This window comes from Actinomadura sp. K4S16, from assembly GCF_008327685.1.
Taxonomy (GTDB): domain Bacteria; phylum Actinomycetota; class Actinomycetes; order Streptosporangiales; family Streptosporangiaceae; genus Spirillospora.
Genome location: NZ_BDDE01000028.1, coordinates 1 through 172105, shown reverse-complemented (window position 1 = coordinate 172105; position 172105 = coordinate 1). Strand labels below are relative to the sequence as shown.

The following is a 172105-nucleotide window of genomic DNA, read 5'->3' as shown; positions in this document are numbered from 1 at the left end:
GCCGCCGCGGTTGAGGCGGTGCCGGGTGGTCTTACCGGAGGAGGCCGGGATCGGGGCGGCGCCGCAGAGCATGGCGAACGCCGCCTCGCAGGTGAGCCGCTCGTGGTTGTGGCCGGCGGTGACCAGGAGCTGGCCGGCGACGTCGGTGCCGACCCCGTTGGCGGCGACCAGGCGGGGGTTGATCGCGGCCACCAGCGGGGCCAGGAGCTCGTCCAGATCGATGATCTCGGCCGACAGCTGCTGGTGGCGGCGGGCCAGGGAGCGCAGGGCGATCTTGGCGGCGGTGGCCGGCGACGCGGCGTCGGCCCGGTCGGGCCGCAGGCCCGCGCAGACGCCGATCAGCTCTTTGACCGGCAGGCCGCGCAGGCGTTCACGCAGTTCGTCGGGGGCCGTGACGATCAAGGACTTGATCTGGCGCTGGGCGTCGGCCCGCTGGTCGACCGCCGAACGGCGGGCCACCCGCAGATTGCGCAGCGCCTCGACGCGGCCGTCACGCCGCTTGGGGACGCCGGTCCGCTCGCCTGCCAGGGCGGTCTTGGCCGCCTGGACGGCATCGATCGGGTCGGACTTGCCCTGGAACCGGCGGGTCTTGCGGTCGGGGCGGTCGACCTCGACGACATCGACGCCCTGGTCACGCAGCAGGCGAGCCAGCCCCGCCCCGTAGGCGCCGGTGCCCTCGACCCCGACCGGCCCCACCTGCCCGAACCGGCGCATCCAGTCCAGCAGCGCGGCATACCCGGCCGCATCGGCGGGGAACTGCCCGGTGCCCAGCACCCGCCCGACCTGGTCGATCACGGCGGCGGTGTGGGTGTCTTGGTGGGTGTCGACCCCACCGGCGACCTCGAAGGTCACCGCGTCCTGTGTAATGGAGGGCATCGTCGTCCTGTCGTCTTGACCTGGGGGCAGGGCGGCACGCACCAGCCGGGCAACGCGGACAAGACAGAGATGGGGCCTCTAGCCAGGCTCCTATGAAGTCACAACGCCACGTCCAGTGAGTGCACATGACCGCCTCCCGGCCAGGGCCGACAGATCCCGTTCAGGACCCAAGGTCAGTCAGTTGCTGGGTCAGACCCCCGCCGGGAGGCGCTCACCTACATCCTCTCTGTCAGTTGGGCTCGGCTGGTTCCGCGCGCACAGCGCCAGGCGGCCGCGGTCAGCGAGCGGGGCCAGCTCCGCCAGGCGTTCCCGGGCGGCGTCCTGATCGGCCAGGGCGGCGGCGAGGCGTTCCCGGGCGGCAGGCAGCTCGGTCTCGGCGGCGGCCGCGGCGGCGCGGGCGCGCAACTGGCGGACGGCGGGGCCGTCGCCGGCGTGGGCTTCCTGCAGCAGGGCGGCGGTGCGTTCCTCGAGCGCGGTGAACCGCGCGTACTCGGCGGCGGCGTGGTCGGCCTGGCGGCGCAGGGCGGCGTCGCCGACGTCGCCGTAGGGGCGGCGGTGCCAGGGCGGCGAGACGTTGCCAGCGTGGGCGCGGGCGGCGATCTGGCAGCGCCGGGATCCGGTGTGCAGGGCTGCGGCCTGGCGGCGGTGCTGCTGGTGGTCGTGCCAGGCCCGGATCAGGGCGACAGCGGCGAGCACGGCCAGGACCAGCGCGGCGATCGCCACCACGACCGCGGCGTCCTCGGCCGTGCCGCCGCCGCGGGTGGCGGCGCGGCCGAACCGGGCGACCTCGGCCCAGGTCTGATCGCGCGGGGACGCTGTGGCCGATGCGATGGCCGACGCCGTGGCGGTGGTCACGGGTGTACGGGTTGCGGGGTGTCTGGGCTGACCAGGCCAGGCAGTACGCGGCGGACGCCAGTTCGTCGGCCAGGTCGCCGTCGACGCGGTCGGCGGCCTGCCGCCACCGCTCGGCGTCCCGCCCGGCGGTTTCGCCCTCGCCGGAACGGAGCAACCGGATCACCCACCGTCCGGGTATTCGGTGGAGCTGGCCGGTGACGGCAACCTGGCAGCGGATCAGCCATGGACGCGCTACGGACCACGCAACGGGGCGTCCCGGTCTCGGGGCTGCGGTGTTCGATCAGCGTCCGCTCCGCCACCGCCGCTGTTCTCGGAGGGACCGGGCTACCATCACCCGGTGCCATGGACGGACCCCACCACCTGGTTCGAGCAACTGCCCGCCTGCTACCTGACGACGGACATGCTGTTCAGCGATCCGCAGGGACACGTGCTGCTGGTGAAGACCCACTACCGGCCCGACTGGCGGGGTCGGCGAACTCGTTCAGCAGCACCTACCGAGCGCGTATGACGCGAAGCGAGGGCTTCTAGATCTTCTCGGCGCGGCGATCCGCAGCCAGGCGGTGGACCTTGCCTGCGACGTCACCGAGTAGGTCAACGGCCATCGCGCGGTCCAGGCTCGCCCCCGCGATGGCCTCTTCGTCGTCATGGATAAATGCGCTGAGCAGGGCGTAGGTGTCCTCCACCATCAGCGCCCAGCGTTCCAGCGTGCTGCGCTCCCGGGGCTTCTTCGTTCTGGCCGTGGCCGCAGCGGTCTGGGTCTCGTAGGCCTCACGCACCGGGTCCAGGGCCTGCCGCAGTTCGGGAGCGACGGCGCTACAAACGCCATCGCGGATGTAACTGCGGGCGGTGCGTAGTCTGCCAGCCGCGGTCGCCAGCGTGGCGTCCTCGGTCACCGGGACGAGGATCTCAACGTATGCGGACGCGGTGACCCTCTCCAACTGCGAGGCCCACTCCTCCGCCAGCACCTCGATCGGGAGGTTTGAGCCTGAGAACTCCAGCAGCGCGACCCGTCCGCCGGTCATTCCGTCGGCGCGCATGTCGTTCAGTTCCAGCCAGAGCGGGCCACCTTGGCGCATCTCCTCCACCTCACGGAGCGCCTGGCCGCTGACGTAGCCGGTGAACACCAATGCGGTCGGGCTGGAGGACACGGTGATCCGGTTGGTGGCGAGCACCCGCCCCAGCGGTTGCTGGCCCTGATGCGGCCGCGGCCCGGCCGTCAGTGTGGCTGCCAACCGCACGCTGTCCGAAGAGTTTGTCTGGCTCGCCCACGCCCTTACGGTGAGCTCTACCTTCGCTCCGTCGTACGCCGGATACAGGCGCAGCCCGCGAGGTGCTTCGTCAAGCCAGAGGATGGCGCCGGGCAGGTCGAAGGAGCTGGTGGTCATCGGCATGCCTTTCATAGGCGGGGGCGTGGCTGATCACCCATCCTCCTCCGGCTTCGGCCGGGCCTCAGCTGGTTTTCGCGTCTGTACGTGTTGTCGCCCAGCGGTCGGGCACCGTTGGGCAGGTAGCCGGACCCTTCAGGGTTGCCGGAGGCCTTAACTCCGTGGGCCGTGTCCGTTAGGGGAACGCTCACCGGACAACCTCGACCGGCCAGTCGACGAAATCGCGACCTGCGGCGATGCCGTCTCAGATAGGTGGTCCGCGAAAGTGTCCGGTGACCGGGGGGTAAACGGTACGATCAGCGGGTGGGAGAACTGATCGGCTACGCCCGATGCTCGACCGTCCTGCAAGACCTCACCGCCCAGACCGAGATCCTCCTCAGTCTCGGTGTGCCCGAGGACCGGATCTACCTCGACAAGGGACTCACCGGCACCAACCGGGAACGGCCCGGCCTCGACCAGGCCCTCGCAGCCGTCCGCGCCGGCGACACCCTGGTCGTCCCGAAACTCGATCGGCTCGCCCGCTCGGTCCCCGACGCCCACGACATCGGCGACACCCTCGTCGACCGAGGCGTCCGGCTGTCGCTCGGCGGCAGCATCTACGACCCGGCCGACCCTATGTCCAAGATGTTCTTCAACATGCTGGCGGTGTTCGCCGAGTTCGAAGCCGACCTGCTGAAGATGCGCACCCGCGAGGGCATGGCCATCGCCCGCTCCCGCGGCAAGCTGAAGGGCCGCGCACCGAAGCTGACTAGCCGGCAGCAGGCCGAGCTTGTGCGCATGCACGGCACTGGGGAGTACACCATCGCCGAGCTGACGGAGGTGTTCTCCGTCGGGAGGGCGACGGTGTACCGGGTCCTCGACCGCGCCACCCCCGCGACCACCCGATGACCACCGCCCCGAAACCCGACCCGGCTGCGTCGGGTCGCATCACCGACGTCACTCGCGGTCGCCTCCTTGAAGGCCTGAGCCGGGTGTGCGGTCCCGTGCCGGACGGCCGGCGAGAGTTCCTGGAACCACAACGCACCTTCTGGAGTGGCGCCTTACCCGAACCCGATTTCCTGGCCCGGCTCTATCCCCTGGAGGAGCTGCCCAGCACCGACTCCCGGTTCACCACGGCCCTCCAGGACATCTTCCAGCACCGCGTGATGAACGACGACTGGGACGAGGACTGGATCTTCCACGACTCACGGTTCAGCCTGGCCGACGACGATAGGGCGCTGCTGGCTTTTCTCGCCGAGATGCTGCATCCGGCGGTACGGACCGACCCCGCCGAGGTCGAGCAACTCCGGAGCTTCCTCAACTCCGTGCTGACCCACGACGGCTACGAACTCGTCCAGGTCGACGCCATCAGCGGCGCGCCGGTCTTCGACCACCGCCTCATCGGATCAGGGGTGCCCGGGGCGCTGAAGAACCTCATCTTCGCCGCCATCGGCCCCAAGCCTGAGATCGTCATCGACGACGCTGTCAACAACGATCTGCGCATTGTCCGCAACGAGCACAACTGCCTGGTCTACGACCGGGCGCTGGCCGCGCACGGGTTGACCTGGGCCGAGCTGAGCGACTGGTGGGCCGACCGGCAGGGCATGACCGGCGAGCCCGACGCCGACATCTCCCGCAGCCTGTACCGCAGGCTGGACCGCTCGCTCGGCGACAACAACGCCGAACGCCGGATCCTTCGGACCTACGCCGACTGCTATGTCCGGCTCGGCCCCGACATTCCCGCGCTGATCCCGCAGGTCTACCTGCACTACGACCCCTACACCGCGGCCGAGCGGCGCGCGCCCGGCCCGCTGGCGCGCCAGCGCATGGACTTCCTGCTCCTCCTGCCGCACCGCGCCCGCGTCGTCATCGAGTGCGACGGCAAGCAGCACTATGCCGGCGACGACGGCCGCGCCGACCCCCGCCGATACGCCACGATGATGGCCGGAGACCGCGACCTGCGCCTGAAGGGGTATGAGGTGTACCGGTTCGGCGGCGCCGAACTCACCGACCCTCAGGCCGCGCACCGCATGCTCAGCGCGTTCTTCGACCGCCTGCACCAGCGCTACCTCACATGAACCACGAGCCTGCGAGCCCGCGTCATGGTCCGGTCCGCACGGTCGCGGCGTCGAGGCGGCGGTGCACCAGCGACAGCATCGAGAACAGGTCGAGCGCGTCCGGTTCGGTCAGCGCCCAGCCCGCCGTCGCGCGCGGCGTGTGCGCCGGCGGGTTCCGGAACGTCCCGAAGATGCCCCTGAGCAGGTTGGCGAACCCGCGATGCTCGCTGATCTGCGATTCGGTGCCGTAGCCGTTGATCCGCACGACCGGCACGCCGGCACCGGCGCCGAAGCACTGGTCGACCAGCCCGGCACCGTCGCCGGACAAGCCGCTCATCTGCCGCAGCCGTTCGCTGACGCCCTTGGTCGCCTCGAACACCGCGTGGAACAGCGACTTGCGCAGCAGCTCCTCCTCGCAGTAGCGCAGGACCTCAGGATGGACACCGCGGCGCGCCAATTCGGTCCGCAGCCGGCCGGCCAGCCGGGCCACCTCGTCCAGCGTGGTCGCCGTCGCCGCCGCCCTGGCGACCTTGCCCTGTTCGTTGACCCGAAGGCCGACCAGCGACAACGCCTCGGACAGGCCATCGCGAAGCGCGTCGAACCGACGCTGGTCCTGAAGGAACCGGCCCGGGGCCATCGCCTCGGTGATGAACCGGATGATGCAGTTGCTCGCCTGGTCGCGGTGCTGCTGGTTGAGCAATGCAGCCCACAAGCGGGTGCGCTTATTGGGCGCCTCCACGTCGGCGACCCCGACCATCCCCAGCAATCGGGTGATCTCCGTGTTACTCAGCCCTGGCCAGCCGGTGCTGGCCAGTACGTCGGAGATCGCCTGGACAACGTCCGACGACCACGGCGGATGCAGGTTCGTCGAGGGCACCGCTACATGATGGCGGTCACATACCGTGCCACCGCACCCGGTTTTCCTATTCCACGCACAGCAGACCAACCCGACCGCCTGTGCGCGCCTCCTCCGCCGACCCGCCCTGCCGCCCGGCGCGCCGCGGCGGCCTTAGGACCCGCCGCGCCTTGCACGCGGGCTGGCCCGGCGGCCGAAGCCTCCTCAGCCGCGGTTGCGCCGCGCCCGGGTCGGCGCGGCCCGGCGACTCGCCAAGCCTCGATGCCCGGCCCTCGGCAAATTCGTAGCTGTCGATCACGTTCTTTCGCCACAGTGGCAGCATGACCTCGAAGGACGAACCGCTCCTGCGACCGGTCGCCGAAGACGGCGACTGGCGGAACACCGCGATCATTGGATACCTCGAAGACGATGGGGCACTGGCTGCCGGCTACCTGGATGCCGCGCAGGTTCTGATCGATCACTGGAATGCACACCGTCCCGCCGACCACCTGGTCCTCCCGGCCCTCAACTTGCTGCGCCACGGCATCGAACTGGCGCTCAAGCACCAGATCCGCGAGGCCGCCGACCGCGTCCGCAGCGACGGCATCACCGAACCGGACCTGACGCCCGAGGCCGTGGAGGGCCGCCTATCGATCACCCACTCGATCAGCAGCCTGGTGACCGAACTGAACACCTACCTCGCCCGACTACATCTCGGCACCAACGACAAACTCCCCGATGACACGATGGAGGTCCTGGAGAGCCTGCACTTGCTGGACGAGAAGGGCCAGGCCCTGCGATACAGCACCGTCAAGACCGGCAGGGGCAAGAACAGCAAGCTCGTGCCCGCCCGCCCCGAGCAGCAGGCATTCGACTTCCCCGCGGTAGCCGCCACGCTGCACAACGCCGGCACGCTCGTCCTGTATGGGGTGTCCGGCGTCTTGGACGAGTACGAGGAGTACCAGAGGGACATGCGGCGAATGTACGGCGAAGCCTACTAAGGAGCCTATGGTGACCGACAACCCTCAGGATGCGGCCCGCACCGAGGACGAGGTCACGGTCGCGACCTACGCTTCGAACTACCTGCAGGTCTACACCGAGACGATCGACCGGTACTACGCGACTGTTCTGCAGGAACTGAACAACCTGGACGCCGCCGCAAAGAGCCTGCCGCTGTATGGGCGACGGCTCGGTGTGGACACCGGCGTCGTGGTCGTGGGCGCCGCACACGACTTCTATCTGTTCTTCGTCGAGGCCGCGCAGTTGTCCGTGGTCCACCTGGAGCGGCTCCCCGGACACCTCGACGCTGAGTGGACTCGCGCGGCCGCGTACGAGCGGCGGCTGGCCGACGTGCGGGAGTGGCTCGATCTGCGCCTGCCCGAGTTCGCCGAGCCGGTCAACATGGCAAGCACCGACTTCTTCTCCTTCAACAGGGATTACTGGAGTACTCAAGCCCGCGAGCACGGAGCCGGAGCCGGACGGCGCGACGGTAACCGAGCCGCGGCGATTCTGCCCCGCCTGCGTGAGACAGCCCAGCGCTTCCAGGAGTGGGATCAGCTCACCCAGCGCTACCGGGACCTGAGCACCTCGGGACTGAGGTCTCAGGACCGCGGCATACAGTTCGAGCGGCTCTGGCGGGACCTGCTGTCCTTCCACGGGTGGCATCCGAAGAAGGTGCGAATCAGCGGCGAGGACAACGACTTCACTGCGTTGTACAACGGCCTCCACATCCTCGGCGAGACTCGCTGGTTCGCCACACCGATGACCGGCGGCAAGATGCGCGAGTTCCTCGCCAAACTCGATACTCGCCCTCAGACCATCGGACTGTTCGTATCCCACTCCGGCTACGACGACGGCGCGCTGAGCGTGCTCCGGCGCTCAATCGCGACCAAGACCGTCGTCCGGTTCGGCCGAGCCGACATCGACAACCTGTTCCTGCACCGCACCGACCTGGGCGACCTGTTCAGCGAGAAGCTCCGCGATGCTTACGACTATCTCTTCGAACGCGACGACTCGGAGTAGCGAGTTGGGTCCCATCACCCTGGCAGCTCAGCAGGACCAAGGCGTCATGCTCGTCCAGTGCCTTCCGGCTGCGTTGTGTGATGTGACATGGTCCTGATCGTTTGGCCGGTTATACCGGTTGGTCACATCTTGCGTCCATCTGTCCGCCCTCGTCTCCGCCGCCCACGTCTCCCTCGATGGCCCCGTTCGCCCGCCGCCGACTCATGACCGCCCGCACCCCCGACGAACGCGAACACATCCTCGCGGAGGCCCGCGAGGAGTGACGCGGACTCGGTAGACACCGCACCCTAGGTGGCGATCGCGACCTGCGCGGAGACGGCCTGCGCGGTGGTCGGAGCGACGGGCACGGGCATCCACCCCGAACTCATCTGAGGCAACTTCAGTAGTCACTCATTTACACCATGTAGGGTCTGCTGGTCCTTGCCTTCCATGTCTCCGGGGGCTGTTCAGGCATGTCATCCATGTCAGCCGCGTTGCCTGCGGTGCCGCACTGTTACCGGCCCGAGCGTGCGGTGGCCGCTGACGGGTCGGTGCTTTGGGTGGTGGTGGATGAGGACTTCGGCCTGCACCTCGAGGCGTGCGCGTATCTGGCGGGGCTGCGGGGCGCGGGTAAGGCGTTCAACACCGAGAAGACGTACGCGGGCCGGATCGCGTTGTACTTGTCGTACTGCGTGGGTCATGGGGTGGATTGGTCGAGGCCGTCGCTGGCGCAGTTGACGGCGATGATGCGGTGGCTTGTGGACGAGCCGGCGCCGCCCCGGTCGCGCAGGCCGGGGGCTGTGGTGCGGTTCCGCGACAGGGGGACCGCGAACGCGATCATGGGGACGGCGGGTGGGTTCCTGTCGTGGTGCGGTTCGCAGGGGTGGGTACCGCCGGCGGTGGTGACGATGTTGAGGGAGCCGAAGTTCCTGCGGTTCGTGCCTCCGGGGTTCGACGTGGGTGAGGACGGTCAGAACCGGACGGTGATGGCCCGCACGATCAAGTTCCGGGTCGCGGTGCCGGGCTATGAGTGGTTGTCGGATGAGGAGATCGGCGTTTTGCTGGGTCTGGCCCGGCACGCCCGTGATGCCTTCCTGATCGAGGTCCTGGCCGCCACGGCGATGAGGATCGGTGAGGCGCTGGGGCTGCGGCGCGCGGACATGCATCTGCTGCCGGACTCTCGGCTGCTGGGGTGCCGGCACGAGGGGCCGCACGTGCACGTCGTGCGGCGGTTGAACGCCAACGGGGCGTTCTCCAAGGCGCGCAGCCCGCGGGTGATTCCGGTGGAGGCCGACACGATCGATGCGTATGTGCGCTACCAGCACGAGCGGGACGAGGTCGCCGAGGCGGCGGACTGCGACATGGTGTTTGTGAATCTGTTCCGTGCTCCGCTGGGCGAGCCGATGAAGTACGACAACGCCCACGAGTTGTTCTGCCGGCTGGCCGCCCGGGCCGGGTTCCGGGCTCGTCCGCACATGCTGCGGCACAGCGCGATCACGGAGATGCGGCGGGCTGGGGTGGACCGGGGGGTGGTTCAGGAGATCGCTGGCCACGTGTCGGCGTCGTCGCAGGATGTGTATTCCCACGTCACCGACACCGACAAGCGGGAGGCGGTCGAGAGGGTGGCGGCCAAGCGCAGGGCGGCGCGGTCGTGACCGGCACGGGCACCGGCGGTGAGTTGACCGTCCTTGGGGAGCGGGCGGAGGACGGGGCGGGGCCGGAATCGGCGCCTGGCCTGTCGCCGGGCCTGCCGCCCGAGCAGGCGGCATCCTGGTTGGAGTGGTTGGCGGCGAACACACCGCCGCAGTGGCGGCCCGGGGAGTGGGACCGTTCGACGCGGTTGTTCACCGGGGATGTGAACAACCGGTCCACGGTGGCCTACCGGTGCACGGTGGCGGCCTGCGACCGGGTCTCGCGCACCCAGGCGCTGTGTGACCAGTGCGAGAAGGCGTTGCCTGGTTCGGGGTTGGCGCTGGAGGAGTTCCGGGCGGTGTTCGTCCCGGACCGCGACCGGGTGGTCGACGGCCGACCGGAGCGGTGCGCGGTGGCGGGCTGCCCGCGGGACGCGGTGTTGTGGGGGTTGTGCTCCGCGCACGGGTCGCTGCGCTACAAGGACATGATGCGGGGGCGCGGCGGGGCTGATGACCTGCAGGAGTGGGTCGCGTCCGCAGTCGCCTACGAGGCGGTCCCGGGCTGCCTGGTGGGCGGGTGTGAGCGGGACGGGCGGCAGGGCTGGGGGCTTTGCGACATCCACACCCGGCGGTTGAAGGCCGAGGGGATGCAGGTGGTGGAGGAGGGCTGGCTGGACCGTCAGTCCCCGCACCTGATGGTCCACCAGTTTTCGCTGGCACCTCTGGAGCCGCTGGTTCGGGCGGAGGTGCTGTTCGCGCTGGCCGCCCGCGATGAGCGGGGGCAGCGTCTGGACCCGACCGCGGTCCGCCAGTCGGTGCGGGTCCTGGCCCGCCACCAGGTCCCCTCGATCGCGGTGTTCGCCCTCGGGGGGCTGCCGCGGCGGGCGGCGGCGAATGTGGAAGCGCTGCTGCGCGAGACGTTCCGGGTGGTGGCGGCGGCGTTCGACCGGTTCCGCGGGGTGGACCCCGCGAGCCAGCCGATGCTGGATCTGGCCGAGTTGGGTGCGCGCGGCAAGCGCGGCAAGCCCACCGCCAGGTCCGGTGATCTGGACATCTCGATGATCCGCCAGGTTTGGCTGCGGGAGATTCTGGTCGCCTGGATCAGTGAGGCCAAGCCGACGACCGCCGAGGTCCGCCGGGCGCATCGGGCGGTACAGACCGCGGCCAGGGCTTTGGACACCCGCCCCGGCGGCGGCCTGCAGGTCGCGTCTTTGGCATTCGCCGACATGAACGCGGTCGTCGCGGGGTTCGAGCACCTGGTCAAGACCGACGGGCAGCCGATGGGCGCCAAGCACAAGTCCAATCTGCTTTCGATGTGGTTCAAGGTGCTGGACTGGGGCCGGCTCACCGAGCGGCTGACCGGGATGGGCGGAGGGTTCGCCCGGCACCCCTCGCACGTGATCCGCCGACCCGACCCGAACGAGGACGAGATCGGCAAGGCCATCCCGGAGTCGGTGATCGCTCAGCTGGACGACCACACCGGCCTTCTGGGGGCGGGGATCCGGCACGGGCGGATGACCGACGAGCAGGTGGCCGCGATGGCGGTGGCGGTCTATGAGCTGCTGCGCGACACCGGCCGGCGCCCCTATGAGATCGCCCAGCTGGACCTGGATTGCCTGGAGAGGGACGGGGAGGACTGGCAGCTGCGCTGGGACAACGGCAAGGGCCTGCGCAACGGTCGGCGGTTGCCGATCTTGGCCGAGACGGTGGCCACGATCCACACCTGGCAGGAGGTGCGCGCCACGGTCGAGTTGCCGAGCGGGTCGCAGGGGTTCCTGTTCCCGCCCGCAGGTGAGTTCGGGCAGGTTCGGCACCTGGAATCGGATCAGATCTCGCCGATCATCCGGGCGTTCGCCGACGCCGTTCCCGTCCTGCTGGCCGAGGAGTTCGGGCCGGACGGGCAGCGGTTGCCGTTCGACCGGTCCTTGATCTTCCCCTATGCGTTCCGTCATTCGTACTGCCAGCGGCACGCGGACGAGGGAGTGCCGATCGACGTGCTGCGCGAGTTGATGGACCACCGCTCGACGGACACGACCGCCGGCTACTACAAGGTTTCCTTGAAGCGCAAGCGGGAGGCGGTGAAAGTGGCCGCACGGCACGCCTTCGACCGGGCGGGCCGGGACCAGAAGGCGTGTTCGGGGGCCACCTACCAGGCCCAATCGGTGGCGGTGCCGTTCGGCCGCTGCAGGGAACCGTCCAACGTCAAGGCCGGCGGGAGGGCCTGCGTCATCCGTTTCCAGTGCGCGGGGTGCAAGTTCTTTGCGCCCGACCCCACGCATTTGCCCGCGATGGAGGAGCAGATTGCGATGATGCGCATCGACCGGGAGACCGCGTTGGCGATGGAGGTCGATGAGTTCGTCCTGCGCAACTTCGACGACAACATCGAGGCGATGGAGAAGGTAGCCACCACCGCGCGGGACAAACTGGCCGCGCTGCCCGAGGAGGAGCGGGCGGAGCTGCTGGAGGCCACCGAGGTACTGCGGATTGTCCGCGCCCAGCAGGCGGGCACCGCCGTCGATCTGGGGATGCCTCGCCTGCCCGGGCGTGGGCAGGCGACCGCATGAGCAGCGGGACGGGTGACGCACCGGCGGCTGGACAGGGGCGGCGCAGCGCAGGACGCGGTGCAGGGCGGCGCATCGGAGGGGACTACGGTGGAGGGCGGCGAAGTCCCGGCGAGGTGCTGGCCGCCGCGCGCGCCGACGACAGCCGCCGCAAACGGGCCAGGGTGCTGGCCGCGTTGGAGGAGTTGAAGGCCGGCGGGGAGAAGATCTCGGCGCAGGCGGTCGCCCGCCGCGCCGGGGTGTCCCGCGCGCTGGTCTACTCGGGCGGCGTGCGTGAGCACGTCCAGGCCGCTATCGCCGGGCAGGCCCGCGCGGCGGACAGGGCCCGACGGCGCGCCGAGACGTCCGGGGCTAGAGCCGCCGGGGCCTCGGCCGCGTCGCTGGCCTGCGACTTGCAGCTGGCCCGCGAGGAGATCAAGCAGCTGCGCGCCGAGCGCGACAAGCTGAAGGCCGCCGTTCAGCGCGGGCTCGGGGCGGCGCTGGAGCACGCAGGCGCCGCCGAGCTCACGGCGCGGATCAACGAGCTACTGGCACAGGTCGAACGACTGGCCGTCGAACGCGACGCCGCAGCCGCACACAACGCACAACTGCAGGCCAGGCTGACCGAAGCCGAGAACAGTCTGACCGCCAACCGCCAAGCCCTCAAGAAGATGATCAAATCGGCCAACGTCGAGGGGTGACAGCCGCGGGCGCCTGTCAAGCGACCCGCGTCTGCCAGACCAGACTAGACAATCACCCGACAGACCCGTATCCATGCGCTTACACTGCGTGCTCGTCATTGGTCAGGCTCCGGTCGGGGGTTGGGTTGAGGTTCACTGAGCACGACGTGCGCGAATGCCGCCGTCTGATGATCGCGCGCCGCGCCGGGCAGTTGGCCATCGGCGACATCCTTGCGGCCGAGTGGGCCGACAACGCCACTGCGCTCGGAGCGTTCTGCGAGCGGACCGGCCTGTCGGTGAGCACAGCCAAGCAGTGGCGGGCGACCGCGGCGGCGGTCACCCCCGACCTGCGCAAGCACCTGGAAGAGTCCGGTGTCTTCGTCTCCTACAGCGTGCTGCGGGAGGGCGCCCGCCCGCGAGGCGGCCTTGTTCCCGATCCCGGCTACGCCAAGCTGCATCATCTGATCGCCGACGCCCGCAACGCCGGGGTCGACCGGGTCAACCTGGCCACCTACCAGACCGTGCTGGGCACGGCGCCGCCGCTGGCCGCGGTCATGGACCCAGCAGCCCGCGACGCCGACAACGAGGTCGCCGACTACGTCACCGAGGTCCAGCACAGCCCCAACCGGGACGACCTGGTCAACTACCTGGCCATCCAGGAGAAGGTGACCCGCGCCGAGGTGACCGCCGCGCTCGAGGCCCGCAGGACCGAGAAGGCCGAGCAGCAGTCCCAGATTCCGTCCGCCCAGCCCCAGGCGGGAAGTGGCGCCGCGCTGGTCGCGGCCCTGACCGCGCTGGCCGGACAAGCCGGACGGCTGGCCAAGCGCTTTCCTGCGAGCATCGTCAAGCTCGACCCCGCAGAGCAGGTCGACGTCTCGGTCGCGCTCGGCGACCTGGACGTGTTCATGGCCTGGGCCCGCCAGGTCAGCGCGATCCCGGCTGCCGCCGCGCGCACCAGCCGCCGCAGCCCGGCCGCAGCCCGACAGGCTATGGCGCACCAGGCCACCTGATGAACACCGAGGAGGGCTACTGGACGCCCGAGCCGGACCCGCCCAAGCAGGCCCAGCTTGAGCAGGGGACCGCGCCGACCGGCGATGACGGCGAGGAGGCCCTGGCCGACGACATCGCCCAGTTCACCAGCATCGAGCAGTCGGGCCCATGGATGCTGGCCTACCTGGTCGCCAGACGTGTCCTGCCCGGGGAAGGTGACGGGGTCGGGTTCGAACAGGAGTCCACAAAGTGTTTCGGCCGAAACACTTTCCTGCGGATCAGCGCGCGGGAGTTCGCTAAGCGGGCCGACACCAGCGCCAAGCGGGTCATGGCCCTCTGGCGGGCATGGAACCGGCTGGCCGAGGCCACCGATGGCCTATTTCCACACGCCCTGGACCTGCAGCCCGGTGAACAGACCGAGCTTCCCGACCTCAAGAAGTATCCGTTCTACGGCAAGGACGGCTACTACCGCGGCTGGGAGACCAGGAACATGTCGGCCGAGCGGCGCGAGAACATCGAGCGGGAGGCTGAGGCGTCCGGGATCCGGCCTTCAGCCATCACCTACGTCATCACCCACCCGAGCGCGGTCAAGAACGCGCTGCTGGCCGACGAGACGACCCGGGCGGCGGCCCGGGATGCCTTGGCGGAGTTCGACGCCCGTCAGGCCAGCGCAGACGCGGCCGACCGCGAGGCCGCCGACGCGGTCGCCGCGCAGCGGACCGGCGAGTTCGACGCCCACCGCAGCGAGCGGGAATCCATCGCCGCGGCGGCCCGGGCCGCCCGGAACGGGAACCAGGCCGATGCGTCGATGGAGGTGTTCAACGCCATCGGCGAGATCAAGATGGCCGCCGCCCGGGCGCTGGCCCGGTTGAGCAAGCAGCACATCAACTTCACCCCGGAGCGGGCCGAGGCCATTGCCGAGCTCTGCGACGGCGTCGAGACCGCCATCGCGGCCGTCCGGGACCTGGCCACCGGGGCGGCCCTGGACGACGCCGCCCTGGCGGCGTTCCTGGACGACAGCGGCGGACTGCGGTGAGCCCGCGACGGAACGCCGCCGGCTGGACGCAGGCCGAGACCGACGTCGCGGACGTGATGATGTGGCTGCTCAGCAACCACGGCCAGGAACTGTCCTACGACGACATCGGCAAAGGGGTCGGGATCAAGAGCAAGCCCCGGCTGCAGCGGGCGGTCCGGCTGGTTCGGGTGATCGCCGCCGACCGGGGCGACCGGCTGGAGCGGTTCATGCCGTCGGCTGACCCCAAGCGCCGCCGGGTCTTCACCACCCGCTACATGCGCCAAGGCAACGGCGACCAGTTCAGCGCCCGCGACGCGATGGCGGCCGCACGAGCGGCGATGACGTCGGTGAAGGATATGCACCGCGCGACCACCTTCGAAGCCGCCAACACCCACTCGATCGCCCGTGACGAGTTCCAGACGATGGCCCAGGCCGCCGACGAGTGCATCACCAAAGTCACCGGCATCGACGAACTCGGACCCCAGGCGGTCCGGCGCGAGAACACCAGCCTGCTCACCCAGATGATCGCCGACCTGGAAGCCAGGCTTACCGAGCCGACAACGAAGTGATCAGCGGTACCCGTGGCACACCGTTCTGCAGGCAACCGTTCGCATGCCGCAGCGGGCTCTTTCGTTCGGTCTTGGCCCCGGTGATCGGTCAACGCCCTCTGACGGGTCGGCGACGGTTCGGCCAGTAGATGAAGTCCCTGCGTGTCGTGCCGCTCCCTGCCCGCGCTCGCCATCAAGGTGATCAAATGCTCGACCCCTGCACGACCCTGTCACCGTCTGGCGTCAAGAAGGGAGCGTCGGCGTTGTACCTGTTGCGTGCCGAACGACAAGATCCCGAATACCCCACCTGGCATCTGATGTGCCCGGTCTGCGGTGCCTTGCCGGGGACCAGCTGCGTGCAGGACGGCCAAGAGCAGCGCGCACTGCACCCATCACGCCGCCTGTCGATCCAGGAACGCAACCGCCGAGCGGCGGCCGGATGGGTCCCTCCAGAACTGGCCGTCCGACGAGCACAACGCCCGCAACCGCCCGCGCTCCCCCAGGCCCCGGCTCCGGCCCGAGTGCCGGCCGCTCGAAGGACGCCGCGACGCTCCTCACTGGCCGAGGCGGTGATGCGGTTCCTGGCCTCGGTCGCCGACCAAGACGGCGTCGTCCGGCTGCCACGCCGGCAGGTCGCCGTGGGGTGCGGCTACGTGACCGCGACCAGGCCATGGGACAAGAACCGCAAGGCCAGGATGGCGGAAGTCATGCGCACGCTGCGTCTGAGCGGCCAGCTACAAGTACTGGCCACGCCAACCGAGCCCGGCGGACCCGAGACCCTGCAGATCAAAGGCAAGCGGAACCGACGCAAACCAGCCAATGACCTCACCGAGGCACCCCTGCCGGAGCCCCTGCCAGCACCGTGCCCGGCCGCCAGAGCACGGATCGAACTGACCTATGACCCACGCATGCGCGCATTCGACGAATGCGCGGCCCGCTGGCCCGAGGACCGCCGCAAAACCTGGCGAAGCATCTGGATGGCGGTGCTCACCCAGACCACCGACGGATACTTCGACGGCGACCCCGGCACGCTGGCCGACTTGGCCAGTGACCATCTCGACAGACAAGTGACGCCGCAAACCGTCACCCAACTCCTGCGATGGAGCGTCGCAACCCGCCTCACCGACCAAATCAGACCCGGCGACCCAAGCCGGTTCCAGATCCGGGCCGTCGCCGACGACCAGCGGCGGTGACGTTGGGATCACCCCTCAGGGTCAAACCGAACAACCCGCGCTAGCCGCACGACGCCATCCGCCCGCCCCATCCGGGATCGGGAGTTGTTCTACTTGCTCAACGCGACTCTCAGCCGGCTCCTTGGCAACAGGCTCGGCTGGGCGTGCCACATCGAGGGATCTGCGCGATCGAACATCGCGACGGTCATGTGGCTGCACTCATCCAGCACCACTCGGTGGGAGGTTGCCGTCACGACGGAACTCCAGAGCCTCGTCGCGCAGGCCCTTGATGACCTCGAAGTTGCGCAGCATCACGTCGGGGTCATGGACGGTCGCCTTCAGCCGCGCCACCTGATCGAGCACCTCCTCGTCGGTCAGCTGAACCAGCCAGGCCGTGATCTGACCGACGCTCGGAGAGCCGTTCATTCGACTGATCATGTCAGCAAGGTCAGCGCGGACCGACGCCGCCTCCAAGCGCTGCTTGTGACGCTCTGCGGCCGAAGTCGTCGACCCCGCCGCAATCGCCCGACGCTCGTTCTCGTGCCCGACGGCGATCTCGTAGTGCGTCGGGAGCGCGGGCTCGGGCGGCTCCATGCCCGTCACCAGGCGCGGCACCGCCTGGGTGCGGACCCAGTGGGAAATCTCGTCGAGTTCCTGCATAAGCACCGGCCACCGGTCCGTGCCCGGCCGGTTGATCCCGACCGTCGGGAACAAGGTCATGGGGACCTGGGTGCCTATCGGAATCTGGGCGATGACGTCGCCGACACGCAGCGGCTCCTCCGAGCGCGGCGCAAGGTCACGGATCGACTGAGGCCGCTGGTCGTCCCGGTACATGGCGGCTATACGGACGGCCGTGAGCGCCGGCGTCCTGTGCTTCGCATGGTTGGTGTGGAGGACCAGCCGGGCCAGAGGGTGCATATGAGGGTCGCTCCGACGGTGGAAGGGCTGCAGACCGTCGATCCGCCGCATGAGCTCGCTGCCAACCCGCAATGACGGCGGGCCCTTCTTCGCACGCTTGTTCTTCCACTCCTGGAACTTCTCGTAGGTGTCCGAGGCGGGCATGTCGACGAGCCTGGCCGCCGTCTCGTCCAGCGATGAGCCGTCCAGGAACTCGACCTCGGCAAACAGAGTGTGCTCGAGGGCGGCGCGTAGTGCCACCAGCGCGTCGGCCACCAGTAACGGGACCTTGCGGGAAATCGGAGCCACTCGTTCGACGACGGACCGGCTGAACGGACCCGCTGGCACCTCCATCAGGCCCACGACACCGCCGGGCTGGGTCTGATAGTCGAAAAGCAAGTCGGCGACCTGCCCGATCAGCTCGTCCGCGTGCGACAGCGTGGCCGCGACGCCGAGGTGGCGATCAGGAAGCCAGTGGTGCATCACGTCCTTCACGACGGGATTCAAGCACCCTTCCCGGACATTAAGGAAACGGTCGTCCGACGGACACGCGAGGGGCCGGCGCCGGTGATGCTGCCTCATCGGAGAGCGTCAACCGCAGTGCCTGCGAACGCACGGAATCTAGAACCGAGCGGGAGGGCAGGGCGGATCAGGCGGGCGTCCTGGCGGTCTCGCGGGGCGGTCACGTCCACTGGAGTGGTGTAAGAGTTGATCTTCGCGTGATCCTGTTTCTGCAGGTTAAGCGGTGAGTTCTCGCTGGTCGACCTCGGGGTCGGGTGTGTTGCCGTCGATTACTCGAAGGCGGGCTTTGGCCAGGAAGTCCAGGCCCATGTAGCGGCGGGCCTCGGTCCATTCGTCGGTCTGTTCCATCAGGACGGCGCCGACGAGGCGGACGATCGCGGCCCGGTCGGGGAAGATCCCGACCACATCGGTGCGCCGGCGGATCTCCTTGTTCAGCCGCTCCTGGGGATTATTCGACCAGATCTGCCGCCAGAGCTGGCGCGGGAAGCCGGTGAAGGCGAGCAGGTCGCCGCGGGCGGCGTCCAGGTGCTCGGCCGCGTCGGGGGGCTTGGCCTCCAGTGAAGCGACGACGCGGGCGTGCTGGGCGTGGACTTCTTCGGCGGCGGGCTGGTCGAAGATGGTGCGCACCAGCGTGGCCACCCACGGCTGCGCCGACTTGGGCACCCTGGTCAGCAGGTTGCGCAGGTAGTGGGTGCGGCACCGCTGCCAGCCCGCGCCGAGCAGCGTTGATCCGATCGCTTCGACCAGGCCGGCGTGGGCGTCGGAGATGACCAGTTGGACACCGGTCAGGCCGCGGGCCACCAGGCCGCGCAGGAACGCCAGCCACCCGGCGCCGTCCTCGGCCGAGCTCACCTCGACCCCGAGGATCTCGCGGCGCCCGTCGGCGTTGACACCGGTGGCCACCAGCACGTGCACGTTCACGATCCGGCCGCCCTCACGGACCTTCTGCGTCAGGGCATCGACCCACACGAACGCATACGGGCCGCCCTCCAACGGCCGGTTGCGGAACGCGGCGACCTGTGTCGGCGTCCAGCACCTTGGACATCTCGCTGACCTGGCTTTTGGAGATGCCCTTGATGCCCATCTGCTCGACCAGCTTGTCCACCCGCCGCGTCGAGACGCCCAGCAGATAGGAGGTGGCCACCACCGAAACAAGGGCCTGCTCGGCGCGGCGACGCCGCTCCAGCAGCCACTCGGGGAAGTAGGATCCCGACCGCAGCTTGGGGATCGCCAGCTCGACGGTGCCTGCGCGGGTGTCCCAGTCCCGGACCCGGTAGCCGTTGCGTCGGTTGACCCGCTCGTCCGAGCGCTGCCCGTAGTCGGCGCCGCACACCGCATCGGCCTCCGCGCTCATGAGCGCCTCGGCCATCGTCTTGACCATCGACCGCAACACATCGGGCTCACACGCCCCGATCTGCTCGGCCAGCCAGCCCGCAGGGTCCACACTGTTGTCCACGGCCATCGCGTTCCTCTCCTTCTGATCTTGGTCGATTCGAAGGATCACGCGATGGCCGTCTCACGTCACGACGCCACGCCCTCTGACCAGGTCGAACTCATACACCACCTCCGTGGACGCAACCCGCGGGGCCTGGCCTGGTTCAGATGCGCTACCGGCCGCCGGGCAGCGGGCCACGCCACCAGCTGCGATGCCATCGGGCGTCCGGCACTGCTGTGGCGGCCCATCGTCGGTAATCAGGGTGATCTCGACCGATGGTGAACAGCAGATGCGGTTCCCACCAGTACTGCTCGGGGAGCAGCAGGCGACCATCGTCGAGCCGGACTGCGAAATCCCGCACGGCCTCGGCCTGATGCCGAGCCCGCAGATACGCGCTGGCTCGGACGTTGTCGGGATGATCGGGGTCAGCGGCCGCCGCCCATTCGATCTCGCTGATCGCGACGACGGACAGCTCCTCGTAGTCGGGGTCGGTAGATGTCACAACGCGGGCACCGCAACCGATCACACCATCCTGATGCACGCTAAAGCCGGCCAGTAGCGTCCCATCCGCCCTGCGCACCACCGTCATCTGACCACCGCCTGCCTCACCCCTGCATCACAAACCGACTTGGCGGCTGGCCGGTTCACCGGAAGCGACATGCCAACCAGCCGAGAGAGGCTCAGCCGCCGATCGCCTCGCGAGCCGTCACCAAGCCCCAGCATTGACTCAGCCCGCGTCGAATGCGGGGAGCGGCGGGCTGCCGACCGAACGACACGATCACCCCCACGTCGACCCAGCGGCCGCCGGGGATCGACGGTCTTCGATCCAAGATAGCCAGGCCGAACCGAAAGCGAGTTCACATCGCTTGGTTGCGCTCGTTGGCGTCGCGCAGGTAGTCGTGCACCGCTTGCTCGGGGATTCGGAAGGAGCGGCCGACGCGGATGGCGGGCAGTTCGCCCGCGTGCGTCAGTCGGTAGACGGTCATCTTCGATACCCGCATGATCGCGGCAACCTCGGCCACGGTGAGGAATCGGACGTCCGACAGGGGCCGCTCACCGGTGCGCCTGGCTAGGGGTGTCGGCTGGGGTTCAGCCGGCGGCGCAGGGATCGGCGGGCGCTGCCGCATGGCCGCATACAGCCGGGCCTTCACTCGGTCCATGTCCGTGTTGGCGCGGATGTCGTCGGCCAGCTGGTCGAAGTCGGCGCGCAGCGCCTCCTTGGCGGTCTGATCGCTGGTGATCATCGCGGTTCCTCTCCGTGCTCGGCCCACCATTTGCGCAGCCTTACCTTGGCGAACCGGAGGGTGGATCGTACGGTCGCGGGTTCCATGCCCAGCATTTCAGCAATCTCTGCGGTGACGAATCCGACGAGGTCGAGGGTGAACACCTTGCGCTGTCGTGGGGGGAGCTGCTCCAGCGCCGTGCCAATGAGGTGATGCCCGAGGAAGTCATCGATGCCGCACTGATCGGAGGCGGTCGCAACGCCGATCTCGGCACCGGGGCGCTCACGCACGCGGGGAACCAGCAGCCGCACGACGGTCACCCGCAGGTAGGGGGCCGGGCGCTCGATGCTGGCGCGTCGTTCGTGGAAGCGTAAGAACGCCTCCTGCACGATGTCCTCGGCCTCGGGCCGAGACCGGCCGTAGGCCAGGCACAGGGCGAGCAGCTTCGGCCATTGCGCCTCGATCAGCTTGCCGTACCGGGCGTCGAGGTCCTCATGTGGCGGTGGTTCGGCATGCGCCTCGGCGCTCATCGCCTCGCCTCCGTGGCCGGTGCCGACACGGTGGCCGCACCGGTCCGGAGGGTGAGCTTGCTGCCATCAGGTCGTTTGTCCACAAGCACGCTTCCTTCCGGGACGGCCTGGGAGACCGCCAGCAGAGTCCGCCGCCGCGCTTGTTCCACCAGCAGTTGGCGCGCAGTTCCCACCAGCATGGCCGCGGCCCCCAGCAGCACTCGTATCCCGACAGCGAGCGCCACCATCCCAAGCCCTGTTCCTAGTGCCGTCCCCATCCCCGAATCCCTTCATAGGCCCGCGGCCGACATCGGCCGCGGCACGCATCACCTACAAAGAGCGCGGAACCGGCCCGATCGTGCAATTCAGCGCTCATCGGATTCTCTGGTTCGAGGTACCCGCCAGATGGACGACGGCCCGCGACGCTCGATCAGGTGTCGAGGAACGATCACTAGCTGAAACATTTGCTGCCCGAAGGCGCTGCAGCGGGTTCCTCAGGAGCCGCTCGCCGGAGCGGAGGCGCGCACGAAACGGCCCGCGCCTCCCTCAGAGGGCTCGATCCGCCAATCCGGCGGCGGCACATGCCCCTCAGCAGGGTCCGGCACAGTGGCCGACTCCAGCCCCATGCGGGCCACAACCGGCCATCATCCCTGCAAGCACATGATCCGTGATGCCGCGCTGGCGGCCGGGTTCATTGCCGGGAGGGTCGGCGACCATCCTGGTCGCGGCAGGATGCGCCGCCACATCGATGCTGGTGCGCCGTGGCACGCTGGCCGCAGCCCCTTCACCTCAAAGGCCGCCGCCGTCCGATGACGAGCGGCTCCGCTACTCAAAGGCCGAACCTGCACTCGACCGACGAACGCCAGCACGCGCCGTCGCTACGCGAGAAACAGGGCGATCCGGTCCCGCATCTGCTGCTCAGCACGGCTATCGCGCTCCAACGGCACGTCATCAGGCTCGAAGTCACGCTCGGCCAACTCTTCGTTGACCTGAAATGGCTCCACCTGGGCGAGAGGCGCATACGAGGTGTGGTGGGCGCTCCCGTACTTCCCGACCGCCAGCAGGATCACCTGTTCGACCCCGGCCATGTCCAGCAAGGTCTGCGCCCAACTCAAGGACATGCCATGAGTGGTGAAGTCGTCGGCGACGATGACTGTCTTGCCTCTCAGCCGCCTGCCTCTGTAGTTGGTTCCGACGTGCACCGTGGTCGCCTGCGTCGCGATCGACACCTGAGCCCGACGCCCTTCCCTGCGCGCCGCGGCACGCTCCCGACTCGTATCAGGGGCCCGAACCGCGCGAACGAGAAGATCCTCACGGTAGTAGTTGTGGAACAGGTGCGAGGCAGGCTCCAGGAACGCCTGCAACTGCTCACTGACCCGGCCAGGGCTGCTACTGGGATAGACGCAGATCCATGCCCCGCCGGTCATCAACCCCTCGAGATAGACGTTCACCAGGGCCGACAGCATCAGCACGCTGCGAGCGTCCTGATCACCGATTTCCACCGGACGCTCGTAAGTGAAGACGTCCTGCAGCCGGAACATCTGACCAGACGCGCTGCAGGGCAGCACGACAGACGCAGGCAGCAGGCAGCGCAACTCCCACCCGTCGCCGCTGCCCTGAAACGCCCATCGGGGCTCGTCCAGCAAGAACGCCTCCGCGAACTCGGAGACCTCGCCGGGGGCCGAAACACTGATCGCGTTGTGCCTGGCGGACAGCCGGCCGGCCCAGAGCGCGTGGACGTACAGGACACCGGCGTTGCCTGCGGTGCGCCAGTCCAGGACGGTGCTGCCGACATACAGCAGTTCGTGCCACTGCACTCGCAGTTGCCCGGCAGCCTCATCCACCCAGGCCGTCGAGCCCCGGTTTCGGCCGCCGGGGACGATGCCTCGGTGAACATACGCCGACGGCTCCGGATACCTGTGGGCAGCGCACCACGCGGCGACGTCCAATGGATCGGTAGTGAACAGGCACCAGTCCAGGCCCTGCCCGGTGATCCAGCCGAGCAACGCGCGGTTCGCCGCAGCATCACCCCGCTCAAGGACCTTGTAGTCGATGATGAGAGCGCGAACGGGCATCAGGGTCAGCGCCTTTCGTTCAACAGCTGTTGGATCTTCTCCTGCAGTTGCAGCAGGTCGTCCTGGCGGAGATCGCGGCAGGCCGCTTCGCGGGTGAGCTGCCGCTCCACCAGCGTCAGCGCATCGGTGGCGTGCCCGTGCCGCTCGGCGAGCGACCGGACCATGGTGTCCAGCTCGCGGCGCGCGGCCGGGGTGAAAATCTCCAGGACCCGCCCGCCGGAGGTATCTGCGACCAGCCGAGTCAGGTCCCCGGCGCCCGGCCAGGACAGGCCGACCACCGGAGTGCCGTACTGAGCGGCGAACCGGACGGTGTGCGCAGTCCCGGACGACGCCTGTCCCTCGACGGCGATGACCAGCTCACCCAGCCCGGCCTGCAGCCGGTTGCGTTGAACGAACTGCTGCCGGCGGTACCGCTCGTCCGGCAGATACTCGGTCGCGACCGCACCTCCGTGTTCGAGGATGCGTTCGCGCAGCTGCGCCGTCTCGGCGGGGAACACGATGTTGATGCCGTGCCCGAGGAACGCCACGTTGCGGAGCCCAAACTCCACAGCGCGGGCGTGCGCGGCCGCGTCGATCCCGTTCGCCAGCCCGGACACGACCGTGACCGGGTAGGCCGCCATCGTCCGCACCACTGCGTTCGCCGCGTCGATCCCCGCCGGAGACGCGTTCCGCGTCCCCACGACCGCGACATGCGGCCCCTGCACCAATGCAGCCGGGTCGCCCTGGACGAACAGCCAGCGCGGCCCGCCGGGTAGCCGCAGCAGCCGGGCAGGCAACTCGCCGGGGCCCAGCACGTGCACGTTCTTGCGCGCGAGCTGATCGAGGTGCTCGTGGGCACGTTCGACCAAGCCCGGCGGAAGGCCACTGACTGCCTCGACCAGCGCCTTGGGGGCCTTGCGAGCCCGCAGGTGCTCAACCGCCACCTCGGGCGCGACGCCGAGCAGCCGCCCCAGGTCGTTGCCGTAGGCGCCGATGAGTGAGTGCAGCGCGCGATACCCTACGCCGGAAACAGAGGAGAAGGCCAGCAACGCGACGGGAAACGGGACCTCACGGCCCCCGCCCAACTCGGACGCCCCCGCCAGCGGCAGCGCGCCCTGCACAGGGTCGTTCTCACCGCCGCTTGAGGGATCGTGCTCCGCCATGCGCTGCACACTATCGGGCAATCCCCCTCGCTTAGAGACGCGCCAGAGACCAGGACTGGCCTGCACGGATGCCTGCTGCTTGGCCGACCGAACTTGCGCTGGGCTAGTTATTGAGGGACGACCTTGAACTCCCGGAAGAGAGCTGCGAAGAAGCCTTGGAGCAGTTCCCGTGCGGCATCGCGATGGTCCAGCTCCACGGTGCCGAAGCGGAAGACCTCATAACCGGAGAGCTTGAGGTCGCGGTCACCGCGCACCGTCCGCGCATACTCCTGCCGGTCCGCTTTGGCGTCTCTCCAGCCGTTGGCGGCATCGGCGGAGCTGTAGTGCTGGACCCCGTCGACCTCCAGGACCACGCGGTGCCCGCCTGGCAGCAGGAGCAGGAAGTCCATGCGGTGGTGCGTCATCGCCGCGTCGCCGCGAGCGCCGATCGATTTGGGATCCCAGTGCACCCAGGCTTCGGGCAGAAGGGCTGGCAGGCCGGGCATGTCCTGGGCGTGTAGGTCGTAGTAGAGATCGAACAGGTTCTCCTGCGCGGGGTACCGCTCCTTCTTCCCCTCGACCAGACGGGCCGGCAAGCATGCCTTGAGCCGACGGTACAGCGACTTCTTCGCCTGGGCGTCGTCGGTGATTCGACGGGTGTCTTTCCACCAGCAGTGCAGGTCGCGCCAGAGTAGCCCGTCGCCGTCGATGGGACGGTCGTAGAACAGCACATCGTTGCGAGAACCGAGGATCTCGATGTCCAGGTCAAGTACGTCTCCGATGCGAATGTCGGGCTTGGATAGCGTGGCGAAGATCAGAGCCCGTGGCGGCCGGCTGCGCCTCGCACGCGTCGACACCATGGTGAACACCGGATAGCCCTCAGCGACCCCGGTTTCACGCAGCTCCGCACCTGCGTCTTGCAGAGGGGGATTGAGGATCTCGATCAGGCGCCATTGCAAGCGCACATCGGGAACGACGTCTGCGGAGACCAGGGTGCTCAGGAACCGCGCGAACCTCGGATGATCAGCTTTCAGTGCCCCCAGCCGCTCGAACAGCTCCACGACGGTCCAGTCGCCGGGGTTGCGGAACACGTGCTGGTCGATCTGTGCCCGTAGGCCCCTGCCGTCATTGAGCAGGAAGCTCAAGTCGGTGTCGAGGACCCAGAAGCGGTCCAGCAGCATCCAGAACCGGTCGCCTTGCTCGATGAGGTCCTGCAGCCGCGGCTCCAGGGCACTGGCGATCTCCCGCCGGATGCGCACAGAAATCTCTGGAACCTGCTGCCCCGCCCACAGCCCATCCTGGATGACGTTGCGGGTCTTCGCATCCAGCGGGCGGTCTTCCAAACCGAGGATCCGTTCAGCGACGGCCGGCAGGCCGTCGTCCGGCAGAGCCGCGAAGCACCGCTCGAACCGCTTGCGTTTCGTAGCGCCTTCTTCACGCGCCAGCACCGGCAACCCAAGGCGCTCGCACGCCGCATCAAGCTCCCCGTGGGTATGGCCCGCCACGTACGCCTCCGCGGGCCCTTGGAGATCCCGCCGCAGCCTCACCAGGTCCGTTACACCCGCCATCCGACGAGTCTGGCGCAGACATCCCCGAACTGGCGTAGAGATCGGCACACCTGCCTTGCTTACGGCCGTCGGCGCCGACGCCCTTGCAGGTACCGACTCCCCGCCACGTCCGTAGCTCGGCGCGGCCGAGAAGCCTGCGGGCCCCGCCACATCCCCGAACGCGAATCATCTACTTGCCTTACATGGCGGACCAGCCTCCAGACCACTGACCTATTAGTTCAATCAACTACCCCAGACAACGATGGCACCTCCAGGGGATGAGGCGCGGGGCGATCTGCTGGGACGGCTAGCACGGTCGACACCGAGGAGATCCTCCGCTTCCGGGATTTGGCCGGATGCGGCCGGTTCCCCCACTGCGGAACGCCCGGATTCAGCCCGTGACTGGAGCCGCTCGGAGACCTCCTGAATGTACCCCTACTAAGTACCTGACCAGGAGATACGAGCGGGCGAGGCCGTGCCCGGTATGCAGGGACTACGGGGCCCGCCCGGTTAAATGATCTTGCAGGTTGGGAGTCTCCGAAACGGGCGCTCGCCGTTCAAAGAGGAGCGTTTCCCGGCGACCGCAGCGCGGTTCGCGGCGCGTTCGCACCGCCGTTTACACGTGTGGAAGCGCCGCGGGACCGTGCAGACTAGGTCGTGGCTCCGGGCCGCGAGACATGAGCGCGGCCCTCCCGATGATCTTTTGGCAGAGGCACGGGAGAGCCGCGGTACCCGAACCATGGAGGTCGAGTGTCTAGAAGCTTACGTCGAGTCCCCGAGGACGCGCAGCCGCCCGAGCCCCCCGCGATCAGCCCGACGATGCTGCTCATCCTGCTCATCCTGCTCATCCTGATCCTGGTGGGGTACGCCGCCTACCGGGATCCGCAGCTAGCGGCCGCGCTCGGCGCGGTGGGTGTGATCGGCGCCCTCCTGTTCGTCATCGTCCGCGAGCCTTGACCTGTCGGCCCAGCAGGACATGCGTGGTGTGCGCCCGCCGCGCCTGTGCGGCGGGCCGCACACCACGGCCTGGCCGCCGGAGATCGCGTCCGCAAACCTCCGGCGGCGTCGGCTTCGGCGCGATGCGCCCCGCGGCCGCGAGTAGCCCGCGCCGGAACGACGCCCGCGGCCCCGGTCAGCGTGTCGGCGCACGTCACCGCGAATGCCCGGATCTCTTCGGCGGCGCGCTCGCGAGCTCCCGCTCGTACTTCTGCTCGTGCTGTGCCCGGGAACTCCCACAAGACGGCGTACACCGCGTCATAGCCCGCGCGCTGGTGCGGCCATCGTGCACCTGGCTTCGCGGCCACAGCGGGGGACGAGCCCGCACCTTTACGCTTCCGGCATGGTCACCAAACGGCCCAATCCCAAGAAGAACAAGGCTGCTCGCCGACGTCGCTCGGCGCCTCCGCCGGCCACCTGGAGGGCGGGAAGCGGCGCCGCTGCGCTGACCTCCGCCGGTCTGGCGGAGGGGCTGGTGCTGGCGAGCGGGGTCCGGATCCGGATGGCGCGGGTCGAGGACGTCGAGACGGCTCGGCGCCTGGTCGCGTTGACCGGGAGCGGGGTCAACCTGGAGAGCAGGCTCGCCGACGCGATACCAGACGGGCGGCTTGGGGCGGCGGTGCTGAAAGGACTCGCAGAGGGCCCGGAGGCGCTGACGTATGAGATGGCGGTGGCGGCCTCAGCGGAGGGTGAAGGGTCGGTGGAAGACCTGGTCATCGGGCTGTCCTGTGTCCTGGTCGCTGAGCACCCGGAACACGGCGTGGTAGGGGCGCTGGTGGCGCTGCCGCCGGCGCGAGTGCTGTCCAACATCGGCATCCCGGACATGGAGGCACTGGTGGGCCTGCTGAAGGTCATCAAGCTCAAGGCCGTGGCCGTCGATCCCGCCCACCGTTCGGGCGGGATCGCCGCGGCGCTCATCGCGACCTGCCGCCAGATCTACACCCAACTGCGCTACCTGCTGCTGTACGGGCAGTTTCGGGCCGGGAGCGGCCTGGAAACCTACTACCAGCGGCAGGGCCTCACGGTGCTGCGGGAGGGGCAGGGCGTCAGTTTGACGATGTTCAGCGTCCCGGCCGGGATCTACACCGAGCAAACCGAACGCTTCTTCGCCTGCGACCTGGCCTGATCGCACTGTTACCGCTGGTCGGGGAGGTGTTCGAGGTCGCCGAGTGCTTCGCTGAGCGGTGGCAGGTCGTGGGCGGCGCGGGCCTCGGCCTGCTGCTCGGCTGAGCCGTTGCCATTCACCATGGCCTGGAAGAGCGGCGCCATGCTGCGGGGGTCCACGGGGTGACGGGTGCGGCGGCGAGGTCGCTCTCCGGCTCGATGCCGTGGGCGGCGAACGCGTCGGGCGACTCGACCGCGGCGGCGGGACGGGGCGTGGGGGAACTGGACGCGCTCGACCTGTTCTCGATGCTGTCGCTGGTGCACCGCCGTCTGGACGCCGCGACGACCTGGACCGGCTCCTGGCCTGCCTGGCACCCGCAGCCCCCGGCGGGGCGGCGGTCGGTGAAGGTGCGGGGTCACTGAGGGCGGTGGTGGTGACCGGGGTCGGCGGGCTGGCCGGGGTGGGCAAGACCGAACTGGCGGTCCAAGCAGCGCGGGCGGCTGCTGCGGCGCGGCTGGTCTCCCTGCGAGGTGTTGTTCGCCGACTTGTTCGGCTACGACGACGACCGCCGCCGCGACCCCAGCCAGGTCCTGGAAGGCATGCTCGGTGCGCTCGGTGTCTCAGGCGAGCACATCCCCCCGATGCCCAGGACCGCTCGCGTGTCTTCTTGTCGCTCCTGGCCGAGTTCGCCGCCCGCGGCCGGCGGATCCTGGTGGTCGCCGACAACGTCAACACCGCCCATCAGGCCGAGCTGCTGCTGCCCACCGACGGACGGAACGCGGCGATCGTCACCTCCCGCCACACCCTGGCCATGCTCAACGCCCGCCTGCTCGACTTGAACGTCCTGGACATCGACGGTGCGGTGGCGATGCTGGACGAGACACTGCGCATCGCCTCCCCCGACCACACCACCGCCGCCCTCACCCGCGAACTCCACCAGATGCGGCCCATCGAGGGGCTGGCCTACGGACGCGACGGCGTGCGGCGCGCGTTCGAACTGTCCTACCGCGCCCTCACCCCCGACAGCAGCACCTGGTCTCCGGCCCGGCCTCCACGGGGCGCCCATGCCGACACCGGCCGGGCTGTCCCGACGGCGACATCCTCGTTACCTGATCGCCCACGGCCGTAGACCCTCGGCGGAGGTCCGACGGTGGCGCTGTCCCCTCCACGGAGGAACAGGCCGACGCGACATGTAGCCCGAAACGGCCGCACGACAATATCTCGGGACCATAGATAAAGGTCATTCACCTTTCCGTAAATGCCCAACGCGATGCCCTGCTTCTGCTTGCCATTCACCCTAAAGGCAACCCGCAGACTGACGCCAAAGACCAATCGATGCTAGTTACCTCCAAGGAGGTTGGAAGTGGATATCAAGGCGCCGATCAAGGTGCGCCGAGAGGGCATGTCGCCCGAAAGTTAGCTTCTTCTAGATTTCCCTAGGAGGTCCTTGTAGGGCCAGATCCTCTCTGGGCGTCTCCAGCTGTCTCTCGACGTTTCCGGATGTCCTACTTCGTTGTCGCGGCGTCCCGAGTCGTGTCCCGGCCTTTTAGTCCGCCCCTCTTCGGCCAACACTCGGGTTACGACCAGCGCCCATGAGGGCGGATGGTCCAACGATTCACCAATTCACGAGCGGAGGTGGCCATGAGCCCGATCGGTTCGGTGGCCGGGCCCGCCGCGGTGGCGGCTCGATCGGCGCCGGCGACACGGAGCTGACCTGCCGCCCTTCTGGCCCACCCGTCCCCGATACGAGCCCGCGGTACATGCATCGGAAGGAGTGACACCATGGTTCGAGCGTCCCGGGCGTCGAAGCCCCCCTTCCGCCGCACTGTTGTGATTGCGCTGGACATTGCTGCGTACAGCAAGAACGACGCCAGCCATGACGCCGGCCATGATGCGGTGCACCGCACTGTGCTGCGTGCGATGAGCGCGGGCCTGTTCGACGCCGTGTCCGACAAGGCTGGGCACAGCGAGGCCGGGGAGAGCGAGCGCGACGCCAGCCTGACGCGTTGGCTGACCCAGGTGCGCGCGCTCTACGCTGAGCCAGCGGTTCCGGCCCGGGAGAATATGTGTGGGCTGCTCCGATGGGTGGAGGAGTTGAGGCAGGTGCTCGCCGAGTACCGCGTAAGGGGCGCGGCTGACGGGCCTCGTACGGCGGGCACCTCAACTGCGCTGGCCTCCGCAGCCACGGCGTTCCTGACTCCCCCCTTGCCGGCGCGGGGACTCCGCTCCGCTGGCCTTCGTATCTGCGCCGGGCCCACATTGCGCCCGCATAATCCCGCGCCAGGTCTGTCAGGAGGTCCCCCGGGCACCAGCAGTGATCTCGCGGCGACCAGCGCAGACATGTGTGCAGCCGACGGCCAGGGCCCCGGACGGGCGAGTTCGCTCGATGCGACGCCGCCTCGGACGAGGGCACTGGTGTCGGCAGCGCGGGCCAGGCCAGCCGCTTGGGGCACTCGGGACGCGCGCCGGCGCAGAAGGCGGGCGCTGCGTCACTCCGGCCGATGCGGGAGGAGTTCCCGGTGCCATGGCGCCTCCCCGGCGAAAGGCGGGGCCTTCTGCCCCCTCACCACAGACCAGCGTGGGCCGAAGCGCCGTCGGGACGGGTCCCAGCCACCGCCTGACGGGCCGCGCCAGAGCTCGTCCCCTCCAGCAGGCGGCTGCGGCGTTGACGACATCCCTGGCGGGCACAAGTGCCATCCGCCAACGGGCGTCGCCCCCGTGCCCTCCACGGCCGACGACGGCGCAGGGACCGGCTCCACCACGGCTAGCCGACCGGCCACGAAGACGCCAGCGGTCCTCTGCGGCCTGAACACGCCACGCATGTTCACACAAATTCCGGAGACGATGTAAGCTCAAGCATAATCTTCCCGAGGCTCAGTTCTATAGGGAGTGAGCGGGCGTCGGGTTAAATGGTGGCCTTCCGTTGGGAGCGGAGGGCCACCACTTTTTATGTGATCAAACAGGTTCGCGCATCGCTGCATTTGCAGAGTGGGTGCCGATATAAGTTGGCTATAAATGGGCGTCCGCCGACCGTCTCTCCTTGTCTCTGACCGTCTCATGCTCAGGGAATTACAGTGACAGGAGTAACTGCCCTGTCGCCGGGTACTTGGCATTCGCGTGATGTGTACGGCACTATGCAAATACCTGGATCGCGAGGGCCCGAGAGGCTCCCAACCTCGACGGGCTCCCACCCTCGCCCTCCAGGCCTGCGGAACGGCGTTCGGTTTACCGCACCCCGGCCCGCCCGTCCATGTCCCTACTACTAAGCCCGCTCACTCCCTGAGCCTTAGGAGAAACAGCAGAAGTGATCACTTCGCCCCCGGCGCCGCGCGAATCCGCGGCGGCCCTGGCCCGCCGCGTGACGGCGACCATCGTGTTCGTGAGCATCCTGGCGTTCGCCGGGCTGCTCCTGGCCCTCGGATACGACCTGATCGAGGCGGTCACCGCGACGATCATCGTCTCCGACCTCGCCCTGCAAATCGCCGGCAGGATGCTCCCGCAGGTCGAGCCCCCGGACCAGGGCCAAGAGCGTCCGCTCGCCGGTCCGCAGGCCCCGCAGCCGCCGGGGATCCTCGGACCGTCCGAGACGGCCGCCGAGCCGATCGACGCCCCTCCGGCAGAGGCCCAGGGGTCCTAACGGGACTGCGTTGGCGGACGCGGCCAGACCGCGTCCGCCAACGCATCACCCGTAAGGGATCGTGATGAGGAGGAGCTCGATGAACACGAAGACGATCAACCTGGGCCCCGCTCACGACGAGTTCGTCCGTGAGCTGCGCGATCAGCGTCTGCGCGGCGGGCAGTTGCCCCTGCGCGACCTGGAGCGCAGCAGCGCCGTCTCCAAGTCGACCATCTCCCGGCTGCTGGCGGGCACGACACTGCCGCGATGGAGGTTCGTCCGGCCGGTCCTGCGGGCGATGGACGTCGCCGAGCCCGAACTCGACACCCTCTGGAAGCAGCGGTGGATGGCGGCCTTCGCCGAGCACGAGGACCTGCCGCCGACCACGCTATCGACCACCACGCCGCTGCGCGTGGTCGACGGCGAACAGTCCGCGACCCCGCGCGTGGACCCGCAACGCCACCAAGCGTGATCACCACTGCCTCGGGGCCCCTCGCCATCCAGACGAGGGCCCCGAGCTTGCCGGGCGCTGTCCTCCCGGCTCAGGGACCTTCGAGCATGAACGCGCCACCGGGAACGTAGTCACCCTGCCGTAGATGCGCGGCGATCTCCCTGACGCCCTTCTCGAAACCCGCACTGTAGGAATCGGGGTCCTCGTCGTTGTCCTTGCCGAGGGTCTCAGCCCACCCATCGATCCATTTTGCGATCGCGAGATGGTTGCGGTACAACACGGCGTCGTCACCTGCGAGAAGCCGCCGGGCGTGCTGCTCGTCCCAGTTCGCGAGACGGTTGGTGTCGAAGTCGAGCAGGTTCTCATCGCTCGGTGCTGGCATACATCCCCCCATCGATCGGCCCAGGCCCAGCGGGGACGCTCCCCCTGAGCCTGACATGATCTTTCCACCAGGGCGATTCGTCCCACAATGCGGCGCGCGGGCGGCCCATGGACTTGTCTGGCGGTGGAAAGGGCCGCGGCCTGCATCGCCTGGTCGGGCTATCTGAGCGGGGCGCGTACTTGGGGGTGGCCGGAATACTGGCCATTCGGCCGAGCCGCGCCACCCGTACGCCACCATGCACAGCCGGCGCATCGGCACTGGACGGTCGGTCACCGAACTGATCACCTGACGGCGGCCCGCACCTGGCGTAACGCCCGGCCTCATCCGGCGCAACATCGTGTTCGTTCCCCGCGCCTAGGGCAACGGCGGGGCGGGTGGTGGCGTCTGATCCATGTGAGCGAACCTCCCGAACCTCCCGAACCTGTCGATCCCCCGGACCCCGACAGCGGGGACGATGACAGCACAGAGTCGGCGCGGGTGCAGTACCCCTCCCAGGCCGAACTGGACGCACTGCCTGCGGACCGGCGCCTGGAGCTACTTGAGTTGGAACGCCAGCGCCAGGAGTCCGCACGCGACCGCCGGCGGCAGAGCATCCACCAGTGGATCAACAGCGGTGTCTTGCTCATCGGTGTCTTGCTGGCCGGCGGCAGTCTGATCGTCACCGCCTTCACCTTCCGCATCGGACAGCAAGAGCAGCGCACCGCCCGCGAAGGGCAGATCACCGACCGGTACACCAGGGCAGTCGAACAGCTCGGCTCAGCAAAACGGGACGTGCGGACCGCCGCCGTCTACGCCTTGGAGCGCATCGCCGCCGACTCCCCACGAGACCGCACCACCGTCCGCGATGTGCTGGCCGCGTTCGTCCGCGAGCACGATCCCTCCCCCGCCGTCGAAGACAACAAGCTCCCCACAGAACCAGACACCGACGTGCACGCCGCCCTTGCCGTCCTGGCCCGCAGAGCCGCCGACTCACAAACGGCGGGTGCGCTGGACCTGCACGCCATCCGCACTCCCGGCGCCGGGCTCTCCGCGGCGACTCTGACCAACGCGAACCTGACCAGCGCGGACCTGGCCAAAGCGCACATGTACCACGCGGACCCGACCAGCGCGAACCTGATCTACGCGGACCCGACCAGCGCGAACCTGATCTACGCGGACCCGACCAGCGCGAACCTGATCTACGCGGACCTGACCAGCGCGGACCTGACCGACGCGAATCTGACCAGCGCGAACCTGCCCCACGCGAATCTGACCAGGGCGACCCTGTACCAGGCGAACCTGGCGGACGCCAACCTGACCGGCGCGGACCTGAGCCTCTCGGGTCTGAGTAAGGCCTACCTGAGAGAGGCGGACCTCACCGGGGCGGACCTCCGCTACGCAAACCTAGTTGGCGCGGATCTGGAGGACGCCAACCTGTCCGGCGCGCGGCTAGCCGATGCACTGTGGACGCGGGATACGGAATGGCCAGACAGCGTGGGAGGTGTGGCTGGGATGCAGGACCGGTCAGATCCGGCCGGGCCGTCGATGGGAGAGGGGTACTTCCGGGTCCGCGCGTAGGGGGCGGTACCTCCGAGCAGGAGCGGCGGCCCCCGGCGACCTTGAACGTGAGGAGTCGGGGTACAGGAAATCCGGTGATCCGGTGATATTGACCTTGCTGGGGTTCGCCTACTTCGCAGGCGCTTCAAGCTGGCGGAGTACGGCGCCCATGCATAGTTCGTTCAGTTTCGTGATGCACGGTCGGTGGGCTCGGCGACGTAGTGCGAGCCGTACCCAGCGACCCGCACCGAGGTGACCCGCCCGGCGTCGTCGGGCGCGTCCTCGGACCAGACGTAGGCCGCCGCGAGGCTGCACCGCATCCGGTAGTCCGGTCCCCTCCAGTCCGGCCCGGAGAAGGTCTGGTTGGCGGCGTCGACGGCGTCGGCCAGGCGCTCGAAGGAGATGTCGAGGTCGAGCATGTGCGACCGGGGCCTGCCGTTCGGTCAGGTCGCGGAAGGCCAGCACCAGCCGCGACAGGTCATAACACCTCACCCGGACGGTATCAGTCCTAGGGTCGTATCCGTGCGGGTGGCCACCGGTCGTGTTCGGCACGCGTCGTTCCCCCTTCGAGCGCAGGTGACGCGCCTCATCGTCGGGCCCGGCCACCGCCCGCGCGCAGGTGACGCGCCGGGCCGGACGGCATCACGTCACGGCGCGACCGTGCAGGGCGGCTGCATACAAGAGAACTGGCGGCCGCCGCGGCGGGCAGGGTCAGCCGGTCCAGGCGCGAAGGTCTCGTTGCATCTGCTCGCGCCAGTGCTGCTGCCGCTGGATGACGGCGGCCATGCGGCGCTGCAGGGTGGCGACCGCTTTGCTCGGATCGTGGCCGTGGTAGGTGCCCAGCGTTTCGGTGAGCGCTTCGAAACTGCCGAGCACGATCAGCGTCGACGCGCTGATCGCTTCCGGGTCGGCGAGGATGGCGGGCTGGCCGTCGGCGTTCAGGGCCGCGCCCTGCTGGAGCAGCCACATGGTGCTGTGCGTCGCGGCCGAGGAGATCCGGTACCACGCCGGCGGGCAGCCGGGGGTGAGGCGGCTGGCGTCGGTGACGTTCACCGCGAAGGGCACCGACACCTCGCCCAGGACGACCGCGACCGGGCGCCGACGGTCGTTGTAGCGGATGCTCAGCCCGGCGTCCCGGGCAGCGCGCTGCGCGCGTTCCCATTCCTGTTCGGACTCCGGTACGACACGGGGGTCGAGATCGTGGGCGGCGGTCAACTGCTGGCGTGCGGCGTCCAGCCACGCCGCCGCGATGCGGGCGATGCGCTCCTCGCTGCTGGCCGCCGGGTCGAACAGTCGGCAGGTGCGCACGGCGCCCTCGTGGACGATGCGTGACAGCGACACGCTCGGCCAGGTCAACACCGGTTCCCCTGCCAGTGTCCGTTCGATCGCGATGACGTGGTTGAGGATGTTGCTCAACGCGAGTTGGGCATTGACCTGCGCCCGCCGCAGCAGCCGCCGGCGCGCCGATCGGAACTGCCGGTCGGAGAGGACGACCCACGTGGCGTCGGCCGCGGCGAACGACCCCTGCTGGGCCGTCGTCGGCAGAGCGCCCAGGAACTCCTGCAGGGAGCCGCGAGCGTGACCTAGTGTTCGAGCCGCCTCGTCGACGACTTCCTTGGGGACGCCCAGAACCCTGGGATCCGACTCCGGCGAAAAACCCACCCCACGACAATACGGTGAAAGGGGACTCGCGCCGAAGCCGCCCGTATCCTCGACCAGGTTGCCGAGCTGGCCGGGCTGAAGATCCATCCGCACAAGCCGCGCCCCACCTTCGTCACTCTCAGCCTCGCCGAAGAAAGAGATCGAGACCGTCCGCGCGGTCGCTCACGCTACCCGCGCGCAGACCGAGGCTCTTGCGGTACATCACCAACGTTCGCCCGTATCTGGGCCCTACCCACTCCCGGCCCGGAAACGGTGGGCAGCAATCTGCGTAGGCCTCGCACTCGCCCCACTGAGCTGGGACAGGTATCCGCCACCTCACCCACGTGAACTACATGGCGGACAGCACTCCAAGTCATTGACCTGCAGTTTCGCTCAACTACCCCAGATAACTCTCGTGCCGACCGCGTACTCGGCGGTGGACATCCCGCGGTCCCTGCATGCTCCGGACCATCGCCGCACCACCGTTTTCCACGCCCTCATCGGGGCTCCTTTCGCTCGTTGTCGGTTCAAGGCTGCCGAGGCGGGACGCAGAGTGACGAGCGAACCGCATTCTGTGGATAACCCGCTCACCAGGGCAGGAGGAGCGTCGAGGCGATCCCGGCGATGGCCGGGACGACGCCGAGCAGGACGAAGGCGGGCAGGAAGCACAGGCCGAGCGGGGCGAGCGCCCGGATGCCCGCCGCCCGAGCCCTGGCGGCGGCGGCCGAACGGGCCACCCTGCGCTGGTCGCGAGCGAGACGGCTCAGGGAGGGGGCAAGCGCCGCTCCTGTGGACGCCGCCCGGACGGCCGCCCGCGCCAAAGGCGCGAGCATCGGCTCCTCCGCCAGTGCCAGCCAGGCCTCTGCCGGGTCCGCCCCGAGCCGGATCTGGACGGACACGGCGCGCAACTCGTCGCCGAGCGGACCTCCCACCGCGTCCGCGACCGCCTCGACCGCCTCGTGCCAGGGCGCGCCGCCGCGCAGGCAGGCGGCGAGGAGATCGACCGCGACGGGGAGGTCCGCGACGAGCCGTGCCCGTCTGCGGCGGCGTTCCCCACTGCCGAGACGGCTGAAGGACAGCCAGACGGCCAAGGCGACGAGGACACCGAGCACACACCCGGCCAGGCCGCCCAACGTCAGCGCGCACAGCACCCCCGCCACGCCCGCAGCCACCCGCCGAAGGATCACGTCACGGCGCCCGGTCTCCTCTGCGGGCCCGTCCCGCTCCTTCAACTCCGCGGCTGGGGCGGCCGTCTCTGCGGGGCCCACACGTGGCACCGGAACCAACCGCCGTTTGGGAGCCGCGTGCCTCGGCGAAGGCCCTCCAAACTGACCGGCCAACCTCCGCGTGGCGACGCTTGTCCCCCGGGGCACAAGAAAACCCGATGCCGCCGCACACAGCACGACCATCAGCGCCGTCATCACTTCACCTACTCCCTGCTCGTCTCGACCGCGCAAACCACCCGCCGGCAAGGCCCCCTTCATTCACGACGGGCGCTCCTGCGACGCGTGGACGACCGGCTCTCCGGGCCACCAGCCGACTGGCTCTTCCGGCTACCCACCGACTGGCTTCCCGGGCCAGCCAGCGACTGGCTCCCCGGGCTACCCGCCGACTAGCTCCCCGGGGGGCGCCGAGTGGATCTCCGGGCTGCCGCCGACTGGGTCTCCCGGCTGCCCGCCGGCTCGTTCACCGATCGCCCGCAATTCCCACGGCCCGCCGCGCACGTCCTTGCAGTGACGCCTCTGCCGTGGCCCGGGCCCTCCCCCCCCGATCGCCCGGGTCAACGCCCCCACCAGCACCCCCGCCGGGATGCGGAACCCTCCTCCGCCCCGATCACGTGGATCAACACCCCACCCAGCGCCTCCGCCGCGGCCCGCGCCCCCCCGCCCCGATCACCGGATCAACGCCTCGACCAGCGCCTCTGCCGGGACTCGGGGTCGTCCGCCAACCGGTGGCCGGGCACTCGCGTCTGCTGGACTGCGCGAGCGCTTCGGTTGGCGGGGCAGGTTCGATCCCTGCTTGGGAGACGCGCGGCACCGCCGCGAGCGGCGGCACCTTCAGGCCCGGGGCCGCGGGTCAGCGGGGGGCTTCGGCGGACTTGGCGAGGTGGCGGGTCCAGTAGAGGCCGGTGGCGTTGAGGGCGGTGCCCGTGATCAGGCAGGCGAGGCCGGGGAGGGTGGTGCAGAGGAACGGGATGGGGTGCGCACCCAGCGCGGCGGCCATGGCCAGGCCCAAGAGGGGCAGCGCGGCCAGGAGGCGCGCCGTCGCTCGGGGGCCGGCGAGTTGGACGGATACGTCCTGGCGTTGGGCCTCTTCGTCACGGAGGGCGCTTGCCAGGCCGTCCAGGACGGTGGCCAGTGTGCCGCCGCGTTCGGAGCCGACCCGCCAGCAGGCCGCCAGGAGCCGCAGGCCCTCGGCGCCCGGCAGCGTGGCCCGTTCGTCCAGGTGGTCAGGGGGTGGACGAGGCAGGCTGAGCAGTTCCCTGGACACGTGGGGGTCGAGGACGGCGGCGGCCGCAGTGAACGCCTCGTCGGGGGTCCGGCCCGCGGACAGCTCGGCCGCCATGGCATCGCAGAGTTCGATGATCGAGGTTCGGCGGCGTTGCGGAAGCGTCCGGCGCTCCTTCAGGGTCTCCAATCTGGTGCGTAGTGGGCGTATCGGGTCGGAGGGCGGAGGGGCGAGCAGGCGGTCTAGACGGTGGGTCGCCGGGGCGGGCAGCAGGTAGGTCCACACGGCGGCAGCTGCACAGAGGACCGCCAAGGCAATCAACACAAGGCGCCTCCCAAGCGGTCTGGACGGTGGCTCGCTGACGCGAATGCCGGGCAGGTCCACGTAGCCGCGGCTGGGCAGTGGACAGCTACAGACGTCACGAGGCAGCTCGCAGATGGCCTAGATGGTGGATCGCTGAGGCCGGGGCCAGGCAAGCCCACAGGGCAGCGGCTGCGCAGAGGAGGGCGCCAGCCGTCACGAGACGCCTCACAGAGACCCAGGCAGTGGAGCGTTGACGTGAAGGTCCGGCAGTTCCGCCGGGCGGGGGCTGGGCGGAGGCGGTTGCGATCGTCATGGGGTGCCTCGTAGGCGGGTTTTGAGTGCGTCTGTGCCTGCGGCGGGGATTACTTCGCCGGAGGCGGTGAACGAGACCGCGGGGACGACGCCGACCAGGCCGTCCGGGCCTCGCTGCAGGAGGCAGATCTCGGCTACCCGGCGGCGTCCTCCGCCTGGGTCGCGGACCAGGTGGACCACCACGTCCAGGGCGGCGGCCAGTTGGCTGTGGACGGCTTCCCGGGTGAGGCCCGCCGCGCAGGCGAGGGCTTCGAGCCGCGCGGGGACGTCTGCTGCCGTGTTCGCATGGAGGGTGCCGCAGCCCCCTTCGTGGCCGGTGTTCAGCGCTTGCAGCAAGACCACGACCTCGCGGCCCCTTACCTCGCCCACTACCAAGCGGTCGGGGCGCATGCGGAGGGCTTGGCGGACCAGGTCGTTCAGGGTCACGCCTCCGGCGCCTTCGGTGTTGGGGGGACGCGCCTCCAGCCGGACGACGTGGGGGTGGTCGGGCTTGAGCTCGGCCGAGTCCTCGACCAGGAGGAGTCGCTCCAGAGGGTTGACCTGTGAAAGCAGGCTGCTCAGAAGCGTGGTCTTGCCAGTCCCGGTTCCGCCGCTGATCAGGAAGGCCGCTCGGGACTCGATCAGGGCGGCCAGCAGGTCGGCACCCTCGGGTGGGACGGTGCGGGCCGCGACCAGCTCGTCCAACGTGAAGGCGCGACGGCGCGGGAGGCGCAGGGACAGGCAGGTTCCGGTCGCGGCGACCGGTGGAAGGACGGCGTGCAGGCGCACGCCGCCCGGCAGGCGGGCGTCGGCGTAGGGGGAGGCGTCGTCGAGGCGGCGGCCCGCGGCGGCGGTGAGGCGCTGGGCGAGGCGGCGGAGGGTCGCCTCGTCGGGGAAGCGCACCGCGGTCCGGACGAGGCCGGAGCCGGTGTCGATCCAGACCTCGTCGGGGCCGTTCACCAGGACGTCGGTGACGTCTGGCGAGCGCAGTAGCGGTTCGAGGGGGCCCGCGCCGACGAACTCGGCGCGTAACTCGTCGGCCATGGCCAGTACCTCGCGGTCGCCGAGCAGCCGCTCCTCCGCGCGCAGCGCCGCGGCGACGCGGCCGGTCGTGGCTTCGCCGCCGGTGTGGGCGAGACGGTCGCGGACGGCGCTGGAGAGCCCGGTCATGCGGCCTCCCTGTAGGCGTAGGGCTGGAGGGCGAGGTCGGCCAGGACGGTGGCGCAGAAGTCGGCCAGAGGCCCGCGGCGGCAGGCGCGTTCGAGGTCGCCGCCGTCGACGGCGGCGGGGAGGCGGCGGTCGCGGTCGAAGGAGCCGGCGGACGGGATGCCGAGGACGCTCGCGATCGCGTCGGGGGTGAGGCCGCCCGGAGCCGGGCCCTGGATGACGAGGCGCAGGTCGGGGGTGTCGCGGCGGAGGGCGGCGGCGAGGCCGTCGGCTGCCACGGTGGCGCGGACCTCTGCCGGGACGAGCAGGAGCGTGACGGCGGCGGCGCGCAGGGCCGCGCGGCCGATGTCGCCCGGATGGCGGGGAACGTCCACGACGACCAGGTCGAACCCGCGGGCCGCGGCGTCGAACAGGGAGCGGACCGCCTCCTCGGAGACCGGGACGGGCTCGCCGCGCCGCCAGGACAGCACGGACAGGTCACCCGAACTGGGCAGGGTCTCGCGGAGTGTCGCGGCGCTCAGGCGGCCGCGGCGTTCGGCGAGGTCGTGCCAGCGGACGCCCTCATGCGACTCCAGCCCGAGGACGAGGTCGATGCCGCCGCCGAACGGGTCGGCGTCGACGAGGAGGGTGCGGAGGCCCTGGGCCGCCGAGGAGAGGCCGAGCGCGGTCGCGAGGACGCTGGCCCCCGCTCCGCCTCGGGCGCCGACGACGCAGAGCGTGGTGGCCCAGCCGCCCTCGGGTTCGCAGGCGGCGGCGAAGGCGTCGATCAGCCAGTTCTCATGCTCGGGGAGGGCGACGACGTCCTGCGCCCCTGCCTCCACGGCCATGCGGTACGCGTCGGGGGCGGCGCCGCCGGTGACGAGGACGACGCCCGGACGGCGTTGGAGGCCGGCGGAGGCGAGGTCCTCGGCGAGGTCGGCGCCCACGAGGATGAGGGCGGGCCAAGTCCAGGCGGGTCTCGCCTCATCGGTGCTGTAGGCGACCTCGGCGTGGGCGTCCGCGGCTGCGGCGAGGCGGAGGAGGTCGTCGGCGAGCGCGGGGTCGCCGGTGACGATCAATGCCGCAAGGTTCATCGGATGCTCCTTCGACGTTCGGAGACATCCACCTTGCGGGCCACGTCGAAGACGGCGAGCAGGATCCACCAACTGTGGATAACTTCGCCCCGCGCGACACTCGAACGATGCCGCCCGGGGAGGGGGTGTGAGGGGCGGGCGGGCGGTGGCGTGGGGATGGTGCCTGTGGCCACCGCCCGGCCGCCTCACGACAAGGCGACCCCCGCCGGGGGGGAGAGCGGGGGTCGCCGGCGGTCCGGCTCCGGGGGGGTAGAGCCGGCCCGCTTTCCCAGAAAAGTCTCAGGGAGTTCGGGCTAAGCCGCGGGTAAGTCCGCCCTATGGAAGAGGCAAACTCACCGACTCCAGTCTAGGCGGATACAACATATGCTGCCCGATCGTCGAGAGTTCCGTCGAGCGGCAAACTCGCCCGGCACATGGCGATTTTTCGCACCTGACGACGACGATCCGCCGGAGCGGTCGGCGCAGGGCGCCGCCCGGGCCCGGCAAGGGCCCCGTTCCGGCGCACACGAAGTGCATCGGGACGGGAGTGGGAGCGTACAGGAGAACTAAAGATCTTTCCTGCGCCCCGCACGATCGGCGGTCAAATGGCGACGATTACCCTGAGTGATCAATTTCGCGATCCGAACGACGATTACGGAAGTCCGGAATATCCCTTCTTGCCCGCAGCGGGCGCGGGAGTCCCGCCCGGCGCCGCCCCGCCCGCCCTGGCGGACATTCCGAAAGGGGGGTTGTCATCTGGGCAAATAAGGCGTAGACAGGTCATACGGACCCAGTGTCCGGGCACGGCAGCCGGGTACCCACGCGCGACCAGCCGCGGGAGGCGCGTCGAGACGGGCTTGACCCGATCCGACGGATATGAGGTGCACGCTTGGTAACCCGGTGTGACGTGCTTTTTGCGGCGGCGTCCCGGCGCGGGGCGCCGTTCGCTTTGCGCCGCCCCCGCCCGCCCTACTCGCGGACGTCCAGCCCCAGCGCCGTCGCGAGGACGATCGCCTGGTAGGGATCGATCACCGCGCGCCTCAGCTCGACGGTGAACGGGTCCAGCGACGACAGATCGCTGCCGCGCAGGTCGCAGCGGGAGAAGTCGGCCTTGTGCAGCGCCGCCCCCGACAAATCGACCCCGCGCAGTTCGGCTCCGGCGCACTGGGCGCCCGTGAGATCGGCCTCGCGCATGCGCACGTCCGTGAACGACGCCCGCCGCAGGTCGGCCCCGGGCAGGCCGGTGAACGACCAGTCGCCGCCCTTGACCTTCATCAGGTCGTAGGTGCAGCCGTCGAACATGCTCCCGACGAACTTGCACCCCGTGAAGGCCGCGTCGAAGAAGCCGCACCGGACGAACGTGCAGTTGAGGAACGCCCCGTCCTTGTGGCTGGACGCGTTGAAGCGCACGCCCCGGAACGTGCAGTCGGTGAAGACGGCTCCGGTGCCCTCGGCTTCGGTCATGTCCACGTCCACGAACAGGACGCTGTCGTGCCGTTCACCGGTCAGGTCACGCGAATCCCAGTTCGCCGACGAGATCGTGGTGTCCGTCGGCGCCGCGGGGCGCCCGTACATGCGATCGGCCATGTGACCAGCATGGACCCACCGGGTGACAGTCTCAGCCGCGCATGAACGCTTCGCAGATGGCCTGCGAGTCGCGCGCGGCGGCGGCGATGGCCGAGGCGCAGTGGGCGATCCACCGCGCGACGCCCTCCGACGTACCGGACGTGTAGGCGCGAAGGGCCTCGGCGTACTCGTCGGAGAGTTCGAGGTGCCCGACCTCGGGCGCGACCAGGGACTTGGGGTCGAGCCCACGGGCGACGAGGGTGATCCGCTGAGCGGCGCGGGCGACGATGCCGTCCCCCCAGCCGAACGGGCGCAGCGCCAGGAGTTCGCCGTGCACGATCGATGAGACCACCAGTGCCGGCGCCTTGGTGGGTTCGGTCAGCAGCCCGCTGAGCGCGTCCAGGCGCGCCGCCACCTCGGACGGCGACGGCGGTTCTCCGAGCCCGAGTACGTCCTTCACGACGCCGTCGTCGGAGCGGGGACGTCCGAGATCGGCGTTGTCGACCGCGTCCGCCGCAGCGAGGACGTGCAGGCGCGCCAATGCCTGCCGCGGCGCCTTGCGCCAGACCTCGGTCAGCGTCCCGAGCTCGGCCGACACGCGCAGCGCCCCTTGCACGACGGGGTCGGACGGGGTGTCCGTGGTACGCAGCTCGTCCAGGGTGACCGAGGCGCCGTCGAGGACGGCGGAGGCCCGGGCGCCGCGCAGCGCCGACTCCGTGGACACCTCGGCGCTGCGCCGCCGCAGGATGCGGTGGCCGAGCAGCCGGTCCACGGCCCTGCGCGCCTCGTCGACGGCGTCGGCGACGCCGGGAAGGTTCGCAACATCAGCTAGAGCATCGGTCACGGCCCGACCCTATGCCGTCGTCCGGAGCGCTCGCGCAACGGCCCGCCAGGGCGTGGAACGGAAACGATTTCCTCCCCCCGGACGTGGGAAGGCCCGTTGTGTCGGGTATCACACAGCAGGATCCGGAGCCGTGAGCGCCGGTCGCGCTCGTCCTCGACACCCGGGATCGCGGCCTTGTGGGGACCGGGACCTACCTGGTGGAGTGGGGATACCGGGCGACCCCCGCTTCAGCTAGCAAGGAGTTCGCGTTGAGCCAGAGCCAAGAAACACTGTCGAACCTTCTGCAGGAGACGCGCCGCTTCCCCCCGCCCGCGGAGCTCGCCGCCTCTGCGAACGTCAAGGCCGACGCCTACGAGCGGGCCGCCGAGGACCGCCTCGGCTACTGGGCGGAGCAGGCGGACCGGCTCACCTGGTCGAAGCGCTGGGACGACGTCCTGGACTGGAGCAACCCGCCGTTCGCGAAGTGGTTCGTGGGCGGGGAGCTGAACGTCGCCTACAACTGCGTCGACCGGCATGTGGAGGCCGGACGCGGCGACAAGGTCGCCTACCACTGGGAGGGGGAACCGGGCGACTCCCGCACCCTCACCTACGCCGACCTCCAGCGCGAGGTGAACAGGGCCGCGAACGCCCTCCTCGAGCTGGGCGTCCGCAAGGGCGACCGGGTCGCGATCTACCTCCCGATGATCCCCGAGCTGCCGATCTCGATGCTGGCGTGCGCCCGCATCGGCGCGACCCACTCGGTGGTGTTCGGCGGCTTCTCCGCGGAGGCGCTCCGGACGCGCATCGACGACGCGCAGGCCAAGCTCGTCATCACCGCGGACGGAGGCTTCCGGCGCGGCAAGCCGTCCGACCTCAAGGGGATCGTGGACGAGGCCGTCGCGCAGACGCCGTCGATCGAGCACGTCCTCGTGGTGCGCCGCACCGGCGAGGAGGTGGCCGAGCACGACCGCGACGTGTGGTGGCACGACGTCGTGGAGCGGCAAAGCGACCAGCACACCGCCGAACCCATGGACTCGGAGCACCCGCTGTACATCCTGTACACGTCCGGGACGACGGGTAAGCCGAAGGGCATCCTGCACACCAGCGGCGGCTACCTGACCCAGTGCGCGTACACGCACTGGGCGGTGTTCGACCTGAAGCCGGAGACGGACGTCTACTGGTGCTCGGCCGACATCGGCTGGGTGACGGGCCACTCCTACATCGTGTACGGGCCGCTCGCCAACGGCTCGACCAGCGTCATCTACGAGGGGACGCCCGACACCCCCAACAAGGGCCGCTGGTGGGACATTATCCAGAAGTACAAGGTGTCCATCTTCTACACGGCGCCCACGGCGATCCGCACGTTCATGAAGTGGGGCGACGACATCCCGGCCCAGTACGACCTGTCGTCCCTGCGCGTGCTGGGGTCGGTCGGCGAGCCGATCAACCCCGAGGCCTACGTCTGGTACCGCAAGAACATCGGCGCCGACCGGACCCCGGTGGTCGACACGTGGTGGCAGACCGAGACCGGCGCCATCATGATCAGCCCGCTGCCCGGGGTCACGGAGGGCAAGCCCGGCGCGGCGATGCGCCCGCTGCCCGGTATCGCCGCGGACGTCGTGGACGACCAGGGACAGTCGGTCCCGGACGGCGGCGGCGGGTTCATGGTGATCCGGGAGCCTTGGCCCGGCATGCTCCGCACGATCTGGGGCGACGACGAGCGGTACGTCAAGACGTACTGGTCGCGTTTCGAGGGCCTCTACTTCGCCGGTGACGGCGCCAAGAAGGACGCGGACGGCGACATGTGGCTGCTCGGCCGCGTGGACGACGTCATGCTCGTGTCCGGCCACAACATCTCCACGACGGAGGTGGAGTCGGCGCTGGTCTCGCACCCGAAGGTCGCCGAGTCGGCGGTGGTCGGCGCGACGGACCCGGTCACCGGGCAGGCCATCGTGGCGTTCGTGATCCCGCGCGGCGACGCCGGCGGCGACGTCGAGGGCGAGGACTTCCTGCGGGAGCTTCGCGACCACGTCGCCAAGACCCTCGGCCCGATCGCCAAGCCCCGGCAGATCATGATCGTTCCGGAGCTGCCGAAGACCCGCTCCGGCAAGATCATGCGGCGGCTGCTGCGGGACGTCGCCGAGAACCGCAGCATCGGCGACGTCACGACCCTCGCGGACAGCACGGTGATGGACCTCATCTCCGAGAAGCTGCCCAGCACCAAGTCGGACGAGTGACCCCGCGGCACCTCTAGGGACCGCTACGGCCCGCGCCTGGCACACCGCCGGGCGCGGGCCGCATCCGTGCCCGAGGCGGGGCCGCATCCGTGCCCGAGGCGGGGCCGCATCCGTGCCCGAGGCGGGGCCGCTTCGTGCCCGAGACAGCGCCGCTCTGTGCCCGAGGCAGGGGCCGCTTTCGTGCCCCAGGCAGGGCCGCTCTCGTGGCCGACGCAGGGGCCGCCAGGCCGCCTCACCAAGCGGACCAGGTAAAATATCCCCAGGTGCGCCGGGAAGTCTGGTCGGCAGGGGACGTCCCGTGATGACGCGGGCCGTGGCCTTGTCCAGACCGCCCGCAACATCCCCAGGGGTTTCTTTATGGCGCGCCCGCCCGTGAAGCGCCGCGTTGCAGCAACGTGGCCGTTCCGTCCGACCGTCTACTACGGCACCCAGGTCGCCAGTGCGCTCCGCACCGAGACGATCGGCGGCGTGGTGATGCTGCTCGCGGCGGTCGCCGCGCTGGTGTGGGCCAACACTCCCTGGGCCGACGCCTACAAGAGCCTCCAGACGTTCGAGATCAGTCCGCACTGGCTGCACATCGGCCACATGGACGTGCAGCACTGGGCGTCCAGCGGGCTGCTGGCGGTCTTCTTCTTCATCGCCGGGCTGGAGCTGCGCGAGGAGCTGACCCACGGCGAGCTGCGCAATCCGCGGGACGCGGCGCTGCCGATGATCGCCGCGGCGGCCGGGGTCGCGGTACCGGCGCTGATCTTCCTCGCGGTGAGCGCGGGCGAGCCGGGCGCGTTCGACGGATGGGCCGTGCCGACGGCGACGGACATCGCGTTCGCCCTCGCCGTGCTCGCCGTGACGTTCACCTCGTGTCCGGCGCCGCTGCGCGCGTTCCTGCTCACGCTGGCGGTGGTGGACGACCTGATCGCCATCACCATCATCGCGCTCTTCTACACCCATGCCCTGCACTGGGTGCCGCTGCTTCTCGCCGTGGCGCTGATCGCCGGGTACGGCCTGCTCCAGTTCCGGGGCGTCCGTTCGCCCTGGGTGTACGTGCCTCTCGCCGTGCTGGCCTGGTACTGCCTCCAGCGGAGCGGGATCCACGCGACCGTCGCCGGCGTCGCGCTGGGAATGCTCACCAGCTCGAAGCGGTCGGCGGACGGACGGCCGACGAACGCCGAGCGCGCCGACCACGCCCTGCGCCCCTTCTCGGCGGGCGTGGCGGTGCCGGTGTTCGCCTTCGTGTCGGCCGGCGTCGGGCTCGGCGCGGCGCAACTGGGCGCGGTGTTCACCGACCGGGTGGCCCTCGGCGTGATCGCCGGGCTCGTGGTCGGTAAGTTCGTGGGCGTCTTCGGCGGGGCGTGGGCGGCGGTGCGGCTCGGCCTGGCGACGCTGGGGGAGGATCTGCACTGGAATGAGATCGCGGGTGTCGCGCTCCTGGCCGGGGTGGGTTTCACCGTTTCGCTGCTGATCGGCGGTTTGGCCTATACCGACCCGTCACAATTCGAGAGAGTGACGACTGCGGTCCTGATCGCGAGCGTTCTCGCCTCGGCGGCCGCGGCCGTCGTCTTCCGCAGAAGGGTGCGCGTGCGCGCGCGCCCGGACTAAGGAGAAAAATGTCCGAGGCAGTACCGGGCGAGCGCGTCGAGGACAAGTCCCTCGGCGAGCTGGTCGCGCTGGCGTCGAGCAGCGTCTCCGACCTGATCAGGGCCGAGATGGACCTGGCCAAGCTGGAGCTGAAGGCCGACGCCAAGAAGGCCGCGGTGAGCAGCGTGATGTTCACCGTCGCCGCGGTGATGATCGGGTTGATCGTCCTGCAGTTGTCGTTCGCCTTCGCCTACGGTCTGATCGCCATGGGCATCTGGCGCTGGGCAGCGTTCGGCATCGTGGCCGCCGCGTGCTTCGTCCTCGCCGTGATCCTGATCTTGATCGGAGTCCTCCGCATCCGCAAGATCGAGAAGGCGCAGCGGACCCGCAAGACGCTGAAGGACGACTTCAACGCGCTGCGCCGCCGCGGCGGCTCCGATGATCCCGAGCTGACGGCCTGACCGGCGCCGTGTCCGGGCACGAGTCGTCCCTGATCGAGGTCGAGGGGCCGTGGACGCACCGGCAGGTCAGCGCCGGCGGGACGCGCTTCCACGTCGCCGAGGCCGGCGAGGGGCCGCTCGTCCTGCTGCTGCACGGGTTCCCCGAGTTCTGGTGGTCGTGGCACCACCAGCTGGTCTCGCTTCCCGCCGCGGGCTACCGGGCCGCGGCCGTCGACCTGCGCGGCTACGGCGGCAGCGACAAGCCGCCGCGCGGGTACGACCTGGTCACGCTGGCCGGTGACGCCGCCGGGCTCGTCCGCGCGCTGGGCGAGGCGAACGCGACCGTCGTCGGGCACGACTGGGGCGGGCTGCTCGCCTGGACGATGGCCGTCTACCACCCGAAGATCGTCCAGCGGCTGGCGGTGGTGAGCGCCCCGCATCCGCTGCGGCTGCGGCAGGCCGTCGCCGGCGACCCGCGCGGGCAGGGCTGGGCGGCGCGCCACACGTTCGGCTTCCAGGTGCCGCTGTGGCCCGAACGGCGCCTGGTCCGCGACGACGCGGCGCTGGTCGGGAAGCTCCTGCACGACTGGTCAGGGCCGGGCTGGCCGGACGAGCGCACTGAGCGGCTAGTACGGAAGGCCGTGCAGATCCCTGGGGTCGCCCACAGCGCGCTGGAGTACTACCGCTGGCTCATCCGCTCCCAGGCCCGCCCGGATGGGATCCGCTACGCGCACCGTATGCGCACCTCCATCCACGCCCCCACGCTCCAGCTGCACGGCGCGCTCGACACCTGCACCCTCCCGGCCAGCGCGCAGGGCTCCGGACGCTACGTGCAGGGCCCCTACCGTTGGTCGCTCCTAGAGGACGCGGGGCACTTCCCTCACCAGGAACGTCCGCAGGCGTTCGACGCGCAACTCCTCGACTGGCTGGCCGACCCGGGGGCCGATCGCTGACCCCGCGTACCGTAGAGGGATGCGGGATCGGGACGAGTCGGGACGCCCACGCAACGCACGCCCACGCGACGCCTACGGCCGTCCACTGCCACACGGCGCCACCGGCATACCCACGATGCCGGACGACATCGACATGCCCCCGCAGGAGGCCCTGGCGGAGGCCCAGCGCCTCCTGGACGCCGATCGCCCCTTCCACGCCCACGAAGTACTGGAAGCGGTCTGGAAGGCCGCCTCAGAGCCCGAACGGGAGCTGTGGCGGGGCCTCGCCCAGGTCGCCGTGGGGATAACCCATCTCCGCCGCGGCAACGCACGCGGCGCCGAAGCCCTCCTGAGCCGCGCCGCCGACCGGATCGTCCCGTACCAGGACGCCCCTCCGTACGGCATCGACGTCCGGGGGATCGTCCAGCGGGCACGGGGTCTGGCCAAGGAGCCCCAAGACGGCCCCATCGCCCTACGCCTCACGAGCCCCGATACAGAGCAGCGCGGCTAGTCAGAGCAGCTCTGCGTGGACACCGGCGTCGTGGCGGTGGCGCCCGCGCGGGCGTCGGGCGCGACCTCCGCCGCGGTGAGCGCGTAGCCGGTGGACGGCGTGTCCAGCGCCGCGGCGAAGATGACGCCGTAGACGCGGCCGTCGGTGGACAGCAGCGGCCCGCCCGAGTTGCCCGGCTCGACCTTGCCGCGGATGGCGTAGATCTCGCGGCTGACCTGGCCGGAGTGGTAGATGTCGGGCCCGCGCGCCGTCTGCCGGGCGCGGATCCGCGCCGCCTCGGGCCGGAACGGCTGGTTCTTCGGGAACCCGGCGATGATCGCGCTGTCCCGGACGCGTGCCTCCTTGGCGAACTCCAGCACCGGCGCCCGCAGCCCCGGCACGTACAGGACGGCGATGTCGCGCTTCGGGTCGTACAGCACGACCCGCCCGCGGCTGGTGTCGCCGTCCTTCGTCGCGACCACCGAGGAGCCGCGCGCGCCCGCGACGACGTGCGCGTTGGTCATGATGTGCTGGGGCGCGAACACGAACCCGGTGCCCTCGATGCGGCGCTGGCACTGCGGCGCCGTGCTGACCACCTTCACGATGCTCTTCTTCGCGGCCTGGAGGCCCCGCGTGTTGAGGACGGACTCGTCCGGCGGCGGCACCTGCACCACCGACTCGCCGCCGAGTCCGTTGAAGACCTGCGGGAACTCGCTGCTCTTCACGAACCCCTGGAACGAGGTGAACCACGTCTGCGCCTGCGAGGGCATCACGTCGTTGATGCCCTTGATGATCGAGGAGCCCTTGACCTGCGTCCGGACGGGCTGGAACTCGGAGTTGGCGACCAGGCTGCCGAAGAACCAGGCGACGATCAGCAGCGACAGCGCGCTCACGAACGTGCCGCCGACGGCGTCGGCGGTGCGGGCGTTCATCCCGGTCACCCGGTTGCGCAGCACGGCGCCGAGGGACGAGGCGACGAGCTGCCCGAGCGTGGCGGCCAGGAACGCGACCACGATGGCGAGCAGCGCCTGCTGCGCGGCGCCGTCCACGGCGGCCTCGGCGATCGGCGGCGCGATCAGGACCCCGATGACCCCGCCGCCGACGAAGCCGACGAAGCTCAGCAGGCTCACGATGAAGCCCTGCCGGTAGCCCGAGACTCCGAACAGCACGACGAGCACGAGCAGGATCAGATCGAGAACGTGGTCGTCCAGCACCGCTTCACCGTATAGGGCCGCGCCGCCGGTTCACGTCCCCTCGATGGACCAGTTTGGAGCGCGCCGGATAGCCGCGGGGGGTGACACGCGGCCGTCACCGTGCCCCTGCGCACCGCGAACGGGCATCTGACCTGCGGCCGAACCGGCGCCGGGCGGGCGGGGCGATTTCGTGGGAAACGACGAGGCGCTCACTCGCGCGCGGCGAGGTCCAGAACCTCCCGCGGAAGATCTTCGACTCTGGAGGTGTCCCAGGGCCTGTTCCAGCCGCCCGCGTCCAGCACCCGGGTCAGCAGCGCGGCCGTGAAGCCCCAGACGAGCATGTCGCGGACGTGGAACGCCGGGCCGTCCGTGAGCCCGGACGGGTGCCGGACCATCACCCGGTTCCCGGGGTCGACCAGCTCGCTGATCGGGACCCGCGCGACCATCGCGACCTCCCCGGGATGGCCGGGCGCGACCTCCGACGGCTCGCGCCACCAGCCGGCGACGGGCGTGACCCGGTGCCGGCTGTGCGACAGGTAGAGCTCGGGCAGCGTGCACAGCACGTCCACGCCGGACGGTTCGACGCCGGTCTCCTCCCACGCCTCCCGCAGCGCCGCGGCGACCGGGCCGTCGTCCTCGGGGTCGATGCGGCCGCCGGGGAAGGCGGGCTGCCCCGCGTGCTTGTTGAGGGTGGCGGCGCGCTCGGTGAGCAGGACGTCCGGGCCGCTCGGCCCTTCGCCGAACAGGATGAGGACGGCGGCGGCGCGGGCGGTGGGGACGGGCCGGAACACGGGCGGCACCGGAAGCCTCGGCGCCTCGGCGCAGAAGCGGTCGAGCCAGGCGGGCCGGCCGGGGGCGGTGTCGGTCACGATCGTCCCAACCCCGCGGCGGCCGCGTTCCTTCCCGGCGCGGGCGGCGGAACGGGCTCGGTCACGAGAACGGTCCGGGCTTGACGAGCTTGCGCGCCGTCTCCTCGTCCGTCGGCCCCTCGCCGAAGGAGGGGCACAGCCGCGCCAGCGGGCACGCTCCGCAGGCGGGGCGGCGCGCGTGGCAGATCCGGCGGCCGTGCCAGATCAGCCGGTGGGACAGCATGGTCCAGTCCTTGCGCGGGATCAGGGTGCCGATCTCCTCTTCGACCTTCACGGGGTCGTCCTCGGTCGTCCAGCCGAAGCGCCGGGCCAGCCGGCCGAAGTGGGTGTCGACGGTGATGCCGGGGACGTCGAACGCGTTCCCCAGGACGACGTTGGCCGTCTTGCGCCCGACGCCGGGCAGCTTGACGAGGTCTTCGAGGCGCCCGGGGACCTCGCCGCCGAACTGGTCGCGCAGCGCGGCCGACAGCCCCATGACCGACTTGGTCTTGGCGCGGAAGAAGCCGGTGGGCTTCAGGATCGCCTCGACGTCCTCGGGGTCGGCGGCGGCCAGGTCCTCCGGGGTGGGGTACTTGGCGAACAGCGCCGGGGTGGTCAGGTTCACCCGCATGTCGGTGGTCTGCGCCGACAGCACGGTGGCGACCAGGAGCTGGAAGGGGGTGCCGAAGTTCAGCTCGCAGTGCGCGTCCGGATAGGTCTCGGCCAGGATCCGGTTCATCCGGCGCGCCCGGCGCACCAGCCCCAGCCGCGTCTCGTCCTTCCATTTACGGGCCCGCGCCTTCGGGGTCGCCTCCGTCGCCATACCGGCCAGCCTAGAGCCTCGCGCCCCGGTTCCGGCCGAGGGAAAGTCGCGCCGAACCCCGTAATGGGCAAGGGGGCGCGCCGTCTCCAACGGGCACGACGTCCCCCGAAGGAGATCTCATGTCCGACCTCAGCCAGGTGGTCCGCCTTCCGGTGCGCCGGATCGAGCTCGACCTGTCGTTCGAGGGCGCCGCCCGGATCGCGGGTGATCTTCGCGAGCACGTTCCGGACATCGCCGCGGAGGCGGTGTGCCGGATCGAGCGGCGGCTGCCGGAATTCTTCCGGCCGCACGATCCCCGCTACTCCAAGGCGACGCAGCGGTGCGTGGAGCGCGCCGTCGACCACTTCCTGGAGCTGATGGCCGACCCCGCCGCCCCGTCGGCGGAGGTGGCGGAGTTCTGGCGGCAGGTCGGGGTCGGCGAGGCCAGCGAGGGGCGGACGCTGGACTCCTGGCAGGCGGCGACGCGGATCGGGACGGGCCTGGCCGTCGAGCGGCTCGCCGATCGCGCGGAGCGGGTCGGCCACCGGATGAGCCCGGCGACCGTCGCGGCCATCGCCAACGCGGCGCTCGACTACGTGAACCAGGTGGCGGCGATCGTCGCGGAGGGCCACGCGGACGCCGCCGCGCGGGCCGCGGGCGCCCGCCAGGAGCACCGCCGGCACCTGCTCGACCTGCTGCTGAACGGGGCCTCCTCCGCGGAGCTGAAGGAGGCCGCGCGCGAGGCGGACTGGGCGCCGCCGCGCACGCTGGCGGTCGTCGCCCTCCGCGAGAACGGCCCGGACGCGCGGCATCCGGCGCTGCCCCCGGACGTCCTGCCTGGCCTGCACCTGGGGGAGCCGTGCCTGGTCGTCCCCGACCCGGAGGGCCCCGGCCGCACCCGGATGCTGGAGCGGCAGCTGCACGGCTGGACGGCCGCGATCGGCCCGGCGGTCGGGGTCGACGAGGTCGGCACGTCCCTGCGGCTGGCGCGCGAGACCCTGGAGCTGGCCTGCCAGGGCCTGATCAGCGGTTCCTCGCCCATCCCGGCCGAGCGGCACATGCCGATCCTGGTGATGATGCGGGAGCGGGCGCTCGTGGAGAAGGTGATCGCCCGGCGGCTGGCGCCGCTGCTGCGCGCCCGCCCTGCGCAGCGCTACCGGCTGGCCGAGACGCTGCTGGCCTGCCTGGAGCACGGGTTCAACGCCACGGAGGTGGCAGGCCACCTGCACCTGCATCCGCAGACCGTCCGGTACCGGCTACGGCAGCTCGACGACCTGTTCGGGGACGCCGTGGAGGCGGCGTCGGACCGGCTGGAGCTCCACATGGCCCTGCGCGCTTGGCTGGCCCTCGACCCCGAGCCGGCCGCAGCGCGCGACGACCTGGGCTACGGGTGACCCGGATGCGGTCAGCCGGCGGTCTCGACGGCCCAGCCCTGGGCCGCCATGCCCGCGTAGGAGGACGGTTTCAGCGTCACCGGTTTCAGGCCCGACCAGCTCGCCTGGAGGTAGTAGCCGTCGCCGTTGGCGAGGCGATAGACCGCGGGTGCGAACCGCACGAGCTTCCAGACCTGGTGCGCGCCCCCGCAGGGGGCCATGACCACCGAGTATTCGCTGCCGCCCTCCCAGGGCACGCCCGGGGCGGGCGCGCCGCGGGCCATGCATCCGCGGGTGGAGTTGCTCACCAGGGTGAAGCCGCCGGAGGTGTTCCTGCGCTTCCACCCGGTCGCAGGGTCGGAGCAGGGGCGCTGCACGACCGACGTGCCGCTGGGCGCCAGGCACGATTGCAGGGCCGTGTTCCGCACGTGGAAGGGTCCTGCGCCGGCCCCAGCACCGGCGCCGCCCGAGCCCCGGCCGCCGTCGGTGGACCGCTTGCCGACGGTGTAGTCGGGCCGGGGGACGCGATCCGGGGCCGAGCTCGACGGGACGGCCGTCGCGGGAGGCGGCGCGGCGTGCGGGCTCTCCCCCGGACCTCCGCCGACCACGGTGAACAGGATGATCGCGCTGCCCGTGGCGACGCCCCCGGCCACCGCGGCCGGAAGGGCCCAGCCGGGCAGGGACGCCGCCGGGGCCAGGGAACCGAGCGGGCCGAGCGACGCCGACGGAGCCCCCAGCAGGACGGCGCCGATCGGCAGGGCGCGCCGCAGCCGCCCGTTGAGGTCGGCCATCTCCCGGGACGCCCGCCTGCACTCCTCGCAGGACTCCAGGTGCTGCCGCAGGGCCCGGCTGCGGCGGCGGCCGGGACGGCGGACGCTCGCGGCGAGCTGGGCGGTGAACTCGGCGCATTCGGGACGCCCTCCGGAGCCGGCCGCGAGGAACGCCTGCCGGAGCCCCTCACGCGCGCGGAACGCGAGCTGGGAGACGGCGCCCTTCTCCATGCCGAGCAGCTCCGCGACCTGCCCGACGGGCTCGTCCTCGATGACCGTGTACCAGAGGACGGTCTGCCATCGTTCGGGCAGCGACCGGAAGGCGCGGACGAGCGCGTCCAGCTCGTCGAGGTCCGGCGGCTCGTCCTCGGGGGCCGACGCCCATTCGGCGACCTCGTCGGTCACGACGGTGCGGCGGGCGCCGCGGGCCCAGTCGACGGCCGTGTTCCGCACGACCGTGTAGAGGTAGGGACGGCAGGCCTCCCGGGGACCGCCGCCCTGGCGCATCGCCGCGAACGTGCGGGTGAACGCCTCACTCGTCAGGTCCTCCGCGAGGTGCTGGTCGCGGACCAGCCCGCGCGCGTACCGCAGGACCGCCGTGTGGTGCCGCCGGAAAAGCTCGTCCGACGCCGCCTCGTCACCCTCTCCGGCGGCCGCCAGGAGATCGGCGTCCGGCCGCGTTCCCACGCCCGCTACCACCGCGCCATCCAACCTAAGGCTCGCATCTCACCACAACCTTCAGAGGTCACTTGCTCACCACACGTGGAGACATTTACCTTTCGCGTGCATTACGGCATTGTGTAGGCAATCTTAAAAAGACATGACTGTTCCTCAGTGTTAGGGTCACCGCATGATGCTCGACTCCTCGCGCTGGACGGCGACCCTCGCCGGACGGCGCGTGCTGATCACCGGCGCCGCGCGGGGCATCGGCGCCGCGCTCGCCGCCCGCCTGCACGAACGCGGCGCGCGCGTGGCGCTCGCCGGCCTGGAGCCCGAGCTCCTCTCCGCCGTCGCCGCCGAGTGCGGGGAGGCCCCCTGGTGGACGTGCGACGTGACCGACCGCGGCACGGTCGAGGACGTCGTGAACAGCGCCGTCCAAGAACTGGGCGGCCTTGACGTGGTCGTCGCCAACGCGGGCGTGGCCGCGCAGATGCCGGTCATAGGCGGCGACCCGTCCGTCATGGAGCAGAGCCTGCGGGTGAACGTGCTGGGCGTCTACAACACGGTCCGCGCGGCCGGGCCTCACGTCAGCCACGAGCGCGGCTACGCCCTGGTCGTGTCGTCCCTGGCCGCGGCCGTCAACGCGCCTCTCCTCGGCGCCTACAGCGCGTCCAAGGCCGCCGTGGAGGCGCTGGGCAACACGCTGCGGGCCGAACTGCGTCCGTGGGGCGGGAAGGCCGGCGTGGCGTACTTCGCCGAACTGGACACCGACATGACGCGCCGGGGGTTCGGGACCGAGGCCGCGTCCGCCCTCATGGAGGCGACGCCGAAGAGCAGCATGGTCTTCGGCGTCGCGCCGCTGAAGGTCGGGATCGACGCGCTGGAACGCGGGATCGCCCGCCGGTCCAGGCGGATCGTCGCCCCCTGGTGGGTGGGCGGCGTCCTGCCGGTCCGGATGGCCGTGCAGCCGGTCGCCGACCGCGTCGTGCAGCGCGGGCTCCGCGACATCCTGGAGGTCGCGAGGCGCGAGCGGGTCGAGTTGACCACGCCGCAGCCGGAGCCCGAGCGGTGACGGCGCCCCGCGCCACTCCCGGCGGCCTCCGCGAGGTGGGAGTGGTCAACTGGCTCGCCTGCCGCGTCGCGGGCAGGGCCGCCGGGACCGGGCCGCCGAACCTGTTCCTGACCCTTGCGCGCCGCCGCGGGCTGTTCCGCGGCTGGCTGTGGTTCGCCGGACGGCTCATGCCCGGCGGCACCCTGCCGCGCCGGGACACCGAACTCGTGATCCTCCGCGTCGCCCACCTGCGCGACTGCCGCTACGAGTTCGACCACCACGTCCGGCTCGCGCGCCGCGCGGGCGTGCGCGAGCCGGACGTGGAACGCGTCCGGTCCGGCCCGGACGCCGACGGCTGGACGCCCCGCGAGCGGGCGGTCCTCGCCGCCGCCGACCGCCTCCACACCGAGCAGGACCTCGACGACGAGACCTGGACGCGGCTCCGCGCCCACCTCACCGAGGGCGAGTGCGTGGAGCTGACCATGCTGGCCGCCCACTACGAGATGCTCGCGACCGTGATCACCGCGCTGCGCGTCCAGCCCGACCGGCCCCGCCGCCCCGCCGGAGGCCGCTGACCGGAACGTCCGACCGGCACGTCCAGGAGGTCCCCCCATGCGCACCCGAGCCCTCGTGATCACACTGACCCTGGCGGCGACCTCCACCGGACTCGCCGTGCCCGCCCGCGCGGCCGGGCCGGCGGTCCGCTTCAGCGACTCCGGCGGCATCCACGTCGTGAGCGTGCGACGCATGGACGACCGCCAGTACGCGCTGCGCGTCAGCACGGCCGCGCTGGGCCGGGCCGTGGACGTCCGCGTCCTGCTGCCGACCGGCTACGACCGGCGACCCGACGCGCGCTTCCCCGTCCTCTACCTGTTCCACGGGACGGGCGGACGCGCCTCCGACTGGGTCGACCGCGGCGACGCCGAGAAGACGACCGCCGGACGGCCGCTGATCACCGTGATGCCGGACGCGGGCTTCGACGGCGACGGCGGCGGCTGGTTCACCGACTGGGCCGACCCGCGCACCGCACTCGGACCGTCAAAGTGGGAGACCTTCCACGTCGACCAGCTCATCCCCTGGATCGACCGCAACCTGCGCACCGTGCCCCGGCGAGAGGGCAGGGCCGTCGCGGGGCTGTCGCAGGGCGGGTTCGGCGCGATGAGCTACGCCGCCCGGCACCCCTCCCTGTTCGTGTCCGCCGCGTCCTTCTCGGGCGCGCCCGACATCGCCTACGACCCGGTCGTCTCCGTCGGCGCGGCCGGCGTCGTGTCCTACATCGCGGCCGTCGAGGACGGCGTGCACCCGGACGCGATCTTCGGCTCCCGGCTCGCCAACGCGGTCAACTGGCGCGGCCACGACCCGGCGACCCTCGCGCCGAACCTGCGCGGGATGCGGCTGGAACTCCGCACCGCCACCGGCGTCCCGGGGCCGTTCGACCCGCCCGTCCCGGACCCGGCCGCGATCGGCATCGAGGCCCTGACGCACGCCTCGACCGTCAGCTTCCACCGGCGGCTGGAGTCGCTGGAGATCCCGAGCCGCTACGACGACTACGTGCTCGGCACCCACACCTTCCCGTACTGGGCCCGCGACCTGCGGCGGCACATGGGCCCGCTGATGCGCACGTTCGCCGCCCCGCCGCGCCCGCCCGCGACGGTCTCCTACCGGTCGATCGACCCGACCTGGTCGCAGTGGGGCTGGACGGTCTCGCTCAGGCGGCCGAAGGCCCAGCAGTTCAGCGTGCTGGCGGACGCCTCCCCGAGCGGGTTCGCCCTGCGCGCCGCCGGGACCGCCACCGTCACGACGCCCGCGTCCTACCGTCCCGGCGCACGCCTCGTCATCGGCGTGACGCGGGGGAGGACGCACAAGACCATCACGACCAGCGCCGGGCCGTCCGGGCGGCTCACCTTCACGCTCCCGTCCGCGCGCGGCACCGCGACCACGCTGGTGCGGATCAGCCGTCCAACACGCCCGAGCGCAGCAGGAGCCGCACGTGCTCGATGACCGGACCCCTGATCGCGCGCAGCGCCTCCATGTCGCCCGCCGCCACGGCCGGGGTCACCATCGAGCTCACCGCCGCCACGATGACCTCGCACGCGAACCGGCCGGCGTCGCTCGTCACGCCCATGAGGTCGGCGAGGCTCCCCGCCAGGTCGCGCTGGATGCGCGTACGCCGCCGGACGGCCTCCGGACCGGCCGCATAGACCTCTACCAGGAAGAGCCGCGCGTACGCGGGTTCGGACGCCAGCGCCTCCAGGTAGGCGGTGAAGACGCGCTCGAACAGTTCGGCCACGTCGCCATCGCCCTGCGCCGCCCCCCGTTCGGCCGCGTCGCCCTCCTCCTCCTGCATCGCCGTCTCCAACCGGCGGAACAGCAGCACGCCCGCCTGGTCGAACGCGGTCATGAAGCAGTCGAGCTTGGAAGAGAACAGCGCATAGAAGCTCTGCCGGGACACCCTGGCCCGCTTCAGGACGTCTTCGACCGACGTCCCGACGAACCCCTTCTCCGCCATCGCCGCCGCCATGGCGCCGCACAACCGGTCGCGGTGCACCCGCTCGACCTCCGAGCGCGACAGCGCGTGACGGCCCCTGGGCAGGCGGCGCGGGGTGGGCCGGGGCTCGGACGACTGCATCGACTCAGGTTAAGGCACGGCCGCTACCCTGCCCGGGACATCCCATAACAGGTGATGAGACCGGTGTGACGGCATTCACCCGGTGGTCCGTACACTGGGCGAACGGGACCGCGGCCGCCCCGCGGGGCGGATCACCCCGGTCCCCGTTTCGGCGCGCCGTGACCCTGCCTTCACGTCCGCGGTGGGACGTGCGTCACACTAGGAGTAGGTGTTCGAGGAGGAATAGCGTGACCGATCGCGACGTGGACGTTCTGAGCAGAGCCCCGCTCTTCGAGGCGCTCGACGAGCAGGGCGCCAAGGCGCTGCGCGCCAACGTGACCGAGGTCCGCCTCGCCCGCGGGCAGACGCTGTTCAACGAGGGCGAGACCGGGGACCGGCTCTACGTCGTCCTCGAAGGCAAGATCAAGCTGACCAGGACGGCGCCGGACGGCCGGGAGAACCTGCTGAGCGTGCTCGGCCCGAGCGAGATGTTCGGCGAGCTGTCGCTGTTCGACCCGCGCCCCCGCACCGCGAGCGCCATCGCGGTCACCGAGTGCCGCCTCGCCGGCCTCGGCCACGACGACCTGCGCCCCTGGCTCACCGGCCACCCCGAGGTCGCCGTCCAGCTGCTCCGCGCGCTCGCGCAGCGGCTCCGCAAGACCAACGACGTGATGGCCGACCTCGTCTTCACCGACGTGCCCGGCCGCGTCGCCAAGGCGCTGCTCGACCTCGCCGAGCGGTTCGGCCAGCCGTCCGAGGCGGGCCTGCACGTCCACCACGACCTCACCCAGGAGGAGCTGGCGCAGCTCGTCGGCGCGTCCCGCGAGACGGTCAACAAGGCCCTCGCCGACTTCGCCCAGCGCAACTGGCTGCGCATCGAGGCCCGCGCCGTCGTGATCCTCGACATCGAGCGCCTGCGCAAGCGCTCCAAGTAGCGGACCGGTCAGACAGCCCCACGCTCGGCGAGGTAGTCGAGCTGGGACTGGACCGACCACTCGGCCGCGGGCCAGAGCGACCTGTCCACGTCGGCGTAGACGCGCTCGACGACCTCCCGCGCGGTGCGCGCGCCCGCGGCGACGGCGGCCTCGACCTGGGCGAGGCGCTCGCGGCGGTGGTCGATGTAGCGGTCGAGGACGGCGATGGGGTCGTCCAGCTTGGGCCCGTGGCCCGGGAGGATCGTCGCGGCCTCCATGTCGGCGGAGAACCGGCGGAGCCGGTCCAGCGAGCCGAGGTAGTCGCCGAGCCTCCCCTCCAGCACGGTCGTCCCGTACCCGAGGACGGTGTCGCCGGTGAGGACGGCGCCGTCGGCCGGGAGCCAGAACGTCAGCGAGTCGTGGCTGTGCCCCGGCGTCTCCATGATCCGCAGCTCCAGGCCGCCCGCGGTGACCACGTCGCCCTCGGCGAGGCCCTCCTCGCCGAGCCGGTGCCGGGGGTCGAGCGCCCGCACCTTCACCCCGCCCCCCGCCAGCTTCGCGAACTTCCCCGCGCCCGCCGAATGGTCGGGGTGCCCGTGCGTGAGCAGGACGAGACCGACCCGCCGCCCCTGGGCCTCCACCGTGCCGAGGACGCGCCGGAGGTGCTCGCCGTCCTTCGGACCGGGGTCGACGACGACGGCCTCGTCCGCCCCGGGCTCGGCGATGATCCAGGTGTTGGTGCCGTCCAGGGTCATGGCGGACGGGTTCGGGGCGAGCACGCAGGTCGCCCGTTCGGTACCCATCCCGTCGATCTCCGTCATATCCCCCATCCTGCCCGAGGCCCGATCGGGGTGGCGGGCCGGGTTCCAGCCGAGCCGCTCCAGCCGCCGGAGCGCGGAGGTGCCCGCCAGCCGCCACAGGACGGCCTGGCTCAGCGGCACCCGGCGGGACACCTCGTCACCCCTGCGGGTAGTGCCGCGCGACGTCCTCGGGCAGCACCAGGTACGCGTCGCCGTCGACGATCTCCGCGGCCGGCTCGTACACGACGATCTCGCGCTGCGCGGCCAGCACGTCGGCCACCGTCTCGAACTCGGCCAGCTCCGCCAGCGTCGCCACGGTGGGCGGGAGCATCATCCACTCGCCCCGCGCGGCCCGCTCGGCCGCCTCCGCCGGGCGCACCCAGGCGACCTGGTCGGCCTCGGTGCTGACGTCCCGCGCCCGCTGCCCCGCCGGCATCGCGGCGACGAAGAAGCGGGTGTCGTAGCGCTTCGGCTCGATCTTCGGGGTGATCCAGTGCGCCCACGGGCGGAGCAGGTCCGAGCGGAGCACGAGCCCTCGCCGGTCGAGGAACCCGCCGAACGACTGGGAGCGGTCCAGCAGCGCCTGCCGGTCGGCCTCCCAGTCGTCGCCGCGCGTGTCGTCCACCACCGTCTCGGCGGTCGGCCCGGCGAGCAGCACGAGCGTCTCCTCGAACGTCTCCCGGACCGCCGCGCAGACCAGCTCGCGGGCCAGCGTCTCGTCGGCGTCGAACGCCTTGCCCCACTCGGCGGGGGACGGCCCGGACCAGCCCAGCGCCGCCTCCCCGTCGCGCGGGTCGACCGAACCGCCGGGGAACACGTAGGCGCCGGGCGCGAACGCCATCGACCGGACGCGGCGCAGCATGAACGCCTGCAGCCCGTGCTCGTCGTGGTCGCGCAGCACGACCACGGTCGCCGCGTCCCTGGCGGGCGCCGGCTCGGTCCGGCCTGCCAGGATGTCCTCGACCCGGCCCAGGAACGATTCGGGCAGCTTGAGTCCGTTGGTGATCCCCATGGCGAGTCATTCGGACATACCGAATGGCGTTCCGTCAAGCCCGGGGTCTCACTCGACCTCGGCGATCAGCTCCACCTCGACCGGCACGTCCCGCGGCAGGACGGCGACGCCGACGGCGCTGCGCGCGTGCCTGCCCGCGTCCCCGAACACCTCGGCCAGCAGGTCGCTCGCCCCGTTGATCACCTGCGGCTGGCCGGTGAAGTCCGGCGCGCTGGCGACGAACCCGACGACCTTCACGATCCGCACGACCCGCGACAGCTCGCCGACCTCGGCCTTCAGCGCCGCGATCGCGTTCAGCGCGCAGATCCGCGCCTGGCGGGCCGCCTCCTCGGCGCTCACCTCGGCGCCCACCTTCCCGGTGGCGCCCAGCTCGCCCTTGACCAGGGGGATCTGGCCGGCGGTGTAGACGAGCGACCCCGTCCGCGCCGTCGGCACGTAGGACGCGACCGGCGGGACGACCTCCGGCAGCTCGATCCCGAGCTCGCGGATCCGCTCTTCAGGCGTGCTCATGCTGCTCCTCTTCGTTGAGGGTTGCGTCGGGGGCTGCTACTGGACTTCGCGCTTGAAGTAAGCCACGAGGTTCTCCGGGTTCGGGCCCGGCAGGACGGTGACGAGCTCCCACCCGTCCTGGCCCCAGTTGTCGAGGATCTGCTTGGTCGCGTGCACCAGCAGCGGAACGGTCGCGTACTCCCACTTCTTCATGGCCCTCACCCTAGCGATCGCCATTTCCGAACCCCGCTCGAACCCGCTGTTCACAGGACGGCCCCGGCGCGGCGGCCGGTCGCCCGGAGACGGCCGCGCGGTCCCCGCTGACAGGCCGGGCCGGGGACGGTCAGCCGGTGGTGCGAGGTCGGTCAGGGCGCGCCGCGAATCTCCTGTCCGACGACAGCGACGAACGGAGAGAACGATGAGCAAGAGCGTGCTGATCTCGGGTGCGAGCATCGCGGGCCCGTCCCTGGCCTACTGGCTGGCGCGGTACGGGTACGACGTCACCGTCGTGGAGAAGGCGGAGGTGATCCGGCCGGGCGGGCAGGCCGTCGACTTCCGCGGCGAGGTGCACATGCGGGTGCTGGAGGAGATGGGCGTGCTGGACGAGATCCGGCGGCGGCAGACCGATGCCGGCCCGCTCGACCTCATCGACGCCGCGGGACGGACGCAGGTCAGCCTCCCCGACTCGTTCACCGGCGGGGACGTGGAGATCCACCGGGGCGACCTCGCCGAACTCCTGTACGAGCTGACCCGGCACTCCGCCAGGTACGTCTTCGGCGACTCGATCGCGTCCATGACCGAGACGGCGGACGGCGTGCACGTCACCTTCGAGCGCGGGGCTCCGCGCACGTTCGATCTGGTCGTCGGAGCCGACGGGCTGCACTCCAACGTCCGGCGCCTCGCGTTCGGCGACGAGTCGCGATTCGTGAAGGACTCGGGCTACCACGTCGCGATCTTCGAGGCGCCGAACCGGCTCGGCGTCGACACCGGCAAGCTCTACAGCGAGGTGGGGCGCGGCGTGTCGGTGTACCCGACCCGCGGCGGTGCCGGCGCGAACGTCATGTGCGTCTTCGCCGACGCCGACCTGGAGCCGCACCGCCGCGACCAGGACGCCCAGAAGCGGGCGGTGGCCGAGAGGCTCTCCGGCATGGGCTGGCACGCCGGAGCCCTCATGCGCGACATGTGGGACGCCCCGTACTTCTACTGCGACTCGATCAGCATCGTCCGGATGGACGCCTGGACGAAGGGGCGGGTCGCCCTGCTCGGCGACGCCGGCTACGGCGCCACCTGCGGCGGGATGGGGACCGGCCTCGCGGTCGTGTGCGCGTACGTCCTCGCGGGCGAGCTGGCCGCGGCGGGCGGCGACCACCGCGCCGCGTTCGCCGCCTACGAGAAGAGCATCAAGAAGTTCACCACCGCGTGCCAGCGGGTCGCGGGCGGGGTCGGGCCGTTCTTCGCCCCGAAGAACGAGCGCGCGCTGCGCCGCCGCAAGACGGTCTACCGGGTGCTGACCGCGGGCCCGTTCATCAAGCTCCTCAACAAGCTGACCACGCAGGCCGCCACGTCGATCAAGCTTCGGGAGTACCCGGAGCCGGCCCGTCCGGCCGCGTGATCGGGCTACCCGCCGCCTCCCCCGGGCGCCACGGCGGGCGCTGCGTCGTAGCGCTCGCGCGCCGCGTGGATCTCCTCGATGTGGCGGCCGGCCCACTCCTGGATCGAGGAGAGCAGGGGCACGATCCGCTCGCCCAGCAGCGTCAGCGTGTACTCGACCTGGACGGGCACGGACGGGGTCACGCTCCGCGCGACGAAGCCGTCCCGCTCCAGGGAGCGAAGCGTCTGGGTGAGCATCTTGGCGCTCACGCCCGGGAGGGCCCTGCCGAGCTCGGCGTACCTGCGTGCGCCGTTCGCCAGGTCGGAGAGGACGAGCATGCTCCATTTGTTGCCGATGATCCCCATCAGCTGATGGGTGGGGCATCCGTCCATGTAGGCCTCGAACGCCGCCTTCTCCTGCTCGCGCCGCTCCGCCGCCGTCATCGTGGCCATGCCGCTGGATCACCTCCGGGTACCGAACGCACTCCGAAGTAACTTCTTCCGGCCCGCGGCTGTTCCGGCGAAAGTGGTCGGTGCGGGGCTCTCCCCTGACCCACATCCCTTAAGGAGTTGTCGTCATGCGCGCGATCATTGTGAGGACCCCTGGCGGGCCCGACGCGTTGGAGCTCACCGACGTCCCGGAGCCCGTCCCCGGACCCGGTCAGGTGCGGATCCGGGTGGCGGCCGCGGCGGTCAACCCGGTCGACGCCGCGACCCGCTCGGGGGTGCTGGCCGACGCGGGACTGATGCCGCCGTTCGGCTCGCGGCCCTCGGTGGGCATCGGCTGGGACGTCGCCGGAACCGTCGAAGCGGTCGGGCCCGGCGTGGCGCGGATCGCCGCCGGCGACGAGGTCATCGGCCTCAAGGACCGGCTCGACCTCCCGACGGGCGCCTACGCTGACGCGATCGTCCTGGACGCGGACGCCGTCGCCCCCGCCCCGCGGTCCGTGCCCGCGGTGGAGGCGGCCACGATCCCGCTGAACGCCCTGACCGCGCTGCAGGCCCTCGACCTGCTCGACCTGCCCGCGGGCGGCACGCTGCTCGTCACGGGCGCCGCGGGCGCCGTCGGCGGATACGCCGTGGAACTGGCCGCCCACCGCGGGCTCCGCGTCGTCGCCGCGGCCTCCGCCTCCGACGAGGCCCTGGTGCGCGGATTCGGCGCGGAGATGTTCGTCCCGCGCGGCGAGCACCTGGGCGACGCCGTCCGCGCCCTCGTCCCGGGCGGCGTGGACGGCGCGCTGGACGCCGCCCTCCTCTCGGTCGCGGCCCTGGACGCCGTCCGCAACGGCGGGGCGTTCGCGGCGGTGAACGCCGGCCCGGCCACCCCGCTCCCGCTACGCGGCACCACCGTCCACAACGTGTGGATACGCGCGAACGGAGCCCAGCTCACCCACCTCGCAGCACTCGCAGACCAGGGCCGCCTCACCCCCCGCGTAGCCGACGTGCTCCCACTATCCGAAGCGTCCAAGGCCCACGAACGCCTGCAAGCAGGCGCCCTACGCGGCCGCCTGGTCCTCACCCCGTAGTCCCGCCAGCCACCCATGGTGGCGGGGGCCTGTGCGGCCGCCCGGTCCTCAGCTGTCAGGGCCGCCGGGGCGGTCGGTTTCCTCTTCGGCGCGGAGCATTACTCGGCGGAGGAGGTCGGAGAGAGTGCGGCGCTCGCCGGGGTCGAGGGCGCCGAGCAGGCGGTGCTCCTCTACGCCTAGGCCGTCCATGGCGTCGCGCCAGGCGGAGCGTCCGGCGGGGGTGAGTTCGACGACGACCCGGCGGCGGTCGGTGGCCGAGGGGGAGCGGCGGACGAACCCGCGGCGCTCCAGCGCGTCCAGCCGCCCGGTGACCGAGTTCGGCGGCATGGCGAGGTCGGCGGCGAGCTGCGAGGGCGCGGCGGTGCCGTGCCGCCCGGCGAGCGCGTGGAGCGTGTCGAACTCGTGCGGTTGCAGGCCCGAGGCGGCGAGGAACTCCTCGCGGACCTGCCGGATGTGCTTCACGAAGAAGACCATCCGGGTCACGGCGCCTTCGATGTCGGGATCGAGGTCGGACACGATCGGCGCCCACCGCGCCACATGGTCGTCCGTCCGGTCCCTCTCGCCCATGCAGGGATCGTAGTCCTCTCGGTGATTCGGTGAGGAATAATTCGTTGCCGATTAGTTCGTCAGCGAACTACATTGTCGGACCATGAGCCACCCCCTGCGCGGCCGGGACTTCCGGTTGCTGTTCGCCGCCCGCGTCCTGTCCCTGACCGGGGACGCCGCCGTCCCCGCCGCGCTCGCGCTCGCCGTCCTGCGCGCGACGGGCTCCACGTCCGCGCTCGCCCTCGTGCTCGGCTGCGCGATGGTGCCCCGCCTGCTCCTGCTGCCCCTCGGCGGCGTGCTCGCGGACCGCCTCAACGCGCGCGGCGTCGCCCTCGCGACCGACCTCGTCGGCGCCGCGGCGCAGCTGTTCGCCGCGCTGGAACTCCTGAGCGGCGAGCCGCGGCTGTGGCATCTCGCCGCGGCCCAGGCGGTCGGCGGCGCCGCCTCGGCCTTCCAGGTGCCGACCGTCTCGCCCCTGGTCGCCGGCACCGTCGAGCCGTCCGGGCTCCAGCGGGCCAACGCGCTGATGGGCGTCGCCAACGGGGCCACCCGGCTCGCCGGCCCCGCCCTGGCCGGGACGTTCGTGCTGACCGTCGGCCCAGGCTGGACGTTCCTGCTGGACTCGGCGTCGTTCGCCACGAGCGCGGCGCTCCTCGCCGTGACCCGCGTCCGGCACGTCCCGATCCCGCGGCGCTCGCTGCGGGCGGACCTGGCGGAGGGCTGGTCGGAGGTCCGCTCGCGCGACTGGTACTGGACGAGCCTGATCGCGCACGGCGTCTGGAACGGCACGTCCGCCGTGCTGCTCACCCTCGGGCCCGCCCTCGCCGTCGAGCGGCTCGGCGGCGAGGGGGTCTGGATCGCGACCGTCCAGGTGGGCGCGGCCGGGCTGGTCGTCGGGGCGCTGCTGGCCGCCCGCGTCCGCCCGCGCCGTCCCGTCCTCGTGGCGAACGCGGGCCTCGCCGCCCTGGCGCTGCCCCTCGCCCTGTTCGCGGTCGCCGCGCCCGCGCCGCTGCTCGTCGCGGCGTACGGGGTGGCGCTCACCGGCCTCGGCGTCCTCAACCCGACCTGGGAGACCGTGGTGCAGATGACCATCCCGCCGCAGGCGCTGGCGCGGGTGACGTCCTACGACTGGCTGCTGTCGCTGGCCGCGGCGCCCCTCGGCTACGCGCTCGCCCCGTGGGCCGCGTCCGCCTGGGGCGCCTCGGTCCCGCTGTGGACGGCGGCCGTCCTGGTGGGCGCGACCTGCCTGGGCACGGTCGCGGTGCCGGGCGTCCGGCGCCTGACCATGCCCGCGGCCGTGCCGGACGCCGCGGCCGCGGCGTCCGGGCCGCGATGACTCCGGCGGGTCAGCGGGGAGGCTGCGGGCCCTCCCCGCCGTGGCCTTCCGGGGTCTCGGACGGGCCGCGGCCTTCCCGGACCTCGGGCATGCCAGGGGTTTCGGGGGTGCCGGGCGTGCCGCCGCCGATGCCGCGCCGCTGCTCCTCCTGCGGCGCGGACACCGCGGACTCGCCGCGCTTGGGCTCGTCCAGCCCGATGACCGGCGGGACGTCCTCGGCCGACTCCAGCGTCGACGGCTGCTCCGCCGCCTTGGCCAGCTCCTCCTCGGCCCGCGCGAGCCGCTCACCGAGGTCGGGCTTGCCCTCGCCGCCGTCCTCGGAGCGGCCCGGGCCGCCCGCGGCGCGCTCGAAGAACCTCAGGATCTCCACCGGCAGCGGCATGACCAGCGTGCTGTTCTTCTCGGCGGAGACCTCCACGACCGTCTGCAGCAGGCGCAGCTGGAGGGCCGCCGGGTCCTGCGACATGATCTCCGCGGCGGCGGCGAGGCGCTTGGACGCCTGGAACTCGCCGTCCGCGGTGATGATGCGGGCGCGGCGCTCCCGCTCCGCCTCCGCCTGCCGGGCCATCGACCGCTTCATGCCCTCCGGCAGCGAGACGTCCTTGATCTCGACCCGCTCGATCAGGATGCCCCACGGGCCCTCGGTGATCTCGTCGATGATCGCCCGCAGCCGCATGTTGATCTTCTCGCGCTCGCCGAGCAGCTCCTGCATGTCGGCCTGGCCGATCACCGACCGCAGGGACGTCTGCGCCACCTGCGAGACCGCGTACCCGTAGTTGTGCACGTTCACGATCGCCTTCACCGGGTCGATCACCCGGAAGTAGACGACCGCGTCGACGCGGACGCTCACGTTGTCCTGGGTGATGCCGTCCTGGCCGGGCACCCCCATCGTGATCGTCTGCCGGCTGACCTTCTGCATGCGCTCGACGATCGGCACGATCACGGTCAGGCCGGGCGTGCGCACCGCGCCGGGGCGCAGCTGCCCGTTCCGCTGGACCTGCCCGAACCGGAACACGATCCCGTGCTCGTACTGCTGGACGATCCGGATCGACGACGACAGGAGGATCAGGCCGACGACGATGACGACGAGCAGGACGACCAGGGCCACCGCTTCCATCACGGCACCTCTTTTCCCATGGGAGCCCGGGCCCCGGGGAACCGCCCCCGGAGCTCCGGCGGGCATCTGGACCCGTCAGGGTTCAGACGGAACCGTCCACAGCACGGTTCACGTTTTCCAGCTAACCGCGCGGGCAGGCCGAATGACAACGTCCGGGCGGCGGAACCGTGTCAGGGATCACTTGCATGAGGGCGACCGCCCCCTCAAGTGTTCGACGAGTGAGCGATATGGTCGATCGGGTGAGCGCGAGAGACACCGACTGGGACGGCGTACGCCTCCATGTGGTCACCGGCAAGGGCGGGACGGGCAAGACGACCGTCGCCGCCGCCCTCGCCCTTGCCCTGGCGGCCGGAGGCCGCAAGGTCCTGCTCGTCGAGGTCGAGGGGCGCCAGGGCATCGCCCAGCTGTTCGACTGCCCGCCGCTTCCCTACGAGGAGCGCCGCGTCGCCGTCGCCCCGGACGGCGGGGACGTCTACGCGCTCGCCATCGACACCGAAGAGGCGCTCATCGAGTACCTCGAGATGTTCTACAACCTCAAGCGCGCCGGGAAGGCGATGACCAAGCTCGGCATCGTCGACTTCGTCACCACCATCGCCCCCGGCCTGCGCGACGTCATCCTCACCGGCAAGACGTCCGAGTCGGTGCGCCGCAAGAAGAAGGACGGCTCGTTCGTCTACGACGCCGTCGTGATGGACGCCCCGCCCACCGGCCGCATCACGAAGTTCCTGAACGTCAACGACGAGGTCTCCGGCCTCGCCAAGGTCGGCCCCGTCCGCAACCACGCCGACACCGTGATGAAGGTCGTGCGCAGCCCCGAGACCGCCGTGCACTTCGTCACGCTCCTGGAGGAGATGCCCGTCCAGGAGACGATGGACGGCATCCGCGACCTCACCGCGGTCGGGCTCCCGGTCGGCGGCGTGATCGTCAACATGGAGCACCAGCCCGTCCTCGCCGAGGACGACCTCGCCGCGGCCGCCGCCGGAGCCCTGGATCCGGGCGACATCGTCCGCGGCGTCAAGGCCGCCGGCCTGGAGCACGACGCCGAGGCGATCGCCGCCCTCCTCGCCGAGGAGGCCGCCGACCACGCCCGCCGCACCGCCCTCCAGCACCGCGAGAAGGAGCGCCTGGACTCGGTCGACCGGCCCCGCTACACCCTCCCCCTGCTCTCCGACGGCATGGACCTGGCCGGCCTCTACGACCTGGCCGCCGCCCTCCGCAGCCAAGGTGCCGCATGAACGCGCCCGTCCCCGCCGCCGCCCACGGGCCCCGCCGCGGCGTCTCCTGGGTAAGCCTGACCGCCCGCGAGGGCGGGACCGACCGGCAGAGGTGAACCGATGAGCCAGACCAGCAAGACCCCTCCGGTCCTCGACGTCGACGGGCTGCTCGACGACCCGCGCACGAAGATCATCGTGTGCTGCGGGTCGGGCGGGGTCGGCAAGACCACCACGGCCGCGGCGCTCGGCGTCAGGGCCGCCGAGCGGGGCCGGGACGTGGTCGTCCTCACCGTGGACCCCGCGCGCCGGCTCGCCCAGTCCATGGGCCTGTCGGAACTGGACAACAGCCCGCGCCGGATCGACATCGACGGCGACGGCGAGCTGCACGCCATGATGCTCGACATGAAGCGGACCTTCGACGAGATCGTCGAGGCGCACGCCGACCCGGACCGGGCCAAGCAGATCCTCGCCAACCCCTTCTACCAGTCGCTGTCGTCCAGCCTGTCGGGGACGCAGGAGTACATGGCGATGGAGAAGCTCGGGCAGCTGCACCGCTCCGGCGCCTGGGACCTGATCATCGTCGACACCCCGCCGTCCCGGAACGCGCTGGACTTCCTGGACGCCCCCGAGCGGATGGGCCGCTTCCTCGACGGCCGGTTCATGAAGATCCTCGCCGCGCCGGCCAAGACCGGCGGCCGCTTCGGCGTCAAGGTGATCAGCGCCGGGTTCGGCATGTTCACCGGCGTCATCAACAAGGTCCTCGGCGTCCAGCTGCTGCGCGACGTGCAGACGTTCGTCGCCGCGTTCGACACCATGTTCGGCGGGTTCCGGGAGCGCGCCGAGAAGACGTTCAAGCTGCTCCAGACCCCCGGCACCGCGTTCCTCGTCGTCGCCGCGCCGGAGCCCGACGCCCTGCGCGAGGCGTCCTACTTCGTCGAGCGCCTCGCCGAGGAGCGGATGCCGCTCGCCGGCCTCGTGGTCAACCGCGTCCACGAGTCGGCCGCCGACACGCTGTCGGCGGCCCGCAGCCAGGCCGCCGCCGAGACGCTGGAGGAGCGCGGCGAGCACACGCTGACCGCGGCCCTGCTGCGCCTGCACACCGACCGCATGCAGCTCGCCGCCCGCGAGGAGCGCCTGCGCGACCACTTCGCGTCGACGCACCCGACCGTGCCGGTCACGGCCGTTCCGGCGCAGGCGGAGGACGTCCACGACCTCGAAGGCCTGCGCCAGGTGGGCGAGGACCTGGCCGCCCCCACCGCGTCCCCCACCGCCGCCTGAGCCCCGCCCAGGCCGGGCACTCTCCCGATTCAGCACCACGGGAACTGTAAGCATGCGACCGGCCTCGGCCGTTCGGCCGCCCCCGCGCTCTGATCAGCGGAAACGGCCATGCGCGCGGCGACGGGCCCGTACCGGAAAGGTGGTACGGGCCTGCCGGCCACGCTTTATTGGACCGTGCCGGTCCTTGAACCGCTGCATGGACGGGCCGTGCGGCCCGTCGAACTCAGCTGGCGACGAGCTCTTCCTCGTCGACCTCCGCCGACCGCTCGTACTCTTCCTTCGCGGTCTCCAGCAGGTCGCGCCACGAGCGCACATCCGGCCGCCGCCGAAGCAGAGCACGGCGCTCCCGCTCCGTCATACCGCCCCACACACCGAACTCGATCCGGTTGTCCAGAGCGTCGGCGAGGCACTCCGTGCGCACCGGGCAGCCGCGGCAGATGAGCTTGGCTCGGTTCTGCGCCGCACCCTGCACGAACAGAGCGTCCGGATCCGCGTTACGGCAGGCGGCGCGGGCGGTCCAATCCGTGATCCACATCTTGGCCCCACTCCCCTAGGGTCTGTGTCGATTTGCGCTCCTTGGCCGGACGGGCGCGGACGTCAGGCCGCCAAACGAAAGCCGTGGGGAAGAACTTACGGAAGCGAGGGACGTTTCAACAGCCCCCGTTGGGCCCATTCTCGATATAGCCCACCGGGGCCATACCGCCGGAACGGACTAGTTACCTGTAGTTGACGCGCCGGGGACGGCGCCGGTTGTCACGATGGGGGCATAACGGGCGGGGATCCTGATCAGTCGGCCCGGAAAGCACGAAGCCTGGGGGACCTGTCCCGAATGCACTGCTCGTCCCGCGTACCCTAGACCCCGTGCGCGTAGCGAATAACGATCGGGCCCAGGCCGCGTCCACGCTGTTCAGGCTGCTCGGAGCCGGGGTGGTGGCAGGCCTCATCGTCGCGCTCATCGCGCTGCCCGCCGTCGGCAGCGCCGGGCTGACGGCCCGTGACGCGGCCAACAACTTCGAGGACATGGACAGCCAGCTCAAGACGACACCACCGTCCGAGAAGACGGTGATGTACGACGCGCATGGCAAGCAGATCGCCACGTTCTTCGACAAGTACCGCGAATCCGTCCGGCTCGACCAGGTCGCCCCCATCATGCGGCAGGCGATGATCGACATCGAGGACTCGCGCTTCTACGAGCACGGCGCGCTCGACCTCAAGGGCACCATCCGCGCGCTGGCGACCAACGTCGAGTCCGAGCAGACGCAGGGCGGCTCCACCCTCACCCAGCAGTACGTCAAGAACCTCCTGGTCGACAGCGCCAAGACCGAGGAGGAGTACCGCGAGGTCACGGCTCCCACGGTCGGACGCAAGCTGCGCGAGCTCCGCTACGCGCTCGACATCGAGCAGCGCCTCACCAAGGACCAGATCCTTGAGGGCTACATGAACGTCGCCTACTTCAGCGCCGGCGCGTACGGGGTCCAGGCCGCGGCCAAGCGGTACTTCAGCATCCCCGCGTCCAAGCTGGACCTCGGCCAGGCCGCGCTGCTCGCGGGCATCACCCAGAACCCCACGGCCTACGACCCCATCCGCAACCCCAACGACGCGCGCAAGCGGCGCGACGTCGTCCTCTACCGGATGGCCCAGCTCGGCCACATCAGCAAGGCGCAGGCCGACGCGGAGGCCGCCAAGCCGATCCAGCTGAACCGCACCGACCCGGTGGGCGGCTGCGAGACCAGCAAGGCGCCGTACTTCTGCGAGTACGTGAAGTACGACATGCTCAACATCCTGTCGGACGGCAAGTACCGGCAGCTCAAGCCGAAGCAGCAGCAGAACGTCGTCAAGAAGCTGAACAGCGGCGGCTACACCATCCGCACCACCCTCGACATGCAGGACCAGCACGCCGTCGACAAGGCCCTGCGCGGCACCGTCGCCCCCGGCGGCAACCGCGTCGGCGCCGAGGCGATGGTCGAGCCCGGCACCGGCAAGGTCCGGGCCATCGGGCTGAGCAAGCGGTTCGGCGCCGGCAAGGGCAGGACGACCCTCAACCTCCCGGCCGACGGGGCGCACGGCGGCGGAAGCGGCGTCTCGGCGGGCTCGACGTTCAAGATCTTCACGCTCGCCGCCGCCATCGACCAGGGCATCCCGGTCAGCACGACGATCAACTCGCCGCAGACCACCACGGTCAGCGGGTTCCAGCCGTGCCGCTACACCGGGTTGTTCGACGGCAAGAGGGTCAAGAACGCCATGGTCGGCGGCGGTTCCTGGACGCTGTCGAACGCGGGCGACAGCGAGAAGGGCAACTTCGACCTGAAGACCGGCACCTGGCACTCGGTCAACACCTTCTACGCCGTCCTGGAGAAGCGCGTCGGCGTCTGCAACGCCGTGAAGATGGCCGAGAAGTTCGGGATGAAGCAGGCCAGCGGCGACCCCCTGCAGCCGATCGCGGCCCAGGTCCTCGGAGTCAACGACATCGACATGGTGCACCTCGCCGCCGCCTACGCCGGCTTCGCGGCCCGCGGCAAGTACTGCGCGCCCATCTCGGTCACCGAGGTCGTCGACCCCCAGGGCAAGAAGCTCAAGCTGCCCAAGCAGGACTGCCACCAGGCCCTCGACCAGGACGTCGCCGACAAGGTGAACTCGATCCTGCAGGGCGTCCTCACCAAGGGCACCGCGGCCGGACGCGGCATCGGACGTCCCGCCGCCGGCAAGACCGGCACCTGTGAAGAGTTCACCTGCGCCGTGTTCGCCGGGTTCACCCCGAACCTCGCCGCCGCCACCGCCTACTGGGACTTCCGCGGCCCCTGGCAGTACAAGGTCTACGGCGTCTACGGCGCCGACATCCCCGGCGGCATGTGGCAGCAGTCCATGCAGAACGCCCTGGCCGGCGAGCCCGCACCCGGCTTCCAGACCCCGTCCCGCGACTTCGGCGACAGCGCCACCGTCCCGCAGGTGAAGGGCCTCACGGTCGGCGCCGCCACCGCGAGGCTCCAGGGCGCCGACCTGAAGGTCCAGGTCGCGTCCGGCTCCGTCGACTCCGACCAGCCGAAGGGCACGGTCGTGTCCACCTCACCGGACGCGGGCAGCTCCGTCCCGCCCGGCACGACCGTCATCCTCTACGTGAGCAACGGAAAGAAGAAGGACGGGGCCCAGAGACGCCCCAACAACGCGCGGCCCCCCTCGGGCCACTGACGCGAAAAGGGCCCGGCGCCATGCCGGGCCCTTTCTCGTTCCGCTCCGCTACTGCGCGAGCTGCCGCTTCACCTCCGCCGCGACGCGCCCGCCCTCGGCACGCCCGGCCACCTTCGGATTCACCGACTTCATGACCTGCCCCATCGCGCGGGGCCCCGACGCGCCCGTCTCGGCGATCGCGTCCGCCACCAGCGCGGTCAGCTCCTCGTCGGTCAGCTGCGCGGGCAGGTACCCCTCCAGCACCCCGCCCTCGTCCCGCTCCGCCTGCGCCTGCTCCTCGCGCCCGGCATCGCCGAACGCCGTCGCGGCCTCCCGGCGCTTCTTCGCCTCCCGCGTGAGCACCTTCACGACGTCGTCGTCGGAAAGCGTGCGCGACTGCTTGCCGGCGACCTCCTCGTTCTTCACCGCCGTGAGCGCCATGCGCAGCGTGCGCGTGCGCAACTCGTCGCGCGCCTTCATCGCGGACGCCAGATCGGACTCCAGCTTCTCCTTCAAGGTCATGCCCCACATCATGCCCGTCCGCGAGCTTCCGGCTCATCAGGATTACCGAGCGGCGCCCATGTCTGAAAGCATGGGACCCGGAGAAGGGAGAGCCGTGCGAAAGATCCACGCCGTGCCGCTGGGAGTGCTGGGCGCGGGCGCCGCGACCTTCGGGTACGCCTCGTTGATCGAGCGGAACTGGTTCCGCCTGCGCCGCTTCGACGTGCCCGTGCTGCCCCCTGGCCGCCCCTCGGTGAAGATCCTGCACATCTCCGACGCGCACCTCACCCCCGGCCGCTCCCGCCTGATCCACTGGGTCCGCTCGCTGGACGCCCTGGAGCCCGACCTCGTCGTCAACACCGGCGACACCCTCTCCCACCGCGACGCGATCGGCCCCTTCCTGGACGCCCTCGGCCCCCTCCTCGACCGCCCCGGCGTCTTCGTCTACGGCTCCAACGACCTGTACTCCCCGGTCCTGAAGAACCCCCTGCGCTACATCTGGCGCACGAGCAAGACCGACTACGAACGCCGCCGCCGCGAGCCCGACCTCCCCTACCGCGAGCTGGGCTCCTCCCTCCAGGCGGCCGGCTGGCTCGACCTCAACAACCGCATCGGCCGCCTCAAGGTGGGCGAACTGGACGTCGAGTTCGGCGGCATCGACGACTCCCACATCAACCGGGACCGCTACGACAAGATCGCCGGCCCCGTCGACCCCCAGGCCGACGTCCACCTCGGCGTCATGCACTCCCCGGAACCGCGCAACCTCGACCGCTTCACCGCCGACGGCTACGACCTCCTCCTCGCCGGCCACACCCACGGCGGCCAGGTCTGCGTCCCCTTCTACGGCGCCCTCGCCACCAACTGCGGCATCGACCGCCCCCGCGTGAAGGGCCTCCACAAGCACCGCGGCTCCTGGCTCCACGTCTCCGCCGGCCTGGGCACGTCCCCGAAGGCCCCCATGCGCTTCTGCTGCCCGCCCGAGGCGTCCCTGCTCACCCTCGTCCCCCGACGGTGAACTGGAAGACCGCCCCGCTCCTGGCCTCCCTGTACGACTACGCCGTCCAGAACCGCGCCCTCTCCCGCCTGGGAGCCCGCGCCCTCTGGAACTACGACATAACCCACCTGCACACCCTCATCGCCGCCCAGGACCCCTCAGCCCTGACCCTGGACATCCCCTGCGGCGGCGGCCTGGCCGTGACAGACAACCCCCGCCACGTAGCCGCCGACATCTCCCCCACAATGCTCAAGAGGGCCCGCCGCAAGACGACAACCCTCGTCCAGGCGGACATCTACAACCTCCCCTTCCCCACCTCCACCTTCGACGCCTGCCTCACCTACAACGGCCTGCACTGCCTAGAAGACCCACGCGCGGCCCTACACGAACTGACCCGCGTCCTACGCCCAGGCGGCACCCTCCAAGGCACCACCCTCGTAAAAGCCGCCGGCCGAGACTCCCTGATCAAGCTCCTCCAACACCAGGGCATCTTCGGCAACCCAGGCACCAGGGCCGACCTCCACACCTGGCTGGAGACCAACGCCCTAACCGACATCACCCTGACCGCCAACGGCGCCGTGACCGCCTTCACAGCCCGAAAATCAGGGACGCACCACTCCCCAGCATCCGCTAAGGTGGACTAGGCGCCGGGAGGACGTACAACTCCCGGGCAGCCGCCACCGGGGTGTAGCGCAGCTTGGCAGCGCGCTTCGTTCGGGACGAAGAGGTCGTGGGTTCAAATCCCGCCACCCCGACCCAGTTCAAAGGCCCTCTCCCACTTTTAGGGGAGAGGGCCTTTGGCGTTTATGGGAGACGAATGGGAGATGATCTTGAGGGGCGTCTCCCATCACCATCAACGATGTGTGGCGGGTACGAAGCCCCCGCCCAGGCATCCGCCAGAACTCACACCGTCGCCGGTACGAAGCCCCGGCACGGGCGTGAGTAATCGTGGTGTTCGAAGTCGCCGGTACGAAGCCCCGGCTCGGGCGTAGCGACTTTCGCGGGCAGTCGCCGGTACGAAGCCCTCAGCGCAGGCACAAGACGCAAGCTGACACTCGTCGCCGGTACGAAGCCCCGGCACGGGCATCGAGCTCCCGCACATCGCCGATACGAGGCCCCGGCTCGGGCGTGATCAGCACTCGCAGTCGCAGTCGCCGGTACGAAGCCCCGGCTCGGGCATGAACGTGTGGGGCCGCGGTCGCCGGTACGAAGCCCCGGCACGGGCGTGATCCAACTCAGCGTGCGTCGCCGGTGCCCCTGGCCCGGGGGTCAACGACCTGTCGTGAAGAAGTCGCCGGTTCAAAGCCCCGGCACAGGCACCGATCAATCCGAGTCATGGCCGCCGGTACGAGGCCCCGGCTCGGGCATGTGCAGCTCCGGCATGATCAGCGCGGCGCGCGTCACCGGTACGAAGCCCCGGCGCGGGCATCACCTGGTAGTCACCGTCGCCGGTTCGAGGCCCCGGCGCGGGCATGAACGTGTGGGGTCGCGGGTCGCCGGTACGAAGCCCCGGCTAGGGCGCAGGAAGATAGGGCTTTCGTCGCGGGCACGAAGCCCCCGCGCGGGCGTCATTCATCCACTGCCCGGTCGCCGGTACGAAGCCCCGGCTCGGGCGCTGCCGCTTCTTTGTGTCGCGGATACGAAGCCCCCGCTCAGGCTCGTGCTGAGTGGTCTTCCTCGCGGGCACGAAGCCCCCGGCTTGGGCGTGGGTGGGGTTCCTACTGGTCGCCGGGCACGAAGCCCCCGGCTCAGGCGCGAGCGCCGAAGCTACCGGTCGCGGGTACGAAGCCCCCGCGCGGGCGTGGCAGGTCTCATCGACAGATCGCCGGTACGCAGCCCCGGCTCGGGCGTCGCGTCAGGGCTCCTAGCCGCCGGTACGAAGCCCCGGCACGGGCGCAGCCTGCACAGCTTCCGGTCACGGGTACGAAGCCCCCGTGCTGGCACCGCGGCTCCCTGCATCCTCGCGGGTACGAAGCCCCCGCGCGGGCGTCATCGCAACAAGCCCCGGTCGCCGGTACGAAGCCCCGGCACGGGCGTGGAGACCGTACCGCCGGGTCGCCGGTACCAAGCCCCGGCTCGGGCGTCGTGCTCGCCTGGTGTGTCGCCGGTACACGGCCCCGGCTCAGGCACGCGAGGCGACCGATATCGCCGGTACTAAGCCCCAGCTCGGGCGCGAGTCCTGTCTCAGGCATGTCGCCGGTATGAAGCCCCGGCACGGGCCCAGCTCGTGTTGCAGGCACATCGCCGGTACGTAGCCCTGGCTCGGGCACGGTCAGCTCAAGTCATATGTCGCCGGTACGAAGCCCCGGCTCGGGCGTGATGCGGGGGTCCTAGAAGTCGCCGGTACGAAGCCCCGGCTCGGGCGTCGGTCGTTCCGCGCTGAACCTAGCCCCTGCGAGGCCGCTCCAGTGGCGGAACGCAGATGCCTGTGTCCGTCTGGTTGGCAATCGGTTCCGTCCCAGGTACGAAGTCCCTGGTCGGACGTGAGCGGTCAGCGAGCGGTCCAGAAGGGGCGGATACGAAGCCTCCGCTCAGGCGTAGTGACCCGGTGGGCTACTGGCCGGCCTTGGCCGCTTCGAGCAGCGCACGCGCGGACATCACGTCCTGGTCGACCATCTTGTCGCACGTCGGGCAGCAGACCATGACCCCCGCGGCCCGCTCGTCCGGGTCGAACACGCCCCCGCAGCCGAGGTGCTTGGTGGGGCCGGGCAGCTCCGGCACCTCGACCCGGATCCCCCGCGCATTGGCGGCGTCCCGGAGGGAGTCGCGGAGGATGCCGGGGCTGGCCAGGGTGCGGTTCGCGCGGGCGATCTGCGCCTGCTTCGTGTTCTCCCCGGACTCCGGGCGCGGGGTGCGGGAGGTCGCCTTGATGTCCCAGGCGTCCACAGCGACCACGGCGGCGTCCCTGGTCAGCCAGGCGGCGATCACCCGGTAGGCGCTCTGGCGGCGGCCGATGAGCTTCTGGCGGCCGCTGGCCAGCCAGGTCCACAGGTGCTTGTCCTGCTTGCGCCACGCCTCCACGTGCATGGCCACGTTCCCCCAGACGGTCCGGTTCGCGCCCTCCACTTCCGGGACGGGGGCGATCTTCCACTGGCCGCCGTCCTCGGGGCGGATCCACATCGACCCGGCCATGTCGATGAACCGCTCGGGCGAGCGCCACCGGCTCAGCGAGTTCGAGGGGTCGAGGTGCTCGCGGAGCCACGGGTACTGCTCGAACCGCTCGGTCAGCCAGCCGCGCAGGTCCTCCATGTTCAGGTCCCGCTGCGACTGGAGCTTGTCGTAGTGCGCCCACGATTCCCGCCAGTTGGCGGGGAGCACGATCTCGGCCCAGTCCTCATGCACCCGGACCCAGTCGCGGATCTCCGGCGAGACCTCGGTGTCGCGCGGCAGGCCGACCACGACCCCGGCGCGGATCGCTCCGTCCCCCAGGCGCCGCCAGCCGATGTGCAGGGCAGTGAGCGCGCCTTCGGTGTGGGGGTCGGGTGCGGGCACGTCCGCGACGACGCTGATGTGCGCCTTGTAGTGGGGGCCGGTCTTGTGCCGGGTCAGCAGCAGCATGGACACGTCCGCGCCCTCGGGCAGGGGCCGGTGGAGCACCACGGGGAGCCGCACGTGGTCCTGGTAGGTCACGCCGACCAGCAGCAGCTTGCGGCTCAGGTCCCGGATCTTCCCGGCCCGCACGAGGACGCGGATCGCCTCTTCTGCGTCCTCCGAGGAGAGCTTGCTCGCCTTGACCGCCTGCGCGCGGGACATACCCCCGTAGGTCTTGCCCCCGTCGCGGATGGTGTCGGCGTGGTCGGCGAGGCACTCCAGTACCTTCTCCGCGCGGCCGGCCAGCTTCACGTCCTTGGCGAGGTGCCAGATGAGGTCGGTTCCGCCGCCGGTGAGCCAGGTCCGGACCGAGGCGGTCACCGACTCCCCGATGTCGTCCCGGTAGGCGGTGGACCCGATCCGCATCTCGATCACGCCGTCCAGCTCGGCCTTCTTGCCCTGGTGCAGGGTGCGCCGGTCCGTGTCGTCGGCGAGGACGAACGAGGGGAGGATGCGGGCGGCGTTGCGCCACTTCCCCTCTTCCGAGCGCAGCACCACCGGCCCCCGGTACTCGTCGCCGCCCGGCAGCGCGGCCTCCCAGACCAGGGACGCCGGGGCCCCGGCACCCTCGGCGTCCTTGAGTCCGTCCAGCAGGTTGCCCGCCCCGACGTGGTCCTCCAGCGCGTCGGAGTAGGCCACCTCCGCGTCGGCCCCGTAGTCGGCGTACTTCAGCAGCGCCTCCAGGTCGGCCGTCCACCGCACCTGTGCGGTCTCGGGCCCCCGGTTCGTGATCTCGGCGGTGTAGAGGCGGACGCCGTCCTCGATCTCCTTGGAGGAGAGCGTGGCCTTCACGTCCCCGTCCGTGACCAGCTCGACCGGGACCTCCGGCAGCTCCGGCTTCCCGCCGTCGTCGAGCGGACGCACCTTCACCGACCAGGTGAGCTTGACGCGACCCCCGCTGGCGCGCTGGAGCTGCACGGCGATCGTCCCCCGGCCGTCCCACGGCCGGAACCGGAGACCGGCGGGCTTGCCCGCGCGGCGGTCCCGCTGGACCGCCTGCACGGCGGTGTCGAAGTTGGCGCGGGCCTCGTTGTACGAGGCCCAGTACAAGCCCGCCTGCCCCGACGCCGGGTAGGCGGCCTTGAGCTCCTCCTTGCGCGCGGCCTCGACCGCGCGGAGCTGCGGCTTGAGGCCCGGCGTGTACTGCCGCCGGATCTTCTTCATCTCGTCCTTCGCCGCGCGGAGCCGGGTACGGGCGTCCCGGATCGCCTGCGTGGTCTGGGGGGTGTTCTCCGAGCTGTGCCGCCGCTGCCGCTCGGCGCCAGCCTCCCGGAGCACTTCCCCCAGCTCCTCTTCGGCGTCGGCCACGACCGCCATCGCGGCGGCGATCTCCGGGTGGGACGCGAAGACGGCGGCGATCTTGTCCTCGTACCGCTTCTCGATCTCGACGAGCGCGTTCTTGCAGTTGTGCGCCCGACGCAGCTCGTCGAGGACCTGCGGGGGCAGGTCCCCCTTGATGACCGCGTACCGGAACACGGTCGTCCTGGTCGGGCGGGATTTGGCTTGATCCATCGGATCCTCCGATCGGGGGTGGGACGGGGGTTGATCTGTACTCGTGTATGGCCTCTATCGGGGACCTACCCGCGTGCGCGGGCAGGTCCCGGACGGACAGAGGACGGGGGCTAGCGGAGGCCGGCCGCGCGGTCGGGGTCGTCGCGCGCACCGCAGTGGGGGCAGCCCACGCGCGAGAACCTGCAGGGCCGCGCGACCCGCCCCTCGATGCCGCACGCGGCCGAGGGGCAGAAGGCGTGCAGGCAGTGGGGGCCAAAGAGGAACGGGATCCGCGGGTCGGTGTCGGTGGCGAGCAGCTCGTGCCCGTAGACCGCCATCCACGTGTCGAACCCCTCGTGCCCGGGGTTCGACTGCGGGGTCGGCCAGATGTGGCGCCAGTGCGCCCGCCCGTGCGCCACGGCGAGCTGGTCGACGCAGCCCTTCCCCTGCCAGTCCCGCTCGGGGGGCACGTGCTCCAGGACGATCAGCGGCCCGACGAAGGCGCTGCGGAGCGCCGCCCAGATGTCCTCGCCGCTGTTCGCCGGGGTCGCGCCCTCGTCGACGTCGCTGATCAGGACGAGGTTCCCGTACGTCCTGCCGACCTCGCACTGCCAGATCCGGAGCAGGCCGCGCCCGTACCCGGCCGCGCACCGGGACGGGTACCGCCAGCCCTCCCGCCGCAGCCGATGCACACCCGGCACCGGCAGCGGCAGGAACGGCGTTGCGGCGCTCATGCGATCACCGTGCGCATGGTCAGCGGGCCTCTTTCGCTTCGCTCCGCCGCCTGCTGCGCGAGCGGAGCCACATCGCGCCCACGATGGACCCGAACCCGAAGATGCCGCTGACGACCACGCCCGCCGAGTCGCCGCCCAGGGCCCACCCGACGCAGGCCAAGACCTCTCCGACGCCGCCCACCTCCAGGCCGGCCACGAGCCGCTGGAAGCGGCCTCTGAGGACCCCGCTCGCGCAGAGACCGACCCCGGCGAACGACACCAGGAGTCCGAGTCCGATGAGCACGTTCGCAACGTTCATGATGCTTTCCCTTCCTGAGTGGACTGGTGGGGCTTGGCCGCCCGGCGCGGCCACGGCGGGCGCGCGGCGAGCACCCGGCGGGCCCGCTCCCGCAGGTAGCGGGCGTTGCTCGCTACGACGGCCCGGCAGACGGCGAGCTGGAGGCGGCGCGAGTTGCGGGGCGTCGGCGCCACAATCCAGGCGGCCATGCGCAGCCGCACCCTGTCGTCGACCCTCGCGATCTCGCAGAGCGTCGCGTCCGACAGGCCCGTGGGGTTCTGGTTCACGATGCCTCCGACCGCCTGGACGTGGCCTCCGGGCGGTTCCCGGCGGCCAGCTCGCGGACGGAGCCGGTGCGGTCCTCGACCCCGGCGGCGGCGAGCCCGGCGGCGCGCTGCGCGCGGATGTCGGCGATGCGGACCACGGCACCGTCGCCCGCGAGGACCTGCAGCCGCACGTGGACCGCCTCGCCGAGCTTGATCCGCTTGGCGGCGGCCTGGCGGGACACGCTCAGCATCGCGGCCTGCTCGCTTTGGCTGTAGCCGGGCTGGCCGTTGCTGCCGGGCTGGTTCGCCAGGTACATGCCGTGGTTCACGGCGTCCCTGAGCGCGTTCTGCAACTCGGGCAGGTGGACGAGCGCGGCGGGGTCTTCGCCGATGCGGCGGCCGTAGCCCTGGATCATCCGCGTGAGCATGGCGACGTAGTCGCTGGTCTCGGTGACCCTCGCCGTGCGGCTCGGGGGGCGGGCGTAGCGTCCGGTCATGCCGGTGCCTCTCCGTCGTCGTGGCAGGCTCCTCAAAGCCCCTTGTACTGTCTACAATTTTGGCCTATTTCAGGGACCTAGTCAACCATTGCGCGGCCACCCGTCGAGCCCGTCACCCGCACGTGAGCAGGCCCATCCGCGCAGCCGCTCGTCCCCAACCAGCTCGCCGTCCGCGACCGCCGAGAACTCGCCCGACTCCCCGACCACCGGGCCGAGCACGGCCGCGAGCGTGCCCGCGACCTCCACGTAGCCGGACGGGCACCGCACCCACCGGGCGAAGATCACCCGGCCCCACTCCAGCAGCTCGGGGTCGAGCCGCTGCCGGGACACGGCCGGGCCCACCCGCCACACCAGATCGAGCAGGACACCGGACTCCCACGAGCTGGGCCGCCCGGCGGTCAGCAGATCCCTCCGCACGCCGCTCGCCGTGGGCTCCGGCGGCCGGGCCCCGTACAGCTTCTCCACCTGGTAGAGCGCGGCCGCGATCGTCGCCAGCGACTTCGCGCCCACCTGCCGCACCAGGTCGCGCAGCCGCCCCACGTCGCACGCCTCCACGGGCACCACGGCGCGCAGCGGCCCCCGCCGCCCGTACAGCTCCGGGAAAGGCAGCACCTCGCCCGCGTGCTCGTCCACGTACACCGCGCCGGCAAGCTCCGGGGTGGACGGTGCCCGCCCCGGCCCGCCGGAGCCGTCCACACGGAGCAGCCAGGTGCCGTCCGATGCGTCGACGAGGCGGAGGGGGGCGGGCCGGGACGGGTCGATCATTGGACCGGGCCGCCCGTCAGGAACCGCTCGACCTCGGACCTCCTGTAGCGGCGGTGGCCGCCAAGCGTGAAGACCGCGCTCAGCTTCCCCGCAGACGCCCAGCGGGTCACGGTCTTCGGGTCGACGCGGAACATCTTCGCGACCTCGGCCGGGGTCAGCAGCTCCTCGATCTCCAAGGGCTCGGGCTTGGTCATGGGGGGACTCCAATCGGCGCGCGGCGACCAGGCCGCGGGCATAGAGGGCGTGTTGAGCAGGCGCGCCCGGACGGGCGCACCGGAGGCGATCGCGGCCGGGGCTCGTCCGGCTCCGGCCGCGATCCGATCAGGGGCCGCCGTTCAGGCGAGGCCGAGGCACCAGGCGGCCGACTCGTCCTCGGCGGCGCGCGCCCCGGCGTCCGGGCCGTCCGCCGGTTCGCGGTCCATCTCGACCCAGACGGTGCAGGCGCCGGTCTCCGGGTCGGTCTTGTAACCCCAGGCGGCGGCGAGCGCGTCCACGATCAGCAGACCGCGCCCACCCAGCTCGGAGGGGTCGGGGCAGCGGGGAGCGGGTAGTGTGTCCCCGCCCTCGTCCGTCACCTCGAACCGGAGCCGCGACCCGCAGGAGGCGTTCAGGCGCACCCGGCTGTCCGGCCGGTGGCCGGCGCGGGAGTGCTGGAGGGAGTTCGTGAGGACCTCCGACAAGAGCAGGCTGACCTCGTCGAGATCGAAGCCGGGGTGGGCTTCGAGCCAGTCGCGCATCCATGCGCGGGCGAGCCTCACCGAGGACTCCTCGGCGGGCCAGACCCCGGTGATGATCGACTCACCGTTGTCGGGGTCTGGTACGATTTCTGTCTGTACGGGCATGTCTGGTCCGTTCCTGGGACCGGCCGCCAGCCGCAGGCCCTGACAGGTCAGGGTCGTCGTCCGCCTTGGCAGAGGCGGGCGACAGGGCATCAACGCTGGCGTCGGTCCCCATCCACTTAACGGGTTAAAAGGCGCTGGGCGACTAGCAGGCGGCAGCACCCCCTCCAGCCCATCGGCACCCCCACCGCCCGGCGAGCGGACCGCACCACGGCGAAGCCTCGCGGCGGCCGACGGCGGCACCCGGTAGGCCGGGACCCGATTCGGAACCCGTACCCGCCGGAATGCGGCGACATGACCGCCGACACTCACGCGACACATTCCGAATCGCGCAATACACGCACCGCGAGTAGCGCTGTTGTGTCACCGTGTGCTCATGCGGGGAAGCTGGCATTTGATCACTATCAGTGAGGTAGGCCGGTAGTGCTACTATCTTCCTCGTAGTTACTACGCGAGACAAGTAGTAACTACGAAGATTGTGGCCGGGTTAGGCCAAACACCTGCCACGCGACCCAACCTCGTGAGACTGAACCGATGCCGCCCAAGACACCCAGCTACGTGCCGTCCGTGAGAGCACGCCGACTGGCCCGCTGGCTCCGCGACTTCCGCACCCGCGCCAAGCTCAGCCAGGAACTCGCCGCGGCCCAGCTCGGCTGGTCGCAGCAGAAGGTGGGCCACCTGGAGACAGGCCGCAACAAGGCCAGCCCGGCTGACGTCGCCCTCCTGCTCGACCTCTACGGCGTCGTCACGCCCGAACGCGAAGCGATCCTCGACCTCGCCGAGCGCGCGGAGCAGCGCGGCTGGTGGACCGACTACTCCGACGTCCTCTCCAGCCCGTACGTCGCACTGGAGGACGAGGCCGCCGAGATCTGCGACTGGGCGCCCCAGGTCGTCCCCGGCCTGCTCCAGACACAGGACTACGCCCGCGCCCTCCTCGAAACCGGGAACCTCGACGGCACCAGCGAGAAGGAGATCGAGCGCCGCCTCATGGCGCGCATGGCCAGGCAGACCATCGTCACCCGGCGCGAGAACCCGCCGGACCTCCACGTCATCCTCGACGAGTCCGTGCTCCACCGGAAGGTCGGCGGCGCGGACGTCCTCGCAGACCAGCTCCACCGCCTCGCCCGAGAGGCCGACCGCCCGAACGTCACCATCCAGGTCCTCCCGACCGGGTCGGGCGAGCACATCGGCCTCGACGGGGCCTTCATCCTGCTGCGCTACGCCGAGCCAGCAGACCCGGATGTCGCCTACACGGAGGGCTTCCACGGGGTCGTGTATCTCGAAGCCCCTCATCTGGTGACGCGATGTAATGTCGCATTTGAGCGCCTTCGCGAGTTGGCGCTCGACCCGCAGGAGTCAGTGGCACTCATCGAAGCCACTGCCGAACAGCAAAGGTCCAGTCCATGAACGAGATCGACCTGTCCCAGGCCCGCTTCCGCAAGAGCTCGCACAGCGGCGACGCCAACAACACCTGCGTCGAGGTGGCCACCAACATCCCCGCCGTCGTGGCCGTCCGCGACAGCGTCGACCCCGAGGGCCCGGCGCTGACGTTCAGCCCCGACGCGTGGCGAGCCTTCACCGGCAAGCTCAAGAACGGCGAGCTCCACACCGCCTGATCCGCTAGAGGAAGGCCCCCGCCACCCCCCAGGTGGCGGGGGCCTCCGCGCATCCGGTCCAGTCCAATGGAGAGATGCGCACCTCGCCCGACCAGGGTAGCTACCAGGACATCCCGGCGTCTTCCACGCGGCGTGTCCCGGCCACCGTGTGCGATCATGCGGATGCCACTCGCCATGTGCCGGGCGGCCCCCGCGCGTGGTCCCCGGCGTGCCGGGGCCGCCCTCCAGGCTCCAGGAGCGCCCCTCGCGGCAGACCTGCGGGAGCCCAGGGTGCAAGGGGGATGGAGTCCCCGAGCCCCCGCAGGAGTCAATGCGGCCGGCTACGAGCGGTCCGGCCCGAGCGGCGGCTCATGCTCGCCGACCTGCTCGACCACCTTGTCCAGGGTCTCCTTGTCGGTGGCCCGGCCCGCCAGCCACTCGTCGATCGCCTCGCCGATGCGGTCGAACGACGCCGACAGGGCCTCGAAGCCGATCGGCTCCGCGTGCGCCGGGTCGTGGGCCCGCAGCCACGCGCCCGCCCCGGCGTGGAGCGGCCGGGCCTGCTCCGGGGCGAGGTAGGCGTAGACGGGGACGGAGATCGCGGGGTGGTCGATGCCCAGCTCCAGGAGCCGCCGCCCGTCCTGGGTGATGTAGCCGGACGCGCGGACCACGGTCCCGCCTTCCGCGCGGACCTCGGCGAACACGGCGTCCCGCGCGCGGTCCCCGGACGGTGGCGGCGGCCCGAACCACGCCGCGATCACGGCCTCCAGGACCTCGGCGAGGGGCTCCCCGCCGTGCACGGTCCGCTTGTAGATGTCCCAGACGTCCCGGGCCGCGATGCCGGGGATGCGGGCCAGCGCGGACCGGTAGGCGTCCGCGACCGCCCCGTAGGGGTAGGTGCCGTCCCCGGTCCGGCCGTCCGAGGTGAAGGCCGGGTCCTCGGAGCGCTGCAACGCGAGCAGCGAGTCCAGGAGCTTGTCGGCCACCTCGCGCACGGTGGCGCGGCGGGGTGTCCCGTGGGGGGTGGTGTCGTTCTCGGTCATGGGCTGCCTCCGGCCCTGTAGCAGTCGGTGTAGGGGGTCTTCTGGCGGGCCAGGCGGTAGATGCTCCGCCCGGCCCGGAAGTAGTGGCCGCCCGGCAGGGGCCGGTCGGCCAGGTGGTTGAGCGCCTCCAGGGCGCTCCGCCGGTCCTCGCACGCCTGGCACGGGTGGTCCCGCACGGCGGCGGCCGGGTGCTCGGCGCACTCGCCGTACGGGGTCCCGTCGTAGCGGCAGGCCGGCCTTCCCGCCTGCCACGCCGCGATCGCGGCGCGGTACGCGTCCGTGGCCGTCTCCAGCTCGGCGACGCAGGTCACCGCGCCCTCGATCACGACGTGGTAGTGCGGCACGGCGGGGCCTCCTCTCAGGCGTGCTCGCTGGCGGGCTCGACGGTCGGCACGACGCGGCGGCAGAACGTCTGGTGGCAGACGAAGCCGCGGCTGACGAGCCCCTCGGCGGTCCAGTGCTCGTAGGGGATGAGCCGCGCGTGCCTGGCCGCGTCGCACACCTCGCCGAGGTGCGCGTGGCGGCCGTCGCCCGTCAGCACGACCTCTCGCGGCGTGCCGAGGGCCTCGGCGATCTCCCTCGTGGTCGCGTCCTGGGCCGCGAGTTCCTCGGCGCGGTCCTGGAGCTCCGCCGACCAGGTGCGCATCGCGACCTTCAGTTCTCCGTGCCGCGCCCGCAGGGGCAGCGCGAGGATCTCCGCAGCGTCCACAGTGACCTCCTGTCCTCTGATCTGTCTCTAATAGTGGCCTGCACCAGGGACTTATCCGGGTAGGCCCGTGCCCGCCCGTAGAGGCGTGTCGCGCCCCTCCGGGTCTGGTGGAGCGGTCAGTCCTTGTAGATCCCGACCGCGAAGGTGGTGATGGGCTCCAGGCGGATCCCGGCCGGCACCGGGACGGGATCGTTGTGGGCCAGCTCGCGGGCCTTGGCGCGGCCCTCCCGTGTGCCGCCCAGCTCGGCGGCGTACAGCTCGACCAGCTCCGGGTCGACGCCCCCGCACCCGGCCCGGTACGCCCACTCGAACGGCCCCACTTCCCAGACCACCGCGAACGCGGTGGAGTGGTCCCGCCAGGACCAGTCCTCGAACAGCTCCGGCGCGGGGCCGTAGGGGTCGCCGAGATCGTCCTGCCAGTACGGCTTGTACTGCTTCTTGATCGCTTCGAGGACCTGCTCGGCCTCCTCGCGGGTGACGGTCATGATCGTTCTCCTTCGGTGTCGATGGTGCAGGCGGGTGCGGGGAAGCGGGGGATGCCGAGGTGGGCGAAGGCGGCCTCCAGCGACGGGAAGTCGCGGGTCGAGCGGGGCAGCGTCAGCGTGAAGGCGGTCCGGTCGGGGTAGTCGGCCTGCCACTCGTCCATCCAGCTGTGCAGCCCGTGCTCGACACGGGCGCGGGTGAAGATCCCGCCGAGGCCGACCTCGTAGATGTGCTCGTGGAACCCGTCCGACTCGGCCTTGCAGAACACCTCGACGCACGCGCAGCTCCCGGCGGTGTCGACGGCGGTCGCCGTGCTCTTCCTGCGGCCCTCGCCCGCGTGGTAGGCGCAGCGCACCCGCGTGCCCTCGCCCTCCACCTCGACCGGCAGGGGCTCGCTGTCCGGGGTGCCGCTCACGACGCCCCTGCCCCGCTGTCCGCGAAGATTTCGGGGACCTCGACCTGGTGTCCGGTGTAGGAGATCGACGTGCGCCGGGCCTGGTCGAGGTAGAAGCGGTGGTACTCGGCGTCGACGAGCCTGTAGCGGCCGAACCAGGGCTGGAGCACGATGTACTCGTTGTCGTGCTCGAACTCGATCGAGCCGTGATAGACGACGAGGTCGCCGGGCTGGAGGGTCGGCCGCTCGGGGTCGATGACCTTCGCGGCGGCGGTGACGCCCTGCCGGGTGAGGATCGGCGGGCCGTCGTCGTCGGTCTGGTCCGGCATGGCGAGGCCGCGGGCGATGAGGGCCTTCACGGTGGCCGGCCTGCCGGTGACGGGGGCGCGGAGGTCGTCGTCCGGGCGGGCGCGTAGCGCGTCGGCCAGGACCTGGCGCATCACCGGGGTCAGCCGTTCCGGTGCGGTCATGGGGTGTGGTCCTTCCTGTCGTTGAACCTGGTCGGGTGGGAGGGGCGCCCCGCCGGACCGCCGGGGCGCCCGTGGTCGGTTCAGCCTCCGGAGAGGGCGTGCCGGTCGCCGGAGTCGGTGCGCTTCTGGCCGATGTCGGCGCGGTTCCCGGCCTCCATCCCTTCGCGGATGCCCACGCTGGAGTACCGGGCCTTGTACGGCTTCGCGTCCGGGTGGGCCTGCTGGAAGCGGGCGTTCACCATGGACTCGCGGTCGGCGAGGACGAGTTCGGCCTTCCCGCTGCTGGCCTTCTGGGCGTCGTCGGCCGCGCGGGACTCGGCCCTCCACACCCTGGCGACGACGGTGGTGATGTAGCCGTAGAGGAAGGACCGCTGCCAGGTCCGCTTGTTCTTCCCGCGCGGCTCGGCGGCCGCGAGGGCGTGCGACATCTGGACGAGCAGGGAGGTGTACAGCAGTTCGAGGCGCTCGATGTCGGACTCGTAGCCGTAGACGTGGACGAGGCACCAGCCCTTGCCGCCGCCGTTGGTGATCCAGATGGCGCGGCAGCGCATCTCGACGGCCAGGGCGCAGAGGAACCGCACCTTCTCGCGGGCCCAGGGCGCCCAGCACTCGATGTGCCGGTCCGTGATCTTGTCGGCGTCGGCGTCGGCCTCTGGGATCATCGCCTGGTCGATCCCGTACTTGGCCATCAGCTCGGCCGCCTTGGCGGTGAGCTCCGCGGCCTCCTCGGGGAACTCGGTGGACTCGGCCTTGGCCAGCAGTGCGCGGATCTTGGCCAGCTTGGGGTTCTGCTCGGTCGTCATCGGAGGGGCGCCTCTCGGTGGGATCGGTAGGGGATCGGTAGGGGTGCGGGGTCAGGGGATGTAGCGGGCGCCGATCTCGTCGGCGATGGCCTGCGCGGAGACCTCCATGGAGGTCCCGGACCAGAGGTCGTCCTCGGTGGCCCAGATCCGCGCGAAGCGGCCTCCCCGGCGCTCGACGATGACGAGGCGGCCGGGCTTGAACGGCGGCATGACCCGGAGGGGGGCGACCTCCTCGGGCAGCCGCTCGACGGTGATCGTGTGCGTGTCCCCCCGGAGGTCGCGGCGGGTGGCGGTGAACTCGGGCTGGCGGGGGGCGCGGCTGAGGTTCGCGGGGGCGACCCGCATGTCCTCGCCGCTGGGGAGGGTCACGGTGGCGCACCGGGTGTAGCCGAGGCTGCGCGCCTCCTCGGGGGTGTCGAGCCGCTGGAAGGCGGCGCGGATGCCGCCCTGCGTGTTCACGGGGGTCCCGGTGGGCAGGTGGCTGGCGTCCATGAGGCGCATGGGGTTCCCTTTCGTGGTCAGGCGGCGGCCGCGCGGTCGCCGTGGTGGTCGGGCAGGGTGGAGGTGAAGGCGTCCACCGCGATGCGGTGGTGGCAGAGGTGCCGCGAGCGCAGTCCGGCGGGGCAGTTGCAGCCGAGCGGGTGCGTCAGGTACACCGCGCCGTCGCTGCCGACCGTGCGGCAGATCCGGCCGCGGAGCAGCACGACCCCGCCGCTGTCGAGCAGCTCCTCGGCGCGGGCCACGAGCCGGGGCTTGTGGGCGTACCGGGTGCGGCCGAGCTCGCGGAGGGCGGTCAGCACCTTGGCGCGGCAGATCCGGCCCATGTGCGCGGAACTGCGGCGTCCGCAGCGGGCGCAGCGGCCGGGCCCGGTGCCGTCCAGGTGGTCCCCCATCTGGTAGCCGTGCTGCCGGATGGCTCGCTCGGTCAGCGTGGGGTCGGTGCGCATCTCGCCTCCTCATCACCTCGTTATGTCCCTAAGTTTGGCCTAATACAGAGCCTATGTCAACGATTGTGGCCTCATTTGGCCAAGACGTCCGATTAGGGCGTCCTCGCTTGACTACGTCCCTATTATAGGCCAAACTTAAGGACATAAGAACAAAGCAACGCACACGGGAGAACGCAATGACCTGGGAACTCAGCATCACGGAGCGGGTCGGCCAGACCCCCACCAGGACGGAGACCTTCTCCGACTGGAACACGCTCCGCGACGAGCTGGAGGCCCAGGGCGTCCCCGGCAGCGCCTACCGCAAGGGCGGCTACCAGCACGCCGGTTACCGCCTCACCTGGCGCGAACTGCCCACCACCACGTCCGAGGAGGACACCGCCATGGAGTACGTCGTCACCAAGTCCGGCCAGCGCAAGCACCCGCTCCGCGCCGACGGCACCGTCCCCTGCGAGGCCGACGCCACCCACCCGGCCACCGGCAAGAAGGCCGACTACAAGGTCTGCGCCAACTGCACGGCCATCCTCGCCGAGGAGGCCGCCGAGCAGGCCACCGAGGCGGCCACTGCCCAGGCCGCCGAGGAGCACAACGTCAAGCTGCGCATCGGCAACCGCGCGCTGACCTTCATCGCGCGCCGCCTGGACCCCGAGGCGAACGCCGGACTGCTGGCCGACATCGAGGCCGCCACGGTCAAGCGCGCCGGCAACGGCTTCAACGCCCACCTCACCACCACGTACACGGGGGCCGCCCAGCTCGTCATGGCGATCTGCGCCCTGCACGAGGACATGAAGGCGAAGAAGGTGCGCACCACCCAGACGGGCTTCCGGGCCCCCTGGCTGCCGGTCCTCGCCCGCAGCATCGAGGCCGCCGCCACCGCCGCCCGCGACAGCGAGGCGGCCTGACCCCCGCACGACGGAGAGGGGGCAACCCGAGGTTGCCCCCTCTCCGTCCGTCCGACCCCAGCCCCAGCTAGCCCCCGGACACCCCCCGCACGGGGCCCACAGGCCAGCTCAGCCCCGCGTCACGCCCCCACCGGCTCCCGCACCTCGAGGTCCACCGACGAGACCTCCAGCCAGACCTTCCTCCCGCACCCGGCCTTCCGCGTCCCCTTGACCGCGTCCAGCTCACGGGACCGCCCCAGGTGGGTGCCGCCGCACGACGGGCACGTGTACGAGAACGCCCACAGCCGCCGCCGCGCACTCGGCGCGTACAGCCGCGCGTACGCACGCGGCAGCAGCGCCTGGTCCAGGGTGAGCTGCACCGGCCGGGGGCGGGGGGTCCCACGGCTCACAGACAGGTGCCGTCCCATGCTGATCATCTCCAGAGTCGAACGGCCAGGGGGATGGCTCCAGTTTAGGCCACAAACGAAGACCATGCGAGGAGAAAGCGCACGTCAGCCCCGCCGGACAGAGCGCGCCCCCGCGCACCCCCTCGGGGGGAGGGACGCGCGGGGGCGCGCAGCCCGGTTCACGGCTCCTGGCCGGCAAGCACCCGCCAGTCCCCCGCCAGGACATCGACCATGGTCGGCTGCCACGGCACGAACGCCCCGTCCGAGTCGTGCAGCATCAGGTACGGGCGGAACCGGCAGATCGTGCCCTGCGGCAGGCCCGTCGCCTCGGCCGTGTTCCTGTTGATCGCGATGCCGTCCGGGTAGCCCTGCTGCAGGACCACCCACCGGCCCGGAGCGTCCCAGCCCGCCCGCGCCACGCGGGAGCCGTCCCGGAGCCGGGCCAGCGCGTATCCGAAGTCCACCGCCGCCTCCTCTCGCCGGGCGGTCAGGCCCGCTCCTGCCGGATCGTGTAGCGGCCGCCGATCGCCCTGGGGGCGGGCCGGTCGGGCGCGCTGCCCTCCGCGCGGAACACCGCGACGGCCGCGTAGACGTGCTGCCCCTTCCGCAGGTACTTCGGCATGGAGCCGGTGACGTACTGGTCGCCGGAGGTGGCGAGGGCGTCGCAGCGGCACTCCGACCACGACCCGGTCGACTTGCCCTTCGCCCAGTCGTGGACCTCGAAGCGGAGCTGGTACTGGTCGCCCGGCGCGAGGCCGCGGACCTGGATCACGGCGTCGAGGTCAGCCCAGGAGGAGTCGGGGGCCACGTATCCGGGGTAGTCGCCGTCGGCGTGGGCGTCGCCGGGGTCGGCGTTCTCCCTGTCCCAGCGGATGTTCGTGAACTGGCCCCAGGCGAGCTCCTGCGCCTTGCTCTTGCTGAGGCTGGTCCGCAGCGGCGGCATGTCCTCGTCCCCCTTCTCGGGCGCGACGCCCACGCGCCACTGCCCGTAGTCGCTGGCCATGGCGTGGTCGTAGTCCAGGCCGACGCCGTCGATCCTGTGGTCGTTGGAGTACTGGCGGAGGTGCGCGCGGGCGTCCCAGCGGCCACCGGACCAGGCGTAGGTCTGCCACCCGTAGGTGATCTTCTTTGCGTCGAACGCGCGCTTCACGGGCCAGTAGCCGCCGTAGAGACCGACCCGCTCCACGCCGATCACGCTGGCCGCGCCGTCCAGGTAGGCGTGGATCTCGTCCTGCTGCGCCGCGGTGGCGTCCCAGTCGGCGGCGAAGTAGATCGGCCGCCCGGGCGGCATCCCGCACGCCTTCGCCTGCGCGTCCGCGTGCCGGGCGTCGTCGGCCCCGGCCGCGCGGCCAGCCAGCGGTCTGCGGGCGGTGGTCTCCCACACGGCCACCAGCCATATCCCGGCGTCGGACAGCCGGACGGCCTCGGCGCGGGTGAGATTCTTGCCGGTCGTGTCGTGGGACAGGTAGCGGCACGCGAACTCCGCTCCGGCCCGTTTGAGGGCGGCGGTGCCGGGGCGGCCCCACGCGTAGTCGACCCCGAACACGGGCATTTCGGCCTCCGGCCTGGGGGGCGGGGAGGAGGCGGCGTCAGGCTGCGTCGGTCGCGGCGATGATCACGTTCGTCGAGACGTCCTCGATGGCGCCGAGGTTCCCGGAGGCGGCCAGGTAGTTCCCGTACCGCTGGCACCGGTCGCAGGTGCTGGTCAGCGACAGCCCGTACCGGGCGTGCGGCCCGACCGAGCGGCGGCGAACCCGGTTCCCGGTGATCTGCACGAGGTTGCAGGTGTTCGAGATCCGGATCCCGTAGTGGACGCTGTCCTCCGACTTGCCGGACCCGATGACCGTGTTACCCCGGATGCCGATCTGGCTGCACCCGTTGTTCACCCAGATCCCGGACCGCCCCGAGTCGAACACCTGGTTGCCGAGCACGTCCGTGTGGTACGTGCTGTCCCGGACCGCGATGCCCTCCCCAAGTGAGGCTTTCACCGTGTTGTTGACGATGAGCGACTCTGACCACTTGTAGGTGCGGACACCGGAGTCGGTGACCTGGTCGAACACGTTCCGGGCGACGCGGATCCCGCTGTGCGCGGTGGCCCCGCAGTTGTGCGAACCGACGCCGCGCGGCCAGGACTGCGTGCCGGGCGTGCCGGAGGGGCCGACCAGGCAGCCCGTGACCGACGCGTCCTGGCACGGGGTCTCGTCGTAGGGGCCGCCCCACGGGTAGGCGGTCGTGCTCGTGGCGGCGTCGAACTGGACCGCCTCGGAGCCGCCCCGGTCACCGGTGTGCCAGAACCCCATGAAGCGGCTGTCGCGGACGCGGGTGTTCTTGCAGGCGTTGAACTCGACGGCGTGCCAGCCGGGGACGTCCTGCACGGTGACGTCCCGGACCGTGATGTCCTCGGCGTGCGCGAAGGCGAGCGCCCCCGAGTACTCGGTCCGCACGACCCCGTTGACGTCCCACAGGCCGCCCTCGACCAGGATCCCGCCGGGCCCGCCGTACCCGCCGGAGGAGGAGCCGCCGGGCGGCGTGTTGGTCAGCATGACCTCCGGCGAGGCGCGGAGCAGGACCGCGCCCGGCTCCAGGGTCAGCCTGGTCCGCGCCGGGATCCGGAGGGGCAGGGTCGCCAGCAGGTACACGCCGGGGGGCACGTAGATCCAGCCGCCTGCGGTGAGGGCGTCTTGGAAGGCCGCGGAGTCGTCGGCGACGCCGTCTCCGATGGCGCCCCGGTCTCTGACGTTGATCACGGCGCCTCGCAGGCGCGCGTCGGGAAGGTCATGATGATCCTCCTGTGAGGTTGATCAGTCCGAAGAACAGGGTGACCATAACCCCTACCGCGCCGACGATCGCGCTGACAGCCGCGACCGTCCTGCGGCTCTTGCTGTCCAGCTCGGCGCGGGTGATGGTCGTTCTCTCCTGCATCCGCAGCCGGCCTTCCATCTCGTCGAGGCGCTGCTGGTGCCGGTCGATCTGGGTCTGCTGGGCCCGGAGCTGCCCGAGTATCTGCTCGTTCTGGAGAACACCCCGGTATGCCAGGTCATAGATGGCTTTGGCGTCGATCGTGACGCCGCCGAGGGGTGCCTGGGAAGGGTCCGGCATGGGGTCAACGGTACGTTCACGGCCGCGGGGTTCCCGTGATCGCCACGGTCCGGGCGGGGCGGGTCCGCGCGGGGCGCTGTGCCGATCCCAAGCCCGGCCCCGGAGGCGCGGACCCGCCCGCGTCGGAGGAGACGCCTGCGGTTCCGTCGCCCACAGTACGCGGATGATCCGCTCTCCGTCTCGGGTTTCGGTCCGTCCGTTGACCGATGGACAATGCCTCCATGGCGGACCCTCGGACCGGTATCAAGCTCACGCAGGAGACCCACGCCTACCTGGAGGCCATGAAACGCGGCGGCCAGACCCACTCGGACACCGTGGTCCGGGCGATCGAGGAATCCGCCGGGTTCCGCGAGTGGGCCGGCCTGCCCCCCGCACCTGCCCCAGACCCGGAGCCGGGGCAGGACGCCGAGGCGCCCGTCCCGGCGGAACCGGTGCAGGGCGCGCTGGCCGCGCAGCGGCGCCTGCGGCGGGAGAGGGAGGCGCGCCGGTGAGGGTCGTTACCCAGTACGTGACCAAGCTCGGCGCAGTCGCCGACAGCCCCGAACCGTCACACGTCGGGGTGGAGGACGCCGTGGCGGCGGCGGGCCGGGTCCTGGAGATGCCCGACAGCACGGTGATCCTCGTCCACACGATCAGCGGCGGCGCGGTCGCGGTCCGCGTCTCGGAGCTCGACCACATCGCGGTCGAGCCGCGCGAGGACGGGCCCGCGGCTTGATGTCCTCTCCCGGATTGACCTATGCCCTCACAGTAGGCCAAAATTGAGGACATAAGGAAGCGATCCGCACCGGAGGCCGCATGACCAAGATCTACTACGACACCGAGTTCCACGAGCAGGGCCCGGACTCCCCGATCGACCTCATCTCGATCGGCATGGTCACCGAGCACGGCAGCGAGCTGTACGCCGTCTCCAGCGAGTTCGACCAGAACGCCGTCCGCGCCAACCCCTGGCTCGTCGAGAACGTGTGGCCGTCCCTGCCCACCTACAAGCACCCCAAGGGCGTCCGCTGCGCCTGCGGCCCCGGCCACCTCGACCGCGCACACCCGGACGTCCGGTCCCGGCCCCAGATCGCCCGCATGGTCCAGCGGTTCATCACCGCCGTCCCCGACCCCGTCCTGGTCGCCTACTACGGCTCCTACGACCACGTCGTGCTCGCGCAGCTCTGGGGCCGCATGGCGGACATGCCCGAGGGCGTGCCCATGTGGACCTGGGACATCCGCCAGGAGATGCACTGCCTCGGCGTCGACGAGCTCCCGAGGCAGGAAGAGGGCCAGCACAACGCCCTCGCCGACGCGCGCCACAACAAGGTCATGGACGATTACCTCACCGGCGTCCGGCTCCGGCGCGGGCTCTGAGACAGTGAGAGGCGGCCCCCGATCGTCCGGGGGCCGCCTTCTGCGCGGTGTCGTGTCAGCGGCGTCCGAGCCGGTCCAGGAGCGCCAGCATGGGCGGGTCGCCGGGGAGCACCCGGTCCCGGTACTCGCCGTAGGCGCCCTCCAGCCAGGACGGCATGCCCATCACGGGGTTGAGGGGCTTGGACCGGGCTGTCCGGAGGAGCCGACGCCCCGCCTCTCGGAAGTCGTCCACGATCAGCGTGGCCAGCGCGGCGATGTGCGGGTGGACGTAGTCCTCGACGACCGTGCCCCGGTAGGCCAGCCTGTCGGCCCGGTACTTGGTGTTGCGGGGCGCGACGACGAGGATCGGGACCCGGAACGCGGCCGCGGCCGCCATCTCGACCCCGACGCCGAGGCCGCGCCGCTCCCTGGCGTCGACGACCACAACGTCCGAGGCGGCCACCTGGTAGACGTCCCGGCCGAACTGCGCGCGCGTGCTGATCCCGGCCGGCAGCGGGCCGTCGTTCTCGAAGAAGACGACCTCGGACGGGGCGGCGCCCTCGGCGACCTGGGCCCGCTCGGTGTCGGACCAGCACGCCTTCTTCTCGTCCGCGACGCCCTTCTTGATCGACCCCGAGGGGTAGACGGCGATGACCAACGGTTCCTCCTCCGGTGCGGGCGGCGGTCCCCGGTGGTCGCCCCCGGGCGGCACCGTAGCGGCCGGACCGCTCCGGCCGGGGCGGGTCGCGGGAACCCGTGCGGAGCCCGGCGAGGTGCGCGGCCCCGGACGCCCAGGCGGGCGATTATGGATCATCGTTCGCCGTCTCGGGAGGTGCGGGGGTGGAGGGGCTCTACCCGTGGTACCTGGACCAGCTCGACACGGACGCGCAGAAGGCGCGCCAGGTGCTCGCGCACCCGCACCGGACCCTGCGCATCATCCGCGCGCTGCGCGCGATCGCGGCGCGGCACGCGCCGGGCCCGGAGCGCGCGGACGGCTCGCGGCGGTGCCGGTCGTGCCAGGCCGTCTCGCCGTGCGAGGAGCTGCGGCTGCTGGCGTCGGCCTACGACGACCGGCCCGGCTACGTGTCCGGGTGGCGCCCGTGGGGCTCGTGATCTCCGGCGGGCTGCTCGACGCGATCGTGGAGCACGCCCGCTCCGAGCACCCGTTCGAGGCGTGCGGGATCGTCGCGGGCCCGGCCGGCAGCGGCAGGCCGGTCCGGCATGTGCCGATGGCCAACGCGTCCGGCGACCGGCGGCGGCGGTTCCGGTTCGATCCGGAGGAGCAGCTCGCGGTGTGGCGGGAGATGGACGCGCGCGGGGAGGATCCGGTGGTGGTGTACCACTCGCATCCGCGCGGCGGCGCGTACCCGTCGCGGGAGGACGTGCGGGCGGCGTGGGATCCGGGGGTCCACTACCTGATCGTGTCGCTGCGGGGCGGGTCGCCGGAGGTGCGCTCGTTCCGGGTCGGGGGCGGGTGCGCGGACGAGGAGCCGGTCACGCTGCGGGGCTGACCGGCAGGGGCTCTCGTGGTTCGTGCGGGGTCGCCACTCGATTGTTATGTCCCTGAAATTGGCCTATAATAGAGGCATAAGCGACAGTAGCCCCCGAGGAGGAAACGCATGGAACCGTTCTCCGAGATGATCGAGGTGCTGTTCCTCGACCTCATGGTCTCCTACTTCCACACCGCCCCCGGCGAGCCGCGCACCTACCTGGTGGAGTCGTTCGACAGGGCCATTCACGGCCCGCTCGTCGCCGAGCCGCCGACGCCGCCCGAGAACCCCGAGCACGGGGTCAAGGTCACCTTCGGGGGCGGGGGCGAGCCCGCCGAGATCGGGAACTGGGGTCTCCGGGGCAGCCTCCAGGTCACCCACATCACCACCGACGCCCCCCAGGTGCGGCCCTACCCCGGCAGCCCCGACCCCCTCGCGGAGATGGCCGAGGAGGACCCCGAGACCGCCGACCTCGCGCGCCTCCTGGCCGCCGCGATCGCCCGCCTCTACACCGAGTTCTAGCCGCGGCCGCTCACGAGGCGCTCAGCGCGCCTGTGAGCGGCCGCGCAGGCTTCCCGGCCAGTGAGCCCCAGGCACCGCGCCGCACGCGGAAGGGGGGCAACCTCAGGTTGCCCCCCTTCTTCACGTGGCAGGTCGGGGCAGTGAATCCCCTGGCCAGCGACCGCCAGGGCCGCAGCGGGCCTCTCAGCGGAGCGTGAGCCATCGCTCGCCCCTGCCGAGCGCGCGGTGGTCCTCGACGTCGTAGCCGAGCCGCTCCAGCCGGGTGATCAGCGCCTGACCCGGGCCCCACTCCGGCGGGCACTCGATGTAGACCTGGCGGTGGTCGGGTGCGGTGGGCGTCGGGTCCATCCGGGCACTGTACGGCTCCGCGCGCCGTCCCGGCCGCTCTGGGGGCCGCGTTGCACAATGGCCGCGTGACGACCGACCCCCCGCCGTCCGGCACGCCCGAGTACCGCTGGTGGGCTGCGGGCGCGAAGGCCGAGGCCGAGATCCGCACCGTGGGGCGGAGCAGGGCCGGCCTTGAGGTCCGCGGCTTCGTCGACGGGTGCGCGCAGCACGAGCACGGCATGAGCGAGGCCGAGATCGCGGCGTTCGCGTTCAGGGTGTACGCGCTGGCGGGGCGGCCGCGCCGGGAGCAGCTCCGGCTCCTGTGGCGTCTGTACCGCACGGCCGTGAGGTAGGCGTCCGGCCAGTTCAGGTGTCCTCTCGGGACGCCCCGCAGCTTGTTATGTCCCTATATTTGGCCTAGAATAGAGTCAGAATAGCGCAGAGAGGAACGGAAGCCAGATGGACGAATGCGAACTGTGCGAGGAGCCGTTCGAGCAGGACGAGGACGAGATGCCGGACGGCGGCGACATCGGCCACTTCATCCGAGGCGGCAAGACGATCGTCGCGCACGGCCAGTGCGGACTGGACGCCGGGCTGCGCCTGGCCTGACGAGCGAGGGGCCGGGGGCGCGACGCCCCCGGCCCAGGGTCCCGACCACCGAGCAGAGGAAGGCGACATGGACGAGGACTACAGAACGTGCGAGCTGTGCGGCGAGCGGATCAAGACCGACGCCCACGGGTTCCCCATCGAGGAGGCGGGCGAGTTCACCAAGGGCGACGACTCGGTGATCGCGCACGCGCAGTGCGGCCTGGACGCGGGCCTGGAGCTGGCCTGACCGACCGGCGGGCGCGGCTCCGCGCCAGACATCACCGCGCTCTGTCATCTCGGGTCGCACACGGCTTGCTATGTCCCTAAAGTTGGCCTATAATAGAGACATAAGCAAACAGCAAAGCGCTAAGGAGACAGAGACATGGCCACCATCCACGACATCCAGCTCGAAGCCGACTGGTACGCGATCAACGACTACGGCAGCGTGCAGGACAAGATCGCTCGTGAGATGGCCGAGAAGGAGCGCCGAGCGGTCGAGGATGCCCGGAACGAGCCGGGTACCCGGCGCACGGCCGACGGGGTCGTGACCTGGAGCCGCAGCGAGGCCGTGATCCTCGACCAGGCCGAGATGCTGATCGGCCGCACGTGGAACGCGATGATCAGGCCGGGCCTGCGCAAGGTCGAGATCATCGACTTCGACGTCGAGGACCACTCCGGCGAGTACAAGCTCTTCCTGATCGTCCAGTACCGGGGCCGGACCTACCGGATCTTCCCCGGCGAGCTGCGGAACTGATCACCAGCGAACATCCCCTGCGAGATGGAGCGGCCCCCGGCCGCCCCATCTCCTACCTATCCGATCTGAAAGGAGTCCGCGGATGTGGATTCTCGAAACGGGCCCGGAGATCGCGTCCTCCAGAGCCGCCGCCTGCGAAACCCGCAGGGAGCTGCAGGAGCACCTCGACCGCCACGGCGTACCGCGCGACGCCTGGGGCCAGCACGAGGCCGCGCGGAGGCGCCACCTCCTCGGCCCGGACGACGCCTACCCGACCTGGTACTGGGCCGAGGTGGACGGCCGCACCTACCGCTGGAAGGAGGTCCTGGAGTTCCATCAGGCCGAGGTCGGGGACGAGATCCTGTCCATGCCCGGCACCAACGGCGGGCCCCTGATCATGGGCACAGTGGTCGAGGCGACCCCGGAAGCGGTCGTGATCGAAACCTGGTCCCGCACCAGGCACCCCATCACGCCCTACCGGTGGGCGCGCCGCGAGACGATGCGCATCGGCCACCCGGCACCGGACGCGGCATGACCGGGCCGGGTTATCCACAGTTCCCCGGTCCGGGGAACCCCCGGTGAGCCGCCGCCTACGGTCGGAGGGCATGGACGCCTTCAGACGAGCCGTGTCCGGATTGGCGACGCTGAGCGCGTGGCTGGCGCGGTTACCACCCGGCCCCCGCGCCGGCACCCGCCGCAGAAGCACCATGACGAGTCCGCCGCCTCCAGCACCGTGCCGCCCGGCAGAACAGGCCGGGCGGCCGGATGCGCCTCCAGGTCCTCACGGAGCCGCTGGAGCGCGTCGGCGGGCAGCTCGACGAACACCGGCGACAGGTCGTCCCCGCTGGTGATGCACACGTGCGGGAGCCCGTGGTCCGCGCACACGCGGCACGCGGGGCAGATGCTCCCCCCTGCCCTCGCCCGGCCGGTCATCGCGCGGCCGGGGTCGGGGTGGCCGGGTGGCGGTCGTAGTCCTCGGGGAAGTCGAAGTCGTCGGTGGCGTCGTCGATCTCGTGGAAGTGGCGCGGCACCACCCGGTGCAGGCCGAGGGGCGTGCCCTGGATGGAGCGGAGCAGCAGCCACCCGTCCGGCCGCTTGGTCGCCCCGGTCCGGGGGACCTCGGCGATGGCGGCGAGGTGGCGGTCCAGGAGCTCGTGATGCTCGGGCCACCACGACACGGCGAAGATCTCTCCCCACGGGGTATTCGTGACCTTGGAGGGTCCCTTGCGGCCGAACACGATGTAGTCCCGGCGGTCCGTCGCGCCGATCACGGCGGCCGCGGCGTCGGTGAAGTAGCAGTCGCCGAGCATGAGGACCGTGCGGCCCGTGGTGGACCACAGGTCGCGGGTGGAGGCGTACTCGGAGGGGTGGTCCTCGTCGCGGACGTGGCGGGTCACCCGGTCCTGGAGGCCGGCCGGGGGCTCGTAGCCGGGGCGGCTCGGTGTCGTGTAGTGGACGTCCTCGCTGATCCTGGCGGCCTGGGCGAGGGTGCGGTGGAGCAGGGGGGTGCCGTCCGCCAGCGGTGCGAGGTGGGAGGGGACGCCGAGGTAGCCGCCCCATTTCCGCTGGTGTCCAGCGCAGGTGACGATCACGCGCATTCGCTGCCGGTCCTCCGGTCGGGGGGTGTGCGCCGGGGCGGGCTTTACTCGCCTTTGGCCTTGATCGCGCGGGTCAGGACGCCCCCGGTGCGGCCGGTCAGCCGGGCGACCTCTTCGGCCGCCTCGTTCGCGGCGTCCGCCCTGCCCCGGCGGTAGGCGGCGTCCGTGTCCGCCTCCTCGGCGGCCTTGCGCGCCTTGTCGGCCTCGTCGCGTGCCCGGCCGAGCTGTCCGGTCAGGTCCTCTACCTCGGCTTCGAGTTCCGCCTTGGTCTTGCCCATTGCGCCCCCTGACGTCGGGAAACCCGTGGCCAGTGTGCCTGATCTCCCGGGCGGGTGCCGGTGAGGCTGCGGCGTGTTGCCCGAAGCCGCCGCTACAGGAAGTAGCTGACCCCGTTGAGCGCGATCCAGGTGGGGAGAGGCGCGCTGTCGGTGGTCTCGCCGAACACGGCCGCGGTGCCGTCCGTGTTGAAGTCGATCTTCACGTCGTTGGTGATGGCCGCGTTCCTCGGGGCGAGGACCGTGCGGCGGACACTGGGGCGCGCTATGGCGGGGACGGTGGTGATCACGCTCCCGGAGCCCCGGTTCACCGCGCCGCGCCACTCGACCATCCTGGTCCCGTAGGAGTCGAGCACCCGGAATTGCAGGGTGCCGTTCTCGTTGGCGTTGTGGGTGTATCCGGCTGCGAGGGTGGGGGCGGTCCAGTCCTGGACCAGACCCATGCTGGAGCCCGTCCTGATCGCGCCGATGATCAGGTAGGTGTTGCCGACCGGGACCAGGACGACCCGGTCCGCCGGGCGCGGCTGGTAGGGCGCCATGACCGGGTACAGCTTCCCGGACATGGTGGCCTCGCCGTCGAACGTCACGCGGGGGAGGGTGCCGGTGGCGTAGCTGGCCGGGTCGTAGGCGGGGTCGACGGTGGCGAGCTTGACCGGCCGGTTCGCCGAGGACGGTTCCGCCTGCGCCTGCGCGTAGCCGGTGACGTCCGCGAGGAACGAGAGCGCGTCCATCCGGGGGCCCCTTCTACGGGTTGGAGATGCTCACGACGCGGCGGGCCTGGTGCCGCATCTGGGTGCCGGCCTTGAGTTCCATCTCCCACGTGTGCTCGGCGTACTTGGCGTTCACGGCCAGCGGCCCGTACAGGATCTTGTAGACGTCGTTGCCGGAGTGGACCGGCATGAGCGCCGTGGTGAAGCTGATCGTCTCGAACACCTGGGACGCCTCGAACGCGAGCCGCGCCGCGCGGGCGGCCAGGGTCGCCTGGTCGGCGGCGTCCTCCTCCTGGCGGAAGTCGGTGATGACCCGCTGCCGCCGGACCGTGGACGTCGGCGACGCCGGGTCCGAGTTCGTGTAGACGGCGGACAGGGCGGCCCTGTCCGGGTCGGAGACCACGAGGACCCACCGGTTCGGCACCGAGAACAGGTCGAGCTCCTGCTCCACCTCCGGGTTCATGACCGAGACCGCGTCGTCGGCGTAGGTGTACTCGGCGGGCCGGTCCTGGGGGGACACGTACGGCCGCACGAGGGCGACCCCGTCCTCGTCGAACGACAGGGAGTCGTAGTTGATCGCGGACAGCAGCTCGTTGATGATCGCGAGCTTGGTGGTGCCGGGCTCCCATTCCTTGGCGACCGGGAGCACCGCCGACGACGGCGTGACCTGTTTGGCGACCGAGCCGAGCAGGCTCGACACCACCGTGGTGTAGGCGGCCCCGGCGGCGGCGGTGTAGCGGTCCGGGACGACGTCGTCGATGAAGATCTGCAACTGGTCGTAGCCGTCGACGGCGCGAGTGACGACGTCGGAGGCGTCTACCGAGCGGCTGGGGGTGGAGAGCAGGAACACGCCCTGCGGCCACTCCACGTAACCCCCGGTGATCACCTCGGTCTTGGGGCCCCGGTCGCCGATGGTCAGGCTGTCGACGGCGGGCGGCTGGACGGGGACGGCGGGCGGGGCGGCGATGGCGTAGGTGGCGATGCAGGCCGAGTAGACCCCGGCGGGGTCGATGGTCAGGGTGCCCTGCTGCGCGCCGGTCGCCGAGACGGTGCGGTGGATGGCCTGGAGGGCGCGGTTCGCGGAGGCCTGCGCGGTCTCGACGACGGGCCCGCCGGTCCACCCTGCGGGGATGCCGATGGTCCTGCCGACGCCGAAGCCGAAGGCGGCGTAGAGCAGCTCGTCGGGCTGGCTCGTGGCGGGGGTGGTGCCGGTGGTCAGGGCGGTGGCCGAGCCGGGGTTGTGGTTGGCGGCGGTCTGGTCGAGGGGGTCGGCGGCGTCGAGCTGGTGGCTGAAGTGGTCGAAGGTGAGGCACCAGCGGATCCGGGCCGCCGAGATCGTGACGGTGATGGTGTCGCCCGCCTGCAACGGGGTGACGATGGTGCCCCGGAGGATGGCCTCGGAGACGGTGGTGTTCCCGGTGCCGGCCGCCACGTCGACCGTGTAGGAGTTGCCGCGGCTGTCGGTGGCGGCGGTGACGGTGGGCGGGCTGGTGACGTCGTTGGTCCAGGCGACCGCGCCGATCACGGTCTCCCCGGCCGGGACGGCGGAGCCGACCGTGATGCTCCCCGTGGTGGAGGAGGTTTCCACGGTGCTGGCGCCTAGCCTGGCCACGTGGCCGGTCTCGGGCGGGGTGGAGCCGGTGCCGGTGCCGGTGACCGTGACGGTCTCCACCGGTTCCCGCCCCGTGCTGGGCTCCGACCCGGTGAAGTCCGGGGTGTCGCCGTAGGGGTTGGCCCAGTACAGCCGGTAGGCGGCGGTGGTGCCGTCGTTCTCGATCTCCAGGCGGACCGGCTGGCCGATCACGTGGGTCTGGTGGGCGGCGATGTCCACTGCGCCGAGCCGGTACTCGCCGCCCACGTCGTCGATCACGATGTGGGTCGCGGGGTCGGGGGTGAGGCCGTCCGGGGCGATCGTCAGCCGCGCCCCGGACGGGACGTTCAGGTAGGTGCGGAGCGCCCACTCGGACCGGGCGGGTGCGACGGTGAGGGTGAAGGCGCCCTCGACCGGGTCGCCGTTCGTGTCGGTGCCGCCGAGGAGCGCGGACTGCTGGCCGTCCGTGGACCAGGCGCTGTCGTAGGTGACGGTGCCGGTGACGCTGGCGAGGTTGTCGCCGCTGCCGCCGGAGTTCGCGGTGGTGATCTCGGCGCCGGGGGTGCCGTTGAACCGGTTCGTCCAGGCGGGCCGGATCGTGAACGGCAGGGGTACCTCGGTCGGGGGCATGGCGAGCCGGACCCAGGGTTTGATCCGCTGGGAGAGGAAGTCGATCTGGCCGTCCGCGCGGAGGGTGAACTTCGCGGTCCGCTTGATGTCGGCGAGCCAGTTCTGGGAGATCGTGCAGTCCAGGACGTTGTCCAGGTCGCCGATCTTGGTGTTGGTGGAGTCGAGGAGTTCGTAGCGGAAGGTGAGGAGGCGGGAGCCGTCGACGCCCCGGAGGGCGCGGAGCACCTGCTCGGCGGTGTAGCCGCCGGTGTTCGCGGGGCCCTTGGGGATGTCGAGGGACTGCATCAGGCGGTCACCTGCTCGACGTCGACGCGGGTGAACGAGAAGGTGACCTCGCTCCCCCAGGACTGGTCCCCTTCGGCGTACTCGGTGATCACACCGTAGGCGTCTCGGCCCCGGTTGTCGCGGTAGACGAGGGTGGTCCGGGACTCGGCGAAGGCGCGGAGGGTCTCCAGGCCGGTCCGGTAGTCGGGGCCGTGCGGGACCTGGACGCTGACCGCGTACTGGTCGTCCTGGTGCTCGCCGTAGTCGATGACCGGGTAGCGGCGGCCCGCGAACACCATGGCCGTCCCCCCTGTGTCGATCTTCGTGCTGCGGGCGTCCTTGCCGAAGCGGAACTGGGCGACGCTGCCGGCGGCGTCGGTGGGGTCGTGGATCCAGACGCCTTCCAGGGCGAGGGTCGCCGCGGCGGGGCTGGAGTCGCTGAAGAACGCGTACGTGCTGTAGGTGGTGGTCATGCGAGGACTCCGGCGCGTGCCATGTACTCGACCTCGGTCCCGGAGGGGGCGGTGTAGTCGCGGAAGGTGGCGCCGGGCTCGACCTCGGCGATCAGCAGCCACTCGGTGCCGGAGCCTGCGCGGCGGCGGAAGATCTGGTTGCTGGAGGGGTTGGGGCGGTCGCCCTGCGGGGCGGGGTTCGTGACGGTGACGAGGATGTAGCCGCCGTCGTCGAAGGCCTCGACGGCGACCGTGGGGACCTCGGGGGAGGCGTAGTTCGGGGTGATCAGGCGCTCGGCGGTGTTGGAGGCGACCTGGGCAGCGTTCCGGACGGTGACCCGCACCAGGTACTCGGTCCCGGCGGCCATGCCGGTCACGAGGTGGCTGGTGGCGGTGGAGTCGACCCAGCCGGTGTCGAGGAGGACCGCGAGGGTGTCGGTGCGGCGCACGACGACCTGGTAGGCGGCCTGGGTGGTGCCGGTGACCGTCCAGGTGACGAGGACGTCGGAGGTGATGACGGCCGGGTCGTTGTCGGTGGCCGGCGCGGTGATGGTGACCGACCCGGAGGCGGACGTGGCGAACGTGCCGTAGCCGGTCCAGGGCGATTCCTCGTCCTGGCCGTCCCAGGTGCGGACCCGCCACCGGTACGTGCCGCCGTTCGCGAGGGTGGAGGCGGGCAGCGTGTAGGACTGCGTGGCGCTGGTGGTCTTCGTGGAGTCGTGGGCGAGGGCCCCGGTGGCGGTGTCGTAGATCTCGACCTGGAAGGCGGACTGCGCGTCGGCGGGGTCCGGGTCGGTGAACATCCATTCGAACGGGGTGGGGGCGGTGGCATCGAAGTTCGCCCTCGGGGTCGGGATGGGCTGGGTGGGCAGGGCGTTCAGGCGGTCCGTGACGGCGATGAGGGAGTGGGCGCCGCCGGACGTCCGGTTGGAGACGCCGATGACGACCTGGCTTCCGGCGGTCCTGCCCCGGTGGACGCGGACGGCGCGGTTGGTGGACCCTGCCGCGCCGACGGCGGCGTTCACCTGGACCTCGCTGCGGCCGGCCTGCCCGGTGGTGAGGGAGACCGGGGTCCGCATGAGGCGGTTCGGGTTCGCGGCGTCGATGTAGTAGATCCAGACCCGGTTGTCGACGGGGTTGTAGACGGCGTCCCAGGCGGGGCTGGTGGCGAGCACGGAGGGGTCGGGCATGGCGGTGAGGCTCTCGGTGCCGAGGGTGACCCGGGCCAGTTCGGTGATGGAGCCGGAGCCGAGGCTCTGCCGGTGGACGACGGTGATGCCGCGGCCGCTCGTGGCGTCGGCGTTGACGGTGACGAAGCGGGAGTCGTCGATGCCGATGACGCGGGACTTGGCGTCGGCGTCCTTGGTGGAGAAGGCGCCGGAGGTGTCGCGGAGGCGGGCGACCGAGGCGAACCCGGTCCCGGAGGCGTTGAGTTCGTAGCGGGCGAACGACTGGGCTCCGGGGTCGCCGAGGACCTGCTGTTTCGTGGTGCAGGTGATGTAGCCGCGGCTGGAGGAGGGGGCGGCGGCGACATCGAGGAGCGTGCCGGTCTCGTTGACGTAGTTGTGGATGCCGCCGTCCGGGGCGGGGTTGTCGATGAGGACGCCTTCGGCGTTGCCGGAGCCGCGGAGTGCGGTCCCGGAGCCGGTGCGGACCCAGACCGGGTTGATGAGGGCGTAGCCGGTCTGGGTGCCGGTGTTGCGGCCCGCGTTGTGGGCGACGACGGCGAGGATCGTGCCGCCGGAGCCGGAGGTGTGCCAGGCGGCGGCGACGTTGTTGACCTCGCCCTCGTAGGTGGCCAGGGGGATGTCTCGGACGGGGCCTGCGGTCCAGTTGTGACCTGCCCCCTTCGTGAAGCCCCGGACGCGGAGGATGTTGGGGAGGTCGTTGTTGCCGTTGAGGATGTAGAGGTTGTCCGAGCCGTCAGCGCAGAGGGTGTAGATCTGGGCGCCTTGGCGGCCCGCTGAGAGCGGGTCGCTGAACACGGTGGTGGCGGTGGTGCCGTTGTGGTGGACGACGGCGATGCTGGCGGTGGCGGGGGCGGTGGCGCCTTGGCGGAGGTAGGCGTGGGTTCCGTCGGAGAGCTGGACGTGGCCGCCGTGGTTGGTGTCGGTGATGTGCTTGGTGGTGTGGGCCAGGAGGAGGGCGGGGTCCTGGCTGGTGCCGGAGAACTCGGTCAGGCGGACGGTGTGCAGCTCGGGGCCTGACGGGACCTGCTGGGTGCGGAACCGGCTGGTGTAGAGGATGTAGCGGCGCGTGGTGGCCGAGGTGGCGTCGGGGAGGTGGCCGGGTTCGAGGCCGGCGCGGAGCTGCCCGATGCCGGCGAGGTGGGCGGAGTCGATGACGGCGGCGAGGGCGTCGCCGTTGACGAGGCTTTTCAGTTGTGCGGGGGTCCTCCAGTTGCCGGTGTCGAGGACGCCGCCCCAGTCGTATTCGGCGATCTCGATGCTGCGGGCGACGCCGGTCCCGCCGACCGCCGCCTGGTAGAGGCGGAGGTAAGCGGCGGTGACGGTGGTGTCGGTGCTGGCGGCGGGGGTGAAGGCGAGGCCGGTCTGGTAGGCGTAGAAGTACGGCTGGATCAGGTCCTGGCCGATCTGGCCGGTGGGCTGGTCGGTGACGGCTTGGAGGCCGGACCCGGCGACGAGGTCCACGTAGTGGTTGTCGCGGGAGCTGATCGTGCCGTCCGTGGCGTCCGCGATGAGGATGACGGTGGTCATCGGGCGCCCCCGGTGATGGCGTCGGCGATGGCGGCCATGGGGTCCGACCGGTAGCGGCGGGTCCGGCCTCTGGCTTCGGTGATCGTGATGTCGCCGTGGGGGTCGGGGACGAGCAGGGGCGGGTTCACGATGCGGTACTGCGGGGGGCCCGCCGGGGGGCCGGTCCAGACGTCGATGTAGGCGATGCCGTCGCTGGGCTGGACGGCTTCGACGTGGCCGATGGTGATGTCGCGTCCGCCGGGGAGGGTGATGGAGAGGTGACCGTACTCGTTGCGGCCGGGGTGGGTGCTCCAGGCGTCGGCGGCGATGCGGGCCTTCTCGGCGGCGAGCGTCTGGCGGAGGTCCTCGTCGGTGGCGGTGTCGGGGAGTGCGTCCGCGGCCGCCTGGAGCCGCTCGGTGGCGTCCTGGGCGGCGTCCTCGGTGGCGGGCGGGGTGTCGGGGGTGGTCATCGTGTGATCACCTTCGCGCCGTGCTGGCGGGCGGTGGCCCGCAGGTTCTCGATCATGCGGATGAGGTCCCGGATGTCCTTGATGGTCGAGGCGTCGAGGACGATCGACCCGGCCTCGAACACGTAGGTGATGTGCTGGCCCTTGGCGGCCTCGACGATGGCCCGGAGCTGGTCGAGGGTGTGGACGACCTCGGCGGTGCCGGACTGGTTGACGGCGATGCCGCCGTCCGGGAGGAGGCCGCCGATGTCGTGGGTGCCGGTCCATGGCGGGGTGGTGGCCATGGCGCGGAGGTGGCGGGTGCGGTCCGGGGTGTGGAAGAGATCGCTTTCGCGGTCGTCCTGCCAGAGGAAGTCGACGATGCCGCCTTCGGCGAAGTGCGGGCGCCGGATGGAGGAGGCGGTGCCGATGTAGCCGGACTGCTTGCGGACGCTGTTGGACTCGTTGCCGCCGATGGTGATGGAGCCCTTGCCGGTGTAGATGTTGATGTGCCCGGCGTCGCCTCGGTAGAGGCCGAGGTCTCCGGCCTTCTTCTGGCTCTGGGAGACCGAGGGCAGGGCGCGGTAGGACCAGACGGCGGCGGGGCCGCCCACGCCCCGGAGGGCCTTGGATGCGCCGGCCTCGTCGAACACTCCGTCCACGAACATCCCGCACCAGGGGAGGCCGTTCATGCCCATGCGGCGGGTGAACTTGTTGGGGTTCCCGGACAGGCCGACGTACTTCTCCGCGATGTCGACGACCTTCTTGCCGTCGCCGCCTTCGAGCTGGGAGGCGAACCGCCGCATGAACCCGATGATCTTGCCGGTGAGGTGGGCCATCATCTTGCCGGGGATGCCGGGGAAGTCGTTGCGGTTCCCGAAGCGGCTGGTGATGGAGCGCACCATGGGGTTCAGGGCGGCGGTGAGGGCCTTGACGAACCCTCCGGCGAAGGCGCCCTTGGCCTTGCCGAGGAAGCCGCTGACCGCGCCGATCACACCGCCGTCGCGGTAGCCGGGGACCGTGCCGCCCTTGCGGAAGGCGGGGAGGCCGAGGAGTTCGCTGGCGCGGCTGCCGAGGCGGTTCGCGGTGTGGATGAACCCGGCGCCGAGAGCGCGGACGGCTTCGGGGACGATGACGCCTTCCCCGGAGCGGGCGTAGACGAGCTGGTCGTCGCGCGGGGAGTAGCCGGGGAGGGCGGCGCCGTCCCGGACGTCGGTGATGCCGCCCTTGGCGAAGCCCTTGGGGACGCGCATGGGGCCGATGGAGCCGATGCCCGGCACCTTGTCCGCGATCTTGTTCCAGACGCCCCGGATGCCCTGGTTGTACACCACGTCGATCACGAACCGGACCGGGCTGGACGCTGCCGAGCGGAGCTTCGAGAACACGGTCCGGACACCGGAGGCGGCGCGGTCGAACGCCGAGATCGTCCGGTCCTTCAGCGAGTTGAAGGCCGAGACGACCTTGTCGCGGAGCGAGCTCGCGCGGGACACCACCCAGTCCCGGAGGTTCGAGATGCGGGAGGTGGCGGTGTCCCGGAGGGAGGTGAACCGGGACACCGCCCGGTCCCGGAGGGAGGTGATCCGGGACGTCACAAGGTCGCGGAGGCTGCTGATCCGCGAGGTCACCCAGTCGCGTGCGTTCGTGGCGAGGGCGGTGGCGCGGTCGCGGAGGCTGGTGAACCGGGAGACCGCGCCGTCCCGGAGCGCCTTGACGTGGTTGAGGACCCACGCCTTCGCCTGCTGGAAGGCGTTGACCGTGCGGTCGCGGAGCGCGGCGACGGGGGCGAGCACCCAGGCGGCGAGCTTCTGGAACCAGGAGAGGACGCCGAGCACCAGGTCCGGGATGATCGAGTGCCCGACGATCTTGTCGTAGAGCCACTGGAACGGCCAGATGATCAGCGACACCGCGGACTTCACGGCCTGGACGGCGAGGCCGAGCGAACCCTTGAGGATCGCGAGGACCGCCTGCCACAGTCCGGAGAAGATCCCCTTGACGCCGTCCCACGCGCGACCCCAGTCGCCGGTGAGGATCCCGACGAAGACGTCGATGACGCCCTTGATCGTGGTGAGGGCGCCGGAGAGGACCCCGAGGACCGTGTTGAACGCGGTCTGGACGGTGTTGATGATGTCGTCGCCGAACCGGCCCCAGACGCCGGTGATCAGGTCGAGGGCGAAGCCGAGGACGGAGCCGATCCGGTTGACCAGGGCGGTCACCAGGTCGACGGCGGACCCGAGGGCCTCACCGATCTTGCGGCCGACCTCCTGGAGCTTCTGGCCGGCCTGCTCGAACTCCTTCGCGTGCTTGTCGCGGAAGTCGCGGAAGGTGGAGCCGATCGCGCCGACGAGGCGGCGGACCTTGCCGGTGATGTCGGAGACCCGGTCGGTGATGGCCGCGCCGAGGCTGCGGAGCTTGGCGCCGATGCCGTCGAATCCGGGTGTGACCCCGGCGAACATGGACCGGAGCCGGGGGCCGCTCCGGCGCGCGGTGTCGGCGACGCCGCCGATCGCGGACCCGATGCCGCGGAGTCGCTCGGCGATCGGGCTGGAGAGGGCCGCGTCCTTGAGGTCGCCGAACCACACGTACGCCTTGGCCAGCCACGTCACGAACCGGACCAGGTTCGCGACGGTGCCGATGAGGCCCGTGATCATCCCGGAGAAGAACCCCTGGAGTTCGGGGGTGTCCCGGACGGTGGTGAACAGGCCGTTGAAGGCGTCGGCGAGCCCGTCCATGGCGGGGCCGATGTCGCGGCCGAGCGGGTCGAGGAGGGCGGCGAAGGCCTGCGAGGCGGTGTCGACGACCGGCCCGAAGACCTTCAGCGAGGAGAGGAACCGCCCGGCGAACAGCTCGACCACGGGGGCCAGGAGCTTGAACGCCTTGCCGAGGTGGGGGGCCAGGGAGTCGAAGAGGCCGGAGAGCTGACCGGCGATCGCGACGAGGGTGCCCTCGAACGGCTTCGCGATCTCCTTGAGCTTGGAGCCGACGCGGTCCTTGAGGCGCGTGAACGCCGACTGCACCCGTTCGGACTGGGCGGCGGCGGCGATGCCGATCCCGGCGATGCCCGCGCCGAACGCGAAGGCGAGGGTGGTCCCGGCCGCCGCGCCGATCGCGGGGAGGGCGGCGAGCGCGGCGATGACCCCGGCGACGATGAGCCAGCCCTTGGCCCCGACCTTGGTGAACAGGCCGCCGAAGGTCGACAGGATCCCGGTCGACTGGGACCGGAACATGCCGAGGAACCCGGACACGAAGCCGCCGCCGGACTCGCGGCCGGAGCCGTGGAACATGCGGGTGAAGCGGCCGCGGGAGTCGCGTAGGCGGCCCTGGGAGTCGCGGAAGAAGCCCTCGCCGAACTCCCGTCCGGCCCCTTCCCCGGATTCGCGCCCGGCTCGGCGGAAGATGCGGGACAGGACGCGGCGGGTGCGGGCGAGGCCCGCTTCGGCGGACCGGGAGAAGGCGCGGCCGAACGCGCGGCCGGAGTCGCCGCCGCTGCGCTGCGCGTGGGAGCGGAGGAGGCGGCCGGTGGCGCGGAACCAGGTCTGGGCGTCCCGGGTGAAGCCGGAGCCGAAGGAGGACCCTGCGCGGCGGCCGACCCGGTCGGCGGACCGGAAGGCGCCTTCCATGGCGCGGCGGGTGCGGCCGAACCCGTTGTCGGCTTCGCGGCCGAACGTACGGGAGAAGGCTTGTCCTGCCCTTCTGCCGGTCTGCTGGGCCCCTCTGCGGATTGCACCCTCGCGGAACCGTGAGGTGACCTCTACGAAGCCCTCAGCGATGCGGAAGGCCATGTCAGCCCCCTTCCTTGGGGGGCTGCGCGGGCTGGTCGCGCCGGGGGCCGAAGTACTGGGCGAGGTCGGGGTTCTGCGCGATGTCGCTGTAGTAGGTGACGCCGCCGGAGCGCGCGGTGGAGCTGCGCGCGGCGGAGCTGCGGGCGGTGGACGCGGAGGGCTGCCGCCGCTGCGACTCCTCTTCCGCGCGCATCCGGATCACTCCTCTGTAGGCGATCAGTCGGTCAGCGAAGGCGAAGAACCGGTCGGCGGGGAGCGCGTACATGTCGTCGCACCGGTGGACCGCCGAGAAGTCCGATTCCAGGTCGTCCAGGTAGTTCAGGACCCACGCGGTTTCTTGGAGGCGGGCCGACGGCGTACGCCACGCTGGGCCCGGTTCGCCTTCTGGCCCTTTCCCCCCAGGAGGTTCTTCTCCAGGCGCTCGAAGATGTCGTTGAACTGGTCGAAGTCGAGGGACGGGTGGTCCTTGAGCATCGTGTAGACCTCTTCGCCGAGGACCTCGACCATGACCCACATGGCGGCGGCGTCGGGGCCGTCCTCGACCTGCTTCTCCAGGTACTCCAGGGCGAGGCCGGCGGGGGGCTTCTTCGGCATCTCGTAGACGTCGTCGCCCATCACGAAGAGCGGGACCATCTCGATCTTGGCCGGTTCGGTGGGTTCGGGGATGCGGGGGATGTCTGCGAGGTCGATGTCGTCTACCGACACGGGGTCTCCTGGCGGGTGGGGGCGGCCGTTGACGGGCCGCTACAGGCGAGCGGGGGTCAGGGTGCGACGGGGGGCAGCTCGTCGGTGTAGTCGAACGGCGGGATGCTCTTGGAGACGTAGTGGCCCTTGAGTTCGACGGGGAACAGGGTCTGACCGTCCTTCTGGGCGGGCTGCTCCACCGCCGCGGTGTTGAGGACCTTGCGGGCGATGACGCGGCGGCGCAGGCTCGCGGGGGCGATGCCGTCGAACAGGAGCGCGCTGTAGTCGGGTGAGACGGCGCTGTTGTCCATGGCGGGGGTGTACTTCTTGCTGGTGGCCCCGGCGGTGATGGTGCCGCCGTTGGCGGCGACCTTGAAGTTCTCCAGGGTGGGTTCGGCGAAGTTCGTCTTGATCGTGAAGACGCGCTTGGTGAGGCGGGACTCGGGGACGTCGACGATCTGGTCCACTTCCAGCTCGGCGTATTCCTGTTCGAGGGTGAGGGTGACGCCGTCCTGGGTGCCGCCGAGGTCGGTCCAGCTCGCGGCGACGGTGGTGTCCTCGACGTCCATGCTGATGTCGGCTTCGGTGGGTTCGGCTGCGCCGAAGTCGCCCCGGTACAGGTCGGCGGGGCCCTGGATGAGGTTGGTGACGGTGACCGGCATGGTCGGCTACTCCTTGCTCTGCTCGGCGGTCTTGGGCTTGCTCCTGCCGCCCGTCCCGGACGACGGGTCCGCGGGCTTGTCGGCGGGCTTGTCGGCGGGCTTGTCGGGGGCGATGAGGCCCTGGCGGTAGAGGTCGTCGTACTCGTGCTGCGACACCTCGATCTCCTCGGCCGGGTTCATGGTGGTGCGGACCTTGTGGCGGGTCATGCGGGCCTCCCTGATGGGCGGGTGGGGACGTACTGGAGGGGGACGTGCTCGTCGGGGCGGATGCCGCGCGGGACGGGGACGATCCGGGTGTCCGGGTAGAGGTACTCCAGCTCGGCGCGGGACGTGTGGGTGATGACGCGGCCCCGCCAGGTGAGGAGGCAGCCGGAGCGCTCGCCCCACAGCCCGTACAGCTGGCCGGTCATGCGGCCACCGGGACCCAGTAGAGGGCGAGTTCGAGCATGTAGTCGGCGAAGCGGGCCTCGTCGGGGTAGACGCGGCGGGGCTCGGTCTCGACGTTCGCGGTCTGCACGCGGGCGTCCTGGTACGGGGCCGGGAGGGCGATCCGGCCCATGAGCCGGCGCTGCTGTGCGGGGCGGCAGGCGTCGACGATGCGTTCGGCGAGGGCGTTGGCGCGGCCCCAGGGGGGCTTCTGGCTGTTGGGGTTGGCGGCCCAGCAGTCGAGCTGCAGGACCGGGGCGCGCTGCGGGACGTGGAGGCCGGGGTCGCCTCCGGTGAGGTGGACGGTGACGAACCCGGTGTCGTGCCAGGTGGAGGTGTCGCCGGGGAGGGTGGTGGCGACGCCGTTCGGGGGGATGCCGGGCAGGGTGCGGAGCCAGGCGACGGCGACGATCTCGCTGCTCGGGGGCTCGGCCATCAGCGCCGGTCCCTGGGGTTGCGGCGGCGGCGGAGCGCGGTCCGCAGGAAGGGGTTCGGGGCGGTGCCGGGGTGGTGGACGCGGGCGACGGGGTGCCGGGCTCCGGGCCAGTAGAGCGCCTGCTTGTGGCGGGGCAGGATCAGGTGCGGGCGGGTGCCGTACTCGTGGTGGTGCCAGTAGGAGGTGCCGACGTAGACGCGGTTGCCGCGTGCCTTGATGGTGCGCTTGAGGTCCCCGGAGTCGACGCCGACGAGGCCGCGGGCGTCGCGTGCGACGGCTTCGGCGAGCTCGTTCTCGGTGCGGCGGAGCGCGGGGCGGATGAGGCGCTGCCAGCCCGGTGTCATGGTGACGCGGACGTAGGGCACTGGAGGTCTCCTTGACGGCGGACCTGTCGGGTCGGTCCCCCCGTTGACCGGGGGTTCAGGTGGTTCGCTTGAGGTCGAGGTGGAGGTCTGGGAGGCCCGCGTAGGACTGGGGGCGGGCGATGTTCTCGATGCTGTAGATCGTTCCGGTGCGTTCGTCTTTCAGGCGGTCGTCGGGCTGGACGTCGATGTCGGCGCGGAGGCGGCCGGTGTGGGTCTCGACGGTGGTGGTGCGGTGCTCGTCGGGGAGGTACTGGCGGACGGTGCGGAGGATGATCGAGGCGGGGATGCGGGTCGCGATCGGGGTGTCGGTGTCGACGGGGTCGCCGTAGGCGTCGACGGTGCCGGGCGGGGTGCGGAGGATGCTGACCGTGGTCGTGGCGCGGGACCTCACAGGTCCCTCCAGCCCCGGTCGAAGACGTCGTAGAACACCGAATCCTTCGGGAACCGGCGTGGCTGGTCCTGGGTGCGGAGGCTGCGGGAGCGGCGCCAGGAGAGGCGGTCGATGGACCGTTTCGCGAGCGGGGCGAGGATGCCTGCGTTGTCGTGGGAGTGGCCGACCGAAACGCCGTCCTGGCTGATCGAGGTGGCGTCGAGGTTGAGGAAGACGTCGGGGTGGTGCTGCATCCAGGCGGCCTGGTAGGCGACGGCGGCGCGGAGGAGCCGCAGGTTCTTCTTCGAGATCGCGGCGTCGGTGTCTTCCGGGTCGGCGTCGGCGAAGAGGCCGACGAGGAGTTCGGCGCGGACGAGGTCGGGTTCCTCGACCGTCACGCCGGTGTAGGTGTCGACGTCGTCGACGGTGGCCCAGTTCGCCATTCCCCCTCCCCCGCTGTCGGTGCCTGCTGGTGTGGTCATGTCTGGCCAGGGGTCCCCGCCCCCCGGTCGGCGCCCCCCTGGCCAGACGTCCAGTGCGGCCGTCAGCGGCCGTCAGCGTCCGTCAGGGCGCGGCGGGGACGCGTTCCATGACCGCGAAGGCACGGGGGTGCGCGAGCTGGAAGCCGCGGCGCACCCGGAACTTCACGGCGGCGTCGTCGGTGTCGTCCTGCGCGCGGGCGGGCTGGAAGAGCGTCTGCGCGGTGTTGCGGATGCCGACCTTGAGCGCGCGCCGGTTCCCGACGAACAGCAGGTCGTTGCCGGTCGGGGTGTCGGTGTTCGTCGCGTGGGTGCGGGCTCCACGGGACCAGGCGATCTGCGTGTTGAACAGGGTGTCGAACGGGCGGCCGGAGGAGTCGACCCCCGCGGACTCGCGGAAGATCGGGGAGCCGTTGCCGTCCGTGGCGAGACGGAGGGCGTCCCGGTAGCCGGGGTGCGCGATGACGCGGGTGTCGGCCTCACTCCAGTACTTGGAGGTCTCCACCTTCTTGAACGTCTGCGACAGCTTCTCGTACAGGCTGGTGCCGTCCGGGACGGCGGCGATGCCGATCGTGCCGTTCCAGGCCACGTAGTGGTCGTCGACCGGGTAGCCGAGGTTCGGATTCGCCGACTGCTCGGTGCGGAGGCTCTTGTAGACGCTGGTGAAGGGGCGCAGGTCGGAGGGCGTGTTCGACTCGGCCCCGGTGACGCCGAGGCAGGCGTGGTCGAAGACGTCCGAGTAGGAGATCGCCCAGTCCATCTCCTTGGACGTGATGACGTCGATGATGCTCTCGGCGTCGGAGAGGTCGTCCTCGTCGACCGTGAAGCGGGCGATGAACCGGCGCGCGGTGAGGATGTAGTTCGAGTTCTCGGAGTCGTCGTCGGTGTAGGTGGTGCCGGGGGTGACCTTGAGGCCCTCCGACCGGGGGACGCTCTTGGTCTTGGAGCGCATCGGGACCGGGGAACCGTACCGCTGGATCGCGGACTCCAGCATGACCCGCTGCCAGACATCCGACGAGTACTCGATCGGGATCCAGTCGTCGATGTCGGCGGGTGCCGAGCCGGCCCAGGCGTAGACGGGGGTTCCGTCGGAGCGGAGGCCGAGGAGGAGTGTGCGGGTGGCGGGGGTGTCGTCGTCGATGGCCCACGTCGGGCGCGTGGATGCGTGGATGCGGGACACGAGAGACCTCCTGGCTTGCCCGCTGGACGGTTTGCGTGCCCTCACGGGCTTCCTGGTGGCCTCTCGGCCCGCCTGCCCTCTCGGGCGCTCCGTCATCCTCGCGGACGTGCCAGCGGCCCCCCTTCGTGATCAAGGGGTCCGCGTCGCGGTCACGATACCTCGCGGCCCCTCGGGTGGTCGATGACCTGGGCGGGCTCCGGGGTCGTGTCCCGGAGCCCGCCCGGCGGTCAGCTACTGCCCATGCGCTCGGCGAGGGTCTCCTTCCAGGTCTTCGCCTTGTCGTCCTTGTCGGGCTTCTTGTTCGCGCCGCCGACGTCCTTGGTCCCGGCGCGGGCACCGTTCCCGCCGCCGCTGGTGGTGTTGTCGGTGGCGCGGCGGCGGCGGCGCGGGGAGAACCATTCGGGGAAGTCCTCGCGGATCTGCTCGATCTGGTCGTCCAGGCCGATCATCTCGCCGTCGTCGTCGAGGTCGATCTCGTCGAGGTCGATGAGCTTCATGACCCGGTCCAGGGACTTGCCGTTGAAGTTGGCGCGGGCGAGGGCGGCTTCGGCGGCGGAGCGGGCGAGGGGGAGCTTGTAGCGCAGTTCGGTGCGGGCGGTGGCGCGGTCGACGGCGCGGCGGACGCGGGCGGTCACCTGCTCCTCGGTGAAGCCGCCGGTGTCGTCGTCGGGGTCGGCGTCCTTGCCGGTGTCCGCCTTCTTCGCGTTGGGCTTCGGGGCGTCCTGGTCGTCGTCGGCGCCGGTGTCCTCCTTCCGGGCCTGCCCGGTGTGGGGGTCGATGCCGTGGTCGTCGAGCCACTTCCGGCGGCGGGCGGCCTCGCGGTTGGCGCGCTTGAGTTTCTGCTGGGCGCGTTCCCATTCCTCTCGGGACGGCGGGGTGTAGTCGTCGTCCTCGCCGCCGTCATCGTCGTCGTCCTCGTCGTCCTCGCCGCCGCCGCTGCCGCCGCCGCTGCCGCCGCCGCTGCCGCCGTCGTCATCGTCGTCGTCGCCCTCGGCGCCGTGGACGGCGGGGAGGCGGGTTCCGTCGGTGTAGGCGTGCCACCAGCGGCCGTCCTCGTCCTGGCGGGTGGCCGTCCAGCGGACCGAGGCGAGCGCGGGCCGGCCGGTGTCGTCCAGTAGGGGGGTCATGCGGCGATTCCTTTCTTCTCGTCCTGGTCTCCGCTGACCAGGTCCATGAGGCGGCTGATCATGTCCTTGGCGTCCTGCGGGGTCATGATCTCGGCGACCACGGCGGCCGCGAGCTCGTTGAGCATCGCGATGACCTTGCTGGCGCGGTCGAGTTCGAGGTCGACGGAGGAGCGGGTCTCGGTCTCGGTTCCGGAGGGGCCCCAGTCGACGACCACGCGGACGTCGTCGTGGCCGAGGACGCGGAGGATGAACTCGGCGGCGGCCTCGATCCGGGCGGTGTAGCGCTCCTTGCGGTTGTCGATCTTGTCGGTGAGGGGGGCGTCGGCGACCTTGAGGGACTCGCCGGACGGCAGGTTCCCGGTGGGGTCGAAGTAGTGCAGGGGGGTGTCGGTGAGCTGGGCCATGCAGCGGATGTAGAAGTTCAGGGGGTCGAGGAAGTTGCCGGGTTCGGAGGCGGAGAACTCGCCGACGCCGGAGTAGCCCTTGAGGTGCCAGAAGTCGCCGGGGTCGGAGCGGAGGCGGACCTCGTTGTCCTCGTTCTCGGGGTCGTCGTCGTCGGGGTGGTCCTCGTCGAAGTCGGCGCCGCCGGAGATGTCGTCGAGGCGGGGGTCCTGGAGGCCGTACCTCTGTTTGAAGGAGAGGTGGTCGACGGTGGCCAGGTGCATCAGCACGATCTTGTTGATGATCAGTTGGGGCGTGTACGCCCAGTAGTGCTCGGGGCGGGGGATGTTGAGGTGGAAGACGGGGAGTCTGCCGTAGGGGTTGTCGAGGTCGTCGCCCTGCTTCGTCCAGTCCTCGGCGTCGGCGCCCTTGCTGCCGGGGGCGGACTGGTAGCGCTCGATGCGGTCGCGGTAGTAGACGCGGGCCTGGTGGACCTCTCTGCCCTTGGTGGGGTCGGAGCACCACTTCTTGACGGCGTAGAGGGCGTGGCCGGGGTTCTCCTCCGAGTAGACGACGGTGACGGTGCGGGGGTCGTTGATGAGGACGTCGACGGCGGAGGCGTCTTCGGTGCCGGCCGTGGTGTCGGGGGTGCCGGCCTCTTCGTCGTCGGCGGGGTCGGAGGGCCAGACGAAGAGGTAGCCGTCCCGGTAGGTGGAGACGTGCTGGATGAGGTCGTGGAGGGTGACGCCGAGGTTGTTGCGCCTCCAGGTGGCCTCGAGGTCGGCTTGGGCTTCCTCGTCGGGGTCGCCTGCGGGGGTGAGGGCGGTGAGGCCGGTGATCTTGAGGCGGGAGACGACCTTGTCGACGGGGGTCTTGGCGAAGTTCAGGTCGCGGAGCTTGTCGAGGCGGGCCTTGGCGAGGAGGCGGCGGACCTTGGCGGTCGTGAAGATCTCGTCGACGTTGCCCTCGTAGAAGTCCTCGGCTTCGTCGTAGTCGGCGCGGGCCTTGTCGAGCTGCTCCAGCCCTGTCGTGAGGTCGGTGGTGCCTGCCATGCCTGCCTCTCCTGTGCGGCCGGTGGGGGGCAACCTGGGGTTGCCCCCTTTTCGCGTGCGGGGTGGTGGCCCGGGTGTGGACCCGGGCGGTGGTCAGGTGGGGCTCTCAAGGCGCACTCCGGCCTTGCGGCGGGCTGGGCGGCCGAGGAAGTGGAGGACCCCGGTTCCGATGGCGTCGACCAGGTCGTCGTGTTCGCCGCGCGGGTAGGCGATCATCTGGTGCTCGGCGTCGCGGAGGCGTGCGGCGTGGTGGACCTTGCCGCGCTGGTAGTGGGACAGGGACCAGGCGGCGCGGACGTGCTTGGGGGCCTTCTGGTGGACGGTCTTCACCGGGACGGGGCAGTGGTGGAAGGTCGCGAGCCACATCTTGCCGCCCTGGTTGGTCTCGACCAGGACGCCGCGGATCTCGGGGTCGTCTTCGAGCCAGGTGAGGACGTAGCGGCGCAGGTCCTCGGCGAGGAGTTTGACCATGCTGGCACGTTCCACCCAGCACCGCTTGGCGGTGGGGCTGTAGGAGACGACTGCGAGACCGGTGTAGTCACTGGACCTGTCGTCGGTGACGGCACCGTCCACGCTCAAGATCTTACGAGTGGTGGCGAGAGGATCGCTGTAGGTGAAGTCGTCCTCGTTCCAGTAGGCGCCGTCCTGGGCCATGGGGTCGTTGGCGAAGTTCTTTCGGTAGCTCCGCGTGTGCTCGATGCCCTCCAGGTAGGAGACGGGCCATTTGTCGGGCCAGATGGAGCGGCGGGTGCCGTCGGGGCGGTGGGCGAGGGGCGGGAAGTAGTGGCACTGGAAGTTCTGCTCGGCGATCCAGTCGGCCTGCTCTTCCGCGTCGGGTTCGAGGACGGTCTTGACGAGCTGGTGGACGACGGAGCCGGGCATGGTGACGGTGCCGACGAGGACGACGTGGGCGCGCTCGTTCATCGGCAAAATCGTGTCCATGATCGTCGTGCGGCGTTTGCCCATCTGGTACAGCGAGTAGTTGCTCTCGTCCGGCTCGACGTCGTCGAGGAGGAGGAGCTGCGGGCGGCGGTTCTGCACGTCGACGAGGCCGAGGATCGAGGAGTCCAGGCCGCGGGCGGTGAAGGAGAAGCCGGACGCGGTGTACATCATCGCGCTGGAGTCGGAGATGACGGCTCCGCGCGGGCGGCGGCCGGGTGAGCAGAGCAGCGGGTAGTCGGTGCGGAGGAGCTGGTTGTTGTCGATCTCGTTCCGGTATCCGGCGAGGTGGGTGTGGGCCTGTGTGCCGGAGGACGAGAAGGCGGCGATGAACTCGATGTGGCCGTGGGCGGAGGCCCAGAGCGGCAGGAGCTTGAACAGCCACGTGGACTTGGCGGACTCGCGGGGGGCGACGAAGGCGTGGCGCTGCTCGCGGAGGCCGGCGGGGCGGGTCCAGGAGAGGGCGTAGCGGCAGAACTCCAGGTGCGTGTCCGCCCAGGTGACGTTGCCCTCGGCGTCCTTGAGCAGGTGGCGGCAGTAGATGTAGGCGAACAGGAGCGGGTCGTACCTGGTGACGACGCGGCGGGCGTCGGGGGTGGCCAGCTCCCGGTCGGCGGCTGGCCAGGACGCGGGCAGGGCCGCGAGCACCTGGGCCAGGTGGTCGCGCAGACTGAAGGTCTCGCCGACGAGGGGTTCGCCGTCCGGGCCGCGCAGGTAGGTGTCGGCGTCGGCGGCCGCGGTGAAGGCGGGGGGCGCGGCCGCCGCCATCAGCCGCCGCCGGGGCCGGGTTCGCCTCCGGCGCGGGCCTCGTTGATCATCTCGATCAGTTCCGCGTCCCTGGAGTCGATCTGCTGGACGGTGACCTCGGTGCGGCGCGGGGCGTCCAGGCCGAGGAGCCGGATGCGGCGGTCGATGATGCGGAGCACGGCGTTCAGGGAGGCGGGTTCGCCTTGGACGGCGAGGCCCCACGCGGCGGCCTGGAGGCGGTCGAGGCGGGCGACCTCGACGGCGCGGAGTTCCTCGGCGGTCTTGTCGAGGTCGGCGCGGCGCTCCTGCAGGGCCCGTGCGACGTCCTTGCAGGCGGCTCCGCGTCCGCCCCGGTAGCCGAGCTGCTCGGCGATGGTGTCCCAGTCGACTCCGGCCAGGCGGAGCTGGATCGCCTTGTTGCGGCGGGCCGCGACTTCGGCGCGTTTCGCTTGGGACGTCCCCATCCGGTCCCCTCCTTCGCGGGCGGTGGGTTGGCATGTGGTGGGTTGGCGCGTGGGCCGGTCCGGGTCAGGCGGTCTCGGTGATGGGGGCGATCTTGGTGGCGGTGTCGATGTCCTCGTAGGGGATCTTGGTTTCGGCGCCGTTCGCGCGGAAGATCACGTAGCGGTCGAAGATGGCGTTGATGAAGACGATCCGGCCGGTGGTGGTGGTGCCGTTCTTGAGGGTGAGCTCGGCGAAGCCTCCGGCGCCGATGGCGGAGATGGCGTTGGAGAGGGTGTGGGCGTCCATGGGGTTCTCCCTGGTGTGTGTGGATGTTTCGTTATGTCTCCATTATAGGCCAACTTTCGGGACATAGCAACTGGTGGGGTCGTCGTCGGAGTCATGCGGTGGCCGGGCGCCTGCGGCGTCTGAGCAGGTCTAGGAGGGCGCGGCGGCCGGGTGGCCGGGTGGTGCCGTGGGTGGTGCTGGGGGTTCTCGGGCGGGGTGCGGGGCGGACGGGTGTGACGGAGCAGCGGCAGCGGGGGTGCGCGGGCGGGAGGCCGGTGAAGCCAGGCCAGGTGCGGGTGCCGGCCGGGAGGGTGAAGGCGGTGGCGGGGGTGGCGGTGCGGCCATTGAGGGGCGAGCAGACGGGGCAGACGCGCTCGTCCTCGCGGGTGTGCCAGCGCAGGTCGTAGCCCGCGGCTCGGGCGTACCAGGTGGCGCCCCGGTTGGAGGCGGTGTGGATGGTGGTGAGGGCGTAGCCCCAGACGCGGCGGGCGGTGCGTTCGAGGTGTTCGCGGGCGGGTGCGGTGGTCTGTTCGAGTCGGGTGGCGGCGTCGTCGAGGAGGCGGGTGACGGCGTCGGGGATGGCGAGGTCCTGGAGGAGGCGGAGGGTGTCGGCGGGGCTGGGGCTGTCGGGGATGAGGTTGGGCAGCTCGGGGTCGCGGGGCGGCGGGGTGATGGTGCGGGCGATGAGGGCGCCGATGCGGTGGGCGGCCTGGGCTGCGCGGGTGATCGTGGCGGTGACGGTGCCGGTGGTGTTGCGGAGGTCGGCGGGGGTGCGGGCCGTGGTGATGGTGTCGGTGAGGTGCTGCTCGGTGGCGGTTTCGAGGCGGTCGAGGATGCGGGTGGGGACGCGGAGGTGGAGGGCGCTCGGCGGGCGCGCCGGGGGGAGGGGCGGGATGGTCATGGTGCGTCCCTTCCGGCGGTGTCCTGGGGTGGCCGGGTGTGGCCACGGATTTGCATCTGTCCCTCGATTAGGCCATAATTAGAGACGTGAGCAGCTAACACCAACCTGGAGGCCGAGATGGCGAACTGCGAGGTCTGCGAGCGCAACGCCGAGATGGACCGCGACCTGGACTACCCGGCCTCTCCCCCGAACGAGGCCGTCACCTCGGCGATGGTGGACGGCGAGATCGTCGCCATCTGCGGCTGGTGCATCACCGAGCAGCGCGCGATCGGCAACACGGTGGAGGCCGCCGCCGTCGGCTACTGACCGCCCGCCCCTGCGCGACGGCGCCGCCTGTCTCCCCGGAGACGCGGCGCCGTCGCGCTTCCGCGTGCCCATCAGACGGTCCAGCCGTTGTTGTAGCCGTCGCGGCCGGCACGCTTGAGCATGTCGCCCCGGTCGGCCAAGCGCTCGACCTCCTCGGAGTCCATCTCCAGCCGGGTGCCGAGGTCCTTGGGGGTGAGGCCGAGCTGGAGGAGCTCGGCGACGATGTCGGCCATGCCGAGGACGTGGTGCGTGCCCCTGGCCCGGTTGTGGCGGATGGTGGCGAGGCGGGCCAGTGCGGGGTCGGTGGGCGGGAGGACAACGACGGGGACCAGGCCGTCGGTGAACGCCTGGAGGTCGCGGTGCTCGGAGGAGACCCAGCGGTGGTAGCCGTCGACGATCTCCAGGCCGCCGGGCTCCTGGCGGGTCACGATGGGCTGGGTCCAGCCGTTCTCCAGGATCGAGACGCGGAGCAGGCGGCTCTCCGGCGGGGCCTGCCGGTTGGGGTTCCAGGAGTTCGCGGTCAGCTTCTCGCGCTCGACCCATTCGACGTTGGAGACGGGCTGGCTGCTGACGTCGGTCATCGGGGCTCCCGGTGCTCGTCGGGGATCACGGACTGCGGGTCGGTGGGGAGGGCGCGGGGGTGGCCGAGTTCCTCGGGGGGGATCCCGGCGGCGAGGACGCGGGCGAGTTCGGAGGCGTAGGCGCGCCACTGGCGGGCCTTCTGGTCGGGGTCGAGTGCGCTCATCTCCTGCCGGCGCTTTTTGAAGTCGCCCCTCATCGCCAGCGTGAGGAGGAAGTCCCAGGAGACGCCGGTCTGCGGGTGGCGGGACTTGGGCAGGATCGGGTGCGTGGTGACCTTGTAGTGGCGGCGGATGGTCTCGTTGATGCGGCCGCTCACGTGGACCTGTTCGGCGGGCCGGAACATCTGCAGGTAGTGGACGATGAAGCCGGGCCAGGGGATGCCGTCCGGCTTGGCGGGGCGGGAGCCGTAGCCGTACAGCTCGGTCAGGGCGTAGCGGTGGGCGGCGCCGATGCCGGGGACGCGTTCGGCCATCTTCTCCCAGACCTCGGGGAAGCACGCCGCGAACATGCCGATCTTGGTCAGGGGCTCCTCACCGAACGCGGGGCTGCACCGCTGCTGGAAGTGCGGGATGCCGAGCATCTCCATGCGGTCGTAGGCCCGGTTGTAGTCCCAGCCGTTGAGCGCGGCCGCCGTCCAGACGTCCTCGGTGCGCCAGTCGTAGAGGGGGTACACCTTCCAGGCGTTGCCGCGGCTGGTGGGGCCGTTGTAGCCGATGATGTAGTTGTCGACCTTGCGGCGGGTGACGGCTTTGCGGCGGACCGGTGACTCCTGGGCGCGGATTCCCATGAGCATGGCCGTGTTGCCGCGGCCGGGGCAGAAGAGGCCGTTCGCGTCGGGGGCGGTGAGGCGGGCCTCCGGAGGGTTGATCGGGAAGCCTGGGAGGGTGGTGATCGCCTCCGGGGGCAGCGGCCGGCACCACTTCTCCTCGGCTTCGGGCGCCCATGGCCACCAGTAGGGGCTGGTGCGGGAGCAGGCGTTGCGGTGCTTGACGGGGAGGCAGTACCACTCCAGGTCGACGTCGGGCCGCTGGGCGGTGCGGCGCACGTACTCCTCGGTCTCGTAGGGGATGGCCTCCTCGTCGTAGAAGACCGTGCGCAGCGGCAGGTGCCGCTCGAACCGGGGATCGGAGTGGATCACCTCCAGGGCGATGTTCAGGACCCCGGTGGAGTCCTTGCCGCCGGAGAACCAGACGAACGCCTTCTCGAAGGTGTCGAGGACGTAGGCGGTGCGTTCGCAGGCGAGCGTGTAGACGTCGGTGTCGACGGTGACGCGGTCGAGGGACTGCCGCTGCCCCATCTTGCTCATCGTGCGGCCTCCTGGCGGTCGAGCCATTCGCGGGCGGACGGGATGTGCTCGGCGGCCTCCAGGACCCGGTCGGGCTCGATCGCCCACGTCTCGGCCCACGACTCGTCGCGGGTGCCGACGCGGCGGCCGGGCCAGGGGCCGGTCCCGGCGGTCCAGCCGTGGGGCCACCCGTAGGTGGGGGGCAGGGTGAGGCCCGCGTAGTGGACGACCGCGAGGACGAGTTCGTGCGGCCAGTTCCGGATCGGGCTGTAGGAGGTGATGCCGTTGCGGGAGTGCTGGAGGCCGTCCTTGCCGGTGGGGTTGCCGTCCTGGCGGCGGCGCCCGTAGATCTGGAGGGCCGGGTGGTGCTCCTGCTGGTAGGCGAGCTGCGCGCGGCGGGTGCCGTTGAGGGTCCACCAGTAGCCGTCCCTGGAGGTCCGGGGGAACAGGTAGCGGTCGCGGTCCGGGTGCGCGAGATCGGCGAGGGCGAGGTCCTCGTTCGGGATAACGGTGAGCCCTTCAGGGGCTTCCTGTGCGACCCAGTCGAGATAGCCCCTGAACTCCATGCGGGGGATCGTGCCGAGCAGCGAGCGGCGCACTCCGGCCCGCTCCATGACCACCTGGAGCGCGCGGCTGTCCTTGCCTCCGGACCAGCCGTAGACGACGCGGTCCAGGTAGCGGCCGCACACGTCGAGGACCTCGGCGGCGGCGCGTTCGACGGCTTCCTCGGCCTCGTCCTTGGTGACGTGGTCGGTGATGTTCGCCCAGACCTTCGCGGCGGCGTCGTCGGTGTAGTGCGCCTTGGACTTGAGGACGAGGTTCATGTGGCCTCCAGGCCGAGGTGCTTGCGGCGGAGCGGGCGGGGCCTGCCGAGCAGGTCGGAGTGGTCGTCGGGCCGCTGGATGGCCAGGTGCGGCATGGGCGCGTAGGTGTGTCCGAGGCGGTGGACGTCGTTCCACGCCTGGTCGTAGTCGGTGGTGAGCGGTGCGGCCGCGGCGTGCAGCAGGGGGAGGGCGTCGGCGGACGCGAGGAAGGCGTGGGCGTCGACGGCGCGGGTGACGCGCCAGCAGGTGCCTTGGACGGGGCGGGGCTTGCGGCGGTGGGTGCAGCCGAGGAGGACCATGAGGGCGTCGTCGGGGGCGGCGTCGGCGAACTCCGTGTAGCGGGCGTGGACGTGTTCGTGGAGGACCGCGTCGTCCTCCAGGACCAGGGTCCAGGGGGGCGGGTCGTCGAGGAGGTGGGCGGTGAGGGCGAGGAAGGTGCGGGCGGTGGCGAGGCGGGGTGCGGGGTGGGCGCGGCAGGGTGCGGCCGTGGCGCGGAATGCGCCGGCCTCCTCGGCGGTGACGGTGGTGCTGCCGTCGATGGCGCGCCAGCGGGCCGGGGCGGGGAGGCCCCGGTCCTGCAGGTGGGCGGTGAGGCGCTGCCAGCGGTCCGGCCTGCGGTCGAGGTTGATCGCCCAGCACGGGATCCCGGTCAGGGAGGGCGGGACGTTCATGGGCGCCTCCGGCGGGGCTGGGCGCGGGGGGCGAACTGCTCGGGGCGGTCTCCGCGCCGGGTGTTCTGGATGTCGGACCAGTCGCCGGGCCGCTGGATGGCCAGGTGCGGGTTCGGCAGGTAGGTGCGGCCGAGGTGGTGGACGGCGTTCCACGCCAGATCGAACGACATGGCGCGGGGCTTCGCGGCCTCCAGGAGGAGCGGCACGGCCTCGCGGGACGCCATGAAGGCGTGGCAGCACCACACGGTCCCGGCCCGCCAGCACCGCTCCCCGGTCCCCTCGACCGGGGCCGAGGACCGGTGCGGCTTGCCCGGTGCGGGGCGGTAGCGGCGGTTGATGCTCTTGTGGACGCAGCCGAGCAGCACCACCAGGGCGTCGTCGGGGACGAGGGCGGCGAACTCGGCGTAGCGGGCGTGGACGTCTTCGTGGAAGACCGCGTCGTCCTCCAGGATCAGGGTCCAGTCCGGGGGGTCCTCGGCGAGGGACGTGAGCAGGTTGAGCGCCGTGGTGGCCTGGCCGTAGCAGGCGGCGTCGCCGTCGAAGCCCGCCTCGACCTCGCGGCGGTAGCCGGTGAGGTCCGCGGGCGTGAAGACGGCGGGGCCGTCCACTGCGGGGACCTGGACCGGTGCGGGGAGGCCCCGGAGCGCCATGTGGCGGGTGAGGGCCTCCCACCGGTCCGTCCGCCGGGGCAGGTTCATCGCGTACACCGGCAGGTCGGCGAGGGTGGCGGGCGGGCGCACCGGTCAGCGCTCCTCGCCGCCGGTGAGCCAGGCGCCGATGCGGTCCTTCGCGGTCTGGTCCGGGATGGACGCCACGGCGCGCGGCGGCGCTTTGAACAGCCACGCGGACACATGGTCCGCCGCTGCGGCGTCCTGCCGGTCGAGGGCGAGCTTGGCGATGCGGGCGGCGTCGATCACGACCCCTGCGCTGTTCGGGGAGTCGGGGACGGTGAGGGTGACGTCCAGCTCGATCGGTGCGCCGCCGAAGCCGCGGCCCTCGCAGCGGATGAACGCCTTCTTGGTGTCGCCGAGCCAGGCGACATGGTCGCTGGGGCCGATGTGGACGTTGGCGGGGTCGAGTTCGCGGGGGTAGGCGTCGGTGACGGCCGACGACTTGGACTCGCGCTTGGAGGCCAGCCGGGCGTCCTCCAGCATGTTGTAGAAGTCCATGTTGCCGCCGACGTTGAGCTGGTAGGTGCGGTCGAGGGTGATGCCCCGGTCCGCGAAGGCCTGCACGATGATGCGGTGCAGGTAGGTGGCGCCGAGCTGGCTCTTGATGTCGTCGCCGATGAGCGGAAGGCGGGCCTGCCGGAACCGGTCCCGCCAGTAGTCCTTGCGGGCGATGAAGACGGGGATGTTGTTGACGAAGGCGCATCCGGCGTCGAGGGCGATCTGGGCCCACCACTCGGTGGCGTGCTGGGAGCCGACCGGGAGGTAGTTCAGGAGGACGTCGACGCGGGATTCGCGGATCTGCTCGATGATCTCCGCGCCGTCGTAGTTCGGCCAGTCGGGGGCGAGCTCCATTCGCTCGCGGTAGCGGGTCCCGGCTCCGTCGAGGGTGGGGCCGCGCATCACGGTGACGTCCTCGCCGACCGGGGGCAGGTCGCTCCACGGGATGCCGACGGACAGGTTCTGACCGGCGGCGCGGGCGTCCCAGAGGGGCTTGCCGACCTTCTCGGCGTCGACGTCCCAGGCGGCGACGGGTTCGACCGATCCGGCCGTGTAGGGGCCGACGCGGGGGTGCATGAGGCCCTCGGTGGCGGCCGGGTCGTGGCGGTAGAAGGCGATGCCTTCGAGGAGGGCGCGGGCGCAGTTGCCGACGCCGATGATGCCGACGCGGACCTTCCGGTCCTGGGGGGTCTGCGGGTTCATGGGGGTGGGGTCAGCCTTCCGTGAGGATGTCGAGGGTGTCGATGACCTCGTCGATCTCGTCGCAGGTCCAGGTCATCGGGGGGCACCGTTCGGTGCCGAGGCAGATGGTCCCGGCGGCGGCGCGGGCGGTGGCGGGCAGGTCCGGCCGGGGCCGGTCGCGGGTGTGGTGGACGGGGTGGAGGTGGAGGGGGTGGGCGCCCCAGCGGTGGGTGGGGACTCCGGCGTCGGCGAGGCGGCGGGCGAGCTGGCGGGCGGCGTCGGGGTCCTGGTCCGGGGGGCCGATGCGGATCTTGTGCCAGGCGGGGTCGGTGCCGGGCGCGGCGTGCTGCCGCCAGTAGCCGAGGCGGTCCAGGGCCGGGTGGAGGCGGCGGGCTGCGTGGCGGGCCCGGTCGGCCCAGTACGGGAGCCGCTGGAGGCGGTGCGCGACCATGGCCATGGACAGCTCGGAGGGCCGCCAGTTGTGGCCGCCGGGGTGGGTGACGACGCCGTTGGAGCGTTCCCGGCCGGTGGCGTAGACGCCGTAGTCGCGGAGCTGGCGGAGGATGCGGGCGAGGTCGGGGTCGTCGGTGGTGACCGCGCCGCCGTCCGGGGCGGCGACGAGTTTCGCCGAGGAGAACGACCAGCAGTGTGTGCCCGTGCCGCCGATGTGGCGGCCGTCCCGCAGGGTGCCGAGCGCCTGGCACGAGTCAGTGAGGACCCGCAGGCCTCCCCCGCCGGTGATGGTGTGGGGGACGCCGTGGAGGTCGACGGCCAGGACCAGGGTCCCGACCTCCTCGATCGGGCCGAGGGTGATCGTGAGGGTGTCGGGGTCGACGTCGCGCCAGTGGACGTCCGCGCCGATGTGGCGGGCGCCGGTGAGGCTGCCCGTGAACGTGAGCGAGGGGGCGAGCAGGGGGGTGCCGGCCGCGCAGCCCATGGCGTGGAGGGCGGCGTGGAGGGCGGAGGTGCAGGAGTTGAACGCGACCGCGTGCGGGGCCCCGGTCAGCTCGGTCATGCGGTGCTCGACCTCTTCGGTCCACGGGCCGTCTGTCCAGGTGCGGGACAGGGCGGCCTGCGTGATGAGGCGGGTTTCCTCGAGGTCCGGGACCGGGGGCCAGCGGCGCTCCGCCAGGTTCAGCACGGTCACGACGCCGCGCCGGTCGCGGGGCCGGTCGCGGGGCCGGTGGCGCGGTGGCGGCCCTTGCCGGAGCCGCGGCCGGTGCTGCGCGCCGGGGCCGGGGGCGGGAACAGCGGCTCGTCCAGACGGGTGCCCTCCCAGTCCGTGAACGTCATCCGGTCGGGTGAGTCGACCGGGCGGTGCGGTGCGCCGATCGCGACGAGGACGTGGTCCCGGTCGCCCGCGCCGACCGCGTGCGGGACCTGCCCGTCCACCATGTAGAGGTCGCCGGGGCGGACCTGGTGGACGACCTCGTCGACGGTGATCGTGCCGAGGCCCTCCAGGCAGAGCAGCAGGTGGTGGCCGGGGTGGGTGTGGACCGGGAACTGGCCGCCTGCGGGGACGTGGATGATGTCCGCGCCGAGGTGCCCGTCACCGGACAGGTGGAGCCCGAGGCCCTTGGCGGGGGCTCCGTGGACCGCGACCCCGCCATCGAGGACGGCGGCGGTGGCGGCGGGCAGGGACACGATGCGCAGTGCGGACATCAGGGGGTCTCCTCGGGGGCGGTCGCGAGCGTGGCCGCGTAGCTGTCGATGATCATGACGAGGGCGGTGGAGGCGTCCGGTGCGCCGAACCGCTCGGCGGCCGCGCGGAGGGTCGAGCGGATCCGGTCCCGCTCCTCGACGGTGACGGTCCACTGGACCGGGACGAGGGAGTCGGCGGTCGCGGACGAGTGCGGCGCGGTGATCTGCTCGGGCGGCGCGTACGGGGCCTGCGGGGGCGGCTGCATGGTCTGGGAGACCCCGGCCCGGGGTTGCAGCGGGGCCAGTCCGGACGGCGGGGCGGTGCCGGCCGGGGCGGGCTGGCCGGGGGCCGGGATCGTCTGGTCCCTGAACGGGGTGAGGAAGTCCGCGGCCTGCTGGCCGAGCGTGCCGGTCACGCGCAGGAGGCCGTCCAGGTCCTCGCTGCTGTAGCCGGTGCCGCCGAGGTCGGGAAGGTCCTCCAGGAGGCTGGCCAGGGCCTTGTCGTCGTAGCCGCCGAGGTCGTGGATGCGGTTGTCGCCGACGTTGATGCGCTTGGCGGTCTCGTCGTCGCAGGTGATGACCTCGCAGCGGGCCGTCTCCAGCCAGTTCCCTTCGGAGCAGAGCGCGCAGCCGGGGGCATCGGCGGTGCCGCGGACGCAGGTGTCGGGGCCGTGCCGCTGCAGGGCCTCGTACGTCTGGTTGCCGGTGAGGACGGTGAGGGTGCCGTCTCCGGTGTCGCGGACCACGAGGGACCGGTACTGGGCGTTCTGCTGGAGGCTGGCCAGGATCATGCGGACGTCGCCGCGGCGGGCGTTCCCAGGGAACGGGGTGAGGTCGGCGAGAGGGATTTCGGCCGTCCGCAGCCACCTCGCAGGCTCGGGCATAGGGGGGCACACCTCGCAGTTCGTGCTGGTCCCGGGGGCAATATCACTGATCGTAATCACCCGGAACCGCGCTTCGCCGGTATGGCGCGCGTCGGCACGACCCGCCCCGGCCCGCCGCTGCCGGCCAGCGGGCGGGGCTCGGGGCGGGGCTGCGGAGGTCGCAGCTACGAAGCCGCTGCGCGGGCGTGACCGAAGTGCCGGTTGGCCGCCGCCGGGTACGAAGCCCCCGGCTCGGGCGCGGGTCCTTGCGCTGAGTCGCCGGTACGAGGCCCCGGCTCGGGCATAGCGATCATCCAGGCAATGTCGCCGGTACAAGGCCCCGGCACGGGCGTGAGGACGACTCGTCGCCGTGTCACCGGTACGAGGCCCCGGCACGGGCATGGGTGGTCGTCGTGTGTCGCCGGTACAAGGCCCCGGCTCGGGCGTGACGAGTCTGCATGCCATGTCGCCGGTACGAAGCCCCGGCTCGGGCGCAGCGCAGGAGGTTGTGGATGTCGCCGGTACGAAGCCCCGGCTCGGGCGTGGACAGCTACATCTGCGCGTCGCAGGTACGAGGCCCCTGCGTGGGCGTTGGGGAAAGTCGGTTGCTCGTTCGCCGGTACGAAGCCCCGGCTCGGGCCTGGTGACACCGCCGCGTTCCCTTATAGCCCCTGCGGGGTGCGCCGGGGGGCCGCTCACGGCTGCGTGAGGCCCTTCCAGGGCCACTCGGGCTCCCCTCGCCGGGCTGGGGTGGGCTGTTCCTGCTACGTCGCGGGCATGAAGCCCCCGCGCGGGCGCCGAGCAGCTTCCGCTGATCACCGGTACGAAGCCCCGGCTCGGGCCTGGAGGAGTCCGATGGCTTGCCGCCGGGCACGAAGCCCCCGGCTCGGGCGTGGGGCGCCCTCTCCGTAGTCGCCGGTACGAGGCCCCGGCGCGGGCATGGTCCTGAGGCATCTACAGTCGCCGGTACGCAGCCCCGGCTCGGGCATGGGGTTCGATCTCGTAGTCACCGGTACGAGGCCCCGGCTCGGGCATCGGTCGTCTCGAACTTGGTCGCCGGTACGAAGCCCCGGCTCGGGCGCTGCTCCCCCGGTACCGGGTCGCCGGTACGAGGCCCCGGCGCGGGCATGTGACTCCGTCGCGTAGTCGCCGGTACGAGGCCCCGGCTCGGGCGTCGGCCTTCTCTCTGGGGCCGCCGGTACGAAGCCCCGGCTTGGGCGTTTGGACCCCTGCTCATCGGCCGCCGGTATGAGGCCCCGGCTTGGGCGTCTGCTCCCCTTACAGGGCCGCCGGTATGAGGCCCCGGCTTGGGCGTCGCTCCCAGTTCCGGGCCGCCGGTACGAAGCCCCGGCTTGGGCGTGGCCGGGCGGGGGTGCGTCTGTCGCGGGTACGAGGCCCCGGCTCGGGCGTGGCGGGGGTGACCCTCCATCGCGGGTACGAAGCCCTCCGCTCGGGCGTGGTCACATTCGCGCGCCGTCGCCGGTACGAGGCCCCGGCGCGGGCATCGGAGGAGCCCGCCGAGTGGACCCATTATTGCTCCCAGAGGGTGCGTCGGGGGGCCGCTCACGGCTGCGTGAGGCCCTTCCAGGGCATAGCGGGCCTCAGTGTGCTGCGGGCCCTGCCCCCCGTTCGGCTGTCGGCGACCTGTTGTCACCGGTACGAAGCCCCGGCTCGGGCGTGGAGGTCAGACCTCCTGCGTCGCGGGTACGAAGCCCCCGCGCGGGCGTCGCGGCGGCGAGCCGGTGGTCGCGGGTACGAAGCCCCGGCTTGGGCACGAGGTACAGACCTGCCTGGTCGCGGGTACGAAGCCCCGGCGCGGGCGTGGAGGCATGGAGCGTCGCCGGTACGAAGCCCCGGCACGGGCGCTGCTCCGAGCTGCTGATCGTCGCGGGCACGAAGCCCCCGCGCGGGCGTGGCATCGACTGGCTTGTCGTCACGGGCATGAGGCCCCCGTTCGGGCGTCGGGACCGGCAGGCTACTGGTCGTCCGGGTCCTCGGTCAGGGCGTCGAGCAGGTCCTGTATGTCTCCGGTCGGCGGGGCGGTGCCGGCCGGGGCGGGCGGTTCGGGGGGCGGGCAGGTGCAGGGGCCCTTCCGGGGGCATGGGCAGTCGAGGGGCTTGGTCTGGGAGAGGTCGTAGACCCAGGCGACCTTGAAGCCGTGGAGGACCCGTTCGCGGCTCTTCTCGTCCTTGCCTGCCTTCTCCTCGGGGGTGCGCTTGGCGTCCTCGCCTCCCTTCTCCTCGGTGCCGGTCCGGCGGGTGAGGGGGGCGAAGATCCCGATGGCGGACTGGCCGTAGCGGACCTGGCGGCCGTGCTGCTGCCATTCCATGTAGCCGTAGACCTGGACGGCGTCGGGGCACTGGACCCAGATGGCGTACTTGTTCTTGATGCTGTGGCGGTCGTCCAGGCGGGCGGCGGTCTCGGCGAACGCGGTGATCGCGTCGGGGTCCATCTCGGCGGCGGCCAGCTCCAGCAGCGCGGCGAGCCCGGCGGGGGACAGCCTGGATTCGCGCCGCTTCTCGGTCGTCTCGGTGGTCTCGGTCATTCGGTCCGTTCCTTTCTCGGTCAGGAGGCTGCGCTGTAGCCGCAGCGTTCGAGGCGGACGGCGGGGGCGGGGCGGAACAGGACGCCGTCGCGGGTGACCTGGTGCTTGTAGCTGCGGGTGAAGTAGAGGAGGAACTCGGCGGGCTTGTCCTCGGAGAAGCCCTTCGGGACGGTGGTGTCGGGGGTGAGGGGCGTCTTGCGGCGGCTCATGTGGGCGCGGGTGACGTAGGGGCAGGTTCGGGCCGCGAACCGTGCGCACTCCTCGTGCATCGGCGGGTCCGTGTAGGCGCGGCTCTGGGCGCTGCGCTCGCCGCCGAGGAACACGATCCAGTAGTCCAGGGTGTCCTCGCAGATGCCGCAGCGGCGTTCGGCGGCGAGGCGGACGACCTTGGCGGAGTCGAGGGCGGTGAAGTCGTGCTGCCCGTCCTCGGTGGTGATGTTGGCGTAGGGGACGGGGACGTTCCTGCGGGGGCAGACCGGCAGGTGGGCGAGCCGCTGCGGGATCTCCATGGTTCTCCTTCCGGTCATCGGCTGGTGCCGAGGGTGTTGTGGCGGGCCTGGGCGATGCGGCCCAGGACGAGGCGGCCGGTCTTCTGGGCCTCGCGGCGGGCGGACTGGTCGCCCTGGGCGGGGGCGGGGCCGTAGAGAGCCTGGGCGTAGGTGTCGAGGACGGACAGGACGCGTTCCACGACGACCTTGTCGTCGGTCGGGATGGTGAGGCGGTACTCGCGTCCGCGGCCCCGCTCGATCTCCTGGGCGTCGTCGAGGTACCGGCGGCAGGTGGCCTCTTCGGGGCTGAGGCGTTCGGGCGGGGTCGTGCAGAGGGCGGTGCCGGCCAGGTAGGTGTGGAAGGCGCCGGGGAGGCTGATGGTCAGGCGGCGCTCCTGGTGGAGGATCTTGAGGAGGGCTTCGGCGGGGCCGCCGATGTGGGTCTGGATCTGGCCGCCGCGCTTCTTGTACTCGTCGAGCGCGGCCATCATGAATTCGTGGCGGGCGCCGCCCCCTTCGTGCTCCAGTTCGGAGAGCGGTTCCTTGGCGAGGCCCTTGGCCATGTCCTGGATGATCTGGTCGAGGATGAGCTTGGCCACGGTCTCGTCGTAGTCGGCGGATCGGATGCCGGGCATAGGGGCTACCTCCTGTGGGTCGTGGTCGGGGCTGTGAGGGGATCTGGGGGGCGCGGAGGGGGCCGCCCCGCCGGGGGCTGCGGGGAGGTCCCCCGGCGGGGCGGCTGGTCAGGCGCGCATCATCACGTTCTCCCAGGACCACTGCGGCAGGGACCCGCCATCGGCGCGGGGGACGGTCCACTCGTGGAGGCCGAGGATGCTGCACGCGGCGTGCCCGTACGCCTCGTCGGCGGTGCCGAGCTGGTAGAGCAGCTCCTGCCGGGCGCACTCGGCGGCGGCCTGCGGGTCGGGGTGGCGGTGGTCGCAGCGCCAGTACCGGATCGCGGTGTCGCTGTGGCGCTGGAGGGTGACGTGTCCGGCGTAGGCGGTGTAGCGGGAGTCCGACGAGGTGTGGAGGGGCGGGTACTGGGAGGCCCTGGTCAGGTAGCGCTGGTAGGCGGTCAGGTGGTCGGCGTCTTCGAGGGAGTCGGTGATGTTGTCCAGGGCCGCGTGGAGGTCGCGGGCGGGGGCGTGGGCGAGGCAGTGGCGGCCGTCCTCGGTGACGGCGGGCTTGTCGCAGGGCTCCGCCATGATCAGGCCGTCGGGGAAGTCGGCGGCGATGCAGTAGAGCAGGCCGCAGTCGGGGCAGGCGGAGCGTCCGTCGTCGGGGATCTCGACGACGGACTCGCACTCGCACTCCAGGAGCGCCTTGTAGCGCCTGCGGCCGGTGGGGGTGTCGCAGTTCCGGCAGACGAAGTTGGAGCCGTCCTGGGCGGCGGGGTGCGGCAGGTCGCAGCAGGCCGTGATCAGGTCCGGGAAGACGATGGCGGCCGGGTCGATGCCGGCCTCCGGGTTGGTGTCGGTCATGGTGGTTCCTCTCCTGTCCGGGGGCGGCGGGCGGGTCCCGCCGCCCCGTGGCGGGTTCGGTCAGGCGGCCTCGTCGAGGCGCGCGATGTAAGCGGCGGTGCGCTGCAGGAACCGGCGGGCGCCTTCGCGCTCGGCGCGGGCGATGTCGGTGCTGATGCCGTCCGTGTGGAGGGTCTCGGGGCGCTCGACGAGCGCCTGGGTGCAGCGCTCGCGCTCGGCGCGGAGCGCGAGCGCGAGCGGGACGCCCCTCTCGCAGTGCGCGGCGATGACGGCGCGGTAGGGCTTGGCCTCGCCCTGGGCGTTGATCAGGGCGCGCATCGCGTCCGCGTATGGTCCGGCCTGGTTGAGGACTTCGCGGGCGAGCTTCTCGCGCGCCTGCGCCTCGTCCTCGAAGATGCTGAGCATCTGGTTCTCGAACGCGCCGAGGATGTGTGTGCGGTCCATGTCGGGCTCCCTCGCTTCGCTTGCCTTCTGTCCCTAATTATGGCATGAATTGAGGGCATAATCAAGCGTGGAAGGCAACGCCGGGGCCCCCTGCCGTCCTCCCGTGGGGGGCTCTGGGGGGCCGCAGCGGTGGCCGATCGTGAACGCGGTCTCCAGGGCCGCGACGAGCCGCGCGGGTGTCGTGCCCGGCGGGATGTCGGTGGCGGCGAGGAGGGTCCGCAGGTGGCCGCCCTCCAGCAGGAGGACGCTCGGCGGGCCGGTGACGCTGACCGAGTAGCAGGGGTGCAGGACGGGCCGCCGGGCGAGCATCGGGACGACGACCTCGGCGCGCAGGTCGCAGGGATGGTGGGACGCGCCGAGGCGGCGGGCGTCCTCCAGCAGGGCGATCACGCGGGGGGCGTCGTCGCGGCGGCGCAGCCGCACGAGGCGCCGGATCGGCCTGCCGTCCAGGTGCAGGTCGACGCCCAGGGGACGCCTGCCGCGCGGGCTCGGGTGGAACTCGTAGCGGGCGTTCTCGGGGTAGGCGGTCATCGGGTGATGGCCTCCGACTGTCCGAGCATGAAGGCGGCCTGGAGCGCGGTGGCCATCTGGGTCAGCCAGATGCCGTGCGGGTTGTCGCTGGCGAGCAGGCTGACGGCTTCGCCGTCCTGGTCACGGACGAGGTGCCCGCCGTGAGCGCGGTAGTGGGTGTGGCCGTCCGGGCGGTTGGCGCGGCGGGCCGCGAGTTCGGCGCGCTGGTCGCACCAGCCGTGCGCGCGGCCGCGCTCGCGGGCGTCCTCCAGGAGGCGCACCACGGCGGGGATTCCGGCGGGGTCGGCGAGGCTGACGATGCGGCGGCGGATGACGCGGCCGTCGTGGCAGAGGTCGATGCCGGGGGGCCGGCCGCTGCGGTCCGGGCGGAACTCCCAGGGGGGCGGGGCCTCGGTGCCGCGCGCCCAGGGCGCGGGACGGGGGGCCGTGCGGGTCGTCACCGCGCCTCCTCGGCGGTCGCGGTGACGGAGGTCTCGGCGTGCCGGAGGGCGAGTTGGTAGCAGATGATCAGGGCGGGCTGGAGGGCGTCGAGGGTGAGGCCGAGCGGGGCCTCGTCGGCGTTGAGCACGGTGGTGTCGCCGTCCTGGTCGAGCCGGGCGATGCGGCGGCGGATGGTGCCGAGGACGACGTAGTAGGCGTGGCCGTCCGGGGCGTCGTCGCCGATCGCGCGGACCTCGGCGGCGCGGTCGCAGGGGGCGTGCGCGGCGCCCCGCTGGTAGGCGTCCTCCAGCATGGCGATGACGGCGGGGGCGTCGGCCTCGTCGGCGAGGCTGAGCAGGGTCACGTCGGGGAGGGCGGGGCTCTGGTGGAGGACGATGTCCGTGATCGACTCGTCGTGGCGCACGGCGTAGAGCCGGTGCCGCGCGGCCGCCCCTCCGGGGCCGGTGCCGGGGGTGGTGCTGGTCATGGTTCGCGGGGTCCTTCCTGATCGGTGGCCGCGGCTTGGGCGGCGAGGTCCGGGGGGAGGGTGATGTGGACGCACGCCTGCCCGAGCAGGCGTGGGCAGGTGGTGATACGGGTGATCGTCCACCCGTCGGCTTCCAGCGCGTCGATGGCGCGCCCGAGCTGATCGAGGGTGGTGCCGGGGCCGAGGACGACGCGCAGCCCGCCGGGGCCGGGGGCCATGCAGGACCAGGGCGCGTGCCCGATGAGCTGCGCGGCGGCCCTCGCCATGACGACGGCGCGCGCGACGGCGGCGGCCCGGTAGGCGCGGGCGACCGCGGCCTGCTGGGGCAGGAGGACGGTGGGGTGGGGCGGGACGGTGGGGGCCCGGTCGAGGGCCCAGCCGATGGCCATGGCGCCGGTTCCTTCCGGTCGGCCGGGGGGCGGCGGGTGCCGCCCCCCGTGGGCTCGGGGGTCAGCGCCGTCCGGCGTGGTCGCAGGCGGTGAAGAGGGCGGCCTCGGGGTTGGGCCACAGGACCATGGAGGCGGCGGGGTTGGCGGGGTCGGCGAGGTCGCTGATGCTGATCCAGGTCTCGGCGTCCACCGCGGAGAGGAGTTCGCGGGCGTAGGGGCGGTCGTCGGGGGTGCGGGCGATGATCCAGCCCTCCTCCGCGACGGCGCGGAAGACGCGGATGGAGCCGAACCGGACCGAGGTGAGGCGGTCGGTGATGTCGGTGATGTCGGTGGGGCCGTCGATCCCGTCGCGGTCGGTCGGGGCGGCGGCGTGGTCGAAGGCGGCGGCGAGGGCGAGCTCGACGGCGTCCCAGAGGACGCGGGCGGCCTCGGGGCTGTCGGGCTCGATGACGTCCATCCAGTGCTCGCCGTCGTTGGCGAGGAACTCGCGGGCCCAGTGGCGGCTCTGGTGCTGGCGGGCGACGACCCAGCCGGGGGTCGGGGCGGCGCGGGACACCTCGATGTCGCCGATGGTGGCGGAGGTGATCTGGTCGTAGATGTCGAGGATGTTCATGGCGTGCGGTTCCTTCCGGTCGTGGTGCGGGTGGTCGTGCGGGGCCGGGGGCGGCGGGCCGGGCGGGGAAGGGCCCGCCGCCCCCGTTTTCCAGGGGTGGTCAGGAGGCGTCGAGCAGTCCGTCCGTGCGGCGGAGGAACAGGCGGGCGCCCTCGCGGGCGGCGACCTCGGACTCGTTCAGGACGCCGTTCGTGCTGACGGCGGGGCTCTGGTCGATCAGCGCTTTCAGCGCCTGCTCGCGCTCGGCGCGGAGGGCGTCGCGGGCGCTCAGGCCGTCCTTGCTGATCCGCTCGCGGACGCTGTGCCAGGGGCGGGCGATGCCCTGCTGCTTGACGAATTCCGCCATCGCGGGGGCGTGCCGGATCTTGTCGAGGTCCTGGAGGTCGCGGATGAGCCGGGCGCGGGCGTCGTCCTCGGAGAGGTCGGCCGAAGCGCCGTACGTGTCGATGGCGCGCTTGATTTCCTCGTCGGAGAAGCTCTGGCCGCTCATGGGTGGGTTCCTCCCTGGGTGTTTGCTTTGCCTTATGTCCCTAAGTATGGCATGAATTAGAGCCTATGACAAGGCGAGAGGCCAAATTCAGGGACAGTCTCGGCCGCTGACAGTGCCCTCCAGGAGGGACATGGCCCGCCGGTAGGCGGCGAGCATCCGCGCGCCGTCCATCAGCTCGCTCCGCAGTGCGAAGATCTCCTTGCGGCGGAGCCGCTCCCGCTTGATGCCGTCCGGCTCGGTGAGGGTGTTGCCGCAGTGGACCAGGACGTCCGGGCCGAGGTCCCACACGAGGGCGTTGACCGCGCAGCAGGCGGCGGCGATCGGGTCGATGTCGGTCGCGGCCCACGCGAAGCGGGAGGGCTCGATGCCCTGGTTGCGGAGCGCCCACGCGGCGGCGCGGAGGAGCCCGCCGGTCCCGGCCGCCGGGTCGTGGATGCCGCCGGGACCGGTCCCGCGCTCCAGCTCGGCCGCGAGCAGCTCGTCGACCGGCATCGTCAGGGCGGCCATGGCGTTGGCGAGCTCTTGCGGGGTGTGGATCTCGGCGAGGCTCGCGCTGGCGCCCGAGGAGCGCAGCTCGACCAGGACGCGGCCGAGCACGTCGGTCTCGCAGCGCCAGTGCGGGTCCGGGTTCCCGGTGAAGTCCAGCAGGCCCGCGTGGAGCGCCGTGGCGGTGACGTGGCGGACGGCCTCGACGGTGGCGGGGTCGGGGTCGTCGGGCTCGTCGAGCCACTCCGCGAGCGGACGGGCGGCGTTGATCAGGTAGGGGTTCGTGATCCACTGGATGGCCCAGATCTGCCGGTACATGGACAGCAGCCCCGGCCCGTCCAGGTCGATGATCTGTGCGGCCAGGTCGGGGCCCTTCGGGTCGGCCTGCCGGATCTGGGTGAGCGCGGCGACGACGCCGAGGGGGATCTCGATATGGGACGCGGTCTGGTGGTGGCGGTTGCCGCGCTGGGCGTCGTGCCACGCCGCGTTGACGCGCTCGGCGAGCTGGTGCAGGCGGCCGGAGTCGGGCGCCTTTCGCGGGGCCGGCCTCGGCGACGGCGGGGGCGGGGCCTGGCCGCCGTCCGCGTCGCCGCCGGTGGCGGGTGGCGGGTCCTGCGGGCGGACGCTGTCCGGGGTGAGGGTGATCTCCTTCTGATCGGGGTCGGGGTCGGGCGGGAGGTCCGCCGGGGTGGGGGGCTGGTCCCCGGAGAGTGCGGCGAACAGGTCGAGCTGCGCGCCGCGCTCGCGGCCGCGCTTGCGGTCGCGGTCGCGCTTGTAGTGTCGTGGCATCGGTCGCGCTCCTTCGGATCGGTAGGGGTGCGCTGCGCACGTCCGCGAAAGGGCGTGCGCGCGCGTGGTGGCCGGGTCAGGCCCTGGGAGGGCGGGGGCGTCCGCCTCCCAGGGCCGCCGGGGAGTTAGGCGTCCCGGCCGGTGCCCGGCTCCGGCTCGGGGGCCGGGGTCTGCGGCTCGTTCGCGGGTGCGGGGAGCGCGCCTTCGAGCTGGTCGACCGTCCTGCTGAGGTAGAAGGCGCCGCGCTCCAGGGCGCGGCCCCTCGCGGAGCCCAGCTCGTCGTCCGGCTGCCTGCCGCGGAACCTCAGCAGGAGCCGGTGCCTGCGCCGGGCGTCGGAGGCGATCTCGCGGACGTCGTGGCAGAGCCGGTCGAACTGGCGGAGGGCGTCGTCGCGGGCGGTCTCGGCTTCCCGGACGCGGGCCAGCACAGGGCCCATCCGCTCGCCCAGGAAGGCGGCGAGGTTCATGCAGAACCAGTCCGTGGAGCCTTCGGGGTGGGGGTGCGTGCGCAGCTCTTGCACGTGCCCGACGAACGCCTGGAACAGCTCGTCGCTGATGGGCTGCACGTCGCGCAGGACTCGATCGGAGTAGTGGGTCTCGTCGGCTGCGGGCTCGGCGGGCTCGGCGGGCCCGGTCGCGTCGGTGTCGTTCACGGCCGCGCCTCCGGTGCCCGGTCCTGGGTGGCGAGGAGGGACTCGGTGAGGGCCGCGCGGAGCCGCTTGGCGAGGTCGGTCAGCTCGTTCGCGCCGCGTTCCAGGCCGCGCGCCTTCCCCCAGTCGCGTGCGCGCACGTTGTCGCGGGCGGTGAACATGTCCTCGCCGCGCTGGCGGGCGTCGTCGGAGACGGCCTTGACCACGTCCCGGAGGCGGGCCAGCTCCGCCTCGGTGTCCCGGAGGCGGGCCAGCACGGATGCCATGTGCTCGCCGACCTCGACGGTGCGGTGGAAGCAGAACAGGCGGTCGTCGGGGTGGGTGCGCATGTCGGCCAGGTCTTGGGCGATCGCCTCGATCACCGAGTCGCTGGCGGGGTGTTCGTCGATGGCGGTCAGGTCGGGTGCCATGGTGTGCGGTTCCCTTTCTCGTGGGGTCATTCGTTCCAGCCGGTGGCTCCGCGCCGCCGGACCACGGGCCGCTCCATGCGGCCTCGCGCGAGGAACTCGGCGATGTCGCGGTGGTCCCGCCGGGGGTCGGCGGCGGCGGGGAGGAGTCCCGCGAGCCGGAGCGCGGCGAGGACCGCGTGCTGGAGGAGCAGGGGCGGGACCTCGGAGCCCTCCGGCTGGCGGAAGAGGAAGACGACGTCGCCGGGCCGCGCGGCGGCCTCCGGGTCGGGGGTCGCCGGGGTCTGCTCGGGCGGGTTCATCGGGCGGCCTCCGCGAGGGAGACGCCGTGGCGCTCCAGGTACCGGTCGAACTCGTCGCTGGTGAACAGCTCGATGATCGCCAGGATGCGTCCGTGGCCGTAGCCGGGGTGGCGCTGGACGTGGCCGCAGCCGCGGGCGCAGACCCAGTACCGGGCGTCGTCGTACGGGTCGGACGGGTCCCGCGTCCACTGGCCGGGGAACTCGTGGTAGCCGGCCGCGCAGGCTTCGCCCCAGACGCGGGCCAGCTCCATGGCGTCGGCGTCGAGCACGGCGCGGACGCATCGCTGGTGGCCGCTGCCCTCCCAGACCAGGCGCCCGTTGTCGATGAAGCGGCCGACGTGGATGTCGCCGGTGACGGGTCTGAGGCAGATCTTGCACCTGGGCCGGTGGGTGAGCACGCGGGGCTCGTGGTCGTCGGTCAATGTGCCGGGTCCTTTCTCGGTAGGGAGACGCGGGCGACGCCGAGGAAGAGCTGGGCGAGCCGTCCGACGAGCACGTCGGACCGGTGGCGGGCCCAGAAGCCCGCGCAGGCGGCCGGGCCGATCTCGGGGTGGTCGCCGTAGGGGAGGGTCTTGTGGCAGGTGAGGAGCGCGCCCGCCTCGAGGTTCTCGGCGATGACCTCGGCGACGCGGTCCTCGCCGAACGCCTTGCGGCCCGCCTGCCGGAACAGGCAGTCGGGGCATCGCTGGTCGAGGACGCGGACCTTGCCGGTCTCGCGGTCGAGGATGCTGGCGGCGGCGCGGCGGTCGTCGTCGGGTTCGACGCCGTCCGGGGCGTCGTCCGGGTCTGCGGCTCGGGCGGGGGCTCTGGCGGGGTCGGCGGTCACGGCCGCCCCTCGGGACCGGCCGCGTCTCTGCGGCGGACCGCGTCCGCCCAGGCGGCGGCGGTGTCGGCGACCTTGTCGAGCATCTCGGCGAGGTCGCCGGGGCGGGCCGCGAGCGCGGCGTAGACGCGTTCGAGGAGGACGAGGGGCCAGGTGAGGGAGCCCCGCTCCGTGGCGCTGTCGCGGACGCGTTCGCGGGCGGCGTGGATGCGCTGCCAGGTGTGGTGCCCGGTGTCGTCGGGCAGGTCGTCAGGCAGGCCGGGGGGCAGGTCGGGGGCGCTCACCGGCCCGGCTCCGCGTCTCCGCCGCCGAAGATGTAGGAGCTGACGCGGTAGCAGAGCTCGCGGTCGGTCCCCCACATCCGGTCGATGAGCGGCCAGACCTGGTCCTCGATCCTCCGGAGGCGGTCGTCCCAGTTGCGCTCGACGAGCCGGGCGTGACGGATCGCGATGGGGTTCTTGTTCATGTCGATCGCGCGGAGCAGCTCTGCGACGGCGCGCTGGCGCTGCTCTCCCGCCCACTGGTAGCGGCGGGCCGCCGCGAGGGCTCGGGTGCCGAGCGGGTGGCGGACGGCGACCAGCTCGTCCGGCCAGTCGGTCAACCCTGGGAACTTCTCGGTCTCCATGGCTCTTCCTGTTCGGGGTCGGGTCGGGGTCAGTGCTCGTAGCCGACGCCGCCGCAGTCGGGGCACACGACGGTGCCGACGGTGGCGCGGACCCAGCGGCGGCCGCCGCAGGAGCAGGGGGCGGAGTACATGTCGGTGTCGCGGTACTCGCGGTCGACGAGGGCGCGGGCGTGGCGGTGGGTGTACTCGCCGCCGACGTAGCCGGTCTCCTTGCCGTGATGGTCGTCACGCCAGGGGTTGAGGAGGCCGTGGGTCTCGCCAGCGTGGTCGGCGCAGGCGACCCGCCAGGGCTCGCCGGGCGCCTTGAGCGCGATGCCGGCCAGGCGCGGGACGTGCGTGCCGCAGTCCTTGCAGGTGCCGGGGTACCGGTTCACGCGCATGCGGGGTCGCGCGGTGTGCTGGGGGGTGCGTGGCATGGCCTCTCCCGTGCGTGTTTCGTACCTTGCTTATGTCCCTAAGTTTGGCATAATCTAGAGTCATAGTCAACGTGACATGCCCACAATGAGGACAGAAGGGATGGACACCAGCTATGGCCTACTTGCGAGACAGAGGGGCCCGTGCGAACATCGGCGCGAAGGGACGCGGCCGGGCGGGCAAGGCTCCGCCGGTCGCGCGAGGCGTACCTGCGAAGGTCCAAATTGTCCGGGAGGTCGGGATGGCGGCACGTCCCGGTCCCCGTCCAGGACGCCGACCCGTCACCCTCACCCCCGAGCAGAACGAGGCGCACGAGCGACTGGTGCGGGCCGCCGCCGAGCAGGAGCGGCTCACCCTGGCCTTCGAGGTCGCGATCGTCGAAGCCGGGGTCGCCGTCGTACCGCGCCAGCGCGTGATCGAGTCAAGCCGCCTCAGCAAGAACAAGATCTGGAAGATCTGGAAGGCCGCGGACGTCCCCACCCTCCCCGGCGGGACCGGCCACCTCCAGCTCAGCGACGAGCAGCAGAAGATCCTCCGCCGCATCGAGACCCTGGCCGCGCAGATCGCCGAGAACGAGAAGGCGTTCAGCGCGGCCCTGCTCGACTGCGGCCGGACCCACGTGCCGCAGGGCCTGGTCTCCGACGCCAGCGGGTACCAGCGCGAGCGGATCCGGCAGTTGTGGCGCAAGGCCGGCATCCCCTCCCCGCGCGACTGACGCACCGCTCCCCGACCGCCGCTCGACCGGCCCCCGCCCTGCGGGGCCGGTCGTGACCGGCCCCGCGCGCTCACTCCCCCTCCGTCCCGCCCGCGTCCCGCACGGGCCCCGCCTGCGCGAGGCGCGCGGCGGCGCGGCGGCGCGCCAGCGGGACGCACGCGGTGAGCACCGCGCTCGCCCCGACGGCGGCGCCCACCCAGAACCCGGCCGCGAAGCTCCGGACCTCGACCAGGGCGACGATCATGGCTCCCCCTCCTGGAGGCGGAGGGCGCCGGGCGCGGCAACCGGACGCGGGGTGTGCGTGTCCGCCGAGCTGAATTGTCCACACGCTTTTTGTCCGAGTTTTCCGCGTAGTCGGCACCTTCCACCTTTAGGTGTGATGACAGTAATTTGTGTTTGGTGCAGTTTCTTGTAGACGTGCAGTTGTACTTAACGGTCAAAGCTTGAGTAGGTGCTTCTATACGTCTTAGGGGGCCCGCGTGGAGGGCCCCTAACTCGACTTAGGGGCTTCCGTGGAGGGCCCCTTTCGCCGAGTTAGGGGCTTCCGTGGAGGGCCCCTAAATCCGGTTAGGGGCCACTGGGGAGGGCCCCTAACGGAGAAAGGGGCCGCTGTGGAGGGCCCCTTTCTCCGGGCGGGGGGCGGCCCGTCCACAGGGCGGCCGGAGCGTTCATCCACAGGCGGCCAGCCCACCCGGCCCGTCCTCCTGCTCCGCCTCGTCCTCGCGTTCCGGGAGCCGCACCGACGCCGGGAGCTCCGGGAGCCGGAACCCCATCGCGTGCCCCCGGCGCGCGTAGATCGGGCGGCCCAGGCGATCCCGGCCGATCTCGACCCGCACCTCCAGCCCCCGCCGCGCGAGCTTCTGCAGGACCGGCCGGAGCCCCTTGGGGGTGACCCCGAGGACCCGGCAGATCCGCTGGTGCAGGCTGCACTGGTCGCCCTTGAACCGGCGCATCTCGCGGGTCTCCTCGGACAGGACCCGGTCGGCGATCGTGATCAGGACCAGGGCCTCGTTGTCGCCGACCCCGGCCGCGGCGGGGGTCTGGAGCCACTCGATCACGTCCCCGACGAGGCGCCCGCTCACGGCATCCTTCCTGCGGCCCCGAGGGCGACGCAGAGGCCCCGAGGGCACGCGGCAAGGGTGATCCCCCGGCGAGCGGAAGAGCGCCAATTGGGGGGCAACCCCAGGTTGCCCCCCTGCGGGACGGCCCCTTTCCCGTCGTAGCGCACCACCACTCACCGAACTCCCCTCGTCCCTTGTCCCGCTCCCCGGCCCGGCTCGCAGTAGCGGCAGCCGCGTTCCTGCCCGCCGCCGTGGTGGGCGAGGTGCATCGCCGACTCGCGGCCCCTGTCGAAGTCGGGGACGTAGCCGCCGGACCTCGGCCCGGGCGGCTCCGGCAAGCCGAACCGCGTGATCAGCAGCCGGACCACCCACTCGTAGCGCTGCCGCGTCCGGTCGCTCCGGACCCCGGTCTCCCTCGCCGCGTCCACCCGGTTGAGCCGCCCGAAGAACCGGTGGTTGGCGTAGGTCGCGATCCGCTCGGCGCGCGGCCGGGTGATCGCGGTGACCTCCAGCACCATGTCCGCCGTCACCTCCTCCGGCACCTCCTCCGCGCCCTCGTCCGCGTCGCCGCCGGGGGCGCTGGTCTCGGCGGCGTTCACGACGCCGGTCCCATGCCGGGGAACAGGGGGAACCCGGACCCGCCGGACGGTGCCGGGGACCGGCTCTCACCGGGGCGGTCCGACGGGCTGCCGGGGCTGCTCTGCGGGGTGCTCCTCGAGGTGCGCCGCGCACTGCGCTCAGGGCTGCGCTCAGAGCCGGGCCGCTGCCTCCTCGCCCGCTTGCGGGGCGCGGGGAGCGAGGGGAGCGCGGGGGCCGCGCCGCTGCCCTTCACCGAGTCGGGCGCGGCGCCCCCTCTCGGGGAACCCGACGCGCCCCCGGCCGACCCCGCCGAGGACGTCGCCCCCGGCTCCCCGGTACAGCAGCCGGCCGGGGTGCGCGCACCGCTCAGCCCGCCCTTCTCCCCCGACCCGTCCGCCGGGCTCACCGCCCACACCACGGCGAGCGCCGCCACGGCCGCCGCCGTCCCGGCGGCGATGCCGCGTACGCGGCTCCTGGGCTGGGCATGTCTTCCGGTCCTCATCGTTCTCCTTCGCCAAGTCGCCGCCGCCCCGTGGACGCCACCGGCTCGCTCGCCGGGTCCCAGGGCGGCTCTTCCTGACGCGGCCCCCCGCAGGTGGCCGCGTGCGGCATGTGGACGCGCTCCAGCGGATGCCGCGGCCCGTCCCCGGCCGAGGCCAGGGAGCGGGCGCGCAGCACGCCGAGCGCGTCCCGGTACGCCAGGACGCTCCCGCCCGGGTCCGGCTCCGGGTCGAGCGGCTGCCAGCGGCCCCGCCGGGTCAGGGCCCAGACGATCCGCTGGCCGCACCGCTCGCACTCCGGCACCTCCTGGACGGGTTTCCTTCGGGTCATGCGCACCTCCCGGAGATCGACAGCGCGGCCCGCCCGCCGGGGCCCCCGAAGGAACCCGGCGGGCGGGCGGGCGCTGGCCGAGCTCGGCTCAGGCACCAGCGGTGCCGTACAGGCCAGCGCCCCGCGTGTCCCGCCCGCCGGGAGGTGATCGGGCGGGACACGGGTCGTGCAGCGAGTGGTCCCGGCTATCCGGGCGCCACCGCCGTGCCGCCCCGGAGCTGCCCCCGCTTCTCCGGGCACAGGTGGGTCACGGCCGCGCGGGCCACCACCCGCATGTCGTGCTCGGTCAGGCCGCGCCGTGCGGCCACGCCGCTGGAGCCGGTCGCGGAGGCGAGGCCGGAGCAGACCGCCTCACCGGCACCGAGCAGCTCCCCGTTCGGCAGCTCCCCGGCGGCCCCGCCCTGGGACCTGACCTCGGCGACGTACCGCACCACCGGGGCGTCGGCGGCGGGCGCGACGTCCAGCCGGACCCGCTCCGGGCGGTCCCCCTGCCACACGGTCACGCCGCCGAGGGCGATCAGCATCACCGACGCGGCCGCCGAGAACCGGGAGAACAGGCCCCACCGGGGGCGGCTCTCGGACCGGTGCCGACCGTGCTGGCGCAGCGCGCGCGAGGCGTAGCTCCTGGAGCGGTCCTGCGTGCCCCTCATGAGCCCCGTCACCGCGCGCCACCCTCTTTTCCCAGGGCTTCACCGTGCCCGTTCGCGGTGTCGCTCTCCGGCCCCGTGAGCGGCTCCACCGGCTCGGGCTGGGCGGGCTGGGCGGGCTGGGCGGACGGGCCGCGCGGCGGGGTCGGCGCCGGGAGGGCCTGGCTGCCGGCCAGCGGGTACGGCTGCTGCGGGGGGCCCTGCGGGGGGCGCGGCCACGCGGCCGCCTGCTGCCCCGGCCCGCCCTGCGGCCGGTCGCTCTCCGGCCAGTCGACCGGGTTCACCGGCACCGGCCCCATCAGCCTGCGGTTCTGCGCGGTCCCCATCTGGCACCCGGCGTGCTCGCGCAGGGCCCGCATCGTGCCCTCGAACTCGGCGAGGTCCTCGGGGGAGGTACCGGCCGGGACGACGGCGGACGCGCCGATCACCAGCCCCAGCTCCCTGTCGCTCGACACGATGTCGCGGGGGCGGAGCACCTGCCCCTTGCGCAGGTGGTAGGCGTAGCCGCGCTGGACCGCCTCCAGGTGGGCCTGCGCCTCGTCGAAGTCGGCCACGGCCGCCCGGTACTGCCTCTGGGTCTCGTGGACGGCCAGGGCCAGGATGTCGGCCTGGGCCTTCGCCGCCCGGATCTCGTGCTCGTACCAGGCGCGGGTGCGGTCCTCCTGTCGGGGAGGCCGCTCACGCTCGACGTCCTCCTCCTCCGGCTGCGCGCCGTCCTCCTGCGCGCCGTCCTGCGGGCCGTCCTGCGCGGCCTCCTCGGGCGCCCGGCCCTGCGGCCCCTCGTCCGCCGGGGCCTCGGGCCGCTCGTCGTGCGCGGTCGTCTGCGTGTCCTGGGTGCCCTCGTCGGGCGTGGTGTGCGTTCGCATCGCGGTGTCCTCTCGTGGACCCCGGCGCCCGCCCCGCCCGGATGCGGGGCGGGCGCATCCGGGGGGCTACTTCTTCCAGTTGTCGATCCAGGCCAGGCCGCCCCTGTCGAGCGTGAGCTTGGCCCTGGTGACGGTGACGTACGCGAGCATCGCCTCCTCCCTGGGGATCTCCGGCTCCCGGTTCTCCTCCGGGTCCCTCTTCGGCTCACGGAAGTCGGAGGACACCTTCACCGAGTCCCACTCGCGGCCCTTGGCCTTGTGGGCGGTGGAGATGATCACGTCCGGCTGGATCACCGGGCCCCGCCTGCGCTTGCCGCGCACCGCCGGGTCGGGGACGAGCCGGTCGACGGCGTCGATGACCATGTCCGGGCCCCAGTCGTCGATGAGGCGCACGAACGTGAGCAGGTCCGACCCGGCGGGGTCCTCCTCGGCGTACTGCTGGACCTCGCCCCAGGTGCGGAACGCGATCAGCTCGGGATGGTCGGTCCCGGCGCCCGCCTTGAGCGTGATGGCGGCCTCGGCCAGCTTCTTGATCCCGGCCCCGTCCCCGACGAGGGCGACCTTCTTCCCCTCGCCCATGTAGTCGATGGCCGCTTCCATGGCCCCGGAGTTGGACCTCGTGAGCAGCGCGTCGGGCACGTCGAGCGGGGCGACCATCGAGCTGATCCGGTCGAACCCCCGGAGCCGCAGGTCCGCGCCGAGCGCCTCCAGCCACTTGTTCGCCTCGGCGGCGATCTGCGTCCCGAATCTGAACGACTGCGAGAGCTGGAGCCGCGTGCCCTGGAACTTGGACATGGCGTCGATCGCGCCGTTCCAGCCGTAGATCGCCTGGTTGCGGTCGCCGACCATGATCCGCTGGGCGTGGGTCTGGCCGTCCACGATCGAGGCGATGATCGGGTTGGCGTCCTGGGCCTCGTCGAGCATCACGAAGTCGGCGGGCAGCTTCGGCTCGGACAGGGCCCACATCTTGAGGTAGTGGGAGTGGTCGAATCGGAGCCGACCGTCGATGTTGTTGATGTCGTCCCACGCCTTGCGGGCCAGCGGCACCAAGACCTGCCGGAGGATGGCCCGGTCCTCCAGGGTGTCCAGGCCCGGCTTGTTGGGGACGTGCCAGCGCTCCGGCTCGCGGTGGGCGCTGCGGCAGTACCGCTCCACGGTCTCCATGACCAGCCGCGCCACGTGCGCCGGAGCGAGGACCTTCCCGTCGAGCTTGAGGGGCTCGTTGATGCCCAGGGCCTTCGCGACCTCGCGGGCGGGCATCCGGGGGGCGTCCAGCCTGTGCTTGAAGCGGTGGCCCACCGCGCGGAAGGCGAGGGCGTGCGCGGTCGAGCAGGAGGAGTTCCGGGGGAAGTCAGCCGACGCGTCCCTGGCGATCGCCTTGTTGTAGGCGATGTAGAGGCCCCTGCGGTTGGGCTTCTCGTTCGCGAGGTACTTGAGCGTGGTGGTCTTGCCGGTGCCGGCCCCTGCCTCGACCACGAGGTCCTCGCCGGTCCGGTAGGCGTCGATGATCTCCGCCTGTTCCGGTGTGGGTGGTTTCGCCGCTGACATGTGCGCTCCCGCTGACTGAGTGGCTTATGTCCCTAAGTTTGGCCTATATCAGTGCCTATGTCAATGCGAGAGGCCAAATTCAGGGACGGAAGCCGTTCAGGTGCCGCCGGTACGAAGCCCCAGCTCAGGCGCGATAGGTGCTCATCTGGTGTCGCGGGTACGAAGCCCCCGCGCGGGCACTGCACTGGCCAACTGATCGTCGCGGGCACGAAGCCCCCGCGCGGGCGCGAGTCGACTTTCGGGAAGTCGCGGGTACGAAGCCCCCGCGCGGGCATCAGGGCCACAGCCCCTACCGCTCGCCGCCGGACTCCCCGGCGGCCCCGTCATCCACGCCGAGCAGCGACAGCAGATCCGCGACCCCCGCCTGCTCCGCGAGCGCCGGGTCCCGGAGGGCCGCCAGCACCTCGCCGCGCTTCCCCTTGTCCGGCGTGAACGCGAACTCCCCGGACGGCGGATGCACCGTCACGTCGGCGACCTTGACCTTCTCCCCGGACTCCGGGTCCACCAGGTAGCCGCCGTTCTCCGCGGCCTCCTTCGCCTTCGCCTCGTGCCAGACCGGGCGCACCCGCCGCCGCAGGATGTCCGGCCGGTGCTCCCGGATCAGCTCCAGGACCTCCGGGCGGGTCGCCTCCACCGGGTCGATGAACTCCTCGACCTCGCTCGGCTGGTGCCGCTCCACGAACGCGAGCAGCTCCGCCTCGTGCAGCCGGTACGTGACCTTGCCGCCCTTGATGCTGATCTTCGCGATCTTCGGGCCGCCCGGCAGCCACACACCGAGCGACTCGGTGCCCATCTCCCGGTACGCCTTCGCGAACACGGGCTCGGCCTCGGTGCGGGCCCGCTTGTAGCTGGCCGTCGACGCCTCCGACACGGCCTGCTGCAGGGCCAGCCGCAGCGCCATCTCCTTGATGTTCATGCTCGTGCTCCTTCTCGTTCGTAGGTCAGGGGCAGCCGGTCAGGCCGCCGTCCAGGGCGCGGTGTACCGGTCGCCGTCGTCCAGGTCGTCCTCGTCGAGGGCGTCCTCGCCGGGGCCGACGTCGCCCCCGCCCGGCTCGGCGGGCGGCTTCTCGCCGTCGGGCGAACCGTCCGGCTCGTGGCCGGCCTGGGGCGGGGTCTCCTGCTGCGCCCACGCGTCGAGCCGCGCGATGAGCTGCTCCATCTCGGCACCGGTCAGGTCGTTCGGCCCGTTCACCGGGCGGCCGACGACCTCCCGCACGAACGAGGCCCGCTCCCCGGCGTCGGACAGCGGGACCTTCGGCCAGAGGGCTTCCATCCGCTGGATCTGGGCCGCGCTGACGCGCACGCCCTTGTGCTCGTCGATCTTCCGCTTGAGCAGGTGCGGGAGCAGTTCCTCCTGCCCGTTCTCGTTCGAGACGGTGACCGACCCGTAGCGGGAGCGCCTGCCCTCCTCCCACAGCTCGCAGAGCCTGGACAGGGAGGCGCCGGGCGCCAGGGCGTCGGCGGCGATGTCCTCCGGCGGCCGCTCCGGCTTCGGGGAGACCAGGTTGGGGACCTGCGAGGCCTCCGGGTCGTAGCCGAGCTCCTCGAAGATCACCTGTTCCAGCGTCCAGGTCTTCTTGAGCGTCTTCGGCTTGTTGACGCCGGGCACGATCCCGCCGGGGACCTTCCGGCAGCCGATGAGCTTGGGCGGCTCGTCCAGGGACAGGCGCACCCAGCACGAGGCGCGGGACGCGATCAGCTTGTTGCCCTCGACCCGGTAGTCCGTCCGGCCCTCGATGGGCCGCCCGGTGGCCTCGTCGAACGCGGCGACCTTCTTGCCCCGGCAGATCATGATCACGATGCCGGGGAAGGTCATGAGGAGCCGCATGATCGCCGAGTCGCGGTCGTTCGCGTCGTTCCACAGGTTCGGGAAGATCACGATCTCGGCGTCCGGATCGGCCTCCAGCTTCTCCCTGTTGAACCTCGCCGCGCGGGCCCGGTTGTTCACCCAGCCGCGCAGCAGCTCCCACTCCGCGGACATGGTGTCGATGGTCAGGCTCACCGGCTTCTCACCCGCCGCGCGGGCGGCCTGCGCCCTGCCGTGGACCCACTGGATCGCGCCGTACAGGTCGGCGTAGGTGCCGTCCCACTCGACGATCTCGTAGTTCGCGCCGGGCACCTTGCCGTACTCCTCGGCGGTGACCTCGCCGAACTCGATCCAGAACGACCGGCTCAGCCGGTCCGAGCCGGTGAACTCGGCCGCCTTGTAGCTCTTCCCCGTCTTCTCCCCGCCTTCGAGGAGGACCAGGGGAGGCGCCTTCTGGCCGGACGGCCGATGGGTCTTGTACTCCCTAGGGGAATCCATTCAGTGATTCCTTCGGTACGGTGTTCGTGTGTGTGTGGAGGCAGGGACGACAGGGCCGTAACCGCCAAGTCCGCGGCCCTGCCGTCCTCGCGCCGGAGCCCTGCTAGGGCTCGATGACCGTGCTCGGTCCTCCGGCGAGGGCGTCGATCGCCTCCTGGATGCGCGCCTCGGCGGCCTCCAGGAGCTTTCGGCGGCTCTCGCCGGGGTTGTCCGCCCAGCGCCCCTTGGCGGGGCGCAGCAGCTCGTCTCGGCGGGCCATCTCGTCGAGCAGCTCGACGAACTTGTCCGACCGGTCGAGTTCCCCGAGGTGCCGCGTGACGCGGCCCAGCCGGGCCAGCGCCAGCCGGTAGCTGACCCTCCCGGTCGAGCATTCGGTGGCGATCTCGGCGATGCGCTCGCGGACGTGCCGCACGAAGACCCGGTGCTTGAGGTCGCCGTCGACGCGGACGATGACCCTGACCGGCTCGGCCTCGGCACCGTCCGCCAGGTACTCCCGCAGTGCCTTCGGGAGCTGGTCCTCGGAGCCGCAGACGTCCAGGCTGACGCCGACCCCGGGCTGGTGGTACCGCACGGCGTAGAACTCGGCGTCCTGGCCGATCACCTGGCCGGGCAGCTCCGTGCCGAGGAGGCTGATCACCGGGCCGGGCCCTGCAGCAGCGCGACGACCTCGTCCTTGCGGTAGCGGCGGTGGCCGCCCAGCGTCCGGATCGAGGTGAGCTTGCCGGCCTTGGCCCAGCGGGTCACGGTCTTCGGGTCGACGCGGAACATCGTCGCGACCTCGGCCGGGGTCAGCAGCTCGTCCGCGTTGATGGGCTGTCGGGACATTGATCTACTCCTGTTCAGTGGCTCCGGCGATCGGCCGCCGGATGAGGCGGAACGGCATGTCGCGAGCGAACACGCCGTCCCCGTAGAGCACGTCGGGCTCCGAGCCCAGGACGCGCCAGATGACGAACACTCCGGGGCCGCCTCGGCTGCGGGCGGCCCACGGGATGGCGAGCTTGATCTCCAGCTCGCTGCCATGCCGCCGGATCACGAAGCCCGGACCCAGCTCGCTCGCTGTGACCTCGCCGGGGCGTGAGGCGCGTGCGGCGGCCATGGAGAGCCTCCTTTCGGGGGGTGGTCAGCGGGTGCGCCGACGTGGACTGCTGCGGGCGGTGCGGGCGGGCAGGACCGTGCGCTGGCCGGCCGCGATGATCTCTGCGAGGTCCGCGTCGGAGAACGAGAGCCGACCGCCGATCAGAGTCGACGGGACCGTGCGGCGGGCGGCCTGCTGGCGCAGCGTCGACTCGGAGACCCCGAGCCGCTGCGCCGCGTCGGCGGGGCTGTGCGTGTGCGGACAGTCGTCCTCGCACGCGGGGGAGGTCATGCCCGGCCTCTGCGCGACCCGGCGCCGCTCCCCACCGGCCGCCCGAACTGCTCGCGCATCGCCGCGATGTCCTCGGCGGCGAACGCGTAGCTCCGGCCGACCCGGCGGTGCGGGATCCTGCCCCGGCGCGCCTGGTCCTTGAGCCAGCGAGTCGATTTGTTGAAGAGACGCGCCACGTCCTCCGGCGGAATCAGGGCCTCCTCAGAGGTCGGGCTACCCCCTTCCGGAAGTTCTTCCTCGTTGCTATGCATATAGGAATAGTACTAGCCATGACTAGTAAGTACAAGTAATGACCAGTAGATACCAGTGAGTACGCGCTATGACCTCCCCAGAGTCCAGGCCACGCGCGGACGCACTTCGGTCCCGTTCGGCCCCGTTGGCAACATGTCAATACGCGCCGATACGCGCGGATACGCGCCGTACGTAGACCCCCATCCCCCCGGTCGGGCATCATCAGAGGGCGCCACCACTAGAAGGGCACCCTCTTGGAGACGGCACCACCCCCCGCGGCCCACCTGCGGGCGGGAAAGATCATCAAGGATCGACGCATCGACCTGGACCTGGGCCAGGCAGACCTGAAGGCCGCAGGCGGCCCCAGCGTGAAGGTCCTGAGCGAGCTGGAGAACGGCCGCCGCTGGGGCACCATCCAGCCGCGGACGATCCGTCGACTGGAGAAGGTCCTACAACTGGAGGACGGCACCCTCAGCGCGATCCTCGCGCCCCCCGCCTACCCCGACTTCGTCGGCGACGACCCCGGCCTCCGAGCGATCTGGGACATCCCCGACCTCAGCGAAGAGGAGCGCGAGATAGCCATCCGCAGCCTCACCACCTACCGCGACGCCCTCGCCGAGCAGACACCCCCTGGCCAGGAACACTCCGCGTCCGCCTGAACACGTTGTGTCCGCACCCGGCCACTGATCTATACCTTGATCCACCCGCCATGCGAGCATCCACGCATGGCGAGGCACATTCCAGACAAGGTGAACGTCAACGAACCTTCCCCCGCCCGGGTCTACGACTACTTCCTCGGCGGCAAGGACAACTTCGCCGTAGACCGGCAGCACGCGATGGAGTACCTCTCGCGATGGCCTGACCTGGTCGAGAACGCCCGCCAGAACAGAGCGTGGATGGTCCGGGTCGTGGAGTACCTCGCCAGCCAGGGCGTCGACCAGTTCCTCGACATCGGCTCGGGCCTGCCCACCGCCCCGAACGTCCACCAGGTCGCCCAGCGCTCGATCCCGGACGCCCGCGTCGTCTACGTCGACAACGACCCCATCGTCCTGGCCCACGGCCGCGCGATCCTCGGCGGCGGCTCCCACACCCACTACATCCAGGCGGACGTCCGCGACCCCGAGCCCATCCTCGACGAGGCTGCCGAGCACCTCGACATGGCGCGGCCCATCGGCGTCCTCCTGGCCTCGGTCCTGCACTACGTGGAGCAGGAGCCGGCCACGCTGACCAAGCCCCTGATGCGGCGGCTGGCCCCGGGCTCCTACCTCGCGGTCGCCCACGTCACCGACGAGGACTCGCCGCCCGAGTTCCTCGAGCGCGTCCGCCAGGCGTTCAAAGGTCACTTCTGGCCGCGGCCGATCCCCGTGATCCGCAAGGCGTTCGACGGCCTCGAACTCGTCGACGGCCTGACCGACGTGCAGCGCTGGCGGGCGGACCAACCGGCGGAGATCGGCACCCAGCGCCTGATCGGCGGCGTCGGGCGCAAGCCCTAGCGGACCCTAACGGAGCGCGTCGTACCTCCCGGCCCGCACGTCCGCCAGAAGCGCCGCCCACCCGGCCGCCCCCACGCCCAGCCGCCCGCCCCCCGGGTCGCGCGAGTCGCGGATCAGCATCCCCCCGCCGGACGCCGCCACCTCGACGCACTGCCCGTTGACATCCGACCGCGCACTCTTCCGCCACACGAGATCCGCGCTCATCCCGCACCGCCCCCCAGCTCGTCCGCACGCTTCGCGAGAACGTTCAACGTATCGGCACTCGACGCCGAGACCGCGATCAACCGCTGGAAGTCGAGCATGAAGGACGCCACCTCATCGGCCGTCTCGACCCAGAGGCCGCCCCCCGGCGTCTCGCAGTAGACGACCTCTGGATCGAGATCGTGCTCGAACCGCAGCACCGCGAAGGGCCCCGACGCCGGGACCGCCCCGATGTCCAGCGGCACGACCTGCAGGGTGACGTTCTCCAGCCGCCCCACCTCCAGCAGGTGCTCCACCTGCCGGAGCATGACGGCGGGCCCGCCGACGCAGCGAGCCAACGCCTCCTGCGGCAGGATCGCCCACAGCCTCAGCCCTTCGGACAGCCGCCGCTGCCGCTGCTGCCTCAGCTCCACCCGCGCCCTGATCTGCTCCTCGCTCAGACCCGCCCCTCGCGCGGTCATCAGGGCACGGGAATAGTCCGGTGTCTGGAGCAGGCCGGGGAGCGTCGACGGCTCGTAGTTCCAGACACCGGTGGCCTCCGCTTCCAGCCCGACGTAGGTCGCGTACCCGGTGGGCATGCTGTCCGAGTAGCCGTGCCACCAGCCCCTCACCCGGGCCTGCCGGACGAGATCGAGGATCTTCTCCCGCTCATCGCCGACCACGCCGTAGAGGTCCAGTAGCTTGCCGACCTCGCCGAGCTGCGGCTTCGACATCTGGCCGGCCTCCAGCCGGGTCAGCTTCGTGACCGACCAGCCGAGCTCCCGCGTCACGTCCGAAGCCGTGCGTTCCCGCTCGTCCCTCAGATCCCGGAGCACACGCGCGAGCCTGCGCTGCCGGACGGTCGGACTGTAGTCGGTCACGGGCCTCGGGCCCCTCTCGTTTCAGCGGCACTCCTGACACACAGAATACGCATCTTGCGTATTCCGTGGTTCAGGGGCCATTATCGACAGCTATCACCGAAAGTGACCGCAAGGCGACCGGGTGCAGACACCCGCGCCGGCATCACGATCTCAACCATGGGGGGCCGCGCCGTGAACAGGGCCATCGCAGACCGCCGGATCGAGGTCCTCAAGGAGACGCTCGACGAGCGCGACCAGGAGATCTCCCGCCTCCGTCTCCTCGTGAGGACCCTGTCCGGACGCCCGCAGGCGGACATCCCCCCACCCGAAGACTTCACCGCCGCCCTCCGGTCCGCCATGTCCACGACCAGCCCCGTCCGCGAGCGCGCCGCATGGCTCACCGTCTCCTCGGACCAACCGCCCGCGCTGTGCATCCTCCAGGGCGGCAAGCCCGACCAGGCCGCGGAGACCGCCATCTACCAGTGGCTCACCGCCCGCACCACCCAGGCCTCCGACGACCGCCGCCCCACCGTCTTCCGCAGCGAGGACCTCCCGCCCCGCCTCCTCGGCGTCGTGTTCAGCACGGACGCCGTGATCTCCTCGAACCTCAAGGGCATGCGGGCCCGCCACGTGCGAGACCTGGCCCGCCGCTCCTACCGGTCACGCCACCGCGGCACCACGATCTGGAGCCTGCTCGCCGGGATGCTGCTCCTCGCGATCCGCGAGGCCGAGATCGCCCTGCCGAGCGCCCTCGTCCCCGCCGCCGCCGTCACCAGCACAGCCGCCGTCACCGCCTCAGCCGCGACCGTCATCGCCCTGCACCCCTCGCAGGCCGCCCACCCGACACAGGACCCGCCGAGCACCACCGCCATGAGCGCACCCACCAGCCATGCACCCGACCCGAAGGCCACCTCCCGCAGCTCCACCCCCAAGCCGTCCCCCACCAGGACCCGGACGCCGCACCCCGCCCGGACAGCCCCCGCCACCACGAAGCCGCCCACCGCCAGCACCACACCACCGACGGCGAGCCCCGCCCAACCGGACCCGGCGAGCACCACCCCGACGCCACCCGCCCAGCCCACGCCTCCCACCACACCGACCCCCGCCCCCACCACCGGGCCGGCACCCGCAACCGTCCAGCGGGCCGACGCCACAGACCAACCGGACAGCGGCAGCACGGAGAAGCCGCCCAGGACGTCCCGGCGTCCCCCCGGACATCCCGAGCCTTGAGCATTCGCCACCCCCAGGGCATGCCCACCGGCCAACATGCTGGAGAAACCAGGGCGCGCACGCGCCCTCCCACCTCCTGACCTCGCAAGGAGCCACCCCCCATGGCGTACGCCGAGAAGCGCGGACCGACCTGGCGCAGCCGCTACAAGAGACCCGACGGCACCTGGGCCTCAGCGACGACCGACGACTCGGGAAGACCGTTCGAACGGAAGCAAGACGCGCTCCAATACGGGAACGACAAGGAGGCCGAGATCCGCCGGGCCGGGCCGGCATGGTTCGACCCGGCCCGAGGGGAGATCACCGTCGCCGACTGGTGCGGCCAGTGGCTCCCCGCCCAGGACCTGGAGGACACGACAGAGGGCAGGTACCGCTACCTGATCGACCAGCACATCATCCCCGCCTTCGGCGAGCGCCCCCTGAACAGCCTGCACAGGCGGGAGGAGATCGAGGCCTGGGAGAAGCGCATCCGCAGGACGCCGAAGCTCCAGGGGCGCGGCACCTACTCCCAACGGACGGCATCGGACGCGCGGGACCTGCTCTCCACGATCCTCGGCGATGCCATGGCTGCGGGCTACGCGGGCGTGAACGTCGCGGAGAAGCGCCGCGGCCGCGGCCGCAAGCGGCACCGCAACCAGCGCAGCGCGCGCAGCTCGCAGAAGTCGTGGTTCGATCCGCTCGGCGCCCTCCTCGTCGCCGAGCGGTGCGCGATCATGTCCGGCCGGGACGACGAGTTCATCCACATCGTGACGCTCGCCTGGACCGGGATGCGGTGGGGCGAGGCCCTCGGCCTGGAGAACGAGGACGTCCACCACCTGGACCGCATCGACCTCGACTGGCAGCTCCGGGAGTACCGGGGGCAGTTCCTCAAGGTGCCCCCCAAGGACGACTCGGCCCGCCGCATCGACAAGCCGCCCTTCCTGACCGACCTGCTGTCCCGCCAGATGCAGAACCGCGCCACCGGCACCTGCTCCTGCCGGGACGACTGCGGCGGCAGCGGCCGCTACCTCTTCCTCACGGCCGGGAGGGTGACGAACGACGGGCACCAGTTCGCCCCCCCCGCGCACCACAGCCGCTCGAACTTCGGGACCTGGTACTGGCACCCGGCCATCGACGGCGTGTACCCGGAGGAGGGAGGGAAGGACCCGCGCCCCGCAAGGCCCGTCCTCGTCGACGCGAACACGGGCCGTCCACTGCGCCCGGCCTGGCCGTACGCGCAGGGCCCGGAGTGGAGCCCCCCGCGCGGCCGCGGCCTCACCCGCCACGACGCCCCGGATGCGCTCGCGGTGTCCTGCCCAAAGAAGACGTGCCTCGCCCCAACCGGAACACCCTGCACCTCACGGAGCGGCGCGGCCACGGTCCCGCACACGCCCCGTGTGGACCGGGCATCGGTCACGGAGGGAGCGGAAGGGCCGGCCCTCGCGTCGTGGCTGCCGCTCAGGACCGGACTGACCCCGCACCGCTGCCGCCACGCGCACGAGGTCTGGATGCAGGAGGACCGCATCCCGGACGTCCTCCGCCACGAGCGCATGGGACACGTCATGCAAGGGATCAAGGCCGTCTACAGCCACGTCTCACCGCTCATGCGGTCCGAGCTCCGCGACGCCCTACAGAAGCGCTGGGAGACCGCCCTCGCGCAGCGGGCCGACCTCGACCGAGCGGCAGGACGAGACCCGCACTCGCCGGTCGCCGTCCTCGACGAGCTGCTCCAGGCCGGCCAGCGCAAGCCGCGGCTGCGCACCGCCACCGCCTGATCCTCCAGGCCACGCCCGAGCAGGGGCCTCGTACCTGCGACTGGTAACTGGGCCTTCCTCGCCGCCCGGACCGTCACGCCCCGAGCGGGGGCTACGTACCCGCACCACCAGACGCAGAGAGCGCCCCCGGTACGGGAGCGCTCTCTTTCGCGTTCAGGGTCAGGGGCCGGGCGCGGGCTCGATCGTCGCGAGGAGCCGGTGCGCCTTCCCGGCCAGCTCCCGCGCACGGGCGGGGGAGGTGCGGGGGTCGTCGGCCTCGGCGTACAGGCCGTCGACCTTGCTCCGGACGGCGTCGGCGTGGCTGCCCGCGCAGCAGTCGTCGTCGCAGTCGATGTCGTGGACCTTCGCGTTGGTGCGGGCCATGTCTCCTCCTCGGTGGTCAGTCGTCCAGGACCTGCTCGGGCCAGACGCACAGGTGTGCGTCGTCCGTGTCGACGGCGTAGGAGCCGTCGTTCAGCTTCCGCCGGATGACGCCCTCCCGGATCCTGTCCTCGCCCTTGAGGCGGAACCTGATCCAGCCGCCGGTCTCGCGCTCGCTCATGCGTCCCTCCCAACTCGCCTACTGTCCCTTATTTTGGCATGAATTAGGGATAGTTGTCAAACGGCAAACGTTGCCGCCGCCCACTCCCGGCGGCCGGGACGGGCCGGGCGACCTGCACCGATTCGCCCGACCGGTGGGAGACGGGCGGGAGATGATCTAGGTATTGGTGTGTGTCGCCACGCATCAGCGTGTGTCCACGTGTGCTGGTCATGACCTGTCGTGACGTGTACCTACCTGTCGTCACGCGTACCCGCAGGTCATATAGGCTCCGGTTCGGAACTCCAACGCACAGGGACAGACTTCGGGACGAAGAGGTCGTGGGTTCAAATCCCGCCACCCCGACACAAAGGTGCAGGTCAGAGGCCGGTTCTCCCTCACGGAGACCGGCCTCAAGATCTTTTGTCCGCCATCCGTCCGCGAACCCAGCCCCACACGGACCGTCCCTCACCAACACACGGGCGTACCATGTGCCGCCACAGATGGATCACGAGTCCCACCCCTGCGATCTCCGGCCTCGGTGGCGCCGCACTTCGAAGAAGTGGCAGCCGTTGGAACGACTCACTGCCGCCAATCTCCAGATTCAGGCACGCTAGCGACTCTTCACAAAATATAGTTACTTCACAGCTTGAACCTCCCGACCAAGCGTCGACTCTCTAGGAGAAATCGGATGATCCTTGATGGTGATGACGTCTACCAGCGCCGAGTAGCGCTTCGCAAGACTCAAAATCAGCTGGCCCGGGCCATAGGGGTCTCCGCTGGACATATTTCTCAGCTTGAGAACAACAACGCTCAACTCGGCAGGGATACAGCGGTACGACTAGAGACAGCACTTCTCACCTGGGAGGACGCTATCCCGAGCAAGAACAAGGCACTTGGATACATCGTTGAAAAACTATGCGATATGAACGATCAGCAAGTGGCAGAGGTTCTTGTCTTCGTGAAGGCACTGCGCTACTTCGACTGATGGCGACTTGAGAGATCTCTTCAGCCGTGCCCGTGCCCGCGCCACAGGCACGGCTGAAGCCTCCCCGCACGGTAAGGCCAGGGAAAGCCAATGGCTGGCGGGGGTGTGGGTCAGGGCGCGTCTCTGCAGATTCCGACGAGATCGCAGCGCTCACAGGCGACGCACCAAGACGAGCGGCGCGGGAGTCGGTTCTTGCGAAGGTCGTCCCCCGCGCCCTGGATCCGCTGGCGGATGTCACCGATGAGCACACTATTGACGACTTCCCGCTTACTGTCCGCGCTGTCATCAAGGTTCAGCACCTCAACGAGATCGGCCTGCTCTCCGGTGAGCTCCTGGTAGCCGGCAGCGTAGACGTGCAGTTGGTCCCGCGTGATGTCCTCGGTCTGCGCCCGGCGGGTGGACTTGAAGTCAACGATCGACACCTCGTCAGTGTCGAGCCGCCGAATCAGGTCGATCCGGCCGTCGACCGTCACACCTGGCGCAACGTAGACGCGGATCGGCTGCTCGGAGTAGAGCGTCTTGTCCATCTGGTCGCGGTTCTCGCGCAGATAGCGCCGCACGGCGTTGACCGAAGCCCGTCTGAGTTGTCCGAGCAACTCCGTGTTGGCGAACGGGGCGTGCAGGTGGCGATCGACAATCTCCTCGATCTCGTCGTCACCGACGATGTCGTGATCGATCGCCCGCTTGTGGATCTCGGCCATCATGTCATGCAGGGACTTCCCGTAGCCGAGCTCTTCGCGGATCGGGACGTCGAAGCCGTACAGGAAACGGAGCTTGAACTGGTAGGGGCACTCGAAGAGGTACTTCAACTCGCTGAACGTGAGCGTGACCTCGGGGATCGCGTGTCTGGCACGCGGCACCACACGTCTTGGCGGCAGCGGAGCCTCGGCGGTGAGCACGTACTGGTTGCGGGTGGTGAAGTTGAAAAAATCCGAGCGCTGGCGGTAAAGCTGATTGTCGCCGGGCGAGAACGTGACGGCCAGGTACTTTTGGGCGCGGGTCACCGCAACGTAGAAGAGACGAATCTCGTCCGCCTCGGTACCTCGGTAGCGATCGGCGTCCGCGACGGCCTTTGACGGGATGACGTGAAAGGCGTTCAGTCCACCCTGCCGCTTGCCCGGGAAGCGGTTCCGGCGCATCGCGGGGACGAAGACCGCTGGCCACTGCATGCCTTTTGCCTGATGAACTGTGGCGATGGTGACGGCGTCAGGGGTCGCGTAGCCGACGTCGGCGTCGCTCTCCGCGTAGTAGTCGGGGGCCTGATGGGTCAGCCAGGACACGAACCCCTCGTAAAGATCGGGGAAGGAGCTACGGTAGTTGATCTGCTCGTAGGCCGTGATGACCTTGCTGAACTTACCGAGGTTGTAGAAGGCCAGTTCGCCGCGCGTGGGATCCCCGGGAACACGCTCCTCACGCGCCCGGACTGCGGTGAGGAAGTCGAGGTAGATCTGCTGGAGAGTGAAGGTCTGCTTCCGGTGACGGCTCAGATCCAACTCGCGAGCGCGGTCGAGGATGTCAAGACCCTTCTGAAGGTCCGCGGCGTCCAAGCCGAGAGCCGCAGTGTGCCAGGCGTCAAAAACGTCCTTCTCGGTGACGACCACCGAGTTGCGGCCCTTCGTCTTGCCGATGACGTACTCGAAGAGTCGGACGCATGCCTGAACTTCGGGTGCCTCGAAGAGCCGGGTGAGGCCCTTGATGACGTAGGGGATGTCGCGGCGCTTGAGCTCCTCGACGAGCGGGCCAGCATCCTTGCTGACGCTGCGAAAGAGCACCGCTGCATCGGACCAAGACAAGCCTCGCGGCTCCGCGGTAGGGGTATCCCGGAACGGCAGGCCACACAGCGCTTCAATCCGATCGCATATCCAATGAGCTTCGGCTGCGGAGTCATCGAACGCCAGGGCGAGCAGGTCGCCCCGGTCAAAGTCCTGGTGGCCAGCGGCGACCATCTTCTTGTCCAGACGCTGACCGACGTTCAGCTCGGCGACGGAGCGGCCAAGAGACACGACCCCGCGGCTGGATCGGAAGTTGTGGTCGAGCGTGACGGTCTGGACGCCCGGGTATCGATCGGCGAAGGTGAGGATGCCGGAGACCGAGCTGCCGCGCCACTGGTAGATCGTCTGATCATCATCGCCGACGACGCAGAGGTTCGCGCCGAATCGCGTCAACCCCCGGATGAGCTTTTCCTGGATGGGGTTGGTGTCCTGGTACTCGTCCACGATCAAGTAGCGGATGTCCTTCTGTACGTGACGGACCAGCGCACCCGCCATGGCGTCGTCCTCATTCTCGTTGAGCAGATCAACGATCGTGCGGAGCTGCTCGGTGTAGTCGAAGTAACTCTTGTCGTGCAGCAGCCGCCGGTAGCTGAGCAGGTTCTCCCGAAGGTCCTCTGGGAGTAGCTCCTCGTTGACGTCGTCCTCCCGCAGGATGTTGAGCACCTGCATGTAGCGGGCGGAGTCCACGTAGCGCTTCAGCGGGCGAGGCGGCTTGCTAGATATGTAAGCGAGCGTCTTCGTGAGACCGCTTTTGCTGCTGTTCCGGTCGATGAGCAGACGATTCTGGATGTCGTCGAGCACTCCGTACTTGAACGTCTCTGGGACGTGCTGTTGCATCACGTCGAGTGCATAAGCGTGCATGGTGCCGATGAACATGTCCGCAAGGCCCGACAGGAAGCCCAGCTCGGCGGTGACCAGCTCGGTCACCCGCTCTTTGAGCTCGGCGGCTGCCTTGTTGGTGAACGTGAACGCCACTACGTTCTTCGGCTCCACGTCGGGGCGCCGCAAGATCTCCACGATCCGCTGCGCAAGAACCTGCGTCTTACCCGAACCTGCGCACGCGACGATGAGAAGGTGGTCATCAAGCGTGGCGATCGCCGTCTGCTGAGCTTCTGTGTACCTCACGTGGCCATCATGACAACCGCCACTGACAATCACGTGGCGTAGATCACCTAGAGGTCGTAGACCTGAAGCACTTCATCGCCGTAGTGATTGATGACCTTGATAGCGATCTTTCCGGTCTCGGGCCGGGGGAAGGGGTCGGACTTGGTCGTGTAGAGGGTCGCCCAGGCCTCCTCGTCGATCTCGGCCTTCAGGGAACGCTTCAAACGGGCATATGGGTCGTGGCCACCGGTGAAGTAGCAGCGGCGGACGAAGAACGACTCGCCGTCGTAGTCGGTGTCGATCATCCAAAGGGCAATCTCGCCTGTGCCACTGGAGCGGATCTCGCCCCGTGTCGGGTCATAGACGTCAATACCGCGGATCTCGACCGTCACGCCCTCATCACCCTGTTGGATGTCCACGTCCGGCTCGCCGAAGACCATGAAGAGGTTGCCGGAACCGGTCTTCTTCAAGACGTCCGCCATCACCAAGTCGGAGTTCATTCGCACCAACATGATCGGAAGCCGACCAAACTTGCGCTCCTCCTGGACGGAGGCGAAGTCTTCCGAGGAGGGCTTGAACTCCTCCGTTGTCTTGATGGCCTGTGGGTCGAAGGCGAACGCACAGATAATGAGGAGGTCGAAGCCCATACCACGAATGGCATCACGGGCGGCGCGACGGATCCACTCTGGGTCGACGGAGCCGTACTGCGGCCCAATGCTCACACCGATGCGTTGCGGGGTCCCTTCCTGACCGTTCTTGCGAATCCCCTGAGCATGGATGAGTTCCCCGGCATAGGGGGCTAGGGATTCGAACTCCAGACGCTCCTTCTTACGACCGTTCTGCACCCCGGCCTTGGCAAGGCTCTCCAGGATAGAGCCTTCGAAGCTGGAGGCATCTTCTTCAGCCGCGGCCCTCTCTGTTTCAGTGACAGCCTGGACCGTAGGTGCGATCGTCTTGTGAGGGGCGAGGCTCTCGACCGTGAAAGGACCCGCGACCCGGATCTTTCTCTTGTCCTCGTAGGGCTGGTCAAAGAGCAGCTCATACTCGGCGTGCCGCTTAATCGCAGCATCGATCTCCGCTCGCGACATTCCTTCCTTGATGTCCGGGTTGTTCGCGATCGCCTTAAGTCCGATGTGCGATACCCGCCTGTAGACAAAGCCCTTGTGGACGTCACCGCGATGAATATTCGTGAACAACGCCTTGTTGGTCAGCCTAGCTTCCTGCTCCTGACCTTCCTTGGTGTCTGCAAGCAAATAATAGGGATACTGAGCGCCCATGATCCGCTGTCGAGCAAGCGCAAGGGCCACCCGCGAAGTGTCGATGGTGATCCACCTACGACCCCACTGTTCTGCAACAAATGCAGTACTTCCCGAGCCACATGTAGGATCGAGAACTATGTCTCCGGGATCCGTCGCCATCAACATGCAACGCTGGATGACCGGAAGAGCAGTTTGGACTACGTACGCCTTTTCTCCGCCGAATTGATTTTGCCCAAGAGTATCCGTCCAAACATTCCCAAGCGGCATGGCTGGAAAGTCATCCAGATATCTCAAATAAGAAAGTTTAGCCCCTCTTTTTCCGGGCTCCAGAACGCGTCCTGCCAACAAAAGGCGAGCCATCCCAGATTTGTTGGTCTTCCACCTTGCTTTCAATCCAGGATCATACGACTTACCTTTCAGCTCGACCCGGAACCACGAAGCTGCCCCTTCTCCCTTCTCGCGTCCAGCGCTTTGGCTCGTTAGATTATCAGAAGCAAAGATTCTGCTCCCAGCGGGAAGAGTGCTATTGTCGTTAATCTCAGCCTTGGATAGGGGCCTACGCACTCCATCAGGAAGCTCCACCTGCGTATATCCCGACCCCCCAGCACCACCCGTTTTCTTGCCAGAGTAAAGCTGTCGAAATTTCATAGCCGAACGATCGCGTGCATACCAGATCACATAATCGGCAATACCGCCAAATTCACTGGTCGACGAGCTCGTTTTTAGGAAGGTTATTTGCGAAACACAGTTCTCCCTGCCGAATATTTCATCCAACAAGGTTCTTACAACGTGAACGTTCTCATCCCCGATCTGAACGAACAAACTTCCAGACTCCGTCAGTAGGTCCCGTGCCACAACGAGCCGATCTCGCAGATAGGCTAGGTAAGAGCTGATGCCGTGCTCCCATGTATCCCGGAACGCCTTGATCTGCTCGACCTCGCGCGTGACGTCCTCGGCCTTCCCATCCTTGACATCGCGCTTGCCGGTGGAGCTTTGAAAGTTGGATCCAAATTTGATCCCGTACGGTGGGTCGATGTAAATCATCTGGACCTTGCCGCGAAGGTTTTCCTTCTCCGCCAGCGATCCCATTACCTGAAGCGAATCTCCGAGGATCATCCGATTGGACCAGTTGGCCTCATGCTTGTAGAACTCGATGAGGTCGGTGCCCTCCAGCCCGTCGAACTCATCGAACAGCGCGAGTTCCGGCCCTTCCTGGGGCTGGGTCGCAGCTGCGGTGCGGCGTAGATTCTCGATCAGGACCCGCGGGTCGATCTTCTCCTGAATGTATATGGGCGGCGCGTTGACGATCAGGTCTTCGGCATCCTGCTCGTCCTTGCCCTTCCAGACCAGTTGCGGGTCTAGATCAGGGTTGCGCGGGTAGCGCAGCCGGGCTGGCTTGGCGTCCTGCTCGTCCAGGAAATCGTGGGCGTCTGCAGTGGGGATGTTGACCCGCTTGTCGTCGTGCTGCAATGCCTCGACTGGCACCGGCCCAGCCTTCTTCCTCTGCGGCATCCCTACGCTCCCTTGCCCGTGATAATCGTGCCGGACTCGTTGTCCATGTGGTCGATGCCCCAGTCAGGCCCGACCTGAGCGCTCGTCCCCATGCGGGTGTACAGGTCATCGATTGCGGCCTGAAGCTCGCTTTGGAATTTTGCAGGGTCGCGGAGCTCGACATAGCCCCAGCGCCCGTGGCCTCCGTGGTTATTGACCGCCGGCACCCACTGGCGTCTGGCGGTCACTGCTTTCTCCCGCGTGGCCTCAGCGGGCTTGTGCCCACCGGAGACCTCCACGATCAATGTGTAAGTGAGGTCATCGCCCGGCTCCGGAGGTGCGAGCCGCACGAGGAAGTCCGGAAGATACTGCCGGTTCCGCCCTTTGATCGTGTATGGGATGCTGAAGCCAAGGTGGTCGTTCTTAACATAGGCGGCAACTTGCGGGTGGGACTCGAGGATCTGTGCCACCTTTTCCTCCCAGGTGTTGCCATGCGGCCCGTCGAGTACAACGAAGTTGACATGGCACTTCTCCTCTGCTGTTGGATACACGGCCTTGGTCGTGGAGAAGTCGACATCGGCAGTGCTACCAAGCCGCTCGAACGGCCGGAAGATTGGCAGTGCCCGAGGCTGCCGGTCGCCCTCCATGACCGAGATCGAGTCCCTGATGCGGCGAGCGGCCTCGTCTGCGAATTGTGCGATGTGCAGCAGACCGACGAAGCCATCGTTCACGTAGGTGACGCATTCGGCGAGCCACTGCTTGGTTATGTCCAGGATCTGGGGGAAAAGCCACGGACGTGTGTCCCCTGAGTCGCGGTCGGTGTAGTACTGCCCCAACACCAGGCGCGCGAGGTCGTAGGCGATCGTCTGCTCGCGCTTGCTCTGGAGCTCCGCCAGTAGGTCGGTACCGCCAGTGCCGGCAACCCCCGCTGTGAGGGTCACCAGGGGGATCACGTCGCGGTCGACGGTCAGCCTGCTCTCCGGCGTGAACCCGGCCATGAGCGGCGAGTCGGGCAGCTCAATCCGGTACCCGACCAAGTGCGGATAGGTGATCTCCGCGTGCGCCCGGTCCATGGCGGCGTGCACGCGCCGCGTCGGCTTAAGCTTGACGTCCTTCGTCTGTCCGACTGTGGGGATGAACTGGAACGGCACGCCGTACACGTCGGCGTACTCGGGGGCGAACATACCATTCTCGTCCACCGCGTAGGAGCGGCGTCGCAGGCCGCGCCCAACGACCTGTTCCGCTAGCAGCTGGGTGCCGAAGGCCCGGACGCCAAGGATGTGGGTGACAGTGTTGGCGTCCCAACCTTCGGTGAGCATCGAGACGCTCACCACGCAGCGAACGTGTTCGCCGAGTGCTCCCTTCTTCCCGACGGTGTTCATCACTTCGCGCAGGATTGTCGCGTCTTCGATCTTGTCCGCGGCCCGGCTGAACCGGCGCGCGTACTCCTGTTTGAACTGCTCGATCTCGTGCCCGAGCGCCTTGCGGAACTCTGGGGTGAGTTCACCAGTCTCGAACTGCGCCGAGTCGACCAGGATGGTCGGCGGTCGGTGCGCCCAGTTGTAATGCCCGTCGACGTTGGAGAACAGGTCAAGCTTGCCTCGCACCGCGACGGTCTCACCCTCGCCGATCTCCCGATCCCAGCCACCGATCCAGTCGAACACCATCTTGGACACCGTGGTGTTGTTACAGACCACGATGAACACCGGCGGCGGCTCTCCGTTCTTCGCTCCGTCCGAGCGCTCCCAGTTCGCATACGACTTCTTATAAGAGTCGTACAGGCTGTACAGGGCGCTTTCCAGGACCGACGGCATCTGCTCCGCGGTAACGCCAGAGTCCTTGGCCCGGACCTTCTTCGGCAGTTCGTCTCGAATGTGCGGCCAGAGGTTGAGATACGTGACAGTGTCACTGTTGGCGTCGTCATCGACGGGGACGCGCGGGATCTTGACGATCCCGGCCTCGATGGCATCGATCAGCGAGAAGTCGCTGACCACCCAGGGGAACAGTGTGCTCTCCTGGTAGCCCGAGCCGGCGAGAAAGAAGGGAGTGGCCGACAGGTCGTACACGGTCTTGACGCCGAGCTTCGCCTTGATCGCTTTGAGGCCGCGGAACCAGATGCGGGCGTTATCATTGCGCTCGCCAGCATCCTTGCGATCCTGCCCTGTGAGCTTGCCCGCGGCACCTTCGGCAGGATCGTCGCTGCGGTCCCGGTAGCAGTGGTGAGCCTCGTCATTGAGCACGACGATGTCGGAGGTACCGCCGAGCTCCCCGATGACGCGGTTGACCATCTGCCCGACGCTCTCCCGAAACGGGCTCGGCGCGCCCGCCTTACCGGCGAGCAGTTCCTTCGTCGTCTTGGCAAGGTTCTGGCCCTGCTTGGTCTCGCGACGCTGGAAGGCGTGAAAGTTCGTGATGACGATCTTCGCCTGCCGCAGCGCGGCTTGGAGCTCCGGCGGTACCAGGTCGCGTTGCCGGTAGTAGTTGCCCTCGTCTTGCGGACGCAGGACGCGCAGGCGGTCGCGGATCGTGAGCCCGGGGGCGACGACCAGGAAGCGCTTGGCGAAGCGCTTGTCGTTGGGAGACTGCACCTTGTTGAGGGTCTGCCATGCGATCAGCATCGCCATCACGACGGTCTTGCCGGACCCGGTCGCCATCTTGAGGGCGGCCCGGTTTAGCCCATCGTTGTACTCGGCATTGATCTCCCTGAGCCTGTTCAGGGTGTTGGTGTCGCCGTCCTTCGTCGCAGATTCAGCCAGGTAGATGGCCGTCTCGACGGCTTCCCGCTGACAGAACAAGATCGGGTTGTCCCGGACAGGGTCGCTCCAGAACTCCAGCAGCCGGCGGGTGGTGGGGGTGACATTGGGGTAGCCGGCGGCCCGCCAGCGGTCGACCCGTGACCGGATGGCGTTGACGAAGAAATTGGGCTGAATCTGGTCTGCGGTTAGCCCCAGCTCAGGCAGGTCAAGCTCGGCCTGAGTGCCCCGCTTCCGCGCCCTCGGTACCGGCACGAAGTAGGCGCTGTCGCGGCGCCCGTCCACGACCTCGTTGGTGATCCCGTCGTTGTCGAACTTGAAGTGCCTGGTCGGGGCGAGGTAGGGCGAGTTAATGATCGGGTTCTCGATGACCTTGTCTGCCATCGTCCGCTTCTCCTCACCTCGCCATCACTGATCGGTGACAGCGTAGTCATTTTCATCCCGCAGGTTGGTCGATCCTTGCCCACCGGCAGACCCCCGCCAGTGCTTGCCGACGCTGACCTATGGGTACCCATCGACCGCGATGTGTCCGACGGGTAGATTCGGGGAAGAGAGTCTCAGCGATTCGAAGGGCGGGCATGAGTGCCTCGGCGGACCATCTGAAGGCGCTCGTCCAGGCTCACGCGGCCGGAGACGAGGAGTCCTTCTACGCGGTCACGCTCCAAGTTGCAGCCAAGGCGGCCCGGCAGGGGCACAACCGCCTCGCCTCAGAGCTCCGGGAGATGATCGACGCGGCCCGCGCGGAGCCGCTGTCCAGACTCGGTCCGTCCCCGACCCCGATGATCCGCCCCAAAGGGGAGCTGGCAGACCTAGTCACCGCCGACTATCCAGACGTGCGACTCAGCGAGATGACGCTGAGCAAAAGTGTGCGCGAAGCTCTGGATCAGGTGCTGCACGAGCAGCGGCAGCGCGCGGAACTGGAGAGCCACGGGTTCGAGCCGATCCACCGCGTGTTGTTGACCGGGCCGCCCGGCACTGGAAAGAGTATGAGCGCTGCTGTGCTCGCTCATGAGCTGGGGCTTCCCTTGTTCACCATCCGCCTGGACGGCGTGATCAGCAGGTTCATGGGTGAGACCTCGACCAAGCTGCGCACCGTCTTCGATGCGGCGAAGCAGTCGCGCGCGGTGTACCTCTTCGACGAGTTCGACGCCATCGGGGCAGAGCGGGCAGCCAAGAACGACGTCGGCGAGGCCCGCCGTATGCTCAACTCATTCCTCCTTTTTCTGGACGAATCACCCCCCGAGAGCCTCGTGGTCGCCGCCACGAACCATCCCAACTTGCTTGACCGCGCCCTCTTCCGCCGTTTTGACTCGGTGGTTACCTATGATTTGCCTGGCATGAAGCAAGCGGGCGAGGTAGTACGCGGGAGGCTCATCAACATGAACACCACAGGCGTGGAGTGGGCGGAAGTTGAATCCCACACCGGTGAATTGAGCCATGCCGAGCTGGTGAAGGCTGCCGAGAGCGCCGCCAAGCGGTCCATCCTGGCCGGGCATCAACTGATCACCACGGCCGCGCTGGCCACCGCCTTGGACGAGCGACGCGCCGCTCGTCGTGACTGACCCCACCACGGGTCGGCCCCGTGCTCTCCCCCACATCCTGGTCCCCCGCTCCGGTCAGGACATCGCCTACCGCGGACGGGGCGGTGGTGGCGGTAGACGTCGCACCATCGACGACCGAGTCGGGCACGCGGAGCGCCTCGCCGAGGAGGTGTCTGAGGCACTGGAGCAAGCGAGGGTGCTCACGGAAGACATGCCGACCGAGGCCGCCCCAGAAGGCTTCAGCATTTGTGTGGAAGGCTGGAGCGACGAACCCGGCTATGACCTGGCTCTGACGAGCCTGGGTAGCAACGGGGCCAAGCTGCTCACTGTCTTGCCAGCCGAATCCGGCAAGGCTGAGCGCGCGCTGGTCTGGATGCCGTTCGGCGCCGAAGGAAAATTCCTCCGCAAACTCGAGGGGTTCGCGACAGAAGTGACACCCTCGGGCCGCCCCAAGCACGAGGCCCTGGTCGCCAACATCAAAGAGATCCGGCTAGCGGTCCTACGGGAGTTCTGGCAGGATCCGGGGCCCTTTCCGGCGGATCCGGTAACTCGCTGGTGGGAGGTGTGGTTCGCTGCCTCGCCCGAACAAGAGGACGTCTCCTCTGACTTGAGGACAGCGGTGTCCGCGCTCGAGCTCCGTATGGCGAAGCAGACCCTGGGATTCCCTGACCGGCTAATCGCTCAGATCGAAGCGACTCCGGACCAGCTCAGCAAGCTACTAAGCGCCAACGCTGTCGTCACCGAAGTACACCGCCCACCAGCCGCCGAACTCTTGGATCTTGATTCAGAGACACGTACGGGGCTGATGGATGACCTCGCGGACAGGTTGGTTCCGGCCTCACCGAACGCACCGTTGGTGTGTCTTCTCGACACTGGGATCATGTCGCGCCACCGCCTCCTGCGTGGCTCTGTCGACAAGGAGTTGACCGCGCTGCGGGGGACGACCCCAGCCGACCAGTACCGGCGACACGGACATGGCACACCGATGGCCGGGCTGTCACTCATCGGTGACTTGGCCACCGAGTGTGTCAGCAACAAGCGGGTAGACCTGCGACACCGGCTGGAATCAGTCAAGATCCTCCAAGACTCAGGCGCTCCACAGAACGCTGACCCTCCGTTCTACGGTGTCACGGTGGCTGAGGCCGCAAGCCTCATCGAGGTTGAGAATCCCGGCCGTCGCCGTGTGTTCTCCATGCCAATCACCGATGGAGCGGTCGTCAACGATGGACGTCCCACTTCGTGGTCAGCCGCTCTGGACGCACTGTCGTTCGGTACGGACATCGGCACCTCACCACAGGGCGTCATCCTCCTCGGCGAACCCGATCCCGAAGCTGCCCGGCTGTTCTTCGTCTCAGCCGGCAACGTGGTCGATCAGATCTCCCAAAAGGGCGACTACCTCGATGTGTGCGACACAAGAGCCATCGAGGATCCGGCTCAAGCGTGGAATGTGCTCACTGTGGGAGCCTTCACTCAACTGACCGACATCACCGACCCCCATATGGGGCACCTCACCGCACTCGCTCCAGCTGGAGAGCTGTCACCATATAGCCGCACCTCCCTCACATGGCGTGCCTCCTGGCCGATCAAGCCAGACATCACGCTGGAGGGAGGAAACATGATTGCGGAGAAGTCAGGCAACCGCTACTCGGACCCTTGCCTGCATCTGCTCGCTCCTTCAAGGACCGGTGACCTGACCGACACCAATGCCACCAGCGCCGCGACTGCCCAAGCCGCGCGTCTCGGCGCGCTCGCCCTTGCGCGCTACCCGAAACTCTGGCCGGAGACGGTCCGCGGCTTGTTGGTTCATTCGGCGGAGTGGACCCAGCCAATGCGTGACCGAACTATGGCCCGTCGTATGCTGAAGAGAGAGCGCGTCCGGATGCTCCGGCGCTACGGGTGGGGCGTGCCCACAGAGCAACGCGTGCTTGCAAGTGCGGATAATGCGGTAACGATGATCGTCGAAGACGAGTTTCGGCCCTTCGAGCACCGGCGCGGCGCGATCTCGATGCGCGCTTTGCGCCTACACCAACTGCCTTGGCCACGGGAGCAGCTCCTGGACCTCTTCGATTCCGAGGTCGAGCTCCGAGTGACCCTCTCCTACTTCATCGAGCCAAACCCCTCGAACAAGGGCTGGGTGCGCTACCGCTACCCATCTCACGCCCTGAGATTCGACCTCAAGCTCCCCACCGAAAGCGCCGAGCAGTTCCAGCAACGGGTCGCCCGCGAAGCAGCTCAGGAGGAGAGCGATAACAGCTCACAGACTGCGCGTCGACCAGCCGATAATCGGTGGCTGATTGGCAGGGACGGCCGTAGTCGTGGCTCCCTTCACGCCGACATTTGGACATCGACGGCCGCCGATCTGGCCGACAGCGGATGGCTCGCTGTCGTCCCGGTGGGTGGATGGTGGAAGGACAACAAGCGCACCGATCGGGTTGATGTTCCGGTGCGCTACTCGCTCCTGGTCTCGTTGAAGAGTGCTGAGACCACCGACATCTATACCCCCATCGTTGCCCAAGTTGGGATCGAAACGGCTGTTGAACTCTGACCCTCTCAGCTGCTGATCCGGTTACGGGTCATGATGAGCCCCCGTACAGGGACTGCCCGTAGCTTGGGCAGTCCCTGTCGCGTCAATCCCGAATTGTCGGGTGCTGGCTAGGATCTGTCCACCGTACAGTGAGCCC

Annotated in this window: 194 protein-coding genes, 1 tRNA gene and 1 pseudogene; 61 read left to right on the top strand and 135 right to left on the bottom strand. The window is 70.6% G+C overall.

Features of this window, described 5'->3' with window-relative positions:
* Positions 1–852 (bottom strand): transposase (locus K4S16_RS40390; protein WP_200842395.1); only part of this gene is annotated, 852 nt, incomplete at its 3' end.
* A gap of 213 nt (positions 853–1065) precedes the next feature.
* Entirely contained in the window at positions 1066–1731 is a 666-nt protein-coding gene (locus tag K4S16_RS40385; RefSeq protein WP_149264395.1) for a hypothetical protein, read from the bottom strand.
* 337 nt (positions 1732–2068) lie between these two features.
* On the opposite strand from K4S16_RS40385, the gene K4S16_RS44765 reads away from it, so the two are divergent.
* Positions 2069–2239: a hypothetical protein gene (locus K4S16_RS44765; RefSeq protein WP_160161200.1), complete on the top strand. Its 171-nt coding sequence runs from the start codon at positions 2069–2071 to the stop codon at positions 2237–2239.
* A gap of 16 nt (positions 2240–2255) precedes the next feature.
* Here the strand turns inward: K4S16_RS44765 and K4S16_RS40380 are convergent, their stop codons facing one another.
* Positions 2256–3116, bottom strand: coding sequence for a hypothetical protein (locus K4S16_RS40380; RefSeq protein ID WP_149264394.1), 861 nt, complete (start codon positions 3114–3116; stop codon positions 2256–2258).
* A 303-nt stretch (positions 3117–3419) separates the two neighbouring features.
* Between K4S16_RS40380 and K4S16_RS40375 the strand changes: the two genes are divergently transcribed.
* Positions 3420–4004, top strand: coding sequence for a recombinase family protein (locus K4S16_RS40375; protein ID WP_149264393.1), 585 nt, complete (start codon positions 3420–3422; stop codon positions 4002–4004).
* On the top strand, positions 4001–5173 hold the full coding sequence (locus tag K4S16_RS40370; protein ID WP_160161199.1) for a hypothetical protein: 1173 nt from the start codon (positions 4001–4003) through the stop codon (positions 5171–5173). The genes K4S16_RS40375 and K4S16_RS40370 overlap by 4 nt, the downstream gene beginning before the upstream one ends.
* A gap of 22 nt (positions 5174–5195) precedes the next feature.
* On the opposite strand, the gene K4S16_RS40365 is transcribed toward K4S16_RS40370, so the two are convergent.
* Positions 5196–6029 (bottom strand): TIGR02391 family protein, encoded by an 834-nt coding sequence (locus K4S16_RS40365; RefSeq protein ID WP_149264391.1) that lies wholly within the window; start codon positions 6027–6029, stop codon positions 5196–5198.
* Positions 6030–6328: 299 nt separating this feature from the next.
* Between K4S16_RS40365 and K4S16_RS40360 the strand changes: the two genes are divergently transcribed.
* From K4S16_RS40360 to K4S16_RS40320, 9 genes are all read left to right on the top strand, one after another.
* Positions 6329–6988, top strand: a complete 660-nt coding sequence (locus K4S16_RS40360) for a hypothetical protein (RefSeq protein ID WP_149264390.1) — start codon at positions 6329–6331, stop codon at positions 6986–6988.
* 7 nt (positions 6989–6995) lie between these two features.
* Positions 6996–8009 (top strand): hypothetical protein, encoded by a 1014-nt coding sequence (locus K4S16_RS40355; RefSeq protein ID WP_149264389.1) that lies wholly within the window; start codon positions 6996–6998, stop codon positions 8007–8009.
* A 461-nt stretch (positions 8010–8470) separates the two neighbouring features.
* Positions 8471–9643 carry a tyrosine-type recombinase/integrase gene (locus K4S16_RS40350; RefSeq protein WP_200842394.1) on the top strand — a complete coding sequence of 391 codons (1173 nt, stop codon included), beginning with the start codon at positions 8471–8473 and terminating at the stop codon, positions 9641–9643.
* Positions 9644–10104: 461 nt separating this feature from the next.
* The gene (locus tag K4S16_RS40345; protein ID WP_200842393.1) at positions 10105–12183 is read left to right on the top strand and encodes a tyrosine-type recombinase/integrase; all 2079 of its coding nucleotides are present in this window, start codon (positions 10105–10107) and stop codon (positions 12181–12183) included.
* A 113-nt stretch (positions 12184–12296) separates the two neighbouring features.
* Complete coding sequence (locus K4S16_RS40340; RefSeq protein ID WP_200842392.1) at positions 12297–12860, top strand: DUF6262 family protein; 564 nt, start codon at positions 12297–12299, stop codon at positions 12858–12860.
* A 125-nt stretch (positions 12861–12985) separates the two neighbouring features.
* The gene (locus K4S16_RS40335; RefSeq protein WP_149264388.1) at positions 12986–13849 is read left to right on the top strand and encodes a hypothetical protein; all 864 of its coding nucleotides are present in this window, start codon (positions 12986–12988) and stop codon (positions 13847–13849) included.
* Positions 13849–14865: a hypothetical protein gene (locus tag K4S16_RS40330; protein ID WP_149264387.1), complete on the top strand. Its 1017-nt coding sequence runs from the start codon at positions 13849–13851 to the stop codon at positions 14863–14865. The genes K4S16_RS40335 and K4S16_RS40330 overlap by 1 nt, the downstream gene beginning before the upstream one ends.
* Positions 14862–15413, top strand: a complete 552-nt coding sequence (locus K4S16_RS40325; protein ID WP_149264386.1) for a hypothetical protein — start codon at positions 14862–14864, stop codon at positions 15411–15413. Before K4S16_RS40330 ends, K4S16_RS40325 begins: the two co-directional genes overlap by 4 nt.
* Before the next feature lie 185 nt (positions 15414–15598).
* Positions 15599–16585 (top strand): hypothetical protein, encoded by a 987-nt coding sequence (locus tag K4S16_RS40320; RefSeq protein ID WP_149264385.1) that lies wholly within the window; start codon positions 15599–15601, stop codon positions 16583–16585.
* Positions 16586–16783: 198 nt separating this feature from the next.
* Here the strand turns inward: K4S16_RS40320 and K4S16_RS40315 are convergent, their stop codons facing one another.
* The 8 genes and pseudogenes from K4S16_RS40315 to K4S16_RS40280 form a co-directional block, all read right to left on the bottom strand.
* Positions 16784–17956: a hypothetical protein gene (locus tag K4S16_RS40315; protein ID WP_149264384.1), complete on the bottom strand. Its 1173-nt coding sequence runs from the start codon at positions 17954–17956 to the stop codon at positions 16784–16786.
* A gap of 243 nt (positions 17957–18199) precedes the next feature.
* Positions 18200–19445: pseudogene (locus K4S16_RS40310) on the bottom strand (IS256 family transposase).
* Between the two features lie 145 nt (positions 19446–19590).
* A complete protein-coding gene (locus tag K4S16_RS40305; RefSeq protein ID WP_149264383.1) occupies positions 19591–20007 on the bottom strand; it encodes a hypothetical protein in 417 nt (138 codons plus the stop codon).
* A gap of 268 nt (positions 20008–20275) precedes the next feature.
* Entirely contained in the window at positions 20276–20464 is a 189-nt protein-coding gene (locus K4S16_RS46170; RefSeq protein ID WP_268843304.1) for a helix-turn-helix domain-containing protein, read from the bottom strand.
* Between the two features lie 194 nt (positions 20465–20658).
* Positions 20659–21171 (bottom strand): RNA polymerase sigma factor, encoded by a 513-nt coding sequence (locus K4S16_RS40295; RefSeq protein WP_149264382.1) that lies wholly within the window; start codon positions 21169–21171, stop codon positions 20659–20661.
* 857 nt (positions 21172–22028) lie between these two features.
* Complete coding sequence (locus K4S16_RS40290) at positions 22029–23225, bottom strand: hypothetical protein (RefSeq protein WP_149264381.1); 1197 nt, start codon at positions 23223–23225, stop codon at positions 22029–22031.
* Between the two features lie 5 nt (positions 23226–23230).
* Complete coding sequence (locus K4S16_RS40285; RefSeq protein ID WP_149264380.1) at positions 23231–24367, bottom strand: DNA-processing protein DprA; 1137 nt, start codon at positions 24365–24367, stop codon at positions 23231–23233.
* Positions 24368–24474: 107 nt separating this feature from the next.
* Positions 24475–25851, bottom strand: a complete 1377-nt coding sequence (locus tag K4S16_RS40280; protein ID WP_200842391.1) for a hypothetical protein — start codon at positions 25849–25851, stop codon at positions 24475–24477.
* A 792-nt stretch (positions 25852–26643) separates the two neighbouring features.
* On the opposite strand from K4S16_RS40280, the gene K4S16_RS40275 reads away from it, so the two are divergent.
* Positions 26644–26850 (top strand): hypothetical protein, encoded by a 207-nt coding sequence (locus K4S16_RS40275; RefSeq protein WP_149264378.1) that lies wholly within the window; start codon positions 26644–26646, stop codon positions 26848–26850.
* Positions 26851–27232: 382 nt separating this feature from the next.
* On the top strand, positions 27233–28015 hold the full coding sequence (locus K4S16_RS40270) for a GNAT family N-acetyltransferase (protein ID WP_149264377.1): 783 nt from the start codon (positions 27233–27235) through the stop codon (positions 28013–28015).
* A gap of 8 nt (positions 28016–28023) precedes the next feature.
* Here the strand turns inward: K4S16_RS40270 and K4S16_RS44760 are convergent, their stop codons facing one another.
* A complete protein-coding gene (locus tag K4S16_RS44760) occupies positions 28024–28173 on the bottom strand; it encodes a hypothetical protein (protein WP_160161198.1) in 150 nt (49 codons plus the stop codon).
* 3 nt (positions 28174–28176) lie between these two features.
* On the opposite strand from K4S16_RS44760, the gene K4S16_RS45330 reads away from it, so the two are divergent.
* The 4 genes from K4S16_RS45330 (at position 28177) to K4S16_RS40250 (ending at position 32082) form a co-directional block, all read left to right on the top strand.
* Positions 28177–28416 (top strand): hypothetical protein, encoded by a 240-nt coding sequence (locus K4S16_RS45330; RefSeq protein WP_200842390.1) that lies wholly within the window; start codon positions 28177–28179, stop codon positions 28414–28416.
* A 245-nt stretch (positions 28417–28661) separates the two neighbouring features.
* A complete protein-coding gene (locus tag K4S16_RS40260; RefSeq protein ID WP_149264376.1) occupies positions 28662–29123 on the top strand; it encodes a hypothetical protein in 462 nt (153 codons plus the stop codon).
* A gap of 2175 nt (positions 29124–31298) precedes the next feature.
* Positions 31299–31631 carry a hypothetical protein gene (locus K4S16_RS40255; protein ID WP_149264375.1) on the top strand — a complete coding sequence of 111 codons (333 nt, stop codon included), beginning with the start codon at positions 31299–31301 and terminating at the stop codon, positions 31629–31631.
* A gap of 79 nt (positions 31632–31710) precedes the next feature.
* The gene (locus tag K4S16_RS40250; RefSeq protein WP_160161197.1) at positions 31711–32082 is read left to right on the top strand and encodes a helix-turn-helix transcriptional regulator; all 372 of its coding nucleotides are present in this window, start codon (positions 31711–31713) and stop codon (positions 32080–32082) included.
* 70 nt (positions 32083–32152) lie between these two features.
* On the opposite strand, the gene K4S16_RS40245 is transcribed toward K4S16_RS40250, so the two are convergent.
* Positions 32153–32443 carry a hypothetical protein gene (locus K4S16_RS40245; protein ID WP_149264373.1) on the bottom strand — a complete coding sequence of 97 codons (291 nt, stop codon included), beginning with the start codon at positions 32441–32443 and terminating at the stop codon, positions 32153–32155.
* A 477-nt stretch (positions 32444–32920) separates the two neighbouring features.
* On the opposite strand from K4S16_RS40245, the gene K4S16_RS40240 reads away from it, so the two are divergent.
* Positions 32921–34000, top strand: a complete 1080-nt coding sequence (locus K4S16_RS40240) for a pentapeptide repeat-containing protein (protein ID WP_160161196.1) — start codon at positions 32921–32923, stop codon at positions 33998–34000.
* 161 nt (positions 34001–34161) lie between these two features.
* Here the strand turns inward: K4S16_RS40240 and K4S16_RS40235 are convergent, their stop codons facing one another.
* The 8 genes from K4S16_RS40235 to K4S16_RS40200 all read right to left on the bottom strand — a co-directional run bounded on the left by K4S16_RS40235 (position 34162) and on the right by K4S16_RS40200 (position 43291).
* Positions 34162–34398 (bottom strand): hypothetical protein, encoded by a 237-nt coding sequence (locus tag K4S16_RS40235; protein ID WP_149264371.1) that lies wholly within the window; start codon positions 34396–34398, stop codon positions 34162–34164.
* A 292-nt stretch (positions 34399–34690) separates the two neighbouring features.
* Positions 34691–35728: a hypothetical protein gene (locus K4S16_RS40230; protein WP_149264370.1), complete on the bottom strand. Its 1038-nt coding sequence runs from the start codon at positions 35726–35728 to the stop codon at positions 34691–34693.
* Positions 35729–36207: 479 nt separating this feature from the next.
* Entirely contained in the window at positions 36208–36792 is a 585-nt protein-coding gene (locus K4S16_RS40225; protein ID WP_235037386.1) for a type II secretion system F family protein, read from the bottom strand.
* 904 nt (positions 36793–37696) lie between these two features.
* Positions 37697–38185, bottom strand: a complete 489-nt coding sequence (locus K4S16_RS46645) for a type II secretion system F family protein (protein WP_149264401.1) — start codon at positions 38183–38185, stop codon at positions 37697–37699.
* A gap of 495 nt (positions 38186–38680) precedes the next feature.
* Complete coding sequence (locus K4S16_RS40215) at positions 38681–39832, bottom strand: TadA family conjugal transfer-associated ATPase (protein WP_149264368.1); 1152 nt, start codon at positions 39830–39832, stop codon at positions 38681–38683.
* Positions 39829–40902, bottom strand: coding sequence for a septum site-determining protein Ssd (ssd, locus tag K4S16_RS40210; protein ID WP_149264367.1), 1074 nt, complete (start codon positions 40900–40902; stop codon positions 39829–39831). Before ssd ends, K4S16_RS40215 begins: the two co-directional genes overlap by 4 nt.
* Positions 40903–41850: 948 nt before the next feature.
* The gene (locus K4S16_RS40205) at positions 41851–42468 is read right to left on the bottom strand and encodes a pentapeptide repeat-containing protein (protein WP_149264366.1); all 618 of its coding nucleotides are present in this window, start codon (positions 42466–42468) and stop codon (positions 41851–41853) included.
* A gap of 31 nt (positions 42469–42499) precedes the next feature.
* Positions 42500–43291, bottom strand: coding sequence for a Fic family protein (locus tag K4S16_RS40200; protein WP_149264365.1), 792 nt, complete (start codon positions 43289–43291; stop codon positions 42500–42502).
* Between the two features lie 248 nt (positions 43292–43539).
* On the opposite strand from K4S16_RS40200, the gene acs reads away from it, so the two are divergent.
* The 5 genes from acs to K4S16_RS40175 all read left to right on the top strand — a co-directional run bounded on the left by acs (position 43540) and on the right by K4S16_RS40175 (position 48965).
* Positions 43540–45507 carry an acetate--CoA ligase gene (gene acs, locus K4S16_RS40195; protein WP_149264364.1) on the top strand — a complete coding sequence of 656 codons (1968 nt, stop codon included), beginning with the start codon at positions 43540–43542 and terminating at the stop codon, positions 45505–45507.
* A 372-nt stretch (positions 45508–45879) separates the two neighbouring features.
* Positions 45880–47103 (top strand): Na+/H+ antiporter NhaA, encoded by a 1224-nt coding sequence (nhaA, locus tag K4S16_RS40190; RefSeq protein WP_149264363.1) that lies wholly within the window; start codon positions 45880–45882, stop codon positions 47101–47103.
* A gap of 8 nt (positions 47104–47111) precedes the next feature.
* Positions 47112–47543: a phage holin family protein gene (locus K4S16_RS40185; protein ID WP_149264362.1), complete on the top strand. Its 432-nt coding sequence runs from the start codon at positions 47112–47114 to the stop codon at positions 47541–47543.
* Between the two features lie 8 nt (positions 47544–47551).
* Positions 47552–48475, top strand: coding sequence for an alpha/beta fold hydrolase (locus K4S16_RS40180; RefSeq protein WP_149264361.1), 924 nt, complete (start codon positions 47552–47554; stop codon positions 48473–48475).
* 115 nt (positions 48476–48590) lie between these two features.
* A complete protein-coding gene (locus K4S16_RS40175) occupies positions 48591–48965 on the top strand; it encodes a DUF309 domain-containing protein (RefSeq protein WP_235037385.1) in 375 nt (124 codons plus the stop codon).
* Here the strand turns inward: K4S16_RS40175 and K4S16_RS40170 are convergent.
* From K4S16_RS40170 to nth, 3 genes are all read right to left on the bottom strand, one after another.
* Positions 48962–50158, bottom strand: coding sequence for a MarP family serine protease (locus tag K4S16_RS40170; RefSeq protein WP_200842388.1), 1197 nt, complete (start codon positions 50156–50158; stop codon positions 48962–48964). The genes K4S16_RS40175 and K4S16_RS40170 overlap by 4 nt on opposite strands.
* Positions 50159–50346: 188 nt before the next feature.
* Complete coding sequence (locus K4S16_RS40165; protein ID WP_149264359.1) at positions 50347–51006, bottom strand: CoA pyrophosphatase; 660 nt, start codon at positions 51004–51006, stop codon at positions 50347–50349.
* Between the two features lie 61 nt (positions 51007–51067).
* A complete protein-coding gene (nth, locus tag K4S16_RS40160; protein ID WP_149264358.1) occupies positions 51068–51808 on the bottom strand; it encodes an endonuclease III in 741 nt (246 codons plus the stop codon).
* Between the two features lie 119 nt (positions 51809–51927).
* On the opposite strand from nth, the gene K4S16_RS40155 reads away from it, so the two are divergent.
* Positions 51928–53181 carry a CdaR family transcriptional regulator gene (locus K4S16_RS40155; RefSeq protein ID WP_149264357.1) on the top strand — a complete coding sequence of 418 codons (1254 nt, stop codon included), beginning with the start codon at positions 51928–51930 and terminating at the stop codon, positions 53179–53181.
* A gap of 11 nt (positions 53182–53192) precedes the next feature.
* Here K4S16_RS40155 and K4S16_RS40150 read toward each other — a convergent pair whose 3' ends face one another.
* On the bottom strand, positions 53193–54617 hold the full coding sequence (locus K4S16_RS40150) for a sigma-70 family RNA polymerase sigma factor (protein WP_160161195.1): 1425 nt from the start codon (positions 54615–54617) through the stop codon (positions 53193–53195).
* Positions 54618–54780: 163 nt separating this feature from the next.
* On the opposite strand from K4S16_RS40150, the gene K4S16_RS40145 reads away from it, so the two are divergent.
* From K4S16_RS40145 to K4S16_RS40135, 3 genes are read left to right on the top strand one after another with little or no spacing between them, the layout of a single operon-like run.
* Positions 54781–55662 carry an SDR family NAD(P)-dependent oxidoreductase gene (locus K4S16_RS40145; protein WP_235037384.1) on the top strand — a complete coding sequence of 294 codons (882 nt, stop codon included), beginning with the start codon at positions 54781–54783 and terminating at the stop codon, positions 55660–55662.
* Complete coding sequence (locus K4S16_RS40140) at positions 55659–56216, top strand: carboxymuconolactone decarboxylase family protein (protein ID WP_149264355.1); 558 nt, start codon at positions 55659–55661, stop codon at positions 56214–56216. Before K4S16_RS40145 ends, K4S16_RS40140 begins: the two co-directional genes overlap by 4 nt.
* 37 nt (positions 56217–56253) lie before the next feature.
* Complete coding sequence (locus K4S16_RS40135) at positions 56254–57642, top strand: alpha/beta hydrolase family protein (protein ID WP_149264354.1); 1389 nt, start codon at positions 56254–56256, stop codon at positions 57640–57642.
* On the opposite strand, the gene K4S16_RS40130 is transcribed toward K4S16_RS40135, so the two are convergent.
* On the bottom strand, positions 57593–58270 hold the full coding sequence (locus K4S16_RS40130) for a TetR/AcrR family transcriptional regulator (protein ID WP_149264353.1): 678 nt from the start codon (positions 58268–58270) through the stop codon (positions 57593–57595). The genes K4S16_RS40135 and K4S16_RS40130 overlap by 50 nt on opposite strands.
* A 227-nt stretch (positions 58271–58497) precedes the next feature.
* Between K4S16_RS40130 and K4S16_RS40125 the strand changes: the two genes are divergently transcribed.
* On the top strand, positions 58498–59184 hold the full coding sequence (locus K4S16_RS40125; RefSeq protein ID WP_067483689.1) for a Crp/Fnr family transcriptional regulator: 687 nt from the start codon (positions 58498–58500) through the stop codon (positions 59182–59184).
* Positions 59185–59192: 8 nt separating this feature from the next.
* Here the strand turns inward: K4S16_RS40125 and K4S16_RS40120 are convergent, their stop codons facing one another.
* From K4S16_RS40120 to K4S16_RS40105, 4 genes are read right to left on the bottom strand one after another with little or no spacing between them, the layout of a single operon-like run.
* Positions 59193–60116, bottom strand: coding sequence for an MBL fold metallo-hydrolase (locus K4S16_RS40120; RefSeq protein ID WP_235037383.1), 924 nt, complete (start codon positions 60114–60116; stop codon positions 59193–59195).
* A gap of 4 nt (positions 60117–60120) precedes the next feature.
* Positions 60121–60975, bottom strand: a complete 855-nt coding sequence (locus tag K4S16_RS40115) for an NUDIX hydrolase (RefSeq protein ID WP_149264352.1) — start codon at positions 60973–60975, stop codon at positions 60121–60123.
* A 48-nt stretch (positions 60976–61023) separates the two neighbouring features.
* Positions 61024–61485, bottom strand: coding sequence for a RidA family protein (locus K4S16_RS40110; RefSeq protein ID WP_149264351.1), 462 nt, complete (start codon positions 61483–61485; stop codon positions 61024–61026).
* A gap of 36 nt (positions 61486–61521) precedes the next feature.
* Positions 61522–61677 carry a DUF4177 domain-containing protein gene (locus K4S16_RS40105; RefSeq protein ID WP_149264350.1) on the bottom strand — a complete coding sequence of 52 codons (156 nt, stop codon included), beginning with the start codon at positions 61675–61677 and terminating at the stop codon, positions 61522–61524.
* A 205-nt stretch (positions 61678–61882) separates the two neighbouring features.
* Between K4S16_RS40105 and K4S16_RS40100 the strand changes: the two genes are divergently transcribed.
* On the top strand, positions 61883–63076 hold the full coding sequence (locus K4S16_RS40100) for an FAD-dependent monooxygenase (protein WP_149264349.1): 1194 nt from the start codon (positions 61883–61885) through the stop codon (positions 63074–63076).
* A gap of 5 nt (positions 63077–63081) precedes the next feature.
* Here K4S16_RS40100 and K4S16_RS40095 read toward each other — a convergent pair whose 3' ends face one another.
* Positions 63082–63507: a helix-turn-helix domain-containing protein gene (locus K4S16_RS40095; protein WP_149264348.1), complete on the bottom strand. Its 426-nt coding sequence runs from the start codon at positions 63505–63507 to the stop codon at positions 63082–63084.
* A gap of 125 nt (positions 63508–63632) precedes the next feature.
* On the opposite strand from K4S16_RS40095, the gene K4S16_RS40090 reads away from it, so the two are divergent.
* Positions 63633–64580, top strand: a complete 948-nt coding sequence (locus K4S16_RS40090) for an NADP-dependent oxidoreductase (RefSeq protein WP_149264347.1) — start codon at positions 63633–63635, stop codon at positions 64578–64580.
* Positions 64581–64628: 48 nt separating this feature from the next.
* Here K4S16_RS40090 and K4S16_RS40085 read toward each other — a convergent pair whose 3' ends face one another.
* Positions 64629–65147 carry a MarR family winged helix-turn-helix transcriptional regulator gene (locus K4S16_RS40085; protein WP_149264346.1) on the bottom strand — a complete coding sequence of 173 codons (519 nt, stop codon included), beginning with the start codon at positions 65145–65147 and terminating at the stop codon, positions 64629–64631.
* A gap of 82 nt (positions 65148–65229) precedes the next feature.
* Between K4S16_RS40085 and K4S16_RS40080 the strand changes: the two genes are divergently transcribed.
* The gene (locus K4S16_RS40080; protein WP_149264345.1) at positions 65230–66462 is read left to right on the top strand and encodes an MFS transporter; all 1233 of its coding nucleotides are present in this window, start codon (positions 65230–65232) and stop codon (positions 66460–66462) included.
* 10 nt (positions 66463–66472) lie between these two features.
* On the opposite strand, the gene K4S16_RS40075 is transcribed toward K4S16_RS40080, so the two are convergent.
* Positions 66473–67579 carry a slipin family protein gene (locus K4S16_RS40075; protein ID WP_149264344.1) on the bottom strand — a complete coding sequence of 369 codons (1107 nt, stop codon included), beginning with the start codon at positions 67577–67579 and terminating at the stop codon, positions 66473–66475.
* 239 nt (positions 67580–67818) lie between these two features.
* Here K4S16_RS40075 and K4S16_RS40070 point away from each other — a divergent pair, with 239 nt between their 5' ends.
* Complete coding sequence (locus K4S16_RS40070; protein WP_235037382.1) at positions 67819–68814, top strand: ArsA-related P-loop ATPase; 996 nt, start codon at positions 67819–67821, stop codon at positions 68812–68814.
* Positions 68815–68913: 99 nt separating this feature from the next.
* Positions 68914–70071, top strand: coding sequence for an ArsA family ATPase (locus K4S16_RS40065; RefSeq protein WP_149264342.1), 1158 nt, complete (start codon positions 68914–68916; stop codon positions 70069–70071).
* 223 nt (positions 70072–70294) lie between these two features.
* On the opposite strand, the gene K4S16_RS40060 is transcribed toward K4S16_RS40065, so the two are convergent.
* Positions 70295–70606: a WhiB family transcriptional regulator gene (locus tag K4S16_RS40060; RefSeq protein ID WP_141579858.1), complete on the bottom strand. Its 312-nt coding sequence runs from the start codon at positions 70604–70606 to the stop codon at positions 70295–70297.
* A 326-nt stretch (positions 70607–70932) separates the two neighbouring features.
* Here K4S16_RS40060 and K4S16_RS40055 point away from each other — a divergent pair, with 326 nt between their 5' ends.
* Complete coding sequence (locus K4S16_RS40055; RefSeq protein WP_149264341.1) at positions 70933–73257, top strand: transglycosylase domain-containing protein; 2325 nt, start codon at positions 70933–70935, stop codon at positions 73255–73257.
* 48 nt (positions 73258–73305) lie between these two features.
* Here K4S16_RS40055 and K4S16_RS40050 read toward each other — a convergent pair whose 3' ends face one another.
* Positions 73306–73758: a GatB/YqeY domain-containing protein gene (locus K4S16_RS40050; RefSeq protein ID WP_200842387.1), complete on the bottom strand. Its 453-nt coding sequence runs from the start codon at positions 73756–73758 to the stop codon at positions 73306–73308.
* Positions 73759–73828: 70 nt separating this feature from the next.
* On the opposite strand from K4S16_RS40050, the gene K4S16_RS40045 reads away from it, so the two are divergent.
* The 3 genes from K4S16_RS40045 to K4S16_RS40035 all read left to right on the top strand — a co-directional run bounded on the left by K4S16_RS40045 (position 73829) and on the right by K4S16_RS40035 (position 75486).
* Entirely contained in the window at positions 73829–74752 is a 924-nt protein-coding gene (locus K4S16_RS40045; protein ID WP_149264339.1) for a metallophosphoesterase, read from the top strand.
* The gene (locus K4S16_RS40040; protein WP_160161194.1) at positions 74749–75375 is read left to right on the top strand and encodes a class I SAM-dependent methyltransferase; all 627 of its coding nucleotides are present in this window, start codon (positions 74749–74751) and stop codon (positions 75373–75375) included. Before K4S16_RS40045 ends, K4S16_RS40040 begins: the two co-directional genes overlap by 4 nt.
* 37 nt (positions 75376–75412) lie before the next feature.
* Positions 75413–75486 (top strand) — tRNA-Pro (locus tag K4S16_RS40035).
* 1798 nt (positions 75487–77284) lie between these two features.
* Here K4S16_RS40035 and K4S16_RS40030 read toward each other — a convergent pair.
* The 8 genes from K4S16_RS40030 to K4S16_RS44755 all read right to left on the bottom strand — a co-directional run bounded on the left by K4S16_RS40030 (position 77285) and on the right by K4S16_RS44755 (position 83194).
* Positions 77285–79834: a hypothetical protein gene (locus tag K4S16_RS40030; protein WP_149264337.1), complete on the bottom strand. Its 2550-nt coding sequence runs from the start codon at positions 79832–79834 to the stop codon at positions 77285–77287.
* Positions 79835–79944: 110 nt separating this feature from the next.
* Complete coding sequence (locus tag K4S16_RS40025; RefSeq protein ID WP_149264336.1) at positions 79945–80547, bottom strand: hypothetical protein; 603 nt, start codon at positions 80545–80547, stop codon at positions 79945–79947.
* A gap of 19 nt (positions 80548–80566) precedes the next feature.
* Positions 80567–80845, bottom strand: coding sequence for a hypothetical protein (locus tag K4S16_RS40020; protein ID WP_149264335.1), 279 nt, complete (start codon positions 80843–80845; stop codon positions 80567–80569).
* Entirely contained in the window at positions 80842–81111 is a 270-nt protein-coding gene (locus K4S16_RS40015) for a hypothetical protein (protein ID WP_149264334.1), read from the bottom strand. The genes K4S16_RS40020 and K4S16_RS40015 overlap by 4 nt, the downstream gene beginning before the upstream one ends.
* Positions 81108–81587: a hypothetical protein gene (locus K4S16_RS40010; RefSeq protein WP_149264333.1), complete on the bottom strand. Its 480-nt coding sequence runs from the start codon at positions 81585–81587 to the stop codon at positions 81108–81110. The genes K4S16_RS40015 and K4S16_RS40010 overlap by 4 nt, the downstream gene beginning before the upstream one ends.
* 81 nt (positions 81588–81668) lie before the next feature.
* Complete coding sequence (locus K4S16_RS40005) at positions 81669–82352, bottom strand: hypothetical protein (RefSeq protein WP_149264332.1); 684 nt, start codon at positions 82350–82352, stop codon at positions 81669–81671.
* Positions 82349–82546, bottom strand: coding sequence for a BldC family transcriptional regulator (locus tag K4S16_RS40000; protein WP_149264331.1), 198 nt, complete (start codon positions 82544–82546; stop codon positions 82349–82351). Before K4S16_RS40000 ends, K4S16_RS40005 begins: the two co-directional genes overlap by 4 nt.
* 141 nt (positions 82547–82687) lie before the next feature.
* Complete coding sequence (locus K4S16_RS44755) at positions 82688–83194, bottom strand: ATP-binding protein (RefSeq protein WP_160161193.1); 507 nt, start codon at positions 83192–83194, stop codon at positions 82688–82690.
* 564 nt (positions 83195–83758) lie between these two features.
* Between K4S16_RS44755 and K4S16_RS39990 the strand changes: the two genes are divergently transcribed.
* Together K4S16_RS39990 and K4S16_RS39985 are read left to right on the top strand one after the other, a co-directional pair.
* On the top strand, positions 83759–84598 hold the full coding sequence (locus tag K4S16_RS39990; RefSeq protein ID WP_160161192.1) for a helix-turn-helix transcriptional regulator: 840 nt from the start codon (positions 83759–83761) through the stop codon (positions 84596–84598).
* Positions 84595–84807, top strand: a complete 213-nt coding sequence (locus tag K4S16_RS39985; protein WP_235037380.1) for a DUF397 domain-containing protein — start codon at positions 84595–84597, stop codon at positions 84805–84807. The genes K4S16_RS39990 and K4S16_RS39985 overlap by 4 nt, the downstream gene beginning before the upstream one ends.
* Before the next feature lie 320 nt (positions 84808–85127).
* On the opposite strand, the gene K4S16_RS39980 is transcribed toward K4S16_RS39985, so the two are convergent.
* The 9 genes from K4S16_RS39980 to K4S16_RS39940 form a co-directional block, all read right to left on the bottom strand.
* Entirely contained in the window at positions 85128–85829 is a 702-nt protein-coding gene (locus tag K4S16_RS39980) for a hypothetical protein (protein ID WP_149264328.1), read from the bottom strand.
* Complete coding sequence (locus tag K4S16_RS39975; protein WP_149264327.1) at positions 85826–86173, bottom strand: hypothetical protein; 348 nt, start codon at positions 86171–86173, stop codon at positions 85826–85828. The genes K4S16_RS39980 and K4S16_RS39975 overlap by 4 nt, the downstream gene beginning before the upstream one ends.
* 14 nt (positions 86174–86187) lie before the next feature.
* Positions 86188–86538 (bottom strand): hypothetical protein, encoded by a 351-nt coding sequence (locus K4S16_RS39970; protein ID WP_149264326.1) that lies wholly within the window; start codon positions 86536–86538, stop codon positions 86188–86190.
* Positions 86539–86654: 116 nt separating this feature from the next.
* On the bottom strand, positions 86655–87023 hold the full coding sequence (locus tag K4S16_RS39965; protein WP_149264325.1) for a hypothetical protein: 369 nt from the start codon (positions 87021–87023) through the stop codon (positions 86655–86657).
* On the bottom strand, positions 87020–87436 hold the full coding sequence (locus K4S16_RS39960; protein WP_149264324.1) for a hypothetical protein: 417 nt from the start codon (positions 87434–87436) through the stop codon (positions 87020–87022). The genes K4S16_RS39965 and K4S16_RS39960 overlap by 4 nt, the downstream gene beginning before the upstream one ends.
* Positions 87433–87885, bottom strand: coding sequence for a hypothetical protein (locus K4S16_RS39955; protein WP_149264323.1), 453 nt, complete (start codon positions 87883–87885; stop codon positions 87433–87435). The genes K4S16_RS39960 and K4S16_RS39955 overlap by 4 nt, the downstream gene beginning before the upstream one ends.
* Before the next feature lie 80 nt (positions 87886–87965).
* Positions 87966–88688, bottom strand: a complete 723-nt coding sequence (locus tag K4S16_RS39950) for a DUF2786 domain-containing protein (protein ID WP_149264322.1) — start codon at positions 88686–88688, stop codon at positions 87966–87968.
* Between the two features lie 51 nt (positions 88689–88739).
* Positions 88740–89180: a hypothetical protein gene (locus K4S16_RS39945; RefSeq protein ID WP_160161191.1), complete on the bottom strand. Its 441-nt coding sequence runs from the start codon at positions 89178–89180 to the stop codon at positions 88740–88742.
* 26 nt (positions 89181–89206) lie between these two features.
* A complete protein-coding gene (locus tag K4S16_RS39940; protein WP_149264320.1) occupies positions 89207–89635 on the bottom strand; it encodes a hypothetical protein in 429 nt (142 codons plus the stop codon).
* A 176-nt stretch (positions 89636–89811) separates the two neighbouring features.
* Between K4S16_RS39940 and K4S16_RS39935 the strand changes: the two genes are divergently transcribed.
* A complete protein-coding gene (locus K4S16_RS39935; RefSeq protein ID WP_149264319.1) occupies positions 89812–90534 on the top strand; it encodes a hypothetical protein in 723 nt (240 codons plus the stop codon).
* Positions 90535–90653: 119 nt separating this feature from the next.
* Here K4S16_RS39935 and K4S16_RS39930 read toward each other — a convergent pair whose 3' ends face one another.
* The 5 genes from K4S16_RS39930 to K4S16_RS39910 form a co-directional block, all read right to left on the bottom strand.
* Complete coding sequence (locus K4S16_RS39930; RefSeq protein ID WP_160161190.1) at positions 90654–90950, bottom strand: hypothetical protein; 297 nt, start codon at positions 90948–90950, stop codon at positions 90654–90656.
* Between the two features lie 149 nt (positions 90951–91099).
* Entirely contained in the window at positions 91100–91384 is a 285-nt protein-coding gene (locus tag K4S16_RS39925) for a DUF2829 domain-containing protein (RefSeq protein ID WP_149264317.1), read from the bottom strand.
* A 23-nt stretch (positions 91385–91407) separates the two neighbouring features.
* Positions 91408–92472 carry a glycoside hydrolase domain-containing protein gene (locus tag K4S16_RS39920; RefSeq protein WP_149264316.1) on the bottom strand — a complete coding sequence of 355 codons (1065 nt, stop codon included), beginning with the start codon at positions 92470–92472 and terminating at the stop codon, positions 91408–91410.
* A 37-nt stretch (positions 92473–92509) separates the two neighbouring features.
* Entirely contained in the window at positions 92510–93667 is a 1158-nt protein-coding gene (locus tag K4S16_RS39915) for a right-handed parallel beta-helix repeat-containing protein (protein WP_149264315.1), read from the bottom strand.
* A gap of 28 nt (positions 93668–93695) precedes the next feature.
* A complete protein-coding gene (locus tag K4S16_RS39910) occupies positions 93696–94019 on the bottom strand; it encodes a hypothetical protein (RefSeq protein ID WP_149264314.1) in 324 nt (107 codons plus the stop codon).
* A gap of 221 nt (positions 94020–94240) precedes the next feature.
* Between K4S16_RS39910 and K4S16_RS39905 the strand changes: the two genes are divergently transcribed.
* The 3 genes from K4S16_RS39905 (at position 94241) to K4S16_RS39895 (ending at position 95372) form a co-directional block, all read left to right on the top strand.
* On the top strand, positions 94241–94510 hold the full coding sequence (locus tag K4S16_RS39905) for a hypothetical protein (RefSeq protein WP_149264313.1): 270 nt from the start codon (positions 94241–94243) through the stop codon (positions 94508–94510).
* Positions 94507–94734: a hypothetical protein gene (locus tag K4S16_RS39900; RefSeq protein ID WP_149264312.1), complete on the top strand. Its 228-nt coding sequence runs from the start codon at positions 94507–94509 to the stop codon at positions 94732–94734. Before K4S16_RS39905 ends, K4S16_RS39900 begins: the two co-directional genes overlap by 4 nt.
* 80 nt (positions 94735–94814) lie before the next feature.
* Positions 94815–95372 carry a 3'-5' exoribonuclease gene (locus tag K4S16_RS39895; protein WP_149264311.1) on the top strand — a complete coding sequence of 186 codons (558 nt, stop codon included), beginning with the start codon at positions 94815–94817 and terminating at the stop codon, positions 95370–95372.
* Positions 95373–95427: 55 nt separating this feature from the next.
* Here K4S16_RS39895 and K4S16_RS39890 read toward each other — a convergent pair whose 3' ends face one another.
* Entirely contained in the window at positions 95428–96009 is a 582-nt protein-coding gene (locus K4S16_RS39890) for a hypothetical protein (RefSeq protein WP_149264310.1), read from the bottom strand.
* A gap of 182 nt (positions 96010–96191) precedes the next feature.
* Here K4S16_RS39890 and K4S16_RS46160 point away from each other — a divergent pair, with 182 nt between their 5' ends.
* The 3 genes from K4S16_RS46160 to K4S16_RS39880 all read left to right on the top strand — a co-directional run bounded on the left by K4S16_RS46160 (position 96192) and on the right by K4S16_RS39880 (position 97363).
* Positions 96192–96464: a DUF6221 family protein gene (locus K4S16_RS46160; protein ID WP_235037379.1), complete on the top strand. Its 273-nt coding sequence runs from the start codon at positions 96192–96194 to the stop codon at positions 96462–96464.
* Positions 96452–96862: a Mov34/MPN/PAD-1 family protein gene (locus K4S16_RS46155; RefSeq protein ID WP_235037378.1), complete on the top strand. Its 411-nt coding sequence runs from the start codon at positions 96452–96454 to the stop codon at positions 96860–96862. Before K4S16_RS46160 ends, K4S16_RS46155 begins: the two co-directional genes overlap by 13 nt.
* A gap of 108 nt (positions 96863–96970) precedes the next feature.
* Entirely contained in the window at positions 96971–97363 is a 393-nt protein-coding gene (locus K4S16_RS39880; protein WP_149264308.1) for a hypothetical protein, read from the top strand.
* A 183-nt stretch (positions 97364–97546) separates the two neighbouring features.
* Here the strand turns inward: K4S16_RS39880 and K4S16_RS44750 are convergent, their stop codons facing one another.
* The gene (locus tag K4S16_RS44750) at positions 97547–97711 is read right to left on the bottom strand and encodes a hypothetical protein (protein WP_160161189.1); all 165 of its coding nucleotides are present in this window, start codon (positions 97709–97711) and stop codon (positions 97547–97549) included.
* Between the two features lie 65 nt (positions 97712–97776).
* On the opposite strand from K4S16_RS44750, the gene K4S16_RS39875 reads away from it, so the two are divergent.
* The 5 genes from K4S16_RS39875 (at position 97777) to K4S16_RS39865 (ending at position 99546) form a co-directional block, all read left to right on the top strand.
* Positions 97777–98043 (top strand): hypothetical protein, encoded by a 267-nt coding sequence (locus K4S16_RS39875; protein ID WP_149264307.1) that lies wholly within the window; start codon positions 97777–97779, stop codon positions 98041–98043.
* Positions 98044–98149: 106 nt separating this feature from the next.
* On the top strand, positions 98150–98299 hold the full coding sequence (locus K4S16_RS44745) for a hypothetical protein (protein ID WP_160161188.1): 150 nt from the start codon (positions 98150–98152) through the stop codon (positions 98297–98299).
* Between the two features lie 67 nt (positions 98300–98366).
* Positions 98367–98525: a hypothetical protein gene (locus K4S16_RS44740; RefSeq protein ID WP_160161187.1), complete on the top strand. Its 159-nt coding sequence runs from the start codon at positions 98367–98369 to the stop codon at positions 98523–98525.
* Positions 98526–98660: 135 nt separating this feature from the next.
* A complete protein-coding gene (locus tag K4S16_RS39870; RefSeq protein WP_149264306.1) occupies positions 98661–99032 on the top strand; it encodes a hypothetical protein in 372 nt (123 codons plus the stop codon).
* Positions 99033–99114: 82 nt separating this feature from the next.
* Positions 99115–99546 carry a preprotein translocase subunit YajC gene (locus K4S16_RS39865; RefSeq protein WP_149264305.1) on the top strand — a complete coding sequence of 144 codons (432 nt, stop codon included), beginning with the start codon at positions 99115–99117 and terminating at the stop codon, positions 99544–99546.
* A gap of 394 nt (positions 99547–99940) precedes the next feature.
* On the opposite strand, the gene K4S16_RS39860 is transcribed toward K4S16_RS39865, so the two are convergent.
* The 24 genes from K4S16_RS39860 to K4S16_RS46640 form a co-directional block, all read right to left on the bottom strand.
* Complete coding sequence (locus tag K4S16_RS39860; protein WP_149264304.1) at positions 99941–100609, bottom strand: hypothetical protein; 669 nt, start codon at positions 100607–100609, stop codon at positions 99941–99943.
* 44 nt (positions 100610–100653) lie between these two features.
* A complete protein-coding gene (locus tag K4S16_RS39855; protein ID WP_149264303.1) occupies positions 100654–100887 on the bottom strand; it encodes a hypothetical protein in 234 nt (77 codons plus the stop codon).
* Positions 100888–100979: 92 nt separating this feature from the next.
* Positions 100980–101615: a hypothetical protein gene (locus K4S16_RS39850; protein ID WP_149264302.1), complete on the bottom strand. Its 636-nt coding sequence runs from the start codon at positions 101613–101615 to the stop codon at positions 100980–100982.
* A gap of 13 nt (positions 101616–101628) precedes the next feature.
* A complete protein-coding gene (locus K4S16_RS39845) occupies positions 101629–104100 on the bottom strand; it encodes a hypothetical protein (protein ID WP_149264301.1) in 2472 nt (823 codons plus the stop codon).
* On the bottom strand, positions 104100–104552 hold the full coding sequence (locus K4S16_RS39840) for a hypothetical protein (protein WP_149264300.1): 453 nt from the start codon (positions 104550–104552) through the stop codon (positions 104100–104102). The genes K4S16_RS39845 and K4S16_RS39840 overlap by 1 nt, the downstream gene beginning before the upstream one ends.
* Entirely contained in the window at positions 104549–107248 is a 2700-nt protein-coding gene (locus K4S16_RS44735; RefSeq protein ID WP_160161186.1) for a hypothetical protein, read from the bottom strand. Before K4S16_RS44735 ends, K4S16_RS39840 begins: the two co-directional genes overlap by 4 nt.
* Positions 107245–107697 carry a hypothetical protein gene (locus tag K4S16_RS39835; RefSeq protein ID WP_149264299.1) on the bottom strand — a complete coding sequence of 151 codons (453 nt, stop codon included), beginning with the start codon at positions 107695–107697 and terminating at the stop codon, positions 107245–107247. The genes K4S16_RS44735 and K4S16_RS39835 overlap by 4 nt, the downstream gene beginning before the upstream one ends.
* Complete coding sequence (locus K4S16_RS44730; RefSeq protein ID WP_160161185.1) at positions 107694–111290, bottom strand: hypothetical protein; 3597 nt, start codon at positions 111288–111290, stop codon at positions 107694–107696. Before K4S16_RS44730 ends, K4S16_RS39835 begins: the two co-directional genes overlap by 4 nt.
* A 163-nt stretch (positions 111291–111453) precedes the next feature.
* A complete protein-coding gene (locus K4S16_RS39825; protein ID WP_149264297.1) occupies positions 111454–111717 on the bottom strand; it encodes a hypothetical protein in 264 nt (87 codons plus the stop codon).
* A gap of 53 nt (positions 111718–111770) precedes the next feature.
* Positions 111771–112157, bottom strand: a complete 387-nt coding sequence (locus K4S16_RS39820) for a hypothetical protein (protein WP_149264296.1) — start codon at positions 112155–112157, stop codon at positions 111771–111773.
* 56 nt (positions 112158–112213) lie between these two features.
* A complete protein-coding gene (locus K4S16_RS39815) occupies positions 112214–112798 on the bottom strand; it encodes a hypothetical protein (protein WP_149264295.1) in 585 nt (194 codons plus the stop codon).
* Positions 112799–112804: 6 nt separating this feature from the next.
* Entirely contained in the window at positions 112805–113005 is a 201-nt protein-coding gene (locus tag K4S16_RS39810; RefSeq protein WP_149264294.1) for a hypothetical protein, read from the bottom strand.
* Positions 113002–113208 carry a hypothetical protein gene (locus tag K4S16_RS39805; protein WP_149264293.1) on the bottom strand — a complete coding sequence of 69 codons (207 nt, stop codon included), beginning with the start codon at positions 113206–113208 and terminating at the stop codon, positions 113002–113004. Before K4S16_RS39805 ends, K4S16_RS39810 begins: the two co-directional genes overlap by 4 nt.
* A complete protein-coding gene (locus tag K4S16_RS39800) occupies positions 113205–113660 on the bottom strand; it encodes a hypothetical protein (RefSeq protein WP_149264292.1) in 456 nt (151 codons plus the stop codon). The genes K4S16_RS39805 and K4S16_RS39800 overlap by 4 nt, the downstream gene beginning before the upstream one ends.
* A complete protein-coding gene (locus tag K4S16_RS39795; RefSeq protein WP_149264291.1) occupies positions 113660–114025 on the bottom strand; it encodes an HK97 gp10 family phage protein in 366 nt (121 codons plus the stop codon). The genes K4S16_RS39800 and K4S16_RS39795 overlap by 1 nt, the downstream gene beginning before the upstream one ends.
* A gap of 55 nt (positions 114026–114080) precedes the next feature.
* Positions 114081–114416 (bottom strand): head-tail adaptor protein, encoded by a 336-nt coding sequence (locus K4S16_RS39790; RefSeq protein ID WP_149264290.1) that lies wholly within the window; start codon positions 114414–114416, stop codon positions 114081–114083.
* Positions 114413–114838 carry a hypothetical protein gene (locus tag K4S16_RS39785; protein WP_149264289.1) on the bottom strand — a complete coding sequence of 142 codons (426 nt, stop codon included), beginning with the start codon at positions 114836–114838 and terminating at the stop codon, positions 114413–114415. Before K4S16_RS39785 ends, K4S16_RS39790 begins: the two co-directional genes overlap by 4 nt.
* A 121-nt stretch (positions 114839–114959) precedes the next feature.
* The gene (locus K4S16_RS39780; protein WP_160161184.1) at positions 114960–116054 is read right to left on the bottom strand and encodes a phage major capsid protein; all 1095 of its coding nucleotides are present in this window, start codon (positions 116052–116054) and stop codon (positions 114960–114962) included.
* Between the two features lie 227 nt (positions 116055–116281).
* Positions 116282–117181, bottom strand: a complete 900-nt coding sequence (locus tag K4S16_RS39775) for a phage scaffolding protein (protein ID WP_149264287.1) — start codon at positions 117179–117181, stop codon at positions 116282–116284.
* Positions 117178–118614 carry a phage portal protein gene (locus K4S16_RS39770; RefSeq protein ID WP_149264286.1) on the bottom strand — a complete coding sequence of 479 codons (1437 nt, stop codon included), beginning with the start codon at positions 118612–118614 and terminating at the stop codon, positions 117178–117180. The genes K4S16_RS39775 and K4S16_RS39770 overlap by 4 nt, the downstream gene beginning before the upstream one ends.
* A 93-nt stretch (positions 118615–118707) precedes the next feature.
* Positions 118708–120321: a hypothetical protein gene (locus K4S16_RS39765; RefSeq protein ID WP_149264285.1), complete on the bottom strand. Its 1614-nt coding sequence runs from the start codon at positions 120319–120321 to the stop codon at positions 118708–118710.
* Positions 120321–120764 (bottom strand): hypothetical protein, encoded by a 444-nt coding sequence (locus tag K4S16_RS39760; protein ID WP_149264284.1) that lies wholly within the window; start codon positions 120762–120764, stop codon positions 120321–120323. The genes K4S16_RS39765 and K4S16_RS39760 overlap by 1 nt, the downstream gene beginning before the upstream one ends.
* Before the next feature lie 64 nt (positions 120765–120828).
* On the bottom strand, positions 120829–121050 hold the full coding sequence (locus K4S16_RS39755) for a hypothetical protein (RefSeq protein ID WP_149264283.1): 222 nt from the start codon (positions 121048–121050) through the stop codon (positions 120829–120831).
* Positions 121051–121141: 91 nt separating this feature from the next.
* Positions 121142–121930 carry a phage minor head protein gene (locus K4S16_RS46640; RefSeq protein ID WP_149264282.1) on the bottom strand — a complete coding sequence of 263 codons (789 nt, stop codon included), beginning with the start codon at positions 121928–121930 and terminating at the stop codon, positions 121142–121144.
* A 117-nt stretch (positions 121931–122047) separates the two neighbouring features.
* Between K4S16_RS46640 and K4S16_RS39745 the strand changes: the two genes are divergently transcribed.
* Positions 122048–122236 (top strand): hypothetical protein, encoded by a 189-nt coding sequence (locus K4S16_RS39745; protein WP_149264281.1) that lies wholly within the window; start codon positions 122048–122050, stop codon positions 122234–122236.
* Positions 122237–122307: 71 nt separating this feature from the next.
* Here the strand turns inward: K4S16_RS39745 and K4S16_RS39740 are convergent, their stop codons facing one another.
* The 29 genes from K4S16_RS39740 to K4S16_RS39600 form a co-directional block, all read right to left on the bottom strand.
* Complete coding sequence (locus K4S16_RS39740; protein WP_149264280.1) at positions 122308–122817, bottom strand: ParB N-terminal domain-containing protein; 510 nt, start codon at positions 122815–122817, stop codon at positions 122308–122310.
* Positions 122814–124124 carry a phosphoadenosine phosphosulfate reductase family protein gene (locus K4S16_RS39735; RefSeq protein WP_160161183.1) on the bottom strand — a complete coding sequence of 437 codons (1311 nt, stop codon included), beginning with the start codon at positions 124122–124124 and terminating at the stop codon, positions 122814–122816. The genes K4S16_RS39740 and K4S16_RS39735 overlap by 4 nt, the downstream gene beginning before the upstream one ends.
* Entirely contained in the window at positions 124121–124927 is an 807-nt protein-coding gene (locus K4S16_RS39730) for a hypothetical protein (protein WP_149264278.1), read from the bottom strand. The genes K4S16_RS39735 and K4S16_RS39730 overlap by 4 nt, the downstream gene beginning before the upstream one ends.
* Positions 124924–125598, bottom strand: coding sequence for a hypothetical protein (locus tag K4S16_RS44725; protein WP_160161182.1), 675 nt, complete (start codon positions 125596–125598; stop codon positions 124924–124926). Before K4S16_RS44725 ends, K4S16_RS39730 begins: the two co-directional genes overlap by 4 nt.
* Entirely contained in the window at positions 125595–126338 is a 744-nt protein-coding gene (locus K4S16_RS39720) for a hypothetical protein (RefSeq protein ID WP_149264277.1), read from the bottom strand. The genes K4S16_RS44725 and K4S16_RS39720 overlap by 4 nt, the downstream gene beginning before the upstream one ends.
* Positions 126339–126341: 3 nt before the next feature.
* Positions 126342–127469, bottom strand: a complete 1128-nt coding sequence (locus K4S16_RS39715; protein ID WP_149264276.1) for an inositol-3-phosphate synthase — start codon at positions 127467–127469, stop codon at positions 126342–126344.
* A gap of 10 nt (positions 127470–127479) precedes the next feature.
* On the bottom strand, positions 127480–128595 hold the full coding sequence (locus K4S16_RS39710) for a DegT/DnrJ/EryC1/StrS family aminotransferase (RefSeq protein ID WP_160161181.1): 1116 nt from the start codon (positions 128593–128595) through the stop codon (positions 127480–127482).
* The gene (locus tag K4S16_RS39705; protein ID WP_149264274.1) at positions 128592–129110 is read right to left on the bottom strand and encodes a cupin domain-containing protein; all 519 of its coding nucleotides are present in this window, start codon (positions 129108–129110) and stop codon (positions 128592–128594) included. The genes K4S16_RS39710 and K4S16_RS39705 overlap by 4 nt, the downstream gene beginning before the upstream one ends.
* Positions 129110–129973: a hypothetical protein gene (locus K4S16_RS39700; RefSeq protein WP_149264273.1), complete on the bottom strand. Its 864-nt coding sequence runs from the start codon at positions 129971–129973 to the stop codon at positions 129110–129112. The genes K4S16_RS39705 and K4S16_RS39700 overlap by 1 nt, the downstream gene beginning before the upstream one ends.
* A gap of 1954 nt (positions 129974–131927) precedes the next feature.
* Positions 131928–132497 carry a hypothetical protein gene (locus K4S16_RS39695; protein WP_149264272.1) on the bottom strand — a complete coding sequence of 190 codons (570 nt, stop codon included), beginning with the start codon at positions 132495–132497 and terminating at the stop codon, positions 131928–131930.
* Positions 132498–132517: 20 nt separating this feature from the next.
* A complete protein-coding gene (locus K4S16_RS39690) occupies positions 132518–133006 on the bottom strand; it encodes a hypothetical protein (protein ID WP_149264271.1) in 489 nt (162 codons plus the stop codon).
* Between the two features lie 14 nt (positions 133007–133020).
* On the bottom strand, positions 133021–133620 hold the full coding sequence (locus K4S16_RS39685) for a hypothetical protein (protein WP_149264270.1): 600 nt from the start codon (positions 133618–133620) through the stop codon (positions 133021–133023).
* A 108-nt stretch (positions 133621–133728) separates the two neighbouring features.
* The gene (locus tag K4S16_RS39680) at positions 133729–134466 is read right to left on the bottom strand and encodes a hypothetical protein (protein WP_149264269.1); all 738 of its coding nucleotides are present in this window, start codon (positions 134464–134466) and stop codon (positions 133729–133731) included.
* Between the two features lie 60 nt (positions 134467–134526).
* Positions 134527–134910 (bottom strand): hypothetical protein, encoded by a 384-nt coding sequence (locus K4S16_RS39675; protein WP_149264268.1) that lies wholly within the window; start codon positions 134908–134910, stop codon positions 134527–134529.
* A gap of 33 nt (positions 134911–134943) precedes the next feature.
* Positions 134944–135441, bottom strand: coding sequence for a hypothetical protein (locus tag K4S16_RS39670; RefSeq protein ID WP_149264267.1), 498 nt, complete (start codon positions 135439–135441; stop codon positions 134944–134946).
* Entirely contained in the window at positions 135438–135881 is a 444-nt protein-coding gene (locus K4S16_RS39665; protein WP_149264266.1) for a hypothetical protein, read from the bottom strand. Before K4S16_RS39665 ends, K4S16_RS39670 begins: the two co-directional genes overlap by 4 nt.
* Positions 135878–136348 carry a hypothetical protein gene (locus K4S16_RS39660; RefSeq protein ID WP_149264265.1) on the bottom strand — a complete coding sequence of 157 codons (471 nt, stop codon included), beginning with the start codon at positions 136346–136348 and terminating at the stop codon, positions 135878–135880. Before K4S16_RS39660 ends, K4S16_RS39665 begins: the two co-directional genes overlap by 4 nt.
* A complete protein-coding gene (locus K4S16_RS39655; protein ID WP_149264264.1) occupies positions 136345–136737 on the bottom strand; it encodes a hypothetical protein in 393 nt (130 codons plus the stop codon). Before K4S16_RS39655 ends, K4S16_RS39660 begins: the two co-directional genes overlap by 4 nt.
* Positions 136738–136798: 61 nt before the next feature.
* Positions 136799–137350, bottom strand: a complete 552-nt coding sequence (locus tag K4S16_RS39650; RefSeq protein WP_149264263.1) for a hypothetical protein — start codon at positions 137348–137350, stop codon at positions 136799–136801.
* A gap of 100 nt (positions 137351–137450) precedes the next feature.
* Positions 137451–137840 (bottom strand): hypothetical protein, encoded by a 390-nt coding sequence (locus tag K4S16_RS39645; RefSeq protein ID WP_149264262.1) that lies wholly within the window; start codon positions 137838–137840, stop codon positions 137451–137453.
* 87 nt (positions 137841–137927) lie between these two features.
* Positions 137928–139115: an N-6 DNA methylase gene (locus K4S16_RS39640; RefSeq protein ID WP_149264261.1), complete on the bottom strand. Its 1188-nt coding sequence runs from the start codon at positions 139113–139115 to the stop codon at positions 137928–137930.
* Between the two features lie 125 nt (positions 139116–139240).
* Positions 139241–139768, bottom strand: coding sequence for a hypothetical protein (locus tag K4S16_RS39635; RefSeq protein ID WP_149264260.1), 528 nt, complete (start codon positions 139766–139768; stop codon positions 139241–139243).
* Positions 139765–140175 carry a hypothetical protein gene (locus K4S16_RS39630; protein ID WP_149264259.1) on the bottom strand — a complete coding sequence of 137 codons (411 nt, stop codon included), beginning with the start codon at positions 140173–140175 and terminating at the stop codon, positions 139765–139767. The genes K4S16_RS39635 and K4S16_RS39630 overlap by 4 nt, the downstream gene beginning before the upstream one ends.
* A gap of 26 nt (positions 140176–140201) precedes the next feature.
* On the bottom strand, positions 140202–140474 hold the full coding sequence (locus K4S16_RS39625) for a hypothetical protein (RefSeq protein WP_149264258.1): 273 nt from the start codon (positions 140472–140474) through the stop codon (positions 140202–140204).
* The gene (locus tag K4S16_RS39620) at positions 140471–140896 is read right to left on the bottom strand and encodes a hypothetical protein (protein ID WP_149264257.1); all 426 of its coding nucleotides are present in this window, start codon (positions 140894–140896) and stop codon (positions 140471–140473) included. Before K4S16_RS39620 ends, K4S16_RS39625 begins: the two co-directional genes overlap by 4 nt.
* Complete coding sequence (locus tag K4S16_RS39615) at positions 140893–141300, bottom strand: hypothetical protein (protein ID WP_149264256.1); 408 nt, start codon at positions 141298–141300, stop codon at positions 140893–140895. The genes K4S16_RS39620 and K4S16_RS39615 overlap by 4 nt, the downstream gene beginning before the upstream one ends.
* Positions 141297–141581: a hypothetical protein gene (locus tag K4S16_RS39610; RefSeq protein WP_149264255.1), complete on the bottom strand. Its 285-nt coding sequence runs from the start codon at positions 141579–141581 to the stop codon at positions 141297–141299. The genes K4S16_RS39615 and K4S16_RS39610 overlap by 4 nt, the downstream gene beginning before the upstream one ends.
* Positions 141578–141922 carry a hypothetical protein gene (locus tag K4S16_RS39605; protein ID WP_149264254.1) on the bottom strand — a complete coding sequence of 115 codons (345 nt, stop codon included), beginning with the start codon at positions 141920–141922 and terminating at the stop codon, positions 141578–141580. Before K4S16_RS39605 ends, K4S16_RS39610 begins: the two co-directional genes overlap by 4 nt.
* A 29-nt stretch (positions 141923–141951) precedes the next feature.
* A complete protein-coding gene (locus K4S16_RS39600) occupies positions 141952–142338 on the bottom strand; it encodes a hypothetical protein (protein ID WP_149264253.1) in 387 nt (128 codons plus the stop codon).
* Between the two features lie 239 nt (positions 142339–142577).
* Here K4S16_RS39600 and K4S16_RS39595 point away from each other — a divergent pair, with 239 nt between their 5' ends.
* Positions 142578–143051, top strand: coding sequence for a hypothetical protein (locus K4S16_RS39595; protein ID WP_149264252.1), 474 nt, complete (start codon positions 142578–142580; stop codon positions 143049–143051).
* Positions 143052–143121: 70 nt separating this feature from the next.
* Here the strand turns inward: K4S16_RS39595 and K4S16_RS44720 are convergent, their stop codons facing one another.
* From K4S16_RS44720 to K4S16_RS39525, 15 genes are all read right to left on the bottom strand, one after another.
* Positions 143122–143295: a hypothetical protein gene (locus tag K4S16_RS44720; protein WP_160161180.1), complete on the bottom strand. Its 174-nt coding sequence runs from the start codon at positions 143293–143295 to the stop codon at positions 143122–143124.
* Positions 143296–143719: 424 nt separating this feature from the next.
* Positions 143720–144133 (bottom strand): hypothetical protein, encoded by a 414-nt coding sequence (locus K4S16_RS39590; RefSeq protein ID WP_149264251.1) that lies wholly within the window; start codon positions 144131–144133, stop codon positions 143720–143722.
* Positions 144134–144285: 152 nt separating this feature from the next.
* A complete protein-coding gene (locus tag K4S16_RS39585; protein ID WP_149264250.1) occupies positions 144286–144711 on the bottom strand; it encodes a hypothetical protein in 426 nt (141 codons plus the stop codon).
* Positions 144708–145193 (bottom strand): hypothetical protein, encoded by a 486-nt coding sequence (locus tag K4S16_RS39580; RefSeq protein ID WP_149264249.1) that lies wholly within the window; start codon positions 145191–145193, stop codon positions 144708–144710. Before K4S16_RS39580 ends, K4S16_RS39585 begins: the two co-directional genes overlap by 4 nt.
* On the bottom strand, positions 145190–145522 hold the full coding sequence (locus K4S16_RS39575; RefSeq protein WP_149264248.1) for a hypothetical protein: 333 nt from the start codon (positions 145520–145522) through the stop codon (positions 145190–145192). The genes K4S16_RS39580 and K4S16_RS39575 overlap by 4 nt, the downstream gene beginning before the upstream one ends.
* Before the next feature lie 185 nt (positions 145523–145707).
* Positions 145708–146184, bottom strand: a complete 477-nt coding sequence (locus tag K4S16_RS39570; protein WP_149264247.1) for a DUF732 domain-containing protein — start codon at positions 146182–146184, stop codon at positions 145708–145710.
* Complete coding sequence (locus K4S16_RS39565) at positions 146181–147035, bottom strand: hypothetical protein (RefSeq protein ID WP_149264246.1); 855 nt, start codon at positions 147033–147035, stop codon at positions 146181–146183. Before K4S16_RS39565 ends, K4S16_RS39570 begins: the two co-directional genes overlap by 4 nt.
* 66 nt (positions 147036–147101) lie before the next feature.
* Positions 147102–148583: a UvrD-helicase domain-containing protein gene (locus tag K4S16_RS39560; protein WP_149264245.1), complete on the bottom strand. Its 1482-nt coding sequence runs from the start codon at positions 148581–148583 to the stop codon at positions 147102–147104.
* Between the two features lie 289 nt (positions 148584–148872).
* Positions 148873–149499 (bottom strand): hypothetical protein, encoded by a 627-nt coding sequence (locus tag K4S16_RS39555; RefSeq protein ID WP_149264244.1) that lies wholly within the window; start codon positions 149497–149499, stop codon positions 148873–148875.
* Positions 149500–149538: 39 nt separating this feature from the next.
* On the bottom strand, positions 149539–150888 hold the full coding sequence (locus K4S16_RS39550; protein WP_149264243.1) for a hypothetical protein: 1350 nt from the start codon (positions 150886–150888) through the stop codon (positions 149539–149541).
* Positions 150889–150991: 103 nt separating this feature from the next.
* Positions 150992–151525, bottom strand: coding sequence for a hypothetical protein (locus K4S16_RS39545; protein WP_149264242.1), 534 nt, complete (start codon positions 151523–151525; stop codon positions 150992–150994).
* Positions 151522–151713, bottom strand: coding sequence for a BldC family transcriptional regulator (locus tag K4S16_RS39540; RefSeq protein WP_149264241.1), 192 nt, complete (start codon positions 151711–151713; stop codon positions 151522–151524). Before K4S16_RS39540 ends, K4S16_RS39545 begins: the two co-directional genes overlap by 4 nt.
* 4 nt (positions 151714–151717) lie before the next feature.
* A complete protein-coding gene (locus tag K4S16_RS39535) occupies positions 151718–151984 on the bottom strand; it encodes a hypothetical protein (protein WP_149264240.1) in 267 nt (88 codons plus the stop codon).
* Between the two features lie 24 nt (positions 151985–152008).
* Positions 152009–152254: a helix-turn-helix domain-containing protein gene (locus K4S16_RS39530; RefSeq protein ID WP_149264239.1), complete on the bottom strand. Its 246-nt coding sequence runs from the start codon at positions 152252–152254 to the stop codon at positions 152009–152011.
* The gene (locus tag K4S16_RS39525; RefSeq protein WP_149264238.1) at positions 152251–152505 is read right to left on the bottom strand and encodes a helix-turn-helix domain-containing protein; all 255 of its coding nucleotides are present in this window, start codon (positions 152503–152505) and stop codon (positions 152251–152253) included. Before K4S16_RS39525 ends, K4S16_RS39530 begins: the two co-directional genes overlap by 4 nt.
* A gap of 234 nt (positions 152506–152739) precedes the next feature.
* Here K4S16_RS39525 and K4S16_RS39520 point away from each other — a divergent pair, with 234 nt between their 5' ends.
* The gene (locus K4S16_RS39520) at positions 152740–153144 is read left to right on the top strand and encodes a helix-turn-helix transcriptional regulator (RefSeq protein WP_149264237.1); all 405 of its coding nucleotides are present in this window, start codon (positions 152740–152742) and stop codon (positions 153142–153144) included.
* Between the two features lie 66 nt (positions 153145–153210).
* Positions 153211–153978 carry an SAM-dependent methyltransferase gene (locus K4S16_RS39515; RefSeq protein WP_149264236.1) on the top strand — a complete coding sequence of 256 codons (768 nt, stop codon included), beginning with the start codon at positions 153211–153213 and terminating at the stop codon, positions 153976–153978.
* 6 nt (positions 153979–153984) lie between these two features.
* Here K4S16_RS39515 and K4S16_RS39510 read toward each other — a convergent pair whose 3' ends face one another.
* Positions 153985–154182 carry a DUF397 domain-containing protein gene (locus K4S16_RS39510; RefSeq protein ID WP_149264235.1) on the bottom strand — a complete coding sequence of 66 codons (198 nt, stop codon included), beginning with the start codon at positions 154180–154182 and terminating at the stop codon, positions 153985–153987.
* On the bottom strand, positions 154179–155039 hold the full coding sequence (locus K4S16_RS39505; protein WP_149264234.1) for a helix-turn-helix transcriptional regulator: 861 nt from the start codon (positions 155037–155039) through the stop codon (positions 154179–154181). Before K4S16_RS39505 ends, K4S16_RS39510 begins: the two co-directional genes overlap by 4 nt.
* Before the next feature lie 156 nt (positions 155040–155195).
* On the opposite strand from K4S16_RS39505, the gene K4S16_RS39500 reads away from it, so the two are divergent.
* Both K4S16_RS39500 and K4S16_RS39495 read left to right on the top strand, forming a co-directional pair.
* Complete coding sequence (locus K4S16_RS39500; protein WP_149264233.1) at positions 155196–156248, top strand: hypothetical protein; 1053 nt, start codon at positions 155196–155198, stop codon at positions 156246–156248.
* Between the two features lie 101 nt (positions 156249–156349).
* The gene (locus tag K4S16_RS39495) at positions 156350–157999 is read left to right on the top strand and encodes a site-specific integrase (protein ID WP_149264232.1); all 1650 of its coding nucleotides are present in this window, start codon (positions 156350–156352) and stop codon (positions 157997–157999) included.
* 159 nt (positions 158000–158158) lie between these two features.
* On the opposite strand, the gene K4S16_RS39490 is transcribed toward K4S16_RS39495, so the two are convergent.
* Together K4S16_RS39490 and K4S16_RS44715 are read right to left on the bottom strand one after the other, a co-directional pair.
* Positions 158159–158362: a hypothetical protein gene (locus K4S16_RS39490; RefSeq protein WP_149264231.1), complete on the bottom strand. Its 204-nt coding sequence runs from the start codon at positions 158360–158362 to the stop codon at positions 158159–158161.
* 16 nt (positions 158363–158378) lie between these two features.
* Complete coding sequence (locus tag K4S16_RS44715; protein ID WP_160161179.1) at positions 158379–158540, bottom strand: hypothetical protein; 162 nt, start codon at positions 158538–158540, stop codon at positions 158379–158381.
* Between the two features lie 667 nt (positions 158541–159207).
* Between K4S16_RS44715 and K4S16_RS39485 the strand changes: the two genes are divergently transcribed.
* Complete coding sequence (locus K4S16_RS39485; RefSeq protein WP_149264230.1) at positions 159208–159504, top strand: helix-turn-helix transcriptional regulator; 297 nt, start codon at positions 159208–159210, stop codon at positions 159502–159504.
* 110 nt (positions 159505–159614) lie between these two features.
* Here K4S16_RS39485 and K4S16_RS39480 read toward each other — a convergent pair whose 3' ends face one another.
* The 3 genes from K4S16_RS39480 to K4S16_RS39470 are packed head-to-tail and all read right to left on the bottom strand — an operon-like array spanning position 159615 to position 168267.
* Positions 159615–162401 carry an ATP-dependent DNA helicase gene (locus K4S16_RS39480; protein WP_149264229.1) on the bottom strand — a complete coding sequence of 929 codons (2787 nt, stop codon included), beginning with the start codon at positions 162399–162401 and terminating at the stop codon, positions 159615–159617.
* A gap of 47 nt (positions 162402–162448) precedes the next feature.
* Complete coding sequence (locus tag K4S16_RS39475; protein ID WP_149264228.1) at positions 162449–165151, bottom strand: site-specific DNA-methyltransferase; 2703 nt, start codon at positions 165149–165151, stop codon at positions 162449–162451.
* Between the two features lie 2 nt (positions 165152–165153).
* Entirely contained in the window at positions 165154–168267 is a 3114-nt protein-coding gene (locus K4S16_RS39470) for a BPTD_3080 family restriction endonuclease (protein WP_149264227.1), read from the bottom strand.
* 194 nt (positions 168268–168461) lie between these two features.
* Here K4S16_RS39470 and K4S16_RS39465 point away from each other — a divergent pair, with 194 nt between their 5' ends.
* Both K4S16_RS39465 and K4S16_RS39460 read left to right on the top strand, forming a co-directional pair.
* A complete protein-coding gene (locus K4S16_RS39465) occupies positions 168462–169445 on the top strand; it encodes an AAA family ATPase (protein WP_149264226.1) in 984 nt (327 codons plus the stop codon).
* Between the two features lie 175 nt (positions 169446–169620).
* A complete protein-coding gene (locus K4S16_RS39460; RefSeq protein ID WP_149264225.1) occupies positions 169621–171969 on the top strand; it encodes a S8 family peptidase in 2349 nt (782 codons plus the stop codon).
* The last annotated feature ends 136 nt before the right edge of the window (positions 171970–172105 follow it).

Excerpts from the sequence above, each read along its gene's own strand:
- K4S16_RS40380 (WP_149264394.1), bottom strand. The coding sequence starts at position 3,116 with ATGACCACCAGCTCCTTCGACCTGCCCGGCGCCATCCTCTGGCTTGAC.
- K4S16_RS40370 (WP_160161199.1), top strand. The coding sequence starts at position 4,001 with ATGACCACCGCCCCGAAACCCGACCCGGCTGCGTCGGGTCGCATCACC.
- K4S16_RS40360 (WP_149264390.1), top strand. The coding sequence starts at position 6,329 with ATGACCTCGAAGGACGAACCGCTCCTGCGACCGGTCGCCGAAGACGGC.
- K4S16_RS40355 (WP_149264389.1), top strand. The coding sequence starts at position 6,996 with ATGGTGACCGACAACCCTCAGGATGCGGCCCGCACCGAGGACGAGGTC.
- K4S16_RS40350 (WP_200842394.1), top strand. The coding sequence starts at position 8,471 with ATGTCAGCCGCGTTGCCTGCGGTGCCGCACTGTTACCGGCCCGAGCGT.
- K4S16_RS40345 (WP_200842393.1), top strand. The coding sequence starts at position 10,105 with ATGATGCGGGGGCGCGGCGGGGCTGATGACCTGCAGGAGTGGGTCGCG.
- K4S16_RS40330 (WP_149264387.1), top strand. The coding sequence starts at position 13,849 with ATGAACACCGAGGAGGGCTACTGGACGCCCGAGCCGGACCCGCCCAAG.
- K4S16_RS40320 (WP_149264385.1), top strand. The coding sequence starts at position 15,599 with ATGCTCGACCCCTGCACGACCCTGTCACCGTCTGGCGTCAAGAAGGGA.
- K4S16_RS40305 (WP_149264383.1), bottom strand. The coding sequence starts at position 20,007 with ATGACGGTGGTGCGCAGGGCGGATGGGACGCTACTGGCCGGCTTTAGC.
- K4S16_RS40295 (WP_149264382.1), bottom strand. The coding sequence starts at position 21,171 with ATGAGCGCCGAGGCGCATGCCGAACCACCGCCACATGAGGACCTCGAC.
- K4S16_RS40290 (WP_149264381.1), bottom strand. The coding sequence starts at position 23,225 with ATGCCCGTTCGCGCTCTCATCATCGACTACAAGGTCCTTGAGCGGGGT.
- K4S16_RS40285 (WP_149264380.1), bottom strand. The coding sequence starts at position 24,367 with ATGGCGGAGCACGATCCCTCAAGCGGCGGTGAGAACGACCCTGTGCAG.
- K4S16_RS40270 (WP_149264377.1), top strand. The coding sequence starts at position 27,233 with ATGGTCACCAAACGGCCCAATCCCAAGAAGAACAAGGCTGCTCGCCGA.
- K4S16_RS40250 (WP_160161197.1), top strand. The coding sequence starts at position 31,711 with ATGAACACGAAGACGATCAACCTGGGCCCCGCTCACGACGAGTTCGTC.
- K4S16_RS40245 (WP_149264373.1), bottom strand. The coding sequence starts at position 32,443 with ATGCCAGCACCGAGCGATGAGAACCTGCTCGACTTCGACACCAACCGT.
- K4S16_RS40235 (WP_149264371.1), bottom strand. The coding sequence starts at position 34,398 with ATGCTCGACCTCGACATCTCCTTCGAGCGCCTGGCCGACGCCGTCGAC.
- K4S16_RS40230 (WP_149264370.1), bottom strand. The coding sequence starts at position 35,728 with ATGGATCTTCAGCCCGGCCAGCTCGGCAACCTGGTCGAGGATACGGGC.
- K4S16_RS46645 (WP_149264401.1), bottom strand. The coding sequence starts at position 38,185 with ATGGCGGCCGAGCTGTCCGCGGGCCGGACCCCCGACGAGGCGTTCACT.
- K4S16_RS40215 (WP_149264368.1), bottom strand. The coding sequence starts at position 39,832 with ATGACCGGGCTCTCCAGCGCCGTCCGCGACCGTCTCGCCCACACCGGC.
- ssd (WP_149264367.1), bottom strand. The coding sequence starts at position 40,902 with ATGAACCTTGCGGCATTGATCGTCACCGGCGACCCCGCGCTCGCCGAC.
- K4S16_RS40205 (WP_149264366.1), bottom strand. The coding sequence starts at position 42,468 with ATGGCCGATCGCATGTACGGGCGCCCCGCGGCGCCGACGGACACCACG.
- K4S16_RS40185 (WP_149264362.1), top strand. The coding sequence starts at position 47,112 with ATGTCCGAGGCAGTACCGGGCGAGCGCGTCGAGGACAAGTCCCTCGGC.
- K4S16_RS40175 (WP_235037385.1), top strand. The coding sequence starts at position 48,591 with ATGCCGGACGACATCGACATGCCCCCGCAGGAGGCCCTGGCGGAGGCC.
- nth (WP_149264358.1), bottom strand. The coding sequence starts at position 51,808 with ATGGCGACGGAGGCGACCCCGAAGGCGCGGGCCCGTAAATGGAAGGAC.
- K4S16_RS40155 (WP_149264357.1), top strand. The coding sequence starts at position 51,928 with ATGTCCGACCTCAGCCAGGTGGTCCGCCTTCCGGTGCGCCGGATCGAG.
- K4S16_RS40145 (WP_235037384.1), top strand. The coding sequence starts at position 54,781 with ATGATGCTCGACTCCTCGCGCTGGACGGCGACCCTCGCCGGACGGCGC.
- K4S16_RS40135 (WP_149264354.1), top strand. The coding sequence starts at position 56,254 with ATGCGCACCCGAGCCCTCGTGATCACACTGACCCTGGCGGCGACCTCC.
- K4S16_RS40130 (WP_149264353.1), bottom strand. The coding sequence starts at position 58,270 with ATGCAGTCGTCCGAGCCCCGGCCCACCCCGCGCCGCCTGCCCAGGGGC.
- K4S16_RS40115 (WP_149264352.1), bottom strand. The coding sequence starts at position 60,975 with ATGGGGATCACCAACGGACTCAAGCTGCCCGAATCGTTCCTGGGCCGG.
- K4S16_RS40110 (WP_149264351.1), bottom strand. The coding sequence starts at position 61,485 with ATGAGCACGCCTGAAGAGCGGATCCGCGAGCTCGGGATCGAGCTGCCG.
- K4S16_RS40105 (WP_149264350.1), bottom strand. The coding sequence starts at position 61,677 with ATGAAGAAGTGGGAGTACGCGACCGTTCCGCTGCTGGTGCACGCGACC.
- K4S16_RS40100 (WP_149264349.1), top strand. The coding sequence starts at position 61,883 with ATGAGCAAGAGCGTGCTGATCTCGGGTGCGAGCATCGCGGGCCCGTCC.
- K4S16_RS40095 (WP_149264348.1), bottom strand. The coding sequence starts at position 63,507 with ATGGCCACGATGACGGCGGCGGAGCGGCGCGAGCAGGAGAAGGCGGCG.
- K4S16_RS40090 (WP_149264347.1), top strand. The coding sequence starts at position 63,633 with ATGCGCGCGATCATTGTGAGGACCCCTGGCGGGCCCGACGCGTTGGAG.
- K4S16_RS40085 (WP_149264346.1), bottom strand. The coding sequence starts at position 65,147 with ATGGGCGAGAGGGACCGGACGGACGACCATGTGGCGCGGTGGGCGCCG.
- K4S16_RS40080 (WP_149264345.1), top strand. The coding sequence starts at position 65,230 with ATGAGCCACCCCCTGCGCGGCCGGGACTTCCGGTTGCTGTTCGCCGCC.
- K4S16_RS40075 (WP_149264344.1), bottom strand. The coding sequence starts at position 67,579 with ATGGAAGCGGTGGCCCTGGTCGTCCTGCTCGTCGTCATCGTCGTCGGC.
- K4S16_RS40065 (WP_149264342.1), top strand. The coding sequence starts at position 68,914 with ATGAGCCAGACCAGCAAGACCCCTCCGGTCCTCGACGTCGACGGGCTG.
- K4S16_RS40060 (WP_141579858.1), bottom strand. The coding sequence starts at position 70,606 with ATGTGGATCACGGATTGGACCGCCCGCGCCGCCTGCCGTAACGCGGAT.
- K4S16_RS40050 (WP_200842387.1), bottom strand. The coding sequence starts at position 73,758 with ATGACCTTGAAGGAGAAGCTGGAGTCCGATCTGGCGTCCGCGATGAAG.
- K4S16_RS40045 (WP_149264339.1), top strand. The coding sequence starts at position 73,829 with ATGGGACCCGGAGAAGGGAGAGCCGTGCGAAAGATCCACGCCGTGCCG.
- K4S16_RS40030 (WP_149264337.1), bottom strand. The coding sequence starts at position 79,834 with ATGGATCAAGCCAAATCCCGCCCGACCAGGACGACCGTGTTCCGGTAC.
- K4S16_RS40025 (WP_149264336.1), bottom strand. The coding sequence starts at position 80,547 with ATGAGCGCCGCAACGCCGTTCCTGCCGCTGCCGGTGCCGGGTGTGCAT.
- K4S16_RS40020 (WP_149264335.1), bottom strand. The coding sequence starts at position 80,845 with ATGAACGTTGCGAACGTGCTCATCGGACTCGGACTCCTGGTGTCGTTC.
- K4S16_RS40010 (WP_149264333.1), bottom strand. The coding sequence starts at position 81,587 with ATGACCGGACGCTACGCCCGCCCCCCGAGCCGCACGGCGAGGGTCACC.
- K4S16_RS40005 (WP_149264332.1), bottom strand. The coding sequence starts at position 82,352 with ATGATCGACCCGTCCCGGCCCGCCCCCCTCCGCCTCGTCGACGCATCG.
- K4S16_RS40000 (WP_149264331.1), bottom strand. The coding sequence starts at position 82,546 with ATGACCAAGCCCGAGCCCTTGGAGATCGAGGAGCTGCTGACCCCGGCC.
- K4S16_RS44755 (WP_160161193.1), bottom strand. The coding sequence starts at position 83,194 with ATGCCCGTACAGACAGAAATCGTACCAGACCCCGACAACGGTGAGTCG.
- K4S16_RS39985 (WP_235037380.1), top strand. The coding sequence starts at position 84,595 with ATGAACGAGATCGACCTGTCCCAGGCCCGCTTCCGCAAGAGCTCGCAC.
- K4S16_RS39980 (WP_149264328.1), bottom strand. The coding sequence starts at position 85,829 with ATGACCGAGAACGACACCACCCCCCACGGGACACCCCGCCGCGCCACC.
- K4S16_RS39965 (WP_149264325.1), bottom strand. The coding sequence starts at position 87,023 with ATGACCGTCACCCGCGAGGAGGCCGAGCAGGTCCTCGAAGCGATCAAG.
- K4S16_RS39955 (WP_149264323.1), bottom strand. The coding sequence starts at position 87,885 with ATGACCGCACCGGAACGGCTGACCCCGGTGATGCGCCAGGTCCTGGCC.
- K4S16_RS39950 (WP_149264322.1), bottom strand. The coding sequence starts at position 88,688 with ATGACGACCGAGCAGAACCCCAAGCTGGCCAAGATCCGCGCACTGCTG.
- K4S16_RS39945 (WP_160161191.1), bottom strand. The coding sequence starts at position 89,180 with ATGGACGCCAGCCACCTGCCCACCGGGACCCCCGTGAACACGCAGGGC.
- K4S16_RS39940 (WP_149264320.1), bottom strand. The coding sequence starts at position 89,635 with ATGCGCACCGACCCCACGCTGACCGAGCGAGCCATCCGGCAGCACGGC.
- K4S16_RS39935 (WP_149264319.1), top strand. The coding sequence starts at position 89,812 with ATGACCTGGGAACTCAGCATCACGGAGCGGGTCGGCCAGACCCCCACC.
- K4S16_RS39930 (WP_160161190.1), bottom strand. The coding sequence starts at position 90,950 with ATGATCAGCATGGGACGGCACCTGTCTGTGAGCCGTGGGACCCCCCGC.
- K4S16_RS39920 (WP_149264316.1), bottom strand. The coding sequence starts at position 92,472 with ATGCCCGTGTTCGGGGTCGACTACGCGTGGGGCCGCCCCGGCACCGCC.
- K4S16_RS39910 (WP_149264314.1), bottom strand. The coding sequence starts at position 94,019 with ATGCCGGACCCTTCCCAGGCACCCCTCGGCGGCGTCACGATCGACGCC.
- K4S16_RS39905 (WP_149264313.1), top strand. The coding sequence starts at position 94,241 with ATGGCGGACCCTCGGACCGGTATCAAGCTCACGCAGGAGACCCACGCC.
- K4S16_RS39895 (WP_149264311.1), top strand. The coding sequence starts at position 94,815 with ATGACCAAGATCTACTACGACACCGAGTTCCACGAGCAGGGCCCGGAC.
- K4S16_RS39880 (WP_149264308.1), top strand. The coding sequence starts at position 96,971 with ATGGAACCGTTCTCCGAGATGATCGAGGTGCTGTTCCTCGACCTCATG.
- K4S16_RS44750 (WP_160161189.1), bottom strand. The coding sequence starts at position 97,711 with ATGGACCCGACGCCCACCGCACCCGACCACCGCCAGGTCTACATCGAG.
- K4S16_RS44745 (WP_160161188.1), top strand. The coding sequence starts at position 98,150 with ATGGACGAATGCGAACTGTGCGAGGAGCCGTTCGAGCAGGACGAGGAC.
- K4S16_RS44740 (WP_160161187.1), top strand. The coding sequence starts at position 98,367 with ATGGACGAGGACTACAGAACGTGCGAGCTGTGCGGCGAGCGGATCAAG.
- K4S16_RS39870 (WP_149264306.1), top strand. The coding sequence starts at position 98,661 with ATGGCCACCATCCACGACATCCAGCTCGAAGCCGACTGGTACGCGATC.
- K4S16_RS39865 (WP_149264305.1), top strand. The coding sequence starts at position 99,115 with ATGTGGATTCTCGAAACGGGCCCGGAGATCGCGTCCTCCAGAGCCGCC.
- K4S16_RS39860 (WP_149264304.1), bottom strand. The coding sequence starts at position 100,609 with ATGCGCGTGATCGTCACCTGCGCTGGACACCAGCGGAAATGGGGCGGC.
- K4S16_RS39855 (WP_149264303.1), bottom strand. The coding sequence starts at position 100,887 with ATGGGCAAGACCAAGGCGGAACTCGAAGCCGAGGTAGAGGACCTGACC.
- K4S16_RS39850 (WP_149264302.1), bottom strand. The coding sequence starts at position 101,615 with ATGGACGCGCTCTCGTTCCTCGCGGACGTCACCGGCTACGCGCAGGCG.
- K4S16_RS39845 (WP_149264301.1), bottom strand. The coding sequence starts at position 104,100 with ATGCAGTCCCTCGACATCCCCAAGGGCCCCGCGAACACCGGCGGCTAC.
- K4S16_RS39840 (WP_149264300.1), bottom strand. The coding sequence starts at position 104,552 with ATGACCACCACCTACAGCACGTACGCGTTCTTCAGCGACTCCAGCCCC.
- K4S16_RS44735 (WP_160161186.1), bottom strand. The coding sequence starts at position 107,248 with ATGACCACCGTCATCCTCATCGCGGACGCCACGGACGGCACGATCAGC.
- K4S16_RS39835 (WP_149264299.1), bottom strand. The coding sequence starts at position 107,697 with ATGACCACCCCCGACACCCCGCCCGCCACCGAGGACGCCGCCCAGGAC.
- K4S16_RS44730 (WP_160161185.1), bottom strand. The coding sequence starts at position 111,290 with ATGGAAGGCGCCTTCCGGTCCGCCGACCGGGTCGGCCGCCGCGCAGGG.
- K4S16_RS39825 (WP_149264297.1), bottom strand. The coding sequence starts at position 111,717 with ATGTACGCGCTCCCCGCCGACCGGTTCTTCGCCTTCGCTGACCGACTG.
- K4S16_RS39815 (WP_149264295.1), bottom strand. The coding sequence starts at position 112,798 with ATGCCGGTCACCGTCACCAACCTCATCCAGGGCCCCGCCGACCTGTAC.
- K4S16_RS39810 (WP_149264294.1), bottom strand. The coding sequence starts at position 113,005 with ATGACCCGCCACAAGGTCCGCACCACCATGAACCCGGCCGAGGAGATC.
- K4S16_RS39805 (WP_149264293.1), bottom strand. The coding sequence starts at position 113,208 with ATGACCGGCCAGCTGTACGGGCTGTGGGGCGAGCGCTCCGGCTGCCTC.
- K4S16_RS39800 (WP_149264292.1), bottom strand. The coding sequence starts at position 113,660 with ATGGCCGAGCCCCCGAGCAGCGAGATCGTCGCCGTCGCCTGGCTCCGC.
- K4S16_RS39785 (WP_149264289.1), bottom strand. The coding sequence starts at position 114,838 with ATGGCGAACTGGGCCACCGTCGACGACGTCGACACCTACACCGGCGTG.
- K4S16_RS39775 (WP_149264287.1), bottom strand. The coding sequence starts at position 117,181 with ATGACCCCCCTACTGGACGACACCGGCCGGCCCGCGCTCGCCTCGGTC.
- K4S16_RS39770 (WP_149264286.1), bottom strand. The coding sequence starts at position 118,614 with ATGGCAGGCACCACCGACCTCACGACAGGGCTGGAGCAGCTCGACAAG.
- K4S16_RS39765 (WP_149264285.1), bottom strand. The coding sequence starts at position 120,321 with ATGGCGGCGGCCGCGCCCCCCGCCTTCACCGCGGCCGCCGACGCCGAC.
- K4S16_RS39760 (WP_149264284.1), bottom strand. The coding sequence starts at position 120,764 with ATGGGGACGTCCCAAGCGAAACGCGCCGAAGTCGCGGCCCGCCGCAAC.
- K4S16_RS39755 (WP_149264283.1), bottom strand. The coding sequence starts at position 121,050 with ATGGACGCCCACACCCTCTCCAACGCCATCTCCGCCATCGGCGCCGGA.
- K4S16_RS46640 (WP_149264282.1), bottom strand. The coding sequence starts at position 121,930 with ATGACCATCCCGCCCCTCCCCCCGGCGCGCCCGCCGAGCGCCCTCCAC.
- K4S16_RS39745 (WP_149264281.1), top strand. The coding sequence starts at position 122,048 with ATGGCGAACTGCGAGGTCTGCGAGCGCAACGCCGAGATGGACCGCGAC.
- K4S16_RS39740 (WP_149264280.1), bottom strand. The coding sequence starts at position 122,817 with ATGACCGACGTCAGCAGCCAGCCCGTCTCCAACGTCGAATGGGTCGAG.
- K4S16_RS39735 (WP_160161183.1), bottom strand. The coding sequence starts at position 124,124 with ATGAGCAAGATGGGGCAGCGGCAGTCCCTCGACCGCGTCACCGTCGAC.
- K4S16_RS39730 (WP_149264278.1), bottom strand. The coding sequence starts at position 124,927 with ATGAACCTCGTCCTCAAGTCCAAGGCGCACTACACCGACGACGCCGCC.
- K4S16_RS44725 (WP_160161182.1), bottom strand. The coding sequence starts at position 125,598 with ATGAACGTCCCGCCCTCCCTGACCGGGATCCCGTGCTGGGCGATCAAC.
- K4S16_RS39715 (WP_149264276.1), bottom strand. The coding sequence starts at position 127,469 with ATGAACCCGCAGACCCCCCAGGACCGGAAGGTCCGCGTCGGCATCATC.
- K4S16_RS39705 (WP_149264274.1), bottom strand. The coding sequence starts at position 129,110 with ATGTCCGCACTGCGCATCGTGTCCCTGCCCGCCGCCACCGCCGCCGTC.
- K4S16_RS39700 (WP_149264273.1), bottom strand. The coding sequence starts at position 129,973 with ATGCCCGAGCCTGCGAGGTGGCTGCGGACGGCCGAAATCCCTCTCGCC.
- K4S16_RS39695 (WP_149264272.1), bottom strand. The coding sequence starts at position 132,497 with ATGACCGAGACCACCGAGACGACCGAGAAGCGGCGCGAATCCAGGCTG.
- K4S16_RS39690 (WP_149264271.1), bottom strand. The coding sequence starts at position 133,006 with ATGGAGATCCCGCAGCGGCTCGCCCACCTGCCGGTCTGCCCCCGCAGG.
- K4S16_RS39685 (WP_149264270.1), bottom strand. The coding sequence starts at position 133,620 with ATGCCCGGCATCCGATCCGCCGACTACGACGAGACCGTGGCCAAGCTC.
- K4S16_RS39680 (WP_149264269.1), bottom strand. The coding sequence starts at position 134,466 with ATGACCGACACCAACCCGGAGGCCGGCATCGACCCGGCCGCCATCGTC.
- K4S16_RS39675 (WP_149264268.1), bottom strand. The coding sequence starts at position 134,910 with ATGGACCGCACACACATCCTCGGCGCGTTCGAGAACCAGATGCTCAGC.
- K4S16_RS39670 (WP_149264267.1), bottom strand. The coding sequence starts at position 135,441 with ATGACCGCCTACCCCGAGAACGCCCGCTACGAGTTCCACCCGAGCCCG.
- K4S16_RS39660 (WP_149264265.1), bottom strand. The coding sequence starts at position 136,348 with ATGACCAGCACCACCCCCGGCACCGGCCCCGGAGGGGCGGCCGCGCGG.
- K4S16_RS39655 (WP_149264264.1), bottom strand. The coding sequence starts at position 136,737 with ATGGCCATCGGCTGGGCCCTCGACCGGGCCCCCACCGTCCCGCCCCAC.
- K4S16_RS39650 (WP_149264263.1), bottom strand. The coding sequence starts at position 137,350 with ATGAACATCCTCGACATCTACGACCAGATCACCTCCGCCACCATCGGC.
- K4S16_RS39645 (WP_149264262.1), bottom strand. The coding sequence starts at position 137,840 with ATGAGCGGCCAGAGCTTCTCCGACGAGGAAATCAAGCGCGCCATCGAC.
- K4S16_RS39640 (WP_149264261.1), bottom strand. The coding sequence starts at position 139,115 with ATGCCACGACACTACAAGCGCGACCGCGACCGCAAGCGCGGCCGCGAG.
- K4S16_RS39630 (WP_149264259.1), bottom strand. The coding sequence starts at position 140,175 with ATGGCACCCGACCTGACCGCCATCGACGAACACCCCGCCAGCGACTCG.
- K4S16_RS39625 (WP_149264258.1), bottom strand. The coding sequence starts at position 140,474 with ATGAACCCGCCCGAGCAGACCCCGGCGACCCCCGACCCGGAGGCCGCC.
- K4S16_RS39605 (WP_149264254.1), bottom strand. The coding sequence starts at position 141,922 with ATGGAGACCGAGAAGTTCCCAGGGTTGACCGACTGGCCGGACGAGCTG.
- K4S16_RS39600 (WP_149264253.1), bottom strand. The coding sequence starts at position 142,338 with ATGCCACGCACCCCCCAGCACACCGCGCGACCCCGCATGCGCGTGAAC.
- K4S16_RS39595 (WP_149264252.1), top strand. The coding sequence starts at position 142,578 with ATGGCGGCACGTCCCGGTCCCCGTCCAGGACGCCGACCCGTCACCCTC.
- K4S16_RS44720 (WP_160161180.1), bottom strand. The coding sequence starts at position 143,295 with ATGATCGTCGCCCTGGTCGAGGTCCGGAGCTTCGCGGCCGGGTTCTGG.
- K4S16_RS39580 (WP_149264249.1), bottom strand. The coding sequence starts at position 145,193 with ATGAGGACCGGAAGACATGCCCAGCCCAGGAGCCGCGTACGCGGCATC.
- K4S16_RS39575 (WP_149264248.1), bottom strand. The coding sequence starts at position 145,522 with ATGACCCGAAGGAAACCCGTCCAGGAGGTGCCGGAGTGCGAGCGGTGC.
- K4S16_RS39565 (WP_149264246.1), bottom strand. The coding sequence starts at position 147,035 with ATGCGAACGCACACCACGCCCGACGAGGGCACCCAGGACACGCAGACG.
- K4S16_RS39560 (WP_149264245.1), bottom strand. The coding sequence starts at position 148,583 with ATGTCAGCGGCGAAACCACCCACACCGGAACAGGCGGAGATCATCGAC.
- K4S16_RS39555 (WP_149264244.1), bottom strand. The coding sequence starts at position 149,499 with ATGAACATCAAGGAGATGGCGCTGCGGCTGGCCCTGCAGCAGGCCGTG.
- K4S16_RS39550 (WP_149264243.1), bottom strand. The coding sequence starts at position 150,888 with ATGGATTCCCCTAGGGAGTACAAGACCCATCGGCCGTCCGGCCAGAAG.
- K4S16_RS39540 (WP_149264241.1), bottom strand. The coding sequence starts at position 151,713 with ATGTCCCGACAGCCCATCAACGCGGACGAGCTGCTGACCCCGGCCGAG.
- K4S16_RS39535 (WP_149264240.1), bottom strand. The coding sequence starts at position 151,984 with ATGGCCGCCGCACGCGCCTCACGCCCCGGCGAGGTCACAGCGAGCGAG.
- K4S16_RS39530 (WP_149264239.1), bottom strand. The coding sequence starts at position 152,254 with ATGACCTCCCCCGCGTGCGAGGACGACTGTCCGCACACGCACAGCCCC.
- K4S16_RS39525 (WP_149264238.1), bottom strand. The coding sequence starts at position 152,505 with ATGCATAGCAACGAGGAAGAACTTCCGGAAGGGGGTAGCCCGACCTCT.
- K4S16_RS39515 (WP_149264236.1), top strand. The coding sequence starts at position 153,211 with ATGGCGAGGCACATTCCAGACAAGGTGAACGTCAACGAACCTTCCCCC.
- K4S16_RS39510 (WP_149264235.1), bottom strand. The coding sequence starts at position 154,182 with ATGAGCGCGGATCTCGTGTGGCGGAAGAGTGCGCGGTCGGATGTCAAC.
- K4S16_RS39500 (WP_149264233.1), top strand. The coding sequence starts at position 155,196 with ATGGGGGGCCGCGCCGTGAACAGGGCCATCGCAGACCGCCGGATCGAG.
- K4S16_RS39495 (WP_149264232.1), top strand. The coding sequence starts at position 156,350 with ATGGCGTACGCCGAGAAGCGCGGACCGACCTGGCGCAGCCGCTACAAG.
- K4S16_RS39490 (WP_149264231.1), bottom strand. The coding sequence starts at position 158,362 with ATGGCCCGCACCAACGCGAAGGTCCACGACATCGACTGCGACGACGAC.
- K4S16_RS44715 (WP_160161179.1), bottom strand. The coding sequence starts at position 158,540 with ATGAGCGAGCGCGAGACCGGCGGCTGGATCAGGTTCCGCCTCAAGGGC.
- K4S16_RS39485 (WP_149264230.1), top strand. The coding sequence starts at position 159,208 with ATGATCCTTGATGGTGATGACGTCTACCAGCGCCGAGTAGCGCTTCGC.
- K4S16_RS39475 (WP_149264228.1), bottom strand. The coding sequence starts at position 165,151 with ATGCCGCAGAGGAAGAAGGCTGGGCCGGTGCCAGTCGAGGCATTGCAG.
- K4S16_RS39470 (WP_149264227.1), bottom strand. The coding sequence starts at position 168,267 with ATGGCAGACAAGGTCATCGAGAACCCGATCATTAACTCGCCCTACCTC.
- K4S16_RS39465 (WP_149264226.1), top strand. The coding sequence starts at position 168,462 with ATGAGTGCCTCGGCGGACCATCTGAAGGCGCTCGTCCAGGCTCACGCG.